Origin of the sequence: Petrotoga sp. Shatin.DS.tank11.9.2.9.3 (genome assembly GCF_003665005.1) — a bacterium.
In the GTDB taxonomy this organism is placed as follows: Bacteria; Thermotogota; Thermotogae; order Petrotogales; family Petrotogaceae; genus Petrotoga; species Petrotoga mobilis.
The window spans coordinates 1-230,686 of sequence record NZ_JGVT01000001.1 but is presented as its reverse complement, the minus strand read 5'-3'; the positions used below and the strand labels follow the sequence as shown (position 1 = coordinate 230,686).

Genomic DNA, 230,686 nt, shown 5'->3' with positions numbered 1-230,686 from the left:
CCAGTCCACCCATGAAATGTGGTTATCCTGACAGTAAGCGTTGTTGTTGCCAAATTGAGTTCTACAAAATTCATCACCCATTAAAATCATGGGTAACCCTTGTGATACCATTAATATTGTTATGAAATTTTTAATTTGTTGTTTTCTAAGTTTTACTATATTTTCGTCGTTACTGTCCCCTTCAACCCCGTAATTGAAACTATAATTCGCGTTGGTTCCATCACGGTTATTTTCCCCATTGGCTTCATTGTGCTTGTTATTGTAGGAGACTAAATCCCACATGGTAAATCCATCGTGTGAAGTAATAAAATTGACACTATGATAAGGCTTTCTACCTCTTTTTTCAAAAAGGTCTGGGCTTCCAGCTATTCTTGTTGCTAAATCCGAAACTACTCCATTATCCCCTTTCGCAAATCTTCTTACCGTGTCTCTGAACTTTCCGTTCCATTCTGCCCAACCAGTAGGAAAATCACCGACGTAGTATCCTCCAGCAGCATCCCAACCTTCCGCTATGAGTTTAGTTCCTGCCAAGATTGGATCATCGGCAATGTCTTTTAAGAGAGACAGATCGCCAATCCAATTTCCCTTTGAATCTCTTCCCAAGATAGAAGCTAGATCGAATCTGAAACCATCCACATGCATCTCGGAAACCCAATACCTCAAGCTATCTAAAATCATTTGTTTTACCACATAATGACTAGAATTAATAGTGTTTCCTGTTCCTGAAAAATTTTCATAATATCTTAGGTTATCTTTCTTCAATAGATAATAAACCGAATTTTCCAATCCTCTAAAGTTGAGAGTTGGTCCCAATTCATTTCCTTCTGCTGTGTGATTAAAAACAACGTCCAATATTACTTCTATTCCATTTTTGTGTAATTCGAAAACTAAATCTTGAAACTGGGTTATCTCCTCACCAATTTTTACGCCGTATCTGTAATTGCTTGTCACAGCAAAAAAGTTTACCGGATTATAACCCCATACATTTTTTAATTTTTCACCAGTGATAGGATTAACGTTGGGGGTATCGTTCAAAGGAAAAGCGAATATTGGCATGAGTTCAACGGCGTTTACTCCTAAATCTTTTAAATAATTTATTTTTTCCGCGATTCCCTTGTAAGTTCCTCGATGTTCTACATTAGAATTTGGATTTATTGTGTACAACCTGATATGCATTTCATAAATAATTATGTCGTTTAGTGTATAACGTGGATGCTCATCACTTTTCCAATTATATTCACGACTATCCCAAATAAAAGACTTAACTTGAGATCTTGCCGAATCTAAAGTAGAACAACGAAGGTCTTTTTTTGAATCGTTTTTATCATAACCAAAAATAGATTCATCCGAAAAATCCAAAGTTCCTCCAATAACTTTGGCATAGGGGTCTAAGAGTAATTTGTTTTTGTTGAACCTAAATCCCTCCTCAGGCTTATAGGGGCCTTCTATACGCCAACCGTAAGACATCCCAACTTTTGCTTGTTCAACAAAAACATGCCAAATGTCACCGGTTCTATTTCCTTTTTTATCAAGAACGTATTTGAAAATTGGTTCTTCATCATAGTAATTTTCATATATCTCCAAAGTAACCGATGTTCCGTTTCTAGTGAAGACACCAAAATTAACTCCAGTTTTTTCTATCCTGGCACCTAAGACGGGAAATCCTTTGCTGACCTTAAATTTTAGTTTTTCATTAATTTTCGTTTCTTCCATAACGTCACCTTCTAAGAATATAAAAAATTATCATAACATTTCGTTAGTTGATGTAAATTATACTTACATCTTCTACCTTGTTCATTGAAACTGGTGTATCGTACAAGATTTGCAGATTTTGTGGGTTCATAACTTTGGTGTTTTCACCACTAAAAATTACTTCACCATTTTTCACCATTATTATTCTATCACAGAATCTTAAAGCTAAATTCGGATCGTGAAGAGCTGTAATGACACCCTTCCCGTTTTCACTCAATTTTTTTAATTCTTTCATCAATAGATGTTGATTCTTAAAATCCAAGTGGGACGTGGGTTCATCCATAATTAAGTAATCTGTATCTTGCATCAGGGCTCTTGCAATCAGAACCAACTGTTTTTCTCCACCACTCAATTGGTTATAATTTTTTTCAGCAAGGTCTTGAATATTGAAAAATTCTAACTTTGTGTATGCTTCCATGTAGTCTTTTTTTGTAGGCATCCTTCCAAAGGAAAGATAAGGAGTTATTCCCATAGCTACTATATCTATCACAAGGTATGAAAATACGGCAGAGCGTTCTTGAGGAACTACACTTATGAGCTTTGCTATTTCTTTATAACTTAGATCTTTGATACTATAATTTTCTATGTATATTTCCCCAGTTTTTTGTTTCAATGTTCCGTTTAAACATTTTAGTATAGTAGTTTTACCTGAACCATTGGGTCCTAAAAGGGCAATTAATTCTCCTTTGTTCAAATTAAAACTTATATTTTTAATGGTATCTCCAACTGTGTCGTAAGAAAAGGACATATTTTTTACAGATATCATTGATTCCACCCACTTTCCCTTCTTCTTACTAAAAGATAGACAAAAAAAGGTGCACCTATAAAGGCGGTAACAATGCTTATAGGAATTTCGGCAGGTGTGATAGTTCTTGCGATGTCGTCCATAATAAGCAAAAGTAAAGATCCTAAAATGCACGTTGCGGGGAGCATGTACCTATGATTGGCACCTATTATATACCTTGCAATATGGGGAGTAACTAAGCCGATCCAGCTTACTTGACCAGCTATAGCCACTGTAGGGGCAACCATAACGGTACTTACAATGATCAATAAAATTCTCATTCTTCGAACATTTATTCCCATGGATAATGCTTCTTCTTCCCCCATAGACATAACGTTCAAATACCATCTTAAAATAAGAAGAATTATTATCCCTGGAAGCATTGTAAATAATGAAATATATACTTCTCTCCAACCTGCCCTGTTGAAACTTCCCATTAACCAAAATACTATGTTTGGTAACTTTTCATAAGGGTCTGCTAAGTATTGTACTAAAGAGACACAGGCGTTGAAGAAAGAGGTTACCGCCATTCCCGCCAAAACAAGTACGGTTACCCCCTTCACTTTACTCCAAACGGAAATAAAAAACGTAATAAAAACGGCAACTAACCCTAAAAGAAAAGATAATAAGTAAGTACCTATTAAAGACTCTTCATTTATCAAAATAGCCAAAGCTACTCCAAATGCTGATCCGGCTGATACGCCAAGTATTGATGGAGAGGCTAATGGATTTCTAAAAACGCTTTGATATGTTGCACCAGTTATAGACAGAACCGAACCCACAAACATTACCAATATAATTCTCGGCAAACGAATATGAAAGAAAACTAACCAATCGTTACTACTTTGAACATCATTACGTAAGAGTAAGTTTTTTATAGTGTTGGTAATTTCAACGATCGAGATTTTGTATCTTCCAACAAAAAGTGAAATAACAAAAACCAATAACAGAATTAATAAAAGATAGAGAAGTGTTCTTTTTTGATGTTGACCTAGAGTTTGGTTTTTATTTTGAATGTGCATATTAATATCTCCATGTAAATAAGTTTAATGATTTAATTTCCAATTTTAGATAACAATTCAATGTATGAAACTCCATACAAAGTGTAATAAAACTCGTCAGCTACTTTATTGAAATCGATATCCGAAAAAAGTTCGGGATGTATTTTTGTTGCTAACCAAAGCATGCCCAAATAAGATGAGGGATTTGGATAATCCCATGGTTCAAGCTCTGAAGGGAACCGGTAAATTTGTTTGTTCTTAAAAGCATTAACGTTTTGATATTTTTCTTCTTTATACAACTCCTCTATATCACCTTGAAATGTCTGGGATGTAACTATAACATCAGGATTCCAAGCTATTAACTGTTCTGGTGATATCTTTATGAACCCCGCGTCGGTTTGTGCTGCTGGATTTATTCCTCCAGCCCACTCTATCATATCCGTTTGCATCATATCTTTTCCTACTGTATCCAATAGCTGAGAATTAGCAAAATAGACAATTTTTTTCTGATTGTCAGGCAAATTTTTAGACTTTTCCAACAATTTTAAAATATTGTCAAACTGGTTATCTACAATTTCCGCTCTATCTTCTAATCCCAATACTTTCCCTAACAATCTATTCGTTTCTCGTATTTCTTCTAAACTTTCAGGATTGATAATAATTGTGGATATCCCCAAAGTTTCTAATTTGGAAGCAGTGAATTCGGCTTGGTTATGTGGGAATAGTATTACTAAGTCGGGATTTAAAGATGCCACAGTTTCAATATTTATCCCTTCTCTTTTTGAACCCACTTCTACTAACAATTCTACTTCCGGATAAATTGAAGTAAATAATTTTTCTCTTGTTGATGTATTATCCACGCCAGCAAGCATTTCTTGGGCGTTTAATGCAAATACAAATTGAGTGGCTGGCTTGTAAGTTGTTACGATACGTTCTATATTAGAGGGTATTGTTACCTCCCTTCCAGCCATATCAGTAACCGTTATTGTGTTGGCAAATAATACGTATGTGAAAGTTAAAAGAAATAAAATCAAAAAAAAGGATGAACCTCTCTTCACTTACTATCATCTCCCTGTTGCTTTTTTAGATATATATTGTAATCTTCAATTGTATCAATATCGATGATAATACCTTCATCGCTAACTTCGTGCAAAGTTACCCTTTCAGGATGTTTACTTAAAAGTGTTCTTAACCCGCCAGGTCCTGATAATTGAAAAATATCTGGTATCTGGCTTTTGTGTACAATCAGTGGATGCCCCCTCTTCCCATGATAAATAGGTGCCAATATAGTTGTTTTAGAATTTATTGCAAAGTAAATAAGTTCGTTGAAGCTTTCAATCTTGATTAAAGGCATGTCGCCAAGTGTGAAAAGTATGTATTCTGAACTTTTTGATAATGAGTTCAAACCACTCCACACACTTGTTAGCATGCCCTTTTGGTATTCATTATTCTTTACAATTTTCAAACGGTGGTCTTCATACTTCGAAAAAACTGGAATTATCTTATCATAGTTACCCCCTAAAACAACAATTATTTCATTGTCTATATATTGGCATTTTATAAGTTTGGTAACAATGCTTTCTAAAACAGTTGTATTTTCCCAAGGTAAAATCTGTTTAGGAGTCCCCATTCTTAAGGATTCACCCGCCGCTAAGACCACCGCCGATATCATTGCGAAACGTCACTTCCTAGATAAATGATTTAAAGCCATATAAAGTAAACGATAAATAACGCACACAAAACGTATACTAACCAATGTACTTCTTTACCTTTGCCAGTGAATAATTTGATTAAAGGATAGGTGATAAAACCTAAAGCTATTCCATTAGAAATGGAATAAGTTAAAGGCATTACTATCATTGCAACGAAAGCAGGAAAAACTTCTGTAAAATCCTCCCATTTTATGCTTCTTATATTTGACAACATCATTACCCCGACGATTATCAATGCTGGGGCGGTAGCTGCCCCTGGTACTATAGCTATTATAGGCTGAAAGAATAAAGAAAGGAAGAATAAAATAGCCACAACGATACCTGTTAACCCTGTTCTTCCTCCTTCAGATACGCCTGAAGCAGATTCAACGTATGTTGTAACGGTACTGGTTCCAAAGAGTGCACCACCAGTGGTGGCGATAGCGTCAGCTAAGAGTGCTTTATCTGCTTTCGGTAAAGAACCGTCTTCTTTCAAATAACCTGCTTGCTGACTAACCCCCACCAACGTACCTGCTGTATCAAATAGATCTACAAATAAGAACGAAATCAAAACACCTATCATGCCGATATTAAGAGCAGATCTAATATCGAGTTGGAACAAAACTTGAGACCAATCAGCCATTCTTGGTAACGCTACAACACCTTGGGGTGTTGGTGTAACTCCGTTGAAAAACCCTAAGATCGTAGCTATTATGATTCCTAACAATAGGGCTCCTTTTATCCTTAAAGCGTGTAAAATGCCTGTGATGATTAGACCCAATAACGCTATTAAAGCTGGCCCTGAGAATAAGTCTCCCATTCTTACCAATGTTGCGGGATCTGCTACTACTATGCCGGCGTTTTGCAAACCTATAAAAGCAATAAACAACCCAATCCCAGAACTTATCCCTGTCTTCAGACTCATAGGAATAGAATTAACAATCATCTGTCTTACGGGGGTAACACTAAGTATAATAAAGATGATGCCTTCCAAAAAAACTATTCCGAGAGCGGTTTGCCAAGGAACTCCCATACCTATTACGACTGAATAAGCAAAGAAAGCGTTTAAACCCATTCCTGAAGCCAATGCAAATGGATAATTGGTCAGCAAAGCCATCATTACAGTACCTAAAATTGCCCCCGCTATAGTTGCTATGAAGACCCCGTTGAAAGGCATTCCTGCATCGCTGAGGATCGAAGGGTTTACAAAGATGATATAAGCCATCGTCATGAACGTTGTGATACCAGCCAAGACCTCAGTTCTAACGTTTGTACCGTTCTCTTTTAACTTGAAAGCCCTTTCAAAAAATCCTTCTTGCTGAGTGTTTGCCATAAGTATAACCCCCTTTTAAAATATCAATTTACGACCAATGATACAAAAGTATGATTTTCAACGTCGTATATCCCATCACAAGTTATCTTCAATTTGGGAACCACTGGTAATCCCATAAACGCCAACGTCATGAAAGGGCTGTTTATTTTGACCCCTAAATCACGGGCTAATTTCCTTAGTACTTGAAGCTTTTGGGAAACTTTTCCAATGGGGTCCGTAGAAACAAGCCCTCCGATGGGTAAATTTATAAAATCAACTATATTTTGGTTATTAGCAATTACAATTCCACCCTGAATTTCTGCTATCTTGTCTACTGCTATCTTCATATCTTTTGAATTTGTACCTATAACAATAATATTGTGAGAGTCATGAGCTATGGAGCTCGCTATGGCACCAGATTCCAATCCAAAACCCTTTATCAATCCTAAACCGACATTTCCAGTGCTTTTGTGCCTTTCCACAACCGCAATTTTATTTATATTATACCTTATAAATCGTTCTTCTTCAAAACTCTCTGGAAATGAGAAAAACTCCTCTCCTGTGATGATCTGATCATGAATCATGTTTATAACACGATAGGTTTTCCCCTTAGGAATATTGAAATCACTTTCTTTAATAGGAGCGATATTTACAGAATGAAAAATTGAAGGTGGTTTGTCAAAGTTATTAGAGTCAACCTGGAATAACGCTTTTCCATTTTCTGCTACTTTTCGCCCGTCTTTGTAAACTTGTAAAACGTTCAAATCATCTAAATTGTCGATTATCAGAAGATCAGCCTTATATCCTGGAGCAATACCTCCCAAACGATGTAATCCTAAGGAACGTGCGGCATTTATAGTGGCAAGTTTTATCGCTCTGAGTGGTTCCATCCCCAGGTTAATAGCCTTTTTAATCATAAAATTTATATGGCCTTCTGACAGGAGGTCTTCAGGATGTTTGTCATCTGTGGCAAATAAAAAGCTACAGTTATTTTTATCGTTAATTGCAGGCAACAAGCTTTGAAGATCCCTCGTTACTGAACCTTCTCTTACCATTATGTACATCCCTTTTGAAACCTTTTCCAATGCTTCATCAGGGGATGTGGTTTCGTGATCAGCCATGATTCCGGCTAAAAGATATGCGTTTAAAAAATTTCCTTCCAGTTTTGGTGCATGACCATCAATAAAATAATTCTTCATTAGCTCAATCTTATCCCAAATATAATCTTGTCCTGTTATGACTCCTTCATAATCCATAACTTCACCAAGACCAAAAAAGCTTCCTTCTGCCATTAATTCTTTTATTTTTTCAGCATTAAGTACCGATCCTGATTTATCGAAAGGAGTAACAGGCACACAAGAGGGTATCATTAAATTAAAATTCCAAGGTAAATTGTTCCCAATTGTCAAGAAATATTTTATACCAACTTCCCCAGCTACATTTGCTATCTCATGTGGATCTGCAACAAGAGTCAACGTCCCTAGTGGGATGACTGTTTTAGCGAATTCTTCTATCGTGACCATTGCACTTTCCAAATGTAGATGGGCATCTATAAAACCAGGAGATATGAATTTGCCTTCTAAGTCAACCTCATCTTTACCTTCGTATTTTCCAAAGCCGATGATTAAGCCATTGGAAATAGCCAAATCATCTTCTATAACTTGTTCGTTAAAAACGTCTATTATTTTTCCGTTTTTGAATACTAAATCTGCTTTTTCTTTTCCTAAAGCTATTGGCAATAGAGCTTTGTTTGACAAAGTATTACCCCCTTCTATAAAGATAAGGACAGAGCATTGAAATTACATCTTGTTACGCATAATCCACAACCAACGCATTTATTTGTATCTATTCTCACACTGTTGAGATCTTTTACAAGATGAATTGCATCGTAGACACAACTTTTAACACATAATCCACATTCAGTGCATTTTTCATCGTTTATGTCTGGAACTATCAATTTATAATTTGGCTGGATAACGGTATTTTTTTGAGCTATTCCCCTAATTTCTTCTAGGGAGTTGAAACCATGATCGTCCAGATACTTTTCAATTTCGTTGGCAATTTTGTTATATATTTGAGGTCCATTTAAAATCGCAGCTGTACAGACTTGTACAGCTTGGGCTCCTGCCATTATCATCTTTATTGCTTCTTTGCCTGTACTGATTCCACCTACTCCAACTACCGGAATATTAACCGATCTTACAGCCTCAAAAACTGCCCTCAAAGCTAAGGGAAATATTGCTTGACCTGATAACCACCCATAACCTCTCTCACTTCCCAACAATGGTTTACCGCTTTCTAAATCAATATCTAACGTCGGACCGAAAGAGTTTATTAAGACTAAACCATCTGCACCTGCCTTTTCAGCCTCTTTTGCAAACGTAGGAATATCTACTTGGGGACTGAGTTTTACCATAACGGGAAGGTCTGTACTTTCTTTTGCAGCTTTTATGCTATTAATCATAGGTGTTGGATCGTTACCAAGATAATGAGTAGAGAGTTCAAAGGCATCAGCGAATCGTTCTACTTTTGGTATTACTTCCTTTATCTCTTCAGAGGTGTACCCAACTCCTATTATCACAGGCAAGCCTGTTTCAACAACCTTAGGGTATTCTTTTTCAATCCATTGTTCTAAGGATAACTCAGACCAAAGTTCGGTATTGATAAAACCTCCTTTTACCTGTGCCATATTTGGCTTTGGAACTTTTGCAGCTTTCACTGAGACCGTTTTAGTAACGATTGCTCCAGCTCCTCCCTCTTTGGCTTTGTAAGCACTCTCTCCATCTTTAATGGGAGGCCCAGCAGCAGGCATTACAGGGGTTTTTAACAACATTCCTAATAAGTCTACAGATATATCAGACATAAATTCACTCCTTCAGTGTAATTATTTGTTTTATCAAAAATAATACCTCTTTGTAAACTTCTTCGCGGTTTTCCAAGGTCACTCTAAATATTTGAACGTCTTTTCTATTCCTAATATCATCCAAAAATACGTTAGATTCATCTTTTATTACACCTAAAACAGGCTTGTCACTATTCAAAACTTCTATGACTTTCTTTTGAAATTTGAACGCAGTTAACTCGAATCTCCCTAATTCGTCCATGATTACTACGTCAACATCGTCGATGTTTGTAAGGAGTTGTACTCCGAGTTTGTCAAATACTCGAATATTTATCTCCCAATTTTTAGAGTAATCACTTCTGAAGGCAAATCTGTTGAATTCATTTTTTCTAGGTTGTTCATCCTTGTTAAGAAAAGATGCATCTATTAAATAAAATGAGCTCCAGTTATTTTTCTTACCTTCTCTAGCAACTGAAAAACCAGATATATTCAATGATAGTTGCTTGATCACTTTACTTATAATCTTTGATTTACCGACACCCACGGAACCTGTAAGAAAAATATTCTTTTTAATCATCATCTTTTTCTTTTAAAGCTTTAAGAATTTTTTCCGGAGTGATGGGTAACTCATAAAATCTGACACCTATGGCATCGTAAATAGCGTTGGCAATAGCAGGAGAGGCTGCCATGATTGTTGGTTCTCCTACACCTTTTGCTCCAAATGGTCCAATAGCATCTTCATTTTCTATTAAAACTGAATGAAAATTTGGAACATCCATAGAAGTTGGGACCAGGTAACCTGTCATATTTGGATTTAACGTGATCCCATTTTTTATTACTTGTTCTTCCATAAGGGCCATTCCTATTCCTTGCACTGTACCACCTTCAATCTGCCCTTCTACATTTTTTGGATTAATAGCTTTTCCACAATCAAGGGCTGTGTATACATCCTTAACATCAACTTTTCCCGTGACTGTATCGACTTCAACATCGACAACCTGAGTCATAAAAGTGTAGGCAACGTATACTTTCTCAGCTTGGCCGGATATTAGGTCTGGAGAGTACGTTGGAGGAAAGTACGTTGACTCACCTTTCAAAATTTCTCCTTTTTCTTCCACCTTTCTCTTTAAATCCCGGTAAGTAAGATATTTTTCAGGGTTAGGATTGTAGATGATTTTTCCATCTTTTAAAGTTAATTCTGGATAATTACTGTTAAATTCTAAACTCGCATAGTGGTATATTTTTCCCTTTAAATTTTCACACGCTTGTTTTACCGCATTCCCTGTAAAGGTGGTTTGACGGGTTGCAGAGGTTGAGCCAGCATTCATAGTTTTATGGGTATCAGCTTGAATAACTTTTATTTTTTCAACCTCAACAGATAGTACTTCTGCGGCAATTTGAGTGACAACCGTTAAAACTCCTTGTCCTACATCTGCAGCAGCGGTTACTACCAAAACCTTTTCATCATCGGTAAATTCAACCGTCGCATGGGAAAAATCGGGAAATCCTTCACCGTAACCATATCCAAACATTATCGTAGCCATACCTCTACCTTTTTTCTTCATTGTCAAACACCCTCTTTCTCACTGGAAAGCTTTAAAGCTTCTTCTATGGTTTCAACGACATTCACACTTTGTGTAAGTCTTTGACCATTTGGCGTAGTAGAACCGATTCGATAGGCGTTTTTAAGTCTGAGCTCTGCTGGATCCATAGCTAACTTTTCTGCTAAAATGCTCATTTGAGATTCATAGGCGAAAGTCATCTGCATTGCTCCAAATCCTCTCATAGCACCAGAATATGTATTGTTAGTGTAAACGGTATGAGCGATGCCCTTAACGTTAGGTACATTGTATGGACCTGTACAATGGTACATACCTTTATGTACAACAGCAGGACCACTAGATGCATATGCCCCAGTATCACCTACAACTTCAACCTCCCATGCCTTTAGGATTCCATCTTTGGTAGCTCCCGTTTTTGCCCTTATATATAGAGGATGCCTTTTAGACTGAGCGATCATAGATTCTTCTCTTGTGTAAGTTAATTTGACAGGGTGTTTAGTAACCATTGCAGCCAACGCTAAATGTATATGAACCGATATATCTTCTTTTCTACCAAACGCTCCTCCAATAACGGGTTGAATTATTCTGATTTTTTCTTTGGGTAGATTCAAAGATTGGGCTATATCTGCTTGTGTATCATGAAGCCATTGTGTAGCTGCCCAAATAGTTATTACACCAGTTTTTTCGTCGTAAACAGCTACGCCAGACTCCACTTGTAAAGGCAGTTGATCAATATGCTGTGTTTTGTACTCTCTTTCTATTATTACGTCAGATTCATCAAATCCCTTTTTAATATCTCCTTTGTTTAATTGGTGAGTGACGAGTATGTTTCCATCTTCATGAATTTTTGGAGCGTCTTCTTCCATTGCCCTGAAAGGATCTGTAATTACCTCTAATTCTTTAACCTCTACATTGATTAAATTAATCGCTTTGGTGGCAATTTCTTTACTCTTTGCAACGACTATTGCCAATGCGTCTCCCATAAAACGGGTCTTCTCTCCTATCCCAACCAGAACGGGTTGATCTTTTATTATCAATCCAAACTTTTTCAAATTTGGATAATCTTTTGCGGTTATAATCTTAATTACCCCCGGTAATGATTCTGCTTTAGAGACATCGATCTTTTGGATGTAAGCGTGTGGATGGGTTGCGCGTTTAACTTTCACATAGAGCATGTTTTCAAGGTATATATCATCGGGATAAATAGCTTTACCGGTTACTTTGTCCTTGGCGTCAACTTTAAAGACATTCTCTCCTACGTATTTATTTGACTTCAACTTTCTCACCTCGCTTATACTCAGCGATTTTAGTGACAGAGAGTTTAACAGCGTCTATTATTTTTTGGTATCCTGTACACCTACAGATATTGCCGGATAATCCCCTTTTTATTTCTTCTTCCGTTGGGTTAGGAATTTCATCGAGAAGTTTCTTAGTTGCCAATATAAATCCAGGCGTACAAAACCCACATTGTACCGCTCCTGTTTCAATGTAAGCTTCTTGAATAGGATGTAAAATATCTTTATTGCTCAAACCTTCAATAGTAACTATATCTGCACCATCGGCTTCATATGCAAGTACCAAACAAGAGGCTACGATCTTATCGTTCATTATAACGGTACATGCACCGCATTCTCCTTTTCCACAACCTTCTTTTGTACCTGTAAGATTCAAATCGTCCCTAATTAAATCCAACAATCGGGTAGTTGAATTTACATTGCATTCTCTTTTACTCCCATTTATGGTAAAGTTTATTTTCAACCTACCCTCACCATCCTTTCTATTTCATTTAAAGCGTTAACTGTTAGATTTTTTGCTACTTCTATTCGGTATTCTTTGGTTCCTCTTATGTCGTCTATTGGTGAAATATTTTCAGAAACTACCCTTGCAATTTGAGAATAGTCTAATTCGTTTAACCTTTTGCCAACCATCAAGGGTTGAATTTGTGAGATTTCTACTGGAACAGGGGCTACAGAGCCAAGACAACATTTCACTGTTTTTATGTGTTCATTATCATCGAAGGTCACAACAATAGCCAACGTGATACTTGAAATTATTAAAGCATTTCTTTTACCAACTTTGAACCATTTTCCAAAGGTATGTTTTTGGGGTATTGGAATGATAATTTTTTCGATGATTTCATTCTTTCTAAGTGTGTTTTTTTTAGGTCCTAGAAAAAATTCTTGTGCGGGTACTTCACGAGTTTCATTTTGTGAAGTTAGTTTGAATACTGCATCATATGCCATTAAAGGAGGTAATAAATCTCCGGCTGGGGAAGAATTTGCAATATTTCCACCTATGGTACCCATGTTTCTGATTTGGGGTGATCCAACATCCCATGCTGCTTGGCTGATAAGCGGAAAATATCTTTGTATAATCTCAGATTTTTCTAATTCATCGTGGGTGATTAAGGCACCAATTTCAACTAGATCATTGTTGATTTCGATTTTTTTCAGTTCATTGAGGTTTTTTAAGCTCAACCACCTTTCTATTTCATAAAGACGGTCAAAGTAATCTACCAAAACATCTGTACCACCTGCGATGATTTTGATGTTAGGGCTGTATCTTGAAAGTATTTCTGCAGCTTCTTTCAATGTTTTAGGAGCAAAGTATTGATCAGAATCTCTCCCAAAATCTTCTTGCTTGTTCCCGAGTTCTCCTGTGTATTCTTTCATAATCTAAAACCGTCACCTCCCGATTATCCATAATAATTTTGCCGTCTATAATAACCGTATCAACCAACCCACCGTTCATTCCGAAAAGGATGTGGGAATAAACGTTGTCTTTTTCAACGGGTGTTGGGGAGATATAATCCACTATTATTAAATCGGCTGGGAAATTCTCTTTTATCTTTCCTATTTTTAGGTTTAAAAGGTTGGAAGCAATTTGCACATTATTGTTAAACCCCATGCTGTAAACTTCGCTCCATCCTGCCTGTGGATCACCTAATTGATGTTTTTGGAGTAAATTGGCAACTTTTATGCTTTCGAACATATCGTGCGTGTAGGCATCTGTTCCCAATCCGGTTAGGATTTCGTGATCAAAGAAATCTTTTATTGGAGCTGCTCCTACAGCGTTTCCCATGTTTGATTCTGGGTTATGAACAACGTATGCACCACTTTCCTTTAATATTGGGATCTCTTCCTTCTTGATATGAACACTATGAACAGCTAAGGTATGAGGTCTTAATATTTTAAATTTCGATAATCTATCGACTACACCTTTGTAACCTCTTTTTACACTGTCTTGCAAATCTTCTATCCCTTCTGCTACATGGATATGAAAAGGAACGTTTAATTCGTCAGCTAACTCAGAGGCTTTGTTTAAAGTTCTGTCTTCAAGAGTAAAAGAAGCATGTAATCCAATCATCCCACCTAATTTATCGTTCTCAGAATCCTTAATCTTTCTAATAAACCTTTCATTTTCTTTTAAAGATGCATCGCTTTTAGCTTGTCCATGTCTATCTGATACTTCATAACAAAGATTCGCCCTTATACCGGTTTCCATGACAGCTTGCGCAATGATGTCCAAACTTCCATCTATATAATTAAAACTTGCATGATGATCAAAAATCGTTGTCACACCATTTTTTATGTTCTCTAAGATTGCAAATAACGCACTGTAATAAATATCCTCTTCGTTTAAAGTGTTGTCCAATCGCCACCACAATTTTTCTAATATTTCTAAAAAGTTTTGTGGAGGGATGTCGGTTTTTAAATTCATTCCTCTGGCGAAAGTGCTGTACAGGTGTGTGTGAGTGTTTATCAAACCAGGCATTAGAATTTTATCTTGGGCGTTTTTGAAAATAGCGTTTGGATATTTTTGAAGTAAATTTTCTGTTTCTCCTATTTCTTTTATTTTTTTTCCTTCTATTAATACTGCACCATTTTCAATTATAGGAATTTCTTCATCAAAGGTGAGAATAGTAGCGTTACCTATTAACAACATGTTGTTCCCTCCAAATTTCAGGCTTTGACCATCCTTTTAGAAAGTTCATTAGCTTTGTCTATGATTTTTCTTTCATCGACTTTGACAAGCTCACCATCTTTTACAACTATTTCTCCATTGACGATTGTCATATCTACGATTTGAGAATCTCCAGTGTTAATGAGCATTGAAATAGGATCGTAAAGACCTCCTGTATAACCTAATCGGTCCCAACGGGTTAAGAACATATCTGCTGCCTTACCTTCCTCTAAACTTCCGATTTCTGGTTGGTTTATAACTTCACTTCCACCCTTTGTAGCCATACGCAGGACATCGTCGGCAGTGATAGCGTTTATACCGTAGATTAGTCGACTCATCAGAAAAGCAGTTTTCATTTCTAAAATCATATTAGAAGAGTCGTTACTTGCACTACCATCAACGGCTAAGCTAACTTTTACACCTTTTTTTAACATGTAGGGGATATTTGCAGCTCCAGAGGCGAGTTTTGAATTCGAAACGGGACAGTGAGCAACCCCTGTTTTAGTTAATGCCAACTTATCTATTTCTTCTTCATTGAAATGAACTCCATGGGCAAACCATACATCAGGGCCTAACCAATCTAGACTCTCCATGTATTCTAATGGCCTTTTCCCAAAAGTATCAATACAAAATCTCTCTTCATCTTTTGTTTCGGCTAAATGTGTATGACTGCACACACTATACTCTCTTGCTAATTGAATAGATTGCTTAAGTAATGTTGAAGTTACAGAGAATGGGGAACAAGGGGCTAGAATGACTCTATGCATGGAAAATGGGGAAGGATCATGAAATTTTTCAATAATTCTTTGTGAATCTTTCAAGATTTCGTTTTCTGTTTGAACTACCGAGTCAGGAGGAAGGCCACCATCTTTTTCACTCAATGACATACTTCCTCTGCTACCGTGTAATCTGATGCCGATTTCCTTTGCTGCATAAAATTCATTGTCGAGAAGATCGGGTGGTTGATTCTTTGGAAAAACATAAAATTGATCAACTGATGTCGTGCAACCTGTTTTAAGTAATTCCCCTGCTGCAACTAAAGTACTATAATAAACAACATCTGGTGTTAATCTTGACCAAATGGGATACAAAAACTTTAACCAATCGAATAATTCCACATTTTGTACCTGGGGAATGTTCCTAGTAAAAGTTTGATAGAAATGATGATGTGTGTTAATCAACCCTGGATAAACATAATATTTAGAACCATCTATAACTTCATCTATTTGTTCGTTTGATAAATCTATATTTTTAGCAATTTTCTCTATTTTGTTTCCTTTAATTAAAATATCGTGATCTTTCAATTGATCTTTGTTTGCATTCATCGTGATAATAACTTTAGCGTTTTTTATTAATATGTTCGACAAAGATATCACCCTTTCTTATTCTGTGTAACTGCTTCTATCGCTTCAACTATTTGTTGATATCCGGTACATCTACAGAGATTCCCTTCTATCGCAGTTTTTATTTCTTCCCTTGAGGGATTAGAATTTTTATTCAATAAAGCTTTAGCAGACATCAGCATACCAGGGGTGCAAAAACCGCATTGAACAGCTTGATGATCAATAAAAGATTGTTGCAGTGGATCTAATTTTCCATTAACTTCCAACCCCTCTGTGGTGAAAACTTCATAACCATCAACTTGAGCAGTTAAAACTAAACAAGAATGAACAGCCTCGCCATTTAAAATAACTGTACAGGCGCCACATTCTCCCACATCGCAACCTTCTTTTACGCTAGTTAATTTCAATTGATTGCGTAAAGTATCAAGAAGTCGCTCCGTTGGGTCTACTTGTAATACTTCTTTTTTATTATTCACATAGAGCGTTACTTCAATTTTTCCCATTTTTTTGAATACCTCCATCAACTTAAGTTTCAATCAATCTAATTTAACAACCTTCACTTGAATTTGTTATCTCTATAATAGCCTTTTTGAAAATTGCCCCCAAGGCTGGTTTTTTGTAAGGAGTAGACCATCTTTCACCAGTTATGTTTACCATTTCATCGCCAATTTTATTTGCGAGTTCCTCTAAATTTAATTCGTTAGATTTTTTATTTAGTATTTCCTCTTCTATGCTTTTAAATCTTACTGGAAAGGGTGTTGCGGAACCTGGAACGATTCTTATATCTTCAATTTTTAGATCCTCTTCATTTATTTTTGCAACTACGGCTAAGTTCAATCTTGCTATATTCAAAGCTCTTCTTCTTCCAATTTTTTGAAAACTAAAACGGTAATTTTCATCTACCTTTGGTATTATTATTTTAGTTAGAAGTTCGTCATGATTTTTACTGGTTTTGTAAGGACCAATAATATAATTATCTAACGGTATGAGTCTTCTTCCATTCACAGAGCCTAGCTCTATTTTGGCATTTAAAGCCATCAAAGGAGGTATTAAATCAGCTGCAGGAGAGGCGTTGGATATATTTCCTCCAACGGTACCTCTGTTTCTAATCTGGGTAGACCCTATACTTTTTGCTGCTGTTACAAGAAACGGGAAATATTTATTGATAATTTTTGAATTTATCAACATGGTATGTGTACACAAAGGTCCTAACTCTACAGAATCTTCTGTTTCATCTATGAATTGAAGAGCTTTGATATTAGAAATATCTAAAATATAATCAAATTTTTCTAATCTTGAACTTTCTTTATGTATATCTACCAGTAAATCAGTCCCACCAGCTATTACTTTTATACTTTCATATTTGTGCAAATATTCTAAAGCAGAATCAACATCTTTAGCGGTTAAAAAATCATATTCAATCATTTTTTCTTCCTTCCTTTTTTCAAAGAATGACCTACCAGTATTTTTTCTAAGTTTATAGGCAAAGATCTTATTCTTTTTCCAGTTGCCTGGGCTACTGCATTTGCTATTGCAGCTGCCCCTAACTCCAAGGTAGGTTCTCCTATAGATTTTGCACCGTAAGGTCCATTAGGATCAGGATTTTCAACGATAATAGGAGTTATATCAGGCATATCTTTAACTGTGGGTATCAAATATTCGTCAAAATTCGTGTTATTGATGTATCCCTCGTTTATATCCAACTCTTCCATGATCCCATATCCGAGGCCCATTGATATTCCACCATAAAATTGACCTAAAACATTCGCAGGATTGATGGCCCTTCCAACATCGTGAGCAGCTACCATTTTAAGCACTTTTATCTCACCTGTACCTATATCAACTTCAACCTCGGCTATCTGACATCCATAAACATATGTAAAATAAGGTCTGCCTTGCCCAGTTTCTTCATCCCAACTTATCTCGGGCGCTTTGTACCAACCATATGAAGATAAAAATACACCAGAGTTGTAAGCTTGGGAAACAGCTTCATCAAAGGAAATGATCTTTTTTTGATCTGGAGTATAAATTGAATTATCTTTAAATATTAATTCTTTTTCTGATAGATTATATTTTTTTACAAGAAAATCCGTTAATTTCTTTTTAAGATTTTTAGCGGCGTCGAGTGATGCATTCCCTCCAACCAACGTTGCACGAGAAGCTACCGTAGAACCGCTGTCTGGGGAAACTAATGTATCGACAACCATGAAGTTTATCTTTTCAATATCGATCCCCAATTCTTCGGCTACAATTTGAGAAAAGACTGTTTTTAGACCTTGTCCATTTTCAGCTAAGCCGCTGTAAAGATATACTGTTCCATCTTTTTGTATTGATAATATAATACCAGCTGCATCAACTGCTTCTGCTCCTAAGCTACAACCTCTGTAACTTATAGCCATTCCTATTCCTTTTCTTTTATCGCCTTTTTGCTCTCGACTGTACTCTTTGTACTTTTCTAAAAAATTGATCGAATCCGCAGCCTTTTTTATTACCTCTTCAAGGCTAACTTTGTGATTATCTAGTTTTTGACCACTTGCTGTTTCTGAATTGTCATGAAAAATATTTTTTAATCGAAGTTCAAAAGGGTTCATCCCGAGTTCTTGAGCCAATTCATCCATGAGAGATTCATTGGCAAATATAACTTGAGGAGAGCCATATCCACGCATGGCTCCCGTATATACGTTGTTGGTATAATATCCATAAGTATCTGTTTTTACATTTGGGATTTCGTAAGGGCCCGTTGCTTGAACAACAGATCTCCAAGTAACAAAAGGAGTTTGGCAGGCGTAAGCTCCACTATCTGCGATCGCCTCTATTTCCATAGCCAGTAACTTGCCTTCTTTTGTAGCCCCTACTTTGTACCTCATATTGTAAGGATGCCTTTTATAACTTTCAATAATTGATTCTTCCCTTGTGTTTTTTAACTTTACAGGTCTGTTGGTTTTCAAAGCCAGAACAGCAGCTCGAGCAGCCATAGAAGAAATTACCTCATCTTTACCACCAAAAGAGCCACCTATGTGATTTTGAACTATTCTAACTTGATTGAATCCAATTTTAAGAACCGAAGCCACCGCGTTACGACAAGCGAAAGGATTTTGTACTGACCCATATATTGTAACTACACTATTGTTCTCATAAGGAACGGCAATTACGACCTCAGGTTCCATGTAGGCATGCTCAATAAATTGAGTTTTATACTCTCTTTCCAAAATTATATCTGATCTTTTAAAACCTTCTTCTACATTGCCTTTTCTGAGTTTGTGGTGAATGACCTGATTGTTGTCTTTATCTTCATGAATAGATGGCGCGTTTTTAGATTCTAAGGGGTCAAAAATTCCTGGGATCTCCTCGTATTCAACTTTTATACTTTCGACTGCTTTTTTTGCTGACTTTAGCGTTTCCGCAGCAACAACCGCTATTCCATCTCCTATGAAGTAAGTCCTTTCTTTAGCCAACACTTGTTGGTCGGGGATAATGACGCCAAATTCGTTGTTGGGTATATCATTTGCCGTTATAATTACTTTTACACCAGGAATCTTTTTAGCTTCGTCTAAGTATATGTTCAATATTCTTGCAGAAGGATACTTAGATCTAAGTACTTTTGCATACAACATATTCGGAAATTCTAAATCATCAGCAAATTTCGCTTTTCCGGTTACCTTTTCGTATGCGTCGATTCTTTTTTTTGGTTGATTAACACTTTTAAAAATAATTGTTCACCTCCAAATAGAGATCAGGGTCTTCCTCCCATAGTCAAAGCCATAATTGCTTTTGCTGTATGTAAACGGTTTTCTGCTTCGTCATATATTATTGAATGAGGTCCATCAATGACAGGATCAGTTACTTCTTTGCCTCTGTCTGCTGGCATCGCGTGCATATAAAGAACATCTTTATCAGCCAATGACATTCTTCTTTCATCACAGATCCAATCTTTGTGTTTTTCAAGATTTTCTTTCATCTGTTTTTTTCCTTCATCCGTATCAGGATTTTCAACACCTAAAAACCCACCCCAGTTCTTTGGAATTACAATTTGAGCTCCATCGAATGCCTCATCCATATCGTTTGTGAACTTTAAACTTCCACCATGTTTTTCTGCGTTTTGCTTTGCTTGTTCTAGGATCTCTGACATAAGTGGAAATTCTTTTGGATGGGCTATAGTCACGTCCATTCCGTACCTTGTAAATAATAATGCCTGAGTTTGAGGGACGGACAAAGGTTTTGCATGGGATGTAGCGTAAGCCCAAGATATAGTAACTTTAATATTTCTAAGATCATTACCACATTTTTCTTTTATTGTCATCAAATCCGCCAATCCTTGTAAAGGATGATAAATGTCATCTTGAAGGTTGATAACAGGTACATCGGAATATTTTGCCACTTCTCTGATATATTTGTTTCCAATTCCATAGAAACAGTTTCTTATGGCTATAGCATGGCCGAATCGACTCAACACAATTGCGGTGTCTTTTGCGGATTCACCGTGAGAAAGTTGCATCTTATCTGGTGTCAGATCATGAGCATGTCCACCAAGTTGTGTGATACCTGCTTCTATAGAATTTCGGGTTCGTGTAGATTGTTCGAAAAACATCATAAAGATAGTTTTTGATCTCAACAAATGATCCGTAGGTTCTCCTAGTGCAAATCTTAATTTAAGTTCTTTGGATACTTCAAATACTGTTTCTAATTCTTCTTCACTCCATTCTTGTGTAGTTATAAAATCCTTTCCCCTAAAAAGTGTATTCATTTTATCTCCTCCAATATGATTGATATGATTATATTGCTTTTATAAATCTTCCAAATCCTTTTTCTCCTAGGAATTTTCTATCTTTTACGATTACCTTTCCTCTTAAAATAGTTGTAATAGGAATTCCTTCTACTTCAAATCCTTCAAAAGGAGTGTATCCAGCTTTTGAATGGGTGTTAGAACTATTTAATACTTCCTTAAAATTTGGATCGAAAATAACTAAATCAGCGTCTGAATCTACAGCTATTGTTCCTTTTTGGGGATATAATTTAAAAATTTTTGCAGGATTGGTGGAAAGCAGCTCAACCAATCGGTTAATAGAAATTAAACCTTTATTTACTCCGTATGTATAAACCAATGGAAGAAGTGTTTCTACTCCTGGAATACCAGGAAATACATCCAACGAATTTTCACCTTTTGATTTTTGTTCTGCATCGTATGCACAGTGATCAGTGGCAATTACGTCTATAAAACCTTTTTTTACCCCTTCCCACAAAGCTTCGTTATCTTCTCTTTCCCTCAATGGAGGAGTCATAAGATAAAGTCTAGCTTTAGAGCCTTTTAATAATTCCCTAGTTAATAAAAGGTAATGAGGAGTAGTTTCGACATACAATTTAAAATCTTCTAATTTCTTGTAATCTTTTACAACCTGATAGCCTTTTTCAGATGAAAGATGTACGATGTATAACGAAGCGTTAGCTTTATGAGCAATCTCACAAATTTCTTTAACAGCCTTTTGCTCAGCTTCACTTGACCTTAAATCTGGATGGTATTGAACATCTAATTTGTTCTCTTTCTGGAATTTGATAATATTTTTTTCAATAATTTCATTATCTTCAGCATGAACAGCTACTATTAAGTCATTATCTGAAGCTGCTTTAAATAAAGGTTCCCATTTGTCAGAAGACAGCATATATATATTTTTGTAGGTAGTGAATGCTTTTAAACTAGATATTCCAAAATCTCTAATCTCTCTAAGCTGATGATTTTGCTTAAGTGGGTTGAAGTTGTTGTTAATAACTATATGAAAATGAAAATCAATCACGGAATCTCTAGTTTCTTCTAATCTATTTTCTAATCCTTTCATCAAAGACGTAGCTTCCATATCAGCAAAATCTATGTGTGTAGTTACTCCACCTAAAGCAGCTGATCGCCCTCCCCAGTAGAAGTCATCTATACTGGTTGTACCTCTAGCGTGCAAACTAAAATGAGTATGACTATCTATAATTCCAGGGAAAACATACTTTCCGCTTGCATCTATTACCTCTTCATCCATAAAAGGAGTTAAGTTAGATTCTATTTGTTTTATCTTTTCGTCCAATATTCTAATGTCTTTTTTTTCAGTTTTTGTGGCAGTAACTACGATACCGTTTTTGATTAACACCGTAATCCTTCCTTTTACAAGTATTTTTGTGTATACAACTTAGGTATGCATGCATACATTGCAGCGGCCTTCACCAATTCACTTTTCCATGTTTTTTCGTTGGGAGCATGTGCCTGATCTTCATGGCCAGGACCAAATCCAATACAAGGTATTCCATATCTTCCCATTATGGAAACACCATTGGTGGAAAAAGTCCACTTATCTACCAACGGCTTTTCTTCAAATAAGTTTTGATACGCTTCTTTGAGAGTTTTACAAGCAGGATGATCTTCTGGTAATACCCAAGCTGGGAAATATGCTTGTGTTGGATATATTAATCCCGTGTAGGATGGTTTTTCATAGGTGTAAAGTTCCACATCAGCGTTATGTTTCTCGGATGAAGGTAAATTTTTAATCTCTTTTAAAGCATCGTTCCAACTTTCTCCCCAAGTCAATCTCCTATCTATGGATATAGAACAACCATCTGCAACCGCACATCTAGAAGGAGAAGAGAAGAAAATTTCGGAAACTGTCAAGCTACCTTTTCCTAAAAAATCATCATTTTTTAAACAAGTATGTAGTACTGGTAACTCTTTAACAATATCCGCCATTTTATAAATAGCATTGTCTCCTCTTTCAGGTGCTGAACCGTGGCAACTAACACCATGCGTAGAAACTTTTATTTCCATCCGCCCACGTTGGCCTCTATATATATTACACGAAGTTGGTTCGGTAATAACGACAAATTCGGGTTTGATTTTATCTTCTTCAATTATGTATTGCCAACAAAGTCCATCACAATCTTCTTCTTGAACTGTTCCAGTAATTAGAAGCGTATAATCGTCAAATAAATCTAAATCTTTTATAATCCTAGCTCCGTAAACCATAGAAGCCATTCCACCTTCTTGATCACTAGCTCCTCTCCCAACGATAATTTCATCGTCTTCGTAACCTTTATAAGGATCGTAATTCCATAAATTTATATCTCCAATACCTACTGTATCTATATGAGCATCCATAGCTATTAAGTGTTTTCCGTGGCCAATGTAACCTAAAATGTTCCCCATTGGATCAATATCTATTCTGTCAAAACCAACTTTTTCCATCTCTTCTTTAATTCTTAAAATAACATCTTTTTCATTTCCACTTTCACTTGGAATAGCAATCATGTCCCTAAGAAATCTGGTCATGTCTTTTTTGTATTCCTTGGCTTTTGATAGTATTTGTTGGTAATTCATATATTTTAATGAACCCCCTTTTATCTGATAGTTTTATTGCTTATTGCTGTTTTTTTTATGATAAAAATAAATTTCGTTCAACTATTAAACAAGTTATTAAAAATTATATCTTTCTAATAGTCGAGATAATTCATTTAAATTCGGATCTAAAGACAAAGGAACGCCCGTTGCTTTTTCAGTATTTTTAATATCTTTCAGACCGTTCCCAGTAACAACAACTGCAACACTTTCAGAAGGTTTGATTATGCCGTTTTCAACAGCCTTTTTTATACCAGCCACTCCTGCAACTCCTGCAGGTTCACCAAAAATGCCAGTATTCTTTCCTAAAATTTTTATCATATTTAGTATTTCATCATCTGTTACATTGATCATATCACCATTTGAATCTTTAACTGCTTTAATAGCTTTTATATAATTTCGAGGTTTTCCAACAGCAATGCTATCAGCGATGGTATTTTCGGGAACTGGAACAAGATCTGTATCGCTTTTAAATGCCTGAGTAATTGGCGCACAGCCTTCAGATTGCACCCCTAATAGCCTTGGTAGTTTATCGATGAATCCTATTTGTTTTAAATCATACATACCTTTCCAAGCACCTGCTATTGTGCAGCCATCACCCACGGAGTAAACTAACCAATCAACCATTTCCCAATTTAATTGTTCAGCGATTTCAATTGAAGAAGTTTTTTTACCTTCAACTAAGTAGGGGTTTATCGCAGCGTTTCTGTTATACCAGCCCCACTTATCAATAGCTTGTTGTGATAGATAAAAAGTTTCTTTATAAGAACCTTTTACGGATAAAACTAAAGCTCCAAAAACCAATAGCTGAGTAACTTTTCCAATCGGGGCTCGCGAGGGAACAAAAATAACAGCCTTCATTTCATTTCCCATAGATGCTATGTTCCCCGCCAACGAAGAGGCAGCGTTCCCAGTAGAAGCGCAGGCAACGATGTTCATGCCTGCCTCTTGTGCTTTTACAACGGCTATAGCAGACGCTCTATCTTTCAGTGACCCTGTTGGATTTAAACCATCATCTTTTATGTAAAGAGTTTCTACACCTAGTAGTTTTGCCATAACATTACTTTTATATAGAGGCGTTCCTCCCACTCTCAAGGGGGGCTTAGGGGTGTTAGGATCTATTGGTAAGAGTGGTGAATATCTCCATATAGATGGATCAGGATTTGCTTTTAAATCTTGCTTATTCCAATCTTTTTTTATCTTTTCGTAATCGTATTCAACATCTAAAATACCTTTTTCTCCACATTTTGGGCAAAGATATTGTGTTGGTGAAGCTTCGTATTTTTCCCCACAAGAAATACAAACCAAATTTTTTACATATTTCAGTTTTCTCCCCTCCAATTTAGCCTAATAATCCAGTTTTTTTGTTAAATTCATTTATTAATTGATCGATTTTGTCTGCAATTTCAAAGGCATTACCCCAATATTTTTCATCGTTGTACCATTGCTCGTTCAATTCTTCTAATTCTTTACCCTGCTGTTCTATCCAAGTATAGTATTTTAAATTGTGTATTCTTTTTTTATCATAATAACTCAGTTCCTGAATAAAGTCTGTTTTTACCCCCATTAGATGCTTCTCAAAATCTACAGCAGCCTGCTGTTCAGAATATTTACCTTTTTGTTCTTGTAACTCTTTAAGCCTAGAATCGTATAATTCCATTGAATCAGTGAATACGGTCATCACAACATCTTTATCTGTTAATTCGTAGTATTTGGCAAATTTTATAGCGGAAAGAACATTTGCAATAGAAGAGATTCCCAGTAAAGATAAATTATTTACTATCGACGAAGAGACTCCCTGTTTTCTTAAAAAGTCTTTCCCTTCAGGTTCGTTGAAAAGCCTTATTAAATTCATAGCATCATTGTCATCTATTGCCATAACCATATCGGTATTTTTAACGTTATGAATCCAAGGCACATGTTTATCTCCTATGCCCTCAATTCGATGGGCACCAAATCCGTTGTATAATAAAGTGGGACACTGCAGTGCCTCTGAGACAGCTAATTTACTATTTGGGTACTTAGATTTTAAATATTCTCCTGAACCCAACGTTCCAGAAGATCCTGAAGTGAGGACGGTTCCTGCCAATCTGTCTTTATCCCCCAGGATTTTTTGTAAAACTTCTTCCATAGCGGGACCTGTAACTACATAATGCCACAAACGATTGCCCATTTCATCAAACTGGTTGAAAATAACCACATTGTCGTGAGTAGACTTTAATTCATTACATTTATCGAATATCTCTTTTACGTTACTCTCACTTCCGGGTGTTCCTATTACTTCCCCCGCAACTTTTGATAACCATTCGAATCTTTCTCTACTCATACCTTCAGGCAATATAGCTATGGATTCACATCCTAAAAGCTGGGCGTTATAAGCTCCTCCGCGACAATAATTTCCTGTTGAAGGCCAAACGGCTTTTTGAGTAGTAGGATCAAATTGACCGGTTACAAGCCTTGGTACAAGGCACCCAAAGGTGGCACCAACCTTGTGGGAGCCGGTTGGGAACCATTTACCTACCAATGCCACGATTCGAGCTTTAACGCCCGTTAATTCAGATGGTAACTCAAAGTAATTTACATCACCATATAAACCACCTTTTGGAACTGGTTCGTTTTTCCATGTAATTCTAAATAAGTTGTATGAATTAACATCCCATAAACCTATATTTTTTAGCTGTTGTTTGATTTTATCAGGAATCAAAGCTGGATCTCGCATCTGTGCAAAGGTAGGTATAATAATATTATTCTCTATAGCCCTTTCTACTGCTTTTTCGAGTACCTCTTTGTCCATAGTAAAATCTATCATCTTATTCCTCCTAGGTCTTTTAAATATTTTTTAGATATGTTCTCATACTTGGAATCAAAAAGGCTTCACAGTGATGTACTTTCAAGATCAAAGCCTTTTTTCTTCGTTAAGTTATTATTATACATCTTTTTGACCAAATAATAAAATTTGATTTTCATTGATAAATCAAATTAATCTTTTTTAGTTGTCTATAAAGAACAATAAACGGGAATAATCATGAATAATCAACTTTATTCATAAGTGGCAATAAGTAAACTTAAGCTTTATATCCATTCTTTTCTTTTTTTGGTTCTGGTATCAAGAGGTTTAAAATAAAAGCGGTTAAAAATCCAACAGTAATGTTAGAAGAAAAGACAACAGCCATCCATTCTGGTAATTGGTTCACTATGTCGGGCCTAAATGTAACTCCCAATCCCAAAGCTAAAGAAAAAGCTAATATAAACATTTTTTTATCGCTTAGTCCACCTTTTGTTGCAATTTTCATACCTGCCATCGCTACCATTCCAAAGAGAGCTATAGTAGCACCTCCTAAAACAGGTTTAGGCATAACGCTTACTAAAGCACCAATTTTAGGAAAGACACCTAATAGTATCAAAACAATTGCCACACCGTAGCCAACGACTCGACTAGAAATTTTACTAAATTGAATAACTCCAGTATTTTGACTGAAAGTTGTGTTAGGAAGAGTATTAAAAACAGCTGCTAAAGCACTCCCTACACCGTCCAATAAAACTCCTCTTTTTAATCTTTCATCGTGAATTTTGCCTTCAATTGGTTCGCCACTAACTTCAGCAATAGCTGTCAAATCACCTACTGTTTCAATTGTAGTAATAATATATGCTAAAATCCAAGGAATGATAAGTGCCCAATTAAATGATAGCCCATATTTAAATGGGATAGGGACTGTTACCCATCCAGCTTCTACAATCGGAGCAAAATCCACCATACCCAACGGTATTGCAACCAGATATCCTGCAACTAAACCAATAGCCACCGCCCCAGCTTTTATGATGCCTTTGCCATATATATTTGCAATCACTATGGTTATTAATACGAACAAAGCTATGGCTAAATTTTGCACATTCCCAAAATCAATAGCTCCAACTCCTCCACCAATGTCGGTTATGGCTGTTTCTATCAACCCTAAACCTATTAACATTACAACTGTACCAGAAACTACAGGAGGGAATATCTTGCGAGTTTGAGCTAAAAACCGACTCAAAATCATCTCAACCGGGGACGTAATAAGTGCCATACCTAAGACTAAAGGTAATCCTCCTACGTTTGCAGCGACAATCGCCATAGGAACAAATGTAAAACTTGTCCCTTGTACTGCTAATAGACCGCTACCAAAAGGTCCTAATTGTTTTACTTGAAAAAAAGTAGTTACCCCGGAAATAATCAAAGCCATGCTGACGAAATATCCCGTTTCTAGAGGATCCAAGCCCACTACCCCCGCGATTATCAAAGGTGGAGTAATGATACCAACGAACATAGCTAACATGTGCTGAATACTCAGAACAACCGTTGCATAAAACGGAGGTTTGTCTTCAAGTTTGTATAAAACTTCTGTTCCTTTTTCTTCTTCCGTAGTCTTTTCTGTGCTATCTCCCATTAATAATCACCCCTTTGAAAATGAATAGGATTTTTACTTAAACATTAACTTTAATTATACTTTAGTTTTGCTTTATTCGCAAGTAAAGTTTTTTATAGATTAATGGGTTTAATCGTTTTTACTTCCTGTTATTTTTTTATAATTCCCCATAATCTGATATATTTAACTTAACGTATAAATTATGATATAATCTCAATATAGATTGAGAAGTAATTGTACAGTTTTAAAAATAATTTAATTGTTCGAAAAGGAGGACAGTCGTAATGTTTAACTTTTTTAAAAGAAATAAGTCAGATAATTCAAAAACCTCTAATAACAATGTTTTTTACGATGAAAAAAATGCATTAGTTATATATTTCAAATGTTCAAAATGTGGAGAGAAATTTAGAAGTTATCTTAGAAAAGGCTACGATTTTATTACGGATTACGATACAGGGGAGTACAAAATAAATAAAGAATATATTGGCTCAAAATGTTTTAACAGAATACACCTTTCTGCCACTTTCGATAGGAATTATAAATTAAAAGAATACACCTTAGAAAACGCGGAAATTATAGGTAAAGAAGAATGGGAGGAAAAAAGCTAATGCCTAGAACGAGAGGGGAAAAAGATACTAACGTAAATTTGTTTGAATATCGACCTGTAAGACCTTTTATTCAAATACCAGAAAAGGTACTTATGTATATTTTGCAACTAACCCCGTCGTCTTTTGCAAAGGTATATTTATACTTGTACAACATGAGCTACGGACTTGGATACGATCATACAGTTACCCATACCAGTGTGCGTGAAATAGCTTCAAATTTGAACATTAGCATTGGAAGAACACAAAATGCAATTACTTATTTTAAAAAAATTAAAGCTATAGAAAAAATAGAGTCAAGAGCGGTAATCGGAACAAAATACAAAATAAACGTGCCTGAATATTCTTCGTCTTTTAACAACTGGTACTTCACTGCCCCCAATAAAGTTAGATACATAATGATGAAAGAGAAATTGCTTACTTCCGAGAAGTTGGTTACTTCAAAAATCAAACGGTATAAATCTGTTAAAAAATCTTTGGAAATGGGTTTGTTTGATGATCTTGAAGAGTAGGTAATAAAAATGTATGACAATTTGTTGAGTTTAATCCTTTCTCAAAATAATTCCTTTTTATACGATTACGCTAAAAAAAATAATATTAATAGATTCGTAGGAACAGTTCTCTATTCTAAGAATAATTTAGTTGTAGTTGGAGTTAGAAATTTTCTTTTCCTTCTAGAAAATCAAAGCACTCAAAATTTTCAAACAGGTGTTAGGGTAAATTTAAATTTTCAAGATAAAACACATAATATGGATGCTCCAATTAAGATGAAATATTTGGGGGAGGCATCAAAAGACAGCATAAAATTAAGTTTGAAATTTCCAAACTTTAAAAATATTGATGCCGTTAACCTTAAATCTCCTAACTTCACTGAAACCCAAAATATTAAAGCGTCGGTATGGCTCGCAGAGTTTTCTCGAACTTTAAACGAACAATTAAAAAAATTAAAATTTGATAATTTAGAACCCCACGAGTTTACTTCTTTTAAAAAACTAACCGAAAAAATAGTAAATTCACTTCTAAAATCTTTTAAAGATAACTTAAACTCCGTTTTATCACCTTCTCACTCTGCGGTCAAAATTGTTGATATGATAAGAGCCTATATTTCTAAAAAGGATAATTTAGATTTTTTCTCTAAGAATGAGATAAGATTAATGAAAGAATTATTAACCTTGCAGGAAGAAGATAAGAATAGTTTACTTAATAAATATGAATCCAAAACTTCTATAAAACATAACATAGTGGATAAAACATTAAATTCTTACCTAACTATTAAAAATCTTAGCTTAGAAATAAAAACACCACTGATGTTTTTTTCTATCTTTGGGATGCCTATATTTTTAGCAATTGATAGAGAATATCAAAACAATTCAAAAAATTACCAGCAAGAGGCAATGAACCAAAAGTTGAATTTAATTCTTTTGACTAATAACTTTGGGGTTATAGATGCAAATATACAAAGTTTTGAGAAGGAAATTTATATAAGTTTTGAATTGGAGAATAACTCTGCGTATTTTAAATTGAAAACCCAGTATCTCATAGAAAAATTGGAGGAGAAAAATTATCTAGTGAAAAGGATTGATTTTGTATGATAAAATTAATTTCGTTCAAGTATTATAACAAATATATCTATTAAAAAGCCGGTGAAATAATAAATCACCGGTTTTTTTTAGTTAATTGGATATTTATTACTTTTTAATTGAATAAAAAGCATTCAAGCCTCTATATTGTGCAGTTGAACCAAGCTCGTCTTCGATTCTTAACAATTGATTATATTTCGCTATTCTATCGGTTCTAGAAAGTGAGCCAGTCTTGATAAAACCTGCATTTACAGCTACTACCAAATCGGCAATAAAAGAATCTTCCGTTTCTCCTGAGCGATGAGATACAACGGCGGTCATATTATTTTTATAGGCTAATTCAATGGCGTCTAGAGTCTCGGTTACACTCCCTATTTGATTCAATTTGATCAAAATAGAGTTTGTAGCCTTTAAATCTATACCTTTTTGCAATCTTTTAACATTAGTAACGTATAAGTCATCACCAACTATTTGTACCCTGTCTCCCACTTTTGCGGTGAACTCAGAGTAACCTTCCCAGTCATCTTGATCGAAAGGATCTTCTAATGATTTAATAGGATATTTATCAATCAACGATATATAATACTCGGCTAATTCAGCAGCACTCATTTCTTTTCCATCAACAGAGTATTTCTTTGTTTCTTCATTGTAAAACTCTGAAGCTGCGGCATCCATGGCGATAAAAATTTGTTTACCAGGTTCGTAACCAGCAGCTTGTATGGCTCTAATTATGTATTTTATAGCTTCTTCATTGGAATTTAAATTCGGAGCGAAACCACCTTCATCTCCAACAGAAGTTATGTGCCCTTCTTTTTTCAAAATATTTTTTAAATTGTGGAAGACTTCAGCCCCTGCCCTCAAAGCGTTTTTAAATGAATTAAATCCAGCAGGCATAATCATGAACTCTTGAATATCCAGATTATTATCGGCGTGTTGTCCCCCGTTTATTATATTCATCATTGGTACGGGCAAAACTTTGGCGTTCACGCCTCCTAAATACTTATAAAGAGGTAGTCCCAAGGAGTTAGCTGCAGCTCTTGCCACTGCCATAGAAACAGCTAATATTGCATTAGCGCCAAGATTTTCTTTGTTTTCTGTTCCGTCTAAATCCAGCATCACTTTATCAACATTGACTTGATCAAAGGCATTCAATCCAACAACCTCTTGCTCAATAATGTTGTTTACGTTGTTCACGGCTTTAGTAACACCTTTTCCCATGTAATAATCTTTATTACCATCTCTTAATTCTAAAGCCTCAAATTTACCTGTTGAAGCACCTGAAGGAACAATAGCTGAACCAGTTACACCTGTAGATAAAGTTACCTCTGCTTCAACAGTTGGATTTCCCCTCGAATCCAATACCTCTCTTGCTTTTACTGATACTATTTCATCGTAAAACTTTTCCATCTAAAAAACACCTCCAGAAATTTATTATTTAATATTTCGTTAAACCTCGAATAGAACTCGTGCTTGAAGAAGAATTTGTTAGTGATCGACTTTTGTACCTATATTCTCTCCTTCTACAGCTTTAAGCAAGTTCCCTTCTTTGAAAAAATTGATAATCAATATGGAAAGATTATTTTTTTCACATATTGAAAAAGCCTCCGTGTCCATTACTTTTATTTGCTCTTTAATTGCTTGTTCATACGTTATATTATTGTATTTTTTGGCATCTTCGAATAATTTTGGATCTTTATCGTATATTCCATCAACCTTGGTGGCTTTAACAAGTATATCTGCATTCATTTCTATCGCTCTCAATGCTGCAGCAGTATCCGTAGTGAACAAAGGGTTGGAAGTTCCGCCACCAAATAACACAATATAACCAGCTTCAAAATATTGTTCAATAAAATCGTATTTAAGTGGCAGTACAGAAGGTAAATTAACAATTGGGGAAACTATAATACTTTTCAAACCATTCTTTTCGAAGAGATTTTTAAGATAGAGTGAATTAATGACGGTGCCCAACATCCCTAATTGATCTGCCATTTGAATTTGGAAATCTTTCAGCTCTTTCCCCCTAAAAATATTGCCAGCTCCTGTAACTATACCCAATTTTATATTTAAACTGTGGATTTTCTTGATCTCGTTCACCAGATATGTTAACATTTGTTCAGAAAATCCTTTTTCACTTTCACCACTCAAAGCTTCCCCACTTAATTTTAATAGTACTCTTTTGTACATAGGGCCTCCTTTTAAATAAGAGCATGCAGCCTTATAGTTGAAAGAAAAAGTATATACTCCATAAATAAAGCAAAAAGGCGGAAGACTCCACCTTTTTATCATTCACCAATTGCAAATCTTGCAAATTTATCCACTGTTATATTTTCTCCTACCTTAGCAATCATAGAATTAATAATGTCTTTGATGCTTTCCCCTTCTCCAAAAACATATTCCTGTTCAAGAAGACAATTTTCACTGTAGAATTTTCCTAATTTATTTTCTACAATTTGTTCTTTAATATTGTCAGGCTTGTTGGAATTTTTTAACTCTTCAAGGTAAATTTCCTTTTCTTTATCGATAATTTCTTGAGGTACATCTTCCCTTGAAATCCACTTTGGATTCATCGAAGCAATTTGTAGTGAAATCTTCTTAGCTAAATCGTGGAAATCATCAGTCCTAGCCACAAAATCTGTTTCACAACCTAATAATAAAAGAACACCTATCTTTTCATTATGATGAATATAAGAGTACACGATACCTTCGTTGGTGACTCTTCCAGCTTTTTTAGCAGCTTTTATGGCACCTTTCTTTCTCAGGATTTCTACGGCTTTATCTATATCTCCATCAGCCTCTTCCAAAGCATTTTTACAATCTAACATTCCTGCCCCCGTTGAAGTTCTAAGATTCTTTATCTTTTCAATTGATACGTCCACTTATAATACCTCCTAATGCTTATTATTAATGTTTAATAAATTTGAGTATTTGAAATCTCAACCGTTGGCTAAAACTAATTTATTTTAACACAATTAATTGAATATTAAAATAAGAAAATTATTGTTTTATTACTATTTTTTTAATAGTTTTTCTTTTAACTTCAATTCGACGAACTTAGAAACCCACTTACTAACATCTCCGTTGTAAGATGCAATTTCTTTTATCATAGATGAAGAAATATAAGAGAAATCAGTATCAGCCATGAGAAAAAAAATTTCTAACTGAGGAAAAAGCATATGATTCGCGTTTGCCATTTGAAGTTCATACTCGTAATCACTGACCGCTCTTAAGCCTCTTATTAAATTATAAATTTTTTTCTCTTTTAGGTAATTTACCAACAGACCGTCAAAAGACTCAACAATAACATTTGGTATATCCTCTAAATCTTTTTTTACCATTTCAATCCTTTCTTGGAGAGAAAACAAATACTTTTTGTTCGGATTATTCACAACAACAACATAAAGATTGTCAAATCTTTCAATCGATCTTTTCACTATATTAACGTGTCCAAAGGTTATTGGATCGAAACTTCCTGGATAAGCTGCGTCCCTAATTCCCATTATCAAACTTCCCCCATTTCTTTAATATTGATTACACCGGAAGCCAAAACAACACCGCTTTCATCATAAATTGTTGCAAATTGACCAGGAGTAACGGCAAATATAGGCTCTTTAAAACTTACTTTTAAAGTATGATCTGCAATTTTTTTAACAACTGCGGGCTTTTCCTCACTTTTTTTGCGAACTCTACAAAAGCCTTCTATTTCTTTGAAATCTACAAAAAAGTTGACATTTTGTACAATTAGTTCTTTAGAATACATTTCTTCAGTAGGAGCAACTATGAGAACATTCTTTTGAGGAAATATTTTATAAACATGCAGTTTTACATTTGCGTTTTTATAGTAGCTTATTCCAGAACGCTGACCAATAGTGTAATTCATGTATCCTGTGTGTGTACCTATTTCGTTTCCTTCTAAATCGTAAACTTTTCCTTCTTCTGTAGTAACTCCATTTTCTTTTAGAAATCTTCTATAATCATTATCAGGAATAAAACACAACTCTTGACTGTCAGGTTTATTTGCCACACTTAAGCCTATTTTGTTGGCTATATCCCTGATTTCAACTTTATACATATTTCCCAATGGAAAGTGCAATTTGGGAAGAGTATTTTTATCTATATAAGATAAAAAATATGATTGATCTTTGTATTGATCAACACCTTTTTTAATAATATAGGTAGAATACTTGTTAGAATACTCTTTTATTAAATAATGACCGCTGGAAACCCAATCTGCGCCATAGCTATGTGCAATTTCTAAAGCCTTCCCAAATTTAAAAAACCTGTTGCATAACATGCAAGGGTTTGGCGTTTTACCTTCTTTATATGTTTTTATGAAATAATCGATTATTTTTTCTTTAAATTCCTTTTTTATATCAACAATCTGAAAATCATCAAGATCTAACTTATCAGCAATTTTTAGTGCATCTTGTGTATCTGAAGGGCTACAACAAACCTTCTTTTTTTCTGGAATCAATGAGAAAACAACATCGCTTACAGTTTTGAAATGAAGCCCTATAACGTGATAATTTTGTTCTTTCAAAAGATAGGCAGCGACAGAGCTATCTACCCCACCACTCATAAGCATTAATACTTTTTTGTTAGACATTTAATTTTTTTAATCTACCTCCTTCATTTTCAGCGATCTTGATCTTGGCAATTTTTCTTCCGTAATCGATTATATCTTGCAAAGTCATTTTACTCAGCTCTAACATAATAGAATTATTAACTCTTTTCCATACAAATTCAACGGCACACTCTATTTCCAACGAACATTCGCCAACAATACAATCAAAAGATTGAAGTGGTTTATCTAAGACTTGAATAATTTCACTCAAACGTAAATCTTTTGGATTTTTAGCCAAAGCATATCCTCCAAATTTACCTCTAACAGATTTAACTATTCCCGCATCACGTAATTCTATAAATATCTTTTCAAGAAAATCTTTTGGTATGTTTTGCCTTTCTGATAATTCGCTGATAGGTACTTTCTCTTTTCCTTCATCTTCGGCTAATACAGCTAATTCAAACAAAGCTCTTAAAGCATAACTGCTTTTAACAGTAAGAGACATATTTAATTCCTCCTTTTAAGATAAACGTTTCCTCAATTAATTATCACCCTTTAGATAAGCTTCTAATAGATTTACTAACTTTATAATTCTTATACATTTGATTTTCTACCAACTACATATATAGTTAGATTCTGTAAACTATTATTAGCTAATCTCACATCGTTTACATATATATCAATTTTATTACCCAATACCTTAGCTCCCGTATCTTGAACCTCAAAATAACCGTTATTGGGAAGATCCGATAATTCAGGTATATAAACTATGGTTCCTAAAGGCAAGACATCAGGATCTGCTGCAATTGTTTTATACGATGTTGGTTTTTCTCCAGACTTTGTTAGCCTAAAAGTTGGAGAATAGACAAGTTTGTCATCCCATTCTGTGTAGTACGTTGCCTGGAATTCTCCAATCATGTCGTAGAAAAGTTTCAATGGGTCTCTAGGTTCACCATTCTTCCACAATTCAACTGTTACAATACTCCCTGCGTTAGCAATTCCTAACGAAGTATTAGAATCAACCCATTTACCTTCATCAACATATGGTGTTTTTATATTCCCTATGACGCTTATAATAGCATTTCCGTGATCGATTTTTATATACCAATTGTTATTTGCTAACTTTCCGGTCTCAATTACCCTACCAGGTAGAACTGGATAAACTTGTTCGGTTTGAACCAAAACTCCTATCCCACTAGAAATTCCTGCAGCATTCCTTTCTCCAAAACGTACAACAATTTTTTCATACTCGGAGAGTGATGTTTTAGAAAATGGCCACCTAATATACTCTTCGATGTTATTTACTGGTATGATTAATTCTTGTCCTACTTTAATATTTGTGGATTGTAAATTGTTGGCTTGCAGAATAATTTGAACACCATTATTTCCTAATTTAAATGCGTTTGAAATACTAATTAGAGTATCCCCTGATTTCACTTGATACCTTACTTCGTTTGAATTCTCAAACAAATAACTTACTTCTGCATCCCCCACAGATCTATAAAGTTGATCGATCTTCAATTCAATATTTTGTATTTGACCCAGATATTTTTCGTTTAATGAATTTGATGGTTGAGTAATAACCTTCTGAAGGTCATATTTTAAATTTTCAACTTCCTTATCTAAAGAAGCAACTGTATTTTCTAAAGATTTAATATTCAGTATATCTTCGCTCTGATTTTGATAATAAAATTTTGAAACGGTCTCTTCAGTTTTATAATCAACTATATTTTCAACATATTTTTCTAAATTGAGTTTATCTACCTCTTGTTGCACAAGTTCTTTTATATTTCCATTTTCCAAAAAGTAAAATTCAGAGTTTTGAAAACTTTTCTCCAAATTATTAACCTTTTCCGTTAGTGAACTCACCGTATCTAAGAGGATTGTTTGGTCATTCTTAGGAATATTATTCACAACATTTTGTAATTCTGAAATCTGAATTTCCAATTGAGATACTCTTTGATCCAAATCAGTGTTTGTAAAATTATTTACCTTTTGTAGAGAGAGATTGTTAATTTGATTCTCTAAGCTTTGAACTCTTTGATCCAAATCTAAAAGTTTATCAATAGATTCAGAGCTTCGCCCTTCGTATAGATAATTTTCCAAGGTTACCACTCTGCTATCGATATTGGTGTACTGATCTTTTAAGCTTTTTGTCATATCAAAAGCATAACTGTTATTCTTTGAAATTTGATAAATTTCGTCAGATAAAGTATTAAATTTTTCTTCCATTTGAGTTAAACGCTCGTTTAAAGTATCCAACTGATTTTGAATTGCCACTAAGTCTTCGCTTGGCAAAGTAATTTCTTGAGAGGCAGGTTGAAAAACCGTACATCCCGATAGAAAAAATACCAAACCTATTAGAAAAATCCCAAAAAATTTCCTCACTTTAGTTCACCCCTTAGAAATTTCGCAGCTTTTAAATACGGATTTGTAGGATTATTATAATTTTTCACCAAATAATCAAACAAATTCGCCGCTTCTTTTCTATTATTTAATCTATAGTTTATATATCCCAGATAGAACAAAGAAAATATATAATCTTCTTCTGAAAATGTTTCATAGTTCTTTTCAATTATCTTTCCACAATAGTAAAGTATTCCTAACTCCTTTTCTTCTTCATTTTGTTCACGATAATACCAAGCGAATTTTATTAAAATTTTTACTACTTCACTGGGTAGTCCCAAAATTGCGTAAATATTGGCTGCTATCATAAGTTGAGTTGCATAAAACTCGTGAGATTTTGAAGAAGAATTATCTATTTCAGGAAGAGATAATTTATTTATCTTACTCAAAAACAACTTAACCTGTTCAATATTTTGAGAATTTAAGTACTCATATATATAATCTTTATCTTTTTCTTGAAAAGTAAAGTTACAATCGGGACAGGTAATCAAAGAATACAGAGATACATTAACATCTCTATATTCAGGTTTTAAATCGAGATCGTAAGAACTTACCTTTATAGATGTAGAGGCCACTTTATCAAAAGAAAATTCTTTTTGACATATTGGGCAGACTGCAAAATCTCTAATAAAATCTTTCATATTACTTCGTCAACCCCTAATAAAGCATTGCAATAAGAAACCGGAGCGAAAATTTGTAAATCGTCTTCTTTTTCTCCAAATCCCACCAATTTTATTGGGATATTGAGTTCATGGTTTATAGCGAAAGCTATTCCCCCTTTGGCGGTTCCATCTAATTTAGTTACGACTATACCCGTTATGTCTATAGCCTCCTTAAAAGCCTTAGCCTGTGAAATCCCGTTTTGACCAGTCGTTCCATCTAGAACTAACAGAGTTTCATGCGGAGCTCCTGGGACTTCTCTTTCAACCACACGCCTTATTTTTTTCAATTCATCCATTAAATTGCTTTTTGTATGTAAACGCCCAGCGGTGTCCACTAACACGACATCTTTGCCTCTTGACTTTGCATGTGTTATTGCGTCATACACAACAGCGGCGGCATCTGAACCTTTTTGGTGAGCTATCACGGTGGTATTTAACCTATTACCCCACTCTTTGAGTTGTTCGATTGCTGCTGCCCTAAATGTGTCTGCAGCAGCTAAAACAACTTCTTTACCTTGTTTAGAATACATCTTTGCTAATTTGGCAGCAGTTGTCGTTTTACCGCTACCGTTTACTCCAACAATGAGTATTACATAGGGTTTTTGTTGAAAATCACTAACTACTTCGTCTTTCTGTAAATTTTCCACTAGAATATCCCTCAATAATAATAGCGGGTCATTGTGAGAGTTATTACTTTTATACCTACTTTTTAACTCTTCCAAAATTTTATGAGAGACGTCAACACCCATATCAGACATTATTAAAATCTCTTCCAATTCTTCCAAAACATCATCGTCGAGAACTTTACCGGAAAAAATAGTTTTGATATTTTTAAATACGGTATTTCTCGCCTTACTTAAACCATTTTTGAACTTTTCAAAAATTCCCATTCATCTACCTCCATTAAATCAATCAAAGGTTTATTTGAATTATTAGCTGTTTTACCTGACTTTTATAATCATAGGTAACTTGCTGATCACAAAGTAGTTTTGTATTGAAACAGTTTCATTCGTTATAAGGTCTGTTCCATATAAATTAAAATCTACTGGTATTTTTCCGTGTCTATCTTCCAAATTCAAAATGGTAATGTATTCCTCCTCTTCTCCATTCCATTTTATCATTACTATACCCTCAGATAACTCGCAAAGAGAGAATTGATTACAAGTAGATTTAATCTCTTTAGTCAATTTAATGATTTTTTTGAAAAAACTTAAAAATTCATAATCACCTTTGTCCCATTTGATTGAATCTTTCTCAAAAAGGTTAGGCAGTTTTTCCATCATTAATTCTTGGCCTGCATATATTAAAGATGCCCCTGGCAAAAGATTATATAAAACAGTCCAATTTTTAATCTTATTTTTTCCCTCTAAAACGGATGCTATTCTAGGATTATCATGATTTTCTAAAAAACGCAACTTAAGAGAATTTTTTGGGAATATAGTTTCCTGCAAAAAAACATGTTCAAAAAAATGCTTCAAATCTTTCTCTCCAGAAAAATAGCTCCTTAGATAATAGAAGCCATCGTAATCGTATGTAAGGTCAAAAGCTTGATATACCTCAGAGTCCGAGTGAACATCGTACCCTTTAGTTCTGAGATCATGAATAAATTTCGGGTCAAGTGTTTCAGCCAACCAGATAATTTCCTTTTTTTGATTCAACAGTTCTCTAGATTTTTTCCAAAACTCTAAAGGCACTAGCGAAGCGACATCACATCTAAAAGCATCTACACCAAGATCAATCCAACCATCTAAAACATTTATTAGATAATCCCATAAATCTAAATTATCATAATCCAAATCGTAAACGTCGTTCCAATCTTCTACCTTTCTAGTTAATTTTCCGTTTTGATCTTTCATAAACCATTCAGGATGTGTTTCAGCTAGCTTCGAATCAATAGCGGTGTGATTGAAAACAATATCGATCATTATTTTTAATCCGTTATCATGTGCTTTGTCTATTAATCTTTTAAAATCCCTCTTATTACCAATTTCTTTCGATATTTCTTCGTAATCTTTTATTGAATAGGGACTCCCATGTGTACCTTTTCTACCAACTTTTCCGATGGGATAAAAAGGCATAAACCAAAGTATATCTGCTCCCAAAGCCTTAATACGTTCAATATCGTTATATATATCGTTGAAGGTTCCAGCATTTCCATAATTTCTAACAAAAACTTCATAAATTATAGAACTTTTTAACCAACTTGGTGAATCTATTGCCACGATTGGACCTCCTCGAAGTGAAATTTTTCTTTGCATCCCGATTATTCTAATAAGTATTATATCATCGATTATATCAAATACCTATCCCTTTTTTTAAAATTTATATTAGAAACCATTAAGTTTAATTTTTTTATTTAGAAAATAAAAATTTTTTTATTAAAAGTTGACAATTTTAAAGTTTTATGTTATAATTTTTTCAAAATAACGAGAAAGACTATCAAAATATCATAAAAAACATAAAAAATAATAATAGGAGGTCCTAATATGCCTAAATACCGCTTATCCAAATGCCCTGTTTGTGGAGGGAAGTTAAATATCGTAAAATATCGATGTGAAGAATGTGGAACTGAAATAACTGGTAACTTTGAATTAGAGGAATTTGCTCAATTAACAAACCAACAATTAAATTTTTTGAAGATTTTTATCAAGGTTAGAGGAAATTTATCGGAATTACAAAAAGAGCTTGGAATCTCTTATCCTACGGCAAAAGCAAGATTAGAAGAAGTCGCCACAGCGATGGGATACGAGTCTGAAAACATTGAAAGTAGAGAAAAAACACTTGAAATTCTTGAAAAAATTGAAAAAGGAGAAATTACCCCTGAAGAAGCAAAAGAATTATTAAAAAAGTACAAAAAATAAAAAGGAGTGATTTTTAATGCAAAAGATTGATTTGAATGTTGTAAAAGTGATAAAAATAAAGGCACGAAACTTTCATGGAAGAATAAAAATTTGCCACGGTGAAACAACATATCTCGAATACGCAGATCAAGACATCAACGTAGAAACTAGCTGGGGATCAGATCGTACAAGTGTATCAATCGATATAGATTATGAAAAAGGTGATTTCTTATCAAAGTTCTTTTCTTTCTCTAGAATGTTCCATGAAGTACCTATTAATTTGTACATAGGAGATCAAGTTAACAATATATCGTTAGACTTATCTTCAGCTGATATAGAAACAGACTTGGATTCTACCAACTTATACAATTTAACGATCAAAACTCGATCAGGAGATGTGGATATTAGAGGATCTAATCAAACTAAAACTTTGAAATCTTTAAGGGTGGATACCGGGTCTGGGGATGTAAGTATCGACTTAAGTAACAGTGAGATGGATGAATTAATTTTAAAAGGAGCTTCGGGAGATTTTGAAATTCACAACCTAAACATATCATATGGTGATTTTAGCATGGCTAGTGGCGATGTTCTAATTCAAAACTCTAAAATTGAAAATCTTAAGTTAAGTATGGCTTCCGGTGATGTCTCAATAAAAAATTCAATCGTGAAAGTAGCAAATTTTAAATCAGCGAGCGGTGATATCTCCGTAGATTCCCTAGATAAAGATTTTTACTGTACCGTAAACACTGCTTCCGGTGACATAGATCTAATAGTTCAAGGAAAAGAGAAAATTTATTTAGAAGCTCCAATACACAGATTTTCATCATCTATAAGATCAAACGTCGATTTAGTTCAAAATAATGATTCTTCTACTATGCCAAAGAAAAGAGTTTTAAAAATTAATGTGCTGACAGGAGATATTAGTATTAGAGGAGTAGAAATTCAGGGGAAAAGCATAGATTGGCAGGAAGAAGAAAAAGGTGAAGATGTTTCGCAAGACGATGAATTCTTAACTATTGAAGAAAAAAAGATTTTGTCCTTATTAAAAGAGAGAAAAATATCACGTTCATTTGCAATAGAACTTTTAAAAGAGTTGGGTTACTCTGAAGAACTTGCAGATAAATTTTTAAAGGACAGGGGGGAGTAATAATGCTAGGAAGAATAATATTAGTCGCATTAGGTATTTTAATTGTTTTATCAGTTATTCTCAACGAATTCTTAGTTAGTTTTAACTTGTTAGAATTCTTTTTTACATTGATTTTTCTTGGATACGGATTAAATTTTTTCAAAAAGAGAAATTTAGGAACTTTAGGAAGTCTAATATTTGGAATAATACTGTTGCTAGACACATTTGATTTGTTCCCCACTTCATTAAATTTTTGGGAACTGGTTTTATTGATGATCGCATCTTATATTATTGCTGCTGGATTTAAAGGGCTGTTCCATATTAGAAAGCCCCACTTAAAGATTAACAAATCGATCATATCTGAAAATCTTCCTCCTAAATTTATAGGTGACACACTTGATTTATCAACAGATGTAGACTGGAGCTCTGTAACTATTGACTCTTCTAAGATAGAGACACCTGTAAAAGTAAAAGCTGTAATTGATAATGATATATATTCTTTTAAACAAGAATATGACTCTTCTAAAGTCAATATTTTGAACAAGTTGAAAGTATCAAACATAAAAGTGCCTGAACGGGCAAAGATAACTGTATATTTAAACGAAAATATTAATTACAATTTTCGTGCAAAATTGAACGTTAGTGTAGCTTTTTTTGATTTAAGACAAATTAAAACACAAGAAGTAAGAATCAAATCAACTGCATCTAAGATCACCTTAATACCTTCTCAAAAAGATAATACAACAGTCGACGTGGAATCTGAAGTTTCAGCGATAAACATAAAATTACCTGGGGATGTCGCTTTAGTATTAAACCATGTTGGGGACTTGAACTTCAAAAATGTTGAGCGAATGTATCAAAGAGAAGATGGAACTTATATTTCTGATAATTTCTCGGAGGCATCTTACACTTGTTATTTGAATATTGCTTCTGAAATTTCCCGTTTAAATATTGAATTTATATAATTAATCTTTATTTCTATACAAATTCATATAAAATTTAAATAAATCGGGTAATTTTTTGAATCGGTGGGGCTCTTCAAACATTCTATACAACCATTCTAATCCAAGTTTTTGAAAGAAAAGAGGAGCCCTTTTTGTTATTCCAGCAAATACGTCAAAGCTACCACCAACCCCCATCATAAGCTTAGCTTGTAACGTTTCATAGTTTCGAAAAATAAAGGATTCCTGTTTTGGAATTCCCATCCCTACAAAAAGAAGATCCGCTTTACTATCGTTAATTTTTCGAACTACCTCTCCTTCAGCATTTGCATCAAAATATCCATGGTGATAACCAACTATATTTACCTTGAATTCTTTCTCAATTACTTGAGATGCTTGTTTAACCACATCCTCTTGTGATCCCAGTAAAAATATTCTATAATTACTTATTTGAGACAATTCTAACAAATACTTCATTGTATCTATACCGGGACACCTTTCCGTCTCAATTCCTTTCTTTTTGAGTAATTTGACAATCCCCACTCCATCGGGAATAGAAAAAGATGCTTTACTAATGGCTTTAGAATAATCGTTACCTTTTAAATATTCCATATACATCAACGCATTTAAAGTAACTATCCAAAGCTTCTCTTTTCCTATTTGTTCTTCGATAAAAGAATAAATATCATTTTGACTGCCATAAATCATTGGAATATCTTTCAAAAGGAACTGTCCAATCAATACTTTCACCTCTAAATACTATTTCGAGTCGAAATATTGTATCACAAATAAATTAGAATTTCCAAAAAAATATTATACAAATAAAAAGTTGAGTTATGAAAAATGTTTACACTATAAAAACAAAAATTGACGTTTAATTAACCAAATTCCCTCTCTTTCATTGTATAATACTTTGAACTTTGATGAAAACTTCTCAAAATTAGGAGGAAGAATCATGGAAAAAACTTTACTTAGTCAAGACAAAAATGTTAAGAAATACCTTATCAAATTTTCTAAAGATGAAATTGAAAAAATAGAAGATCAAATCGTTCGAGAAATTAACCAGCATTACACCTTTGAAGGATTTAGAAAGGGTAAAGTCCCCAAACAGGTTATTAAGTTGCGTTTAGGTCCCGATTTCAATAATATGTTGTTAGAAGAAGCCGAACATGAGCTAGATCACAAAATCAGAGAAGAAGAAAATTTACTCTTCCCAATTATTGTTGAATCAAAAGCTCAAGATGAGGAACACATAGAATTTGAAGTTTTACTTCACACCTATCCTGAAATTACAAAAACAGAATTTGAAAATATAACGGTTAAAATCCCTGAATCTAAAGAAGTGGTTGAAGACTTTGTTCAAAGAAGATTGAATGATTTACTGGAGAGCAACGCAATATTAGATCCAAAAGAAGAACCAATACAATATGGAGATTATGTAAGAATTAATTATGATTTAGTAGACGAAAACGGTGAAATAATCAAGTCCAATGAAGAAGAAGAAATAGTAGTAAGAGAAAATGACGAAAGAGAGCTGGTTAAAAACCTTCTCGGGAAAAAATCCGGGAACGAATTTGAATTAGAAAAAGAAGACCAGGGCAAAAAATTGGTTCAAAAAGTGCGAATCGCACAAGCTTATACAAGAAGACTTCCAGAATTGAACGATAATTTCGCCAAAGAGTTGAATATTGAAGTAGAAACATTGAACGACCTGAAAGAGATGCTGAAAAAAGAAGGAGAAGAAGCTGTTAAAAATTGGCAGGATGAATTTGTGATTAACTATATCTTATCTGAGTTACCCAATTATGTTGATATTGATATATCTGAAGAAAGCATAAATTATTATATTGACTCGACAATAAACGACCTAAAAAGCAAGGATAAATACGAAGAAAACTTAAAAAAATTTGAAAATGATGAAAATAAATTGAGAGAAGAAATCAAAAAGAGTGCTTTAAATTGGATTAAAGAGATGGTTGTCATCGAAAAAATATCTTTAGAAAACAACATAAAAGTAGGAAATGAGGAGTTATCTCAAGAAATTAAGAACTTCTCAACTATGTATGGTTTACCTTTCTCTCGCGCTCAGGAAATAATAAGCTCAAATCCCGAACTATCAAATGAAATCCTGTGGAACAAATTAAGAGAAAAAGTTGCCCAATTCATCAAAGAGAAAGTACAAATAGTTGAAATATCAAAAGAAGAGTTTGAAGGTGAAAATGTAACCCCAAACGAAGAACAAAAAGAAGAAGTCATCACTGATGATGAAGCAAGCGAAGAATAGAATAGACTAGACAAAATAAGAATTATATGATAAAATACACTTGAAGTTGAAGGGGACGTGGTGAAGTTGGTTATCATGCCGGTCTGTCACACCGGTGGCCGCGGGTTCGAGTCCCGTCGTCCCCGCCAATTTGGCAACGTAGCCAAGGGGTCAAAGGCGGCGGTCTGCAAAACCGTTATTCGAGGGTTCAAATCCCTCCGTTGCCTCCATTATAACTAAATTATCCCTGTGTATTACTTCTTCAGGACCAACGTTGTCTTTGAACGTAAGAATTTCATTGGTTTTCTTACCAATTATTTCTTTCAATTCCTTTGATGAATAGTTTACCAAACCCCTTCCGATATTTTCTCCTTTTTTATTGGAGACTATCACCAGATCTCCGATGGAAAAATTTCCTGTTAAACTTACAATTCCTACCGCTAACAAACTTTTTCCTTTTAAAAGTGCCTCGCGAGCTCCATTATCCACAATCAATTCTCCTTTTGGCTTTAAGCTGAACTGAATCCACCTTTTCCTTTTGCTCATCTTTTTATCTTTAGGTAAAAAGGTTGTACCGATGTTGAACTTCGTATTTTCAATATTATCAACAGCTTTTGTGATGATACCCTCTTCGTAAGATGGGAGAATTGTTAAAGGTATTCCTGAAGCATTGGAAATCTTTGCTGCTTTTAATTTTGAACTCATTCCTCCAGTACCAAGTTTGCCACTCTTTCCGTTGGCAAGATTTTCAAGCTCGGGGGTAACTTCTTCAACAATATTAATCAGCGATTTCGGGTTCCCTAAATCTTTTAATAATCCTGGAATATCCGAGAGAATGATCAATAAGTCCGCTTCCAACAAGCTTGCAACTTGAGCAGACAAAACATCATTATCTCCTAATTTAATTTCATCTGTCGTTACTGTATCGTTTTCATTTACAATAGGTACTACATCATTTTCTAAAAGTGCATTCATCGTATTGTATGCATTTAAATAACGCTGACGATTAGAAAAATCGTCAGCCGTTAAAAGTATTTGAGCCACTTTAATATTTTTAACTGCAAAAAGATCACGATATTTAGAGATCAACACACCTTGACCAACTGCTGCACAAGCCTGCTTTTCAGTAACAGAATAAGGTTTATATCGGTAACCTAACTCACTTTTGCCAGCGGCTATAGCTCCTGATGAAACAATAATTATATCTTTTTTTCTTTTAAACTTTAATTCAGTCACTTGCTCGACGATTTTATTAATCTTACCAACATTTATTCCATTCTCATCGGCTATTGAACTACTACCAACCTTTATAACTATCTTATAAATTCTATCTTTCAAAAAAATCACCAACCATTCAATTCAAAAATGAAATAATTTTATTTTTTATAGACTCTATGTTACCTTTTCCACCTAAATCCGGGGTTAAACTATCTATATCTTTAACTGTTGAGGAAATAGCGTTTTCGAGTTTTTTTGCTAACTCGTTCAGCTTTAAATAATCTAACAACATAATGGATGAGCTTAATAAGGCGATCGGGTTTGCTATACCTTTATTAGCTATATCCGGAGCACTCCCATGGACTGCCTCAAAGATAGCAGTATCCTCACCAATATTAGCAGCTGGAGCAAGACCCAATCCTCCTATTAAACCTGCAGCTAAATCGGAAAGGATATCTCCGTACAAATTTGGGGCTACAACTACATCAAATTTTTCAGGATTCAACACCAACTGCATTGACATATTGTCAATGATCTTTTCTTCGTACTCTATTTCAGGATATTCATTTGCTACTTTTCTAATAGCTTCCAAAAATAAGCCATCTGTAATCTTTAGAATGTTAGCCTTATGAACAGCTGTGACTTTCTTTCTTTTATTTTCCTTTGCATAATTAAATGCAAAATATGCGATCTTTTCACTTGCGCTTTTTGTTATAACTCTGACGGCACAAGCTGTATCGTCAATCTTATACTCAATCCCTTTATACAAACATTCGGTATTTTCTCTCACTACAACCAAATCGACATTATTGTACTTAGTATTGAGACCCTCTAAACTTTTAACAGGCCTTAAATTTGCATATAAATTGAACCGTTCTCTTAGTGTAACGTTCACACTTCTAAATCCTTTGCCTATCGGCGTAGTTATAGGACCTTTCAAGGCTACTTTATTTTTCCTAATCGAATCGATCACATAATCTGGCAGTGGAGTTCCATATTTTTCAATTACCTTCTCTCCAGCTTCCACTAAATCCCAACTAATAGGAGCTTTCAAATGTTCAAAAATCTCTTCCACTACAGAGGTTATTTCTGGACCTATTCCATCACCTGGAATCAAAGTAACTGTATACATAAAATCACCTACTATTCCATTAATTCTAAAGTACCATATTTTTTGTAATAATTAACCAAACCCCCACTTTGTAAAATCTTTAGCATCACTTTGGGGAGAGATTTAATCTTCAAAATTTCATCTTTGGTAAGATTCTTAACTACACCTTTTTCTAGATCAACAGTCAATAAATCACCTTCTTCTATATTATCAGTTGGAACTTCAACTAAAGGTAAGCCAATATTTATGGAATTTCTATAAAATATTCGGGCGAAAGATGTTGCTATAACAGCACTTATACCAGCATGTTTTATCACTAAAGGAGCTTGTTCCCTAGAAGAACCACAACCAAAATTTTCTCCTGCAACAATGAAATCACCTTTTTTGATTTCATTATAAAAATTTGGCCTTAGATCCTCCATCAAATGAACAGATAATTCATCCATATCGATGGTATTGAATTTGTATTTTCCAGAAATAATGTAGTCGGTGTTCACATCATCACCAAATTTATGAGAATAACCTTTTAATTCCATTATTTATCCTCCCGTTCTAAAAATTAACTTTCACAAATATTTTCGGGGATCCGCTATTTTTCCCTCAATACAAGAAGCCGCCACTGTGGCAGGTGATCCCAAATAGATGAAAGCTTTGTTGTTTCCCATTCTTCCTTTGAAGTTTCTATTTGCTGTAGAAATTACATTCTCACCATCTGAAGGTACTCCATTGTGTGTACCCACACAAGGCCCACAGCCTGGGGCAACTACCGTAGCTCCAGCTTGAATTAAAGTTTGAATTATTCCCTCATTCATAGCTTTTAATAAAGTATCTTTAGATGTAGGAGCCACAATAAGTCTAACACCCTTATGGATTTTTCTGCCTTTTAAAATATTCGCAGCTATTCTTAGATCTTCAATTCTTCCGTTAGTGCACGTACCTAACAAACCTTGATGTATAGGAATACCTTCAACTTCACTAATTGGACTAACATTATCAACGGCATGGGGTTTGGCAACTTGAGGTTCCAAATCGCTGACATCAAATTTGTATATCTTTTCATAATTTGCACCTTCGTCTGATTCGTAATTTTTAAATGGTTTATCAGTTCTTTCTTTTATCCAATTTTCAGCTTTTTCATCAAGTTTCATCAAACCGACTTTGGCTCCCATTTCCACTGACATATTAGAAATGGTAAATCTTGCCTCAACCGATAAATTATCAATAACTGGGCCCTCAAACTCTACAGCCTTGTAAGTCGCTCCATTGGCGGTCATATTCTTTATAACATACAACGCAACGTCCTTAGAATAAATACCTTTTGAAAGAGAACCTTCTAAAACAATTTTTATACTTTGTGGTACCTTAAACCATAACTTACCACTCGCCATAGCAATAGCCAAATCTGTTGAACCGACACCCGTTGAGAAACAATTAAGGGCCCCATAAGTACACGTGTGAGAATCAGCCCCTATTACGATCTGTCCAGGTAGGGCATGCCCTTTTTCGGGCATTAGTTGATGACATATGCCCTCACCGATATCGTAAAACTTGGTACCGTAATTGCTACTAAAATCTCTCATCAATTTATGTAACGCAGAAACCTTTTCACTTGGACTGGGAGCGTTGTGGTCTATTACAAAGGCTACTTTTTCAGGGTAGGCAACCTTTTTAGCTCCAACATTTTCAAACGTCTTAATAGCTAATGGAGTGGTTCCATCTTGCCCCATCATGAAATCAACATCAACTATGACTATTTCCCCCGCTTCAACATCTCTTCCCAAATGATCACTGAATATCTTTTCAGATATTGTTTTGTAAGTTGACATCCTTTATCTTTTCCTCCCTCATTTCGTTGTAAAGATAGATTAACTCTTTATCGAATAAGCTTCTTTTGAGTTGAACAGATAGGGATCTTACCCTTTTTAAAATCTCTTCTCCTTCTTCAGGAGTTAAATCTATTTCGTATTCTTTGAATTTTGCAATAATTGCGTTCCTCCCGGAATGTTTTCCAATAAGTATTTGTCTTTGTAATCCTACTTCTTCAGGAGTGAAGGATTCATATGTTTTGGAGTCCTTTAATACACCGTCTGTATGAATGCCAGACTCGTGAGCAAAAACATTATGGCCTACGATTGTTTTTGATAAAGGAAGAACTCTTCCTGACGCCTTAGCAACGTATTCACAAACTTCTTTTAGTAAGTGAGTTTTTATTCCCAAATCATTTTTGTAAATGTATTTAAGAGCCATCACCACTTCCTCTAAAGCTGCATTACCTGCTCTTTCTCCTAACCCATTTACCGTAACACCTGCGTACTTAGCACCCGCTCTTATTCCTGCCAATGTATTAGCTGTAGCTAAGCCAAAATCGTTGTGAGTATGCATTTCAACATTTATACCAACTTCGTCTATTATTCTTCTGATATGTTCGTAGATGGAAAATGGTTCCATCATGCCAACGGTGTCACAGTATCTTAACCTATCCGCTCCTGCCTCTTTAGCCTCTTTGGCAAACTTTATAAGAAAATCCATATCAGTTCTAGAGGCATCTTCAGCGTTTACAGACACGTACAAATTGTGTTTTTTGGCAAATTTTGTGGCATCTACCATGCTTTTTAATACCCAATCCCTATCTTTCTTTAATTTATGTTTGATGTGAATATCTGAAGTGGAAATAGAAATGGCAACAGCATCAACCCCACAATCAATAGATTCTTCAACATCCTTTATAACTGCTCTATTCCAGCCCATAATTGATACACCTAAGTCTAATTTACTTATCTTTTTTATGGCTTCCTTTTCATCTCCACCCATCGTGGGAATCCCGGCTTCGATCTGATAAACCCCTAACTCTGCTAACATCTTCGCTATTTGGACCTTTTCTTCATTGGCAAATACTACCCCGGCAGTTTGCTCGCCATCTCTTAAAGTTGTATCAACTATATACACGTTACTCACGTTCTTTTGTACGTTCTTCATTCCATTAGATTTAGAAGAATCGTACCCTCCCTCCTTTCAATTTTTGTTTCTATTGTAACTCTAGACTTACATCAAGGTCCTTAAATTTTTCTTAATTATACATTAATTTCAAAAAAATATCAAGCTCATGGAAAAATTCTTATTATATCAAGTCCTTTATTCTCGGGTAGTCCAAACATTAAATTCATATTTTGTACCGCCTGACCACTGGCACCTTTCATTAAATTGTCAATCACGGACATGATTATTAAAGTATTTGTATGTTCGTCCGTTTCAAAACCTATTTGACAGAAATTAGAGCCAGCAACACTTTTAGTAGATGGATATTTTCCAGGTTTAAGAATTTTTATAAAATAATCGTTCTTATAAAATTCTTGGTAAAGATCGTAGACTTCTTTTAGGGTTATATCTGATTTCAAATTACAATAAATCGTACTTAAAATTCCTCTTGTCATAGGAACAAGATGTGGGGTGAAAACAATTTTTACCTCTTCTTGCATTATCTTTGATAACTCCTGCTCTATTTCTGGAATATGTCTATGTTTAGCGACGTTATACGGTTTAGTATTTTCATTACATTCTGAATATAAGTTACTAAATTTAGGTTCATGACCTGCACCCGATACCCCAGATTTACTGTCAATAATTATGTTTTTATCAGTCACAACTCTATTTTTTAAAACAGGGGCAAGTGCCAAAATCACACTAGTTGGATAACAACCAGGATTTCCGATAATTTGAGCGTTTTTTATCTTTTCCCTATATAACTCTGTTAATCCATAGGCTTTATTGTATTTATCATATTCTATTTTTTCTATGTCATCGTTTGAACCATACCATTTTTTGAACACATTAAAGTCATCAAAACGAAACGCTGAACCTAGATCTATCAATCTCTTACCTGCATCCACTACCATCTTACCGATTTCGAAAGTTAGTTCGTGAGGTAAAGTTGAAAATATGATATCGCAAGTAGCAACAGCTTTTTTGAAATTATCACCCTCTAATATCAGATCACAAAATCCGTCGAGTCCTGGATAAACTTCCGAAATTAATTGGGATTCAAAGTGTTTTGATGACAGATAAGTTATCTTAGCATTTGGGTGTTTAGAAAGAATTCTGATTAATTCAATACCTGTGTATCCTGTTGCACCAAGTATACCTACATTCATACATTTTCCTCCCATCTTGCTGCCCCAATTGTTTTACGGCTTTTTAGAATATTTTTTATGTCTAAAACTTCATATACATCCTCATCTATCGACTGACAAAAATTTCTAAATTCCGAAATATTCAGTTCTTCTAATGAAACTTTTTTTGTTATAGCGTACGCAACTAATTTTCCAACTATATCGTGAGCGGTTCTAAAAGGAATCCCTTTTTTGACCAAATAATCTGCCAAATCCGTTGCATTGAGATAACCAAATTTTACAGCCTCTTCCATTTTTTCTTCGTTCACACGCATCGTTTTCAACATACCTATAAATACCTTTAAACAAACTTTTAATGTATCAACTGTATCAAACAGTGGTTCTTTATCTTCTTGCATATCTTTGTTATACGCAAGGGGTAAACCTTTCATAGTTGTTAAAAGGCTAAGCAAATTTCCATATACCCTACCCGTTTTACCCCTGATTAATTCAGCAGAGTCTGGATTTTTCTTTTGTGGCATTATACTACTTCCAGTCGAATATTCATCGCTCAGTTCAACAAAATTGAACTCTTGGCTAGACCAAAGTACTATCTCCTCAGAAAATCTACTCAAATGCATCATTATCAAAGAAGCTATTGATAAAAATTCAACGATGAAATCCCTATCGCTTACTCCGTCAATACTGTTTAGTGAAACCTCTTTAAAGTCTAACAATGAAGCCACATACATTCTATCTATATCGTATGATGTTCCAGCTAAAGCTCCTGAACCTAAAACCAAAACATTCACTCTTTTTAAAGAATCTTTCAACCGTTCTATATCCCTTTTAAACATCTCCACGTAAGCCAACAAATGATGAGAAAATGTGATAGGTTGAGCTCTTTGCATATGTGTGTAACCGGGCATAATTTTGTTTTTATATTTTTTTGAAAGTTCCACTAAAACGACATTCAATTGTTCTAATAAATCTATAATTTTGAATATTTCATTTCGTAAGTACATCCTTTCATCTGTTGCTATTTGATCGTTCCTACTTCTTGCTGTATGAATCTTTTTGCCCACATCCCCTATCTTTTCAACCAACATTTGCTCTACCAATGTGTGCACATCTTCTACCTTTGGAATCTCTTCAAATTTTTCTTCTTTTATTTCTCTTAACGCCCTTTCAATTTGTTCAAACTCTTCTTCAGAAATAATTTTTGCCTTTTTCAACCCTTCCGCATGGGCTAATGACGCTTCTATATCGTAGGGCAATAATCTGATATCAACATTTATTGACGAATTAAATATTTCCATGTCTTCTGCAATTTTTTCTTTAAACCGACCTCCCCATAATTTCATTGTTCTCCTCCTACAGTCGTTTTGTCGTATTTTTGATTTTCAACAAAATGCTTCATCTGATAAGCTCTCATCTTCAAAGGTAGTCCAAACAAGTTTATAAAACCTTCTGCATCCTTTTGGTCATAAATCTTATCTTCTCCAAATGTAGCTAACTCTTCGTTGTATAAAGAATATGGTGAACTTAATCCTGCAGTTATAATATTTCCCTTGTAAAGTTTCAATTTCACAACACCGGTAACCACCTTCTGTGTTTCATCTACAAAAGCATCTAAACTCTCCTTCAACTGAGAGAACCACAATCCATTATAAACAAGATCCGCATACTTTTGTGCCACTAAATCTTTGAATCTTGACGTTTCTTTGTCAAGTACCAAGCTTTCCAGTTCTTTGTGTGCAGTATATAGTAATGTTCCACCTGGAGTTTCATACACACCTCTTGATTTCATTCCAACTAATCGATTTTCTACGATATCTGCAATCCCCACACCATTTATTGATGCAATTTCATTGGCTTTCTTTATCAACTCTACGGGAGAAAGGTCTTCTTCGTTTATCTTCACTGGAATCCCTTTTTCAAATTCTATGGTTACATATTCAGCAACATCGGGTGCTTTTTCGGGTGGAGTAACCATATCGAATAACTCAGCTTTAGGTTCATTCCAAGGATCCTCTAAATCTCCGCCTTCATGGCTTATATGCCATATATTTTTATCTACACTGTATATTTTTTCTTTGGTTATAGATATTGGAATTCCCTTCTTTTGGGCATAGGCAATTTCTTCCTCCCTAGACTTAATTTCCCATATTCTCCAAGGAGCAATAATTTTTATAGAAGGATCTAATGCCTTAATAGATACTTCAAATCTTACTTGATCGTTACCTTTACCCGTACAACCATGAGCAATAACATTTGCACCTTCTTTTTGGGCAATCTCAACTAGTTTTTTTGCCATTAGAGGTCTTGCAAAGGATGTTCCCAAAAAGTATTTACCCTCGTAGATTGCTCCAGCTTTTAAGGTGGGAAAAATATAATCGGTTACAAATTCTTCCACAACATCTTCTACGTAAACCTTACTTGCACCACTTGAAAGAGCTTTTTTCTCGATAACATGAGTTTCTTCTCCTTGACCTACATCAATACATACTGCAATAATTTCACAATCATACTTTTCTTTTAACCATGGTATGATTACAGATGTATCTAACCCTCCTGAATATGCCAATACTACCTTTTCCCCGGTTTTCATAAATAAATCACCTCTTTTTGATATTTGAAAATTTTTTAGTAGATTATGATAATAATCTACATATTCGTTCAAGGACTGTACATTATTTTTCTCAATTTTGCAATTCTTTGTTGCTTCAATTGATTTTTGAGCTGTTTCCAATGCTGTAAATAGAGGAATGCCGTTTTCTAAAGACGTTCTTCTTAATTTGAATCCAAAGTTGGATACGTTTTTACCTTTTGTAGGTAAATTAATAACCATTGAAAAATAACCTTTCTTTACTAACTCTAATGATTTTTGGTGATCTATCTCTTTTATTGTAATATCCATCAATTTGAAGGCTTCTGCTGTCCCAGTAGTTCCCCACAATTCGTATCCACAGCTTTGAAGATATTTAACAAAACTTTTACTTCCACTCACTTCTTTTTCTGGAAATGATAATAGTACATTACCAGTAGAAGGAACATCCAAATGAGCACTTTTAAAAGCCTTATACATCGCATTATGATAGTCGAAATCGATGCCAAGAGTTTCCCCTGTAGATTTCATCTCTGCACCTAAGGCAACTTCAACACCTGGCAATTTTTCTAATGAAAATATTGGCGCTTTAACCACCGTATATGGGATTTTTAGATAAAAAGGTTCATAATACCCAAGTTCTTTCAAGTTATTACCTAATGCAATTTCAACTGAGAGTTTTATCATTGGAATTCCTGTTACTTTACTGATTATTGGAACCGTTCTTGAAGCCCTAGGATTCACTTCAATAACGTAAACTTTTCCCTCTTTCACGATAAATTGAATGTTTATTAAACCCTTAACTTTCACCGCTTTGGATATTTTTTCAACGTATCTCACGATTTCTTTCTCTTCTAATTCTGACAAGCTTTTGGCAGGAAATACAGCAAAACTATCACCTGAATGAATTCCCGCTTTTTCAATATGTTCCATAATTCCAGGAATTAATACATTTTCTCCATCAGAGACGGCATCAACTTCAGCTTCTATCCCTTCTATATATTCATCTATTAGAACTGGTCTATTGGGTGATAAGTCTAAAGCATGTGATAAGTACTCGAATAATTCATCTTCGGAATTAACCTTTTCAATAGATTGTCCTCCTATCACATAAGAGGGTCTAACTAAAAGAGGAAACCCTAAACGCTTAGCAATTTCTCTAGCTTCATCAAATGAAGTAACGTACCCACCACGAGGATGGTTGATCCCTAACTTTTTCAACAACAGCGAAAATCGTTTTCTATCTTCACACAAGTCAATATCCTCATATGATGTTCCCAAGATCTTGATTCCATGTCTTTCAAGTTCTTCGCTTAGATTTAAAGCTGTTTGCCCTCCAAACATGACCATTGTTCCCATTGGATCTTCTTTTTCTATGATATTCAAAATATCTTCTTGAGTAAGGGGTTCGAAGTACAATCTATCACCTGTATCAAAATCTGTACTGACGGTTTCAGGATTGTTGTTTATGATGATTGATTTGATACCTTTTTCTTTTAATGCCCATAGAGCTTTAACTGTACAATAATCAAACTCCACCCCTTGTCCGATCCTTATCGGTCCTCCACCTATAACTATGACTTTTTTTATGTCCTTGTGAACCTCTATTTCGTCCTCTTCACCATAAGTTGAGTACAGGTATTGTGTTACTGAATCAAACTCTGCTGCGCATGTGTCTACCATTTTGTATGACGGAGTAATAGCATAGGTTTTTCTCAATTCTCTAACTTCATCTTCTGGTAAACCTTTTAATTCAGATATTTCTTGATCTGAAAAGCCAAGACCCTTTGCTTTAAGTAAAAGGTCGTAATTCAATTGGGAGAATCTAATAGTATTTTCAAAATCGACGATGTTTTTTATTTTTTCTAAAAACCAGTTATCTATATAAGTGAATTTATGAATATCAAAAACCTTATAACCTCTTCTCAGCGCTTCAGCAATATGAAAAAATCTTTTTTCGTTTGGAATTTGTAAATGTTCTACTAATTCTTCATCGCTCTCTTTTTGAACCTCTTTAATTCTCAAGCCCTTAATTTTCATATCAAGTGAGCGTACTGCCTTTAATAAAGAACTTTCAAAGGTACGCCCAAGTGCCATCGTTTCACCAGTAGATTTCATTTGAGTACCTATCTTTCTATCAGCTTGATAAAACTTATCAAAAGGCCAGCGGGGAATCTTTGTTACAACATAATCTAAAGATGGTTCAAAAAAAGCTGTTGTTTTTCCAGTAACAGGATTTTTTATCTCATCCAAAGAAAATCCTAACGCGATTTTTGTAGCAATTTTTGCTATGGGATACCCTGTTGCTTTGGACGCTAAGGCACTGGATCTACTCAAACGAGGATTCACTTCAATAACTCGATATTCTTCGTTATAAGGATTGAGGGCAAACTGAATATTGCAAGCACCTTCTATCTTTAAAGCTTTTATTATCTTAATGGATGAGTCCCTTAACATTTGATGTTCTTGATCTGTCAACGTTTGAGAAGGTGCAACAACTATACTATCTCCGGTGTGGATTCCTACAGGATCAAAATTTTCCATATTACATACGGTGATGCAATTATCAAAAGAATCTCTAACTAACTCGTATTCGATCTCTTTCCAACCCAATAACGATCTTTCTATTAAGACTTCTTTCATCATACTCTTTTTCAGTCCATTCTCCACAAATTCTATTAACTCCTCTTCGTTGTAAGCAAATCCACCACCTGTTCCTCCTAAAGTGTATGCTGGGCGTATTATCAAAGGATACCCAACTTTGTTAGCAAAGTTTATGGCTTCAGATACTGTCGATACAGTGAGGCTTTCAGCGATAGGTTCTTCAATTTCTTGCATTTTTCTTTTAAATAATTCTCTACTTTCTGCTATTTTTATGGATTCAACCGATGTTCCCAATTCTTGAATATCGTATTTATCGATAATTCCACTATCCTTTAATTGGATAATTAGATTTAAGGCGGTTTGTCCTCCCAGTGTTCCTAAAACCCCATCGGGTTTTTCTTTTTCTATAATGGAAATTAAAGTATCCATTTCAAGGTTTTCCATATAAACTACATCTGCTATTTCTGTATCAGTCATAATAGTTGCAGGATTGTTGTTTACTAATATTACTTTACATCCTTCTTCTTTTAAAGATTTACAAGCTTGGGTCCCTGAATAATCAAATTCTGCAGCTTGACCTATTATTATTGGTCCAGAACCTATAACTAAAACACTTTTTATCTCACGTTTTTTTGACATTGTTGACCTCCCCGGAAGTATGTTCTTAGTTTCTATTGATCAAATCTTTGATTTTTCTAAAAATAAAAGTTGTATCGTGAACCCCAGGCCCACCTTCTGGATGAAATTGGACAGTAAAAATGGGATACTTTTTATGCATAATTCCCTCGATACTTTGATCATTCAAATTGATGTAGGTGATTATTACATCTTTGTTTTTCACTGAATCTTTTTCAACCGTGTAACCGTGGTTTTGAGAAGTGATATAACATTTATTGTTCAACAAATTCTTCACAGGATGGTTGGTACCTCTATGACCAAATTTCATTTTTACAGTGTTAAAACCTAACGCCAAAGAGATTATTTGATGACCCAAACAAATTCCAAAAAGTGGTTTTTCACCTATAAACTCTTTAGCTAAAAGTATTGCTTCTTTTGCCTTTTTTGGATCACCTGGACCGTTGGAGAATAATACTAAATCGGGTTGAACCTTTACTACATCATTTTTAGTACTGTTATATGGAAAAACATAAATATCGTATCCTTCAGATTTAAGCTGGTTCACTATATTTTTCTTAACTCCTAAATCTATCAATGCTACTTTTGGACCGTTCCCTGGAAGTCTATAAATTTCCTTTGTTGAAACACTATCAAGTAAGTTCTGAATGGAAGTTGGAACTTCAAAATCCTTCTCAGTGGTTATCACACCATTCATACTACCTTCTATTCTTAACTTTTTCGTAAGGGCCCTTGTATCTACTTTACTTAAAATAGGTACTTCATGTTGGTCTAAATAATCTAAAAGTGAATACTGAGATGTGTGATGAGAGGGAAATTGACAGTAATCTTTAACTATCAAACCTTTGATGGTGGATCTTTTTGACTGTAAATTCTCTAAATTTACACCATAATTTCCTATCAATGGATAGGTCATTACCAGTATTTCTCCTGCATAAGACGGATCCGTTATTGATTCCTCGTATCCAGTCATAGACGTGTTAAATACAACTTCGCCTTGTCCAAAATCTTTTTTACTTATAATTTCTCCTTCAAAAATGGTAGAATCGTTTAACTTTATAAATCCTTTCATCTTAATACCCCTTTTCTACAAAAACTTCTTCGAGAATATTCATACCCTTGGCTATCTCCTCTTTTGTGATTATAAGAGGAGGGACGAATCTTAAAACATTGTGGTTTAAAAGATTTATCAAAAGTCCTTTTTCCATAGCTTTTTTTACTATATCACTGCCATCTTCTATGTCTAACTTGACTCCGATCATCAAACCTTTTCCCTTAACTTTGTCAATTATTGAATGTTTTTCCTTCATTGCTAATAATTGATTTTTGAAAAATTCACCATTTTCTTTCACCATATTCAGAAAAGATTCTTGTGCAACGTTTTTCATCACAGCCATGCCAACTGCACAGGCTAACGGGTTCCCACCAAATGTTGATCCATGATCCCCCGGTGTAAATACGTCAGCTTTTTCATTCACAACAAGCACACCGATAGGGAAACCACCACCTAAGGCTTTTGCAAGGGTCATCACATCGGGTACCACTCCAGAATGTTCATAGGCAAAAAGTTTTCCAGTTCTTCCTATCCCTGTTTGGACTTCGTCAAAAATCAAAAGAAGGTCGTTCTCATCACAAAGTTTTCTAACTTGTTGAAGATATTCATTTTTTGCTTCGTTTATTCCCCCTTCACCTTGGATAACCTCCAACATTACAGCACATGTATTTTTATCAACAGCCGACTTTAGTGAATTTATATCGTTGTACTCTACGCTTTCAAATCCTTCCAATAGAGGTTCGAAGTTCTTGTGATATTTTGGCTGGGCTGTTGCCGTCAATGCACCGTAGGTTCTTCCATGAAATGAGTTCTTTGCCGTGATAATTTTGTATCTTCGCCCATTGTATTTAGTGTTTCCATATTTTCTTGCTAACTTAATCGCAGCTTCGTTCGCTTCTGTTCCACTGTTGCAAAAAAAGGCACTTTTCCCAAAAGATTTTTCACAAATCATCTTGGCTAACTGTACTTGATTACCATTCCAATAGAGGTTAGAAACATGAACTAATTTGTCAACTTGAGATTTCACTGCTTCTACAATTACGGGGTGAGAATGGCCCAAAACATTGACAGCGATCCCAGCAACAAAATCTAAGTATTCTTTACCGTTTTCATCCCACACCTTTGTACCTTTCCCTTGTACCAAAGTTATTGGAAATCTTGAGTAAGTATTCATTACATACTTTTTATCTTCAGAGATTATCATTATCGTATACCTCCTTCGCTATCATTGTTCCCACACCTTTGTCTGTGTAGATTTCTAAAAGTAAGGCATGGGGAATTCTTCCATCTATTATATGTGCCCTTTTTACTCCATCTTCTAAGGCTTGGATACAACATTTTAACTTAGGAATCATACCGCCAGTGATAAATTGAGAATTCAATAAGTCTTTTGCTTCTCGATATGACAGTCTTGAAATCACACTTTCTTCATCTTCTTTGTTTTTTAAAACGCCTTCCACATCAGTCAATAAAACAAATTTATCCGCGTTCAAAGAGGAAGCAATCTTACCTGCCGCTATGTCGGCATTAACGTTATAAGTTTTCCAATCTCTTCCAATTGCACAAGGTGCGATGACAGGGATATAATCTTTTTCAATTAAATTCAAAATTACTTCCCTATTTACATTCACTACCTTACCAACGTAACCCAAATCCCCTTGGGACAAATCTTTTTCTGCCAACAATAAATTTGCATCTTTCCCACTTAATCCAACAGCCTTTCCCCCAGTTTTATTTATCAACGATGTAATCTCTTTATTTATCTTACCTACCAACACCATCTCAACCACTTCCATAACCTTTTCATCAGTTACCCTTAATCCATTTACAAATTTTGTTTCTATATTCAAATTTGCAAGCATTTTATTGATATCGGGTCCCCCACCATGAACGATAACAGGATTCAACCCAACATATTTCATAAGTACGATATCTTCTGCGACCATCGATTTAATTTGTGGATCTTTCATAGCGTTACCACCAAACTTAATAACAGCTATACTTCCCGCAAATTTTTTTATGTAGGGTAATGCTTCAGCCAAAACTTCTGCTTTAGATATCTCATCAGAGAACTTTTCAACTTTTATCATGTTCTGTACCCTCCATTTATTTCTACATATTTGGAAGTAAGATCACAGCCCCAAGACATGGCACTCTCTTCACCATCTTTTAAATCTACAATAATTTTTAATTCTTTCTTACCTAGAATTTCTTTTGCTTTAACTTCGTTAAAATCTATAAAATGACCATCTTGACAAAGTTGAATCTTTCCTGCAGAACTTTGAAACCAGACATCTATCTTATCAGGATCAAAGTCTGCCCCTGAATAACCAGCGGCTGCTAATACCCTTCCCCAATTAGCATCCTCTCCATGAATTGCTGTTTTGACTAAATTAGACTTGGCTATGGACCTTGAGATCAATTTAGCATCTTCTTTCCTCTTGGCATTTTTTACTTCCACCTCGAAAAATTTAGTAGCTCCTTCCCCATCCATAACGATTTTTTTAGCTAAATTTTCAACTACTTCATAAAGGGCTTTTTGAAATAAATTGTATTCAGAAGAATCTTCTGTAATTTCTTCATTTTTTGCTTGCTTATTTGCCAGAATAAGCACCGTATCGTTGGTACTTGTGTCACCATCAACCGTTATTAAATTAAAAGAATTATCTACAGAGTGCTTTAAGGCCTTATTCAAAGCAGATTTAGAAATGATTGCATCTGTCATGAGGAAAGATAACATTGTAGCCATATTGGGATGAATCATACCTGAACCTTTGGCAACCCCGGTTATTGTGATCTTTTTACCACCAATCACAACTTGGGTGGAATAAATTTTTGGGAAGGTATCTGTAGTCATTATCGCCTGTGCGAAACTTAAAAGATCATCATTTGCTAAATCAATATTTTTTTCAAATGATTCTATGCCGTTTAAAATTTTTTCGATTGGCAATGGAACGCCTATAACACCTGTTGAACTTACAAACACATCTTCTGACTTTAAATTTAAGATCTGAGCGGTTTTTTCTGCCATACTTATTGCATCTGAATATCCTTTTACACCGGTGCAAGCATTTGCGTTACCACTGTTCACAATAACAGCTTGTATTTCATTATTCTTAATATTCTCCATACTCAAAAGAACCGGAGCTGCTTTAACTTTGTTCGTTGTGAAAACAGCTGATGCATTAGCCTTTTTTTCTGAGTATATCAATCCTAAATCTTTTTTGGACTTCTTGATTCCACAATGAATTCCCCAGACTTTAAAACCCAAAGGTAAAACAATATCTTCTTGCATAAATTCTGTACTTTCCATAAACTAACCTCCCTCTATTTTTTGACTCACTGACTTTAGAAATTCTAAAAAAAAACGGCCACATCTTAAAAGATGTAGCCGCATGGATTAAAACTAAATTAGGAGAATAACTATCTCCAACCTCATAAGCACCCATTACCGGTGCTTATGATCCACCGGCTACATGGGCGCCTCCTATCGTTATTTAAATTCATTTGATTATAATAAATGAAATTTTTTTCACAATTAGTCATAAATTCAAAAAACTCCTTCCGTTAAATTTTAGGGATTATAACATAAAAAAATTGAGTTGTCAAATTTATATCAAATTTTTTTCTTCGCCAGGTTGTATTTCGCCATTCAAGAGTTTTTTCTTTATTTCTTCCAATTTTGTTTTAATTTGAACGCCTTCATAGCCTTTCTTTAATAAATCTTTCCCCGTGATGGAGAGTTTTAGTTTCTCAATTTTTCTTAAATATTCATAGTATTTTGCTAATAATTCTTCTGGAAGTTTTACAGCTAAAAAAATTAATTGTTCATTTTGAAAACCGTAGGTTTTTTCATAGAAATAAGACAATTTTGAGGTTTTTTCTTTGTCATTTAAATCTATAGAAATTTCATTAAATACGTTTTTTACTTGCATTAAATTCTTAATAAAATCTTTCGGTAGTCCATATCTTTCAGTAATTTTCTTTAGAGATTCTTCTGGAGTGTATTGCAGTAGAACGCATAATACTATGTGGAATAGTCTGACTTTATTCAAATAATTTGGTAAGTTTGCCTTAAAGTATTCCCTAACATCAAAAAGTTTTTCTAAATCTTTTTCTAGTGTAGGAGAGTAGTAAGTTTTTTCGAACAAGTGAAGAATAATTTTCAGTTTACCCATTCTTTTTATTGCTTTCATAGGTTGGGGCTCTTCTAGTATTTTTTCTAATTCCTCTCTTATCCTCATTCCAGTGACTTTTTCTAAATATCCATTTTCTACAGCTTCTTCTAATTTTGTTAAGGTGTTAGGCTCAATTTCAAAACCAAATCTTTGTTCAAACCTTATAGCTCTCAATATTCTAGTAGGATCTTCGATAAAAGAGAGGGGATAAAGTATTCTTATCTTGCCTTCTTCAAGATCTTTTTTACAATTAAAAAAATCCATCAGTATTCCAAAGGAACCCGAATTAATTTTTATGGCCATGGCGTTTATAGAGAAATCCCTTCTATATAAATCTTTTTTAATAGTTGATAATTCAACCTTGGGAAGTTCTCCTGCTTCTTCGTAATATTCTGTTCGGGCAGTTGCAATATCAATCCTTATTATCTTATTTTCCCCATTTCTATAAAAAATTGAGCAGGTGTGAAATTTGGGGTGTTCAACATATTTTGCCCTTAATTGTTTAGCAACGTATCTTCCAAATAATAAGCCATCTCCTTCTACTACCACATCTAAGTCGTAAGGTATGGCCTTTTTCGAACCGTTTGATTTTGAGCGAATCGCTAACAAAAGATCCCTGACAAATCCTCCTACTATATAGACGTTTAACCCTAGCTCATTGCCATACAAGCCAATAAGTTTTAGAAGATTAAGAATAGATATCGGTAGAATTTTTTCCATTTCTTCTTTTAGATTTTGCGATTTATACTTTTCTTCTAATATTGGGCTAAGTGAAAAATTAAAAACCCCGTTAGTAGCCCTTAAAAGATCAGTTCTAGTTATTATGCCAACAAGTATTCCATCTTTTAAAACGGGAATCCTTCCAATGTCTGCTTCTGCCATGATCCTTCTTACTTGAGTCAACGAAGTTTCTACATCAACAACCTTTAAGTTAGTGCTCATTATAGCTTTAACAGGGGCATTTTTTAAACCATGTTTCATTGCTTTTTCTATGTCTTTTTTAGTTACAATACCCACTAATTTATCGTCAGATATTACAGGAAGGCCTGAATGCCCTGTTTGAAACATCAATTCATGAGCTATTTCCACTGTTTCAAATGATAATATGGTTCTGACGGGAGATGACATAATATGCTTTGCTTTTAAAACTGGGACAAAAGAAGATTTTAACTCTTTTTTAATCTTGTTAATGACCTCTTGTATCCCAAGAGCTTTTGTTTTGGCTGAACCAGCTTTTTTATGACCTCCACCGCCAAATTCAGATAGTATTTTATTTAAGTCTATTTCTTCAATCCTTGATCTTGCAACTATATGAATGCTTTTACCCATTTTTACAACAACAAACAAAACATCTGGAGTTAGAGTCTCAAACAATTTGTGGGTTATAACGTTTAACCCACCTATAAATTTGTCGATCTCAGAATAAGTAATCTGTATTGTTACTTCCTCCAAGGTAAGCTCTTGTACATTGTTATAGAGTTTGTCAAAAAGTTCTTTTTGCTCTTTTGTCATTTCTAACGAAACAAACTCTTCTACCTCTTCTATCCTAGCACCGCCTTTTAATAGCTCTGCAGAAATTTGATGATCTAGAGGCGTCGTTGTAGAATAAACATAGTTTCCAGTATCTTCATGGATTGCTATTAAAAAAAGAGTTTCATAGGTATCAGGAAGAACTATTTTGGTTTCTAATAATTTTTGAACAATTAACGTTGTGGCGCTTCCTACTTCTTTAGAATAATTATTACCTGTGATATTTTGCTCCTTTAACTCCGGATGATGATCATATATATCAACTTCTGTTCCCTGTTCAACGAGCGATTTTATAAAATCAGGGATTCTATTGATATCAGCAGTATCCACAATCACAACTTTTTCGAAATTGCGGTTTTTTATTTCTTCTTGATACTCTTTTATAAAATTATTCTCTTTTTCGTATGGAATATCGTATATATTCAAAAATTCCTTAAGATTTTGCTGAGGCTCTCCTTCGAGCACAATAATAGAGTCTTCATATATTAATGATGCAGCCACACATCCGGCAAACCCATCAAAATCGGCATTTTTATGCGTAGTTATTATAATTTTAGGAACCAAGATAAATTCTCCCTCGGATTAAATACATTATTTAAAAATGTGTTGAATGTCTCTATTTTACTTCAATCTAATTTATTGATAAATTCCCTTTCTATAAACTCGAAACCTTTTTCCCAAAAATCTTGGTTTGAGATATCAATCCCAATTTTTTTCAACAATTCTTTCGGGGAATCTTTTGCACCACTTCTAAGCAACTCTTTGTATTTTGGTGCAAAAGATTTTCCTTCGACTTTGTATTGTTGGTATAAAGCTATAACTAATAAATTAGCAAAATTGTATGCATAAACGTAAAAAGGTGTTCTAAAGATATGAGGTATGCTTGCCCATTCATAATAATACTCTTGTGGTATTATTACTGAATCACCAAACATAATTTCTAATTCTTTCTTATACAGTTCTGCAAGTTCTTTCCAATTAGCACTTCCATTTTGTTCTATCAAATTGTGAGATGATATTTCAAATCTAGCAATCATATTTTGTCTGAACATCGTCGAAAACATTCCTTCAACATTCGATGACAGGTAAGCCGTTCTTTCCGCTTCTGAAAGGGTGGGTAGTATTTTATCAATCACCAACATCTCACCAAACACAGATGCAACTTCTGCCATCGTTAAAGGAGGGTGATAATTCCAAATGTTTTGGTCTGAGGCTAAAGTCCCATGTATCCCATGTCCCAACTCATGTGCTAAAGTGCTCACATCGGCAAGAGTTCCTGTAAAATTTAACAAAATAAAAGGTTTTCTATTAGGAAGTGCGTAAGATGTGTATGCTCCACCTCTTTTACCTTTTCTTATTTCAGAATCTATTCTTTTTTCTTTAAAGAAAGACTCTGCAATTTCTCCAATTTCTTCATCGAACTCGTAATACGAATCTAAAACAATCTTCTGTGCCTCTTCAAAAGTATATTCTTTTTGTACTTTTGCCAAAGGCGCATAGATATCGGCAAGAGTTTGCTCTATCCCTAACCTTTTACCTTTCCATCTGTAATATTGGTGAACCATAGGTGTCCTGTCAGTTGTGACCTTTATAACGGTTTCCACAATTTCATCTTCAACTTCGTTGTTAAAGTTTCTCATAGAAATCGGCTCTTTGTAATTCCTCAAACTAGCCTCTGTGTCGTAATTTTTTACGATAGAATTGTATATTTTTTCGAATAGGAGGCTATCTCCGTCGTACTTTTTAAAGAATTCTTTCATTGCTTGTCGTCTTAAATTTACATCAGGTTTTCTTCTTAAACTCCTTACTTGCGGATCGGTTAATTCTTTAAGTTCACCATCGATCTCTAACTTGAAAGTATAAGAACTTGTTAACCGACCATATAATTCTTCAAAGCCTCCCCGTGATGAGTTGTACATAGCGGCTAACACCTTTTCAGCATCTTCACTCAATATATGGCTCTTTGATTTAATAAGCTTTTGAAGCACATGGGTATAATCTTTCAATTCCTCGGCATACATCAATTCGTTAAGCTTTTTTTCATTTTGCTTCAATAACCTCGGCTTCCAAAATGATGATTCCATTTCTATTTTTGAATCGTAATCTTTAGCCATCGCATAGAGTTTTTGAGCAGTTTCGTCTTGGGTGTTGGAATCATAAAGCAAGTGACAATACTGGTAAGTAAAATTATGCATTTTTAAAACTTTCTCAAACTCTTGGAAAAAGTTCTTCAATTCGTGGGGAGTCAGCGAAGGGTTCGACAGTTTGTCATAGTACTGTTGATATAATTTTTTGATTTGCCTTAAGCTTTCTTCGAAATCTTCTTTAATTTGTGAGTCTTCGGGTGAGGAATAAAAAAATGTTAAATCCCATCTAGACAAAACGTTTCATCTCCCTTCTATATATAATGCTTCTGTATGATCTTTCTAGCTTGGTCTTCATCTTTTTCCATAGCGCCAATTAATTCTTGTTCATTATCAAATTTTACTTCATCTCGTAAAAAATCTATTACTTCTAAAACTATATAATCACCATATAGATCACCAAAAAAATCCAAAAAATAAACTTCAACTTTTGGAGTCTTTTTGTATTCATCAAAAGTTGGTCTTAAGCCAACGTTCATTAGGCCCCACAAAAAACCCGATCGACCTCTTACATATCCTTTCACAATGTAAACACCAAATTTTGGCAATAAGATCTCCTCTTTTTCCCAAACGTTAATATTTGCAGTTGGAAATCCAAGCTTAAATCCTACATGTCTATCTTCATAGACTGTACCTTCAAGAGTCCATGGCCTTCCAAGCATTCCATTTGCTGTCTTAATATTACCTAATTTTAACTCTCTTTTTATAGCTGAAGAACTAACCCTGTTTCCTTGACTTTTTAAATCTTTCAGCACTTTGACTACTAATCCTTTGCTTTGACTAACAGCTTGTAAATATTCTACATTGCCTAATGCATTTTTCCCAAAAGTAAAATCTTCACCACAAACTATTGCTTTTACTCCCTTTTTCATCAATTCCTCAAGATATTGTTCATGGGGTAATCCCCATACTTCTTCTAAATCTTTAACTTCAACTTTAAATCCCATATCTTCGCAAATTTGTTTCCTTCGCCAACTAGGTAGAATGAGACCTTCAAACCCTCCTAGATGCTTTTCAGGAGGGTATCTGAACATCAAAACCAAGGGTTCAAACCTTAAGTTATTCGCGAGTTGGAGAGTGTTTTTCAATATATACTGATGGCCCTTGTGTACACCATCAAAGATCCCAATTGTGAGTGCATACAATTTTATGTCACCTCGTACAGAATTTTATATATTTTTACTATCCTATCGTTCCTTTCTTCTTCTTTAAGAAGGGTTCTTAAAAATGTCGATTTTTTTTCAGCCCTACCTATTCCTAAAAAAAATTCTTTTTCGTCGTATATTTTAACGTAATCATTTTTATTGAAATTAGAAAATTCTAAAACATTATCTTTATAAATTTGCTGCCCTTTAATGACTAGTTGCCCGTTATTAATCTTAACGTAAGGAAGATCTAAAGCCTCATCCATTTTTAACATTTTTTCCAGTGAAACCTCTTCTAACAAAATGCTATCTTTTAATTCAAACTTACCACTTTTCACTCTACAAAGTTCTTTGGTAACGGCTCCACATCCTAAAGCATATCCTATATCCATGATCAATGATCTTATATAAGTTCCCGAACTTACTTCTACAAAGAAACTAAATTCTCGGTCCTCTTGTGAAAAATTTTCAATTTGATTTATTTTTACTTTTTTTGGAGGAAGATTAATTATTTTACCTTCACGGGCATATTCATAAAGCTTTTTACCTTTATATTTTTTGGCTGAATAGGCAGGAGGAACTTGTAGATATTCCCCCACAAAAGAAAAACATATGTCTTTCAAATTAGAGATGTGTTGCTGAGTAACTTCGTTCTTTTCCTGTATTTTCCCTTCTATATCAAAAGTATCTGTGATGATTCCCAATTCAGCTTTTACATAGTATGTCTTTTTTTCGTTTTGAAAAAATTCTAACAATTTTGTAGCTTTATTTACTCCTACAACTAGTACTCCCGTAGCAAAAGGATCTAGAGTTCCAGCATGACCAATTTTCAGTAAGCCAAACTTTTTTCTAAGAATATTGATTACATCATGAGAAGTAATACCCTTTGGCTTGTTGATTACTAAAAAACCACTTTTCATTTCCCTTCCTCGTTTTTCTCTATTTTCTCTATTAGTTTATTTATTCTAATACTTGCTTCAATACCTTCGTCTTTATGAAACCTTACCTCGGGAACCTTGAACATTTTAATATTTTTTGCGATAAGAGTTCTAAACATACCCTTTGCGTTGTTTAGAATATTAATGATGGTATCAATATCTTCATCAAGAGATGAAACATATACATCTAAATAAGATTTATCTTTTGATAAACGTACCATATTTATGTCAATAAATTTGTCTTTTAATCTAGGATCCTTTAATTGAGAAAAGCCTTCGGTAATTAATTTTTTCATTTCAGACTCAAGCATTTCTCTTCTATACTGAGCCATCAGATGTCACCTCCAGATCATCGAACACTTCTTTCATGTTAGTAAATTCAGGGGACCTTTTAATTATATCTTTGAATTCTTCAAAATAACTGGCATACTTATTATAATTTAATCCCAAAAAGTTCCAAATTTTTAAATCAACCTCAGGAATATCGAAGCATCCTGAATAGCCGTAAAAATATAAATTAGTAGTTATATTCGCAACATTTACAATATACAATAATTTTTTTGCTTCTTCATTACTAGACTCCAAAGGATTATCATGGTATGTAGCAGTTTCTATGACTAAGTCTGACATATTCCAATTTTCAAAAAGCTTCCTTCCAATCTGTTGATGCGAATAAGTTGATAACAAATTTTCCGCCTGAAAAAAAGAAATTTTTTCGTGTTGAGCAACTTTAATGACCATCTCAAAAACATCCGGCATAATATGTGCCATCACTACCTTACTAAGATCATGCAGAACACCACACATAAAGGCTTCTTCTTTATCTGGGGAATTAAGATATTTTGCTAAAAGTTCTGAGGCGACGCCAGTTGAGATCAAATGAACCCAAAAATGCTGTGTATTGAAAAAAGGTATATCTTGGGAAAAATAATTCTCGACAGTAAAAATACTTAAAGCTAAATTTCTAACCGTTTTGAAACCAAGCAGATTTATCGCTTGCGTAAGTTTCGTTACTCTCTTTGGTAGTGCATAATAAGCAGAATTAGATAATCTTAAAATCTTTGCAGTTAAAGCAGGTGATTGAACGATCATATTATGCAAGTCATTTATATCCGCTTCGGGATCGTTGGCTATGTTAATAATCCTTTGTACAATAAAATCAGGCGTTGGTAATTCTTTAATTTTTTTGGTGATCTCTTGAATATCCATTTCGTTCATTATATCAGTTCCTTCCATCAAGTTCTAATTCACTTTTTTGTTGTTTGTTATTCATAACAAATCTTTAAGAAGTAACGCGGAAATAGAAAAATAAAAAAACATACTTAGTATATCCATCAAAGTAGAAATAAATGGTCCAGAGATCAAAGCAGGATCTAAATGTATCTTTTTGGCAAGAAAAGGTAGTATGGCTCCTAAAAGATTTGAAATCATAACTACTATAATTATAGATAAAGATAAACTCAACATAATTAAGGGTTCTCGAGTATTGACTATTGATCTTAAAAACATGATTACTCCTAGAATTATACCTAAAATTATACCAGAAAAAAACTCTTTTCCTAAAACCTTTTTAAAATCATCCTCTTCAATATCTCCAACTGCCATTGATCTAATTACTATAGCAGACATTTGACTTCCAGTATTTCCGCCTATGGCGTTAATGGTCGGCATAAATGCTGCTAATACAGTAATTTTCTGTAGAACGTCTGAAAATCCTTCAATTACAAAAACAGCAATACTCTCAAAAAGTAGTAAAGCACCAAGCCAAATTACTCTACTTTTTACAAGTTCCCAAATCGAAGTATGAAAATAAGAAGTCTCTGTTACTCCTACTGCTGCCATTTTTTGGATATCTTCTGTGGCTGATTCTTCTAAAACATCTACAATATCGTCAATGGTTATTATCCCTACCAGTCTTTTTTCGCTATCTGTTACTGGAATAGCTAAAAGATCATAATCTTGCATGACCCTTGCAACTTCTTCCTCATCATCGTAAACCGTTGAATAGATTGGGGTTTCATTCATTATATTTTTTATAATCTCATTCTCTTCTGAAAAAATCAAATCTTTTAATTCTACTGTCCCCTTCAATTTTCTAGTGTTATCTATCACAAACAAAGTGTATATGGTCTCTTTTTTATTCCCTTCATCTCTAATATGTTTAAGCGCTTCGTTTACTGTCATATTTTCTTTAAGATCCAAAAAATTAGGGTTCATTATCCTTCCTGCAGAATATTCAGGATAATTAAGAAGAATAACAGTGTTTTGCCTCTCTTCAGGAGAAAGATGGGCAAGTAAGCGCTTTACTACGTTGGCAGGAAGTTCTTCTAAAAGATCAGCTCTATCATCTGGTTCCATATTTTCTATTATTTCTTTCAACTTATCTTCTTTAAAAAGAGAAAGTAGTTCCATTTGATCATCTTTCTCTAACTGAGAAAAAACTTCTGCAGCGGTGTCTTTAGGCAAAAATCTGAAAACAACAATTTTTTCATCGTGAGGTAATTCTTCAATCATCTCTACTATTTTTGCGGGTTCTTGTTCTTTTAACAACTCTTTTAGAAGTTTAAACTCCTTTTCGTTTATTAATTTTTTTATATCAACTTTTACTTCAACCTTCAATTTTACTCCTCCTTTCAATCATTACGGTGGTAGATCGAGAAATTCACAGAAACTACCGTGACTATCCATATTTGCATCTCCTTTCTAGCCGATAATTTTACGCTTCTTCAGGCTCTTTTACAAAATAGAAAAGTATTCCTCCAATGATAAACAAAAAGAGCAAGCTTGCAACTCCCCATCTAGAACTCTTCCCAATTTGTGTGAAGATCCCTACTAAAAAGGGCCCCAAAATTGCTGAAAATTTTCCAAATATATTGTAGAACCCAAAATACTCTGCAGATCGATCCTTTGGTATCATGCGACCATAAAGTGACCTGCTAAGAGCTTGAATCCCACCTTGAGAAGATGCTACTAACATAGCTAATATCCAAAATTGGACAATGGTTTCTAAGAAAAAAGCAAAAACAGTGATAAAAGTATAGACAAAAATTGCAAAATATATCAAATTTTTTGTAGAAAATCTCTTGGATAATCTTCCATACAACAAGGCAAACGGAAAAGCTACTATTTGTATCACCAAAAAAGCGACCAGCAAATCGTTGGCGTTAAGTCCAACATCAAGTCCGTAAGAAGAAGACATCCTTATTATTGTATCCACTCCATCTATATAGAAAAAATATGCCAATAAAAAGAGAAAAACATTTTTGTTGCCTTTCATATTCTTTAAAAATTGCGAGAGCCTTTTAAAAGAATCTTTTATTGGAGTTTTCGTTTTTTCTACATAGTATGTTTGCTTAACATTTTTCATGATTGGGATTGAAAAAACAAACCACCACACTGCAGTGATAACAAATGCCAACTTTGTTGCTGCAGTAGTAGATTTAAGGCCGATTAATGAAGGATTCAAGATAAAAATAAGTCCAATTAAAAATGGTATAGTACTACCTATATAACCCCATCCAAAACCGCTAGATGATACCCAATTCATACGTTCTTTTGAAGTTACATCCGTTAAAAAGGAATCGTAGAAAACATTGGCTCCAGAGAATCCTATGCTTGATAAAACATATAACACTAAGGCAAAAAACCATTGTCCTTCTTGAATCAATGACAAAGAAGCTGTAAACACAACACCCATCAAAAGAAAGAAAAGCAAGAACCTTTTTTTATAATCCTTATAATCAGCTAATGTCCCTAAAATTGGTGCCAAAATTGCCACTATCAAAGTTGCTATAGTAGATGAATAACCCCAATAAGCAGTCGATAAATAATCTGGCATGTGAGCAGCGGCATAATCCTTAAAGAATATTGGTAACAGCGCGGTGGTTATAGCAACTGAATACGCGGAATTCGCCCAATCGTACAAAATCCAACTTCTTTCTTCTTTTGTCAACTTTGTCCTCCCCCTTATTTATTATCTTTTTCATCATCATTAATAAATAAATCTAAAGGATCTTCATAATAATTTTCCATCGCTGATAAAATTTCACCGATCTGAGCAAAGTACTCATCAACGTCTTTTTCATCGTAGATTCCTTTTAAGAATTCCTCCAACTTTTCTAAATCCACTTCAGGGTTTTCCTCGATGTACTTTTCTGCACTTTTGATTATTTCTTCCATAAAAATCACCTCCTCGTATAATATGTTTGGCCGTTGCTTGTAAAGCATTTTCCTAACTTAGCACACTCAACTTGCTAACCGATTACTACATCATCTTCGATTAGGCCCGAGGTTGCAGCCATTCTTAAACAAACAGTCAATAATTCTTATAGTTAATTTCCTTTCATTCTTATGATTGTTTGAATAAGTTTGCTAGACTTCTTGGAGAAAAAATCAATCAGCGAAGTGTCTCAAACAGGCTGTTATACAAAGTCCGCTATTATGACGCCAACCAAAGGATGAATTTGCTCAATGCGAGTTTTACCTCCTATCTGTTTCAAACATTCGGTCAGGTATTCTACTCGGGAAGGAAAATCGGTATCACCACCGTCATAGTATACCTCATCGAATTTTTCAAGATGCTTATTAGGCTCATCAAAAAAAATAATGTCGCCGATTACTATACGACCAGGCCTATGCAAAAAGTTAGAGAGAGTAATCAGACTCTCTTTCTTGAGTTGATCGGGTAGATGATGCAATGAATAGACCGCAAGAATTTTCGTAATATTGTATAAAGCGAGATTGAGCTCCGCGCAAGGCTCTTCAAATGCGCCATAAGCAAAAATTACATTGTTTAAATTCTCCAGTTCAGCCTTTATCCTGGCTTGCTCTAAACTCTTCCTACTAATATCAATACCAATTACTTGCCGACAGATACGAGCAGCAGCAATAGCTTTATCACCAGTGCCTGTTCCAACATCTAGTAACACATCTTCGCCAAGGAGTTCCAGTTTTTCAAAAGATACCCTACCCGCTTTTTGTGGGATAGTCTCACCAGAACCTGAAATTTGTTCACCTATGGTATTCTTTTTATCAGTCATATTGTCAAATAATCGGGCGAGACGTTTTTTGTCATATTTTGACATTTATCTATCTCCTTTTTAGAAGTCGTGTATTGCACCTATCTGTTGGCGAATATCCACAATTGGTCCTATAAATCATTTAAAATCAAAATCTTATTTTTGATTATCTTCTTATGATGAAGACTATATAATAATCACTATTCACTATATGCATAAATTATAACAAACTTTTATCAACTTTTTTTAAATTTTAATAAAATATAATAAAACAAAAAGATTGGGTAAAAATACCCAACCATTTAAAGATCAAATTGATAATATTTATAAGGGAGAAAAAACATAATTAAATCTGCATTCTCATTATTTCTTTATATGCTTCAACGATTCTATTTGTAACTTCTGTTGTTAATTGTAACGAAAGAGAAGCCTTTTCTGCAGCAATCATAACTTGATGTATATCCGTTATATTGCCTGCGGCATAATCTGCTGCAACTTTATCAGCATTCTTTTGGATTGAATTTACTTCCTCAATTGCATCTTTTAATAATTTAGAAAAGTCTAAATTTTTATCTTCTTGTTTAGTTTTTTCTGGAGCTAATTTATTGGGGTCAATCCCATTTATTCCATTTATACCTTCTGTCATCAATGCTCACCTCCTTACTTATCTGCCTATTCCAAGGGCAGAATTGTACATGCTTTTGGCTGAATTTACAACCGCTGCATTCATCTCATAAGCTCTTTGGGCAGACATCATATCGACCATTTCTCGTAATACATTGACATTAGGATAACTAACGTATCCTTCAGCGTCTGCATCTGGGTGGTTTGGGTCATATACTAATCTAAAAGGTGACGGATCCTCTACTATAGAAGAGACTTTCACTCCGCCAAAATTCCTATCTCCATTTGTACTTTCACTGAGTGCTTCTTGAAAGATTACTGCTTTTCTTCTGTAAGGTCCACCTTCTTCTGTCCTAGTTGTATCTGAATTAGCCAAATTCTGAGAAATAACGTCTAACCTAAATCTTTCTGCTGTCATACCGCTTGCAGCAATATCCAAAACCTTAAATAACCCATCCATCATTTACCACCTCTAATAGCTGTTTCATATCTTTGTATCGCATAGGTCATCAATCTGGATAAAGTATTGTATTTTAAGGTATTTTGAGTCATTCTTACCAATTCCATATCGGGGTCGACATTGTTTCCGTCTTCTCTAAGCGATTTGGAATTATCTATTTGAATATTTGGTTGAATTTTTCCTAAAGATAAGGTATTATTTATGTGTTGGTCTCTATTCACTTTAAGAGTCAAAGCTGAATCTTCACTCAACGCTTTTTGTAACTCGTTTTCAAAATCAACGTACTTTCTTTTGTACCCAGGTGTTTCATAATTTGCTATATTTTGAGAAATCACATTTTGCCTTAAAGATAATGCATCCATAGTATTTGGAATAATCTCAAAATTGATATTATCAAACAATAATTTTCACCCACCTTTATTTTATCTATTTTATTTTTCTTTTCAAAAACAACATTTTCCTAAATAATGATTTTTAAATAATTAATTTGGAGGAAAAAAGATGAAAAAAATTTTTTTAATTGGGTTTTATGGGTACGGCAACTATGGAGATGACCTATTGTTAAAAAGTTTCTTACAAATATTAAATGAAATAAAATTCGATGGAATTATATTCTTACCTCTTGAAAACGAGTTGGAATTCGATGAAGAATATAGATTTCAAATAATCACTGTTCCAAGATTCAATTTCTACGAAATACGTAAAACTATAAAAGAGAGTGATGTTATAATTTTTGGAGGAGGAAACCTTTTTCAATCCGAAACATCTTACAGAAGTTTTATGTACTATTACTATATAGCCCACCTGGGGGAAAAGTTTAATAAAACAATCTTACTGTTATCCCAAGGTTTTGGATCTTTTAACCAAAAACGTAGCCTCCAAAAATTAAAGAAAATCCTTTCTTACCCAAAACTTTACGCTAATTTGAGAGATGAAACATCTTATGTCTTTGCAAAAAAATACAATAAAAATATCTCTCTAGGTGTAGATGTAGGACCATATCCTTTTTTAAATTATACTTATAAAAAAACAGACAAAATATCAGTTTGTTTGAAAGAAGAACATGATTTACAGCTTTTAACAGAATTCTTATCAACTTTTGAACATTATACACTTTCCACTTTAGTAATAAATGCAACCCAAGACACATTAAAAAATTATGAATTAGTTGAAAACATTAGAAAAGAAACCAAGGTATCCGCTGAATTCCCTTTTAAAGACCCAAATAAAATAACCAAAGAAATTTCTCAATCTAAAATAATTATATCTGATCGTTTACACAGTGCTCTAACTGGAATCTTTTTTGCTGGGCAAACATTAACTTTCAACAATGTTAAGAATAGAAGAGTCCTAAAAAACATAAAGGAAGATTACAACTTTTTTTATAAAAGCACTCCTGAAATACCCTTTATCTATTACGACACCGTTTCTTCAAATTATGATTTCAAAGAAATTTCTGATATATACAAAGATAAATTACAAAAAACGGTGTTTGATATTAAAACACTCATTCAAAGTATCTTATAACCTGTAACTTCGAAGAATCGGTACAAAGTACCAAAACTACATTATCGGTAGGAGACTCAACGTCGATTGGATAATTGTAGGTATCAATTGTTTGATAGACGTTCGTACCCTCAATTACAAAAAGCTTATTTTCTATATGTGAGATAGCGAATAAGTATTGTCCATTGGGAGAAACAGAAATATCACTAATTGGTACATCATCTAAAATAACGTTGGTTTCACCAGAGGAGAGATCGTAGTAATAAACACCACCCATGAGAGAATTGCCCACAATATTATTTTTGTATATCTCAATGTTTGTAGTGTACCTTCCAAATTGAGCTATTTTAGGCTGTTTTCTGAAATCATTCCTATACAAATTGCCATTGTAATACGAAACCATATAAATGATTCCATTTGATCCTACAATATCTATAGGATGTTCTATATGGTTATAATTTACAATATAAGTATCATTATTAGGAATCAAAAAAAGCAAATCGGTTAAAAACACGTTGTTTTGAAAATTATCAAATAAAGGTATAAAAACTTGGTTGCCTATATTTCTAATTAACGGGCTATGCACAGGAAGGACCATTGATTTTTTTATAAACAGGTTGTAATCGACAATGTATAATTTAAAAGGATTTGTGCCTAATATGTACAATTCGTTGTTTATAAGTTTTATATTTACAGGTTTAGAATCTAAGATTAATTTTTGCATCACCTTGTTGTTTTTGATTTTTAGTAATTCTTTATTGTAATTATCAATAACATAAAAAAATTCTCCATCGAATGCTCCACCCATAGGTAAGATAGCTTGTGTAAACTCAATTTTTTCTAAAGTAAAGATATCTATAAAATGAGCTGTACCTTGGTAATCGGCAATTATCGCGTAATTTTTGCCCAAATCTATATGAAATGCTCTTTCCCCAATGTTGAAATTGTTGACTTCTAAAAAAATTGATTCTGAAAATAAAGACGCTGCCAAAAAAATAGATAGAACCATTAAGAAATGAAATTTTTTTGAAATATCAATCTCTCCTCTTATAAGTATTTTATAGGATTATTTTACCACATCAGATTTTCTCAATCAACATTTAATTACCTTAATTTTTTAATGAAAAAGCTCTTAATCATCTTTAATCGTTTTTAAAAGGATATAATTACTAATAATCAAGTATAATTAAGATAATCCAAGGTTGAACAACTACAAAAAAAATGATATAATAAAATCAATCATTTATTTGTTGTTCTAAATAATTACATAATTTGGAGGATAGAGATGAAGAAATTAGCCATTTTATTAATTACAGTCATTTTTTCTTTAACAGCTTTCACCCTCGATGTTGAAGCAGTTAGAGATGTTTATACATCGCTTATTCAAACCTACAACAGTGATGGTAATCTTTCCAACGAAGAATTCAATTCTTTTTTCCAAGAACTTAACAATTTAGGATTGTATAGATTTTATAGAACTCAAATGATAGGAAGTGCTGAATACGTTGATAGACCTACAAATATTCAAACTTATCTTTCTCAGATTTATGACAATGTAGAGTCTCAATTAACTACAATTGAAGAAAAATTGGCTTTTGCGGGATTCTTAGTGTATGTTCAATCCGATCTTTCTGGCGAACAAATTACACAAGAGATGATTAGATCTATGCCAGCCTACTTTGCAACCGTTCAAGATTATACAAGATCTTTAGAAAATGATGCTTTAACTTATTTTGGCAACGTTATTATATATTCTTTGGGAATTGTTGATACCGCTCCTTTCACTAATATTGAAAGATTCGAATCTAAGGCTGAGATTTTAGATAAAAGATTTTACATATATGAAGGGGAAGCTAATCCTCAATTTAATGAGATAATATTAGAAAATAGAGAAAGTTTAGAACAAGGAATTCAGCAGCTTGTACAATCTGGTATAACTGGAAGGCCACTCCAAATCGCGATAGATCAGCTTTCTTACAATTATGTCAATTCGCTAATAGATGAAACCAACCGCCAAGTACAACAAGTCACTCAAATATTTATTGAGGAAGGCAAGACTGGGACTAATATTTCTTTTATAAGAATTATCATCTATGCTGTTTTGATTCTTATAACTTTCTTATTTTTAAGAAAGTATCTTTGGGTGACAGCTTTAAGTATTTTTGGAGTTGAATTTGTCTATCTTCTGATCTTCTACAATCCTATAAAAGATACAATATCTTCCTTTCTATATGGAAGTTATATAGTTACTTTTGTGTTTTTGTTTTTAGCCGTTTTGCTCTTTAAAAGTTTCGGAAAAATGACCAATTTTACAGAAAAAATTATAAACTTTTCCATCTTTTTCTTGGTGTTGCTTACTTTATTCGTACCCTCATATTATTCTTACGATCTTTTGATGCAAAATAATACTCAGTTTGATAATTCCACTTTTGAAACTCAATTATTGAACGATGTTGTTGTTTACCCACATGCTCCATTGCATAAAACTATATCCAGTTTGAATTCATACTTAGGAAGCGAATACTCAAAAGTCAACACTTTTTATAGATCAACTTTTTCATCTTTTTTAGCTGATCTTTTGAACTCACAAGTTTTGTCAAACCTACAAGGATCATCGGTTCAAACAAATAGAGACGGCTTGAAAATTGATAAAGTACAAAATTACCGAAGTATACCACTTGATTTTTCAAAAGAGGTTATTGACTTTGTTAATTCATCAGAAATTGCAGAAAGAAATATTTATAATGAGTTAGACGCATTAAAAGTCCAAGCCAACGATGTGTTAAAATTTTCTGATGCAGAATTCGAATCTAAATTCATAGAAACTTCAAACCAACTCCTTCAATCTACTGATCTAATCGATCCCTTGTTACCCAGTATAAAAACCTTTTTTGACATAGAAAAGGTCGACAAAATAAATTTAAGAGCCTATAACACTGTTTATGGTACAAAAATCTTTCTTTTGTTTTTTTTAAGTTTAACGATTCTTGTCATTTTTGAAGAGAAAATCACAAAATTTGTTTCTTTAATATCTATGTATATAATAAGCATTCTTAGCTTCATACAAGTAACTCCCCTTCAGGTTTTCAGCCAAACTGGCTATCCTAGTATTCACACTGTTGACTACACTATAAACTATATATTTGGAATAATTTTATTACTTTTAACTTCTCTGTTGTTTGTTAGAAACTTTTACTTTCAAAAAAACAAGTAAATTTACCCAAAGGAGGTAGGAAAACATGAAAAAGTTGCTAGTTCTTAGTTTAATCAGTTTAATGTTTGTAAGTTCTTTCGCTTTAAAAGTTATTATGGTAACTGATGTGGGTGGTTTGGGAGACAAGTCTTTCAACGACGGAACATGGGCTGGAGTTCAAATGGCTATGGATCAACTTCCAAATGTTGAGGGAGAAATAATCATTTCCAAGGAACAAACTGATTATATTCCAAATCTAACCAACGCAGCTCAAAGAGGAGATGTAGTAATTGGAGTTGGATTTATGATGGCAGATGCCTTATTCAATATCTCCGCTCAATATCCAGATACATTTTTCATAGGAATAGATATAGAACCATCTCCAGGTCAAACGGTCCCAAACAATTTAGCCCTTTACACCTTCAAAGAACATGAGGCAGGCTTCTTAGGTGGATACGTAGCGGCTGCCATGACCAAAACAGGTAAGATAGGTTTCGTTGGTGGAATAGAAATACCCCCGGTCAAAAGATATGAAATAGGTTACAGAGCAGGAGTTGAAGCCTACAATCAAATCCATGGTTCCAATGTCCAAGTTTTAATCGGGTACGCTGCCAGTTTTGAAGACCCGGCAAAGGGCAAACAGTTAACCCTTTCTCAATACGACAACGGCGCAGATATCGTCTTCGCAGCCGCTGGTGCAACAGGTAATGGTGTCATCGACGCTGCAAAAGAAAAAGGAATGTCTTTCTACGGTTTACCAGCAAATGCGCCTCTACAACAGGTTATAGATAAATATTATGAAAAAGGTGAGGGTTACTTCGCAATAGGAGTCGATGTTGATCAAGATTATATGGCACCTGGTTATGTTTTACTTAGTATCACAAAAAAGATCGATGTAGCAACTTTTGATGGTATCAACTCAGCTTTGTCAGCAAGATATTTTCAATCTGGACATAACAACTTAGGTATAGTCGATGACGGTGTTGGAATATCTCCAATGAAATATACCAAGGGACTTATACCAAACGAAGTAATAGCAGAATTGGCATATTTACAATCACTTGCCAAGGAAGGAAAAATCAATATCCCTCAAAGCGAAGCTGAATTAGGTTCCTTTAATGCAAGTAATATAGTTTTTCCATTCTAATTTACTCATTTATTGCAAATATGAGGCGGGATAAAATCCCGCCTATTTTGTAGATTATTTATCAAAGTTTGTTAAAACTTTTATTCCTGAAGTTGAAAGGAGGTTGCAGATGCCTCAAACAGAAAATATCCATGAAGAGTTAAATGACTATGCAGTATACATGAAAGAAATAACTAAAATATTTCCCAGGGTTGTTGCAAATGATAAAGTTACCTTTAAAGTAAAAAAAGGAGAGATTCATGCACTAATCGGTGAGAATGGCGCTGGAAAAACCACTTTGATGAATCAACTCTATGGTTTGTACCAACCCACAAGCGGCGAGATTTACATAAAAGGAAAAAAAGTTGATATCAAAGGCCCTTCTGATGCTATAGACAATGGTATAGGCATGGTTCATCAACATTTTATGCTGGTTGAAAATTTATCAGTTGCGGAAAACGTTGTTTTAGGAAACGAACCCACAAGGGGAGTTATTTTTAATTTTAAAAAAGCCAAAAAAGATGTTGAGGAATTGTCAGGAAAGTATGGACTCAAAGTAGATGTAGAAGCAAAGATCGAAGATATTCCTGTAGGAATGCAACAGAGAGTCGAAATAATTAAAACACTTTATCGTGGAGCGGACATTTTAATTCTCGACGAACCAACAGCAGTTTTAACCCCCCAAGAAACTCAAGAGCTCTTTGAAATATTGAGAAGTCTCAAAAAAGATGGTAAGACTATTATTTTCATTAGCCATAAATTGAAAGAAGTGCTGGAGATAAGCGATAATATTACCGTTATGAGACTTGGGAAGGTTACGGGTAACGTTAAAACTTCAGAGACAAACGAAAAAGAATTGGCTAATATGATGGTTGGAAGAGAAGTTGTTCTAAGTATAGATCGACCAGGTATAGAACCAGGAGAAGTACTTGTGAAAGTTGAAAATTTATGGGTAAAAGACAATAGAAAGTTAGATGCCGTAAGAGGTATTACCTTTGAAGTTAGAAAAAACCAGATTCTAGGGATCGCAGGAGTAGCAGGAAATGGACAGTCTGAACTCGCCGAGGCCTTAACTGGGCTCAGAAAAATAGAAAGAGGCAAGTACTATTTTCAAGGGAAAGAGGTCAGTAATTTATCTGTGAAAGAATTAAGAGAGCTAGGCATAGCTCACATACCTGAAGATAGACAAAAAAGAGGTATGGTTCATGAATTCCCAAATTATTTTAATCTAATTTTAGGTTCTCATGACAAACCACAATTTTCAGAAAGAGGATTCCTAAAATTTGATGGTATAAGGGATTTCTCCAAAGATCTCATTGAAAAATTTGACGTTAGACCACCTGAGATTGATATATATACAGGAAATTTGTCTGGTGGAAACCAACAAAAAGTTATCATAGCGCGAGAAATTGGCACTTCACCAACATTTATAGTTGTTTCTCAACCAACAAGAGGATTAGACGTGGGAGCAATAGAATATGTTCACAAAGAATTGATACACTTGAGGCAAGAAGGAGTTGCTATTTTACTTATATCTATGGAACTCGACGAAATCTTGTCTCTATCTGATAGAATAATGGTTATGTATGAAGGAAAATCCATGGGTGAATTTGAAAATGGTCAATTAACAATCGAAGAGATCGGTTTAATGATGGCAGGAAAGAGTTTAGATGAAGTAAAATTAATGGAAGAGGCTGGAGAAATTAAAAGTCTATAAATAGGAGGCGCTAATAAAGTGACTTCTTCCTCAAAACTTATGAAATCAAGATGGATGTCTTTTCTAGTTCCTTTTTTAGCGGTTGTAGTTTCACTTTTAATTGCAGCAATTATAATTTTAGCCATAGGCCAAAACCCCTTAAAAGCCTATGGAGCTATGATTAAAGGCGCAGTTGGTAGCAGGCTTTCCTGGGCGGACAATATAACAAAAATGACAAGTTTGTTACTAACTGGTTTGGCTGTAGGATTTGGATTCAGAGCAGGAGTATTCAATATAGGTGCGGAAGGTCAAATGGCCATGGGTGGGATAATGGCGGTAGCGGTAGGACTGAGCTTAGGTAATGTCCCTTCTGCTATAGCAATACCTTTGACTATTCTGGCAGGGATGGCTGGAGGAGCCTTTTGGGCCTCTATAGCAGGGTGGCTTAAAGCTCAAACAGGTGCCCACGAAGTTATAACTACCATTATGTTGAACTGGATAGCTTATCATATTACCAATTATCTGGTAGCCGGACCATTTGCTGTAGGTGCAGGCGTTCCAAAATCCCCTGAAATTGCAGAAAGTGCTCAACTTCCTCCACTGTTAACAGTCCAAGCATCTACCATTCCTTCTAGTATTTTAATAGCCATCGTTGCGGCAATTGTTATTTATATAATATTAGAGAGAACAACAACTGGATATGAAGTTAAAGCTGTGGGATTCAATCCATATGCAGCAGAGTATGGAGGAATATCAATAAGTAAAAATATTGTACTTACAATGGCTATTTCAGGAGCGTTAGCTGGTTTAGCTGGTGCTTTAGAAGTTATGTCCGTTCATCATAGAATTTTTGGTGCATTTACAAGCGATAGAGGTTTTGATGGAATAACTATTGCATTGATCGGTCAAAACAATCCTATAGGTATTATTTTTGCAGCTTTTCTCATCTCCTCACTAAGATCTGGTTCAAATGCTATGCAAACTATAGGTGTACCAGATGATATTATTGTTGTTATACAAGGAATAATAATATACTTTGTCGCAGCGGATAGAATAATACGAACTTGGATCATAAAGGCTTCTCAGCTCGGAAAGAAAAAATCCCCTAATACACTTCAAGGTGGTGAAGATGAATGAATTGGTTTGAAGCTATATTTACCGCTTTTGCTTCACCTTTATTTTATAAATTAACAATTCTTTCCGCCTTACCTTTAATTTTTGCAGGAATTGGAGGAGTGTACAGTGAAATAACCGGAGTAACAAATATCGCCTTAGAAGGTATAATGAAATTAGGTGCTTTCATCGGTGTGGCTGTTACTTTTCTTACTGGAAACCCTTGGATTGGACTTCTTTTAGGTATGGCCGGAGGTTTACTTTTGGCATTTTTACATGCCTATGTTTCTATAGAATGGTCGGCAAATCAAATCGTTTCTGCCACAGCTTTGATTCTAATCGCTCAAGGATTCACTGGCTTTTTGATGAAACCTGTTTTTGGACAAGAAGGTCAAACAGACTTTGTTGCTAAAATCCCAACGGTAAAAATTGAGGCAATTCAAAACATTCCTTTCATTGGAGAAATTTTTGGAGAGATCAGTTCTTTCTTCTACATTGCAATAGTAGTAATCATTGGATCTTGGTTTTTACTTTACAAAACTCCTTTAGGCTTAAGAATGCGATCCGTAGGGGAAAATCCCAGGGCTGCTGATACGTTAGGTGTAAACGTAAAAGCGATAAGATACTTTGGAGTTTTAATGAGTGGAGTTCTTGCTGCATTAGGAGGAATGTATCTAGCCCTGGGGGACATAGGACAGTTTCAAGAACAGATGCCTGCGGGCAAAGGATTCATTGCCTTGGCAGCTATGATATTAGGCAATTGGAATCCTATTGGGACTATGTGGGCAGCTTTGCTTTTCGGCGCTGCAGAAGCTATGAACATTCAACTTCAAACTTTGATGGTTCTCCCTTCAGAAATCAAAGCTTTACTAAATTTATTGCCTTTCGTTTTGACTATAATTGTCGTTGGAGGATTTGTTGGTAGAACAAGAGCACCTGCAGCTGACGGAGTCCCTTACGAAAAAGAGTAAATAGTTATTTTCAAAGGTGGTTAAGATGAAAGAAAATATTGAAATAACTCTTTTAAATAAGTACAAAAAAATAATTGGTATAGATGAAGCTGGAAGAGGCCCATTAGCTGGGCCTGTTTTTGTTGGTGCTGTTGTTATAGAATCAAAAAAAGAGGGTGAGTTATTAGCAAAAATTGGAAAAGATTCAAAATCACTATCTCCAAAACAAAGGGAAAGAAGATACTTTCAAATAACGAGAAATTTTAAATATTATAGCAATTTTTCAACTTCACAATTGATAGATGAAATAAATATATTCAAGGCAACTGAGCTAGCAATGATTAAGTTATTAGAAAAAATCGTAGAGGAAAACGCCAACGATTATTATGTAATTATTGATGGAAAGTTCTTCAAACTTGATTATAACTACGATTGTATTGTCAAAGGAGATCAAACATCCCCTCTGATAGGAGCCGCATCTATTGTAGCAAAATACGAAAGAGATATATATATGAATCAACTACATGAACTATATCCTAATTATGGCTTTATAACCCATAAAGGCTATCCTACCAGGAAACACATTGAAAACATAAAAAAGTATGGTATAATATCAGAGCATAGAAAAACATTTAATCCTATTAAGCGATTCATCGAAGAAGGAATTTTATGAGGAGGCAGAGACATTGAGGAAAAAAAATCTTTTATTGTTATTTTTTGTTTTTTTTATTTCCACCGTTCTTTATCCTGAAATTATTTATCAACCCTTGGAACAAACAACCTTTGCAAAAGTTAACGATGAAACTCTCAATGAAGAACTTTTAATATCAAGATCTCAAACAGTATATCTTTTGTCAGATCTCTATAATTCTTACCCTGAGTTTTATTCTGTTTTAACCAGAACAGCTACAGGTGTCGAACTCATGAACACTTATTTACTGGATCAAGCTCTAAAGATCGTCAATCAAGTTCTTTTTATACAGTTTGTTGAGCAAAAAAACATAGACTTACAACGAGAAGAAATCTGGAGCACAATTGAAGAAAACTTCTCTAAAACCTTTAAAGATGTTGGCATACCTGATGAAGAAATTGACAATTACCTTTTAGCAATCGGTTACACTTCAAAAACAAATTATATAGAGGATGCATTTTATTCAACACTATATAACAATTCAATTTCTGCACTTTATACTAAAATTATTCAAGAAACAGAAATAACCGAAGAAGAAATGACAGTGGAATATCAAAGTAACCAAGCTATTTATAAATCCGATCCCGCAGCTGATATAAAGCTGATTATATTCAATAGCACAGAAGATGCTTCTTACACGTACAATCGTATTATTGAAGGTTATTATACATATGATGAAGTATTTGAACAAACCGATTCAGCCACTACTATGAGAATAGACCTTAAAGATGATTCAAATTCATTAGTGCAAACTGTAAAAGCCAATCCTCCAGGATTCATTACAACTCCTCTTTTGTATGATGCTAAAAACGGTACCTATGCCCTTTTAAAAATAGAACGAAAATATCCAGAAAAACAATTGACTTTTGATGAAGCGAAAGACCAAATAATTTTTAACTTAAAAGACAAAAAAGCTCAAGAGTACTTTGATAAAGTTTTACCGAACGAGTTCCAAAAATTTCAAGAAGAATCTTCAATAATTCTCAATTCCGACATGTTTTGAAGAGGAGGTTGACACATATGCCTGATATAGAAAAAGATAAAATCATAAATGCTCTGAAAGAGGTTTATGATATGGAAATTGGTTTCGATATTGTTTCTCTAGGTTTAATATACAAAGTTGATATAGATGAGAACAATAACGTTCACATTTTGATGACTTTAACCACGCCGATGTGTCCTTTGGCTGGTTTGATAATAGAAAATGCTAAAGAGAAGGTAAAAGAAATAGAACAAATCAACGATGTAGATATTGAACTTACATTTGACCCCCCTTGGGATCCGCAGATGGCGAGTGAAGAAGTTAGAAATCTATTGGGTATTTGAGGTAAGATAATGAAGATAACCGATTTAGTAGGTAAAATTCAGGGGGAGTTTAAAATCTCCCCCTTTCGTATATTAAAAAAATTATCAAAAATAGAAGATAAAGATATATCGTTTTATTTAAAAGACTGGGAAGTAGAAATTTCTGAACAAACTTTTTATTTTTTGGTTAAACACCTTAAAGAAGGTTATCCTATAGAATACATTACCAAAAAAGTTTCTTTTTTAGGAAATGAGTTTTTTGTAAATGAAAACGTACTAATACCTAGGATAGAAACTGAAGATTTAGTAATATTAGCAATAAATCTTATAAAAAACAAAGATATAAAAAATGTAATTGATATAGGGACAGGTTCTGGCGTGATAGCAATCTCGATAAAAAAACAATTACCAAAAATTAAAGTTCGGGCTTCTGATATTTCAGAAGATGCAATAAAAGTAGCTCAATACAACGCTGAGAAATTAGGTGTCAATATTGGGTTTAAAATTGGTGATTGCTTAGATCCATTTTTGGAAGAGATTGACGAAGTACAGTTGATAATTTCGAATCCCCCATACGTTGAAACTTCTTTCGTAGAAAAAAATCGTTTTTTAAGTTACGAGCCTAGAATTTCCCTTGACGGGGGATACGATGGTCAAAGTTTTTTTAAAAAGATATCCAATTATTCTCATCTTTTAAAATCTAAATATCTTTTGTTTGAAACCAGTGAATTTACTGTAAGAAAAACCGCTGAAATTCTATCAGCGATAGGAAAAGTTCAAATTTTGCCTGACTCTTTTAAGAAAGAAAGATTCATCTTTATTTCTCCTGATTATTAAATAAACTTAAAACTAGCATTATTTCACCTACGCCGATTTTCAATTCCTTTGCTATTTCTTGAGGGCTGTAGCCGTTTTCAGATAGTTCAAGAATTCTGTTGGTTTTGTCGTATTTAGAATTATTATAATCTTTATTTATATTTTTATCTTTATCAACATTTGAAGGGTTATTCTCGTTCTTTGAAGATACCGTCGGGACTCCTTTGACTTTTTCAATTATCATCTTTTCTTCTTCCGGTGACAACTTTACCAAATGGTTAGAAACATCTAAAGCAGTATTTGTATTAATAAAATCAACCAACTCTTTGCTTGACATATTCAGCTTTCGTGAAAGCTCGTAAACCCTTACCTTATCGTCTTTGTCAACTATGTCTTTTTGATCTTCATCATTCTTTTGATCTTCTAAGCTTTTTGAAGGTTGGAGCTTATTTTCTAACTCCTGCCTCTTATACGAATCTAATTTTCTTTCTAAATCTGTCAACAATGAAAAAGTTTTAGCATAAGCATCATCTAAATCTTTCATGAGTTGATCTACCAATTCAATTTTATTATCCAAGGCTCTCAACCTTGTAGACGTTATCTTCTGGAATCTTGCTAGATAGAGGTTTTTTTCTTCCTCAAAATTTTCATATTTTTCACCAGTCTCGCTATTTTCTTGTAAAAAACGCCCTAAACGGATCATAAGAAAAATATTTACAATCGATATTGTAAGAGATAATACAACTAATAAATACAAAACAACCATTACAACTCCCCCATTATTACTATAGCTTATTCAGATTTGAATTCTATCGTAGGATAACCAAATGCTCCAGTATATGAGTAGCCTATTACGTTCTGCTCTATATAAGTGGGAGTAGGATTTACACTTAAGACTTCCCACCCATAAGGATAATGAATATTCACTGTTACTTGCTCATTTTGGTCACTTAAAAATTGCCCAGGAAGAGAAAATTCAATATTTCCATTCTCATTTCTGTAAACGAATCCTTCCAACTTAACGGTTTCATCAACATAAATCATAGGATAATTGAAATTTACAGTTGACTCATAGGATAAAACCACGAAATCTCTTGGAATTTGTTCCTTTAAATTATCCAAAGATTGTTGAAAGAGAGAAAGCTTTTCTTCATCAGGGGTGCTAAACCCTTCTACCAAGGTTTCGTAATCTCTCTCGTTTTCTGTTAGTATTTCCACGTTGGTTGCAAAATCCACGGAAAGATCTTCGTAAATGGTAAATGTAATATCTCTTGTCGTTACCTGGAAATGTGGTTGCAAATTTCTGTACATAAAAAATTGAAAGATAGCTAACCCAGCGAAGAAAATTAATGTTATGATTATGAAATTAAAACTATTACCCCTTTTTTGATTTGGATCGTTAGCCATGTGATTCCTCCTAATAAATGTTCTTTAATATGCCGATTACTCTTTTTATTATAACATAAATCAAGTGCTTTTTTAAGGCCTGATAATTTAGTCAATATCTCTTACAGATCGGCCCAATTCGCCAATCAACTCACCTCGAAAGATCATTAAATTAGATCAGATTAAACAAAAAAGTTCTAATCGTAATTCTAACTTAAAGTTATATTGATTGTAATATTTACACAAAGCAGAGATATTATAATTATTCTCAGTAGTTGTATGAAAAGAGTATATTTGAAAGTATTAAAAAATTTATGAAGTTCTGTTTTGCTCCAATTTAAAAAATAATACTCACGAGGAGGACTTAGATGGACGGATTAACTGCCACTCAAATATGGGCATTCGGAACATTCGCCAGCCTAATTGCAGGTCTGGCAACTACATTGGGAGCTATCCCTGTATTGTTTTTCAAAAAAGAGTTAAGCGAAAAAAATTTAGATATGTTTTTAGGATTTGCTGCTGGGGTTATGCTTGCAGCTACTGTTTTTTCACTCATAATTCCCTCTCTAGACACTGGTGGAATATTAATAACCGTTTTAGGAATCTTTCTCGGCGCTCTTGTTATTGAATTAATGGATACTTTTTCCCCCCATGAACATTTCTTAAAAGGGTACGAAGGGCCAGAATTGGCACGTTTAAAGAAAATATGGTTGTTTGTTATTGCAATAGCGCTCCATAACTTTCCAGAAGGTATGGCTGTAGGAGTAAGTTTTGGTGGTGGAATGATCTCTAATGGTATTACTGTAGCAGTTGCTATAGGATTACAAAATATTCCAGAAGGAACAGCGACAGCTTTCTCTTTAATTAAAGCTAATTATTCAAGAAAACAAAGTTTCTTTTGGAGTTTTTTGACGGGATTAGTTGAGCCTATAGGAGGCCTACTCGGGGCATCTCTAGTGGTATTAATGGCTCCGGCTTTGCCTTTTTTCCTTTCATTTGCGGGAGGGGCTATGCTATACGTTATTAGTGATGAGATAATCCCAGAAACCCACTCTCATGGATACGAAAGAACCGCTACTTTTTCACTGATTTTTGGATTTTTATTGATGTTGGTTCTCGATGTAGCCTTGGGATGAAAATTAATTTTTTGAAATAAACTAATTTTCAAAATTCCTGTTTTAGAGTTTCTGAAGACAGTATAATAAAAATACTTGGGAGGTCGAAATATGATAAGTCAATACATAATCTCAGTTATAGCAGGTTGGGGCGCTGGTGTAGTTACAGGAATAATCGGAGCAAGTGCTGCAACCGTAATTGTGCCTGTTTTAATAACTTTTTTAAATATTCCAGCCTTTGAAGCGATAGGAATAAGTCTTGCAACTGATGTGGTAGCATCGTTAGTAGCTGCAAATACTTATAGAAGAAATGGAAATATTGATTTAAAATCTGGAATACAGATGGCAATAAGTGCAATTGCTGGAGCTATCATTGGAAGTTGGATTTCTTCATATGTTCCATCCGCTGGATTAGGCGGATTTACTGGATTTGCAATTTTATTAATCGGTATTAATTTCATAAGGAAACCTTTACATCAAAGGATACAATCAATTCAAGAAAAACATAAAAACAATTCAAATACAAGTAATGTCAACAGAATTACTAGTTCAGTACTATGGGGTTTATTAATAGGCTTTATAGCCGGTTTTGTTGGTGCAGGTGGAGGAGTAATGATTCTTCTCATACTTACATTGGTTTTAAGATACAGAATTCACGTCGCAGTGGGAACTTCTGTTCTTATAATGGCTTTTACAGCATTATCTGGAGCTGTTTCTCATGCACTGTATTCCCCAATACCTTTGGATTTGTTAGCTTTTGCGGTTGTAGGTGGTGCTTTGGGTTCAAAAATGGCCGCAATATTCGCTAATAACGTTTCAGAAGAAAAGCTTAGCAAAATTGCTGGAATTGCATTTATCCTTTTAGGGGCAATGACAATTATAGGTGGTATAATATCTTAAATGATGATAATATTATTTTTCCCCTCTGCTTTTGCCTTGTATAGATTTTGATCGGCAATTTTGAAAAGTGACTCTATTTCATCACTGTTACCATAGGCTACTCCCGCAGAAAAAGTAACGTTCATCTCTTGTTTTAGTTTACGGTTTATTCTTTTCAAAATAGAATAAACCTCTTCTTTTTTAACATCTTCCAAAATTATTACGAATTCATCGCCACCATATCTGAAGATACTATCTTTTTTTCTCAAATTATCAACACATAGTTGTGCAAATCCTTTTAAGAGTTTGTCTCCTTCTTCGTGACCATAGGTATCGTTTACCTCTTTGAAGTTGTCTAAATCCACTATTACTAAGGCTATTTTCTGATTTTTTAAATATTTTATAGAAGAAATATAATTTTCGTAACTTCTTCTATTTCCAATCTCTGTAAGAGGATCTATCTGAGCATCTTTTTTTAATAAACTCTGATAAATTTTGTTTTGCCACATCACACCACTTTCTTTGGCATAATAATCTAGAATCTCGATTTGATCATCTGTAATTGGTTTTCCGTTGTATCTATTATCGCAAAGATAAAACGCAAGTTTTTCATCCTCTATTTCTATTGGTGAAATAGCTATTTCTCCTCTTAAATCAAGTAAATTTACTATCTTTTCCTCCAATCGACTTACAGGTAATTTAATAGTGCTATGCGATTCAACTGCGTATTTAAAAAGATCATTATCTATTAACAATTCTTTTTTAATAATAATACCTTTTATCCTTTTTTCTAAATTTGAAAAATAACTCATTCCAAACTCATATTGAGACAAATATGAATCAATGTTTGTTTCAAGTGTTTCAAACTTTTCATAAGTTTTGTGGGCTTCCATTTCATTTTCAGGTCCTATAACTCTATGAACCTTGAAATCACCACTGTCTTCAACAAATAAGATAGCCCTGTTAAATCCTCCTGCAAAGCCACCTGTTATCGCTGTCATAGTTATATATATCATTTCATCGATAGAAGTTCCAGGTTTATACCCTTTTTCTAATATAATTCTTGAAGCCCTGAATACATTGGCTATTTTTGAAGAGTTGAGTAGAATATCGGTAAGCATTGATCCTACTAACGGAGATGCATTTCTAATTATCTCATACACTACTATACTTTCCTCTTTTTGAAGTGTTTCGTAATTAATTTCAACTACGATCTCCATTTCAAATCTTTTTAGTTCTACTTTTTGTTCTTCTAGTAAATTAGTCTCTTCTATATTTTTTATCGTGAAAATAGAGAATGAATTAAATATCTTTATTAATTTATACAGATTATCAGGTACTTGAAGTGGATCTGAATGAATTTTAACTGTAACTTCAAAATCAAAAAGAACTTCTTTTGTGAAGTTTTCAAGTAAAAGTGTAATACCTGGGTTTACATAAGCTGAATTAATTTTTGATTGATACTTTTCAAGCAATTTTATATTCATTCTATTCACATCTCCGTAATCTGCACCCACATTTTCATAATTACGTCTAATATTTCATCTGGTGTAATCAACTCACCATTAGTTTTTGTTAAAGATTCTACATGTCTGTTCAATTTATTCAACCGAGACATCTCTTTAGCATACTGCCCTGTATTCATCTCTGGAACGATTATACTTTGAGCATTTTTAAATATTAGTTTAAGTCGTGAGGTTGGCATGGGCCAAACAGTGATAGGCTTAAAAAAGCCTACAGGAATTTTGTCTGATCTCGCTTGTTTAACTGCCTTCAAAGCACTTCGGGCTACACTACCATATGCAACTACTACTATATCGGCATCTTGAAGCATGTACTCACTATAGATAGAAATCTCCTCTGCTGATAATCTAATTTTTGAGTCTAAATGTTCAATAACTTTTGATATTGTGCTTGGATCCCTTATCGGAAAACCACTTTCATCATGAACAAGGCCAGAAACATGAAATCTTGACTTCCCCATTTCAACTAGCGGATTTACTGCAAATTGCTCATCTATATCAAAAGGTAAAAACAATTCTTCCTCACCTAAATCTACTTCCTTTAATCTTTCAACAATTTGAGGATTCTCTTTCTCGTAATCAAAATACACGTTTTCTCTCATGTGAGCCAAAGTCTCATCCAAGACCAAAATAACCGGTGTTCTATATTTTTCTGCATAATTGAAAGCTGTGACAGTATATGTGTAAACTTCTTCCACTGTAGAAGGATATATTGCAATAATTTGGTGATCTCCATGAGTTCCCCACCTTATCTGCATTATATCTCCCTGTGAAGGTTTGGTAGGAAGTCCTGTGCTTGGACCACCTCTCATAACATCAACAAACACACAAGGTACCTCTGTCATAATGGCGTATCCTAAAGCCTCTTGCATAAGGGAAAAACCGGGACCACTAGTTGCCGTCATTGATTTTACACCTGCAAGAGAGGCGCCTATTATGGCAGCCGCACTTCCAAGCTCGTCCTCCATCTGTATAAAAGTACCTCCAACCTTTGGCAATTCTCTAGACAGATATTCGGCGATTTCAGTTGATGGTGTAATCGGATAACCCGCAAAAAACCGACATCCAGCCTTTATAGCAGCCATTCCAACAGCTTCGTTACCTTGTAAAAAAAGCATTTTCCCCATCAAGTTCACCTCTTTTAAGAAGCGCGTCCTTTTTATTTTATTGCTCTATTTGTTTTATACTTATCGCAAAATCTGGACACATTCGTTCACATTGCAAACATCCAGTACATTTTTCTGGATCTGGAACAACAGGTTTACCAAATTCTTCTTCTATTATAGCATTTACGGGACAAATCCAAGAACAGATACCACATTTTTTACAATAATTGTAATTAATTATCACTTTAAAATGTTTTTTAGTAGTTTGCATTTGATTATTCCTCCCATTTGTTTGATAACCCTTTTTTTATCAAAATGTCTATATTATAGTATACTTAAAAATAGACCAGCAGCTATTGCCGAACCTATTACTCCGGCAACATTTGGTCCCATTGCATGCATTAAAATAAAATTACCAGGATCAGTCTCTTGAGCAATATGTTGGGCTACACGAGCAGAATCCGGAACGGCCGAAACACCTGCAGCACCGATTAAGGGGTTAATTTTCTCCTTCGCGAACAAATTCATCAATTTTGCGAATCCTATTCCACTGGCCATTGCAATTATAAACGCAACTGCCCCCAACAATATGATTTTCAAAGTAACCAATGATAAAAATACGTCAGCCGTCGCAGAAACACCTACCGATAACATTAAAAGTATTGTCACTGTATCTAAAACATAACGCGAGGCAGCTTCAGCTAATCTACCGGTCACCCCTGATTCTTTCAATAAGTTTCCCAACATAAGCATTCCTACTAAAGGTAGAGATTGAGGAACCATTAAAGTAACCACAACAGTTGTTATTATAGGAAAAATAATTCTTTCTTTTTTAGAAACTTCCCTTAACCTTCTCATACGTATTTTTCTTTCTCTTTTGGAGGTAAGTAACTTTGAAACAAAAGGTTGAAGCACAGGAATAAGTGAAATATAAGAATAGGCTGCAACTGCTATAACAGGTAATAAATCCGGAGAAAATTTAGAAGCTATGTAGATAGAAGTTGGACCATCAGCACCTCCAATAAGACCTATCGCGGCTGCAGGATGAAGGTCAAACCCTAAAAAACTCGCCAATATAAAACTAATAAAAATGCCTACCTGAGCAGCTCCCCCCAGGAGTATCAATTTTGGATTAGCAATCAAGTAAGAAAAATCAGTTAATGCTCCAATACCCAAAAAAATCAATGGTGGATAGATTCCAGTATCTAATCCCAATTTTATATACCACAACAATCCGCCTGGTTGGCCATTCTGAGGAGGCATGAGAATACCTGTTAATTCTGGGGGAATGTTAGCTATAACCATACCAAAGCCCAATGGAATTAAAAGAAGCGGTTCTGCGTGTTTTGATATAGCAAAATAGATAATAATCAATCCAAGAAGTATCATGAAAACTTGAGGCCAAGAAAGATTGATAAATCCAGTACTTGAAAAAAAGTCGAGTATGCCTTCCGCTAGCATTTAAAAACCTCCTAGGAGATAAGTGTGAAATTTTTTTCAATCACTTCTACAGTATTTTATTATAACATAAAAAAATTTACTGTTTCTACTTTATATAAAAAGAGTTTTTATTATTTTTTTGGTATAATAAAAGTAGAATAAGTTTATTTATCGAACTAATCTAAAAGTCAACTTATCATAATAATATACTGGGGGTGCTCTTTTGAAATATAGAAAATTTGGTAAGTACGATGTAGAACTTTCGGCCTTGGGTTTTGGGTGTATGAGATTGCCTGTTTTGAATAAAGATCCTTCTAAAATTGATGAAGAAAAGGCAACGAATATGCTGAGATACGCTATTGATAACGGAGTGAATTATGTTGATACAGCGTATCCTTACCACCAAGGAAATAGTGAATTATTTGTAGGTAGGGCCTTAAAAAATGGTTACAGGGAAAAAGTCTACTTAGCCACCAAAAATCCTGTTTGGTTGGCAAATAAATACCAAGATTTTGAAAAATATTTAGATGAACAACTAAAAAAACTTGATACAGAATATATAGATATGTATCTGTTACACTCTTTGGATAAAGAAAGATGGAATAAAATTTATAATCTAGAAGTTTTGAATTTTCTGGATGAAGCAAAAAGTAAAGGCAAGATAAAGTTTGCCGGATTTTCTTTTCACGATGACTTCAAAACCTTTAAAACGATCGTTGATTCTTACAACTGGGATTTTTGTCAAATTCAATACAATTATCTTGATACACATTTTCAAGCAGGAATCGCAGGATTAAAGTATGCAAACAGAAAAGGTCTAGCGGTGATTATTATGGAGCCAATTAGAGGGGGTAAATTGGCTAACAAATTACCTAAAGAAGCTCTCGATATCTTTAGTAATTTAGATAATACCAAGTCACCAGCTTATTGGGCGTTAAGATGGGTATGGAACCATCCTGAGGTAACTACCGTTCTGAGCGGAATGTCCACAATGGAACAGGTGATAGAAAATATTAAAACAGCAGATGACTCAGATCAAAATTCCTTAAGTGAAAAAGAATTAAAAGCAATTGAACAAGTCAGAAATATTTACAAGAGTAAATCTAAGATAGATTGTACGGGATGTAATTATTGTGTACCTTGTAAAAACGGTATACCTATTCCTACAATTTTTAGTATTTATAATGAAGGCTACATTTTTGATAACTTAATAGAGGCAAAAGAAAGATATCAAACTTTGATCAAACAAGGCATAGATGCCTCTATTTGTGAGGAATGCGGGGATTGTGAAGCAGAATGTCCACAACATTTACCTATAAGATCGTTGTTAAAACAAGTCAAAAATGAATTAGCATGATCCAAAATTATAGAGGTGATCTTTATGGATAAAAAAATCCTTGGTAAAACTGGGTTTGAGGTTTCACTTTTAGGATTAGGTGGGTTTCATATGTTAGAAATTTCAAAGGATGATGTTTCAAAGCTAATGGATATTTACCTAATTTCAGGTGGTAATTACATTGAGACCGCTGCCGAATACGGAGATGGTGAATCGGAAAAGAAAATTTCATACGCTTTGAAAGATAGAAGAGATCAAATAATTCTTGCTAGCAAATGCCACGCTCGAGATAAGAGAACTGCTCAACATTTTGTAGAAAGAACCTTAAAGAACTTGAATACAGATTATTTAGATATTTTGTTTCTTCACCATGTTACCACTCAGGATGATGTTGATGCTTTATTGAAAAAAGAGTCGGCCTTAGATTATCTATTTCAAGCTAAAAAAGATGGGATTATAAGAGCGTTAGGGGTATCTTTCCATGGTTTGGGGGACTATGCGCTTAAACTTATAAAAACAATAGACTTGGATGTTGTGATGACAGGTTTTAACTACTTGGATATATTTAATTTCCCGAGCACTTATCAAGAAGTCATTCCTTTTGCAAGGTCTAAAAACATGGGAATTGTCGGAATGAAAGCTTTTGCAGATGGTTATCTCTACAGGTCTACTTACGATGCATTAAACTATGCTTTGACTCAAGATTTAGATGTAATGGTTGTAGGAGCGAACTCCGAAGACATGCTAAGAAGAGATATTCAGATAGCCGAAAACTTTAAACCATTACCTAAAAAATCTGTAGAAAACTTATATTATCGTGCCCCAGAACTTGGAAATTATGTCTGTAGACAATGTGGAAAATGTTTACCTTGTCCAGAAGATATAGAAATCATGAAAGTGTTTGAATACGAGGGATGGTACGATAGACAAATAAGGGATTATCAACCCCACGAGGCTCCAGATTATGCACTGAGAGAAAGATTGGCATTCTGGTTTGGAAACCAAAACGAAGCTAAAATGGCTTATTCCAAACTCAATAAGACCTTCAAAGATTGTACAGAATGCGGGATATGTGAAGAAAGATGTCCTTACGATATACCCATAATAAGAAAATTGAAATTGGTAGACTACAAGCTTGGAAAGGGAGAAATATACTAAAACTATCTTTCCAGAGATCGATAATTCAACTTTCTTTGGGATTTCGAAGCTTTAGTATAATTCCCCTTTGGTGACTCTCCAAAGGGGAATTATACTTGCTTTAGATATTAGTTAGTGACTTCTTTCATGCTTTTACCTTTCTTAAATATTAGATCTTTATACCAATTTTTATAATCGTTCAGAATCTTATCTTCTGAGATTTCATATATTTCATTCAGATCGGTAGTCATATCTATTTCTTCAAAAATTTCTGAAATTAGATCTTTCTTATTGGTTATATTTTCAATTCCATAAGCGTTTACCATATCTAATAAAAGCTCTCTTTCAAACTCTTTCTTTTCTTTTAAATCTTGGAATATTAAGGAAACTTCGTTGATCATTTTTTTTATTTTTTCTAAATAGTATTCTTTATCTTGCTTTTTTAAATTTTCATCAAAAATTATATGATCCATAAAATCCATAAACTCTTCTTCCATTTCAATGAACAAATCATACGATTCATTATAGTAATAAGAGTTTCCTAAAAATTGATCATTGTGATGCAAATCTGCCATATCTTTTAGCTCGTCTTCTATATCTTCCATATTCTTTATGGTAAAATCAATATCGACGTCGTCTATATCGTCATCGAAAGAATAATCCTCTTCTTCCCCATTTTTCGTATTAAACAAATAATTGGTATACCTCTCTAATTCAAGGCGTGGTTCAGAATTTTTCAGAAATTCTTTTGGATTTAGATTATACATTGTAAAAAAGTCATCGGTGGTATTGTAAATATTTTCGTAATTAACAATCGATATTTTCTCGATTATTTTTTCGTAAAATGGAGAGATTTTCTGAGCAATATTTGGAAGTATCGCCACTCGAAAATTATTTGTTTCGTTCAGCAGATTTCTATAAAAACTTTCTATGCTCTTGCGATCACTTTCAATATACATATCGTAATGATCTCCATAGTTGTTAGTAAAAATTAAGTGATGCTCGACTAAACCTTTACCTATTTTTCTTAAAAACAAAAAATACAAACTACTACTTTCATTCAAAGAATAAATAAATGATTCTTCTGCAATTATCTCTGAAGTTTGGTTTTCATGATCAGAAGCAAGCACAGAGATCATATTTTTCTTTTTTGACTTAAAAAAAGCATTAATTCTTAAGATCGTCAATATCAAAGGGATATATTCTATATCAAAGGTAAGTTTTTCCAATTTACCATTCCCTTTTTCATCCAAATTAAATTCGTTATTAAACCATTTGTAATTTCCAAACCTTCCTTCTACTTCATAGATATACTTCTCGTAAATATCAGGATCTTTGTTGTTTTTCAACATTGACTCGTCTAAGAAAATTTTTTTAACTGATACAGGCCGAAGTTTCATATAATCACCATAATTACCTTTTAAAATTATCATCACAACACCTCTTTTACATAAAACTTTAAAAATTTTTTAATAAAATTAATCCTTCAATTACTCATATTTGTACAATTTAAAATGATAACCTAGAAAAATAAATAATATCAATACAATTATAACACCAATTATTTGAAAATCCCAAGTAATTAATCCTATCAACCCAAAAAAAACAGAAATACTATATGTAACTAATGCAACAAACAATGGTTTTATTTTATATTTTTTTCTAATTTTATCATATATATGCTCTTTATCCCCTAAAAAAGGAGATCTTTTGCTGAGTAAACGTCTTATCACAGCATAAACTAGATCAGTAAAATAAAACCCTGTGATAATTAGTGAGATGAAATAACCTCCTCTACCAGATCTTCCAGATAGGAAAGAAAAGGAATAAAATAAAGTAAAACCTAAAAGATAAGAACCCGCATCACCAAGAAATATTTTCGCTGGTGGCAAATTGTATAATAGAAACCCCAAAATTGCGAAGGCAAAGATCAAAAGTTCATAATTTTTGGATATCAAGGAAAAAAATAACAAACTCACTATTGCCGTTCCAGCGCAGACTCCATCCATCCCATCAACCATATTTACTCCGTTAACTAAAGCTATACCGGTTAATACCAAAATAAAAAACTGAAAAGGTTCAATAATTCCTCCTACAAAATATATTGCCATTGAGACGACAATAAACTCTGCAAATAATCTAATATAAGGAGAAACACTCTTAATATCATCGTAAAGACCAATAAAAGTCAATATACTAGCAGGAATTATAAAACCTATGTCATTGTAATAAAAAGGTAATATTGAAAGAAAAACAGCTACACCACCCAAATAAGGAATGGGAGACTTATGAACTTTCAACTTATTGTCGGGTTTATCAACGATATTATATTTGTTTGCGATTCTTATCATAATGGGAACTAGAATAACAGATAAAACAAAAGAACTTATTAATTTTATAGCTAACAAATTATATTCACCCGCATTTTTAAAAAATTTAGGATTTCTTTCTCCTAGTAAAAAGGATTGATTTAAGTATACTCCAAAATGTTCCTGAACCATATGAAATATGCAAAAGTAAAAACACAAAAAAACTACAAAAAAACAATAAAATATTTTTCTCTTTTATAGCATACTTTAATGAAAATAATGTGTCTATAAACAAATATATGAAAAACGGAATAGCTAAAATAATATTAAAAACGGCATTTTTTGAGAGGACTAAAAATATGAATAAGAGAAGAAGATACATTATAAAAATAAAAGGAATGAAATGTCTAAGGGAAATACCATAAGGAGATATTTTTAGAGTTATATAATTCCAAAAACCATTTGAAAAATTCTTTTTCATAAAATCCCACAACCCATTTGGAACATAATAATTATTTGTAATTGGTAATAAAAAAATTTTTAAACCCTTTTTTCTCATCCTATAATTAAACTCGATATCTTGATTCCTTAAAAGTTTTTCATTAAAATACCCTACTTTATCAAAAACTTCTCTTCTATAACATGCATATGCTACGGTATCAACTTCTTGTGGTTCTTTCACTTGATGTCTATGGCGGGATGCAGTACCGAAGGGGGAAGAATACGAAAAAGCCATCGATTTTTGTAAACAACTTTTATCGTTAGCAGGGGTGGCCAAAGACACTCCTCCTACAGCACTCGCTTCTGGGTGTTTCATCAAAAATTCAACACTATATTCCACATATTTTTCATCAAATTCTGTATGAGAACCAGCTATAAAAACAAAATCCCCCTTACTATTTTTGATCCCTAAATTTAAACCGTGGGGGGTAAATTTTTTTTCATTCGTAATGATTTTTATATTATTACTTTTTTCAGCGAGTTTCTCTATTATACTAACGGTGTTATCTGTCGACTGACCATCAACGACAATTATTTCATCCGGCTTTCTTGTCTGATTGCTTAAAGAATTTAACACTTTTTTGATCGTTTTTTCTTCATTTCTGCAAACTAATATTACCGAGACTAAAGGTAAAGAAATTTATTATCACTCCCCTTTTGCTGAACTGTGCAAAATGGTCTCTTTTGTAATGTTTTTGAATAACTTTCCTAATCTCATTTGCTTTGCAAATGATGTTACGCGATTTTGGGGTTCTTAAGGGGCTTGCCCCTTGTTTGCTGCACTATGCAAACTATGTTTTTAAATGATTTTGACTTTGAACTTGATTTTGGGGTTTTTAAGGGGGTTACCCCTTAACGAATTTATATTAATATCTATGATACCTTCCCTGTGTTACCAACAAAGTAACTCCTTTTTCTTCTAAATCGTTTAAATATTTTTCGTATCCCGGTAAGGTTGGAGGAACAATTACCTTTTCAACCTGCCAATTTAATATTATATCGGTTATCTTCTCTGAATTTATAGGAGAATCAAATATAATTGTCCCTTCCTTCGGAAGAACTTCAAACTTTTCCAAAGTGTTTTCGAGTGCATTTAGTGCGATTTCTCTGTTCAAACAAGATTGATTACCAGAACAAATGAGATTATTTTTAACATACACAGCGGTATCAGATTTATGAATTTTAGCGACCTCAAATCCTAATTGTTCTGAAGGAGACAAATCCAAGGAAATCTCTTGGAAATTTTGCTTTACGACCAGATCACTATCCACAATATATTCTTCTTCTTGTTTCAGAACTTTCTTATTAACCTTAAAAACCATGGGTTTAAAAGAAATTATCTCTTCTTTTTGTTCAAGATTATAAGAAGTCATCATTCCGTCATGTTTTGAATCTTTCAGTTCAAAAATTATATTTGGATCGTCACTATAAACTATCCCACCTTTAAGTTCTTTAATAATTCTAATGAATTGTTTTTTCTCTTCTTGAGTAGGAGCACAATAACCAAATACGAAAATTCCTTTCTTCGCAAAACCCAAAAATTCATTGTTTGTCAAACTCGCCAAATGAAAAAGTAATTTTATGTCTTTTAACATCCTTAAAGTAGGTTTTTTGTGAAAGGTCAAATTTTCTAAATAGTTGATAAAAGTATCTTTTTCTAAAAATTTCATTAGAATCGCTTCTTGCATTGGATTAGAACCATATCTTAAGTTCCCCAATATTTCAAAAAATTCATGGTCAAACTTTTCAGCTGCAAATAGTTCTGAAAAAATTTTATGAATACTTGCATCGTACTTAGAAGTAGAAAAGAAAACTTTCAATGCCAACTTTCTTCTTAACTGTAAGGGGACATCGCCACAATCCTCTAAATTATCAATAACTGTTTGATAATCTTTTGGATCTGCCAATGCTACAACATCCTTATAGTTTTTTGCTGCGGCTCTAAGAAGAGAATAGCCTCCAATATCGATATTTTCTAAAAGTGTTTCCTCATTCTTTGTTTTTTTGGCAATTTCCTCAAAAGTAGGAAAATTACCCACAACCATATCTATCCTTTTTATATTGTAATTAATCATATCTTCTTCATGCTTTTTATCGTTAGACTTGGCTAAAATGCCACCGGCTAATTTTGGATCTATGCTTTTAACACGACCTCCTAAAATTTCAGGAAATCCAATATAATCAGCCATTTTTACAGTAGGGATTCCCTTTTCTTGTAAATATTTATTTGTTCCTTCTGTACATATAATTTCGACACCATTGCGATATAAGAAACTAGCTAAATCCTCTAAATTAGTTTTGTCATAAACTGAAATAATTGCCCTTTTAATATTCATGAGATACCTCCAGTGAAAAATAAGTTAATTTTTATGAAAGGAAAAGCAGAGACGTTCAACATTTACGTCTCTTGCTTTGAGTTACATTTTCTAGGTTTTTTAATCAACACAACTAAATGGTATACTTTCCAGGTGCTTTAGCAAACAATCTACTTTTTTCAACATGATCCAAATCTAATATGTATTTAGTGAATCTTTCTATACCTATACCACAGCCTGCTGAGTGTTTTAATAACCCTTCTTTTGCCAATTTTAAATAATCTTCATAGCTTTCCAGCCCGTTACCTTTCAATTTGATTCTTTTCACTATTTGCTCATACTCGTGTTCTCTTTCGCCACCAGATATGCCTTCCCCATGACCCTCAGGATATATCAGGTCAAAATCCAACAATACATCAGGATTATCCATATCTTGTTTATCATAAAACTCCCTGTTCAAAAGCGGAATATCAATTAACCACACAGGTCCTTCAGCTCGTTCAGATAAAATCTTTTCATAATCATCACCGTAAAGCTCTTTTGCCTTTTTTACGCTTATTTTTTCAAAAGGCTTTTTAGGAACAGTCAAATTTGGGTGATACTTTTCTATTATACCAGAATATTTCGTCAAGATACCTTTTAGTACATAAATTATTAAATCTTCCATCAAATCCATAATCTCTTCTCTTTTAGTTTCTTTAGCTTCTATATCTAGTTGAACAAAATCAATCAAGTGTCTACCAGAGGAATATTTTTCTGCTGTTTCCAACCTTAAATTTGGAGAAAATGAAAATATCTTATCATGAATCAAAACACTAACTTGTTTTTGCAGAATCATAGATTTAGTAACGTAATATTTGTTACCGTAATAATCAATTTGTGCTTCAAAAACGTCGTGATTTAAAGGATCGGTGATCGTAGAGACAATCACTGGTAGAATTTCAACAAAACCCTTCTCTGCAAGAAATTCCCTCGATAATCTCAGTATCTCTGATTGAACTAAAAGCGCGTCACTGTAAGTCTCGTCCTCCAAATAAGTTTTTACTAGCTCCACAGAATCCACTCTTCTATCCTGCTTCTCTACTTCTGCCATAATTTTCCCTCCTGTAGTGTTTTTTAAAGACGGTATATCGTCTTTTAAAATACAAATAAAAAAACCGACGCTATTTTTTCTGCGTCGGTAATTTTCAAAATAACAATGTCCAGCGTAATCACCGACGCTGTATATTGTTATTATTATTATTTACTTTATTAGAACTTGATAATAATTTTAATATTTTCATAGCCATTTTCTCCTAAACAAATTTAATTAATATCTTAATAGATTTTCAAATTTAGTTAATTATACTATAAAAAAAAATATTTGTCAAATTAAAAATGACCTCTTTCATTCAAACATATATTATGTTATAATATGTTCAAACAATCATTCTTTAAATAGATTGATATTGAGAAAATCTGTTTAACAGTTAAAACGTGGAATCAAAGGTTTTAATGTTTTGTGAGTAAGTAAAAAAGTAGATAATCCGATAGGAGGTGTATGAACATGTTGAAAAAAGCCTTTTTAGTTTCTGCGATCTTGATTTCTTTTGTGTTTTCAGCTTTCTCAGTTACTTATGTTGTCGGTACAGAAGCATCTTTCCCACCTTTTGAGTACGTTGAAGGTGGAGAGTTTGTCGGATTTGATATGGATTTAATAAGGGAAATCGGAAAAATGTATGGATTTGAAGTTGAAATAAGAGATATTAGCTTTGACTCTCTCATACCTTCTTTAATGACCGGAAATATAGATATTATTGTCGCTGGAATGACTATAACTGAAGAAAGAGAGAAAGTAGTCGATTTTACAATCCCATATTATAGTGCTGATCAAAGTATTATGGTAAGAAAAGGAGAAGGTACCAATCTAACCATTCTTTTTAGGAATCCAAAAATCGGAGTTCAAACAGGTACTACAGGGGATATTTGGGTGACTGAAAATCTTGTTGACGCTGGTTACTTGCCGAAAGCCAATGTAATAAGATACGATACATTTAACTTCGCTGTTCGCGACTTAGTTAACAAAAATATTGATGTGATAGTGTTAGATAACCCTGTGGCTGAAAGATTCACCAAGACAGATTCGGTGGAAATTGTAGGAATCATTAAAACTAACGAAAATTATGGTATGGCCGTTGCACCAGGTAATGAGGATTTATTGAATATGTTGAACGAAGGTATAACAAAGTTACAAGAGTCTGGAAAAATGGATGATCTAATAGAAAAGTATTTTAAGTGATGTTCTAATTTTCTAAAAGAAAAACATAAGGGGGCTTCACCCCCCTTTTATATTTAAATTAAAAAGGAAGGATGATACTTGGAAGACATTCAAGTGATTATAAATTCATTACCCTATTTATTAAAAGGAACACTTGTGACACTTGAATTAACCTTTTTTAGTTTGATCTTAGGATTTGTTGTTGGAGTTATAATTTCTTTTGGTCAATTGTATGGTAACAAATTCTTTCAGTTAATTTTTTTAATCTACGAACGAGTTTTTAGAAGTATCCCTTTGATAGTTGTTCTTTTTTTAATTTTTTACGGTTTACCAGCCATCGGAATAAGATTAGATCCCTTGATTGCATCAATAATTGGATTAGGTTTGATAAGCTCAGCTTATCAATCACAAATTTTTAGAGGTGCAATTTCATCCATATCAAAGGGGCAACTAGATGCTGCTTATTCAATTGGAATGAACAAAATCCAGACTTTCATCTACATTATCTTCCCCCAGGCAATAAGAATCGCCTTATCAGGTTGGATCAATGAGGCATCAGTAGTCCTAAAAGATACATCAGTTGCTTATGCCTTAGGTGTGGTTGAATTACTTAGGCAAGGCACTTATATTATATCTGTAACTAATAGACCTTTGATAGTTTATCTAATTTGTGGAGCTATCTACTTTGTCCTAACTTTTAGTTTAAGTAGGGGATTTGGCATGATCGAAAAAAAGCTTACTATCCCAGGATACGAAACAAGGAGCGTTTAATAAATGAAAGAAGAGAAAGATATAATATTAAAAGTGGAAGATCTTCATAAGAGTTATAATGGAGCAGAAATACTCAAAGGAATAACATTTGAAGTTAAAAGAGGAGAAACAAAGGTAATAATAGGTCCGAGTGGAACAGGAAAGAGTACCCTTTTAATGTGTATAAATAGACTGGTAGAACCTGATTCTGGAAGAATATATCTCGAAGGAGATGAAGTATTATCTTCAAAGAATATTCACAAAATTAGGCAGGAAATAGGTTTTGTATTTCAGCACTTTAACTTATTTGATCACTTAACTGTGCTTGAAAACGTTAGAATTGGTTTGACTAAAGTGAAAAAGATTGAAAAATCTCAAGCAACGGAAATTGCATTTAAAGAATTAGAACGAGTTGGATTGAAGGATAAATCAGACCTTTATCCTGCTCAGCTTTCCGGTGGGCAAAAGCAAAGAGTCGCTATCGCTAGATCTCTGGCTATGAATCCCAAATTAATTCTGTTTGATGAGCCAACTTCTGCTTTGGATCCAGAGCTAATAGGAGAGGTTCTGAACGTCATGATTGATCTTGCAAAAAGTGGCATGACTATGGTGTGTGTTACACATGAAATGGGATTTGCAAGGGCTGTTGCAGATGAGATCATATTTATGGAAAAAGGCGTGATTGTTGAAAAAGGTCCCCCAGAATTGATGTTCAAAAATCCTCAAAAAGATAGAACTAAGGAGTTTTTGAATAAATTATCGCAGTTGTACGGAAAGGATGAAAACACATGAGCTTTTTTGAAATCGTTGGAAGTTCCTGGGTTTATATGGTGGAAGGCATATGGGTTACACTTTTTTTAACTTTAATTTCTATAGTCATAGGATTCTTTTTGGGCGTTTTACTTGCAGTTTCTAAAACGTATGGAAATAAATTATTCTATTATATAAGCTATGTTTTTATCGAGATAATAAGGGGGACACCATTACTTGTTCAACTTTTCATTCTATATTATAGTTTACCTGTTATTGGAATTAGGCTTTCTCCAATATTAGCCTCAATAATGGCTTTTTCTTTAAATTCTGCCGCTTATCAGGCCGAATATCTAAGAGGTGCCATTCAATCGATAAGTTCGGGTCAAATGCAAGCGGCTTTATCAATAGGAATGAAAAAATGGCAAGCTATCAGATTGATCATATTACCCCAAGCGTTAAGAAGGTTTATCCCTTCTTGGACAAATGAATTTATATACCTATTGAAGTATTCCTCTCTCTCTTATATCGTTGGAGCGCCAGAAATAATGGCTCAAGCTAAGTTTGTAGCGAGTCGTAACTTTGAATTCTTTCAAGTTTACCTATTTGCTGCTATCATATATTTTGTGTTGGTCACAATTTTTGGAGAAATATTCAGATTTATTGAAAAGAAAATCAAGATTCCTGGAACCCTCACTTATGCTAGGAATCGAATTTAGAAATGTAATAAAAGCTGAGTGATTGTAAAGTGAATGGCCGTTAAAGCCTTTTTAGAGTTATTAAAGCCGGTAATAAACGAAAAGACAGGAGGAAACAAATAAATGGAAATAATAGATCTTATAAAAAACCAGATCAATATAGCCTTGTCAGATATAGGTGTTTCTGAGATGGAACTCAATTTTACCATCGAAACACCTCCTAAAGACGATATGGGAGATTTTTCTTCCAACGTAGCATTCTTATTAACAAAAAGGTTAAGAAAATCACCTCAAGAAATTGCTCAAATTTTAAAAGAAGAACTAGTTAAATCTTCTTTTTTCGAAAAAGTTGATAATGCAAATGGTTTTTTAAATTTTTTTGTTTCTCCCCAAATATATCAAAGGATATGTTCTAAAATTTTGAGCAATCCAAAAACCTACGGGAAATTTGACATAGGGAAAGGTGCGAATATACAGTTTGAATTTGCAAGCATTAATCCCACCGGTCCCATCACTGTTGCTCACGGTCGACAAGCTGTTATGGGAGATGTTTTGGCAAATATCTATGAACAAGCTGGATACGTAGTTCAAAGAGAGATGTATCTAAACGATGCAGGTAGACAAATAAAACTTCTCTCCTACTCCCTATGGGTAAGATACAACGAAATTCTTGGTTCAAAATATGAAATACCCGAAGATGGTTACAGAGGAGAGTATCTAGTAGATACTGCAAAAAAAGTATTGAACAAATATGGAGAAAAGTTTAAAGACAAATGGGATGAAGAAACCGAGGATATATTCAGAAAAGAAGTTCTTGAAGATATGCTAAAAAACATGTTGGAAACGCTTGAAAAAATAAACGTAAACTTCGATGTAATCTTCAGTGAACAATTATTATTTAAAAATAAAATGGTAGAAAAAACCTTGAACGATTTAAAATCTAAAGGCTACGTGTATGAAAAAGATGATGCGTTATGGTTTAAAGTATCTGATTTGATAGATGAAAACGACAAGGTATTGATAAGATCTAAAGATTCGATGCCAACATACTTTTGTGATGACATTGCTTACCATTATTACAAGTACCTAAGGGGTTTCGACACTGTGATTGATATAATGGGTTCTGACCATCATGGTCACATACCTAGAATGATGGCTTCAGCAAAAGCATTAGGATTACCAGAAAATTTTTTAAAAATAATTTTGCACCAATTTGTAAATGTAAAAAAAGGCGAAGAAATTATAAAGATGTCAACAAGAAGTGGGGAATTCTTCACTCTTGACGATCTTATACAAAATGTTGGAAAAGATGCTGTTAGGTACTTCTTTGCTATGGTTGATCCTGATACAACATTGAACTTTGATATCGATCTGGCTATAAAAAAATCCAATGAAAATCCCGTTTACTACGTTCAATATGCTCATGCAAGAATATGCAGCATATTTAAAGAAGCTCAAAAAAGAGGGATAAATTACGAATTATTTTTAGGTTTAGAAAATCTAAAAGAAGACGAAGAAAAATTATTGATGAGAGAGTTATCCTTATTTACAAATGTATTAACCAAAGCTGTAATTCAAAACAAACCTAACTTACTCACCCAATATTTGGAAAGAGTAGCATCAAGATTCCATCATTTTTACAATAACTTATCTGTTCTCAATGCAGAAAATTATGAGCTTATTCAAGGTAGGTTAAATCTTTGTCACGCAACAAAAATAGTCATAGCAAGAGGTTTGTCTATTTTGGGTGTAAATGCTCCTGAAAGCATGTGAAAGACAAAATCTCGAAATTAGAATTTGAAAGGGGGGTTTGGGTTTGGTGATCTCCCAAACCATGCTTTTTGATTACTTCCTTACATTTTAAAAGGTTTTGGGGGGGTTTGGGGGGGTTACCCCCCAACGTATGGTGATGCTTCCAAACAAAATTTTGAAATTAGAATTTGAAAGGGGGGTTTGGGTTTGGTGATCTCCCAAACAAGATTTTAAAAACAAAAAGAAGATTTGAAAGGGGGGTTTGGGGGTGAGCCGTTTGGTGATTCGTCCAAACAAAATTTTGAAATTAGAATTTGAAAGGGGGGTTTGGGGGTGCTCCCCCAACGTTTGGTGATAAAACACAATTTCATCTTTTACTTAATAATATTAGGTATCACTCTATTCGTAGGTGTTCTATTCATCTACAGTTCTCTCTTTGCAATCAGTGACATCAAAGAGATAAACCCCGATCAAAAATTTCAAACATATATAATCGCCTTAATTCTCGGCTTTTTAGGTGCCGTAATTGCTTTTATGTTCAGTGATACTTTTACAAAAAACAAGCATATCATGATAGCTCTTTTTGTATTTTTAAATCTCATTTTAATTATAGTTTTATTCACTCAACCTATCGCAGGTGTGAAAAGGTGGCTGAATATTGGTCCTTTCCAATTTCAACCATCAGAGCTTGCAAAACTCATTATTCCTGCTTTCTTAGCTTTTTATTACACCCAAATACAAAATAAAAAGAATCTACTAATAAATGTAATTTTCCCCATTTTAGTATGTGGATTTAGCATATTCTTAATCTTTTTGGAACCAGATCTCAGCTCTTCCCTTATAATTACAATGTTAACCTTAATAACGATTTTTTTAGGAATAAGAGATAAAAAGGTTATGTTGTTCTTCTTTATTTTTACCTTGATTATCATCTCTGTTCTTTTTATCTTTAAGGATAATTTTCTCCAGACCTATCAAATTTCAAGATTGACAAGTTCCGACGATTTTCAGAGTCAACGTTCGAGAGATGCCATTACAAATGGTGGGTTCATTGGTACAGGACCTTTTGCCGGTGAATTTAAATACTATGTACCTGAATCTTACAGTGATTTTATCATATCCGTTATAGGAGAAGAATGGGGAAAATTAGGGATAGTAATGGTTCTAACTCTTTTCTTTTTTCTGTCTCATGAGCTTGTGTATTTAGCTTATCTTACTAAAGATCACGGTACTTTTATATTCTGTGGAGCTACAGCTTCTTGGATCTTCATTCAAGTTGTCATAAACACCTTGGTCGGATTGGGAGTACCATGGATGCCAGTTACAGGGGTAACGCTTCCAATGGTAAGTTATGGAAATTCTTCTATGATAGTTACATTAACATCTATAGGGTGGGGACTAGGATTGATATATCATAATTCGGAGTTGGCAAGTTCAGATGAAGAATAATAAAGAGTTAAAAGTTGTTTTTTCCGGTGGTGGTACAGGAGGGCATTACTACCCTGCTCTCTCTGTTTTAAAATATTTAAATAAATATTATAATAAGTTAGAGGTAATATATTTTACTACAAAAGGAAGAATTGAAGAAAAAAAGTTGCCTACCGACTTTCCAAAAGCAAAGTTAATTTCTCTAAATACCAAAGGTCTAGAAAGGCCATTATACAACGTTAAAAATATAAACAGAGCCTTTGAAGTTTTAAGTGATACGCGTAAAGTTGAAAAAATAATAAAAGAATTCAAACCTGTTTTTGGATTTCTCACTGGTGGATACGTAACTGTTCCCGTCGGTTTAGCTTTAAAAAAACAAAATATTCCATTTTATCTACATGAACAAAATTCAACACTTGGAATATCCAATAAAGTACTATCTAGATGGGCAAAAAAGGTTTTTGTAAGTTACGAAGAAACCAAATTGAATGATAAATTTATTTTTACAGGCAATCCTGTAAGAACGCCTGAAAAAGAAATCCCCAGAACTTACTTACGTAATTTTGGGATAAAGGATCTAAACAAAAGATGTATATTAGTCTTTGGCGGAAGCCTGGGTTCAAACGAAATAGATGAATTAATGTACAAAGTATACGAAAAAGAAAAAATTAACAATTACATACATATAACGAAAAATCAAGAAAAGTTCAAACAATTTCCCAACGTTTTTACTTTTGAATATATAGAAAATTTATATGAATTGATGGCTGTATCAGATGGGGTAGTATCAAGGGCTGGAGCAACAACACTCGCCGAAATTCAGTTTTATGATCTTTCTGGTATCTTGATCCCATGGAAAGGTTCAGCAGAAAATCATCAATTAAAAAATGCTCTTTCTCTTAAGAAGGAGGGAAAAATTGCTGTTATCGATGAAGAAAAAGTGGAAACTGATGAATTTATCAACTTTTTAAATCATATTCAACCAAAAAATACAGAATTTATATACACACCTAAGATAAATAAAGCAACAGAAAATATAATTAATAATATCGATGAGATTTTATAATGTGCAGAGATCTGAAATCTTTGTATTTTCGTAAGGAGGTATCTATGAAGTACTACTTTTCAGGAATTGGTGGAATAGGCATGAGTTCCTTAGCCTTGTACCTTGCTTATAAACATGGTATAACGAGTGTGCTTGGATCAAACAACGAAATGAACGAAAGAGTGGAATACTTAATAAAAAAAGGAATAAAAGTTAAATTAAATCAGGACTCAAATCTTCCTGATATCGATTTTTTAATAAAAACAACCGCAATAAAAGATACCAATCCAGAGCTGATAGAAGCAAAAAATAGAAAGATAGCTATTATTAGTAGAATGCAACTACTGAATTCAATATTACAAGAGCATACCTCAATAGGTATAACAGGAACAGATGGAAAAACCACCACTACCGCTATGGTCTCTCAAATATTCAAAAACGCTGGTAAAGATCCGACAGTTTTTTTAGGTGGAATACATGATTCACTAGAAGATGGCAACTTTAGATTTGGAAATGGAATAGTAATAGCAGAAGTCGACGAAAGTGATGGTTTTATCGAAAAAACAGAAACTAATTTTTCTATCATAAATAATTTGAGACCAGATCATCTTGAGCACTACAACAACGAATTTGAAAAGTTGGAAAGTTCTTTATATAAATTTGCAAAAAACACGAAAGAGCTGGTTATATTAAATGGAGATGACGTTCATCTCAACAAATGGCATTTGAACGAAAAGAAAGTATTATACTTTGGGCAATCTGAAAAGGCTGATTATATTATAAAAAACAGACATCAATATAACGGATATCAAGTGTTTGAGATCTATCACAAAAACACATACATCGGAGATATCACTTTAAATCTTCCAGGATTACACTACGCTTATGATGCACTGGCTTCAACCGCACTTTCTTTAGAATTAGGGATTGAGTTTAGCACAATAAAAGAAACCTTTCATAGATATAATTCGGTTGGACGAAGATTCAATATACTTTACGATAAAGATAATCTATCAATAATAGACGATTATGCCCATACACCTGACGAAATCTTAGAAACTATAAAAGCAACAAAAGAGTATTTCCCAAAAAGAAAAATAATAACCATATTTCAACCGCACAGGTACACCCGCCTTTACTTCCACATAAACGACTTTATTGATGTCCTAAAATATTCGGATGAGGTATTAGTTTACAGAATTTATTCGGCCTTTGAAGAACCCATAAATGGTGTAGATGAAAAAAAGGTTGTAGAAGCTCTTAATTCACAAGCTACTTTTTCCAAATATTATAATTCGGAAGACGAAATCATATCAGATCTTTTACAAGAAAAAAATGCTGTATTACTCTTTGTTGGTGCAGGAGACATAACTGACATAGCAAAAAAATTATCAAAAAACAAAAAAAACCTTGACATCTCATAATTTTTATGATAATATATTTCAGGTTTGAGATAATGCCCCCATCGTCTAGCGGCCCAGGACATTGGCCTTTCACGCCAAAGGCACCAGTTCGAATCTGGTTGGGGGCGCCATCATATTAAGAAGGGTGTTTAGCTCAGCGGGAGAGCGTCTGCCTTACAAGCAGAAGGTCGCAGGTTCAAATCCTGCAGCGCCCACCATGTTTATGGATGGGCAGGTAGCTCAGTCGGTAGAGCAACGGACTGAAAATCCGTGTGTCGGCAGTTCGATTCTGCCCCTGCCCACCATAATATTTTTTTAGTAGCATGTTACATATATTGAAAAGGCAGCCGTTTTGGTTGCCTTTTTTTGTTTGGTACTGGAGATTATGACTTATATCTCATCTCTGCATATTTTGATTTGAAACCAAGCTTTTCGTACAATTTTCTTGCCGGGTTATCGTACTCCACATGCAAAGATATATCCCCGTTACATCGACTAATTGTTTCTTTTAAAAGGTTACTACCAATCCCCTTACCTCTACAATCTTTATCAACAGCTATGTAGACAAGGACATGCTCAGGGATATATCCTTCCATACCCGTGTCGTTAACAACAACAGAACCCGTTATGCGCTCGGCATTATAGAGTACCAAAACAAACCCACCTTTTCCTTTATCTTTAGAAAAGGCGTAATCGATGGAATTAATAATATCTTCTAGAGGATCACCATACCTTCCCAAATTCTCTTTTAAGAACTCTGCTATTTCTAATTTGGTGAACTCAAAATCGTCATCTAATAGATCTTCCTTTGAGTCCAGTTCTTTCAATGATAAGTTGAATGAATCGAAATTAAAAGTCTTTTGCATTTTGTATCCACCTCCAAAATACATTATACCACAGTTAAGCTTATATACAAAATGTGGATGAATAGGACTTTACTTTATACGACTAATAGATGTGGGGTTATCCAAAGGTAAGTTCAAAAAAATTCAGGAGGCTTTTAAGCCTCCTGAATTTTTAATTTTCTGGATCGTCTACTGGAGTTGTTGCTCCTGCAGTTGCTCCTGGGTTTTGATTTTGATAAATATATTGACCTACCTTCATAATCTCTTGTTGTAATTCGTCTTTAACTATCTTAATTTTACCGACGTTATCTTCCTCTAAAGCTTGCTTTAATTCTTTTGTTTTTTCTTCAATGTTGATTTTTAAATTATCGGGTATTTTATCTCCATTTTCACGTAATAATTTTTCTGTTTGATAGATTAAATCATCTGCTTGGTTTCTCAACTCAACCTTTTCTTTTACCTTTTTGTCTTGTTCCTCATACTCTCTTGCTTCTTTCATCATCCTATCTATTTGGTCTTTGTCGAGCTTGTGTCTTCCAGTTACAACCATAGATTGCTGCCTTTGAGTTCCTAGATCCTTTGCGGATACACTTACTATTCCATTAGAATCAATGTCAAAAGTAACTTCTATTTGAGGAACTCCTCTTGGTGCAGGGGGAATACCTGTTAATGTAAAACTCCCTAAGAAAAAATTATCTCGTGCCAAAGGTCTTTCTCCCTGGTAAACTCTTACTTCAACTTCCGTTTGTCCATCAACAGAGGTCGTAAAAACTTTAGATTTTTTCACAGGGATTTTGTTATTTCTTGGTATAATAACTTCCATTAAACCTCCTTTAACTTCAACACCTAAGGATAAAGGAGTAACATCTACTAAAACTAAATCTCTTTCTGTTTCTCCTACCATTATAGAAGCTTGAACACTTGCTCCAATTGCTACTGCTTCGTCTGGGTTAACATTCTTAGAAGGATCTTTTCCAAAATAATCTTTAACCAATTTTTGAACTGCTGGTATCCTCGTTGAACCACCTACAAGTAAAACGTCGCTTATGTCTTGTGGGGAAAGTTTAGCATCCCGCATTGCGTTCTCAATGGGCACTCTTGTTGATTCTATTAAGTCTCCAATGAGTTCTTCTAATTTAGTTCGTGTTAGTTTCTTTTCTAAGTGAACAGGTTGACCATCCACAACCGTAATGAAAGGTAAATTTATATCCGTTTCCAATTTACTTGATAATTCTATCTTAGCAGATTCAGCTGCTTCTTTCAATCTTTGAAGTGCTTGCTTATCTTTTCTTAAGTCAACCTTATACTCTTTCATAAATTCATCAGCTAACCAGTCGATTATTCTTTGATCAAAATCGTCCCCACCTAGATGATTGTTCCCCGAAGTAGCGATAACCTCTATGATATCTTCTCCTATATCTAAAATGGAAACATCAAATGTTCCACCACCAAGATCATATACAACTATTTTTCTCTCTTCTTTTGATCGATCGAGACCAAAAGCTATTGAAGCCGCTGTTGGTTCGTTTATTATTCTTAGAACCTCTAATCCTGCGATTTCCCCTGCTTCTTTGGTAGCTTGCCTTTGAGCATCGTTGAAATAGGCAGGAACAGTAATAACGGCCTTTTTAATCTTTCCTCCTAAATATTCTTCTGCATCTTTAACCAGCTTTTTAAGTATGAACGCACTAATCTGTTGAGGTGTATACACCTTATCATCGATTCTTACTGTGTAGTCACTTCCCATGTACCTTTTTATGGAGCGAACAGTTCTATCGGAATTTAAAATAACTTGCCTTTTAGCTGGTTCACCTACTAATATCTGACCATCTTTAGTAAAAGAAACAATAGAAGGTGTGGTCCTTTTACCTTCCGCATTGGGTATTACTTCAGGGTTACCATCGGGTTTTACCCAAGCGATAGCTGAATAAGTGGTACCTAAGTCTATACCTACAACATATTCTTTTGTACTCATGAAAATACCCCCTCACTAAAACTTTTTTATTTCTAAATGTGTATTTGTTATTTGACTCTAGTACTATTATAATTCAAACAATCGTTTTTTTCAAGTGATTTATTAAGTTAAGAGAATACATATAATATCTATGATAAAGTGCTTATAAGCTAGCTAAATTTAAACGCAATCAAAAATTATATCACTCTTAATCTAAGAGTGAAAATAATATTTTGGTTTTCGATCTTGGAAGAGATCGTTGTATTCATTAATACGTTTATTTTGAGATTTCCTTTCATCTATTTCTGCTGTTTGAATAAAATCACCTTGCTCTGGTAATCTAAAAAGCACCTCTCCATCAGGTGAAGTCACTTGACTTTTACCCGTGAAAGAATACTCTATTTCACCGTTGATCTGGGTTCCCCAAATATTTGATGTGGCAATATAAATCTTGTTTTCTAAAGATCTAATTTTATTGGCTTCTTGACAATATGGTAAGACTAAATTGGCTGGATGCAAAATTAAATCTGCACCTAATAAAGCCAATGTTCTAAAGGATTCCGGAAAGTACCAATCAAAACAGATGGCAACTCCAACATTTATTCCGTTAATATTATCCACCCAAAAACCCGTGTCCCCCGGGGTAAAAAACAGTTTCTCTCTGAAAAACAAGTGAGTCTTTCTATATATTTTATATGTCCCATCACTTTTGATCAAAATTGATGAATTATAATACTTACCTTCATAATTCTCGTTAAAACCATATACTACACTTACACCAGTATCTTTAGAAAATTCCTTAAAAGTTTTAAAGGCGTATCCGATCCCATCTAAAGGCGACTCGTAAGTTTCTTCTACTTCTTTTTTAGAGGAAAAAGCATAACCGGTAAAAGCCAATTCTGGAAAGACTATAAAATTGCTATCGACTCCTTCGATGATCTTCATTACCTTATTTACATTTTTCTCGATCTCAAATAGTTCTGGTTTGAATTGAACTACGCTAACTTTAAACATTTTTCAACCTCCTCTTCTCTCACCCATTTACTCTACTCCAATGCACATTATATAATAAAAAGAAGAAAACTTTTGCCAACTATTTAAAATTATTGTATAATGTTAATTGTCGATTCTAAAAAACCAATTAGACAAAAGAGGGGTTTAAAAATTCTTTATAAATTTAGATATTCAAAAATTCTCTACCTGCTACCTCTAATTTTTGTTTTATTTTTATTCATATTGGGTAATTATGTGTACAGTCTTTATCCGAAAGGTATTATTGCTTATATATTTCTTGGAATAATAGTTACACTTTTATTTTATTCCATTAGAAAATTCATGCGATATCCTATTATTTATGATCAAAATAACAAAACCTTTTACGTTATCACCTCCGTATTTTCAGAAAAATATGAACATTTCAGTAAATCCTCCATAAAAGAAACGGTTATAACTTCCAGAAAAATAATAATAATTTTAAAAGATAAAACAATTATTTTGCCTAAGTATATAAAAGAACGAGATAAACTCATTTCTATTTTAAAAGGGGATAAACTTGAAGGGTAGAGAAACGGCAGCATATATAAATATTGATAAATACTTAGAAAATTTAAATTATATACAAAATCAAACAAAAGCGCATATCATACCAGTTTTAAAAGCAAACGCTTATGGACATGGTATGTTGCCTTTGGCAATGCAAGTATTTAAAGAAGGTTATAGTATGTTGGCTGTTGCTTATTTGGAAGAAGCTTTAGAAATCTTAAACCGGGGGATACACCTCCCAATTTTAATCTTTAATTACTTTAGCCCAGATGATTTTAAAGAATTATTGGAATTCGCTCATTTTTTAAGGCCAACAATTACTTCTTCTACATTTTTAGAAAAAGTATGTGATATACTAGGAAAAGATGTTGATAAATTTAAGTTCCATATCAACGTGGATACTGGAATCAACAGAATTGGCATAAAAGAGGAAAAATTACCTCAATTAATAAAGTTGATCAAAGATAGAAACATTCAAATAGAAGGCGTTTATTCTCATTTTGCCAATGCAGATGAAAAAGATGATTTTACCAGAGTTCAATTTGAAAAATATAAGGGGTTATTGGATTATATAATTGGTTCAGGCATAGATGTTGAAAAAAAACATATTTCTAATAGTGCTGCTGCCCTTTTTTTCCCAGAATACGCTTTAGATTATGTGAGGCCAGGCATTGCCACTTATGGCTTACAACCATCCACAACTTATAAAATAGATCAATTAAAACCTATTTTGGAACTAAAAAGCATTGTCGCGAACATTCAAAACCTTCAACCGAATGATACTATCGGTTATGGACGAACTTACGAAGTGCAAAAAAGGATGAAAACCGCTATTGTTCCTATAGGGTATGCAGATGGTTATTTTAGAGCCCTTTCCAACAAAGGAGAAGTTTTAATTAACGGAAAGCGATCTAAAATATTAGGAAGGGTATCTATGGATCAAATAGTTGTGGACGTTACTGATAATAATGTATCACTAGGTGATGAAGTTGTAATCATTGGGAGGCAAAAATACGATCAAATAACCGCAGAAGAAGTAGCTGAAAACGCTTCTACTATAAACTATGAAGTAACCTCAAGAATAGCTCAAAGGGTTCGGCGGATTTACATTAAGGGAGGAAAATATTTTGAATGAAGAATATTCTTTGGGAGATATAATAAAAGATAATCCGTTTCAACCAAAGGTAGCTGTAGAAAATATTACTTTAATATCTGAGTTAAAACCCACTGAAGACGCAGAAGTAGAAGGTAAAGTTGTGAGCAAAAAGCTTCAAAAAACAAAAAATGACAAAACGTTTTTATTGTTTACAATTGCCGATAAAAGTCAGTCCATTAGAGCTATCGATTGGTATAACGCAGAAGCAAACAATAACAAGATTCAAATTGGAGACGTTATAAAAGTAAAGGGGAAAATAGTTTACTTTGAAAATAGGCTTCAAATCAATATTAGTAACGAGACCAATTCAGTGCAAAAGATCAACATAACGAATATCAACCCCGAAAAGTACTTGCTATTTTCTAATAATGATCTATCAAAGTTAACAACTAAACTCGAACAATACATACAAGCCGTTGAAAATGAAGGTATCAGATCTTTATTGAAACAGATCTTTTTGGTTAATTCAAAATTAAGAGAATCCTTTCTTTTTTCTCCAGCTGCAGTGGAAGTACATCATGCCTATCCGGGAGGTTTATTGGAACATACTGTAATGGTTACTGAACTATCTTTAAGATTGTATGATCTTTATAACGAAGATAATGAGATATGCATCAATAAAGATATTATAATAGCTGGATCACTGTTGCACGATATAGGGAAAATAGAAGAATACGTTATAAAACCCAGTGGAATAGAAAAAACTGAACTAGGTGAATTAATTGGACACATACATCTGGGAACAAAAATAGTGTACGAAGAGTCAAAAAAAATAAATCCAAAAATAAAAGAATCAGATCTTAACCATATAATACACATCATCCTCTCCCATCATGGAGAAATAGAATATGGAAGTCCTGTAGTCCCAAAAACCATCGAATCATTCATAATTGGTTTAAGTGATAATGTCGACTCCAAAATCGCTCAAGTTAAAGACAATATTAGAAATACCTTACAAATAAACAAAGATCAAAGTTGGAGTGAATACGATAAAAGGCTGGCACGTAAGATAAAAATAGAAAAATACTAGCGGGAGGTAATTCAATTAATGCCCAAAAAAAGCACTAAATCCAACGGCAATAGTGGGGAAAGTAAATACGTAGTAATAGTAGAATCCCCGTCAAAAGCAAAAACAATAGAAAGATATTTAGGAAAGGAATACAAAGTAATAGCTTCAAAAGGTCATATCCGCGACTTACCTAAAAAAGAGTTTGGAGTTGATATCGAACACGACTTTGAACCTATCTTTCAAGTGATTCCCGGTAAAGAAAAGGTTATACAAGAAATCAAGAAAGAAACAAAAGGGAGAAAAGTATTACTAGCATCGGATATGGACAGAGAGGGAGAAGCTATAGCATGGCATCTTTCTCAGATTTTAGATCTTGATCCAAAAGAGAAAAATCGAATTATATTCTCAGAAATAACAAAAAATGCAATAAAAAATTCAATAAGTAATCCTCAAAGTTTAGACTTAAAAAAAGTAGATGCTCAAATAGCTAGGAGAATCTTGGACCGATTGGTAGGATATAAAATTTCACCTTTGGTTTGGAAAGTATTAAAAGATTACAAAACAAGCGCGGGAAGGGTTCAATCTGCAGCATTGAAATTGATAGTGGATAAAGAAAGAAAAATTTTTATCTTCAAACCAAAAAAATACTTCAATATCTATCTTGAGTACAAAGGTCAAAATATACCTTTAACAAAAGAAGACGGTAAAAAAATAAAACCCGAAAGCATAACAAAAATAAAGAAAGACCAGATCTTCGAATATTTGAAAGACAAGGATTTTAAACTGGTGAACGTAGAAGAAAAAGAAACAATAAGAAAACCCCCACTACCATTCATTACAAGTACGCTACAACAAGCAGCGGTTTCGACTTTTAACTGGGCTTCATCTAAAGTAATGAAAATCGCTCAAGAGTTGTATGAAGGTGTGGAAACCTCTGAAGGAAGTATTGCGTTTATTACTTATATGAGAACTGATTCTACAAGAGTTTCAAATGAAGCTCAACAGGCAGCTATTAACTATTTGGAAAAAAATTATGGAAAAGATTACGTTGGACATTACTTATCAAAAAACAAAAAATCCAATGTTCAAGATGCTCACGAGGCTATAAGGCCTACAGACATCAACATGGATGTTAACAATGCAAAAAGGTTAATTTCTTCAGACCATTTGAAGTTGTATACCCTTATTTGGAATAGATTCATGGCCTCTCAATCAGCTCCATCAAGATATTTAGAAAAAACATACACTATTGAAGACAACACCAACAAATACGCATTTGAAATAACGTCCAAAAAATGTATCTTTGATGGATTTGAGAAATTCTGGAATCCTAACAATAAAGAAGTTGATTTTGAAATAGGTAAAAATGATAAGATCACATACGACCAATTAAAATTCGAAGAAAAAGAGACTAATCCTCCAAATAGATATACGGAGGCAACATTGATAAAAGAATTAGAATCTAAAGGTATTGGAAGGCCATCAACATACGCAACCATAATATCCACACTTTTGCAGCGGAAATACGTATCCAAAATAGCAAAAAGTACCTTGAGGCCTACAACTACTGGTTTTGTAGTAACTGACTTTTTGGAAGCATATTTCCCAGAAATAGTCGACGTAAAATTCACTGCGAACATGGAAGAAGACCTTGATAAGATAGAAGACGGAAAAAACAAAAGTAAAGTCGTTCTAGAGCAGTTTTACAAAGAGTTTGAGACATTCCTTTCGACTGCATCTAACAACATAAAAAATAAAAAAGAAATTTTACACTACGAAAGTGATGTCCCTTGTGAAAAATGTGGGAAAAATATGAAATTAAATTTTGGAAGATATGGTCTATATTTATCCTGTGAAGAATGCAAGGAAACTCAGAAAATCCCAGCGGAATCATTTGGAGTAACAATTAAGGAGAAATTATACATAAAAGAATATCTACAAGAAACTTTAAAAATAGACAAAGAAGAGAATAAAATAGATGAAAAATGCCCCATTTGCGGTGGAGATCTCATATTGAAACACGGGAAATTCGGAGAATTTATTGCATGCAGTAATTACCCAGAATGTAAATACACTCGGAATGTGAAAGCGCGAGGGAAATGTCCCAACTGTGGAGGTGACATCGTAAAATTAAAAAGCAAAAAAGGAAAAACTTATTTCAAATGTAATTCTTGTAGTACCATGTATTGGAATGAGCCTTCAGAATACAGTTGCCCCAACTGTGGAGAAACCCTTTTTTACAAAACCTCAAAAGGAAAAGAAAAATTATACTGTGAAAAAGACAAAGCATACTTTGACATTGAAGAAATCAAACAACTAACAAAATAAACAGACAAAGTAAAAAAGGAGAAAAAACGATGTACATCCCAATCATTACAGGTGGGAAATCTAAAGAGAGAGAAATTTCCTTAACAAGCGCAAAAAATGTTTTTAATTCTATAAGTAATTTAGGTTATAAACCAGTAATCTTAGATTTAATAGATGATGATTTTATAAATAAAATTCAAAATTATAAATTCGCCTTCAACGTGGTACATGGAGATTACGGAGAAGACGGAAGATTACCTTCCTTATTAGAAATTTTAGGAATAGACTACACATGTTCAAACCCTGAAACATGTATAGCCACATACGATAAATTTATATTCTACTCTCTAGTTAAAAATTATATACAAATGCCTCAGACAATCCTAACCAACAAATTGATATTACCGCCCTTTGAATACCCTTTCATCATCAAACCTAGAAAAAGTGGATCGAGTAAAGGAGTATACATCATTCACAACGAAAATGAATACAAATTCTATTTAGAAAAAGATTTGAAAGAATTTCAGGAAGTTCTGGTTCAAGAATATATAAAAGGCCAGGAAATAACGATATCTTATATTCAGAAAAATGAAGAGTTCATATTACTACCAGTTCTTGAAATTATTCCAAAAAAAGAATTCTATGACTATGAAGCAAAATATACTAACGGGTTAACGGAACTCAAGCCACAGCTTAATTCACCCGAAAAAATCATACAAAAAATAAATGAAATAGGGAATCACGTTATGAAAATACTCACTTTTAAAGACATGTTTCGGATCGACGCCATCTTAAAAGACGATGAAGTTTACGTTTTGGAAATAAATACTGTGCCTGGTTTAACAGAATTAAGTGATCTTCCTACATCCGCACTAGCTGCTGGAATTAGCTTTGATGAGTTAATAAATATAATAATTAAAAACCATGTTGCGCGGGTTGCAGGGTGAAAGAGTAAAAAGCTCTTTTCCTTATGGGTGGGGAGCGGGGAGAAGGGGCGCTATAAAAAACACAAAAATGTGACTGCAAGGAGGAAAAATAATTTATGGATTTTCATGGGACAACAATATTAGGAGTAAAAAGAAACGGAAAAACTGTAATATGTGGTGATGGACAGGTAACAATGGGAGAAACAATCTTTAAAGGTAACGCCAAAAAAGTGCGAAGATTAGGCGAAGGAAAAGTAATATCAGGTTTCGCTGGATCCGTAGCCGATGCCTTGGCTTTGTATGAAAGATTTGAAGGAAAGTATAAGTCTTCACATGGCAATCTTATGAAAGCAGCTGTGGAACTGACCAAAGAATGGCGTATGGACAAAGCACTTAGAAGACTTGAAGCATTATTATTAGTCGCCGACAAAGAAAATATCTTTCTAATTTCAGGCAATGGCGAAGTAATGGAACCACAAGAAGATGCAATCGCAATTGGCTCCGGTGGACCTTATGCTTATGCTGCAGCAATGGCTCTATTGAGAAACACAGACTTAGATGCTGAAGAAATCGCTCAAAAAGCAATAAAAATTGCTGGTGAAATTTGTATTTATACGAACGATAATATCACCATGGAGATTATAGAATGAATGAACAAATTTTAGCTATTCCCACAAGAAAAATTGAAGAAAAAATATCTTCGAACAATGACAATTTTTTTAAAATAAAATTCAGCGATTTTGTGGAAATATTAGAAAGTGGTAATTTCTATGAAAGAAATGCACTCGAAAACGATTATAATTACAAACAAATCATACCTTATGTTGTGTTCAGAAACTTCCAAGACGAGATTTTAGTTTTAAAAAGGACACAAAATCAAGGAGAAAAAAGACTTCATAACAAAATATCGATAGGGATAGGGGGTCACATAAACAAAGGAGATAAGGGTATTACTATGGAACAAACTTTTTTCAACGGGATGGATCGAGAAATTAACGAAGAATTATGGATTACCAATTCATATAAATATGTTTACAAAGGAATAATCAATGATAACGATGAAGATGTATCCAAAGTTCATTTAGGTGTTCTTTTCGTCGGATTCATCGATTCTGCTAAGATTAAAGAAGAAGATAACTTTGAGAGCACTTGGATGAAAAAAGAAGAAATCGTAAATTTAAAAGATGTGAATTTTGAAGGTTGGACAAAAATTGCTTTAAATAACTTGTAAATTTCCCTTCCTTAAATGGGTGCAGCCAACTACCCTTAAGGGACAGAGGGGTCTCAGCTGAAGCGAATATAAAGGAGGTCTAAATTTATTTTATGAACAACATTTACGGAGAAAATTCAGGTAAAGGTTTTATAAAGGAAGTTCCTTTATCTACCTTTGCAAAAGCAGTAGAAAGTGCTATTTATAAAGCACCGCTTAGAGAAAACAACAAAGTTTGGTTAAGCGACTTATGGCTCATCACTTCTTTACCGGAAGATTTGATCAAAGAAACTATATCCAAATATATAGAAGAAATCGATATACCCGAAGACGTTGAAGAGATATACGACGATGAAAAAAATAAAGTTCTTTGGAAAAAATAAGTAAAAGGAGCGTTGTAATACTAATTAAAACTGGAGGGAAAATGTGAAAGTAGATTTTCATACTCATTCTACAGGATCAGACGGAAGTAACACTCCTAATGAATTATTGAATCTGGCTCTAGAAAAAAATATAGAATATCTATCTATCACCGATCACGATACCCTTGATGGAGTAAAATCTTTAGAAAATTTTAAAGATTTAAAAAAATTAAAATTTGTTCCTGGAGTAGAGATAAGCGCCGAATTTCCGAACACTCTACACCTATTAGGATACGGTTTTGATAACAATAACGAGAGACTAAATAAGGTTTTAGAAGAGCTTCAAGAGTTTAGAAAAAAAAGAAACGTTTTAATGATCGAAAACATGCAAAATCTTGGTTTTCAAATTACCCTTGAAGAACTAAAAAAAGAAGCAGGTGGAGAATTGATTGGTAGGCCCCATTTTGCTTCTTTAATGGTGAAGAAAAATTATGTAAGCAACAAACAAGAGGCTTTCGATAAGTATTTAAAGAAAGGAGCTCCTTTTTACTTAGATAAAAAAAGGTTAGAACCAAAAGATGCAATATTGTTAATTAAGGAAGCGGGTGGTGTAGTTGTTTTGGCACATCCTTATCAAACAAAACTCGATGAACAAAATCTAGATAATCTGATCAGAGAGTTAGTAGATTATGGGTTAGATGGCATAGAAGCTTATTACTCCTTGCACACCAAAGAAATGATCGAAAGGTATAAAGCACTTGCCAAAAAGTATGATTTGTTTATAACAGCTGGTTCGGATTATCATGGAACAAACAAAGCAGGGATAGAAATGGGGATTAACATCAGCAAAGAAGAATTAGAACCATTTTTAAATATTTTAAGGATGCTTTAAGATTCTTTGCATATAATAGATTTAGAAAACAATAACCCCCAATAAAATCCCCAACTTATCCCGCTTTATGCGGGGTTTTTTTATAAAAGAAATATATTTAATGGAGGTTTTTATGAAGAAAAAAAATCTGTTAATTCCGTTGTATGGTATTTTCATGGGTATTTCTGATTCTATCCCAGGGGTTTCAGGCGCTACGATAGCTTTGATACTAGGCATTTATGAGAGTTTCATATCTGCATGGTCTTTTGTTTTTTCTAATTTATTCAATTTCAAAACTTTAACGAAAAGTCGGGAACTTAGATTTTTGATATTGTTGTACATAGGTGTTTTTCTTGGAATGTTCTCAACCTTGGGACTTATAGACTTTTTAATAACTAACTACCAAACAAGTGTCTTTTCATTCTTTTCAGGTTTAATTATCGGGAGTATCTTTTTTTTAGGCTCAGATATATTTAAAAATTCTGATTTCAAAAATACGCAAAAATCTAAATACGTTTCTTTTTTTATTTCAACCGCTATTGGTTTTTTAGTTGCCTTCTATATTTCAGGGGCACAGTTTTTATTAGAACAACACGATTTTTTAATAATCTTTTCTTCTGGATTTTTGGCTATCTCTGCTATGATCCTACCGGGCATTTCCGGTGCATACGTCCTATTACTTTTGAATCAATATTCATTCATTGTAAAAGCAGTTAATGATTTTAATTTCCCTGTACTGATAACCTTTGTTTTGGGTGTTGTACTGGGATTGGCTTCCATGAGTAGACTATTGAAATGGGTGTTGGATAATTTTTACCTCACGACAATGTTTTTTTTGATGGGACTAATGGTTGGAGGATTGAGGGCTCCCATTTCAAGAATAGATAACTTTGTTAGTTTTTTAATATTTGGTTTAATTGGAGCCATAGTAATTGTAATTATCGAGAGGTTCGGTAGAAACAATAAATAATTTCACTGTTTCCTTTTTCTCTTTTTTGGTATTCCAAAAGTTTGATCAATTTCAACCTCTTTCCCCAACTCTCTATGGACAAGGGAAAGAGATTCCAACTTTATTTGATACTTTAACTTTTTATCAGACAAATAACTGGTAATCTGTCCAATGTTCTCTTTATTAATATCTTCTACCGCTAAAGTTATATGTGGAAACCAATTATCAGGAGAGTAATATTCATTAAGCTTTGAGTCATTTACATTGACCAAATTCCAAAGGTATTCGTGAAAGTTCAAAATTTCTTTTGTCGGTTTTACAGGGATGTACAAGGTTAATTTTTTGCCGGTAAATAAGGCTACACCTTCCGTTTTTATGGTTAATGAATCCAATTCTTTGGTTGCCTTTTTGAGTAACTTATTTAAATCGTTAACTTTATAATTCTCAGCAACACTCCAAGTTATATGGGGAAAAGGTACGTTGTTTTTTACCCAATTAACGCCAAAATTCTTTTCTAATTCATTCCAAAGTTTTGTTATTTTATTGTAAAAAGGTTGAGGTAGAATAGTCAAAAGAGCTTGCACGATTATCACCTTTTTTAGTGGGAGGTTTAAAAATGAGCTACAACAAAAAACGAATCATAAAGTTTCTTATCTATTATTTCTCTATTTCTGTTGGAGTTCTTTTAATATTCTATTTTTGGTTCACAAAACTTTTTTGGTTTTCTCTAGTAACTTGGATTTTTGCCACATTTGGTGTTGTTTCAATTTCTTTTTTCACTTTGATGAACCTAAGAATCGCTGAACTTCAAAATGAGTCAAAAGATGTAAAGAATAAAAATAATGAAAATGATTAAAGTGTTTATCAAACTAAGTTCAATTCGTCTTTTATTCGAACCATACCATCTATGGCTATTTTGAAGAAATCGTCTAATTCGATGTTCAGTTTGGTTATTTCTTTTATTTTTTCTCTGTCCGCTCCTCTAGCAAAAGCATTGTCTTTGAACTTCTTTTTTAATGATTTAACTGATAATTCAGCTATATCTTTGCTTGGCCTTACTAATACAGAGGCAACAATAAGCCCAGAAAGTTGATCTGCAGCATATAAGGCTATCTCAATATCTTTTTCCAACGCTTTTTTTTCGTTATGCGCCAATATAGCGTCTTTTACATCTTGATCGACCTTGTCTCCAAGCATTTCAACAGTTTTTAACGCATGATTAGCTGGATCATCTTTGGTTTCTTCGTAATCCAAGTCGTGTAGTAAACCGGTGATTTCCCATTTTTGCTCATCTTTGTTTAGATGTATTGCTAACTCTTTCATAATAGCTCCAACGGCAAGGGAATGAGTGAACAAATTATCCGTTTTTAAGTTTTGCTTTAGTAACTCAAGGGCTTCTTCTTTAGTCAAAAAAATCACTCCTTATTCAAATTTATTATAAGCAAATTTAAAGTAATAATAAAAAATTAATACAGTAAATAAAATAGCTCCAAAGATGATCCATAAACCGATTACCACGGGTGGGGTAGTGGTAAAAATTAATATTAAACATGCAACTAAACCAAAAAATAACCAAAACATGATCTTCAGATTACGCCATATTTTATTTAATTTTTCTTTCATCTTTGAATTTTGAAAAAGCAGGTCGTCCAAAGTTTCCCTATTTTCTTTATTTTGTTCTTCTAATAGTTTTATTCTATTCTCTAAATCTTCAACATTATTCTTAGCCATCCTTTTTGTGTACCTCCTTTGGAAAAAGAGATTTTTATATCATTGTAATTATTATATCACAATTTTGCAGATTTCAAAGGCCTTTCGTGCAATAAATAAGCTTTCTCAAACTTATTAACCAATCAATTAGTCTATTTAGGCATTTTCTAAATATACAAATTATTTGCCCTGTATTTTTAATAATTAAATAACCAGAAAAAATATGGTATAATTTAAGGACAAAAAGATAAAGATTTTTTATTGTTCGGGCTGCTAAAGCTTGGTTTTGAATTCTTAAAGTTGCTATAACTACTACACTTAGGAGGGAATTTGATGAAGGGAATGATCGTAGAAACATGGATGGAAACTTGGAAAAATACATATGGAGAAGATTATGTTAATCAGCTTTTAACCGAAATAGGAATTCCAAAAGATAAACACTTCTCTCCTTTCGAAGATTTGGAAGATCCAAAAGTTTTTAAACTTCTTGATTTAATGAGTAAAACAACTAATAAATCAAAAGAAGAGATCATGAAAGAATTAGGGAAAAAAAACATTTATACGTTCAAAAAATATTACCCTAATTTTTTCAGAAAAAAGGGACTTCTGTCATTTTTATCAACCATGAATGACGTTCATAAATCGTTGACAAGGAGAATAAAAGGAGCCAAACCTCCCGCGATTGAATTTGAAATCATAGATAGCAACTCAGCCTACATTACCTATCGTTCTTTCAGAGATATGAGATACTATTTCTTAGGATTGTTGGAAGGTTCCGCCGAGGTTTTTGGTGAAAAAATTGAATATGAGATTATTGATCAAGGAAACACTGATCAGGGAAGTTTTCTAAAAATAAAATTAAAAAGCGAGAAACCATACGCAAAAATCAAGAAGGCAAGGTTTTTCACAGCTATGAGCTTATCATTAATGAAAATGTTTTTCACTTCTCTAACTTTTTATACAATAATCATTGTCTTTTTATTATCTTGGCTTTTTACTTGGATTTTAGGAAACCATTGGTATACATTTTTAATTACAGGTATCTTATCTGGAGCGTTTATTCTTTCGATGGGTAATTATTTCAAAAGGTTATTTTCTTCTTCTTCAGAAGGGTTGCAAAATTTAAATAACCTCGAATATGATAAACCTGTACTTTTAAAGGGAGAAAAAATGCTTGAAAAGCATTCTTTAGAAATTGATAATTTGAGAAGCAATTTTAATGGTATTTTTATTCAATTAACTGGAGATATAGAAGAAATAGAAACCTTTACTGAAAAAGTTGGCGAAAGAGCTGAAGAAATGAAGGAAATAAGTGACTCAATAGGAGAACTAGTTGAACAGGTGGCTATAAGTTCGGAACAAATCGCTCAAGATGCCGAATCAATATCAAATGTAGTTGAAGTAAATGTAAATACAATACAAAGTATCATATCTAGAGAAGATCAGATGGTAGACTCTTTGGAAAATGCTGTCAAAAGAATCAATGATTCCTCTTCAAAAGTAGAAGCATCCTCAAAAGAAATAGAAAATATGAGCGAAAGATTCAATAATTTAGTGAAAGAAAGTGATAAGTTAGAAGAGGATACTAAAGAAATTCTTAAGGTTGTTGACACGGTAAAGGGTATTGCTGATCAAACTAATTTGTTAGCCTTAAACGCGGCAATTGAAGCTTCAAGAGCAGGAGAAGCTGGCAGAGGATTTGCGGTGGTAGCTGATGAAATAAGAAAATTAGCAGAGGAAAGCAAAATAGCCGCTTCACAGATTGATAATATACTTAGTAGAATATCTTCAGGTATTCAGCTATTAACAGAAACTGTGGAAAAAGAGTTTAAGGCAATGAGAGAAGGAGCTAACAATCTAAGAATTAGCTCTCTAAATAATAAAGAATCTGCTACTAATATAAAAAATATCTCTAAAGAGATACACGAAATATTAAACGAATTAAGCAGTGAAGGGGTCAAACTAGAAGATTTAACTAAAAACACCCAAAACTTACTAGCTATATCCGAAGAAGGTTCGGCTACCGCTGAAGAAATATCTAGCTCCGTCAAAACGTTTGTAAATAATATAAAAGAAATCCTACAGAACATAAAAGAGGTGGATAGATTTATTTCTTCACTTAAAGAAAGCTTATCCAATAAGAATTGATCTTTTATTTCAAAATTATGTTATTTTTTTAATCTTTTTTTAAAACTTCCATGTTATACTTTACTTTAGATTGCGCCTTTAAAACATTTAAGAATTTTGAAAGACGATAATAAGTTTAAATAAGGGGGTAGATAACTTTGGTAGAAAGAGAAATGACAAGACAGTTTTTAGAGGATGCATTTTGTGGTGAATCCAAGGCACATATGAAGTATTTGATTTTCTCTGCTGAAGCGGAAGAAAAAGGGTTAAAAAACCTTGCAAGAATGTGGAAAGCTATTGCCCATGCTGAGTTTGTTCATGCAAGGAATCATTACAGAGCCTTGGGTTATATTGGATCAACTCAAGATAACCTCCAACAATGTATAGACGGAGAAACCTTTGAAATTGAAGAAATGTATCCAGTGTACAACAATGCAGCTAACTTTCAAGAAGAAAATGAAGCCGTAAGAACCACCTATTTTGCTTTGGAAGCAGAGAAAATACACGCAGAGTGGTACAAGAACGCAAAAAAGGTTGCAGACCAGGGTAAAGATGTTGAAGTTGGTAAAATCTTCATATGTGATGTCTGTGGTTATACTGTAGAAGGAGAAGCACCAGAAAAATGTCCTGTTTGCGGAGCTCCGAGAAGCAAATTTGTAGAATTCTAACTAGATTTTTTAAGAAAGGAGATGATTCTTTGTGTTAGGTGATGTAATTAAGATTAATGATTTCAAAAATGAAAAACATGTCCCTACAATCGATTGTCCAGACAAAGTTGAACCTAACGAAGAGTTTGAAGTAGATGTACAGATAGGTAAAGAGATTAAACATCCGAACACAGTAGAACACCATATTGAATGGATAGATCTTTTTATACAATATGATGATGATCCAAATACCGTACATGTTGGCAGATATATTTTTGGACCTGTAGTTGGGGAACCTCACGTAAAAGCAAAAATTAAGTTAACCAAATCAGGAACGTTGATCGCCCTCTCTCATTGCAATATTCATGGACTTTGGGAAAACACTAAAAAAGTTTCTGTAGGATGATTTTTGAAAATACTAAATAGGAGCTGATAAAAAATGAAAAAATACAGGTGTATGATTTGTGGATACATATACGATCCAGAAGCAGGAGATCCTGATAACGATATAGAACCAGGAACCTCTTTTGAAGATTTGCCCGATGATTGGACTTGCCCAGTTTGTGGTGCAGCTAAAGAAGACTTTGAATTACTTGAAGAATAAAAAGCGGGATGTTAATCCCGCTTTTTTAATAATTCTCCTCCAGATTTTCTTATTTCTAAATTTTCACCATCTTTTGAGTCAACTATAACCGTATCTCCTTCTTTTATAGTATCTTCAATGATCATAGTTGCCAAAGGAGACTCTATTTTTCTTTCTATGACTCTTCTCAACGGTCTAGCTCCATAAACTGGATCAAATCCTTCTTTTGCTATAACGTCCTTCGCTGCTTCAGTTATTTGAATACTTATATGTTTCTCTTTTAATCTCTCTTCTAACCTTGAAATCATTATATCGACTATTCTCTTTATCTGGGAGATACCCAAGGGTTTGAAAACTATAATATCGTCGAGCCTGTTAATAAACTCAGGTCTAAATGCCAATTTTACTTGGCTCATAATTTCATTTTTTGTGTTTTCATAAGATTCTTCTTCTGTTTCTCCAACAAAACCAACACTTTTCTTGGTTTTATTTAGTAACTCTGAACCTAAGTTGGAAGTTAGTATTATGATGGTATTACTGAAATTGACGGTCCTACCTTGAGAATCTGTTAACCTACCATCGTCTAAGATCTGTAACAATATGTTGAATACATCGGGATGAGCTTTTTCAACTTCATCGAATAATACAACGGAATAGGGTCGCCTTCTGATCATTTCTGTTAGTTGTCCACCTTGTTCGAAACCTACGTAACCTGGTGCTGCACCTACTAACCTAGAAACGTTGAATTTTTCCATGTATTCACTCATATCTATTCTCACGAGTGCGTCTTCAGTACCAAATAATATCTCGGCTAATGTTTTTGCTAGTTCAGTCTTTCCTACTCCAGTTGGACCAAGGAACAAGAATGAACCAACTGGTTTCTTAGGATCTTTCAATCCCGCTCTGGCCTTTTTAATATGATCTGCAACAGTGTTGACCGCTTCATCTTGGTCAACGAGTCTTTTGTGTATTTCGTTTTCAAGGTTGGCAAGTTTTTTCTTTTCATCTTCAACCATTCGTGTAACAGGGATTCCAGTCCATTCTTGTACCAAAGAGGCTATTATGTCTTCATCTACTACATTGCTTATTTCGCTTTGTACTCGTTTAGCAGCTTTTTGTGCTTGTTCTAATTCCTTTTGAAGGTCAAAATACTCTGCCTTTTTTTTGGAGGCTTCTTCATATTTTTCCTCTAAAGTTAGTTTATTAATCTCTTCTTCTAATTTTGACAATTTCTTTTCCAATTCTCTAATTTTCTCTGGTTTGGCTGAGTTTCTCAACTTTACTCTGGCACAAGCTTCATCTATCAAATCTATGGCTTTATCGGGTAAGAATCTGTCGTTAATATATCTATGAGAAAGATTAACTGCTGCGATTAAAGCTTCATTCAATATTTCGACCTTATGATGTTTTTCGTAAGTTTCTTTTATACCCTTAAGTATTTCAATAGCCTGCTCAGGGGTAGGTTCTTGTACATACACCGGTTGAAACCTTCTCGCTAATGCTTTGTCCTTTTCAATGTATTTTTTATATTCTTCATAGGTTGTTGCTCCAATAACCTTTATTTCACCTCTAGCTAAAGCTGGCTTCAAAATATTTGCGGCATCCATTGCATTTCCTTCAGCCACTCCAGCCCCTATTATATTGTGAAGTTCATCGATAAAAAGAATAATTTCGTCGCTCTTTTCTTTTACAGTATCGATAACTGATTTAAGCCTTTCTTCAAATTCACCTCTAAATTTAGAACCTGCCAACAAGGCGGCCATGTCTAATTGTAAAATTTTCTTATTTTTCAAATAAGAAGGAGGATTTTCATCTACTATCAACTGCGCTAAACCTTCTACTACGGCTGTTTTCCCAACTCCAGCGTCGCCAACTAATACTGGATTATTTTTAGACTTTCTTGATAATATTTCAATCATTCTATTTATTTCTTTTTCTCTTCCTATCACAGGCGTAAGCTTTCCTTTCTTTGCCTCTTTGGTTAAATCAACAGTAAATTTTTTCAAAGGATCTCCCATACCTGATTCTATTTCTTCGTCTCCGTTTTCTAACATCTCTTGTAGCCGTTCTCTAATTAAAGCTTCCGTAGTATAAGCAGACAAAAGTTTGGAAGCGTAGGATGTACCTTCCTTTAAAATCCCTAACAATAAGGCTAGTAAAGGAATTTTTTTAAAACCCATCCTGTCGGATTCTGATTTAGCTATTTGTAAAGCATTTGCTAAACTAGTTGATAGATAAATACCTTGTGCACTACCATAGGACATTGAGTAATAAACTCCCATTTCTTCGGATAAAGCTTCTTCAAGTTTGCTTTTTATAGAATTAGTATTGGTACCTTGAAAAATTTTTTCAACATTTTCATCTTCAACATTTAAAATTGCTAACAACAAATGCTCAGGTTTGAGAATATTACCTCCTGAATAACCTAGAACATTTTGAGCTTCTTGAAATGCTTTTAAAGATTTTTCAGTAAAATCATTCGGATTGAATCTCATTAAGTCACCTCCATCCATAGATCCCTTTCAGGGAGTTTTTTTCTACGTAATAAAGTATTTTATCACTCGTTACTTTTATTTGCTAATTCTATTTTCATTATATCCTTTTCAATGTAAAATGTCAAGAAAAATTTTTAAATTTCTGTTTTAATTCATTTTCTTTTATAAAACCACCCAATATATCCAACTTGTCATTCGAAAATTTGATTCAATTAGTGAATTTACAGTATTTTTTATCCCATTTTTAAGCAATTTAGTGTTATAATTAGAATGAAAAAGATAAAATATCGGAGTGTGGAGCATATGGTAAGCAAAATTTTAAATATTATATATAATGATAAACCTCAAAATGTATTAAAATCAACTTTTAAAGAAGTATCTTCCCAATTGAAAGAATCAATGGGGAAAGACAACATTATGTTTATTTATCAATCAAGCAGGGAGGTTTTTAAAGCTTTAGCTTCTACAATAGATAAGTTTGAAAATATTAAAATATACCTACGCGGAGACGAAGATCTAAAAAACAAAATTTTTTCAAATGAGATCGTACCTGTGAATCTAAAAGATGATATTTCACAGGTAAGTTCAACCGCAAACGATATAAGAGAGTTATTTTTGTATCCGATATTTTCCGAAGAAGGCTTAATTGGCGCCGTCGGATTATTTGACAATCAAATTGATAAAAATACTTTCGACCAACATTTTTTTTATTATTCCGTATTGATTAATTTGATTATAGAAAAATTGAGAATTAGGGATTTGCAAGACAAGGTAATTTTAATGGAAAAGCTCACCGACATTATAGAAGAAATTACCGAAAAAGATATAATAGTCAATAATGTATTAAAACTCCTAAAAGATTCTCTACATGCAGAAAGCATAGCATTCTGGAAACTTCAAGGTGATACTCTCGAAATCAAATACTTTTTAGAAATAGATGAAAGCACAATCATAACTAGAACTATCCCTATAGAAAATACCCTCGAAGGTAAAGCAATAAAAGAAAGATCGAGTTATATGCTAGTGGGACGAGAAAACTTTCAAAATTATTTTATTCCTTTTAATATAGATCTCAAATCTTCTATTTATTCTGTTATAGAACAAAATCATGAAGTTTATGGCGTTTTAAGTGTTTATAACAGAGAAGAAGAATACTCATTTAGAACTTACAAAAATTTTGATGAAGCAGATTTCCACGTTTTTTCGGACACCGCCAAAAGATTAGCTTTTTCTATTCATAGAATAAATTTATACAACAAACTTCAAAATGAAGTCAGTAAATTGACTGAATTGAAAATGAATTATGAACAGCTTATTGAAAAACAAAAAGAACACTTAGATATGCTAAATGCATTGGATAAGATATCCCAAGCTGTGAGATCTGTTTACGATAAAAATTTGGCAATAAAAATAATGCTTTTAGGCTTAACTTCTGGGAGAGGTCTCAAGTTCAACAGAGCTCTTTATTTAGAAAAGGACAAGGTTCGGGGATTCCTTGTTCCAAAAATATGGGTTGGTCCTGATACAGAAGAAGACGCTACCGAAATCTGGAAAGACGCAAACATTAGGGCTTTAAAATACGGAAACGTCGTTCAGTACCTAAAAGAGGAGGCCATAAAAATACCCACCAATAATAAACTAATCCTCAGTTTACAAAATAAAGTTTTAGCATATAAAGGGCATCCTATTTTAGAACGAGTCGTTGAAAAAAAACAGGTTTTACATATCGTTCCTCAAATGTTGGAAATTAAATGGGAAGATTTAGAGGATATATACGATATAGTTAAAATTAATGAGTTTCTTATTTTCCCAGTTACTGGAATGACAGAAACTAAAGGAGTAGTAATAGTTGATAACAAAATAAACAAAAAACCCATCACCAACATTGAAACTGAAATTGTAAAATTATTTAAAGATAATATGGGATTAGCTTTGGAAATGATAGAAAATTATCAAGAATTAAAGGAAAAAACATTAAGATTAGAAGAACAAAAAGATTTGATGGATTACTACAGAAGATTCAAAGATAATATATTACAAAACCTGGCTGTTGCCGTAGTTGTGGTTGATAGAAATGGAAAAATAAACGAATGGAACAGAATGGCAGAAAATTTTTTCTCCAGACCAAGAGAGACCATGATAGGAACTGCTATCCAAGATATAACAGAACTAATCGGGGAAGAAATAATCGAAAAAATTAAAGACATTTATGAAACCAGAAATAATATCAAATTAAAGAATTATGAAGTAAAACTTTCCGATACCAAGAAAATTTTTGATATTCAGCTATCTCCTTTGAGAAACGAAGAATTAGGAGTGATAGAAGGCGTTATAATTGTTTTTGATGATGTAACCGAGCTGTACAACCTTCAAAAAGAAATGGAAAAGCGAGAAAGACTTGCTGCCATGGGAGAAATGACTGCTAGAATAGCTCATGAAGTGAGAAATCCTATTACTATTATCGGTGGCTTTTTAAACAGGATAGCTAAAATGAACGAAATGGATGATATTCAAAAATATACCCAAATTATTAAAGAAGAACTTTCAAGGCTCGAACATATAGTAAATGAGATCTTAGAATATTCTAGAGGAGGTAAAATTAACCAGATTGAAGAAGTCGATTTGATAGAAATCATACGTGGAATAATATTGATGTACGAAGATTTTATACAACAAAAACACGTTATGGTGAATACTGATTGGTTAAAAGAAGAGATCGTAATAAAAGCAGACAAAGATAAAATAAAACAGGTATTGATGAATTTAATAAAAAACGCCTTAGAAAATGTATACAACAATGGGAAAATTGAAATAAAAGTTGGATTTACCGATGAAAATAAAGTTTTTTTTGAAATAACCAACGATGGACCCTCTATTCCCCAGGAAATTAAAGAAAAATTATTCACACCTTTTCTTACTACAAAAAGCAATGGGACAGGATTGGGTTTAGCTATTTGTAAAAAAATAATAGAAGAAGAACACAAAGGTAAAATTTATTTGGTAAAATCTGACAATAATGGAACCTCTTTCAGATTTGAAATTCCAACAGGTGAGAAATAATACTTTTTAGGAGGGGTTAAGTTGTCGAAAGTACTAATAGTAGATGATGAAGAGAACATAAGAACTTTAATAAAAGAAGAACTGGAAGAAGCTGGTTACGAGGTTACTACAGCAAGTAATGCAAAAGATGCACTGGAAACCTTAGAAAATGATCAAGATATAGATATCATATGCACTGATATCGAAATGCCTGATGTAAATGGCTTAGAACTCGCAAGTGAAATCAGAAAAAGGTATCCAAACAAAAAAATAATATTTCTCACAGCCTACTCACATTATAAAAGCGAGATGGCATCCTGGGCTGCAGATGCTTATGTTGTAAAATCAATGGATTTAACAGAAATAAAAGATACAATCGAAACTCTTTTAAAAATTCAATAATATTTTATCGGAGGTGCGGGTTTTGGATTACAAAGACACAATCAATCTTCCAAAGACATCATTCAAGATGAAGGCAAATCTAAAAGAAAAGGAGCCTCAAATTCTTCAAAAATGGGATGATTTAAATATTTCTTACTATCTCAGAAACAAAAGAATCGGGGAAAAAAAGTTTGTTTTACATGATGGTCCACCGTATGCGAATGGAGACATTCATATGGGGACGGCTCTCAATAAGGTTTTAAAAGACATCGTTTTAAAATATAAAACATTGAGAGGTTATGATGCGCCTTATGTTCCTGGATGGGATACACATGGTCTTCCAATTGAGCATAACGTTACTACCAAGCTTGGAGAAAAGGCTAATGCCTTGAGTAAATTAGAAATAAGAAAACTATGTGAAGATTACGCTATGAAATACGTAGACATTCAAAGAGAAAGCTTTAAAAGGTTGGGGGTAATTGGTTTTTGGGATAAACCATATTTAACTTTGAAACCAGAATATGAAGCCAAAGTTTTAGAAATTCTTCGTTCTATAGTTGAATCCGGCAATATTTATAGAGGAACAAAACCTATATATTGGTGTACAGAATGTCAAACAGCTTTAGCAGAAGCTGAAGTTGAATACCATGATCATACATCAGATTCAATTTATGTAAAGTTCCCTCTAGTTGGAGAAAACAATACATACGTGATCATATGGACAACAACACCTTGGACTTTACCAGCGAACGTAGCTATTGCTGTTCATCCTAATTTTGATTACGCAAAAGTTCAAGTTGGAAACGAATATTGGATAATGGCTAAGGAATTAGTTGATAAAACTATGAAAGAATCAGGAATAGATAATTACAAAATAATCGATACCTTTAAAGGATCTACATTAGAAGGGAAAAAAGCTAGACATCCTTTTGTTGACAGAGAAAGCCTTTTAGTACTTGCAGATTATGTAACTTTGGAAGAAGGTACCGGATGTGTTCACACTGCTCCAGGACACGGTATGGAAGATTATATAACAGGTACAAAGTACAACCTTCCAGTAATATCTCCAGTAGATAGTCGGGGATATTTCACCGACGAAGCTGGAAAGTATAAAGAGATGAAAATTTGGGAAGCGAACAAAGAAATTATCAAAGATCTAAAAGAAAACGGTTTTCTCGTTCAATCAGGAAAGATAACTCATTCCTATCCACATTGTTGGCGTTGTAAAAATCCTGTTATCTTTAGAGCCACTCCTCAATGGTTTATAGATCTTGAAAAAAACAACTACCGTGAAAAGGTGTTGGAAGAAATAAAAAAAGTAAATTGGATACCCAAGTGGGGAGAAAATAGAATATCCTCTATGGTGAGAGAGAGACCTGACTGGGTAATTTCAAGACAGCGTGCCTGGGGAATCCCAATACCAGCTATTAAATGTGAGAATTGTGGAGAAACAATTTTGGATACCAAAATTATAGACCACGTTATAGAAATTATAGAAAAAGAAGGGAGTAATGCATGGTTTGAGAAAGAAGCGAAAGAACTTCTACCAAATGATTACAGGTGCCCTAAATGTGGTGGTTCAGAGTTCAAAAAGGAAGAAGATATTTTAGACGTTTGGATCGATTCTGGATCATCTTTCGAAGCAGTTGCAAATTCCCGTGAAGAATTAAAAAAATTCCCTGTAGATTTATATCTTGAAGGAAGCGATCAACATCGAGGGTGGTTCCAAAGTTCTATATTCTTATCTGTTGCAAAACACGGAATTGCCCCTTATGAATCCGTTTTGACTCATGGCTTTATAAAAGACGAAGAAGGAAAGAAGATGTCTAAATCCTTGGGAAATGTAGTCAACCCAAAAGACATTATCAACAAATATGGAGCAGACATATTAAGGTTATGGGTTGCATCAGCAGATTACAGAATGGATATTAAAATATCTTACAATATTTTGGAACAACAGGTTGAAACCTACCGCAAACTTAGAAATACTATAAGATTTTTGCTGGGCAATATAAATGATTTTGACCCTGATGAAGATTCTGTGGCTTATGAAGAAATGTTAGAAATAGACCAATGGGCATTGATGAAGTTACATAATTTGATAAAAAATGTCACCAAAGCTTATGACAACTACGAATTTTACAAAGTACACTATCTTATAAACAATTTTTGTACAATAGATATGAGTTCTACTTACTTGGATATAATAAAAGATAGAATATACGTAGAAGGAAAAAAATCTAAACTCAGGAGATCCGCTCAAACAGTTTTATATGAAACCGCTATAGCTTTAAATAAGATGATTTCACCCATATTGCCTTTTACTGCGGAAGAAGTTTACGAGCATCTCAATTACTCAAACAAATATGAAACCATATTCGCTGAACTATGGCCTGAATATAAAGAGAATTACCTTAGCGAAGAATTAGAAGAAAAGTGGAATAAAATTTTTGCTTTGAGAGAGGATGTTTTAAAAGCCCTTGAAGAGAAAAGAAAAGAAAAATTTTTAGGAAACTCTCTGGATGCTAAAATTATCCTCAACCTAAAAGATGATACATTAAAGCAAATTCTATCTCAATACGATAACAACTGGATTGCTGATCTATTTATAGTATCTCAATTTGAATTTGGTAATGTAGATGAAGGATTTGAAGGTCGATACGCAACAATTAAAGTTACCAAAGCAGAAGGGGAAAAATGCGAAAGATGTTGGAAAGTAGATCCTAATACGGACAATGACCCTGACTTTCCGGGCGTTTGTCCAAGATGTGCAAGAGTATTAAAAGAGGAAATAAATGCGTAAACTCTAGGATGGGCTGTATAGCAAAAGAACACAAAAAACAGTTTTATTAATTCTAAAGGTATGTGAGGGGGTACATAATGAAGCTTTTTTTTGGAAAAAAGGAAGAGAAAGTAATAAAACTTTTTTCTAAACATTTAGAAAAAGTAGAAGAAGGGGTAAACTTACTCACAGAATTAGTAGAATTGTATGTAACAAACGATATGGAAAAATCTGTTGATTTATCAAAACAAATATCTAATATAGAAAGCGAAGCTGATTCTTTAAGAAGAAAAACGGAAAGCGAAATGTATCAAGGAGCTTTTTTGCCAAATTTTAGAGGAGAACTTTTAGAATTAATAGAAGCGGTTGATAAGGTTATGAATAAAACACAAACGGTTTCAGAAATCTTAATTTTTCAAAAACCAAAAATACCCGAGAATTTTAAACCAGATTTTTTAGAACAAAGTCGATTGGTAAAGAAAACTTATAAATCCTTGAAAAAGTCTATAGAAAACGTATTCGAAAATATAGAAAAAAGTAGTGAGTATATTCAAAAAGTTGAATTACAGGAACATGAAGAAGATATCTTAGAGAAGGATTTAATACGAAGATTGTTTGAAATAGATAGCCTTGAATTATCGGAAAAATTGCAGTTGAAAGATCTTTTTCTACAGATAGGAGATATAGCAGACAGGGCCGAAGATGCTTCTGATAAATTAGAAATTATAGTCTTAAAAAGGAACATTAAATAAAAATATCGCTGGTCGAAAAAACCAGCGATATTTTTTTATAGCAAGTTCATTATAGCAAAGGATAAACCTGCAGAAATTACCACTGAGATAATGATATCTAAGAAGTTTACTCCTCCACCGGCACCTTCAGCTATTTGTTTTACATCAGTGACCTCTTGAGAGAGCTGATCAACACTACTTTGAACGGCTTGTAAGTTTTGGGACAATTCAGAAACAGATTGGGTATTATTACTTAATTGAACACTTAATTCGTCAGTAGTGTTTTTTAACGAAGTAAACTCAGTTTTATCAACTTTAGAATCTATCTTCGAATTCAAGTTAGCCGTTAAAGCATTCAATCTGTCCAAATCTTGGTTTACACTAGAAAAAGAGTTTTGAATACTAGCTACTGAATTTTTTAACGACTGTATTTCTTGATTGGAATTAGATACTGTTTGAGAAAGATTCTGATAATTACTATTCAGACTTCCAACGGTGTTTTCCAGATTGGTAACTCTGGTATTTAAGTTTCTGATGTCAGTTTCGCTTACCGCGGGCACTGATATGGCGTTGACCTTTCTCTCTAATTCGTCTATCTTCGTGGTGGCATAACCAAGCAACTCATAAGAATTCTGAAGTTCCTTGACAGAACTATCCAACCTCGAAACGGAACCCTGAAGAGTAGAAAGATCACTTGCAACAGAATTTAACCTTGTCTGAAGTTGCTGTAATTCCGCTGAAGAAACTCCTTGCGGAACAGATAAACTACTTACAGTCCTTTCCAAATTCGCCAAATTTTGAGCTAAAGGCTCAATCATACTTTGTTCTACGTAATCAATCGTTCTGGACAAAGCAACAGTCAGTTGATACCTGTTCATGTTTTCTAATCCTTTAAAAGTACCATCGGGGTATCCTTCAATAATGCCAATACCAGAAAGCCTTTCAACTGCATCATATGCCCAATGATTGATGGGAACATCCTTAAAAGACTGTGAAAATACTCCTAAAGCCAAAAACAAAAATAAAAACAAAATACCTGCCTTTTTCACTACACACACCTCCTGAATTTTAGTATTTTAAGTTTTTTATTGCTATCGATTTTATTTTATCACAAAAAATGGTAAAATAAGATGAAAAAACATTGGAGGTGTTAATTTTGTTTCAAAAAAGGACTCATACTTGTGGCGAATTAAACGAAAATGATATTGATAAGATCGTTATTTTAAACGGATGGATAGATAGGATTCGTGATTTAGGAGGAATTATTTTTGTTTTGATAAGGGATAGATACGGTAAAACTCAAGCGGTTTTTGATTCGAGTTATAGCAATACACTTTATCAAAAAGCCTTGAAATTAAAAAATGAATACGTTGTTTCTATCCAAGGAAAAGTTAGGAGGCGTCCTGAAAAAGACAGAAATTCAAATATGTTTACCGGGGGTGTTGAAATACTTGCAACAAATTTAGAAATTCTTTCTGAATCTGAAACGCCACCAATATACGTAAACATAGAAGAAGATATTTCTGAAAATTTGAGGCTAAAGTACAGATACTTAGACCTCAGAAAAGAACGGATGCAACGGAATCTAATACTGAGACACAAAGTTATGAAAATCACTAGAGATACGCTCAGCGCCGAAGGGTTCCTTGAAATTGAGACCCCTTACTTAACAAAATCAACACCAGAAGGGGCACGCGATTTTTTGGTTCCTTCTAGATTGAAACCTGGCAATTTTTACGCCTTACCTCAATCTCCTCAACTTTTCAAGCAACTGCTCATGGTATCAGGTTTTGATAAATATTTTCAAATAGCTCGTTGTTTCAGAGATGAAGATTTTAGAGCCGATAGACAACCCGAATTCACACAAATTGACATAGAGCAATCCTTTGTTGAAAAAGAAGATATAATTGCATTAACTGAAAAATTAATTAAAGAAATATTTGAAAAGTCTATAAATTACAAAGGATTAGAGACTCCCTTTCCAAAATACCCCTATGATGAAGTGATGCAAAAATATGGTTCAGATAAACCTGATATACGGTATGGTATGGAATTTATAGACTTAACAACTTATTTTAAAAATACCGAAACTAATTTTATAAAAAATGGGATAGATAAAGGCCTAATATTAAAAGGCTTTATTGTCCCTGAAAGGTCTAACAATTTTTCCAGAAAAAAATTCGATGATCTTACAGAGTTTGCTAAAGAACAAGGCAGTACCGGATTAATTTGGATAGCTAATGACAAAGAAATAAGATCAAATATAAAAAAAGCCGCAGCCAAAGAGATTAATATCTTAGTAGAACGTGGTATAATGAAAGAAGGTGACGTTTTATTAGCTATTTTGGAAGAAGCAGACAAAATAGATAAGATTTTAGGACAATTGAGAATAAAAATGATCAAAGAAGAGTTTGAAAAAGAATCCGGGTTCAGCATAATTTGGGTCACTGATTTTCCAATGTTTTCTTGGAATGAAGAAGAACAGAGAATAGTAGCCGAACATCACCCCTTTACTATGCCCAATTTAGATGATTTAGCTAAATATGATAATAGAGACCCTTTAAAAATCAAATCTCAATCTTACGATCTTGTAATAAACGGTTATGAGATTGCAAGCGGCAGCATAAGGATACACAAACAAGATATACAACAAAAGGTATTCGATATTTTAGGTTTGAGCAAAGAAGAGGCACAAGAGAAATTTGGATTCTTATTAGAGGCTTTCAAATACGGTGCTCCACCTCACGGAGGCATAGCAATCGGAATGGATAGATTGGTAAGCATACTGGTAGGAGAAGATTCAATAAAAGAGGTCATTGCATTCCCAAAAACAGCTTCTGGAACAGATCCTATGACCAATGCTCCATCAGAAGTTAGTGAGAAACAATTGGAAGAATTACATCTCGCTTTGAAAAAATCAAACGAGAGTGAGATGAAAAATGACTCAAAAAGCTAAAAAAATAAAGATTGCAATAGATGGGCCGGCAGGATCAGGCAAATCTACAATTGCACAAAGACTAGCAGAAATACTAAAAATAAATTATCTAAATAGTGGGGCTTTGTACAGAATCATTGGTTATTACCTAAACGAACAAAAAGTGGACCCACAAGATTCAAAAAATATAGAAAATATTTTAGAAAAACTTAACATTAAAATAAAAAACAACCGTTATTTTTTAGACGAAAAAGATGTTACTATCTCCATTAAAGACTCAAAAATCGGTGATTTAGCTTCTCTATACTCTCGTAATAATATTATTAGAGAAAAAGTTAATGAGATAATTAAAAAGATTGCCGAAAAAGACAGTATAGTGGTTGATGGAAGAGATATAGGAACCGTAGTTCTGCCCGATAGTGATATTAAAATATATCTAACCGCCTCTATAGAAGAAAGAGCTAAAAGAAGATGGAGTGAAGAAAAGGGGAAAAAACCCAATATTTCTTTTACTGAAATATTGGAAGAAATAAAAAATAGGGATTACAACGATTCAAATCGTTCTATAGCTCCATTAAAACCAGCTCAAGATGCAATAATTATAGATACTACTAATCTGTCCATAGAAGAAGTCCTTCAAAAAATATTAAAAATTATCGAAGAGAGAGGTATTTATGGAAATTAATGTAGCAAAAAGAACTGGTTTTTGCTCAGGCGTTCAAAAAGCGTACAATGAAGTTAAAAATTCCTTAGTTAACAAAAATAAGATTTATATTTATGGTGAGTTAGTACACAATAAAAAGGTAATAGAAGAGTTAAACAAATCAGGTGCAATAACTATAAAAGGATTGGATGAGATACCCGAGGATTCCATAAACGAAACGGTAATCATCAGAGCCCATGGTATTTCAAAGGCTGAGAAAGATCTTTTAGAAGAACGATTCTCTAAAGTTATAGACATGACTTGCCCAATAGTTACAAATTTAGTAAAATACGTAGGTAACAAGCAAAAAGAAGGATTTTTTGTAGTCGTGTATGGAAAACCTGACCATCCTGAGATACTTGGGCTAAAAGGGAATGTAGATGAGAGTAAATTGCTAATAACACTTTCTCCAGTGACAATACCTCAAAAAAAAGTATTGATAGTATCTCAAACAACCATGGGCGAAGAAGAGTACAAAAATTTTATAACCAGTATTTTAACTATTAATTCTTTTACGGAGGTGTTGATAAGAGATACTATATGTTCTGAAACTATCCTAAGGGAAAAAGAGACACTAGAACTTTCTCTAAAAAGCACATTGATGCTAGTTCTAGGCGGAAAAAACAGTTCAAATACTCAAAAATTATACCGTATTTCAAAAAAATATTGTAAAAGGACATACCATATTGAATCTGGTGAAGAACTTAAAGAAATAACTATCTCTCCACAAGACAAAATAGGAATAGTTACTGGTTCATCCACACCAACATCAGAATTAAATAAAGTGTTGGAGTATCTAAGCCAAAAGAAGGAGGATTTTTCATGATGGAGGAAAAAACATTTGAAAAACTTTTGAACGAACAAGAGATAAACGAGGTAAAAAAAGGAAAAATAATAGAAGGAAAGGTATTTGAAATAAATAGCGATGGTATATGGGTTGCTTTAGAAGGTGCCACAGGAGATGTGTTTGTAAGTCAAGTAGAACTCATAAAACCTCTCCAAGAATATCAAGTAGATCAAAAGATACTAGTAGAAATAACAAAAACAAATGATGCAGAAGGTTTAAACTTTGCCTCCGAAAAAAGGGCCGTTTGGAATGAAACTATGAATAAAATAAAAGAAGGAGAAAATTATCCTATTATTTTTAAAAACAGGCTCAAGAAAGGCTACAGCGTATTGATTGAAGGACTTATCGGTGCTTTTCTTCCTGGTTCGTTATCTTTATTAAGCCCTAAAGATGATTTACCTCAAGGAGAAAAAATGGCTAAAGTGATTTCTAAAAATGGAAAAAACATAGTCGTATCGATAAAAGATTACGCAGAAGAAAAAATTAGTCAAACTTTCAATGAATACGAGGAAGGAATGGTAATTGACGGTGTGGTAGAGGATATAAAAAACTTTGGTGCCTTTGTAAGATTGAATGATCATTTGAATGGTCTCATACCAGCAAGTGAGGTTAGCTGGGACGAAAAGATCTCTATAAAAGATTATCTAAAGGTGGGTCAAAAAGTTAAAGCGCTGATAATAAAATTGGACAGAGAGAAAAAAAGAATTTCACTATCTCTTAAACGCTTGAAAGAAAATCCCTGGAAAACAGTGGACGAAAAGTATCCTGTAGGAAGCATTGTTCAGGGTACTGTAACTAATATATTACCTTTTGGTTTTACCGTTAAGATTGAAGAAGGTCTGGAGGGTTTGGTCCATGAAACAGAAGTATTCTGGGGCAGGAAAGGTAGGATAAGCGACTTAGTAAATGTTGGAGACAATGTTCAAGTCAAAATATTGAATTTAGACAAAGAGAATAAAAAGTTTAATCTAAGTTACAAACAAGTTTCAGGAGATCCATGGGAAAACATAGAAGAAAAATACTACGAAGGAAACATTGTTACAGGTACTGTAGAAAAGGTCCTAAATAACGGAGCGATTATAAAACTAGATCAAGGAATCACTGGATTTTTACATGTTTCAGAACTTTCATGGGATTTTGTCGACGATATTTCAACAGTGCTTAATGAAAAACAAAAGATTAAAGTAAAAATAATAAAAATAGACAAAGATAACAAAAGGATCAGACTATCAGTTAGAGAAACAAAAGAAAATCCTTGGAAAAAGGCTTCAAAAGAGATAAAACCAGGTGATACTGTTAAAGGAAAAATAATTCGTTTTTTAGATAAAGGAGCAATAGTCCTCATTGATGGTTACGAAGTAGAGGCTTATCTACCCGCAAGCAAGGCTTCCACAAATTCAAAAAGTCTCGAGGAAACATATAGTATCGGTGATCAAATAGAAGCAAAAGTTTTAGAGATTGGACTTGAAAATGAATTTAAAAGAGGGAACATGATTATAAGTGTATCGCATCTACAAGAAGAAAGAGAAAAAGAAGAGGCGCTAAAAGTAATTAATGAAATGAATGAAGAGTAAAATGCTTCAGTAAAAAACAAGAGGTGGAATAACTTGGAAAAACCGACGGTTCTCATAATTGGAAAACCCAATGTGGGAAAATCAACATTATTTAACAGAATGATTGGTGAAAGAAAATCAATAGTTCACGATATGCCTGGTGTAACGCGGGATAACGTTTCCTCCTCAATCCAATGGGACGATATATCTTTTACATTGGTAGATACTTGTGGAATATTCGAACAACCGGAAGACAACATAGAAGAAAGGCAGAAAAAAATAATTTTTGAAAGTTTAAAAGACGTATCTTTAGTAGTATTTGTAATCGATGGAAAGATTGGACTTACCTCAGAAGACTATCACATTGCTGACTACTTAAGAAAGACCAATTCGAAAGTTATCTTAGTTATTAATAAGGCAGAGAATTTTGAAAAATACGAGCTTGAGATGAAACCAGAGATCTACTCTCTTGGCTTTGGTGAAGGAATCCCTGTTTCTGCAGAGCATAACAAAAATATTTTTACTTTAATGGATACTATCGCAAATACTTTAAAAACTTCTGGCTTAAGTTCCGAGGAATCTGTTGATAGCGAGAAGGATAGCGAAGAAATAAAAGTATCTATCGTCGGGCGTCCTAACGTTGGGAAATCTTCTCTTTTTAATAGCATAATTGGTTCAGAAATGGCTATCGTTTCAGAAATACCTGGAACAACCCGAGACGCCATTGATCATCTAGTTACAATGGGGGATAACACCTTCAGATTTATAGACACTGCCGGAATGAGAAAAAAAAGTACCATTCATTATGGAAGTATTGAAATGTTTTCAATATCAAGAACAATCAACGCTATTGAAAAGTCAGATGTAGTAATTTTAGTGGTTGATTCAACAGAAGGAATAACGCAACAAGACAAAAGCATCATAGGTATTGCAGAAAAAAGAGGAAAGGGAACGATTATAGCCTTTAACAAGTGGGATTTAGTTAGTAACAACCATCAAAGAAAGGAAGAGTTTTTTAACTATTTTGAAAAAGAACTCTACTTTGTAAATTATAGTCCATTAGTTTTCACATCGGCACCTAAAAGATGGGGGATTCAAGAATTAATAACCGCTATAAAAGAAGTAGAAAAATCAAGAAACAAAAAAATCCCAACAAGTGCGTTGAATGCAGCTTTAGAAAAATACACATTGGTTACTCCACCACCAATTAAAAAAGGAAAAAGAATCAAATTTTACTATGCTACACAAGTTGGGACCAAACCACCTGTTTTCGTATTCTATTCAAATTTACCATACGACATACCAAAATACTATCAACAAGGTTTGAGAAACATGATAAGAAATTACATTGATCCTTTCATTGGTTCACCTATATTTCTAAAATTCGAAGCAAGAAAAAATGAAGAAACTTCAAAAACCAAGCAAAAAACACTATAAAATTTGTTGTTAAACTTTGACTAAATTATAAATCCTATTTCAGGGAGGAAAACATATGTCCATTGCTGCTTTGATCATCAGTTATCTATGTGGATCGATTCCTTTCAGCTTCTTGATTCCATGGAGAAAAGGGATAGACATAAGAAAAACTGGAAGCGGAAACGTTGGAGGAACCAATGTTTTAAGGGCTTTGGGGCCAAAATGGGGACTCCTTTCAATAACACTTGATTTTTTGAAAGCATTCATTCCCATTTTAATAATAAGACTTATTTTTGGTGTTGATTCGTGGGTTCCTTATTTATCTTTAATTGTACTTGTTTTAGGTCACGACTATCCAATCTTTTTAAAGTTTAAAGGTGGAAAAGGAGTCGCTTCGACATTAGGTGGTTACTTTGCTTTGAGCCCCTTATTAGGCGCAATATTTTTGTTAGTTTGGATCCCCGTCGAATTATCCACCAAATATGTTTCTTTATCGTCCCTTTTAGGTTTGCTTATAACCGCTATCTTAGGTTATTTTTGGGATTTAAAAATGGGCATTACCTACACTATTTTGTTTTTACTGAGTTTGTATAAACACAGATCGAATATCAAAAGGTTACTATCGAATTCTGAAAATAAAACAGACATTATAAAAATCTTACAAAGGAAAGAAGAGCTTAAATGAAAAAAGCACTTATCCCCCTTTTTATTTATCTTTTGCTGACTAACGTTTGGATATTCTCTCAAGAATTATCAGAAAGTGAATTAAAATCAAGAGAACTATTTTCAGAGAGTCTCCAGTTGTTATTTGAAGGGGAAAAATACGAGGCACGTGTTCAATTGAATCAAGCAATGAGTGGAGAAATATATATAACAGATATACCCAAACTTTGGTACTATGCAGCAAAATTGGATTTACAGTTAGGAATGATAGACAAAGCCATTCAAGACTTGGAAAATTCTTTATTATTCTCTACAGTAAATGAAGAAACTAATACATTGTTGAACTTTATAAACAGTATCAAAAATTTTTCACTTTCCAACTATGCCACACCTGTATTTCTTGAAATTAGCCAAACAGCAGGCGTTAAAGATTCTTTTGAAAGATTTTATAATCCAGTAGATTGCGAAATCATCAATTCAAATTTGTACGTTTTAGATTCTCAAAATCACTTGATATTTAAAACAAATAACTACGAAGAAACTTGGATAAGATTGGACAAAGGCAAAAATTATTATTCTATAAACGCTGACGAAAATCTAAATAGAGTTTACCTAGGCTCGGATAAAGGGATTTATTACTTTGAAAGTTATTCTCCAATCATTAGAAAGGAAATTAAAACCAATTCAACGGTGGAAAGTACGGTATTAACAAACGAAATAGAAAACCAAATAGAAGTTTTGACAGAAGGTTTTCCATTTGTGATTTACGACATCGATAACGCTGGAAGATTAGTCGGATACGATCCATACAACAATGAAATAAAAATCATAGGTTACAACGGTGAGATACTTCAACAAAAGAAATTTGATCATTCAACAACGTTTCTCGATGGAGCCTTATGGCACAACAATTTATACTTAATTGATTATGCAAGTTCATCAGTTTTTAATTTCGATATATTAAAAAATGAAGTGGTGAACACAACAAAACTACCAAATAAAACTTATATTTCTCTTGATGTTCTTCCCTGGAATAAAATCTTAGTTTCATCAGTTGAAGATGGCATAGAAATTTTAGAAGAAGATGGAGAACTCAACCCAATCGATGATAGTTTTAATGGTAAAAATACTAGTCAATTCAGGGGAAAATTCAAAATTGAAAATGGTGTGCTTATCCTTTCGGATTTAGAAGATAACAAAGTTTACTTGGAAAGAATAGATTCAAATACTGAAAATAACCTGTATATTTTGAATTTGTACGGGTTGAAGTATAGTAAAAACGATCGAACAGTGACCCTAAAAATTAATGTCAACGATATCTCAGGCGAAAAAATGGATTTTTTGACCAAAAATATATACGTAATGGATTCAGGGGGTAGAGTGCCTTTTAATTACCATCGTACTTATTCGATATCAGATACTTATGAATATGAAATTAACGATCTCTTCCAAGTTCATGTACCCCAAATTAACACCGATTCGAAGATATTAACACATGGTGAGATCGACACAGAACTAACCCCTGAAAAGACGATACCTTTTATCCTTTCAAGTAGTTCTTTATTCCACCTGACTAATGGAAAAGAAGTAAACACAAACTTAGAAAACCTTGCCTTCATGAGCGGAGGAGGTATTATAGATCAAAGCCAAGAAGAATATCTGAAAAGTTATTTGAAAGTTTCATACAAACCTATTGATTACATAGAATACAACTTATTTCCTCCAATAATCAGTGGGATAAATCCAGCCAGTGTTTCTCTGTTATTAGAAGATAAAACTTTAGTTGATACTCTTTTTTACTATACTGAAGGGGATATAAATGAGTAAAGAACTGGCATATTATTACAACCAAAAAGCAAACACCATGTTAGAAAAAGGGAATTATCTAAATGCTGCTTCATATTATAAAAAAGCGATATCTTTACTTCCTGAAGATCCTATGTTCTATCATAACATTGGGGTCTGTTATATGCTAAGTGAAGATTACGAAAAAGCTAGTAAATTTTTAGAGATTGCTTTAGAAAAAGGCATAGACTTAGACGAGACAAACCTTTACCTTGCCCATTCATTATACGAAATAGAAAAGTATGAAGACATATTACATTTAAAAGAACCTCAGGATGGCCAAAACAAAATAAACTTTTTGATCATAAAATCAAAAGCCGCGTTGAAAAGTGGAAACAACGAAGTTGCAAAAAAGATAGTAAGTCATTTAAAAATCTCGGGTTACAATTCTCAAGAATTGGAACTAATAGAAAAAATGATATAACAAAAAATTTTAGTGGGGAGGATAAAAAATGAAAAAAGGTAGCTTTATTATCATTCTTTTAATTCTTTTGGCTTTACCAATTATTACATTCTCATATAACGTAAGGATGGGTGACATCTTAGGAATTTGGGTCTTAGGATATCCTGAATATTCAATAACCGATGCAATTGTGGGGCCAGAAGGAGACGTCACGGTACCTCCTATTGGCAGAATAAAAGCAGAAGGTAGAACTTTAGAAGAAATTGAAAACGAGATATCCACTAAAATGGAAAGTTACATAAAAACTAATAAAGTTACAGTAGGAATCACCCAGTATGCCCCTTTTTCGGTAACGGTTTTAGGAAACACCAACATAAACGGAGTTATTGACATAAGAAACGAAAAGATTAAACTTTCAGATCTAATTGGATTAGCTGGTGGGATAAAAGATATCACTAACTCCTCTTATGCGTTGATCAAATCTCCCGATGGAAAAGAACAAAAAGTTAATATCGAATGGATCAAAAGTGGAGAACCTGGTGAAGATCCTTATATATATGAAAATTACTTTGTTCTCTTCCCATACGACTATACGAACAAAATCACTGTTTTTTCAGACTTCGGCACGTCATCTTTAGATTACTATGAAGGTTTGACGTTGAAAACCGTCATCTCTTCCATGAATATACCTACTAACAAGATGCCTACTGAACTTATGATTGTTCGAGAGGGAAAAATTCAAGAAGTCCCATTTGATGAAATAGTAAAAAAAGAAGATTATTCCTTACAACCAGGTGACACAGTAATAATTCCTTACAACTATACTAATAATGTTCTTGTCTTTTCTGATTTTGGATCAGCTTCTTTAGATTATTTTGAAGGCATGGGAATAAAATCTGTAATAACGTTACTTAACGTTAGTCTAAGCGAAGTAGAAGACTCTGTAACAGTTGTTAGAGAAGGAGAAACTACTACTTTATCTTTACAGAAAACAACCAACAATGAAGATTTTTTTCTTCAACCTGGCGATACAGTAATAATAAACAGATTTGAAAATTATGTATACTTAAGTTCACAAGAAAATTCACAAAGAGTTGACTTTGAAAAACAAGAAAGAATGAACATCAGAACACTCTTAACTAAAGTTGGTATAAGTGAAGAAAATGTGGAAGAAGTTCGAGTAAACAACCAACCCGTAAATTCGAATACTGAGCTAAAAAAAGGTGATTTTGTTCAAATTACACTTAAGAGAAACTATGTTTATCTAAGTGGAGCATTCAACAGAACTGGAAAGGTTGAATTTTTGCCAAACGAAAAAATAAGGATGGATAAGATAGTTGGATTAGCAGGTGGTTTCAGTAACAATTTTTCAGGAAACTTGGTTATCGTGGATAATTCTGGAAGTACAAAAAGTTTAACCGTTGATCCGAATAACTTAACTATGTTGAAAGATGTCTTAGTAAGTTCTGGCTCAACGATAATAGCCGACACAGAATTAAGAATGGCTTATATATTCGGAGAATTCTCTAATGTTATGGCCTACAATCAAGGAGAAAGTTTGTATGAACTACTGCTCCCATTAAACTTAGATGAATCCTACCAAGTTAGATATCAAATCGGTGAAAAAACCGGAACTTCAATAGCGAATGAATTTGACAGTTTAAAAAATATTCTACTCGAAGGCAAGGCCTTTGTAGAGATTTCAAAAATTGCTCCAGACCAAATTATCGTCTACAAAGCAGGAGAAACACAAGTTATTCAGCAAAAAAATGTAAGGTTAATAGATGTCTTCTCGTCGGTAAATGGGTTCTCCCCAGTAGATACTGGAACAATAGCAATCTACCAAAACAATGAAAAGATAAAAACAATAAATTCTGAAGAATTATTGAACAATTTAATGATGGAAGTTCCAAAAGGTTCATACGTCGTTGTTCAACCAGAAGTGAGTGGTTCATACATAGCCGTTTTAGGAAATATTCCTTCTCCAAAAAGTCTAAGAACAGATGTTCCAATGAGCTTGGTTGAGATACTTTCTAACTCCGCTATCGATTGGAAAAACCAAGAGAGCATCTTCATCTATACAAAAAACAACGAGGAAATAAAAGTGGATATAAAAGACGTTGAATCACTAAGAAATGTACTTGTTAACCCTGGATCCATAGTCTACGTACCACCGGCAGAAGAGCAAGTTGTTTACGTCTTTGGAGAAGTAACAAAACCCGGTATTATCCCATACAATGCAGGCATGACAGTGCTAGACGCAATACTCAAAGCAGGAAACGCTTCTCAATCAGCTCAATTAACAACGGTATACTTATTCAAAGATGGTCCGGAAAATCCACCTGTAACTTTGGACTTATCTGGAATAATAAACGCAGCCCCTGTAAAAACCGGGATGAACCCAGAAGTAAAACCAAAAGATATTATCTATATTCCAAAAAACACACTCACCAACATCGTAGAAGTTATGAGTACGGTACAAACATTCATGAGTTTTATTAACGCCGGCTTTGACACATACGCTAATGTATCTGGTCTGTTTTGATAAAATAAGAAAGGTGAAATTTGTTTGAAAACCTCTGAATGGCTTAAGAAGTACGATATAAGATTAAAAAAAGGGTTGGGTCAAAATTTTTTGTCTAACTCGACTGTGTCTCATGAAATAGTAAAAAAAAGTGAAATCGATGAAAATGACGTAATAATAGAAATTGGAACCGGCAATGGAATTCTCACAGAAGAGATAGCAAAGAAAGCAAAAAAAGTAATAACGTTTGAAATTGATGAGAGGCTCAAACCACTATTAGAAGAAAGGTTTGAAGGTTCAAAAAATGTAGAAATACATTTTGAAGATTTCTTAAACACAGACCTTTCTAAATTCAAAGATATTCCAAAACTGAAATATATAGCAAACATCCCATATTATATCTCTTCAAAAATATTAGAAAAGATATTTGAAGAATCACCAAAATTTGAATACGCAATTTTTATGTTTCAAAAAGAGTTTGGACAACGGTTGATGGCAAAATCAAAAAAAAGTTACAGCCCTTTAAGTATATTCGTTCAGACTTATTGTACTGTTGAAAGAATCATGGATGTATCTAAAAACAATTTCATACCAATTCCAAAAGTAGATTCAGTAATATTGAAATTCAACCCTTTGTACAAGTATGTAGAAGAAATAGATCCAAAAGATTTCATGAAATTTGTTCACATATGTTTTTCTAAAAGAAGAAAAACAATAAAAAACAATCTTAAAGAGATTATACCTGATACAGAAAAATATTTAACTGAGGTACAAATTGACCCCTCATCTCGACCAGAAGATATTCCCATAGAAACATACATACAACTATACAAAAAATTGTTGGGGCGAAGGGGGGCTAACAAAGGTTTCTAAAGGCAATAGTAAATTTATCTTTGGAGGGATAGAAATGGCTGAAGAGAACAATTCAGAAAATAAGAATGAAAATAAATTAGAATACGAAAGTTTAATCAACCAAGAAGAAAAGAAACCACCACAAAACAGAGAGAGATTAATTATTATTACAACTATTATTGCAATAGTTGTCTTGGGTATTGTGATTATATTTTCTCTGTTGTTTTTTGGTGGAAAGTATAATGTAACGATCAACTACGAAATAGTTGCGTCAGAAGGTCTACAAGAACCTTACAACGAAATAAAAGTTGAATTGATTGGAGCCAATACTTACGAAGCATCTTTTCCTGTTGGAGAAAGTATAGAATTAACGTCCATAGAAGAAGGGACTTATGAGCTAAATATCATGGCAGTCGATGATACAGGACTTGCATATTACTATTATAACAACCCAGAATTGTTTGTGAATGAAGATAAAACCCTAAGCGACATAAATCTCGAAAAATTACCCCTAAGATATCAAATAGATTATGAATGGGATGATAACGATTTGTATATAACACTCCCACAAGACTATGACCAATATTTAATTTATAGAAGAAACAGTGATGGAATGTACGAACCTTATAGGACCTCCACCCAGAATACACTTATTTTAAGTTCAGTGCCTTCAGAAGGATTGGATCTGAAATTTGCTGTTGTTAAAAATAACATGGTTTATAATTTCTCTGAAAATTATTATTTTCAAAAAAATAGTTCTCCCATAAGCCCAATAATCTTATCTCCATCTGAAAATCAACAATTAAGCGAGTCTAGTGTGTACTTCGTATGGCAAGCTGAAGATCCCGATAGAGATTCATTGGTTTTTGATTTATATTTAACTGCGGACTCTGGACAAGAGCGACTCATAGCAGAAAATATCGATACGTATTTTTATCGATTTAATTCTTTGGAAATGGGAAAAAATTATACCTTAAGAATTGTTGCAAAGGATCAAAAAGGCGGAGAATCTACCTCTCAAATACGCTTTTCCACAAAAGTAGTGCCCGAGGAAAAAGTTTATCTCTACTCACCAAGTGGCGAAATGGGGGTAACTATATATGAAGTTACAGATCCAAGTAAACCCCAAGAAATCGCTACAATAGACACGCCAGGAAACGTCACAGATGTAATCAATCACGATAACTATCTATATATACTCAGATATATGGAAGGATTAAGCATCGCAGAAATAAGTAATCCTAACTCTCCCAAACTACAAGAAAACTTGAATTTAGAAGGTATTAACGGAATTAAAATCGCCAATGGTTATTTATACGCTAGATTTGAAAACGGACAAGTTAGTGTCTATTCAATTAAAGATAATCCACGTAATCCAGAATTTCTAGGATACACTGACATCAAATTCTATGGTGCCCTAGAACCTGAAATAAGATATATTCAAACTCAGCAAGACTTAAAAGTCGAAATTATCAAAGGTGAGTACCCGGTTAGAGTCAACCTTAACAACCGTGTTTTTGTTACAGAATATTCCCTTTTAGTTGCCAACGCAGAAATGAAAGAAACTGTAGAAAATTCCTTTTCGCAAGTGTTTGACACTCTTAGACTCATTTTCTCAACTTATAAACCTGAAGATTTTAGAAATAATGAGAAAATTGCCGAAATTGAGAACAAATTGCTTTCAGCTTTAAATGAATTATTTAAAACTAACACTACTAACGGTATAAAAGAGGTAAATTTAGAAATTTCTAGAGTTGAATAATCTCCTATTTTGTCAATTTTTGCTTTAGATAGCATTGTTCTCTGAAGGCTGCTATTTCAGCTTCGAGATTTGTATTTGCAGAATCTCCAAAAAATGCATGAATCATTGGAACAACCAATGAAGGATCTCGTTTTGATACTTCTTTGGCGATGGCATCCATTTTTGCCATCGCCACGCCTTCTTGCATGCAAGTGAAAGGTCCTACATGGAATATCCCAGAAACTTTTTGTCTACCGTTTGTCAATTCACCATTTAAAAATTTTAGAAATATCCCAATTACCAAAGGTGATTCTCCTACAATATCACCGTGGTACTTTCTACTATTTTGCATGTCATCGATGATTTTTTGAGGTTTGGGTAAAACAGCGTGGTCTTTAGAATACGCCCCAAAAATTTTTTTGAAACGCCAATCGGTGAAGCCCATGTAATTATCCACAAAACGGAAAAGAAAATTAGGGTTTCTTCTTTCGTTAATGTAAATTACATATTCTAACCATTCAGCTATTGTCCCTCTGATTATTTCTAACCTTTCCTCTTCTATCCTTTCCATTACATAATCTGTGTAAGGATCATGTTGTCTTGAATATATTTCCCCTATGTACAATACTAAAGGAAGTGAATGTTCTTTTGCACTTGGGGATAACTTTGTGAAAGTATCTATAGCGTTTTTCACCCATCTTTTTAGATATTTTATAGAACCGCCTTTTTCCATCAGTAATTGTTGTAGGTTTTCCCATAGTTTTTGTGTAGTTTCATCGAAATCGGAAAAATCATCTGCATATGGTCTGAATCTTCTGATTAAATCATCTGTCATATCCGCCATTTTTATTGCCCTGAAAACGTTTATTAATGCATCGGCTTTCTGATAAAGAGTTTTAAACTGTTCTGGCGCTTCTATTTGGAGGTAACCCGTATCAACAGAAGGGCTGATTATAGGGATATTGTCGAGTCCTTCTTTATGTAAAAAGATCTTCAGAACTTCTCCATACTTACCAAAACGGCATGGGCCAGAAGTGGTCGGTAAGAAAATAACGGTATTGTCATTTATCCAGTCCTTTCCTTTATCTCTGGCTATTTCTTCCAAGGTTGCCATCGCATCCCCAACCACGCCTCTTAACGGGAAACAAACTTCCGTTGTGATGAACCTATCTGCCGCTTCTTTGGCTTGAACTGTGGCCGTTGGTAAAACCTTCGCTTCTATTCCGTAATGTTTAAGTATAGCTTTTCCTAGGTTACTTGCCTCACCCATGTAGGGAATGAGCCACTGCCTCTGCCCCAATTTTAATTTGTCCTTATGACCATCGGGGAATAAGACAAAATCTTTGAACTCCAAATCCGTTTTTGGTTTACTCTTTTTCACCAATCTATCGTGTGCCTCAGCTCTTGTAACAAAGGGGGCATTGTTGGTTTGTGCATCTGTTACTAAATGCAAAAACGGTTTGTCTGCTCTTTTGAATATCTCATCTTCATGATAAAATTTCACTGAATCTGGTCCGCAAGCAAAATTCATCTGTCTTATTGGAAATAGTTTTGGATGTTGTGCAACGAATATAGAAGCTTGGAGAATATGTGCATTTTGATACCAGTATTCGTTGAAAGAAAGTTCATCTATCGGAATATCCTTGTAGTACTCTTCCAAAAAAGTTTGTGGAATATAATTCATACCTCTTTGGTTGGTGAACATAGAACCTGATTGTGAGGAAGCCTGAGGATCTAGTACAACATAATCTCTTCCCAATCCTACATACCCTATCTCTTCACTTTTTTCTAATTTGTTTAAGAATCTTTCCCCTTGTTTGTGTAAATCGCTTTTGAACGCTTCTAACTTTTGATCCGCATAATCTATAGCTTCTAATATCTCTTCTTTGGAAATATTGTAACCAATTCTTTTTAATTCATCGTATATCGCTTGGGCTGACCTTTCTTTATCTTTCCAGTAAAGAACAGGCAGAATCTCTCTATCTTCTTCTAATCCCAATATGTCTTGTAACAAGTAACCTTCAGCCTCTGTATATATGCAGAATTTTCTCATCGGTTTTTTATCTCTTACTTCTTCAATAACCGAAGGGTTAAACAGATGTTTTATCCTTTTATCTTTTGCCAGCAGATCCCCGTGACCTATAACGAGTTTCATCGCTATACAAAACTCTGTAGGAGCAATATTAATACCTCTTTGTGCAATTTCTTCATCTGAGACTGGGGATAATACAGGTAAAAACCCGATTTTACTAAACAATGCCGCAGACCAAATACCTATTTCTCCTAAGGTTACTCCAGCTCTGTGAATACCTACCGTTTTTTCATTATCGACATTTATTTCGTCCAACTTTTCGTATTTTATGCCTTCAAAATGTTTTTCAAACAATCTATGGAAAATTTCAACATAATCTACTTTTACCTTTTCTGCCCCTTCACTGTTCCCTCTTGGACAAAAACCACCTGTTATAACTTTTTCGCCTGCTATACTAAAGATTTTTAATCTGCAATTTCTTACCTTACAGGACAATTTGCCGAAGTAATCTGAACACATTACCTCTTCTTTTTCAAATTTCATATCTACTACTTCAAAGCCTCTGAAAGCTGAGCGCACTTCTTTTCCTTCTTTTTTCACCTTCAATATCTCTTCTCTTAGAAAAAGACCCGCTCCCCATGCTCCAAACAATTCTCTGTGGGGATAAGCGTAGATATCTTTGTTTGTAACTTGTGCCATTGCAGCCAAAAATGCTTTCCCCAAGGCTGGTCCCCCTTGACAAGAGCATTTGTTTTGAATATGTTGTGGACCTCCAACAAATTTATTAAAATAGCTAGCTGCGGTGGATCTGACTATCGCTGCAGCTATCTCTTCTTGTGAAAAACCCTCGGAAATCAAACGGTTTTCTTCCATTTCCATGAAAACGCCACAGGTAGAATCTATAATGGGTACTTTTTCTGCTTTCAACGCTGCTTCTTGAAGTGTCGATTTGACATCCAAGCCTAACAGTTGAGCCATGTTCTCCAATGTTTGACCAGCTCCGGCTTGACATGAGTAATTCATCCTAGCCTCTTTTATCTGATCTGTAGCTTCTTCTCCATTAAGTTTGAAAGAAGTGAACTTCATATCTTGTCCACCGATTTCAAATATCGTATCGATCTCTTCATCGTGAAATTTAATTCCCTTGGCGTGACATGTGACTTCATCAACGGCTCCATCTAAAACTGCGTATCCTTCTTCTTCTAAAGTTTCTTTTTTCTTTTGACTTACTAAAATTCTCTCGTACAATTTTCTGGCTGATCCTGTGGTACATACACCAAGAACATTATAATTATTGGATTTTTTGGCTAAGTGTCTAAACACTTCTTTAAGAGCTCTTTCTGGATCACCATGGGTGCTGATGTAAATTTTGTCTAAAAGGGCACCCGTTTCAACGTCCACAATCGCAGCTTTTGTGGTGGTTGAGCCTCCATCTACTCCTATGGTTACATCTCTAACCACATCAGGTTGCACTTTCTCAATTTTTCCTTTGTAGCTGTGGACTTTATCAAGAAAGGCATAAAGAGGCTTAGCATAGGGACGTTTACTCTTCGTAAAATTAGAGATCTCAGAAAGTCGGTTAAAATCTATCACAAATTTGTTTTTCTTTTCTAACGCTTCCAGAGCTATCCCAATAGCTGCAACAGCGGTATGGTACTTAGGCCTTTTTACATTTAAATTAGTTAACATATTGAAACTTTTGAGGATATAATCACTTGAAAAGACTCCTCCTGTAGCTATGGCTGAGAGAGATGGATCAAGTTCCCTCGCTCCAATCACGTCATTTTTATAATTCCTAGCTACTGTAGAATACAATTTTGCAACTAAAAAGGGCCTTTGAGCACCCTCATTTTGTTCGTGGATCAAATCTGATTGGATTACAACACCACATCTAGCGTTGAAGCCTTGAATATCGCTGTAATCTTTCACCTCGTTTTCTGCTTGAGCATATAATTTTCTCATTAATTCGATTTTTTGTGAATAATCATCTATCTGAAAAAACTCTGAATCGTTTTTTAAGTATAATCTTTTCAACTGTTTTTCAACTAAGATTCCTGAACCCCCGCCACATTTGCTATTAGCTGACAACTCTAAAAGATTCACCTTTTCTTTAAGATGTCCAAGTCTTAAAAAATATGAGTCCTTTGCACCAATGTGGAATACATAGGAAACATTTGGTTCGAGAAAAGAAGCACCTTTGGGGATAGTAACACTTTCATAATCAAACAAGAGTTCCGAAAAAACTTTGTTGAAAAGTTGTGCACCTATTCCCGTGAAAGACGTAGAAAGTACTTCCCCATCCAGTTCAGGTTTTATCGATTCCCAAATCTCCGGTAGCCTTTTTAAAGGCACACCAAAATGTGGAATACTTTCTTTAACGTATTTTAGTTTTTCTTCTTCATCAATGACCGCTACATGAATGCTTGATGAACCAATATCAAACCCAACGTAATACATAACTTTTCTCCCCTTAAAGCCCAAAATTTTTCTTTTTTTGAAGCCCTAAAACCTACTTTAGTGCCTCATTACCCTACAATCAGTCACATCATTTCTCTCTTACTATTATGATATACCTTTTTACAATAATTATCAAGGTTCTTAAGATTTTATAACAAACAAAAAAAATTAAGCCCCATAAAGGGGCTTCAACATCTTGCTTCGTTCTTATACCCACATATATTACAAGTTTTAGACTAAGGTTCGAACATTCCTATCTCAATTACTTTCTTACTTAACCTCTCTGCTTTGTATATTAGGACCGTCTTGAATTTGTACCATCCTTTAGGCGATCCCTAAAAAGTGTTTTTTTAATTATTTTCTTATATTTAAAAGGTTTTGAGGGCTTAGGGATTACCCCCAATGTATACTGATAGACTTCGTTAGTTTATGCAGAAAATCCCCTCGTGTATTCTTAATTTTCTCATGTATTCTAGCAACTTCTAATTTTGCTTTGCCCCAATTCTTAGAACCTTTTTCTTTGCTTGAGAACTTTTTATATGCATGTTTTAGTTTCTTTTCGTATTTAGACAAAACTTTAGGAACTGGATACTTTGTCCCATCATCTGTTTTTATCCTAGCTACCCTTGCATTTATGTATGTTTCATATTGGAATAGGTTTAAATGTTGCTGGCTTCTTTGAACTGTATCGTATGCACTGTAATATTTACCGTTGTATTCGAACTTTGCACCTTTTTTGAAATCCAGATATATATGTTGATTGTATTTCCTTGTTGTTCTATCTTTTCTATGTACAATGGCTCTGTTATATTCAGTATCTATTCAAAGAATTTTGGTAGCTCTTTTCTCATTCGGTATCACTTTTTATACATTTTGTGTTCTTTTACTTTTGATAAATGATACCAGATTATTTAATCATTTGTTCATATTACTTTTTTCTACACACACTTTTTGGAAGAGAAACAAGAAATATCTATTGTAAATTTTATGTAAATAAAAATCCCATCTAAAATTTAGATGGGATCGTTTATGATTTTTTGATTCTATTGATTTATATATGATGCTTTTAAGAAAGGCTTTTTGTCTGAAGATATATACTTCGTTATCTCTGAAAGATCACCAACATCGGTTAATAATTTTTGAAAAAAGAATTCATTACTATTAAGAATTTTCACAGCCCTTTGCATGGTGAATGGATTTACATAAGAACCGGTGATTGAAATTTCCTCACTGTATATTTTAAAAGGCTCTACTTCCTTTGATTTCGATCCCTTTGGAGTGACTCCGAAATCTATTATTTTTCCGCCTTTTTTTACTAGGGTATAAGCGGTTTCAAATCCCGAAATAGTTCCAGAACATTCAAATACTGTATCAAATTTGCGGGATTTGGGATTATTGTCAGGATGATCGATTTCCAACCGAAACTCGTTTTTTATAAATTCCATTTTTTCTTGAGAAACTTCAAATATAACGGTTTTCCCTACTGAGAATCTGTTTAATAGCATGGCGAAGATCAGACCTATTGCTCCTCCTCCTATTATTGCTATATCATCAGTGTAAGAGAAATTAGAAAGATCTATTCCGTGAACTATACAGGAAAGAGGCTCTGCAAATAATGCATCTTTTACTTGAATATTGTTGTTTAATACATAGATCTGTTCATTTGGAACAGAAAGAAATTCAGCAAAACCGCCATCTCTATTTACCCCAACTGCGTTTAGATTCTCACACAGATGAATTTTGCCCTCCCTACAGTACTGACAAACACCACAAGGTCTATTTGGATCAATGGTAACTTTGGTTCCTTTCTCAAATACCCTAGATTTTACTATTTCTCCAACGATTTCATGCCCTGGTATAAGAGGATAAGTAGCCAAAGTTTCTCCTTTAAAGATTTTTAAATCAGTTCCACAAACACCACAACCTAATACCCTTATCAATGATTCATTTTCTTTTGCAGACGGTTCTTCTTTATTAATTACTTCGATTTGATGAGGTTCTCTGATGTAAATAGCTTCCATAAGCCCACCTTCTTTATAATTTAATCAAAGTTTTAAATGAATTTGTTTCACTAGAAGCGTACAAAACGCATTCGGTACTTGATCTAATACTCTATTTATGATAATCAATTTTTCAGTGGAAGCCAGTTAAGCACTTTTTCAATGTAAGTATCCCAAAATTTCCAAGTATGTGCCCCTGGCCCTTCTTCATAAGTTAAATCAACGTTATTTTCCACAAGAAAATCTTTGAATTCACGGTTAGTGCTTAATAAATCATCTTCGGTGCCACAAGCCATATACATTTTAGGAAAATGTATTGACGGATCTTTTTTCATCTGTTCTTTGATATCCTTCACAAGTACTTTTGGATTCTTATCTGACAAAAGAGCCTCCTTAGAATCTCCGAACCAGTTCTTCACAAAAGCAATTTCTGGATAAGATTCACCAAGCGTTTGCAATTGTTCAAGATCCAAGGCACTGGAAAGTCCAGCAACATAGCCAAAGGTTTCATGGTATTTTAGACCATTTCTAATGGCACCATAGCCTCCCATAGAAAATCCCGCAATAAAGGTATCTTCTCTCCTTTTAGACAGAGGGAACATCTTTCTGGTGATATCAACAAGTTCTTTTCCTATAAACTCTCCATAAAAATTACCAAATTCCGGTTGATCCAAATAAAAAGAATTATCACCAGAAGGCATCACCACAGCCAGGTTCTTTCCTTCAGCCAATCTTTGAATTCTTGTTTCTGAAACCCAGCTTGTATAATTACCAAATCCCCCATGAAGAAGATATAGTGTTTTAAAATGAGTATTGTCTGTCATTTCAGATGTAATTGAAAAATTTAATTTATCAACCGGTAAAACCACCATAACTGGTACTTTTCTCATTAAAGACTTCGACATAAAGTTTACTTCTAATAAAGCCATCATATCTCTCCTTAAAATCAACTTTTTGACTCTTAACGAATTTGAATTATTTTTTAACTATATTAAATTGTACCATTTTTGCCGTCGTTCTTTTTCTATGTATGCATTATTTAGAAAACTAAGAAGTAAATCTTTTGTTTGTCTCGGGTAAATTTTAGATTAAAATTAAACACGACAGTTTTAATCTTATTTTTTAAAATCCATAAAGAAAGGAATTGAAAGGGGTTTTAATGAAATTTTTTTCAAATCTTGCAAAAACGGAGATTTTAGTGTATAATCGCTAATAATTTACTCTAATCTCAAATAATTAACAATAATTAGGAAAAATGAAATTTTTTTCTTATTCTTACAACTCTGAAAATATTTTCGTAAATTTTGAATTCAAGGAGTTAGATGACTTGAAAGAAGATCAGTCTTTCAAAAAATGCGGTTATCTAGGGCCAAAAGGAACTTATACTGAAATTGCTGCAATGAAATATTTTGGTGAAAATGTTTTTTTGATTCCATTACAATCTATTTCAGACGTTTTTGAAATGGTTCAAAGTAAAGAAGTAGATTTTGGAGTTGTTCCAATTGAAAATTCTGTAGAAGGTTCAGTGAACATTACAATGGATCTTTTATTCGAGAAAACTGATATTCAGGTAGTTGGGGAGTGTATTGTTCCAATCAAACATTTTCTTCTGTCCTATGAAAATTTAGACTTGACTGAGATTAAAAAGCTTTTTTCTCATCAACAAGCTATTGGACAATGCAGTAAGTTTATAAAAAATAGATTGAATAATCCCGAAATTATATTTACCGCGAGTACCGCAAATGCTTGTGAAATAATAAAAGATGTTCAAAAAAGTGCCGCTATAGGTTCAGAAAATATTGTTAATATCTATAATTTAAAGGTTTTAGCTAAAGATATTCAAGACTCAAAAAGTAATTCAACCCGTTTTTTCGTAATTGCAAATTCCGAAAGGTTTACAAAGATTGAAGGTACAGAAAAAAATTACAAAACCTCGATAATATGTTCTCCAAAACACAACAAACCTGGGGTTCTGTACAACATGTTAAAAACTTTCAAAGAAAAGAACATAAATCTAACAAGGATAGAGTCTCGGCCAACAAAAAAGCAATTAGGTGAATATTCTTTTTATATAGATTTTGAAGGTTATAAAGAAGATAAAGATATAATAACAGCATTAGTTAAATTAGAAAAAATGAGTTCTTTCTTTAAAATTCTTGGAAGTTATCCAAAATGGAAAGAACGGGAATGAATTCTACCGGGGATTTTTTCAACATTTTTAAACATTATGAAAAGGGAGGATTATATGAGCGATAATAAACAAAGAAGCGACGAAATTAAAAAAGGAGTATCAAAAGCTCCACATCGTTCTTTGCTTTATGCCTTAGGGTTGACAAAAGATGAGATCGATAAACCTATAATAGGGATAGCTAACTCTGCGAACGATATAATACCAGGACATAAACATTTGAATGAAATATGCGAAAGTGTAAAAAATGGAGTATACGCTGCTGGAGGTTTGCCTTTAGCTTTTTCAACAATAGGAATCTGTGATGGTATCGCTATGGGACACAGCGGTATGAACTATTCATTACCGAGTAGAGAATTAATTGCCGATTCTATAGAATCTGTAGCTAGAGCCTACAAATTCGATGGATTGGTTCTTATTCCCAACTGCGATAAGATCGTTCCAGGGATGCTAATGGCCGCTTTGAGGCTAAATATTCCTGCCATTGTTGTAAGTGGAGGTCCAATGCTTGCGGGGAATTACAGAGGAAGAAAAATCGATTTACACGATATGTTTGAAGCGGTTGGTGCGAGAGTTGCCAATAAGATTTCTGATGAAGAGTTAAATGAAATGGAAATGAACGCCTGTCCTGGGTATGGATCTTGTGCTGGGATGTTTACTGCCAATTCAATGAACTGCCTAACAGAGGTTTTAGGACTTGCGCTGCCGGGAAATGGGACGATTCCGGCAGTTTTTTCTAGTAGGAGGGCTTTGGCAACAAAAAGTGGAGAAAAGATAATGGAGTTAGTAGCTAAAGATATTAAACCGTTGGATATATTCACCGAAAAAACAGTAGAAAATGCCTTTACTTTAGATATGGCTTTAGGTTGTTCTACCAACACGGCTTTACATTTGCCGGCAATTGTTCACGAAGCTGGAATCGATTTTGACATAGATATTATAAATAAAATTAGCTCAAAAACCCCACACCTATGTAGTTTATCCCCTGCAGGGATTCATCACATTGAAGATTTACATTATGCCGGTGGTATTCCTGCTGTACTAAAAGAATTGTCCAAGAAGAATTTGCTCCATCTAGACTGTTTGACCGTAACTGGGGAAACATTAGGTGAGAATCTCAAAACCGTTGGTTATGTCAACCAGGAAGTGATAAGGCCTATAGATAATCCGTACCATAAAGATGGAGGACTAGCGGTGTTAAAAGGTAATATAGCTCCTAACGGGGCAATCGTTAAACAGATAGCTGTATCGGATGAGATGTTGGTACATGAAGGACCTGCAAAGGTCTTCAACAAGGAAGAAGAAGCCATCAAAGCTATTTATGGGGGAAAAATTAAAGAAGGAGATGTAGTAGTTATCCTGTACGAAGGGCCAAAGGGAGGACCAGGTATGAGAGAGATGTTAGCACCTACTTCTGCATTAGCTGGTATGGGATTGGATAAGAAGGTTGCGCTGATCACCGATGGTAGATTCTCAGGAGCAACACGCGGCTCTGCCATAGGTCATGTGTCTCCCGAAGCTGCGGCAGGAGGTCCAATAGGGGTTGTAAGGGATGGGGATATGGTATCGATAAACATACCACAAAAGACTCTAAATTTAAAAATATCAGAAGAAGAATTACAAGCAAGATTAAATACTTTTAAACCGATACTTCCAAAAACTAGTGGGTATTTAGACAGGTACAGTAGGTTTGTACAATCAGCGGATAAAGGGGCGTTTTTAGAATAAAAAAATTAGAGAGGTGATTTTATGCCGATTCTTTCCGGGGCAAGAATATTCGTTGAATCACTTTTGAGGGAAAAGGTTGAAGTTGTATTTGGATATCCAGGAGGGAAGGTTATTCCCCTTTATGATGAACTGTACGACGCACCTATAAAACATATATTAGTTCGTCATGAACAAGGGGCAGCACATGCTGCAGATGGTTATGCAAGGAGTACAGGGAAGGTTGGGGTGTGTATAGCCACTTCTGGGCCTGGAGCTACGAACCTAGTTACAGGGTTAGCAACAGCATACATGGATTCCGTTCCAGTTGTTGCTTTTACAGGTCAAGCTCCGACGAGCCTAATAGGTACGGATTCATTCCAAGAAATAGATATAAGAGGAATAACCTTGCCTGTAACTAAGCACAATTACATGGTGACAAATGTGAAGGATTTAGCCAAGACAATAAAAGAAGCTTTTTACATAGCAAGAACCGGCAGACCAGGTCCCGTTTTAATTGATTTACCGGTGGATGTTCTTAAATCTCATGCTGATTTCATGTATCCTGAAAGTGTTCATCTCCCAGGATATCAACCAACATACGAAGGAAACTATATGCAAATAAAATTGGCAGCCGAGGCAATTAACACTTCGCAAAGGCCTGTCACCTTTGCCGGTGGAGGCGTTATAAATTCTAATGCCTCAGAAGAACTAACAAATATGGCAATAAAGGGAAGAATACCAGTAGTTACGTCTCTCATGGGGCTTGGTGTTTTTCCAGAAGATCATGAGCTTTCTTTAAAGATGTTAGGTATGCACGGTACAATGTATGCCAACTACGCTATTTCTGAAGCGGATTTGATAATAGGAGTTGGAGTACGTTTTGATGACAGGGTAACGGGGAAGTTAGAGACATTTGCTCCACATGCAAAGATCATCCATATAGATATCGATCCAGCAGAAATAAATAAAAATGTCAAAGTTGAAATTCCGATTGTTGGTAATGCGAAAAACGTTTTAGATAAATTAATTCCACTAATAAAGACGATCGAAAGAAAAGAATGGCTTGAACAAATAAAAGAATGGAAAAGACGATTTCCACTTAACTACGAATACGATGATAACAGTATTAAACCACAATACTTGATTGAAAAATTGGATGAGTTAACTGATGAAAATACGGTAATAGTGACAGAAGTTGGCCAAAATCAAATGTGGGCAGCCCAATACTTTCGTTTTTCGAAACCTAGGTCATTTATAACCTCTGGAGGTCTTGGAACTATGGGATACGGTTTACCCGCCAGTGTAGGTGTTCAGGTAGGAAATCCCAATAAAACGGTTATCAACATATCTGGTGACGGAAGTTTTCAAATGAATCTCCAGGAGTTGGCTACAATAAGTTCTAACAGGCTCCCCGTGAAAATAATTATTTTAAACAATGGAACGTTAGGGATGGTAAGACAGTGGCAAGAGTTATTTTTTGATGAAAGATATTCTGCCACTATACTTGAAAATCCTGATTTTGTTAAATTGGCTCAGGCTTATGGAATAAAATCGTTAAGAATTGATCAAACAAACGATGTAGAGATGGCTTTGAAAGAGACTCTTAACTACGACGGCCCAGTTTTACTTGACGTAATTATTCCTCAAGATGAGAACGTATTTCCAATGGTTCCAGAAGGGGCATCGATCAATGAGATGTTGGAACTAAAAAAGAAAAAGAGAGAAAAGGAAAAACAGGGGGAGGTTGCATGAGACACATCTTATCAGTAACGGTGAATAATCAACCTGCAGTTTTGGCAAGAATATCTGGTCTATTCAGTAGGAGAAATTTTAACATACTGAGTTTAAATGTAGGGGAAACAGAATTACCTGAGTATTCAAGAATGACCATAGTTGTCGAAGGAAACACAGACACACTCGAACAAGTGAAAAAACAGCTTTACAAACTTATAGATGTTATAAAGATCACTGAATTGAATCAAAGCAATATGATAGAGAGGGATATGGCGATAATTAAGGTAAATTGTGGAAAAAATCAAAGAAGCCAAGTTATTCAGGTGGTCGACGTTTTTAGGGGTAAGGTTGTCGATTTTTCCCTTGACACAATAACAGTTGAAATTACGGGGGATGAAAATAAAATAAATGCCTTTATCGAAATAATGAAGGATTTTGGCATTAAAGAAGTCGTGAGAACAGGGATCGTAGCTATAGATAGAGAAATGAACAACAACGCTTTGACAAATTCATAAAAATCAAAAAATAAAGGAGTGATAGTTCATGGTGGAAACATTTTATGAAAAAGATGCCGACTTAGGTTTATTGAAGGAAAAAACTATTGCGGTTTTAGGTTACGGAAGTCAAGGTCACGCTCAGGCACAAAATCTTAAAGATAGCGGATTAAAAGTAATTATAGGTCTGAAGAAAGATAGTAAAAGCAAAGAAACTGCTCAAAGAGATGGTTTTGAAGTCTATGAAACATCTGAAGCGGTTAAAAAAGGAAATATTATTCAAGTATTGATCCCTGATGAAGTTCAAAGTGAGGTGTACAAAAAAGACATAGAACCCAACTTAGACGAGGGTAATGCACTTGGGTTTTCTCATGGTTTTAATATCCATTTTGGACAAATTGTGCCTCCAAAAAACGTAGATGTATTCATGGTTGCTCCTAAAAGTCCTGGTCATTTAGTCAGAAGAATGTATTTAGAAGGCAAAGGGGTTCCAGGATTATTAGCTGTTCACCAAGATTTTTCCGAAAAAGCAAAAGAGTTGGGTTTATCTTACGCCAAAGGAATAGGGTGTACACGAGCAGGTGTTATCAAAACAACTTTTAAAGAGGAAACAGAAACGGATCTATTTGGAGAACAAGCGGTCTTATGTGGTGGAACTACATCACTTATCAAGGCAGGTTTTGAAACACTCGTTGAAGCCGGATATCAACCAGAAATAGCCTATTTTGAATGTTTGAACGAACTGAAATTAATCGTTGATCTCTTGTATGAAGGTGGATTAAAAAAGATGAGATATTCCATAAGTGACACCGCACAATACGGAGATATTACCATTGGACCAAAAATTATCGATAATAGGGTTAAAGAAACTATGAAGGATGTACTTGCAAACATACAGAATGGGAATTTCGCAAAGGACTGGATATTAGAAAACAAAGCTAATAGGCCTGTTTTCAACGCATTAACTGAAAAAGATAATAATTCTTTGTTGGAACAAGTAGGAGCGAAGTTGAGAGCCATGATGCCTTGGATCGAAAGCTAAATCTACCGAAGTAGGAGTGTGATCAAATTTGAGAAAAATAAAAATTTTTGATACTACGTTGAGGGATGGCGAACAATCCCCTGGAGTAAGTTTAACAATGGAGGAGAAGTTGGCAATAGCCGAACAGCTTTCCTTGTTAAAAGTTGATGTAATAGAGGCTGGTTTTCCTATTTCTTCAAGTAGTGATTTTGAAAGTGTGAAAAACATCGCCCAAAAAATCAGAGATGTTGAGATTGCCGCTTTAGCAAGGGCGAATTACAAAGATATCGATTGTGCTTGGGAAGCACTTCAGGAAGCAGAACAACCAAGAATTCATGTGTTCATTGCCACTTCTCCTATTCACATGAAATATAAGCTGCAAATGAATGAAGATCAAGTTTTGGAAAGAGCAGTTGAGGCCGTGAAGTATGCAGCAAAGTATACTAATAACGTTGAATTTTCAGCAGAAGATGCTTCAAGAAGCGAGTTAGAGTTTTTGTACAAACTCTTTGAAAAAGTCATCGAAGCTGGTGCATGGGTAATTAATGTGCCTGATACGGTGGGATATGCAATTCCTCAAGAATTTGGTGAATTTATTAAAAAGATAAAAGAAAACACAAGGAACATAGACAAGATTGAATTAAGTGTACATTGCCATAACGATTTAGGGATGGCAACTGCTAACACACTCGTTGCTCTGAAAGAGGGTGCCGATCAGGCAGAGGTTGCAGTCAATGGAATAGGAGAAAGGGCAGGCAACGCTGCCTTAGAAGAAGTTTTAATGGCGTTAGTTACCAGAAAAGATTATTTTGAAGATTTAGTCGTAACCCAGGATACAACTAAGATTTTAAAATTAAGCAACATGGTTTCACAATTTACTGGAATGGTTGTTCAACCTAATAAAGCAATAGTAGGTAAAAATGCCTTTGCACATGAATCTGGTATTCATCAAGATGGTGTTATCAAAGAGAGAACTACTTACGAAATAATGAAAGCAGAAAGTATAGGGTTGAATTCAAATAAACTAATTTTAGGGAAGCATTCGGGAAGACATGCCTTAAAGGAGTTCTTAACATCATCTGGTTACACCGTGAATGAAGAAACCTTTGAAAAGTTATTCATTAAATTCAAAGATCTAGCCAGTAAAAAAAAGAATTTAAATCCGCTTGATGTTGAAGCATTGATAAACGACGAACTATATAAAACCGAGGATTATTTCAAACTCAAATATTTATCCGTTACTACTGGAAACACTACACTACCGACAGCGACTATAAAGATAGCAAGAGGAGAAGATTTGATAGAAAAAGCAGCTTGCAGTGGAGACGGGCCAATAGATGCAATATTTAAAGCCATAAACGAAATCGCTGAAGAAGAAAATATCACTTTGATTTCGTATAAGATTGAAGGGGTTACAGAGGGGACCGATGCCTTAGGAGAAACAACCGTTAAACTCAAAATTGGAGAAGATGTGTACGTTGGGCATTCTGTTGAAACAGATATTACCCAAGCGAGTACTTTGGCTTATCTAAATGCCTTGAATAAATATATGACTAAGAAACTCCAAACTACAAAAAAAATAAAATAATAAAGTGAGGAAATAAAGAAATGACAATTGTAGAGAAGATCCTTGCATCTCATTCAAATAAAAGTGAAGTTAAACCCGGAGAGATTGTTAATGCGAGAGTGGATCTTGTACTTGGGAACGATGTAACAACTCCTGTTGCCATCAAAGAATTTAGAAAAATAGGATTATCCAAAGTATTTGATAATGAAAGAATTGCAATAGTTCCAGACCACTTTACCCCAAACAAAGATATAAAATCCGCGCAAAATGCTCTACTTATAAGAAATTTTGCAAAAGAGATGAATATTCTTAATTATTTTGAGATAGGTAAAATGGGAATAGAACACTGTCTAATACCTGAAAAAGGACTAGCCTTACCAGGTGAAATCGTTGTAGGAGCAGATTCCCATACGTGTACCTATGGTGCTCTTAACTGTTTAGGTACAGGTGTTGGAAGCACCGATATGGCTGCGGCAATGGCTACCGGTTACTTATGGTTCCGAGTCCCAGAAAGTATAAAAATCGTATACAAAGGAAAGTTAAACCCATGGGTAAGTGGAAAGGATTTGATACTTTACACGATAGGAGATATAGGAGTGGATGGAGCCCTGTATAAATCTATTGAGTTTACTGGAGAAACGATCGAAGACCTTTCTATGGATTCGAGAATGACTATGGCGAACATGGCGATAGAAGCAGGGGCTAAATGTGGATTATTTGAATACGATGAAAAAACCAAAGAGTACTTAAAAGAAAGGGCAGTAAGAGATTATACACCGGTAAGTAGCGATCCCGATGCTTCATATGAAGAAGTTATCGAATATGATGTATCAAATATTGAACCACAGGTGGCTTTCCCACATTTGCCAGAAAACACCAAACCTGTTAATGAAGCAAAGGGAATAAAAATTGATCAATCTGTAATTGGCTCTTGCACTAACGGAAGAATAGAAGATTTAAAAATCGCTGCTCACGTGCTTAAGGGACATAAAATCAATCCTGATGTAAGATGTATTATTTTTCCTGGCACCCAAGATATATACATGCAGGCATTAAAAGAAGGCTTAATAGAAATATTCATCGAAGCTGGAGCCGCTGTGAGTACACCAACGTGTGGCCCCTGCCTTGGTGGACATATGGGAGTTTTGGCAAAGGGTGAAAGAGCAATCTCTACAACTAACAGAAATTTTGTTGGAAGAATGGGTCATCCAGAAAGTGAAGTTTATTTATCCAATCCTGCGGTAGCAGCGGCTTCCGCCATTACTGGATACATCACTCATCCTGAGGAGGTTATAAAGTGAAATTCAGAGGAAGAGTATTCAAATACGGTAACAACGTTGATACCGATGTTATCATACCAGCTAGGTATTTGAACAACCCAGAACCAGAAATATTGGCACAACATTGTATGGAAGATATAGATAAAGATTTTGTAAAAAAAGTTAAAAAAGGTGACATTATAGTTGCCGGAAGGAATTTCGGTTCTGGAAGCTCTCGTGAGCACGCTCCGTTATCGATTAAGGCTGCGGGTATTTCTTGTGTCATAGCAGAAAGTTTTGCAAGGATTTTTTATCGAAACGCTATTAATATTGGATTACCTATACTTATTTCTAAAGAAGCTTCGCATAATATAGAAGATGGTTCGGAAATAGAGGTAGACTTGGACAATGGTATTATCAAAGATCTAAAAAACAATAAAGAATATTACTCAGAGAAATATCCTAAATTTCTTCAAGAAATAATATCTTCCGGAGGATTAATAGAGAAGATCAAAAAGGAGGTCGCTCAATAGATGCCGTCGATCGCTGTTCTACCAGGTGATGGAATCGGGAAGGAAGTAATCAATGAAGGTCTTAAAATATTAAATTTTATAGGTGAAAAGTATAATTTGAATCTCAAATTTGAAGAGTTCGATGTCGGAGCCGAACGGTATCTAAAATATGGGGAACTAATTCCAGACTCTCTATTGAAACGATTAGAAACCTTCGATGCCATATATTTGGGTGCAGTGGGGGATCCAAGAGTACCAGCAGGAGTCCTAGAGCATGGGATACTATTAAAATTACGATTTCATTTTGATCAATACGTCAATTTAAGACCGATAAAACTACTAAACGACAGGTTTTCGCCTTTGAAAAGGAAAGGCGTTAATGAGATCAATTTTACAGTGATTAGAGAAAACACAGAAGGACTCTATGCAGGTATTGGAGGAATTTTAAAAAAAGATACTCAAGACGAAGTAGCGATACAAGAGATGCTTTCAACTAGAAAAGGTGTAGAGCGTATCATCCGTTACGCATTCGAGTATGCAAAAAATCTCAAGGGGAAACTAACACTCTGTGATAAAAGTAACGTATTAACTTATTCTCACGGCTTATGGTTAAGGGTGTTTGAAGAGTTAAAGAAGGAATATCCAGAAGTTCAGACTGATCATTATTACGTGGATGCTATAACGATGAAAATGGTACGAAATCCCGAAATTTTTGATGTGATAGTAACCTGCAATATGTTTGGAGACATCATCACAGATTTGGGTGCAGAAATTCAGGGGGGAATGGGATTAGCTGCTTCAGGAAATATTAATCCCAACAGTGTTTCCATGTTTGAACCCGTTCATGGTTCAGCTCCTGATATTGCTGGTAAAGGTATTGCCAATCCCATAGCTGCCATTTTAGCTGCAGCGATGATGTTGGAATATTTTGGAAGAAAAGACTTAGCTGAAAAAGTCGAAGGTGCTATTGAAACATCGATCGATGAAAACTTACTTTCTCAAGACATGGGAGGGAATTTAAGCACCAGTGAAGTAGGAGACGAAATTGTCAAAATCTTAAAAAGAGGGTGAACCGAATTGAAAGAACCTAAATTGTTTGATACCACTTTAAGAGATGGGACCCAAGGCGAGAATGTTTCTCTAACTGTGGAAGATAAATTAAAGATAGCAACAAAATTGGATGAGTACGGAATAGACTACATCGAAGGTGGTTGGCCAGGGTCCAATCCTAAAGATGAAGAGTTCTTTAAGAAAGCACAAAGTATGTCATTCAAAAATAGTGAAATAATTGCATTTAGCTCTACAAAAAGGTTTGGGATAAGAGCCGAAGATGATCCAAATATTTTAAAATTGGTTTCTTCCGGGGCGAAAATAGTTACTATATTTGCAAAAAGTTGGGATTTCCATGTATCTCAAGCTTTAGGAATTTCTCTTGATGATAATCTGAAACTCATAGAAGATACGATAACCTTCTTAAAAAGAGAAGGGATAGAAGTATTTTTCGATGCCGAACATTTTTTTGATGGTTTTAACCATAATCAACAATATGCCATTAAAACCTTGGAAGTTGCACAAAACTCCGGTGCTTCGATCGCTGTTTTATGTGACACAAACGGAGGACAAACCCCTTCAAAGATAAAAGAGGCAATAGAAGTGGTAAAAGAAAGAATAAAAATACCTTTGGGCATTCATGCCCACAACGATTCCGGTCTAGCTGTAGCAAATTCTCTTACAGCCTTACAAGAAGGAGTTGAACAAATACAAGGAACGGTTGGAGGCTTAGGGGAAAGATGTGGTAATGCAGACCTTTGTATTATAATACCTAATTTGAAGTTTAAATACGGATTTAGATTACCGAAAATAAATGTAGAAAAAACAACTTCACTTTATAATTACGTATTTGAAGTTGCTAACTTAACTCCTGACAACAGGATCCCTTACGTGGGAAGAAGCGCATTCACACATAAAGGTGGCGTCCATGTTAGCGCCATTCTTAAAAATCCTCTCACTTACGAACACATATCTCCGGAATGGGTTGGAAACACTAGAAGGATATTAGTTTCTGAGTTATCAGGAAAAAGCAATTTGAAATCAAAGTTGGAAGAATTGGGCTTTGATATTACACAATTTTCTGAAGAACAGTTCAAAAAGTTAACTTTGAAGATCAAGGAATATGAGCATGATGGATATCAATTTGAAGGTGCAGATGCTTCTTTGAAACTCTTAGTATTAAGAGAATTTTTTGACTATACACCAAATTTTCAAGTCGAAAATTTCAACATCCTTCATTACAATTTTGGCGAAGGCACGGGAACCGAAGCTATTGTTAAATTGAAAATAAATGGTGAAATCGTTCATGCCGTTGCTGAAGGCGACGGACCTGTGAATGCTTTAGATATGGCGTTGCGAAAAGCTTTAGAAGACTTTTTCCCATCCCTAAAAAACATGAAATTGATAGATTACAAAGTAAGGGTGCTGGACAGTGCTTCTGGAACCGCTGCAAAGGTACGGGTCTTAATAGAAACTTCAGACACCGATAAAACGTGGACTACTGTGGGCGTTTCAACTAACATAATTCAAGCCAGTTGGAAGGCTTTGTTAGACAGTGTGGAATATGGCTTGTTTGTAGATAATTTGTTCCCTGTTAAAGAAAACTAACAAAACTTTTTAGACTATAAAAACTTCTCAGGAGGAGTGAAAAAAATGAAAAATATATACGCTAATCGTATGAAAAACGTTCCGCGTTCTTTTATAAGAGAGATACTTAAAGTAGTTGATGACCCCGAAATAATTTCATTTGCGGGCGGTTTACCAAACGCTGATTTGTTTCCAGTGGAAGAAATAAAAAATGCCGCTGTTTCTCAGTTTGATAATCACGGTAAAGAGATTCTTCAATACAGTACCACAGAAGGATATCCACCCTTAAGAGAATTTATCGCCAATAGGTACCACGAAAAGAGAGGTTTAAATATTACACAAGATGATATTTTAATAACTCATGGTTCTCAACAAGCCCTTGACTTACTCGGGAAATTATTTTTGAATGAAGATGATTTTATCGCAATTGAAGAACCTGGATACTTAGGAGCCATACAAGCATTATCTGTATACACAAAAAATTTTAAAACTGTAAAACTATGCCAAGAAGGTCTTGATTTAGAAGAATTAGAAGATGTTTTGGAAGAATTTTCACCAAAATTACTTTACACCGTCCCCAATTTTCAAAACCCCACAGGAATTACTTATACAAATAAAAATAGAGAAAAGATAGCTGAGATGTTGAAAAAACACAATATTTACCTTATAGAAGATGACCCATATGGAGAGTTAAGGTTTGAAGGAGAAGATAATATTTCATTCAAAAAATTGATTCCTGAACAAACGATACTTTTAGGGTCTTTCTCTAAAATTGTTGCACCAGGATTTAGACTAGGCTGGGTGGTGGCTCCTAAAGATGTACTGGAAAATCTTGTAACCGCTAAACAAGGTGCTGATCTCCATTCTAACCATGTAGGACAAAGGATACTATACCAGTTCTTGAAAGAGAACGATCTAGACAAACATATAAGGAACATAAAAATAAGGTATGGTTCACAAAAAAATGCAATGATAGACAGTATTAAAAAATATTTCCCCAAAGATGTAGAATATACGAATCCACAAGGAGGAATGTTTCTTTGGGTAACTTTGCCTAACAACATCTCGGCTCTTGAGTTGTTTGACAAAGCTATTGAGAAAAAGGTTGCCTTCGTCCCCGGAGACCCTTTTTACATTGATAAAAAAAATGTAAATACCTTGAGATTAAATTATTCCTGTTCAAATGAAGAAAGTATTGAAGAGGGGATAAAAAGGTTAGCCTCTACAATACAAGAATTAGTCGTTTAAATGTTCATCAAACTTTTTAGGCAAAAATGCATCCCTTAATCCTATAAGGAAAATAATAATCCCAAACACGATGCCCAAATTTAAGTTTCTCAATGATGCTATGATGTATCCAAGCGAAAAACCATTTAACATCCAAGATAAAATGATTAACAATTTTTTGTTAAACGCTGTGTAAAGAACAGCAAAAAAGGCAGAAAGATTAATCAATAAATAAAAATAAGATGGATCAAAATTATTTAAATACCCAAAAAAAGAAAATAAAATCCCTACTAACAAAATAAAGTTACCCAATTTGCTGTACATACTTTTTTTCCAGGAAATGTAAGGTATAATACCTAAAATTACAAGTGAAAAAATCCAATATAGAATATCAACCAGAAAAAAACCAATTGTAGCGTTTATGAATACCGAAATTAAAGTAAAAGCCATTTTTCCACCCCTTTATTAAATAAACTCGTTCTATTTTACTCGACTTAAGTAACCAAAAAATTACCCCTTCCTGAATAGTTGAGAAAGGGGTAATTTTTGTTATTTTGCCATCACGGATAAATGCCTCTTAACCTTGTAGCATTTGCCACACGTTCGATGGCTCTAACATATGCAGCCGTTCGCATATCAACTTCATACTTATTCATTGTTTGAGCAACGTCACAAAATGCATTCTTCATCTTTTTATGAAGTGCCTTTCTAATATCTTCAAGTTCCCAAAAATTCCACTGAAGTCCTTGTACCCATTCGAAGTACGAAACCGTCACGCCACCAGCATTTGCCAAGAAATCCGGTACTATGAAGACATTTTTAGACAACAAGATATCGTCTGCTTCAGGAGTTAATGGCCCGTTGGCTCCTTCAACGATGAGTTTTGCTCTTATATCATCTGCATTATTTTCATTAATTGCATTTTCCATAGCACATGGAGCAAAAACATCTACATCTAACCTCAATAATTCTTCGTTGGTTATCTCTTTATAACCTTCTTCATTAACATCCATTAACAATGCTTTCCTATCTCTAGTTCTATCCATTAGACTACGAATTTCTTCAGCAGTAAAACCAGATTCTTTATAAAAACCACCACTATAATCAGATATTGCAACCAACCTATATTTAGTTTCTTCTGTGATGGTCAAAGCTAAATAAGAACCAACGTTACCAAACCCTTGAATGGCAACAGTTATTGCTTCATCCTTTTTATTTAATCTTCCCCTGTCTTTCAAGTACTTTACGGCTTCCTCGATACATATATTTACTCCTCTTCCAGTGGCTTCTGTTCTTCCTTCAGAACCTCCGATCTCTAAAGGCTTCCCTGTAACTATACCTAAAGTTGTATGTCCTATATTCATAGAATATGTATCCATAAACCAAGACATTATTTGACCATTAGTGTTTACATCTGGGGCGGGGATATCTTTTTCTTCACCTATTATGATTTGAATTTCAGAGAAGAACCTTCGCGACAATCTTTCCAATTCAGAATCCGAAAGTTTAAAGGGATCCACTGTAACGCCACCTTTAGCCCCACCATAGGGGATGTCCACTACAGCAGACTTCCAAGTCATCCAAAAAGCCAAAGCTTTAACTTCGTCTAATGTGACATCTGGATGGTATCTAATTCCACCTTTTGCCGGACCTCTAGAAACATTGTGTTGTACCCTATAACCGGTAAAAACCTTGATTGACCCATCATCCATACGCACCGGGAAATTAACTGTGAGTTCTCTCTTAGGTTTGATTAATACTTCTCTTAAATTTCTATCTAATTCCATGATTCTAGCGGCTCTGTCGAATTGCTTAACTGCGTTATCAAATAAGCTTACTTTCTTTGTTTCTTCCATCTTTAGAATCCTCCTTTTTCTAATTGTTTCTCTCTTTCTATAAACTACTATAGAACTTCATTATTATTGTACATAAATATTTTATCCCTTTTTTCTCAAAGTTTCAAATCCAAAGAAATCTATTCTTAGGCGATTAGAAGCAATTATAGTAATTTATGCCCAAATATCAAGGTTTTTGTCAACTATGAAAAAAATTTCAAAGAAAATTTTTTCATAGAATCTCTTCAACAATTTATGATATAATAAAATGAACAATTTATTATGGGAGAGAGTCAAATTGACAGAGGAAAAATTCATTGAAGATCTTAAAAAAAATGATCCTGATGCTTTTAAAAAATTATATGAAGAGTATGCCCCAAAAATTTATGGGGTTTTAAGAAATTACGTTAACCACGATGAAATAGAAGATGCCCTTCAAGAAGTTTTTATAAGAATTATTAGAGGGATAAATGGATTTAAAGGCCTTTCCAAGTTATCTACTTGGATTTATAGAATAGCTGTCAACGTTGGGAAAAATTATTCTCGCAAATATCAAAGAATTAAAGAAACTTCGGTGGATTTTGAAGATGAAACAGAGCAAAATCATAATATCCAAGCAATTTCCAATAGCAATGTTAAAAATGAAGTATTAGAAGAGCTTGATTACCAAATGATTTTAAATATAATGGAAAAATTAGACGAAGAAGAAAGACTACTGATTAAGTTAAGGGATATCGATGGGCTGAGTTACAATGAAATTGCTGAGATAATGGAAATCCCTCTTGGGACGGTGAAAAGTAGGTTGCATTACGCGAGGAAAAAATTGAGACAATTGATAGAGGAGGCTAACTTCGTATGAACGAAAAAGAAGAAGAATTGTTGAATGAATTTTTTGAGGGAAAAATCAAGGAAGATGAGTTGAACGAAAATTGCAAGAAAATGATCGATATATATAGGGGCATTATAAAAACATATTTTTCCTGCGAAAACTCTGTTATCAACAATGTTAAAAACAAACTTAATCTTGGATAATCACTTAATGAAAGGGCTGAAGAAATGATAAGAGTCAAAGTTCCAGCCACAACTGCCAACATAGGACCAGGATTTGACAGTTTAGGGATAGCCTTACAATTGTACAATATCATAGAAGTAGAAGAAATAAACTTTGGCCTAGAAATTAATATTCCGATTGAAGATCAAGCATATATAGAAACTAATGAGCATAATTTAGTTTATCAGGCTATGAAGCGATTGTTTGACGCAGTAAATATTCATCCGAAGGGTCTTCGCATAAATCTTATAAATAATATACCCATAGCAAGAGGTTTGGGAAGTAGCGCAGCTTGTATAGTCGGAGGCTTAGTAGTTGCCAATGAACTACTTAATAATCCTTTGAAGAAAGAAGAGATAATATATTTAGCAGCTACAATGGATGGACATACGGATAATATTCTACCTGCATTCGTTGGAGGATTGACAGTAGGAAGTTTGTTGGAAAAAGAAGTTAAGTATGTAAAAATGGATTTACCAACTCAGTTGAAATTATTGGCAATTATCCCCGATTTTCATTTTTCTACCAAAAAAGCTCGTTCACTTTTACCAAAAAATGTGCCCATTGAAGATGCGGTGTTTAATATAAGCAGAGTTGGCCTCCTTGTTGCATCTCTTGTAACCTCTCATTTTGAAAATTTGACAGAAGCCACGAAAGATAAAATTCATCAGCCATATCGTAAAGATTTTATCCCCTACTGGGAAGAAATAACGTCTAAATTGATGAAAATAGGTACAAAGGGGTATTTCTTGAGTGGTTCTGGGCCAACAATCATGGGAATTTTAGATGGAGATTATAAAAATATTGAAAATGAAATGGTTAATTTTCTTTCTCACTTTGATCAAGGTTATAAAGTAACGGTTTTGGACGTATGTCATAATGGATTGGAGGTATTAAATGATGAGGGAAGTAATGGACGTTATCGATAAAGACGATAATTACATTTATTTGAGGACCATAAGGACGCAAGAATGTGAAAGCTGTGCCATGAAAGGTGGCTGTACCCTATTAGGTGGTTCAAACGAGTTGAATTTAAAAGCTAAGAACACGGAAAAAGTCGATTTAAAAAAAGGAGATAAAGTAGTTGTAGAATTACCTGAAGTTCCAGTAGTGAAACTTTCTTTTTTAGCTTATGGGATTCCTTTAATAGTTTTCTTGTCTATAGTTTCCATTCTCTATACTTTGGGCTTTTCAGATATCTTCTCTTTCTTAGCTGGCATTTTAGGATTGGGAATTACTTATTTTTTAATTCATCAGTACGATAGAAAAAAATTAAAAGATAGATACTTACCAGTCATACTACAAAAGTTAGAGAAGAAAATAGATCTAAAGTTGCACGAAAAAGGAGAAATCTAAAGTCTTTAAAAGCTTATTACGTTTTTCTTCAAGGCGTGCTAAAAAATCACAAATATGAATCGGTGCATCCGAAAATCTTGATGTATGAACTATAAAGAGAATTAATTTGTATCTAAAAAAAATGGAAAAATCAAAAAAGTTCAAATACAAAAAAGGGCTATTGGATAATCTCCAACAGCCCTTTACTTTCAAGAACGCTAAATAAATTAATTTTTTTCGAGACTCTTATCCATTTGTTTTGATCCTATTCACTTCTTCGTTCAACTTTGCAGAGATGTTTTTTAATTTTTCGGCAGTTTCTTTTAATATTTTAGATTGTTCTGTCTGATCGTTAGTCAGGTTGTTTATTTGTTCTATATCATCGGAAATAGTTTTTATTTCTTCGGAAACGTTGTCTACTGTCGCCGAAATTTCTTGAGCAGCCGCACTTTGCTCTTGGCTTGTGGCGGTAAGATTATTTATCATCGAATTAATTTCATCGACTTGATTATAAATTTCTGTAAACTCTTTAGAAATGATCTCTGATTTATTTGCTATTTTTTCAACTGTATCATAAGATTCGTTTGTTGAATTATTAATTTTTTCTATACCTTGTTTTATCTCTTTTAAAATCGATTCAATGTTAGTTGTTGTAGAGCTACTCTCTTCTGCTAATTTTCTTATTTCCTCTGCAACAACGGCAAATCCTTTACCAGCTTCTCCAGCCCTTGCAGCTTCTATAGCTGCATTAAGTGCCAAGAGGTTAGTTTGCTCGGCTATAGCGTCTATTTCTTCAACAATTTGTCCTATCTTGTCTGATTTTTCTTTCACTTCTGTAACTATTTTTATAGTTTCTTTTGATTGAGCTTTTGCGTTCTTGGTTGTAGAAACAATTTCACTAACACTCTTGTTTCCATTGTCTGTTGAGTTTTTCACATCGTTGGCTTTTTCAAAAAGATTCTGTGTGTAATCGGCAATTGAAAGAGCTGAATTTGCAACCTCTCCAACACTTTTATTAATCTCTTCCATAGCCAGTCTCGCATTATAAGCTTTTTCTTTTATTGAGCTTGTATACTCCAAAAGTTCTCCACTCATTTTTGAAGACTCTTCTGACATCTCGCTCAACACTTCAGAATCTTCATTTGTTGTTTGAGATATCCCCTTAACATCATTTATTATTAACGATAAGTTTTTCTGAATCAATTCCACAGTTCTTGCAAGCTTTCCAAATTCATCTTTTCTTTCTTTGAATTTATCATCAAATTCAACAGTTAAATCGCCTTTAGCTACGTTATTTTCCAAATGATCTTTAACTTTAGTAATATTCTTAACCAAATTTGAAGTTATTAAATAAAGAATAATAGACATAAAAATAAAACCTAATATCGCCAATATCAAAATAATATTTTGTAGTTCTTTCATATTTCCTAACATTTCCTCTTCTCTTATAACTGTACCATAACTCCAAGGTGTGTCAGATTCCCCAACAAAAATTGGGTGATAGGACTTAAAAGTATACTCTTCAAGAGAAATTGAATACGCCATTTCTGAAAAAAATTCGCCATCTTGAACTTTTCTAAGAATCTCTTCTCCATTTGGACCTACAGCGTCTCCAAACAAGTCACCAACTCGGCTCTCATCTGGATGAAATACAACAATACCTTGATTTGACATAAGCCTTCCAAAACCAGTATCGAAGATCCTTACTTGGTTATTAATCTCTTTTAAAGGCTCCAAATTTAGATCTACCTTAACCGCACCAGCAAATCTACCATTAACTTTTATAGGCGAAATAGTAGATACAAAAGTAAGTTCGTTCCCGCCAACATTTTTGGTAAAAGGTTCTGTTAATATCTCTTTATTTGCATCTTCACACTGTTCACACCAATCTTGTACGCTGTTAAATTCTTCAACGTTTATTGAACTATTAGTTCTGTTCAAAAATATATTCAAATTTTTGTCTTCCAAATATATTCCTATTCCATAGAAATTAGGATTGTTTTCCAAAATACCCCTTGCCAAAGCCTCTGCAGTATCTCTATCCATATCATTTTCCTTCAAAAAACCGGAAAAAGATTCAGATAAAAACCCTGCGGCATCCATAGAACTTTCAAGGTACATTTCAACTTGATTTGCATACTGTGCTGAAACAGATTCAGAATATTTCACACTCAAATCCCTAAAATAGTTTTCCACATTTAAAAAAACAAAAGCAAAAATAGAAACAAAAACGACCGAAACAGACAAAATTATCCAAGAAATAAGCTTAGTTTTTAAATTCATAGCCCTAACTCCTCCCCAAATATTTTTTATATGATACCATATTATTTAATCATTTGTTCATATATTTATTTTTTTCTACGTACACTTTTTTTGAAAAGAATTAAACAACTTTTTAAATTTTATATAAATACCCTGATGCGATTTTAAAGACTTCTCTTCTTAGCTATTGTTCATGATGGGCGCACATTAAAAAAAGCTTGGGTAAAACCCAAGCTTTTAAATTTTAAACTCACCAGGAAAATGACATGATACAAAATGTCCTGGCTTAACTTCTTTAAGTGGTGGTTCTTCTTTACTGCAAATATCCTTGGCAATTGGACAACGAGGATGAAATCTACAACCTGAAGGTGGATTTAGGGGGCTTGGTACATCACCTTGTAAAACCACTCTCTTCTTCTTAACTTCTGGATCTGGAATGGGAATAGCGGACATCAAGGAAACCGTATAAGGATGTAATGGCTCATCAAAGAGCTCTTTTTTTGTTGTTAATTCAGCTATCTTCCCTAGATACATAACTGCTATTCTGTCGCTTATGTGTTTCACAACAGCCAAATCGTGAGCTATAAAAACATAGGTTAAGCCGTAATCGTTTTTCAAGTCTACCATTAAATTTATGATCTGAGATTGAATAGAAACATCTAAAGCAGAAACAGCTTCATCAGAAATGATTAATTTTGGGTCCAACGCCAAAGCACGTGCTATCCCTATTCTTTGTCTTTGTCCACCAGAAAATTGATGAGGATATCTATAGACGTAATCTTTGGATAATCCAACTGTTTCCATTAAGTTGGCAACTCTATCCCTTATTTCAGAAGAGGTACCCATTTTATTCACTTTCATACCTTCCCCTATGATATCCAGTACCCTCATTCTAGGATTTAACGAAGAATATGGATCTTGAAAGATGACTTGGGCATTTTTTCTAAAGGATCTTCTTTTTTCAGCCAAATTACTCAACAAATCTTTTCTTATTTCACTTACTCCATTTTGAAAATATAATTGTGCGTATTTTTTGTCTATTTCATTGTCTAATTTTTTAATTACTTCTTCTTCTGAACCCAATTCTTTTTTCATTTTTTCAAATCGTTCAGCATAAATCTTTTTAACATACTTATTAATAGTAGTACCTCTCATGAACCATGGTGTAGTGTCTTGCTCTCCCATTATAATTCGTCCGTCTGTTGGTTCGTATAATCTTAAAATTGTCATACCTGTTGTACTCTTACCGCAACCAGACTCACCAACAAGCCCCAGAGTTTCGCCTTCTTTTATTTCAAAGCTGATATCGTCTACAGCTAGAACTTGGGCGACTGTTCTTTTGAAGACCCCAGCTCTAACAGGAAAATATTTTTTCAAATTTTCAACTTTTAGGATTACTTTGTCACTATTTGGCACTATACTTCACCTTCTTTGACTTTGTTCATTTCGTCCAATAATTTGTCGATGTGCCAACAACGGGAAAAATGGCGAGGTTCTACTTCTTCCAAGTTAGGATCCTCATTCACACATTTTTGATCAGCGAAGAAGCACCTATTTGAAAATTTACAACCTTTTGGAAAGTTCAAGGGGTTTGGAACTACTCCAGGAATAGAAAGCAACCTCTCCTCTTCTTTATCTATCCTGGGAATAGAATTCATCAACCCCCAAGTATACGGATGTCTTGGCCTTTTAAAAATGGTTTTGATTTCACCACTTTCAACTACTTCTCCACCATACATAACTAAAGCCCTATCAGCCATCTCTGCAATTACTCCAAGGTCGTGTGTGATAAAGATTATAGACATTTTAAACTCATTTTGTAAATCTTTCATGAGTTCCAGTATCTGTGCCTGAATGGTAACATCCAATGCGGTGGTTGGTTCATCGGCTATAAGAATGGAAGGATTGCAAGCTAACGCCATAGCTATCATGGCTCTCTGTCTCATTCCACCAGATAATTCGTGAGGGTATTGGTCGATTCTCCTCTCTGGTTCGGGAATACCAACTTTTCTTAATAGATCAATCGCTCTTTTTTTGCCTTCTTTTTCACTCATATTAAGGTGCAATTCAAGAGATTCCATGATCTGCTCCCCAATAGTGTATACAGGGTTAAGGGCAGTCATAGGTTCTTGGAAAATCATGGAAATCTCTTTACCACGTATCCTTCTGAGATGGTTATCTGATAAAGATAAAACATCAGTATCTTTGTACTTTATTTCTCCTTCAGAGATCCATCCGTTTTCGTCTAGTAGCCTTATAGTACTTAGCGCTGTAACAGTTTTCCCTGAACCAGATTCTCCTACTATTGCCAAGGTTTCACCTGGATAAAGCTCAAAACTAGCACCATTGACGGCTTTTATTATTCCGTCTTCCGTCTTAAAATGAACATGCAAATTATTAACACGAAGTATAGGTTCACTATTGTTATCTTTCAAAAAGCTTCCTCCTCTCACTTTATCGTCTCATTCTTGGATCAAAAACGTCTCTTAGGGCATCTCCGAGTAAATTCCAACCCATGACAAAAAGAATCATAGCGACTCCAGGATACAAGATCGTGAACCAGTATTGGCCAGGACTTGTACCACCAATGATCCAGTCTCTGGAATAGGATAATATGGATCCCCAATCGGCGTATCCTTGTGGAGCACCTAAACCTAAGAAACTCAACGCTGCGGCAGTAATAACCATCGATCCAATCCTCATTGTAGCATTTATCAAAACTGGAAATATCGTATTAGGTAAGATATGTTTAACTATAATCGCCGCGTCTCTTACCCCAAGTGCTTTTGCGGCCATAACGTATTGCTCGTTTTTGGCTTGAAGGATGTTCCCTCTGATCAATCTTGCTGTGACCATCCATCCAAAAATTATCAGAGCAATCATCATATTTCTAACTCCAAGACCTAAAATAGTTGTTAAAACCATAGCTGCAAGCATAAAAGGTATGGACATAAAGATATCTGTAATTCTCATCAGGACTTCTTCGAGCCAACCACCAAAATAAGCAGCCACTGAACCAATAAAAAGGCCAACAGCGGTTGAAATTAAAACTACTACCAGCCCTATCTGAAAAGCGGTTCTACTTCCCCATACAACACCATAAAAAATATCCTTTTGATTTACTATCCCAAAGGGATGTTCAGAAGATGGTGGTATAGGTTCTAATGTTGAAACTGCATTGGGGATCATGTAGGGATCAAAATCAATTGAGTTCAAAAAATCTTTGTTTAAGGTTTCATAAACGTTTAAAGCTTCATTTTTGAAATCTTGACCTTCGAGTGACTGGAGATCACCGATCATTTCAGAAAGTTGTAAAGACCTTTCATATCTTTCTACGACACTTTCATATTCATTTCTCAACCTTCTAATTACACCATTAGTATCCTCATCAAAATCTTCATAGTAGGACCTATTTAGAACGTACATATCAACTAATTCTTCAATTTGAGATTTTAATACTTCTTTTTCAATCTCTCCATCTTCAAACTTTTCAACACTTTCCATCAATCTTGATATATCTTGATAATCCATTTCAGCGAAAAAATATGTATCTTCCCAATAGTTTTGAAACTCTTGAATAATGGAATCCTTATTCCCTGTTGGATCTTCATTTACTAATTCAAGGGCTCTTTCCAAGTTTCTTTCTTTTGGTAATTGAGGAGGTGCAATTACTGGAGCAAATATTGCTAAGATTATGAAAAATACCAATATAGAAAAACCTATGATAGCAGAAGGATTAGTAAAAAAACGCTTCAAAGCCCTTTTTGCTTCTTCACTCACAATTTTCACCTCACCCTAACCTGATTCTTGGATCAATAAATGCATACGATATATCGATTATAAGATTTCCAACAATAAGTATGAAAGAAGTAAATAATAAAACACCCATTATAGAAGCATAATCTAGAGTCTGAGCCGCTGTTGCCGCAAATGATCCCAAACCTGTTCTAACAAAAACCATCTCTACTATAACAACGCCTGCCAACAAACCAATAACCATTTGACCTGCGGTTGTTACAACTGGAATTAGAGCATTTCTTCGGGCATGTTTGTTTATGACTACTCTTTCTGGTAAACCTTTTGATCTTGCAGTTCTTATATAATCTCTTCTAAGAACTTCCAACATCGAAGATCGGGTAATTCTCAATAGATTAGCCCACCATAACCAAGAAATGGCAATAATGGGTCCTAAAATATGCCTTAAAGCATCCCAAAATATATCGATTCTTCCGTTGAGTAATGCATCTATAGTCAAAAGATTAGTATAATTATTAAAGGTAGCACTTTTTACAACTTCGTCTGCCCATAAGCTCAGATTACCTGGTGGAAACCATCCCAAACCTATATAAAATATCAATAAGACCAGTATTGCCCAAACAAAATCTGGCAAAGACCAACCTATTAAAGCAAATATTCTAATAGCCTGATCTATAAATGAGTTATGATGAACTGCAGCGGTAACCCCCAACCATATACCAATCCCTATTATAGGAAAAATAGCGTATAGTGCTAATTCTACCGTATAGGGGAACCTGTGTAATAAAGCATCTAAAACAGGTTCTTTCCCCACTACAGACCAACCAAGATCACCCTTGAACAAATTCCCTATCCATTTGCCGTATCTAACTGGCCAAGGATCTGTTAAACCGTACTGCTCCATTAAAACGATTTTATCTTGATCGGATAATTTTGCATAAGTATTTGGATCAACATAGGTAGATAAAAGTTTCAAAGGTCCTAGTAATTGTTGCATAGAAAAAACTATCAAAGTAACACCTAACATAATCAAAGGTAGTAATAACAACCTTCTGATGATGTATGTTGTCAAAAGTAGACACCTCCGCTCTGTGAATTATACTTAATAAGTAATCACTTAAAAAGAGAGGGGAAAACCCCTCTCTTCAAATTTTACTACAAAAAACTTTCTTTTTACATTATCTTAGCAGAATTATTACTCTACTTTAGTGTAGTTATAGTAATAATCGCCGGGCCAAATTGGATTATTTATCCATCCTTTTAGCCAAGAACGATGGACTCTCAACCCTTGTGGCTGATAAAGAGGCAAAACAAGAGCATAATCAAAGACAAATTCTTGAATATCTATATACATTTGCTCTCTTACAGCAGGATCAGATTCAAGGGCTGCGTCTTCTATCATTTTGTTCAATGATTTTCCACCAAATTCTGGTCTTGGCAAGCTTGCAAATTCCGCAAAGTTATCGCCGTAGTACCCTCCGTAATCACCTTCACTGTGGTAATAGGTGAAAATAAAGTTATGTGGATCAGGAAAATCAGCAACCCAACCAATGATGTAAACAGGAAGCATCATATTTTCTCTTTCATCTAAGTAAGTTGGCCATTGAACTCCTCTAACTTCAACTTGGAATCTAGGATTTATCTTTGCTAAATTATCTCTCAATATTTCAGCAGATACTCTCCTTGAATCGTTCCCTGTATTGTAAAGAATAGTCATTTTGAAACCTGTTTGCCATAATCTACCTTTGTAAGCACGTTTAAAGTAATTTTCAGCCTTTTGCAGATCCAATTCGTATGTCGGGAGATCTTCACTATACCCTAAGAATCCGGTTGGCAAAGCGGTAGGAACTTTTTCACCCAAACCGTTCAAGACTTCATTTATCATACCATCATAATCAAAGGCATACGCGAAACCTAATCTAACATTATGATCTTCAAAGAAATCTGGTGGAATACCGTTTCCATCCAATTGACCAGAGCCAATGTATGGGGACTCAGGATCAACTTGCCAATTGAAGCCTAAAGAAGTAATTGAAACCTCAGGCGTACCAGGAATAACGGTCAGACCATCCATAGAAAGCACAACATCTAAATACTGAGCAGGAACATAAGCTATGTCTGCATCGCCTGTTTCAAGCATAGCTCTTCTTGTTGACCATTCGTCTATACCTTGAATAATTACTCTTCTTATTGGTGCGGGACCTCTCCAGTAATCGTCGAATCTTTCGAGCGTTATCCTTTGTTGAGCGTGATCCCATTCTACTAACTTATACGGACCAGTTCCCATAGCATGATCAAAATAAGGAGACTGTTCTTTCGTCCATCCGTGATACTTCCACCAACCTTCTGCATTTCCATCCCATACACCTATTTCTATAGAGTATTCTTTGTCTAATATCGCACCCCAACCACTTCCTGAAGCAAGTACATTCAAAAATGGGGCAAAAGGTCTTGCCAAATGAACATGAACTTCGTTACCTTGAACTTCTACTGCAGGATCTATTACATCATAATAGAAATTAACTAAAGCTTCTTCGTATTCTGGAGTTGTTGGATTCATATCATCATCAAATATGGTATCCCATGAAGCACCTACATAGTCTTCTACTAGTGTTCTAATGCTGAAAACACCAAACATAGGGTCTAAGTACATCCATACTGGTCCTCCAGCAGGGTTGTATAACAGCGCTCTTTCGAAGGTGTATTCGACATCTTCAGGGGTTAAATCGTTACCGTTCTGGAATTTAACACCTTCTCTTATTGGGAAGACATATGTTGTTCCACCATCTCTCAAATAACCATTTTCAACTGTAGGGACAACTGTCGCGAGCATAGGAACAAACTTGGACAAACTTTCTCCATCGTATGCTATCAAGTTGTCATATACGTTGAAAATAACTTCACCACTAGAAGTGTCATAAGCATGGTGGGGGTCTAAAGTATCTGGCTCACTTAGTGTTGCATCGAAGATCATATCAGGGTTTTTAACCTGTGAAAAAGCAAAAACACCCATCAAAGTAACCATAAGAACAATAAAAACTTTTTTCATACCTCTACCTCCTTTGCAAATTTATTAGCTTTCGTACACACTAACAATACTTTACCAAACAATTTCCTTATATATTTTATCACATTTCATCTTAATACACAAGTAATAAATTTTAATTTGAAAAAAATCCCTTTTATTTGCAAGTTTGACGCAAATCATCATATTAATAGTATTCCATAAAATTAGATTTTTATCAAGTTCGATTACGGATTATCTGAAGGAATTATAAGCGATTAAGTCCAATTAAAAGCAAATATTAACGAAATAATTAAAATATGAAAATTTTTTCATGGTTTATAAAATTTAGCTTTTATTGACAGAGTTAAAAAAATATGATATACTTTAAACGATTAGAAAGGGTGCGTAGCTCAGTGGGAGAGCGCTTCCTTGACGCGGAAGAGGCCGTAGGTTCAATCCCTACCGCACCCACCACCATTCATTCTTGTTCAACTTTTTCGCTTTTCTCATATATGTTGCTAAAAAAAGCAGGATGAAATTCTTCCTGCTTTTGTTTTTTATGATTTATTCATAATTTCAAAAATTTTGTTTCTATACTTTTCATTAATACATATGTACTCATTATCTTTAAAAATTAATTTTTCTTTATCGTTTGGGGCGTTTCTGATTATGGCGCTTACCAGGGCGGAAACTGATTTTTTGTTCTTCAATTCTAAGGTTGCCATGATTTCTTCAGACTTCAACTTCCCTTTTTCGATCAATAATTCAAGAAAACTTGTAGTTAGTGGTTTTAAGTTTTTCACAAAACTTTTTAGTTCTTCTTCATTCCACTCTTTTCTTGATCTTCCGTTTATCAATTGGTGTATAATTTCTACCCTCTTTTTTAAATCGTTAGAGAGCAGATAAAATAGAATTTCTCCATTTATTTCTGATTCATCCAGTAATTCGATAAGAGAATCGAAAGTTTGGTTATCTATGGTAACTTTGTAACTTTCATCTCCGTATTTTAGGATACCTTCTTCATAAATAATATTGAAGATAGAAAAATAACTTTCTAAAAGTTTTGAATATAAAAAGTCCCTTAACTCATAACTTTCAAGTGTTTTGAGTAATTCGTGTGTTGACTGAAAATCTTCTTTTCTTTTAATTTTTCTAAAAACAAGTTCTTGAAGTTTTTTTTGATTTTCTTCTTTTAATAGGTCTTCTCCTAAAAATTTTACGAGCATTTCTAGTTCATCTTTGTACATTGCGCATGGCTCCTTAATTATTTTTTTCTACAGTTCTAACATTCAATATTTTAGCACATATAATTTAGAAAAATCAATCTTCAATTTGACTTATTGTTATAACTATTATATAATTGGAATATACCAATAAGAAGGGAGTGAGATTAAAATGGAAGAAGCCCCTATTCCGCTCTATTATAAACTTTATCTGGACTTAAAAAGAGAATTAGAGGAAGATTATAAAAAAGGAGATAAGTTGTTAACAGAAAACGAGATATGCGATAAATTTGGTGTTTCACGTTTGACCGTAAGAAGAGCCTTGGAAGAGCTCTCTAAAGAAGGTTTAATAACAAGAAAAAGAGGGCAAGGAACATTTTATACAGGGCAAAAGCAAGAAGAAGAATTAACCAGGCTTACAGGTTTTACCGATGAGGCAGTTAAACAAGGTCATTCAACTAAATCTGTTGTGTTAGAAAACAGATTAGTAGAAATTCCCCCTGAGTTAGTTGAAGAGTTTAAAGTTCCAAAAGACGGGAGAGTAGTACTATTAAAAAGGATTCGGTTTTTAGATGAAGAGCCCTATGCAATCGAAACAGCATACTTGAATCCCAATGCAGACATAAGGGTATTGAACGTAATAGAAAGGGATATGTCAAAAGAATCGTTATATAGAATACTAACTAACGAATACGGCATAAAATTCACTCATGCTGTTGAAACTCTCGAGGTAACAACTTTAAACAAAGAACAAGCTAAATATTTGGCTCAAAGTGAAGGCTCTATTGCTGCATTGAGAACGAGATATACCTATATAGAAGATAAAAAGTGTATTGAATACGTTAAATCAGTTTACAGAGGGGATAAATACAAATTCAAGATAGTCAGAAAGGCATAAGATTTTTCTGAGGAGGTAGTATAAAAGTGCACTATACATTAGATGAAATAAGAAGAATCCCCAATCTCTTAAGTCAGTTAAATGAGTTTGATTTTTCTTTTTCAAAAGAGAAAAAATATCTTTTTGTTGGTTGCGGTTCTTCATACAACATTGGATTTATAATGAAAGAAATATTGAACAAAAATGGCTATAAAGCAAAAGTGCTCACCGGTGGACATGTTATGCTTTTTGATGATATTCCTGACAGTGATGTTGCAATTTTAATAACCAGAACCGGTGAATCAACTGAAACTGTTTTAGCGGCAAAAAAATTAAGTCAAAAAGGCATGAAAACCATAGGAATAACGTCTTCAAAGAATTCTTCAATCACTCAACAATGTGAAGAAAATATAACTTTAGATTTTACTGCAGAAAACAGTGTTGTTATGACCGGGTCTTTTGTTTTTATACTGGCAATGTTGCTAAACGGGATAGAAAAAAATGATTATTATAATTACAGTGAAAAAATCTTAGAAGATTCCGAAAAGATTATTGATCAGTTAGCTTTAGAAAAGTATGAACATTTTGTCTTTCTTGGGTACGATGAAAATTATGGCATTTCAAAAGAAGGCGCCCTTAAATTACAAGAGATGGCTTTACAGTACGTTGAATACCATGAGCCTTTAGAGTACAGACATGGACCTATATCCACACTCACAAACAAAACGTTGGTTATCTTAAACTCAAAGGGTATGAAAGAAGAGAAAGAATTGACCGATGATATCGAAAGATTGGGAGGAAAAGTCTTATTGAATTCTACTGATGGACATATAAAAATCCCAGATATGAAAGGATTTGAAGCTCCTCTAAGGCTCATTCCCATACAGTATTTAGGTTATAAAAAGGCTGTACAAATGGGATACAATCCAGATTCGCCTAAGAATCTTTCGAAATCTGTCAAATTGTAGGAGGTAAAATTAAGATGAAGTTAGAAAAAGTTTTAATTGTGGATCCTATAAACGGAGAATATACCGGAGATATCGAAATAAAAGGCAAAACGATTTCTGGAGTTATAAGAAAAGATTATGGTTATGAAGATTTCGATACCATCATTATGCCTGGTTTTGTGGACCCTCATACCCATGCACAAATGGGTATAGATACGATGCATGCAACAAGGGAAGAGTTCAAAATTTGGGCAAAAAATAATTTTTCATACGGTGTAACTACTTTTTTACCAACAACGGTCTCAGCCACTAAAGAACAGATTTTAAAAGTTTTGGACAGTATAGAAGATGTGAATTCTTCAATCGAAGGGATTCATTTGGAAGGTCCTTATATAAATGTAGAAAAAAAAGGAGCTCAGAACCCTCAGTATATAAGAGATCCTTCCTTGGAGGAACTAAAAGAGATAATTAGCGATAAAGTAAAATTAATAACCATGGCACCGGAGGTTAACGGTTTTATTGAAGCAATAAATTATCTTGAAGAAAAGAATGTAGTGATCTCATTAGGTCATACTTCTGCGAATTTTGATATCTTCAAAAAAGCTTTCGAATCAGGAGTTAACAGAATCACCCATTTTTCAAACGCATTAACACCGCTACATCATCGTAACATAGGGGGAACAGGTTCTGGCTTTTATTTTGATTTTAATATAGAAATGATATGTGATGGGATTCATCTTTCTCCTGAGTTTGTGATGTTGGTATACAAAATAAAAGGAGCAGACAAAATTATATTGATAACCGATTCTATAGCCGCTGCAGGGTTACAAGACGGTGAATACGAATTAGGTGGTTTAACAGTCACAGTAAAAAACAACAAAGCAACACTTAGCGATGGAACGATCGCTGGGAGTACACTACTTTTCAACGAAGGTGTCAAAAATTTTAAAAGATTTACCAATTGTACACTACAAGAGCTTGCAAAGGTATCCTCATACAACGCACTTCAAGACCTACATATTTACGATAAGGGAAGGATTGAAGTTGGCTACTATGCAAACCTTGTCATTTTAGACAAAGACCTGAACGTGAAAGAAACCATCTTCGAAGGTGAAAAGGTATTTTAAACATTGTGTGCTATAATAAAACATAGAAAAGATAATTTTCCTAGGGGCGCTAAAGAGAGACTTAGAGTTTGTAAAGTCAAGTATAAAAAATGGAGGTATGATTTTTGGAAAACAAAGAAAACAGTTTTGATGTTATTGTTGTAGGAGCTGGCCATGCCGGGATTGAAGCTGCTTTAGCCTCAGCTAAAATGGGAATGAATACTTTAATATTGAATATAAATTTAGACACTTTAGGATGGGCTCCTTGTAATCCTGCTATCGGAGGACCCGCTAAGGGTGTTGTTACCAGAGAGATAGATGCTTTAGGAGGAGTACAAGCAAAGGTAACAGATGAAACGATGATCAACATCCGAATGCTCAATACAAGTAAAGGTATCGCTGTAAGGGCTTTAAGAGCTCAAATCGACAAATATGATTACTCACAAAAAATGAAAGAAATCTTAGAAACCACAGTCAATCTGATTCTGAGACACGGAATAGCGAAAAGTATTCTAGTAAAAAACGGTAAAGTGATCGGGTTAGAAACAGAATTAGGTATAAAATACTTTGCCAAAGCCGTGATTTTAACTACAGGAACATTTTTGAGAGGCAAAATTTTTGTTGGTAGGAACACCTTCGAAGCAGGAAGAATGGGAGAACTTCCCGCAAATTCATTGACATATTCTTTGATTAAAGAAGGCTTAGAAGTATCGAGATTTAAAACCGGGACACCTGCCAGAATAAGAAAAGATTCTATCGATTTTTCTAAGTTTGATATTCAAGAGACCGCGGATGAACCTCTGTCTTTTTCTTATTGGAGTCAGCCAAAAGTCTTATCGAAAGATTATCCTTGTTATCTGGGAAGAACCAACAGTAAGACCCATGAAGTTATTAGAAGACATATCGCATTCTCGCCTTTGTATGGAGATGTCAAATTAATACAATCTAAAGGCCCTAGGTATTGCCCTTCCATTGAAGATAAAGTTATGAAATTCAATAAGGATACCCATCAATTTTTCCTTGAACCGGAATCCAAACATTCAAAAGAGATCTATTTAAATGGATTGAGTACGAGTTTACCTTTTGAAGCGCAGATTGAGATTTTGAAAACTATACCTGGTTTAGAAAATGCTATAATTGAAAGGCCTGCTTATGCCGTTGAATACGATTTTGTAAATCCGATCCAATTGAAACACAACCTTGAAACAAAAAAAATAGAAGGATTATTCTTGGCTGGCCAAATCAATGGTACAAGTGGTTACGAGGAAGCCGCAGGTCAAGGACTTATAGCAGGAATTAATGCTGCCCTAAAAATTAGAGGAGAAGAACCTTTCATTCTTGACAGGTCCGAGGCTTACCTTGGGGTTCTTGTTGACGACATTATCACAAAAGGAGTTGATGAGCCTTACAGATTACTGACTTCTCGAGCTGAATACAGGTTGTTGCTCCGACATGATAACGCTCATTTAAGGTTGTATAAGTATGGATACAAATACGGTTTACTAAGCAAAGAACAATACGAGCAACTTCATAGATTGGAAAATTTGATAAATCATCAAATTGAGAGATTGGACCAAATTAAGGTATCACCTAATCAAGTTAACGACATTTTAGCCTCAAAAGGCTCTTCAAAAATCACTCAGCCTGTTCACATGAGTGAATTACTCAAAAGAAGTGAAATATCTTATAATGATTTAAAACACTTAGACGAAGAAGCAGTTGAAGAAAAGGAAGTTATCGAACAAATCGACATTCACTTCAAATATAACGGATATTTTCAAAGGATGCAAGATGAGATCGCAAAAATGAAAGAGCTCGAAAAGGAAAAGATACCAAGCGATATAGAATATGACAAAATTAACAACATTGCCTATGAAGCTAAAGAAAAATTGAAAAAAATTAAGCCAGAAACTTTTGGACAACTCTTAAGGATACCTGGCATAAATCCGGCTGATGCTATAAACTTAAGAATTTATTTGAAGCAAAAAGATAAAATAAGGTAGTTAAAATAAAAACCGCCCCAATAGGACAGGGGGCGGTTTAAAAATTTATCTTACGGTGTATTTTAATATAAAGACATCTTTCTCAGCATCTGCACCTATATCTGATGATTGAGAATATCCTGCAACATAGAGGTTTCCATTATCATCAATATCGAGGGCATAAGCGACATCATCGCCGTATCCACCGAGAGATTTTTCACTTAACAAATTACCGTTATTATCGTATTCAAGTATAGCAAAATCTTTGTCACCGTTCAGGGTTGTAACGTATCCCGCAACGTATATATTTCCATTTGGACCTACGGCAACTGAATAACCGTGATCACTTTCTACATCTCCATAAAAACTTTCCCACAAAATATGTCCCTCTGGGTTAACCTTTACAACATAGATATCTGACCATTTTGAATCCCATGAACCTTCATAACCAACTGCTACGTAGCCTCCAGATACTTCTTTAACATCGAAGCCTCTAGCATAATCTCTTGGAGCAAAAACTTTGGTCCAGATTTCTTCTCCATTGGGATCAACCTTAGCCAGATAAAATTGGGTCTTATTTTCAAATAATTGTACTACCGTGCCTGCAATGATGAAATTACCGTCTGAAGTTTTTTGAATACTCAAAGGTTTAGTATCAGAGCCAGCAACAAAGTAAGGAAGCCACTTTTCAAATACAACTTTTCCTTCTTTATTCAATTTTACCATTTTTCCTCGCATGTTTAATGTATCAGGATCGGAACCATAGCCTACTACAACATAGCCATCCTCTACTTCTACAACAGCTGAACCTTTGTCGTTACCTAGTTTATTAATGTTCGTAGAGAATTTGTTGTTACCTATTTTTGAAACGTAGAAATCTGAATCACTTCCGTAAGAATTCGATGTTCCAACCAAGAGCATATCACCATCAGAAGTTAAAATTCCTTGATTTGCCCAATCGTTGTAATTTCCACCTAACTTGTTTTCATAAACTACGTTACCCTCTTGATCGAATTCCAAAATTAAAATATCTTCGTTGAATCCTTTTTCATTGGTGTATCCAAAAAGATATACCCCCTCATCTGTAGATTTTACATCGAAGATCTCCTGAGATCCACCAAGGGTGTATACTCTTCCCCAATCAAGGGTTAAAGAAGCCATCGCAAAAAGAGATACTGTTAACACCAATACCAAAACAATTTTTGATTTCACCACAATCCCTCCTATCTTTTTATATTTTACTGTCTTAAAAATCTCTAAAACTATCTTTAAATCTAATTTCTGAATTTAAAATTATCTTCTGACGTTAAGGGGCAAACCCCTTAAAAACCCCAAATTCAAAATCAAAGTTTTTTGCATAGATCTGCAACATGATACGTCATTTGCTACGCAAATGAGAATTAGGATGTTACTTCTAAAGCATTATGAAAAGGCTTTTTGCATAAAACAGCAAAAGCTTCGCAAATGAGAATTTGGAAATTGTTTCTAAAGCATTATAAAGAACCATTTTGCACAGAGCTGCAAAAAAACATGGTTTGCATACTGCAGCAAACGCTCCCCACCTAGAATGAAAATTACAAAAAACATTTTCTTACTTATTATATCATAAAAATTTAAAAATTACACAACAATTTATAGAATACCAAAACTTTTACCTATTTTTTCAAATTTGCTTAAAGCATAGTCTAAGTCTTCTTTACTATGTAAAGCACTTATCATTACCCTTATTCTTGCTTTCCCTTTTGGAACGGTGGGGTAAACTATGCTAGAGGCAAAAATACCTTCTTCATATAGTTTTAAGCTAAATTCTTTTGTTTTCTTTTCATCATAGATCATAACCGGGGTTATAGGGGTTTCGGTAACTCCAATATCATAACCCATTTCTTTTATCTTACCTTGAAAATATTTGGCGTTATCCCAAAGTTTTTTTACTAATTCGTTAGATTCATGAAGTGTTTTCGTTGCTTCTAAAGCTGCAGCTGTTTCTGCTGGAGACAAAGAGCTAGAAAATAGAAATGGTCTTGCTTGTTGTTTTAAATAATCGATTAATACCTTTTTACCTGCGATGAATCCACCCACAACTCCAAAGGCTTTCGATAAAGTTCCAATTTCTATATCCACTTCATCCGTCAAATTGAAATGATCCGCTATTCCCCTACCGTTTTCTCCTAGCACTCCTTCTCCATGTGCATCGTCCACCATTACTAGGGCATCATATTTTTTAGCTAGTTCCACAATTCCTGGAAGGGGCGCAATATCTCCATCCATACTAAAAACACCGTCAGTTATAATTAATTTTCTTCTACAATTATCTTTTTGAGCTTTAACCAGTTGCTCTTCCAAAGAGTTTAAGTCTTTATGTTTCCAAATGTATCTTTTTGCCTTTGACAGCCTAACGCCATCTATTATACTCGCGTGATTAAGTTCATCTGATAAAATACCATCTTCTTCGTTTGTTATAGTAGGAATAACTGCTTGATTTGCGTTGAATCCAGACTGAACTACTAGAGTGGCTTCTACTTTTTTGAATTCCGCTAACTTTTCTTCTAATTCTTCGTGAATCTTCATAGTCCCAGCTATTGTTCTAACTGCTCCTGGACCTACACCCCACCTTTTAATTGCATTAATAGCAGCTTCTTTCAGCCTTTCGTTGTTTGCCAAACCCAAATAATTGTTAGAACACATATTTAAAACCTTTTTATCATTAATATTGATCCAAGCGCCTTGTGCACTTTCAAGAGTTCTTATGGTGATAAGTAAACCAGAATCATCGAGCTTTTTCAGTTCTTCTTTCAATTGTTCATAAAAATCCATAATCAAACCTCCTCTTTTGTAACGTTTAAAACAATCTTACCGCTTTTCCCACTGGCCATCAATTCAAAAGCCTCTTCAAAATTTTCAAAGTCAAATTCATGGGTAACGATCTTACTTAAATCCAATTTATGGTACTTCAGCCAGTTTAAAGCAGTATACCACGTTTCAAACATCTTTCTTCCCGTAATCGTATGAATAGTAAGATTTTTAAAAACTGCGGTATTCATTTCGAACTTTACCTTGCTTTCAGGATAAACCCCTAAGATGGATGCCACTCCTGTGCTTTTTAACGATTTTATACCATCATTCAGAGCGTTTTCATTTCCCGACATCTCAAGAAAAACATCTGCTCCCAATCCAGAGGTTATTTTTAATACTTCTTCAACTACCGACCTCTCCTTTGGATTTATTACTAAATCGGCCCCTAAAGATTTTGCCATATTGATCCGGTAATCAGAAGGTTCACTCACCACAATATAAGCCGCTCCGGATAATTTAGCTATTTCTATCGCCATAGCGCCAATAGGTCCCGCTCCGGCAATTAAAACTACTTTACCTCTAAGATCGGCTGCATTTGTTGTAAAAATAGCATTTCCCAAAGGTTCCATTACAGACGCATATTTTAAAGGTATGCTTTCGTCAATTTTTATTAAAACTGTATCTGGTAGAACGGCGTATTCAGAAAAAACGCCATCTCTATCTACTCCTAAGATCTTTAAATTCTGGCATACATGCATGTTACCTGTTCTACACTGATGACAATAACCACAAGGAATATGACTGTCTGAAACGACTAAATCTCCAGATTTAACGTTTTTAACTTCATTTCCAACATCGATTACCCTTCCAACAAATTCATGGCCATCGATTTGGGGGAAATGCTTAATTCGGTCCTTTGCCCAATCATTCCATTCGTAAATATGCACATCGGTCCCGCATATTGATACTTTCAAGATCTTAATCTTTACATCGTGTGGGGACTGTAAAGTAGGTTCCTCTACTTCCACTAAGGATAACCCTTTTCCAGGTTTGGATTTTACTATAGCCTTCATTTTTTTCACTCTCCTTAAAAAATAACTACTATATATAGTTTAACTCAATATGAAATTTTTTTCAATCTTCAGGAGAGTAGTTTATAGGCAAAAATAGACAATAATGGGTGATTATCGTCAATTAGCACAATATTAGCAAGTAATTTTATAATTCATAAACCACAGTTCCGTTTATCAATGTCTTTTCAACAACGCTTCTGGGGTCAAAAGGATGACCACTCCACAACACCAAATCCGCATCCTTGTTTTCATCAATCGTTCCTAAACGTTCTTCTATCTTTAGAATTTTAGCTGGATTTATTGTTAACATTTTTAGCAAGTCTTCTTCTTTGGCGCCATATCTTAAAGCAGTAGCTGCTTGTATTGAAGCGTGTTCTAAATGAGTTACTGGATGATCTGACATCAACGCAGCTAAGATTCCCTTCTCATTAATTATTTTTATCGACTCAAAACGCATATCCCTTGTTTCCAGTTTTGTTCTAAAACCTAGTAGAGGTCCCAAAATCAATGGAATATTTTTTTCTTTAATAAAATCAGGGATTTTATAAGCCTCTGTTGCGTGTTCAATAACCAGGTCAAACCCAAATTCTTCAGATAACCTTATCGCAGTTAAAATATCGTCTTTCCTGTGGGCATGAATCCTTGCTGGAATTTGCTTATTTAGAACTTTCTCGCCAATTTCAAATTTGATGTCTGTCTCAGTAAAAGCTTTCCCTTCTTTTTCTGCAGATTTCTTCTTTTCAATATAATTTCTAACTTTAGTAAAATAATCTCTTATTACTGCAGCATTTCCTAGCCTAGTAGATGGAGTTTTGTTGTAAGAACCATATACTCTTTTAGGATTTTCACCCAAAGCCATTTTAAGGCCAGCAGGTTCTCTTAAAATAGCTTCATCGGTTATTTGAGAATTTAACTTCAATATAGCCCCCTGACCTCCAATGGGGTTTGCACTACCTGGCACTATCATCACCGTTGTAACCCCCCCAGATAGAGCTCTTTTTATAGCAGCGTCTTCGGGATAAAAGGCATCAATCGCCCTAACTTGTGGTGTAACAGGGTCCGTCGCTTCATTTCCGTCTTGGTAAGAGGCTCCAACACCTTCTTCAAACAAACCAATATGGGAATGTGCATCGATAAATCCTGGTAGGATATACTTATTTGTTGCATCTATTACCTCTTCTGCTTTAACCTGCAGATCTTCGCCTATTTGCTTGATTATGCCATCTTCTATCAAAATATCTCCGACAAAAGGTTCCCTGGAAATAGGATAAATGTATCCATTTTTCAATAAAAGTGTTTTCATAAAAGTATTCCCCCTTTTAGTATTGTTGACTACTGTCTTAAGAATCTTTATTTATAGCGCCCCTTTGCCCCGCTCCCCACCCTTCTAAGGAAGGGACCTGCGGTCCCTTAAACTGGCAGGGGGAGGGCTCCGCCCTGTGACCCTTTTTAAAACCATTTTTTTGGATTAATTGTTTGCTTAGTTTTCTTGTAAGTCGTGTTTAGTCTTTGTTAGCGCCCCTTGCCCCGCTCCCCACCCTATAATCCACCAAAAGTTTCTAAAAAAACAATAATAATAAATAAATTTCTGAGATAACTATATTTCCTAATACAAGTAAAAATCCGTATTTAGCAAAATCTTTGAACAAGATAGTTTTATTCTTAAACTGGGTTAACATAGCGAGTCCAATTATATTAGCGGATGCACCGATGGAAGTTGCATTTCCACCTAAACATGCACCCATCGCAAGAGAATACCATACTGGACTCAAATCACTAAAAATAACAGGCTGAACAACTTGTAAATGTTGAACAACTGGAATCATAGTCGCTGTAAAAGGGATATTATCAATAAATCCGGAAATTACGCTAGCAACAGGTAAAATAAACATAGAGAAAGATTTTACCGAATCTCCAGCAACTTTTACCATGACATTGGATAAATTAGCTATCAATCCTGTTTCTTCCATCGCTCCTGTGATAAGAAATAAACCAAAAAAGAACAAAAGGCTTTCCCATTCAACTTCGTTTAAAGTATCCCTCACCTGATTTGGTGCTAGTATTAGTAAAGAGAAAAACCCTGCTATTATGGCAATAGTAGAACTTTCTACACCTAAAAAGTGTTGAGTAGAAAAAGCGATTATTACACTTACAAAAAGAATTATAGAAAGGAAAAAACTTTTTTTATCTTCGATCAAGTGGGAAGTATCAAAACTTTTTATACTCTCTTTATCGAATTTGATTTGAAGATCTTTTTTAAAAATGAATATAAAAAGCATATCCATGAACAACAGATTTACTAATACTATTGGATACATAACTAAAGCAAATTCTGAAAAAGAAAATCCTGCAGCTGAAGCTATCATAATATTGGGTGGATCACCAATGATGGTTGCCATACCTCCAATGTTCGATGCAAAAATTTCCCCTAAAACATAAGGGAAATAATTGATTTTTAAAGAATCCGTTATAGCAAAGGTAATAGGTATAAAAACAAGTATCGTAGTAACATTATCAATGAAACCTGAAATTAATGCAACCAAAAAAGTTAAGGAAATAAACAACATGTATCCGTTATGCCCAAATATTTTCAAAGTCTTAATACCTACATATGAAAAAAGGCCAGTTCTACGAATAACGCTTACAAATAACATCATCCCGAGCAGTAAAAGAAGGGTGTTGAAATCGATATAATTTCTTATGGCTTCAATTTCGTCCGGAAAAACTCCGAATATAATAAGCACCGAAGCTCCTAACATGGCAACAATGGTTCTGTTAATTTTGTGGGTGATGATAAAAAACAGTACTACAGCGAATACTATAAGGGTTACTAGTTCACTTGGTGACATAAATAGAAGGTTCCTCCTGATGTTATTATTTTTACTGTCATTAGAAAAAAATGAAATTTACATATATTCCAGAAATTACTATATTCCCTAATAATATTATCAAACCGTATTTAGAAAACTCCCAAAAAGAAATTGTTTTCCCTTTAAATTGGGTTAAAAGACCTAACGCTATAACGTTCGCTGAAGCGGCTATTGGAGTTAAGTTCCCTCCCAAGCAAGCCCCCAATGATAACGAATACCAAATGGGGTCAAGATTACTAAATATGGAAGATTCAGAAATAGATAATTTTTCAATGACAGGTATCATTGCAGCCACTAAAGGAACATTATTTAAGAAACCAGTAAAGAAAGAAGAAATTGTTAGAATAGAAAGACTAAATATAAGTAAAGAGTTGCCAGCAAAATCGACCAGTATATTAGAAAAAGCGCTAATGATACCCGTTTCTTCAAGTGCACCGGCAATTAAAAATAAAGCAAAGAAAAACAAAATATTTTCCCATTCAACTTTAGATAATGTATCTTTCAAATCCTTTGGTCTAAGAATAAATAACGAGAAAAAGCCAGCAGCTAAGGCAACGGTTGAACTTTCTAAATTTAGCTCATGTTGTAAAGCAAAAGCTACGATAACCGCTCCAAACAAAAGTATAGACAAAATGAATTCCTTTTTGTTTTCTACAATATGAGATACATCAAAGTTTTTAATCGCTTCTTTGTCTATTTTAACGGATAAATCTTCCTTGAAGAAATATATCAATAAGAGAATGGCGAATACTAAATTGATCAATGTAACCGGATACATAATAAGAGCGAACTCTGAGAAAGAATAACCTGCCGCAGAAGCAATCATAATATTAGGAGGATCACCAATTATTGTTGCCATACCTCCAATATTTGATGCGAAAATTTCTCCTAAAACAAAAGGTAGATAATTAATGTTTAAAGAATCCGTAATGGCGAAAGTCATTGGTATAAAAACTAAAATAGTCGTAACGTTGTCAATAAATCCAGAAAATAAAGCAACCAAAAAAATTAGAGAAATGAATAAAGTGTAGGTATTATTCCCAAACAATTTTAACATAGAAATGCCTAAAAAGGTAAATATACCTGTCTTTCTTAAAGTCTCCACAAACACCATCATTCCAAGCAGTAACAAGAGGGTGTTATAATCCACGTAATCTTTTATTGCACCAATTTGATTAGGGAATACACCTACTCCTAATAGAAAAATAGCCCCCAACATTGCAATAAGCGTTCTATCTATTTTCTGAAAAACCATTCCTACAACAACTATTATGAAGACTATTAAGGATGTTAAAGCATATATTGACATATAATTCCTCCGAAACGGAACCATTCTTTTTTACAAATGTTTTTAAAGGATTCAATATCCCAAACTAATTATAGTTTAAAAAAAAGACAAAGTCAAATAAATCAATATTTCCTTTTAATTCTTATTGCATCGGTTAATCATATTGATTAAAATTAAGCATCCTAATATTGTATAATTAAATTAAAGATACAGACATTTAAAGTGCGGAGCCGGGTCTAAGGGACCGAAGGTCCCTTTCCTTAGAAGGGTGGGGAGCGGGGCGAAGGGGCGCTAACACAAAGGTTGGTGAATATATGCTCTTTATTAGATTTATCATCTTAGTTGTTATCTACTATTTACTAATATATGCAATAGGTCGATTTTTTCTAAAAAGAAAAGGTATTTATTTAGGAAATTTTATTTTAGGAATCTTCAGTATTGCTATTTCAATCTTTCTTATCTATCTTTCACCAATAAACTTCCAACAGGCTGGATTTCAAATAGGAAATTTTAAAAAAGGACTGTTTATGCTTCTAATTTCTTTAATTTTAATAGTAGGATCTTTATTTAGTATGAGAAAAATGAGTCTTTCTGATCTCATGAAGATTCCCTACGGAAGTTTTCAAAATAACAAAATTATGTTATTACATGTTTGGTTGGTTGTAGGCCCTGCCGAAGAATTATTTTATAGAGGATTTATCCAAGGTAATTTAAGATTTTTTTTACCCGGTTCAATTTTTTCTATTGAATATGCAACGATCATAGCAACAGTACTTTTTGTTTTTGCCCATTTAAACAATCTCTTCTTTGGCAGAGAAAGTATAAAACAATTTATAGGTCTTTTACCAGGAAGGATCATAATGGGATCGATTTTGGGATACACCTTTCAAATTTCAAATAGCTTGATTTATCCCATAATAATACATACCCTCTCAGACGGACTAACTCTAACTTATTTAATTATTTTAAAGAAGCGATCCCTAAATAATTATCACTTATAGATAACAAGTGATTAAAATTTTTATTATATTTAAATTTAGTATTAATATAAAGCTTTTATTGTCAATTAAAAACAATCATAACCTTTTTTAAAGCCTCTCTTGACACAAAAGATTTTTTTGATATATAATTTTAGTGAAAATAATAAACAGTGAAAAGGGAGGCGGTGATAAATGTTAGAAAGAAGAAGAGACGACAGGGATGACAGAGAAGACTTGTTATCTCCATTTGATTTCTTCAATAGAGAGTTTGAAGATTTCTTTAGATCTTTGCCTTTTGGAACGACCTCTCGTGGTGAGATGGATGTATATGAAACTGACGATGATTACGTCGTAGAATGTGAATTACCTGGTTTAAACAAAAAAGATATAAAAGTTCAATTAAACAACGATCTATTAACCATATCCGCAGAAAAGAAAGAATCCGAAGAAGTAAGAAGAGGAAATGTGTATAGGAGAGAAAGATACTTTGGTAGAATTGAACGAACTATAAGACTACCAGAGTACATTGACAAAGACAAAATTAAAGCTGAATATGAAAATGGAGTTTTGAAACTAACTATACCAAAAGTTGAGACAGCTAAAGGTGAAGGAAAAGAGATCAAAATTGAATAAAACTGACAATAATTAAGAAGGCAGGCGCAAGCCTGCTTTTTTTAATTATTTCAATAATCTTAAATGCAACTTATTGTAAATAAATTTTCTTAATAATTCTTAATTATGGTATAATAAAAAATATAAGCAACAACATCCAACTGAAAGAGGAGGAGATACCCATGGAGCATATAGTAAAGTTTAACATTGGAGAAGAAGAGATTGAAATAACTGATTTAACCCCTTTTCCAATCTTGCTTTGTGAGTTCTTGTACGAAGGAGATTTTGAGTTAATGAAGGCTGACTTAAAAAACAACTCAAAATTTATTGAAGAAGCAAAGAAAATCGAAAAACTTGTTGAACACTTACCCGGTTTAACCTCCAACTTTGTGATTTATCCTTTCGTCCTTTCCGAATTTTTGGCTTATTTTTCCGAGTTCCAAATCAATTACTCCGACCTAGTACATATATCTTTGAATGGACTATTCGATACCGTCTTATTGGAAGCAGATAAAAAGAACTTTGAGTTCGTGAAAGACGTCGTAGATTTTATACTCAAAATTGATCCAAGTTTCGCTCCAGCCTACGAATTAATGGGCTCAGTTTTAGTAGAAAAAGGCGAAATGGAAGAGGGGGAAGAGTATCTAGAAAAAGCTGTTAAATTAGACCCTTGGAATATAGCTGCTTTATCAGAATTAGGTGAACTATACTTTAATTTAGGCGAATACGAAAAAGCAGCTGAAATTTGGAAAAAAGAAATAGAACTTTCACCCAACAATTATGTAACTTACTTCATGATTGCCGATGCTTACATGCAAAAAGGGGATTATGAAAAAGCCGCCCACATTCTAGAAAAATTCCTAAATAGATTCCCCAACAGCGTTTTGGGTAAGTATGAGTTATCCACTATTTATGAGAAATTATCAAGAACTACAGAAGCCAATGAACTCAAAGAGGAAATTCTCAATACAACACCTGAATATTCAACCGACATAGAAGTTTGGGCTAAAGTAATGTTTGAAAACGGTAAATATAAAGAAGTTCAAAACTTCTTAGAAAAATATATAGACCAAGATAAAGAAAATGAACACTTTAAATTGTTATTGGTTATCCCCTACTTAAAGGTTAAGAAATTCGAAGAAGCCAAAAGTATATACCAAGAAATAAAAGATAAGTACATGTGGTACATCTATGGACTTGAAGAAATTCTGAACAAAAATTTAACCAAAGAGGAAATGGAAGTAATAGAAAAGGTGTAAAAAAAACTGAGAAAGAATAAAAAGGTCCTAATTATCATCTTATCTTATATAGTTGTAAATATGTTTGTCATACTCACGTCTTTAAACTGGCAAAATTTGTTTTTTGCTAATAGCCTTTTATACATAGGGTTATATGATTATTTCACCTTTATCATTCCTGATCTAGGAATAGTAGTTATTTTGACAATTGCTTTACTAAACTTTGATTACTTTAATCTTATTTTTACTATCATTACCTTTTTAATCACCTTTTATTATTGGCGAAATGGGAAAATGGGTTTTGGAGACGTGAAGTTTCTATCAGCCCTTTCTCTTCTTATTGGTATTTATATATTACCCGTAATAATTATCAGCATAATCCTAATTATTTTGTCGAACACAAAAAAGAAAGTCACCAAGATTCCATTAGGATTTTATGTAATGTTGAGCACATTTATTTTATATATTTTTAGGGGTGCTTGTTATATTCTATGATATTTTTACAGCTTTTATAGAAATTCCAGGTATTTTTATCTCACTCTGCATAATATTTTTAATAATCTTTCTAATAAGAAGGAAAAAATTATCTATTCCTCTTTTAACAGTTTGCATTGTAATCTATGTATTTTCTTCTGGATGGTTTGCAAAAATAATGGTTTTACCATTGGAAAATAGATATCCTTCTGTGGATGTTTCTCAGTTGGATGATACTCAAGAAAAAGGGGTAATAGTTGTACTTGGAGGGGGAATAATTCCCGAAACTCCAAGGGAAGGATCCGGAGAGTTATCTGATAGCGCTATGAAAAGGGTATATGAAGGTTTCTTACTTTACAAAAAATTACAGTTTCCTATTGTTGTAACTGGCGGGAAACTCCTAGGCACAGAGATACCAGAAGCTCAAATAATGGAAGAAGAATTGCTAAAAATGGGAGTCAAACCAACAGATATTTTAGTAGAACCACTTGCTAAAAACACAAAACAAAATGCGGAATTTACTCTTAAACTATTGGAAGACAATCAAGTACAAAGAATATATTTAGTGACCAGCGCAACTCATTTAACAAGAGCTATGAATTATTTCGAAAGTTACACAAACATAGATATTGTCCCCGTTCCCACGGATTATAAAATTTCGCGAGAAGAACTGAAATGGTATGATTTCTTGCCGGATATGGGATCCTTAGAAGCAGCTTCGTCTGCATGGCATGAATATTTGGGATTAGTCAAATTTAAAATTAGTGGGTAAAAGTTAGACCAAGCCGGCCAAAGAAGGGGGCGGGCTGCGTTTTCAAAAAGATTTCAATTTTAAAAGGGTTCAGGGCGAAGCCCTTTTGCAGTCTTGTGCAAAACGTTTTTATAATGCTTTAGAAACAATTTCCATATTCTCATTTGCGAAGCAAATGATGTTACGCGAATTTGGGGTTTTTAAGGGGCTTGCCCCTTAACGCTCGGGTCTAAGGGACCGCAGGTCCCTTTCTTAGAAGGACAGAGAGCAAGGTACAGGGCCTTTATTAAATATTAGAAACAAGATTTTGATTTTTAAAGGGTTATAGGGCGGAGCCCTTTTGCTGTTCTGTGCAAAAAACTTTTATTAAACAAAATTAGGTTTTGGGGTTTTTAAGGAGCTTGCCCTTTTGCAGTCTTGCGCAAAAAGCTTTTTTAAAATAAACTTTGATTTTGAACTTGGGGTTTTTAAGGGACTTGCCCCTTAACGTCTGGGAGAGGGGCGAAGGGGTGCTCACAAAGACTAAACACGACTTAGAAGAAAACTAAGCAAACAATTAATCAAAAAAATGGTTTTAAAAAGGGTCACAGGGCGAAGCCCTCCCCCTGCCAGTTTAAGGGACCGCAGGTCCCTTCCTAAAAATGGGCGGGCTGCGGGGCGAAGGGGCGCTATATAACAAACTTTCAAAGGAGGCTAAAAAATGTTGGAAAACAACAAAACACCTTACGATTTTACCAATTATATAGTAAACATATTGAAATTATCTCCTTCAAACACAGCAATATTATGTGTTGATTGTCAAAACGGATTTACCGAAAGATGTCCTAATGAACTTCCAGTAGCTGGAACAAATGAAGAGTGGATAGATCAGGTAAACGAATTTTTGACTTTAATCAAAGAGAAGGATTTTAAGATTTTTGCCAGTATGGATGATCACCCTGAAAATCACATCTCTTTTGAAAAATGGCCTCCTCACTGCATAAAAGGTACTTATGGGAACCAACTATTTATAAATACTTACGATTTCGTTATAAAAAAAGGTATAGAAATAGATGGGGATAGCTATTCAGCATTTTACAAAGATATTGAAAGAAGAATTGAATCAGAATTAGACGAACTTCTGAGAAAGCATAAGATAGAAAATTTATTAGTTTTAGGCTTAGCAGGAGACGTATGCGTCATAGCAACGATAGAAGATGCGTTAAAACGAGGATATAAGGTATTCCCAATAAGCCAATATATAAAAGCTGTCAACAAAAAGCATATTAAAGAAATCGTAGAAGAAAAATTTGGTAGAATAATAATTTAGATTTAAAAAAATACGGGGAACAACCCCGTATTTTTTGGTCGGAGCGACTGGATTTGAACCAGCGACCTTCAACACCCCATGCTGACGCGCTACCAACTGCGCTACGCTCCGGTTTACTTCAGAAAAATTATATCATATTTTCGAAAGATCGTCAAATTTTTAGGAAACATTCCTCTTTTTCAATTGATAAGGTATCAATAGATAAAATATTCCAAGTATGCTAGTTATTATTCCAAACACAAAGAACAAACTTTTCAATGAAAAAAATGTTGCCATTATCCCTGCAAAAGCATAAGAAAAAGGTCTCAGTGAATTATCTATCGTTGATCGCAACGCAAAAACTCTTCCCCTTGTGTTTTCAGGGGTAATTCTTTGAATCAAAAGATTTTCATTAATATTTCCTATCTCAGTCATAACACCTAACATCAACAAAGCAATCAATACGTAAATATAGTTGTTAACTATACCAAGAGAAGCCAAAAATACTCCTGCCAAAACTGAGGATAGCATCAGTGCCAGGTACTTCATTTTTATCTCTTTAATTGATGATAGAACAAGTGCGGAAATAAAAGATCCTGCTCCCAACATTGTTTGCATAATTCCATACTCACCAGGACCTACTTTCAGTATTTCACTAGCCAATACAGGTAGGAAAACGAATATCGTGGTTCCAAAAAAATCATCTAATGTCTCTAAGGTTATTAACCCTTTAAGTTGAACATTGGACCATATCACTTTGAAACCTTCTTTTATATCTGAAAAAATCATCCCATTTTTTTCAGCTTCCTCTTCTTTTCTGCCTTTTTCTTCCGCTTTTATGAACATTTCAGAGACTGCCGAGAAAATAAAAGTCATCCCATCGATTAAAATTGCCCATTTTATTCCCACTAAAGACACAATCACACCACCAATAGCCATCCCAATAAGTTGAGAAAGTCTATCTGTCATTGAAATCATGGCATTAGCTTGAGAAAGCTCATTATCGTTTATCATAATCGGGATTAACGACAACAACGCAGGACCAAATAAAGTACCACAGATCTGTAATCCAAAAATGGTTATTATCAATACCCAAATTTGATAGAAATATGTCCCAAAGAAAATACCCAGTAAAATAAGGATTCCGCCACTGATTAAATCTGTTATCACAAGAATATTTTTCTTTTTCCATCTATCTGCCCAAACACCTGCAAAAGGAGAAAAAATAATATTCGTAACAGCTATAGTACTTAAAACAGTACTAACTGCACCCACCCCGCCTATCTCAGCTGCGGCTGACCAAAGAATAGCTATAATAAAAATAGCAGATCCGACACTGGATACTAGCCTACCGAAGAACAGAAGTAGAAAATCACGGTTTTTTATTAAAAGTTGTAACCCGCCAGTTGATTTTGACATTTTATCTCCCCCTTTAAGATTTTGAATGTAATAATAAAAATTCTACAAATATTATAACAAATCACTTTAAAAAAGTCAAGTACTTTATTAAAATTTTTAAAGTATCTGAGTAATTTGCTTAAAAAAATAACTCCCGCATTCTACTTTGGGAGTTATCTATTTAGAGAAGATATTATTCAATAAAAAGAAAATCGATTTTGTAAAAACTAAAAAATATTATAAAATTAGACATAGAAAGAAATATGAATTGTTTTCTATTTTTCAAAAAAGGTGAATACACGATGGGTTCTTTGTTATGGGTACTTGAATCAACGGAAAAATACAGATTCCCTTACAGGGTAACTATCAGAAAAGGAGAAAGCATAATATTATCACTATTCGTCCAGGACAAATGGCCAGGTGCTGGTAAGCATATCTTTTGCGTGAGGGATACAGAAAATCCATCGAGCAATTACCAAGAGATTGAAAGAGTTCCGATTATATCGTTAAATCGTTACGGAAAAAGGTTGTCCGTAGTTCTTGACAGAGCGCAAAACAAAAGATGCGACTTTCTCTTTTTGAAAAAGAAGTATAAAAGTAAAGAAGGAGAATACGAACAGATATTTTGGAGAACAGAACAAGGGCTAAAAGAACATCGCCCTAAAGTTAAATTAACCGCAAAAGGCGATCATCATCTTCATATATTGATCGACATAAATGAAAGATATCCATGGAAGTTCCCCAATTGTAACGTTGAAAGAGCCCAGCTCAAAGCCGGCGATTATGCCTTATTAAGTGAAAGCGGAATAATAGCGGTTGCTGAAAGAAAAACCTTTACCAATTTTATTGGAGACATTGGGAATTTGCCTCTTTTACACATGAAGCTTGGTGAATTGGCTAAGTACAAGCATTCTGCTTTCGTTGTTGAAGCAAATTACTCCGATTTTTTGAATCCAAGTAAACTCAAGGTGTACAAACCATCCTATTTGTCTAAAGTTTTAGCAGAGATTTTTGCTTATCATCCAGGGTTTCAAATAATATTTGCTGGAAATAGGAAATTGGCAAATGAATGGACTTTACGGTTCTTTCAAGCTGTCATGTCACATGAAAAAGATAACATCCCAACAATAGTTTCAGAAGTGGCAGCTAAATATGAAACTAAAAAAGATTTTACCGGGGGTATATACTACGATATAAGAAGAGAACTACTTGAAAATGGTGAGGATACTTTCACTATAGATGAACTTAGAAAAAAATTCCCATTGACTTCTGACACTAAGATCAGAAAGGTATTGAGTGATCTCAGAGAAGAAGGTTATATAGAAAATTTTGGTAAAGGCAAAAAAAGTGTGTGGAAAAAAACATAGATCAGGATGTTATTGCAAAGAGGCTAAACAGAGGTCTAAAAACAGGCGATTTTGTATTCAAATATTATTAAAATACGAGGAGGAAACTATGAAGATAGCATTAGGTATAAAAGGGAGCAGTGTAAACAACACACATTTTGGAATGTCTGAGAAATATAGGATATATGAATTAGAAAATGGTATGCTCAATTTCATTGAGGAAAGAATAAACGATAACTTTACTCAGCACAAACACTCAGAAGTTGAAGATATAATGGAAATCCTTTCTGATTGCAATGTTTGGGTAGCAAAATCTAAGGGGAAAAAGTCTAAAGAAGTAATCATGAAATCGGGATATACTCCCCTTATAATTAACTCTGACTCAATACAAGAAGCCGAAAAAAAGATTGTGAAAGCATTAGACCACCAAAGTTTCTTAGGGCTATAATCAAAATAAATCAAAGAGAAAAGAGATGGGATAATAATATATGAACAAAGGAAGCGATCCCTATCCACCTATTAACACGTATGAAGTTGTGAAATCAATGTCAGATCTAACGTTTATAACAAACGCACCCAATCAAACCCTCAAAGATAGATTTGAACAGTTAATAAAGGATTGTCAATCCTTCGATTGTTTAGTTGCATACTTTTATATAAGTGGATTTCATCTTATATATAAATGGCTAGAAAAAACTGAAAAAATCAAAATACTAATTGGAATTGGAACTAGTAAAGAAACTTACGATTTAATAAATACACCAGGAAATCAAATTCTGTCACATTCAGAAACGAAACAAGAGGTTGAAAAGATGGTAGAAAGTGAGATGAGTGATTCAGAAGATAACCAAAATGTTGAAGAAGGGGTTCAAAAGTTTGTTGAATGGATAAAAGATGGAAAATTAGAAATAAAGGCTTACCCCTCACAAAATATTCATGCAAAATTATACATTATGACTTTCAAAGAGGGAGACAGAGATGTAGGAAGGGTTATCACTGGCTCAAGCAATTTTACACAATCTGGATTACTAGACAACCTCGAATTCAACGTCGAGTTAAAGAACCGTTCAGATTACGAGTTTGCAAAACGGCAATTTGAAAAGCTATGGAAAGATGCTGTAGATGTCAGTGAAAAATATATACAAACAATAAGCGAAAGAACCTGGCTCAATCAAACAATTACCCCATACCAACTTTATCTCAAATTCCTGTATGAGTATTTTAAAGAAGAACTAAGTAAAAACGATGAAATCTTCACTCAATATTTTCCTGAGAATTTCAAAAGTTTTGAATACCAAAAGCAAGCTGTTATAAATGCGAAAAGGATACTAGAAGAATACGGTGGAGTTTTTATTTCTGACGTAGTAGGACTCGGGAAAACCTACATGAGTGCGATGTTAGCAGGGCAGCTTGATGGTAGAACCCTTGTTATAGCTCCACCAGCTCTGCTTAATAAAAACAACCCCGGTTCGTGGCAAAATGCTTTCGCAGATTTTCATCTTCCAGCCAATTTTGTATCAATCGGCAAAATTGACGAGGCAAAAAGGTTAACAGAACAAAGAGAATATAAAAATATAATTATTGACGAGGCACATCGTTTCAGAAATGAGACGAATATCAACTACGAAAAAATTGCTGAAATCGCACGTGGAAAAAGAGTTATCTTAGTATCCGCCACCCCATATAACAATTCACCTAAGGATCTTCTCTCGCTCATTAAACTCTTCCAGAATACCAAAAAAAGCAATATTCCAGGCGTTACTAATCTAGAAGAGTTCTTTGGAAGGCTCGAGAGTAAGTTAAAAAAAGTTGACCGTCAAAAAGATTACAACAAATTCTTAGAAATTACAAAAAGTAATTCAAAAGAAATCCGCGAAAAAGTATTAAAGTATCTAATGGTTAGAAGGACAAGAAAGGAAATCGAAAAATACTTTGCAGAAGATTTAAAGAAAAACAAAATAAAATTCCCACAAGTAGAAGATCCCAAACCATTTTATTATCAATTAAACGACCATGAAGACAGCATCTTCATGGAAAGTATAAGGTTGATAACACAAGAGTTCAAATATGCTCGTTATACACCCTTACTCTATTTAAAAAAAGGTATAAATTCCCAACAAGAACAATCCCAAAAAAATATGGTCGGCTTTATGAAAGTTCTACTAGTAAAACGCCTTGAAAGTAGCTTCTATTCATTTAAAAAAAGCATAGAGCGATTCATCAACTACTACGAAATGTTTATTAAAGAGTATAGAGAGGGAAGAGTATACATAAGCAAAAAGTATATAAACAAAATCTTCGAACTATCCGAAGCTGAAGATGATGAAACGATTCAGAAACTTATAGAAGAAGGGAAAGCCGAAAAGTACGAAAGTAAAGATTTTAACCCAGAATTCGAAAAAGATCTAAAGAAAGACCTTGAAATTCTAAAAGAAATAAGAACAATGTGGCAGTCTATAAAAAGGGACCCGAAACTCGAAACCCTAATTGAAAATTTGAAAAACCACAATATCTTGAAAAATAAGAAAATAATTCTCTTTACAGAGTCAAAAGAGACTGCAGAGTATTTAAGTGAAAATATAAATAATTCTTTAGGTAACATTGCCCTTGTTTTTCATGGAAATTCGCCAGAAACAATTAAAGACATAGTAATAGAAAATTTCGATGCAAGGGCAAAAAACCAAAAAGATGATTATAAAATACTCATTTCCACCGAAGTACTTTCTGAAGGCGTTAACCTACACAGGTCAAACATTGTAATCAACTATGACATACCTTGGAACCCCACAAGGTTGATGCAAAGGGTAGGGAGAATAAACCGTATAGATACCCCGTTTAGCAAAATTTATACATTTAACTTTTTCCCAACCAAACAAGCCGATTCCCAAATAGAGTTAACAACCATAGCTCGTTCAAAAATAGAAGCATTTTTAACGTTACTTGGTGGAGACACCTCGATTCTCACCGAAGGAGAACCTGTCTCTTCTCACGAATTATTTAACAAATTACTCTCAAAGGATACTATTGAACCAGAAGAAGAGAAAGAAGAAAGCGAACTCAAGTATTTAAAATTAATTGAAAATATCCAAAAAAATAATCCCGAACTTTTTGAAAAAGTAAAGCACCTACCAAAGAAAGCTCGTTCTGCAAAGGTACTTTCTGAACCGCTCAAAGACATAGCTCTTCCTCATTCCCTGATAACGTTTTTCAGAAAAGGCAAATTGATGAAATTCTATCTATCAAGTAAAAGCAAACCAGCAAAAGAGACAGATTTTTTAACCGCCGCAAAAATTTTTGAGAGTACACCTGATGAAAAAAGAACAAATATTCTAACTCAACATTACTATGAACTATTAGATAAAAATAAAAGCACATTCTATGACGCAACCATCGAAGAAATCATCGTTGACACCCGCCAGAGAGGTTCTAAAAATGAAATCGAACTTCTCAAAATCTTAAAAGTGACCCAAAAAAACGCAAAACAACTCACAGAAGAACAGGAAGAATATCTTGATCAAATTATAACTAAAATTGAAGAAGGCGGTATACCCAAACAAACAGTGAAGAAAACCCTCACTGCATTAAACAAGATTTCCAAAGAGATACAAAATCCCTTAAAAGTTATTGGTGTTTTACAAAGTGAAATCTCACCAACCTTCCTTAAAAGCCACTATGCACAAACTGCTGCTGTAACAGAAGGTAAAAGAGAAGTAATATTATCACTGTATTTAGGAGAGGAAAATGATGAATAGAGAACAAGCCAGAAATCTTGTAGTTAAAATTTTCGAAAATCCTTTCAATAAAGATAACTTTTTACTTTTCCTTAAAAATCTCTTGAAATCCTTTGAAGAGAAGCCCTTTGTCTACAGAGGTAGCTATATTTCCCATGCATTTGAACCTTACATAAGTTCATTAGAAAGAATCGGCAAGTATTCATATAATGGCAAAGAAATCGATTTACTCATCGTGCAGTTAAAAAAAGAAACCTCACTTGAGCGAGCTAGAGCGATGCAAAGAAACTTCATAGCTTGGTACTTAAAAGGTTCAAGAGGTGGGAAATTAAAAGATGCTGCTCTTGTTGCCTTTGTCTCACCAGAGAATCAAGATTGGAGATTTTCGCTAGTTAAGATGGATTATCACTTTGACCAAACAATTCCTGGGAAGGTCAAAGCCAAAGAAGAATTCACACCTGCAAAAAGATGGTCTTTCCTCGTTGGTAAAAATGAAAATAGCCATACTGCTCAAAGCAGGTTTATCCCAATACTAATGAACGATGAATACAAACCAACCCTTGAAGATTTAGAAGAAGCATTCAACGTCGAAATAGTAACAGATGAATTTTTCCAAAAATACAGAGATCTTTTTATTAAAACTAAACTAGAACTTGATAATATTGTCAAGCAGAATCCAGAAGTAAAACAAGAATTTCAAGCAAAAAATATAAGCACCGTTGACTTTACCAAAAAACTCTTATCTCAAATTACTTTCCTTTACTTCCTGCAAAAGAAAGGCTGGTTCGGGGTTAAAAAAGGTCAACCCTGGGGGACAGGCCAAAAGGATTTTATGCGAAGATTGTTCAACAAAGAATTTGGAGATTATCAGAATTTTTATAACGACATCCTCGAACCTCTCTTTTTCGAAGCATTACGAACCGATAGAAGTGATGCCGACCATTACTTTAGCAGATTTGACTGCAAATTACCATTTTTAAATGGTGGATTGTTTGATCCCATAAATAATTATAATTGGGTAGAAATTGACATAATGATCCCTGATGATCTTTTTTCAAATAGCGATAAAACGAAAGAAGCAGACCAAGGAGACGGTATACTTGATATCTTCGATAGATTCAACTTCACTGTAAACGAAGAAGAACCACTCGAAAAAGAAGTTGCTTTAGACCCTGAACTTCTAGGTAAAATCTACGAAAAACTAAATGCCATAAGAGAAGATAACTTCGAAGAATATGAAAAAGTTTTGAAATCAGGTAAAAAAAGTTTAGAAACAAAATTCAACAAAGAATACGGCGTCTATTACACACCAAGAGAAATAGTTCACTACATGTGTCAGGAAAGTTTGATAAGTTATCTCGAAACAGAAATGCATGGCAAAGTTTTAAGAAAAGCCTTAGAGAAGTTTGTAGAAAAAGCTGATTCAGTTACTGAAATAGAAGCCATTGCTCTTGAAAAAGAAGAAAGAATCCAAGCTGGTGATCAGAAAACAACACGTTATGAAACTCAAATTCCTGAAATCATAAGACGAAACGCAAAAGAATTAGATCAACTGCTCGCAAACATAAAAGTACTGGATCCAGCAGTTGGCTCAGGCGCTTTTCCAATCGGGATGATGCATGAGATAGTAAAAATGAGAAAACTGCTTTCAATTTATCTTGACAAAGAGGAAAAGACTTATAATTTTAAGCGATCTTGCATTGAAAACTCACTCTATGGAGTCGACATAGATAACGGGGCAGTTGAAATATGCAAATTAAGATTTTGGTTATCAATGATCGTGGATGAAGAAGATTTTCACAACATAAAACCACTACCCAATCTTGATTATAAAGTAGTTAAAGGAGATTCATTACTTAAAATAGAGAAAAAGCTTTTAAATTTTCAGCTTTTCGATGACTTAGAAAAAACAAAACCCTTGCTTTTTAGCGAGACTAGTCCTTCCAAAAAGCAAGATTACAAAAAGCAGATTGACGAACTCTTCAGCAAAATCACCAATGGCAATACTGAATTTGATATTGAAGTTTATTTCTCAGAAGTGTTTCATCAAAACGGCGGTTTTGATGTTGTAATTGCTAATCCTCCGTATATTCAACTCCAAAAAAATGGAGGTAAACTTGCAAAGCTTTATGAAAAACTAAATTATGAAACCTTTGCCCGAACGGGAGATATTTACACTCTTTTCTACGAAAGAGGTATACAACTGCTAAAAGATAACGGCTTACTTTGCTTTATTACCTCTAACAAATGGATGCGTGCAGGATATGGAGAAAAACTAAGAAACTTTTTTGCTAAGTACAACCCACAAATACTAATTGACTTAGGTCCAGGCATCTTCGAAACAGCCACAGTGGACACTAATATACTATTAATTCAAAAAAAGCCTAACGAGAAAAAACTGAGAGCTGTAACCTTACAAAGGGAAAACAACGAACCTATAGACATAAAGGCACAACTAAAAGAACGCGGTGTTATACTTACTGGCCTCACAAAAGATGCATGGTTTATTGGCTCAGCTACAGAACAGAAACTCAAAGAAAAGATAGAACAAATAGGCAAACCGTTAAAAGAGTGGGATGTAAAAATTTATTATGGAATAAAAACTGGACTCAACGAAGCATTTATTATTGACAGCCAAAAGCGGGAAGAAATTTTGAACAATTGCAAGGACGAGGATGAACGGCGTCGCACCGAAGCCATTATAAAACCAATACTTCGAGGCAGAGACATCAAACGTTACTATTACGAATGGGCTGGATTGTGGGTGATAATAATTCCCGCTGGTTGGACAAATGAAAACAGAAAAAATAAAAAAGCTGATGAATTTATTTACGAGAAATTCCCAGCATTGATGGACCACTTAAAGCGGTACGAAGAAAAAGCTAAAAAACGAGACGATCAAGGAGATTACTGGTGGGAACTTCGTCCATGTACCTACTACCAAGAGTTTGAGAAGGAGAAAGTAGTGTATGGCCAATTTCAAGATTCTGCTGAATATTCGTATTGTGAAGCTGGAATATATTTATCAAGTAATGAATATATGATCGGTGGTAAGTATCAAAGAAAATATTTTCTTGGATTGTTAAACTCAAAAATAATTGAACGTTACCTGAATGCAATTACAGGAAATTTAGGTAATAATGTGAAAATTGGACAAAAATCAAATTTTGAAAAAATCCCCCTTCCCCCCATCACTCCATCCAATCAATCCGTTGTGCAGCAGATTGAAGAGTTGGTAGATAAAATCATTTCCACCAAAAAGGAGAATCCTCTTACGGATACCAGCCAATGGGAACAAGAGATAGACAGACTGGTATATTCGTTATATGGTTTAACAGAGGAAGAAATAAAGATTGTGGAAAAACATATATATTCAAAAAACAACAAATGATAAATTTATTTAATCAAGATTCGACTTTCACGCTTCTTCACTAACAGGTTTAGGATTGAACGTTTCTTCTGGTGCAATTTTTAAAAAGAGGATAATTACAATAACTGATACTATGCTCGCAAACAGTGCAATTTGATATCCCTTCATTAAATCTAAAAGAATACCATATATCTGCATACCAACAGGTACAGCTCCTTGAGCAATCAACCCCAAAACTGTAAAAACACGAGATCTTACGTTGGTTGGTGTCATTTTTTGCATGTTGGTATCAATAGGTATATTTATAAAAGCATTGCTCACACCTATTATCATAAGGTTTATGTACAAAATTATTAAGAAGGTCCATGAGGCACCTCCGAATTTGGTAACGATATTAGGAAAAAATAAACCTGAAATGATGAAAAACATGACAGCCTCTACTGTTAAACCGAGTGTCATAGATTTTTTTGGATTACTTTTAGAAAAAATAGTACCAATTAAAATACTGCCAATTAGTATTCCCACGGTAAAAGATGATTGTGTGATTCCATACTGTTCGCTCGTAAACCCAATTTCTTGCCTTAATACATAAGGGAGCACAATCGTAAGAATAGGAGCCATTAAAAAATTGACAACCAATGCAAATAAAAGCAGTTCTTTCAAACCCTTTCTTCCTCTTATAAAAACTAAGCCTTCTTTGATGTCTGAAAACATGGATTTAAAGGATATTTTCTGCTTACCTTCAAAATGTGGTACGTAAGTAATAAACATTTCGCTTATAGCAGAAATAACGAAGGAAATTCCATTTATAAGAAACACAACTTTTATTCCGCCAAATCCGTATATGATTCCACCAAGGATTGGTCCTATAATATTAGAAATACCATTTATTGAAGAATTTAGCGAATTTGCTTTTGTGAGGAATTCAATAGGGACTAAGTCCGGAAGCATCGCATTGGTTGAGCCGCCGAAAACACTGTCTAATATAGAAATAAATACTTGGGCAGTGAAGATAAAAGCGATGCTCATCCAACCTTGATAGGCTGAATATGCCATAAAAAGTATAATTATCCCTCGTAAATAGTCCATATTCACCATAATTTTCTTTCGATTTCTTCTATCTCCCAAAACCCCTGCTATCGGTGAAAAAATCAATCCTGGAAGCATGCTTAAAAGAGAAAATGTACCCATAAGGGTTCCAGAGCCTGTAAGATCAAGAATATAAAGCGGTAAAGCAATCATTTGTACGCCAGTTCCTATTAAAGATACAAGCCTCCCAGCGGAATATAACAAAAAATTTCTTTTTTGCTCATTTGTCATAAAACTTCCCCCTGTTTTGATCTTGTTATAGTGTTTTTATGAACTTAAAACTTTAGATTTAGCGCCCCTTTGCCCCGCAGGCCCACCCATAAGGAAAAGATTCTTTTGTTCTTTCGCCACGCGGCCCGCCCTGTAAGGAAGAGTGAGTAGGATTTCCCACTGTTCGCCCTCTAAGGAAGGGAAGATCCACACTACTTCGTGCGGCTGCTCACCCATAAGGAAATAATTATTATAATTTTAACATATATTTTCGGGTATTTCAAACTCGATTAAGCTCCATGTCAAATATGGTTGATGGAATAACCCCTTCAAATCTTCTTTTTTGCCTTATTTTAATATGGGTGCATTCTCTCTTTTAAGAATAATTGCTTATTAATCTTTCATACAACCAACTGACTTTCTATTATTTCTTTGTAAATGGGAGAATTTTTTAGTAACTCTTCATGTACTCCTTCTCCTCTTATCTCTCCATCTTTCAACAGTATCACTTTGTCTGCTTTTCTTATCGTTGATAATCTGTGGGATATTATTATCAAAGTCATCTGGTACTCTTTCAATTCATCGAATATTTCTTCTTCTGTTTGAGAATCTACCCCTGACGTTGCTTCATCCAGTATCAATACCTTTGGTTCCCTTATCAATGCTCTTGCTATCGCTACTCTCTGCCTTTGCCCATCAGATAACTTACTTCCCCTTTCTCCCACTACCGTGTCGTATCCTTCATCTAAAAGCCCTATGAATTTGTCTACCTTCGCTTTCTTTACCGCCTTCATGAATTCTTCTTCAGTGAATTCATCATCAAGCATTATGTTTTCTTTGACCGTCATGTTGAATAAGGGTTCGTTACCTCTGACTAACTTTATCTTTTCTCTGATTTCTTGTAATTTGTAATCTATTATGTTTTTATTCCCTAATAGTATTTTACCGTTTGTGGGATCGTACAGTCTGACAAGAAGACTCACCATCGTACTTTTGCCGGAACCACTCGTTCCTACCAATGCTAGCTTTTCGTTTTTGCCAATGAAGAGATTTATGTTTTTCAAAACTATCTCGTCTCTGTATTTAAATGAGACATTTTTGTATTCGGCATTGTAATCCTCAGGGAAAGGATATATACCATCATCTTCCTCTTCAGGCATATCAAGGATTTCAAAGAATCTTTCTGCCAGAGGTTCAGCCCGTTGTAATTGGACCAAATTTTCATTTATTATGCCTATGGGTTCATATATCCATGGTACAAAAGAATAAAAAGCTATTAATGTTCCCAAAGATATGTTCCCTCTTATAACAAGTAATCCTCCTAATCCTAAGATAATAACAGGAATTACATAACTAATGAAAAAGGCTATGTTTAAAATGGTTATTTGAAATATCCCTGCTTTAGTCGCCTGTGTAGCCCAGTCTTCCGCATCTGCGGAAAATGAATTTGAAAAGTATTTTCTTTTCCCAAATACTTTAATAATTAATTGACCATCTAACTTTTCTTTTATAGAAGAAGTTAATTTCCCGAAAGATTTTCTTTCTATTTTTGAGTAATTCTGCAATTTTGTTTGTGAACTTCTTATAATAAGCCAATAGAAAGGTAAAGAAGCAAGTACAATCAAAAATAGTTGCCAATTTAGATAAGCCAATATAATAGAAATAATGATTAAATTCAAAAAGTTAAAACACATCGTTGGTAGAACAAGGGCCATTGTATAAGCATTTTCCTCAATATCTGACAATAACCTACTCATTATATCTCCAGAATCAATCTTAGAATAATCAACAAATTTTGATTTTTGAATTTTATTATAAAGGTTTATTTGCTCGTTTTTAATAGTTAAAAAGTTAACTTTTCTATGATAAGTATTAAAAAAATAAGCGAAAACTCTTTCTAAAGCGACGATACCTATTAAAAAAGCAAGGAAAAAAGGAAGTATGTTGATTCTTTGAAAAGTTATTATATCGTCGATTAAATACTGAATGAAAAAAGGCCTCAAAGTTGCTAATACTAAACTAACAACACCCAAGAGAAATATGAAAATCATATACTTTTTATAATTTTTTATACCATATCTTATCAATCTTCTCGAGTGTAAATTCATACCTTGACTCCTCCCCTATAAAGGAAATTTTTAAGAGTTTGATTCAACTGTTACTCCCATTAGTATATGAGATGAATATCTTTTCAAAATTAACCATTTTTGGTTCTCTTACGAACATAATTGCTAATCAGACTTTCATACAACCAACTGACTTTCTATTATTTCTTTGTAAATGGGAGAATTTTTTAGTAACTCTTTGTGCATTCCTTCTCCTCTTATCTCTCCATCTTTCAACAGTATCACCTTATCTGCTTTTCTTATCGTTGATAATCTGTGGGATATTATGATCAAAGTCATCTCGTACTCTTTCAATTCATCGAATATTTCTTCTTCTGTCTGTGAATCTACCCCTGACGTTGCTTCATCCAATATCAATACCTTTGGTTCCCTTATCAATGCTCTTGCTATCGCTACTCTCTGCCTTTGCCCATCCGATAGCTTACTTCCCCTTTCTCCTACTACCGTGTCGTATCCTTCATCTAAAAGCCCTATGAATTTATCTACCTTCGCTTTCTTTACCGCCTTCATGAACTCCTCTTCACTGAATTCATCATCCAGCATTATGTTTTCTTTGACCGTCATGTTGAATAAGGGCTCGTTACCTCTGACTAACTTTATCTTTTCTCTGATTTCTTGTAATTTGTAATCTTTTATGTTTTTATTCCCCAGAATTATTTCACCGTTTGTGGGATCGTATAATCTCACAAGAAGACTCACCATTGTACTTTTACCAGATCCACTCGTTCCTACCAAGGCTACCTTTTCGTTTTTGCCAATGGTGAGATTTATGTTTTTCAAAACTATGTCGTCTCTGTACTTGAATGAGACGTTTTTGTATTCGACATCGTAATCCTCAGGGAAAGGATATATACCATCATCTTCCTCTTCAGGCATATCAAGGATTTCAAAGAATCTTTCTGCCAATGAGTCTCCTCTTTGTAATTGGGCTAGTTGCTCATTGATCATCCTCAAAGGGTTATACAACCAGCTTGAAAAGGAATAAAAAGCCATTAAACTACCAATTGTAATGGTATTAGACATCACCATATAACCACCTAAACCTATTACTAATGGAGTTGTTATCGTTATTACAAAAATCATACCCTGATCTAAACCGGTAACATTCCAGACGTACTTTCTCTTTTCCTTTCTCCAATCCTCGGTGTCCTTTTCTAATTTTTTATGAAAAAGCTGTTCTTTCGCAAATAACTTTATAATATTTATCCCTTCAATCTTTTCTCTCAGACTTTCCATGACCTTGCTGTATTCTTTTCTTTCTTTCTTTGAAGCATCTAATAACCTTTTATTGAAATGGTTTAATACCCAATAATATAACGGTATCGTTGCAAGAACCAACAAAGTAAGCTGCCAACTAAAAGTTGATAAAACAATTAAAATAATGAAAACATCGATGATGTTTAAGATTATCACGGGTTTTGTTAGTACGAGAAAGTTGGCTATTTCATCAATATCAGAGGTGATCCTAGCGAGGAAATCTCCAATTTGGCTGTCTGAGTTGTAAGCAGAAGGAATCTTTTGAACTTTTTCGTATAAAGTCAATTGTTCATTCTTTATCACATCTGCTTCACTTGCACTTGCATAATAATTTTCAAAAAAGGCCAGAACCACTTGGCCCACTACCACAGTTATATACGCCAACATGGAAGGTAAGAGAAGGGAAAACTTGTTTTGAAATATAACTTCATCGATCATGTATCTCAAAATATAGGGATTGGCTATGAAAAAAAACGTGATTGGAATTGAAAAAAGATAAATGTATAGATGAATCTTTTTGTACTTTTTTGAATATTCGAATAATCTTTTAACGTTAGAAGAAATTATTTTTGATTTCATTGGATAAATCTCCTCCTTTTTATAAGTTATTAGTTTCTTTAGAAACTCTAAAAACTTGTGTTAGCGCCCCTTCGCCCCGCTCCCCACCCATTTAAGGAAGGGAGAGCGGGATTTCCCTCTCCTCGTCCATAGTCTTTAATTTTTACAATCTTCTGATGTTTTCGAGATAAACCTGCCATAATTCATCAGATAGTAAATCATAAGCCGTGTAATAAGATTCTACTTTCTTAATTTTTTTCTGTGGTCTTCTCAACATTTTTATAACCCCCTTTAATTATTTTAAACCTAAATAAAATATTTCAAAAAAATTATAACAAATAAAATAAAGATTGTCAAGCATAAAAATAAAAAAATTCAATAATTTTTATATTTTTACTAAAAATTTTTGATTTAACGTATTGTATTGAGATTTAAAATTGGTGTATATAGTTGTTTAACGAAAAAAGCTAAAATAAATCACGAATAAGATTCAGGAGGAGTAAATGAATGTTAGAAAATAAAATTGGTTTAGCTCCGATGGCGGATTATACAGACTACCCTTTTAGGGAGATTTGCAGAAGATTTGGAGCAGATTTTACTTTTACTGAAATGATTTCAGTAGATTCCATAATAAGGGAAAATGAGAAAGTTGAAAAAATGCTTCCCCAAAAGGGTGAAGATAATATAGGTGTGCAACTTTTTGGCAACGACGCAACAAAATTCGTCGAAGCAGCCAAAGCTGTCCAAGGTTTAGCTAGTTGGATCGATATAAACGCTGCTTGCCCTGTTAATAAAGTAGTGAAAAAAGGTTCAGGGGCAGCTTTGTTAAAAGATCCAAAATTATTGGGAGATATCGTTTTTAATCTTAAAAAGAGTATTGATTTGCCCGTAGGAGTAAAGGTAAGATTAGGATACGATCAAATAAATATAGAAGAAGTAGCACAAACAGTCCAAGAAGCAGGTTCTGATTATATTATTGTTCATGGTAGAACTAGGTCACAAATGTACAGTGGAATTGCAAATAGGGAAGTAATAAAAAAGTTAAAGGGAAAGATCCGTATTTCTATAGGGGCTAGCGGTGATGTGTTCAGTAGAAAAGATATAGATGATTATTTGATGAATTATGGTGCGGATTTTGTTTTAGTTGCAAGGGGCGCTATTGGTAACCCTTGGATATTCACAAAGAATAATTATAATCCAACTTTAGATGAGAGAATAGATACTTGTTTAGAGCACTTGAAACTTACAATTGAATTCTATGGTTCAGAGGTTTACGCAGTAAAAAAATTCAGAAAAGTATTAATGAAATACTTTTCTGGTATTGAAGGTGCAAAGGAGATAAGAAGAAAGTTACATATGCTTTTATCTTATAACGATGTCGCCGGTCTGGTTTATACAACATTAAAACATTAATAATTACGCTATTTCATCCAACAATATCCCTTGAACATCGTTTAGGGCTTTGGCAAGTTTCACAGACACTTCAGGTGGTATCTGTCGTATAATTTCCTTGCTGTCTTTATCTATAATTTTTACAACAATAATATCCAAATCCCTTTCTATTTCAAACTTCGCCTCTCCTTTGAAGATTTTTGATAACTTTTTTAATCTGTCTTCAATTATTTTTGTGACTTTGTCAAGTTCATCTGGCATAACCTCTTCTTTTTGGATCGGCTGGTTTGAATCTTCAGGATTTTTCAGATTGGCGTTCGCCATTTCAAAGTGCTGTCTATTGGCTATAGGATTGTTAATGGAAAAATCTTCTTTACCCCCAATATTTGATATTCCCATAATATCACCCGACCTTAAAATTATTATTCACTTTTTTATCGTCTGATATTTAATAAACTTTAATATTTAAAAAATTACATTATGAACATTGCGTCACCAAAAGAAAAGAATCGATATTTATTTTCTTTTGCAATTTCATATGAGTTCATTATAAAATCACGATCAGCAAACGCTGAAACAAGAAAAAGAAGTGAGGATCTTGGTAGATGGAAATTGGTGATCATAGCATCTATTATTTTAAATTCAAAAGGTGGGTATATGTATAGATCTGTTTTACCAGCGAGTTTGTCAGGATTTCTGGCAATCGATTCGAGCGTTCTAACAACGGTTGTTCCTGTGGCTATAACCCTTTTACCGTTAGCTTTGGCTCTAACTATGTCGTGAAGCACACTTTTTGGCACGGTATAATACTCTTCGTGTATTTGGTGGTTTCTAATGTCCGCCTCTTTAACGGGTCTAAAGGTTCCCAAACCGACATGAAGAGTGACTTCAGTGAAATTTACGCCGTAATCTGTAAGCTCGTCTATTAACTCTTGTGTGAAATGTAAACCAGCGGTTGGTGCAGCCACCGCACCATTGTTTTTTGCGTAAGTAGTTTGATATTTTTCTGGATCGTCGATCTGTTTTTTTATGTAAGGCGGTAAAGGGACTTCGCCAATTCTTGGCAATTTTGAGAAAAAGTTGGGATCGTCAAATTCTAAAATTCTAGATCCATCTTCCAAATGTTCTACTACTGTGCAAACTAAATCATCTTCAAAGATAAGTTTGTTGCCTTTTTTTATCTTTCCACCCGGCTTTACCAAAGCTTTCCATGTTTTATCGTTTCCATCTTTTTCTAAAAGTAAGACTTCAACTTTTGCACCTGTTTCCTTTTTACCGTATAATCTTGCAGGAATAACCCTGGTATTATTTAAAACAAGCAAATCGCCGGGGCGTAAATAATTTTTTATATCCCTAAAAACTTTGTGTTCGATACTTTTTACTCTTCTATTTAGCACCATCAACTTACAGCTATCTCTTGGTTCAACAGGTTCTTGGGCTATAAGCTCTTCAGGTAATTCGTAGTCATATTGCTCTAAGTCAAAGCTCTGTTCACTCATCTACAAACCTCCGTAGTTCCAGTAATTTGTCTTTATCAAACCGATATTCACTAAATTTATCCTGTGAAATCATGTAATAACCAAGTTTATTACTAAAATGAACGATCAATTCATCTGCAGGTGATTCAAAGTAAATCCTCTTTTTTTCTGACATTTTCTTTAAAATGTCCTTGTCATCCTCACTTTTTAAAACGTATTCAATGTTTTTGTCGAATACTATTATTGCAGGGAAAAACGTCATATTTTCTATGTATAGATTATCCAATAAATCAACCAATCTAACTATGCTTTCTTGATCGTTGTACCTTACAACGTTACTACCGTCGATAATAACGCCTTTAATCGATCCTTGGCTCATGAGCCTATAATGGTAATAAGATATATTTTTCAGTTGAAGTTCCACCATCTGTTTTTCGTAAGGGCCTAAACTTTTAAATATTTCTTTTATTTTTTTGTACAATGAGATCTTTGTATCAAGAGGATCTATGCTTAGAATCTCATCTATGAGGTCTTGTACAAAAGGAGTTTTCACATCTAAAGGTATGTATGTTATTAGTGCGTATAAGTCTATAAAATCCTTAAAATCCAATCTTTTTAATATAAGTTGTGGATTGTAAAACTCCACCCCGTACTTTTTTAGTTTTTCATTGTAGCCACCTGGTGGAAACTTATCTGGAAAAAGTAAAAATTTCAAGTTCTCAATCGTTTCTTCTTTTAACTTGTAATAACTTTTTAAATCATTGAATCTATTCTCTTTCGGTTTTTTTAAAATATGCATTATCAGAAATTGAAAATCGTTTATATGTTTTTTTGGTATTTTTAGCTCGGCGTCTTTTCCTAAAACTCTGTAAACCCAAAACATTTTCCTTTCGTTTAGTTCTCGAGGTTTTCTGAGAATACTATTAGCCTTTTCAACTATTTTTCTTGCTTTTTGGCTATGTTCTTTGTAATCTTTTTCTGAGATAACGTTAAAAATTCTCTGAATTGACACAAAACTACTTCTCCTTTTCTATAATAGCCTCCATCTCTTTGTACTTTTCACCAAAGCCTTCGATTTTTACATCCCTATACTTAATATCTTCATTGTACGAAATATGAATCTCCAATCTTTCTTCGGGGGTTAAATAATCCAAAAAGTCTGCCCATTCAATTATATATATCCCCTTAGGATCCAAAAAAACATCCAAGTACTCTATCTCTTGTGGATCGTTCAACCTATACAAGTCAACGTGATATATAGGTGGATTCGTATCATATACCTTTACTAGAGAAAAAGTAGGACTTGTTACATTTATGGGGGTTCCGCTCAAGCTGTTAACTATATACGATGTCAACGTGGTTTTCCCCGTTCCCAGATTGCCAAAAAGTAATAATTTTGCACCAGGAAAAAGATATTTAGAAATAGTTTCTCCAAGTTTTTGAATTTGTTTAAGGTCAAGCTTGTCGTAAGATATTATAGGTTGTTCACTCCCCAATTACATTTTTCTTTTAGAAAACAATCAGAACATTTAGGCACCTTTTTACAGTAAACTTTTGAATGTTTAACTATCAACGCATGGTATTCGTTGTAAAGCTGAACATCTTTTGTCAGGTTTTTCTCGAAGAAATCTTGAAACTCGTCGTATTCTTTACCCGATATCAAACCCAATCGTGAAAACATCCTTTTCGTATAAGCATCGATAACAAAAACTGGCATTTCAAAGGCGTATAAAAGTATAGAATCAGCGGTTTCTTTTCCTATGCCCTTTATACTTAACAGTTCTTCCCTTAAAGAGGTTACACTTTTATTTTTAATCTTATCTGTATCATAATTATATTTTTTTAACCATTCTAAGAAGTTTTTCAAACGTTTACTTTTGAGATTGTAAAAACCCGAAGATCTTATCAATTGAGCTAAATCATCTTCTTCGATTTTAGATAGTTTTTCTGGTTCTAATAGATCGAGTTGCTTCAAATTTTCGATAGATTTTTCGACATTGTTCCAGGAAGTATTTTGTGTTAAAATAGCCCCCACAGTTACTTCGAACCAATCGTCTGCAGGCCACCAATGCTGTGGACCGTAATAATCGTAAAGATCCTTGTATATTTCATATACTCTATTCAATATTTAATTTCTACCTCCATATTAGATGTTCAGGTGTTTCCCCTTCCAAAGCTTGTATGATGTCTCTTGCTACCATCTGAGCCATTCGACTTCTTGTCTCATGTGAAGCAGATCCAATGTGCGGTGTTAGTACAACGTTATCCAAATCTTTTAATCCAGGTGTTAATTGTGGTTCATTCTCATACACGTCTAACGCAGCACCTGCGATCTCTTTATTTTTTAATTTTTCGTATAGCACTTGTTCATCTATCACAGGTCCTCTTGCCGTGTTGATAACAAAGGCAGATTTCTTTATTAGCGATAATTTTTCTCTATCCAACATATGATAAGTATCGCTAGTCAAAGGCACATGTAAACTCACATAATCAGAAACCTTCAAAAGCTCATCCAACGGTAAATAAGTGGCATTCAAAGCTTTTTCTTCTTCACTGGAAAGGCGATGCCTCTGATAGTAATAAACTTTCATATTGAACCCTATTGCCCTTCTGGCAACTGCTTGACCTATACTTCCAAATCCTATAAGACCCAAGGTTTTACCGTATACATCAGTTCCGAGAAACAATTCAGGCTTCCAACCATCAAATTTACCTTCTCTTGTAAAGGCATCAGACTCGACGATTCGTCTGGCAACAGCTAACATCAACGCCCAGGCTAAATCAGCTGTGGTTTCGGTTAATACATCAGGGGTATTAGTTACATATATCCCTAACTCCTTTGCTTTTTCGATATCGATGTTGTTGTAGCCAACAGCGTAATTTGCAACGATTTTCAACCTATCTTTACCTGCTTCTAACTCTTCTTTATCAATCGGATCTGCCAACATGGTAATTAATGCGTCAGATTCTTTCGCTATTTCTTTTAATTCTTCTTTGGTGAGTAGCTTATCCTTTGGATTAACCCAAATATCGTATTTCCCTTTTAGCAAATCAATGCCTGCTTCAGGGATTTTATAGGTTATTGAGACTTTTTTCATTTTTTGGACCTCCTAATTGAGATTGGGTATTTTTAATGTTTTTAGACTATAAAAGTTTTTAGCACTCTTTCGTCCGACTGCCCACCTATAAAAAAGATGAATCGAAGAAAACTTTGCTTCTTGTGGCATTCTCAAATATTCGCTTTAATTATATCATGATATAAAACTAAGCACTAAATTTTGCCGATTTGTGCAAAACGTTTTTTGCTGTTTCTTGCAAAGCGTTTTATTTGTAATGATTTAAAAGTTCTTTCCTTATTCTCGTTTGCCCCGCAAACGACGATCAACCTCAAGTTAAACACAAAACCGCTTGGATTAACTTCCAATAAACTAATATTTACCTATTTAACCTAAAACAGAAAATGATATAAAAAAAACGTCTGTCGACCTCCAATAAGGTAAAAAACCCGGGGGATCGACAGACAAGTGCTAAAAGTCACAAGGTTTGTTCCATAAGCCTTTGAATTGATTTTTAACAATTCCTCAAAGTTTTGCTTGACAAATGTAATTTTTTATGATACACTATTTTTGTCGCTTTGTGCAAAAAGAATTTTTCATAATGCCTTAGAAAACTCTTTCCTAATTCTCATTTGCGTAGCAAATGACGCTTGTGTCTTAGCCTACCTCTAAGGAATAAAAACTCGTAGTAAAGTCCTTTATTCTTCTCTTAACAACTCTGTGTCTATCCTACCTTTAAGGAATAAAAACACACCTTCGCGGTGTCGGGGTGCCCGACAGCAGATACAAGTGTCTATCCTACCTTTAAGGAATAAAAACGCAAAAGAAATTTCATTTCTCCATCCAACATATCTTGTGTATATCCTACCTTTAAGGAATAAAAACTTTGTTGAGAAGGTGTTTCCTCAACATCCACAGGAGATGGTGTATATCCTACCTTTAAGGAATAAAAACATCCAATTAGAAAACATTTCACTTCCTCCGAAATAGTGTATATCCTACCTTTAAGGAATAAAAACATCCAATTAGAAAACATTTCACTTCCTCCGAAATAGTGTATATCCTACCTTTAAGGAATAAAAAC

At 34.0% G+C, this 230,686-nt stretch carries 196 protein-coding genes, 7 tRNA genes, 3 pseudogenes and 1 CRISPR repeat array (1 of these 207 cut by a window edge); of the genes and pseudogenes, 95 read left to right on the top strand and 111 right to left on the bottom strand.

Annotation, left to right across the window (positions count from 1 at the left end):
* The 24 genes from glgX to BZ25_RS00905 form a co-directional block, all read right to left on the bottom strand.
* Nucleotides 1–1,713 carry the 5' portion of a glycogen debranching protein GlgX gene (gene glgX / locus BZ25_RS01020; protein ID WP_121515418.1) on the bottom strand. It extends 444 nt beyond the left edge of the window, so 1,713 of the gene's 2,157 nt are visible here — the first part of the coding sequence; its start codon is at nucleotides 1,711–1,713; its stop codon lies off the left edge, out of view.
* Between the two features lie 43 nt (nucleotides 1,714–1,756).
* A complete protein-coding gene (locus BZ25_RS01015) occupies nucleotides 1,757–2,518 on the bottom strand; it encodes an ABC transporter ATP-binding protein (protein ID WP_121515417.1) in 762 nt (253 codons plus the stop codon).
* Nucleotides 2,515–3,558, bottom strand: a complete 1,044-nt coding sequence (locus BZ25_RS01010) for an iron ABC transporter permease (RefSeq protein WP_121515416.1) — start codon at nucleotides 3,556–3,558, stop codon at nucleotides 2,515–2,517. The genes BZ25_RS01015 and BZ25_RS01010 overlap by 4 nt, the downstream gene beginning before the upstream one ends.
* A gap of 32 nt (nucleotides 3,559–3,590) precedes the next feature.
* Nucleotides 3,591–4,571, bottom strand: a complete 981-nt coding sequence (locus tag BZ25_RS01005; protein WP_233546397.1) for an ABC transporter substrate-binding protein — start codon at nucleotides 4,569–4,571, stop codon at nucleotides 3,591–3,593.
* A 20-nt stretch (nucleotides 4,572–4,591) separates the two neighbouring features.
* On the bottom strand, nucleotides 4,592–5,209 hold the full coding sequence (locus tag BZ25_RS01000) for an NTP transferase domain-containing protein (protein WP_121515414.1): 618 nt from the start codon (nucleotides 5,207–5,209) through the stop codon (nucleotides 4,592–4,594).
* Nucleotides 5,210–5,238: 29 nt separating this feature from the next.
* Entirely contained in the window at nucleotides 5,239–6,561 is a 1,323-nt protein-coding gene (locus BZ25_RS00995; protein WP_121515413.1) for an NCS2 family permease, read from the bottom strand.
* A 23-nt stretch (nucleotides 6,562–6,584) separates the two neighbouring features.
* A complete protein-coding gene (gene ade, locus BZ25_RS00990; RefSeq protein WP_121515412.1) occupies nucleotides 6,585–8,297 on the bottom strand; it encodes an adenine deaminase in 1,713 nt (570 codons plus the stop codon).
* Between the two features lie 14 nt (nucleotides 8,298–8,311).
* Nucleotides 8,312–9,403, bottom strand: coding sequence for a 4Fe-4S binding protein (locus BZ25_RS00985; protein ID WP_121515411.1), 1,092 nt, complete (start codon nucleotides 9,401–9,403; stop codon nucleotides 8,312–8,314).
* Nucleotides 9,404–9,407: 4 nt separating this feature from the next.
* A complete protein-coding gene (locus tag BZ25_RS00980) occupies nucleotides 9,408–9,962 on the bottom strand; it encodes a nucleoside-triphosphatase (RefSeq protein ID WP_121515410.1) in 555 nt (184 codons plus the stop codon).
* Nucleotides 9,952–10,947 (bottom strand): xanthine dehydrogenase family protein molybdopterin-binding subunit, encoded by a 996-nt coding sequence (locus BZ25_RS10510; RefSeq protein WP_121515409.1) that lies wholly within the window; start codon nucleotides 10,945–10,947, stop codon nucleotides 9,952–9,954. The genes BZ25_RS00980 and BZ25_RS10510 overlap by 11 nt, the downstream gene beginning before the upstream one ends.
* Nucleotides 10,948–10,949: 2 nt before the next feature.
* Complete coding sequence (locus BZ25_RS10505) at nucleotides 10,950–12,221, bottom strand: xanthine dehydrogenase family protein molybdopterin-binding subunit (protein WP_121515408.1); 1,272 nt, start codon at nucleotides 12,219–12,221, stop codon at nucleotides 10,950–10,952.
* The gene (locus BZ25_RS00965; RefSeq protein ID WP_103065756.1) at nucleotides 12,208–12,702 is read right to left on the bottom strand and encodes a (2Fe-2S)-binding protein; all 495 of its coding nucleotides are present in this window, start codon (nucleotides 12,700–12,702) and stop codon (nucleotides 12,208–12,210) included. Before BZ25_RS00965 ends, BZ25_RS10505 begins: the two co-directional genes overlap by 14 nt.
* Nucleotides 12,699–13,616, bottom strand: coding sequence for a xanthine dehydrogenase family protein subunit M (locus BZ25_RS00960; protein WP_121515407.1), 918 nt, complete (start codon nucleotides 13,614–13,616; stop codon nucleotides 12,699–12,701). Before BZ25_RS00960 ends, BZ25_RS00965 begins: the two co-directional genes overlap by 4 nt.
* Nucleotides 13,558–14,889: a putative aminohydrolase SsnA gene (gene ssnA, locus BZ25_RS00955; protein WP_121515406.1), complete on the bottom strand. Its 1,332-nt coding sequence runs from the start codon at nucleotides 14,887–14,889 to the stop codon at nucleotides 13,558–13,560. Before ssnA ends, BZ25_RS00960 begins: the two co-directional genes overlap by 59 nt.
* Nucleotides 14,890–14,906: 17 nt before the next feature.
* A complete protein-coding gene (locus BZ25_RS00950) occupies nucleotides 14,907–16,274 on the bottom strand; it encodes an 8-oxoguanine deaminase (RefSeq protein WP_121515405.1) in 1,368 nt (455 codons plus the stop codon).
* Nucleotides 16,275–16,279: 5 nt separating this feature from the next.
* Nucleotides 16,280–16,753, bottom strand: coding sequence for a (2Fe-2S)-binding protein (locus BZ25_RS00945; protein WP_121515404.1), 474 nt, complete (start codon nucleotides 16,751–16,753; stop codon nucleotides 16,280–16,282).
* A 43-nt stretch (nucleotides 16,754–16,796) separates the two neighbouring features.
* The gene (locus tag BZ25_RS00940; protein WP_121515403.1) at nucleotides 16,797–17,675 is read right to left on the bottom strand and encodes a xanthine dehydrogenase family protein subunit M; all 879 of its coding nucleotides are present in this window, start codon (nucleotides 17,673–17,675) and stop codon (nucleotides 16,797–16,799) included.
* Complete coding sequence (locus BZ25_RS00935) at nucleotides 17,672–19,864, bottom strand: xanthine dehydrogenase family protein molybdopterin-binding subunit (RefSeq protein ID WP_199676816.1); 2,193 nt, start codon at nucleotides 19,862–19,864, stop codon at nucleotides 17,672–17,674. Before BZ25_RS00935 ends, BZ25_RS00940 begins: the two co-directional genes overlap by 4 nt.
* Nucleotides 19,865–19,983: 119 nt before the next feature.
* Nucleotides 19,984–20,994, bottom strand: coding sequence for an ornithine carbamoyltransferase (locus BZ25_RS00930; protein ID WP_103065751.1), 1,011 nt, complete (start codon nucleotides 20,992–20,994; stop codon nucleotides 19,984–19,986).
* 28 nt (nucleotides 20,995–21,022) lie between these two features.
* Nucleotides 21,023–22,378, bottom strand: a complete 1,356-nt coding sequence (gene hydA / locus BZ25_RS00925) for a dihydropyrimidinase (RefSeq protein ID WP_121515401.1) — start codon at nucleotides 22,376–22,378, stop codon at nucleotides 21,023–21,025.
* A 14-nt stretch (nucleotides 22,379–22,392) separates the two neighbouring features.
* The gene (locus BZ25_RS00920; RefSeq protein ID WP_121515400.1) at nucleotides 22,393–23,595 is read right to left on the bottom strand and encodes a YgeY family selenium metabolism-linked hydrolase; all 1,203 of its coding nucleotides are present in this window, start codon (nucleotides 23,593–23,595) and stop codon (nucleotides 22,393–22,395) included.
* 96 nt (nucleotides 23,596–23,691) lie between these two features.
* Nucleotides 23,692–24,954 carry a threonine synthase gene (locus BZ25_RS00915; protein WP_121515399.1) on the bottom strand — a complete coding sequence of 421 codons (1,263 nt, stop codon included), beginning with the start codon at nucleotides 24,952–24,954 and terminating at the stop codon, nucleotides 23,692–23,694.
* A 1-nt stretch (nucleotide 24,955) separates the two neighbouring features.
* Entirely contained in the window at nucleotides 24,956–26,422 is a 1,467-nt protein-coding gene (locus BZ25_RS00910) for a phosphoribosylaminoimidazolesuccinocarboxamide synthase (protein ID WP_121515398.1), read from the bottom strand.
* A gap of 256 nt (nucleotides 26,423–26,678) precedes the next feature.
* Nucleotides 26,679–28,037, bottom strand: a complete 1,359-nt coding sequence (locus tag BZ25_RS00905) for a uracil-xanthine permease family protein (RefSeq protein ID WP_121515397.1) — start codon at nucleotides 28,035–28,037, stop codon at nucleotides 26,679–26,681.
* A 263-nt stretch (nucleotides 28,038–28,300) separates the two neighbouring features.
* Here BZ25_RS00905 and BZ25_RS00900 point away from each other — a divergent pair, with 263 nt between their 5' ends.
* The 3 genes from BZ25_RS00900 to BZ25_RS00890 are packed head-to-tail and all read left to right on the top strand — an operon-like array spanning nucleotide 28,301 to nucleotide 30,213.
* Nucleotides 28,301–28,624: a hypothetical protein gene (locus BZ25_RS00900; RefSeq protein WP_012209515.1), complete on the top strand. Its 324-nt coding sequence runs from the start codon at nucleotides 28,301–28,303 to the stop codon at nucleotides 28,622–28,624.
* A complete protein-coding gene (locus BZ25_RS00895; protein WP_012209514.1) occupies nucleotides 28,624–29,133 on the top strand; it encodes a hypothetical protein in 510 nt (169 codons plus the stop codon). The genes BZ25_RS00900 and BZ25_RS00895 overlap by 1 nt, the downstream gene beginning before the upstream one ends.
* 9 nt (nucleotides 29,134–29,142) lie before the next feature.
* Nucleotides 29,143–30,213: a hypothetical protein gene (locus BZ25_RS00890; protein WP_121515396.1), complete on the top strand. Its 1,071-nt coding sequence runs from the start codon at nucleotides 29,143–29,145 to the stop codon at nucleotides 30,211–30,213.
* Between the two features lie 96 nt (nucleotides 30,214–30,309).
* Here BZ25_RS00890 and eno read toward each other — a convergent pair whose 3' ends face one another.
* The 10 genes from eno to BZ25_RS00840 form a co-directional block, all read right to left on the bottom strand.
* A complete protein-coding gene (gene eno, locus BZ25_RS00885) occupies nucleotides 30,310–31,608 on the bottom strand; it encodes a phosphopyruvate hydratase (protein WP_121515395.1) in 1,299 nt (432 codons plus the stop codon).
* A gap of 78 nt (nucleotides 31,609–31,686) precedes the next feature.
* Entirely contained in the window at nucleotides 31,687–32,385 is a 699-nt protein-coding gene (gene pyrH / locus BZ25_RS00880) for a UMP kinase (protein WP_121515394.1), read from the bottom strand.
* 98 nt (nucleotides 32,386–32,483) lie between these two features.
* Nucleotides 32,484–33,077 carry a translation elongation factor Ts gene (gene tsf, locus BZ25_RS00875; protein WP_121515393.1) on the bottom strand — a complete coding sequence of 198 codons (594 nt, stop codon included), beginning with the start codon at nucleotides 33,075–33,077 and terminating at the stop codon, nucleotides 32,484–32,486.
* Nucleotides 33,078–33,209: 132 nt separating this feature from the next.
* Entirely contained in the window at nucleotides 33,210–33,698 is a 489-nt protein-coding gene (gene coaD, locus BZ25_RS00870; RefSeq protein ID WP_012209509.1) for a pantetheine-phosphate adenylyltransferase, read from the bottom strand.
* A gap of 2 nt (nucleotides 33,699–33,700) precedes the next feature.
* Entirely contained in the window at nucleotides 33,701–34,804 is a 1,104-nt protein-coding gene (gene mnmA / locus BZ25_RS00865) for a tRNA 2-thiouridine(34) synthase MnmA (RefSeq protein ID WP_012209508.1), read from the bottom strand.
* Nucleotides 34,797–35,267: an Rrf2 family transcriptional regulator gene (locus BZ25_RS00860; protein ID WP_012209507.1), complete on the bottom strand. Its 471-nt coding sequence runs from the start codon at nucleotides 35,265–35,267 to the stop codon at nucleotides 34,797–34,799. Before BZ25_RS00860 ends, mnmA begins: the two co-directional genes overlap by 8 nt.
* 89 nt (nucleotides 35,268–35,356) lie before the next feature.
* Nucleotides 35,357–37,150: a LysM peptidoglycan-binding domain-containing protein gene (locus BZ25_RS00855; protein WP_121515392.1), complete on the bottom strand. Its 1,794-nt coding sequence runs from the start codon at nucleotides 37,148–37,150 to the stop codon at nucleotides 35,357–35,359.
* Nucleotides 37,147–37,809, bottom strand: a complete 663-nt coding sequence (locus BZ25_RS00850) for a DUF2225 domain-containing protein (RefSeq protein ID WP_121515391.1) — start codon at nucleotides 37,807–37,809, stop codon at nucleotides 37,147–37,149. Before BZ25_RS00850 ends, BZ25_RS00855 begins: the two co-directional genes overlap by 4 nt.
* Nucleotides 37,806–38,720, bottom strand: coding sequence for a signal recognition particle-docking protein FtsY (gene ftsY / locus BZ25_RS00845; RefSeq protein ID WP_121515390.1), 915 nt, complete (start codon nucleotides 38,718–38,720; stop codon nucleotides 37,806–37,808). Before ftsY ends, BZ25_RS00850 begins: the two co-directional genes overlap by 4 nt.
* A 51-nt stretch (nucleotides 38,721–38,771) precedes the next feature.
* Nucleotides 38,772–40,052, bottom strand: a complete 1,281-nt coding sequence (locus BZ25_RS00840; RefSeq protein ID WP_012209503.1) for an alpha-amylase family glycosyl hydrolase — start codon at nucleotides 40,050–40,052, stop codon at nucleotides 38,772–38,774.
* Nucleotides 40,053–40,316: 264 nt separating this feature from the next.
* On the opposite strand from BZ25_RS00840, the gene BZ25_RS00835 reads away from it, so the two are divergent.
* Genes BZ25_RS00835 through BZ25_RS00825 form a run of 3 tightly spaced genes read left to right on the top strand, consistent with a single transcriptional unit; the run spans nucleotide 40,317 to nucleotide 42,761 of the window.
* Entirely contained in the window at nucleotides 40,317–40,691 is a 375-nt protein-coding gene (locus tag BZ25_RS00835; protein WP_012209502.1) for a DUF2089 domain-containing protein, read from the top strand.
* Nucleotides 40,692–40,707: 16 nt separating this feature from the next.
* A complete protein-coding gene (locus BZ25_RS00830; protein WP_012209501.1) occupies nucleotides 40,708–41,817 on the top strand; it encodes a DUF4097 family beta strand repeat-containing protein in 1,110 nt (369 codons plus the stop codon).
* A 2-nt stretch (nucleotides 41,818–41,819) separates the two neighbouring features.
* Entirely contained in the window at nucleotides 41,820–42,761 is a 942-nt protein-coding gene (locus tag BZ25_RS00825) for a hypothetical protein (RefSeq protein WP_121515388.1), read from the top strand.
* Here BZ25_RS00825 and BZ25_RS00820 read toward each other — a convergent pair whose 3' ends face one another.
* Nucleotides 42,762–43,487, bottom strand: coding sequence for a WecB/TagA/CpsF family glycosyltransferase (locus tag BZ25_RS00820; RefSeq protein WP_369974001.1), 726 nt, complete (start codon nucleotides 43,485–43,487; stop codon nucleotides 42,762–42,764). It lies immediately after the preceding gene.
* Nucleotides 43,488–43,692: 205 nt separating this feature from the next.
* On the opposite strand from BZ25_RS00820, the gene tig reads away from it, so the two are divergent.
* From tig to BZ25_RS00805, 3 genes are all read left to right on the top strand, one after another.
* A complete protein-coding gene (gene tig, locus BZ25_RS00815; protein WP_041534145.1) occupies nucleotides 43,693–45,021 on the top strand; it encodes a trigger factor in 1,329 nt (442 codons plus the stop codon).
* Nucleotides 45,022–45,072: 51 nt separating this feature from the next.
* Nucleotides 45,073–45,149: transfer RNA gene (locus BZ25_RS00810), tRNA-Asp, on the top strand.
* Nucleotides 45,150–45,153: 4 nt separating this feature from the next.
* Nucleotides 45,154–45,230 (top strand) — tRNA-Cys (locus tag BZ25_RS00805).
* A 13-nt stretch (nucleotides 45,231–45,243) separates the two neighbouring features.
* Here BZ25_RS00805 and proB read toward each other — a convergent pair.
* The 25 genes and pseudogenes from proB to flgB form a co-directional block, all read right to left on the bottom strand.
* Nucleotides 45,244–46,347: pseudogene (gene proB, locus BZ25_RS10615) on the bottom strand (glutamate 5-kinase); the annotation flags it as partial.
* A gap of 7 nt (nucleotides 46,348–46,354) precedes the next feature.
* A complete protein-coding gene (locus BZ25_RS00795; protein WP_121515387.1) occupies nucleotides 46,355–47,350 on the bottom strand; it encodes an isocitrate/isopropylmalate dehydrogenase family protein in 996 nt (331 codons plus the stop codon).
* 11 nt (nucleotides 47,351–47,361) lie between these two features.
* Nucleotides 47,362–47,865, bottom strand: coding sequence for a 3-isopropylmalate dehydratase small subunit (locus BZ25_RS00790; protein ID WP_012209495.1), 504 nt, complete (start codon nucleotides 47,863–47,865; stop codon nucleotides 47,362–47,364).
* A gap of 30 nt (nucleotides 47,866–47,895) precedes the next feature.
* The gene (locus tag BZ25_RS00785; RefSeq protein ID WP_121515386.1) at nucleotides 47,896–49,155 is read right to left on the bottom strand and encodes a 3-isopropylmalate dehydratase large subunit; all 1,260 of its coding nucleotides are present in this window, start codon (nucleotides 49,153–49,155) and stop codon (nucleotides 47,896–47,898) included.
* Nucleotides 49,130–50,305 carry a homocitrate synthase gene (nifV, locus tag BZ25_RS00780; protein ID WP_121515385.1) on the bottom strand — a complete coding sequence of 392 codons (1,176 nt, stop codon included), beginning with the start codon at nucleotides 50,303–50,305 and terminating at the stop codon, nucleotides 49,130–49,132. The genes BZ25_RS00785 and nifV overlap by 26 nt, the downstream gene beginning before the upstream one ends.
* 125 nt (nucleotides 50,306–50,430) lie before the next feature.
* Entirely contained in the window at nucleotides 50,431–51,477 is a 1,047-nt protein-coding gene (gene argC / locus BZ25_RS00775) for an N-acetyl-gamma-glutamyl-phosphate reductase (protein ID WP_121515384.1), read from the bottom strand.
* Complete coding sequence (gene argH / locus BZ25_RS00770) at nucleotides 51,474–52,799, bottom strand: argininosuccinate lyase (RefSeq protein WP_121515383.1); 1,326 nt, start codon at nucleotides 52,797–52,799, stop codon at nucleotides 51,474–51,476. The genes argC and argH overlap by 4 nt, the downstream gene beginning before the upstream one ends.
* Nucleotides 52,796–57,286 (bottom strand): carbamoyl-phosphate synthase (glutamine-hydrolyzing) large subunit, encoded by a 4,491-nt coding sequence (carB, locus tag BZ25_RS00765; protein ID WP_121515382.1) that lies wholly within the window; start codon nucleotides 57,284–57,286, stop codon nucleotides 52,796–52,798. Before carB ends, argH begins: the two co-directional genes overlap by 4 nt.
* A 25-nt stretch (nucleotides 57,287–57,311) precedes the next feature.
* Nucleotides 57,312–58,355: a glutamine-hydrolyzing carbamoyl-phosphate synthase small subunit gene (carA, locus tag BZ25_RS00760; RefSeq protein ID WP_121515381.1), complete on the bottom strand. Its 1,044-nt coding sequence runs from the start codon at nucleotides 58,353–58,355 to the stop codon at nucleotides 57,312–57,314.
* Between the two features lies 1 nt (nucleotide 58,356).
* Nucleotides 58,357–59,541, bottom strand: coding sequence for an acetylornithine transaminase (locus BZ25_RS00755; protein WP_121515380.1), 1,185 nt, complete (start codon nucleotides 59,539–59,541; stop codon nucleotides 58,357–58,359).
* Nucleotides 59,528–60,427 (bottom strand): acetylglutamate kinase, encoded by a 900-nt coding sequence (argB, locus tag BZ25_RS00750; protein WP_121515379.1) that lies wholly within the window; start codon nucleotides 60,425–60,427, stop codon nucleotides 59,528–59,530. The genes BZ25_RS00755 and argB overlap by 14 nt, the downstream gene beginning before the upstream one ends.
* On the bottom strand, nucleotides 60,424–61,620 hold the full coding sequence (argJ, locus tag BZ25_RS00745) for a bifunctional glutamate N-acetyltransferase/amino-acid acetyltransferase ArgJ (RefSeq protein WP_370035250.1): 1,197 nt from the start codon (nucleotides 61,618–61,620) through the stop codon (nucleotides 60,424–60,426). Before argJ ends, argB begins: the two co-directional genes overlap by 4 nt.
* A gap of 328 nt (nucleotides 61,621–61,948) precedes the next feature.
* Nucleotides 61,949–64,609: a CBS domain-containing protein gene (locus tag BZ25_RS00740; RefSeq protein ID WP_121515377.1), complete on the bottom strand. Its 2,661-nt coding sequence runs from the start codon at nucleotides 64,607–64,609 to the stop codon at nucleotides 61,949–61,951.
* 62 nt (nucleotides 64,610–64,671) lie between these two features.
* Complete coding sequence (locus BZ25_RS00735; protein ID WP_121515376.1) at nucleotides 64,672–66,426, bottom strand: M3 family oligoendopeptidase; 1,755 nt, start codon at nucleotides 66,424–66,426, stop codon at nucleotides 64,672–64,674.
* A gap of 17 nt (nucleotides 66,427–66,443) precedes the next feature.
* A complete protein-coding gene (ribF, locus tag BZ25_RS00730; protein WP_121515375.1) occupies nucleotides 66,444–67,334 on the bottom strand; it encodes a riboflavin biosynthesis protein RibF in 891 nt (296 codons plus the stop codon).
* 2 nt (nucleotides 67,335–67,336) lie between these two features.
* Nucleotides 67,337–68,254, bottom strand: coding sequence for a tRNA pseudouridine(55) synthase TruB (gene truB / locus BZ25_RS00725; protein ID WP_121515374.1), 918 nt, complete (start codon nucleotides 68,252–68,254; stop codon nucleotides 67,337–67,339).
* Complete coding sequence (gene rbfA / locus BZ25_RS00720; RefSeq protein ID WP_121515373.1) at nucleotides 68,251–68,604, bottom strand: 30S ribosome-binding factor RbfA; 354 nt, start codon at nucleotides 68,602–68,604, stop codon at nucleotides 68,251–68,253. Before rbfA ends, truB begins: the two co-directional genes overlap by 4 nt.
* Nucleotides 68,591–69,490 (bottom strand): HDOD domain-containing protein, encoded by a 900-nt coding sequence (locus BZ25_RS00715; protein ID WP_158245208.1) that lies wholly within the window; start codon nucleotides 69,488–69,490, stop codon nucleotides 68,591–68,593. The genes rbfA and BZ25_RS00715 overlap by 14 nt, the downstream gene beginning before the upstream one ends.
* A 51-nt stretch (nucleotides 69,491–69,541) precedes the next feature.
* Nucleotides 69,542–70,891 (bottom strand): magnesium transporter, encoded by a 1,350-nt coding sequence (gene mgtE / locus BZ25_RS00710; RefSeq protein ID WP_121515372.1) that lies wholly within the window; start codon nucleotides 70,889–70,891, stop codon nucleotides 69,542–69,544.
* A gap of 97 nt (nucleotides 70,892–70,988) precedes the next feature.
* A complete protein-coding gene (locus BZ25_RS00705) occupies nucleotides 70,989–72,242 on the bottom strand; it encodes an MFS transporter (RefSeq protein ID WP_370035248.1) in 1,254 nt (417 codons plus the stop codon).
* The gene (locus BZ25_RS00700; protein ID WP_121515371.1) at nucleotides 72,239–72,451 is read right to left on the bottom strand and encodes a hypothetical protein; all 213 of its coding nucleotides are present in this window, start codon (nucleotides 72,449–72,451) and stop codon (nucleotides 72,239–72,241) included. Before BZ25_RS00700 ends, BZ25_RS00705 begins: the two co-directional genes overlap by 4 nt.
* Before the next feature lie 242 nt (nucleotides 72,452–72,693).
* Nucleotides 72,694–73,356: a methyltransferase domain-containing protein gene (locus BZ25_RS00695; protein WP_121515370.1), complete on the bottom strand. Its 663-nt coding sequence runs from the start codon at nucleotides 73,354–73,356 to the stop codon at nucleotides 72,694–72,696.
* Nucleotides 73,357–73,636: 280 nt separating this feature from the next.
* Nucleotides 73,637–73,936 (bottom strand): flagellar hook-basal body complex protein FliE, encoded by a 300-nt coding sequence (fliE, locus tag BZ25_RS00690; protein ID WP_012209477.1) that lies wholly within the window; start codon nucleotides 73,934–73,936, stop codon nucleotides 73,637–73,639.
* A gap of 18 nt (nucleotides 73,937–73,954) precedes the next feature.
* Entirely contained in the window at nucleotides 73,955–74,377 is a 423-nt protein-coding gene (gene flgC / locus BZ25_RS00685) for a flagellar basal body rod protein FlgC (RefSeq protein WP_012209476.1), read from the bottom strand.
* Nucleotides 74,374–74,775 carry a flagellar basal body rod protein FlgB gene (flgB, locus tag BZ25_RS00680; protein WP_121515369.1) on the bottom strand — a complete coding sequence of 134 codons (402 nt, stop codon included), beginning with the start codon at nucleotides 74,773–74,775 and terminating at the stop codon, nucleotides 74,374–74,376. Before flgB ends, flgC begins: the two co-directional genes overlap by 4 nt.
* Before the next feature lie 100 nt (nucleotides 74,776–74,875).
* Between flgB and BZ25_RS00675 the strand changes: the two genes are divergently transcribed.
* Entirely contained in the window at nucleotides 74,876–75,901 is a 1,026-nt protein-coding gene (locus BZ25_RS00675) for a polysaccharide pyruvyl transferase family protein (protein ID WP_012209474.1), read from the top strand.
* Here the strand turns inward: BZ25_RS00675 and BZ25_RS00670 are convergent.
* Entirely contained in the window at nucleotides 75,882–76,871 is a 990-nt protein-coding gene (locus tag BZ25_RS00670; RefSeq protein WP_147429918.1) for a WD40 repeat domain-containing protein, read from the bottom strand. The genes BZ25_RS00675 and BZ25_RS00670 overlap by 20 nt on opposite strands.
* A gap of 294 nt (nucleotides 76,872–77,165) precedes the next feature.
* Between BZ25_RS00670 and BZ25_RS00665 the strand changes: the two genes are divergently transcribed.
* From BZ25_RS00665 to BZ25_RS00625, 9 genes are all read left to right on the top strand, one after another.
* Nucleotides 77,166–79,094 carry a hypothetical protein gene (locus BZ25_RS00665; protein WP_121515368.1) on the top strand — a complete coding sequence of 643 codons (1,929 nt, stop codon included), beginning with the start codon at nucleotides 77,166–77,168 and terminating at the stop codon, nucleotides 79,092–79,094.
* A gap of 25 nt (nucleotides 79,095–79,119) precedes the next feature.
* Nucleotides 79,120–80,220: a BMP family protein gene (locus tag BZ25_RS00660; RefSeq protein WP_012209471.1), complete on the top strand. Its 1,101-nt coding sequence runs from the start codon at nucleotides 79,120–79,122 to the stop codon at nucleotides 80,218–80,220.
* 109 nt (nucleotides 80,221–80,329) lie between these two features.
* Entirely contained in the window at nucleotides 80,330–81,916 is a 1,587-nt protein-coding gene (locus BZ25_RS00655; RefSeq protein ID WP_121515367.1) for an ABC transporter ATP-binding protein, read from the top strand.
* 39 nt (nucleotides 81,917–81,955) lie between these two features.
* Nucleotides 81,956–83,032 (top strand): ABC transporter permease, encoded by a 1,077-nt coding sequence (locus tag BZ25_RS00650; protein WP_041534425.1) that lies wholly within the window; start codon nucleotides 81,956–81,958, stop codon nucleotides 83,030–83,032.
* The gene (locus BZ25_RS00645; protein ID WP_012209468.1) at nucleotides 83,029–83,979 is read left to right on the top strand and encodes an ABC transporter permease; all 951 of its coding nucleotides are present in this window, start codon (nucleotides 83,029–83,031) and stop codon (nucleotides 83,977–83,979) included. Before BZ25_RS00650 ends, BZ25_RS00645 begins: the two co-directional genes overlap by 4 nt.
* A 25-nt stretch (nucleotides 83,980–84,004) precedes the next feature.
* Complete coding sequence (locus tag BZ25_RS00640) at nucleotides 84,005–84,631, top strand: ribonuclease HII (RefSeq protein ID WP_121515366.1); 627 nt, start codon at nucleotides 84,005–84,007, stop codon at nucleotides 84,629–84,631.
* Between the two features lie 13 nt (nucleotides 84,632–84,644).
* Nucleotides 84,645–85,652, top strand: coding sequence for a peptidyl-prolyl cis-trans isomerase (locus BZ25_RS00635; RefSeq protein WP_121515365.1), 1,008 nt, complete (start codon nucleotides 84,645–84,647; stop codon nucleotides 85,650–85,652).
* Nucleotides 85,653–85,669: 17 nt separating this feature from the next.
* A complete protein-coding gene (locus tag BZ25_RS00630; RefSeq protein ID WP_012209465.1) occupies nucleotides 85,670–85,975 on the top strand; it encodes a metal-sulfur cluster assembly factor in 306 nt (101 codons plus the stop codon).
* Between the two features lie 9 nt (nucleotides 85,976–85,984).
* Nucleotides 85,985–86,791 carry a HemK/PrmC family methyltransferase gene (locus BZ25_RS00625; RefSeq protein WP_121515364.1) on the top strand — a complete coding sequence of 269 codons (807 nt, stop codon included), beginning with the start codon at nucleotides 85,985–85,987 and terminating at the stop codon, nucleotides 86,789–86,791.
* Here the strand turns inward: BZ25_RS00625 and BZ25_RS00620 are convergent.
* Nucleotides 86,772–87,536 (bottom strand): hypothetical protein, encoded by a 765-nt coding sequence (locus BZ25_RS00620; protein WP_121515363.1) that lies wholly within the window; start codon nucleotides 87,534–87,536, stop codon nucleotides 86,772–86,774. The genes BZ25_RS00625 and BZ25_RS00620 overlap by 20 nt on opposite strands.
* 26 nt (nucleotides 87,537–87,562) lie before the next feature.
* Complete coding sequence (locus BZ25_RS00615; RefSeq protein ID WP_121515362.1) at nucleotides 87,563–88,177, bottom strand: DUF4897 domain-containing protein; 615 nt, start codon at nucleotides 88,175–88,177, stop codon at nucleotides 87,563–87,565.
* 347 nt (nucleotides 88,178–88,524) lie between these two features.
* On the opposite strand from BZ25_RS00615, the gene BZ25_RS00610 reads away from it, so the two are divergent.
* Nucleotides 88,525–89,292, top strand: a complete 768-nt coding sequence (locus BZ25_RS00610; RefSeq protein WP_121515361.1) for a ZIP family metal transporter — start codon at nucleotides 88,525–88,527, stop codon at nucleotides 89,290–89,292.
* Nucleotides 89,293–89,382: 90 nt separating this feature from the next.
* On the top strand, nucleotides 89,383–90,171 hold the full coding sequence (locus BZ25_RS00605) for a sulfite exporter TauE/SafE family protein (RefSeq protein WP_121515360.1): 789 nt from the start codon (nucleotides 89,383–89,385) through the stop codon (nucleotides 90,169–90,171).
* On the opposite strand, the gene BZ25_RS00600 is transcribed toward BZ25_RS00605, so the two are convergent.
* From BZ25_RS00600 to BZ25_RS00585, 4 genes are read right to left on the bottom strand one after another with little or no spacing between them, the layout of a single operon-like run.
* Complete coding sequence (locus tag BZ25_RS00600; protein WP_121515359.1) at nucleotides 90,168–91,637, bottom strand: GGDEF domain-containing protein; 1,470 nt, start codon at nucleotides 91,635–91,637, stop codon at nucleotides 90,168–90,170. The two genes, BZ25_RS00605 and BZ25_RS00600, sit on opposite strands and share 4 nt — an antisense overlap.
* A 5-nt stretch (nucleotides 91,638–91,642) precedes the next feature.
* Nucleotides 91,643–92,800: a 2-oxoacid:acceptor oxidoreductase subunit alpha gene (locus tag BZ25_RS00595; RefSeq protein WP_012209459.1), complete on the bottom strand. Its 1,158-nt coding sequence runs from the start codon at nucleotides 92,798–92,800 to the stop codon at nucleotides 91,643–91,645.
* A 37-nt stretch (nucleotides 92,801–92,837) separates the two neighbouring features.
* A complete protein-coding gene (locus tag BZ25_RS00590; protein WP_012209458.1) occupies nucleotides 92,838–93,050 on the bottom strand; it encodes a ferredoxin family protein in 213 nt (70 codons plus the stop codon).
* A 53-nt stretch (nucleotides 93,051–93,103) separates the two neighbouring features.
* Nucleotides 93,104–94,240 carry a sodium ion-translocating decarboxylase subunit beta gene (locus BZ25_RS00585; protein ID WP_121515358.1) on the bottom strand — a complete coding sequence of 379 codons (1,137 nt, stop codon included), beginning with the start codon at nucleotides 94,238–94,240 and terminating at the stop codon, nucleotides 93,104–93,106.
* Between the two features lie 202 nt (nucleotides 94,241–94,442).
* On the opposite strand from BZ25_RS00585, the gene BZ25_RS00580 reads away from it, so the two are divergent.
* The gene (locus BZ25_RS00580; RefSeq protein WP_012209456.1) at nucleotides 94,443–95,576 is read left to right on the top strand and encodes an aldo/keto reductase; all 1,134 of its coding nucleotides are present in this window, start codon (nucleotides 94,443–94,445) and stop codon (nucleotides 95,574–95,576) included.
* A 24-nt stretch (nucleotides 95,577–95,600) separates the two neighbouring features.
* The gene (locus tag BZ25_RS00575; protein ID WP_012209455.1) at nucleotides 95,601–96,713 is read left to right on the top strand and encodes an aldo/keto reductase; all 1,113 of its coding nucleotides are present in this window, start codon (nucleotides 95,601–95,603) and stop codon (nucleotides 96,711–96,713) included.
* Nucleotides 96,714–96,820: 107 nt separating this feature from the next.
* On the opposite strand, the gene BZ25_RS00570 is transcribed toward BZ25_RS00575, so the two are convergent.
* The 5 genes from BZ25_RS00570 to BZ25_RS00550 all read right to left on the bottom strand — a co-directional run bounded on the left by BZ25_RS00570 (nucleotide 96,821) and on the right by BZ25_RS00550 (nucleotide 102,910).
* Complete coding sequence (locus BZ25_RS00570) at nucleotides 96,821–98,125, bottom strand: hypothetical protein (RefSeq protein WP_012209454.1); 1,305 nt, start codon at nucleotides 98,123–98,125, stop codon at nucleotides 96,821–96,823.
* 57 nt (nucleotides 98,126–98,182) lie between these two features.
* The gene (locus tag BZ25_RS00565; protein ID WP_121515357.1) at nucleotides 98,183–99,100 is read right to left on the bottom strand and encodes a glycosyltransferase family 4 protein; all 918 of its coding nucleotides are present in this window, start codon (nucleotides 99,098–99,100) and stop codon (nucleotides 98,183–98,185) included.
* 28 nt (nucleotides 99,101–99,128) lie between these two features.
* Nucleotides 99,129–100,118: a glycosyltransferase family 2 protein gene (locus BZ25_RS00560; protein WP_255408272.1), complete on the bottom strand. Its 990-nt coding sequence runs from the start codon at nucleotides 100,116–100,118 to the stop codon at nucleotides 99,129–99,131.
* Between the two features lie 250 nt (nucleotides 100,119–100,368).
* Nucleotides 100,369–101,838 carry a phosphoribosylaminoimidazolecarboxamide formyltransferase gene (locus tag BZ25_RS00555; protein ID WP_012209451.1) on the bottom strand — a complete coding sequence of 490 codons (1,470 nt, stop codon included), beginning with the start codon at nucleotides 101,836–101,838 and terminating at the stop codon, nucleotides 100,369–100,371.
* Between the two features lie 112 nt (nucleotides 101,839–101,950).
* Nucleotides 101,951–102,910 carry an asparagine synthetase A gene (locus BZ25_RS00550; protein WP_103065874.1) on the bottom strand — a complete coding sequence of 320 codons (960 nt, stop codon included), beginning with the start codon at nucleotides 102,908–102,910 and terminating at the stop codon, nucleotides 101,951–101,953.
* Between the two features lie 453 nt (nucleotides 102,911–103,363).
* Here BZ25_RS00550 and BZ25_RS00545 point away from each other — a divergent pair, with 453 nt between their 5' ends.
* The 11 genes from BZ25_RS00545 to BZ25_RS00495 all read left to right on the top strand — a co-directional run bounded on the left by BZ25_RS00545 (nucleotide 103,364) and on the right by BZ25_RS00495 (nucleotide 112,205).
* Nucleotides 103,364–104,095, top strand: coding sequence for a basic amino acid ABC transporter substrate-binding protein (locus tag BZ25_RS00545; RefSeq protein ID WP_199676815.1), 732 nt, complete (start codon nucleotides 103,364–103,366; stop codon nucleotides 104,093–104,095).
* A gap of 78 nt (nucleotides 104,096–104,173) precedes the next feature.
* A complete protein-coding gene (locus tag BZ25_RS00540; RefSeq protein ID WP_121515356.1) occupies nucleotides 104,174–104,845 on the top strand; it encodes an amino acid ABC transporter permease in 672 nt (223 codons plus the stop codon).
* Nucleotides 104,846–104,848: 3 nt separating this feature from the next.
* Nucleotides 104,849–105,616 carry an amino acid ABC transporter ATP-binding protein gene (locus BZ25_RS00535; RefSeq protein ID WP_103065446.1) on the top strand — a complete coding sequence of 256 codons (768 nt, stop codon included), beginning with the start codon at nucleotides 104,849–104,851 and terminating at the stop codon, nucleotides 105,614–105,616.
* On the top strand, nucleotides 105,613–106,293 hold the full coding sequence (locus BZ25_RS00530) for an amino acid ABC transporter permease (protein ID WP_103065445.1): 681 nt from the start codon (nucleotides 105,613–105,615) through the stop codon (nucleotides 106,291–106,293). Before BZ25_RS00535 ends, BZ25_RS00530 begins: the two co-directional genes overlap by 4 nt.
* Nucleotides 106,294–106,395: 102 nt before the next feature.
* Nucleotides 106,396–108,045, top strand: a complete 1,650-nt coding sequence (gene argS, locus BZ25_RS00525) for an arginine--tRNA ligase (RefSeq protein ID WP_012209445.1) — start codon at nucleotides 106,396–106,398, stop codon at nucleotides 108,043–108,045.
* Between the two features lie 312 nt (nucleotides 108,046–108,357).
* The gene (locus BZ25_RS00520) at nucleotides 108,358–109,473 is read left to right on the top strand and encodes an FtsW/RodA/SpoVE family cell cycle protein (protein ID WP_158584812.1); all 1,116 of its coding nucleotides are present in this window, start codon (nucleotides 108,358–108,360) and stop codon (nucleotides 109,471–109,473) included.
* Nucleotides 109,463–110,518, top strand: coding sequence for a glycosyltransferase (locus BZ25_RS00515; RefSeq protein ID WP_012209443.1), 1,056 nt, complete (start codon nucleotides 109,463–109,465; stop codon nucleotides 110,516–110,518). The genes BZ25_RS00520 and BZ25_RS00515 overlap by 11 nt, the downstream gene beginning before the upstream one ends.
* Before the next feature lie 44 nt (nucleotides 110,519–110,562).
* The gene (murC, locus tag BZ25_RS00510) at nucleotides 110,563–111,921 is read left to right on the top strand and encodes a UDP-N-acetylmuramate--L-alanine ligase (RefSeq protein WP_012209442.1); all 1,359 of its coding nucleotides are present in this window, start codon (nucleotides 110,563–110,565) and stop codon (nucleotides 111,919–111,921) included.
* A gap of 34 nt (nucleotides 111,922–111,955) precedes the next feature.
* Nucleotides 111,956–112,031: transfer RNA gene (locus BZ25_RS00505), tRNA-Glu, on the top strand.
* A 12-nt stretch (nucleotides 112,032–112,043) separates the two neighbouring features.
* A tRNA-Val gene (locus BZ25_RS00500) sits at nucleotides 112,044–112,118 on the top strand.
* Between the two features lie 11 nt (nucleotides 112,119–112,129).
* Nucleotides 112,130–112,205 (top strand) — tRNA-Phe (locus BZ25_RS00495).
* A 78-nt stretch (nucleotides 112,206–112,283) separates the two neighbouring features.
* Here BZ25_RS00495 and BZ25_RS00490 read toward each other — a convergent pair.
* From BZ25_RS00490 to BZ25_RS00480, 3 genes are all read right to left on the bottom strand, one after another.
* Nucleotides 112,284–112,766 carry a GNAT family N-acetyltransferase gene (locus BZ25_RS00490; protein WP_012209441.1) on the bottom strand — a complete coding sequence of 161 codons (483 nt, stop codon included), beginning with the start codon at nucleotides 112,764–112,766 and terminating at the stop codon, nucleotides 112,284–112,286.
* A gap of 151 nt (nucleotides 112,767–112,917) precedes the next feature.
* Nucleotides 112,918–114,720, bottom strand: a complete 1,803-nt coding sequence (gene dnaK, locus BZ25_RS00485; RefSeq protein WP_121515354.1) for a molecular chaperone DnaK — start codon at nucleotides 114,718–114,720, stop codon at nucleotides 112,918–112,920.
* A gap of 192 nt (nucleotides 114,721–114,912) precedes the next feature.
* Entirely contained in the window at nucleotides 114,913–115,713 is an 801-nt protein-coding gene (locus tag BZ25_RS00480) for a nitrilase-related carbon-nitrogen hydrolase (protein ID WP_121515353.1), read from the bottom strand.
* 234 nt (nucleotides 115,714–115,947) lie between these two features.
* On the opposite strand from BZ25_RS00480, the gene BZ25_RS00475 reads away from it, so the two are divergent.
* From BZ25_RS00475 to BZ25_RS00430, 10 genes are all read left to right on the top strand, one after another.
* Nucleotides 115,948–116,262, top strand: a complete 315-nt coding sequence (locus tag BZ25_RS00475; RefSeq protein WP_123821421.1) for a hypothetical protein — start codon at nucleotides 115,948–115,950, stop codon at nucleotides 116,260–116,262.
* Nucleotides 116,252–117,376: an alanine racemase gene (gene alr, locus BZ25_RS00470; protein WP_158584810.1), complete on the top strand. Its 1,125-nt coding sequence runs from the start codon at nucleotides 116,252–116,254 to the stop codon at nucleotides 117,374–117,376. The genes BZ25_RS00475 and alr overlap by 11 nt, the downstream gene beginning before the upstream one ends.
* A complete protein-coding gene (locus BZ25_RS00465; protein ID WP_121515351.1) occupies nucleotides 117,369–118,427 on the top strand; it encodes a 3'-5' exoribonuclease YhaM family protein in 1,059 nt (352 codons plus the stop codon). The genes alr and BZ25_RS00465 overlap by 8 nt, the downstream gene beginning before the upstream one ends.
* Nucleotides 118,428–118,445: 18 nt before the next feature.
* The gene (gene topA / locus BZ25_RS00460; RefSeq protein WP_121515350.1) at nucleotides 118,446–120,734 is read left to right on the top strand and encodes a type I DNA topoisomerase; all 2,289 of its coding nucleotides are present in this window, start codon (nucleotides 118,446–118,448) and stop codon (nucleotides 120,732–120,734) included.
* Between the two features lie 29 nt (nucleotides 120,735–120,763).
* Nucleotides 120,764–121,660 carry an ATP-grasp domain-containing protein gene (locus BZ25_RS00455; protein WP_121515349.1) on the top strand — a complete coding sequence of 299 codons (897 nt, stop codon included), beginning with the start codon at nucleotides 120,764–120,766 and terminating at the stop codon, nucleotides 121,658–121,660.
* A gap of 95 nt (nucleotides 121,661–121,755) precedes the next feature.
* A complete protein-coding gene (gene hslV / locus BZ25_RS00450) occupies nucleotides 121,756–122,289 on the top strand; it encodes an ATP-dependent protease subunit HslV (RefSeq protein ID WP_012209433.1) in 534 nt (177 codons plus the stop codon).
* On the top strand, nucleotides 122,286–122,870 hold the full coding sequence (locus BZ25_RS00445; protein ID WP_121515348.1) for an NUDIX domain-containing protein: 585 nt from the start codon (nucleotides 122,286–122,288) through the stop codon (nucleotides 122,868–122,870). The genes hslV and BZ25_RS00445 overlap by 4 nt, the downstream gene beginning before the upstream one ends.
* Before the next feature lie 92 nt (nucleotides 122,871–122,962).
* Nucleotides 122,963–123,232, top strand: coding sequence for a hypothetical protein (locus tag BZ25_RS00440; protein WP_012209431.1), 270 nt, complete (start codon nucleotides 122,963–122,965; stop codon nucleotides 123,230–123,232).
* 43 nt (nucleotides 123,233–123,275) lie between these two features.
* The gene (locus tag BZ25_RS00435; protein WP_121515347.1) at nucleotides 123,276–124,103 is read left to right on the top strand and encodes a PHP domain-containing protein; all 828 of its coding nucleotides are present in this window, start codon (nucleotides 123,276–123,278) and stop codon (nucleotides 124,101–124,103) included.
* A gap of 112 nt (nucleotides 124,104–124,215) precedes the next feature.
* Nucleotides 124,216–125,052 carry a DUF368 domain-containing protein gene (locus BZ25_RS00430; RefSeq protein WP_158584809.1) on the top strand — a complete coding sequence of 279 codons (837 nt, stop codon included), beginning with the start codon at nucleotides 124,216–124,218 and terminating at the stop codon, nucleotides 125,050–125,052.
* 2 nt (nucleotides 125,053–125,054) lie between these two features.
* On the opposite strand, the gene BZ25_RS00425 is transcribed toward BZ25_RS00430, so the two are convergent.
* Nucleotides 125,055–125,615 carry a 2'-5' RNA ligase family protein gene (locus BZ25_RS00425; protein WP_012209428.1) on the bottom strand — a complete coding sequence of 187 codons (561 nt, stop codon included), beginning with the start codon at nucleotides 125,613–125,615 and terminating at the stop codon, nucleotides 125,055–125,057.
* Nucleotides 125,616–125,647: 32 nt separating this feature from the next.
* Between BZ25_RS00425 and BZ25_RS00420 the strand changes: the two genes are divergently transcribed.
* The gene (locus tag BZ25_RS00420; protein WP_012209427.1) at nucleotides 125,648–125,887 is read left to right on the top strand and encodes a hypothetical protein; all 240 of its coding nucleotides are present in this window, start codon (nucleotides 125,648–125,650) and stop codon (nucleotides 125,885–125,887) included.
* An 8-nt stretch (nucleotides 125,888–125,895) separates the two neighbouring features.
* Here the strand turns inward: BZ25_RS00420 and BZ25_RS00415 are convergent, their stop codons facing one another.
* Complete coding sequence (locus BZ25_RS00415; protein WP_369973667.1) at nucleotides 125,896–126,450, bottom strand: HD domain-containing protein; 555 nt, start codon at nucleotides 126,448–126,450, stop codon at nucleotides 125,896–125,898.
* Nucleotides 126,451–126,453: 3 nt separating this feature from the next.
* Nucleotides 126,454–126,762: a hypothetical protein gene (locus BZ25_RS00410; RefSeq protein ID WP_012209425.1), complete on the bottom strand. Its 309-nt coding sequence runs from the start codon at nucleotides 126,760–126,762 to the stop codon at nucleotides 126,454–126,456.
* A 312-nt stretch (nucleotides 126,763–127,074) separates the two neighbouring features.
* On the opposite strand from BZ25_RS00410, the gene BZ25_RS00405 reads away from it, so the two are divergent.
* The 4 genes from BZ25_RS00405 (at nucleotide 127,075) to rd (ending at nucleotide 130,119) form a co-directional block, all read left to right on the top strand.
* The gene (locus BZ25_RS00405; protein ID WP_121515345.1) at nucleotides 127,075–128,889 is read left to right on the top strand and encodes a heme NO-binding domain-containing protein; all 1,815 of its coding nucleotides are present in this window, start codon (nucleotides 127,075–127,077) and stop codon (nucleotides 128,887–128,889) included.
* A gap of 137 nt (nucleotides 128,890–129,026) precedes the next feature.
* The gene (locus BZ25_RS10400) at nucleotides 129,027–129,536 is read left to right on the top strand and encodes a rubrerythrin family protein (RefSeq protein ID WP_121515344.1); all 510 of its coding nucleotides are present in this window, start codon (nucleotides 129,027–129,029) and stop codon (nucleotides 129,534–129,536) included.
* 31 nt (nucleotides 129,537–129,567) lie between these two features.
* Entirely contained in the window at nucleotides 129,568–129,921 is a 354-nt protein-coding gene (locus BZ25_RS00395) for a class II SORL domain-containing protein (RefSeq protein ID WP_012209422.1), read from the top strand.
* A gap of 33 nt (nucleotides 129,922–129,954) precedes the next feature.
* Nucleotides 129,955–130,119: a rubredoxin gene (gene rd, locus BZ25_RS00390; protein ID WP_012209421.1), complete on the top strand. Its 165-nt coding sequence runs from the start codon at nucleotides 129,955–129,957 to the stop codon at nucleotides 130,117–130,119.
* Nucleotides 130,120–130,130: 11 nt separating this feature from the next.
* Here rd and BZ25_RS00385 read toward each other — a convergent pair whose 3' ends face one another.
* Nucleotides 130,131–132,593 (bottom strand): ATP-dependent Clp protease ATP-binding subunit, encoded by a 2,463-nt coding sequence (locus BZ25_RS00385; protein ID WP_233546393.1) that lies wholly within the window; start codon nucleotides 132,591–132,593, stop codon nucleotides 130,131–130,133.
* A 303-nt stretch (nucleotides 132,594–132,896) separates the two neighbouring features.
* Between BZ25_RS00385 and BZ25_RS00380 the strand changes: the two genes are divergently transcribed.
* The 4 genes from BZ25_RS00380 to BZ25_RS00365 all read left to right on the top strand — a co-directional run bounded on the left by BZ25_RS00380 (nucleotide 132,897) and on the right by BZ25_RS00365 (nucleotide 139,547).
* Nucleotides 132,897–135,653, top strand: a complete 2,757-nt coding sequence (locus BZ25_RS00380) for an ATP-binding protein (RefSeq protein WP_158584808.1) — start codon at nucleotides 132,897–132,899, stop codon at nucleotides 135,651–135,653.
* Between the two features lie 21 nt (nucleotides 135,654–135,674).
* The gene (locus BZ25_RS00375) at nucleotides 135,675–136,034 is read left to right on the top strand and encodes a response regulator (protein ID WP_103064704.1); all 360 of its coding nucleotides are present in this window, start codon (nucleotides 135,675–135,677) and stop codon (nucleotides 136,032–136,034) included.
* Nucleotides 136,035–136,056: 22 nt separating this feature from the next.
* Nucleotides 136,057–138,816 carry an isoleucine--tRNA ligase gene (gene ileS, locus BZ25_RS00370; protein ID WP_121567175.1) on the top strand — a complete coding sequence of 920 codons (2,760 nt, stop codon included), beginning with the start codon at nucleotides 136,057–136,059 and terminating at the stop codon, nucleotides 138,814–138,816.
* 77 nt (nucleotides 138,817–138,893) lie between these two features.
* Nucleotides 138,894–139,547, top strand: coding sequence for a TIGR00153 family protein (locus tag BZ25_RS00365; RefSeq protein ID WP_012209416.1), 654 nt, complete (start codon nucleotides 138,894–138,896; stop codon nucleotides 139,545–139,547).
* Nucleotides 139,548–139,582: 35 nt separating this feature from the next.
* Here BZ25_RS00365 and BZ25_RS00360 read toward each other — a convergent pair whose 3' ends face one another.
* Complete coding sequence (locus BZ25_RS00360) at nucleotides 139,583–140,575, bottom strand: S-layer homology domain-containing protein (RefSeq protein ID WP_158584807.1); 993 nt, start codon at nucleotides 140,573–140,575, stop codon at nucleotides 139,583–139,585.
* Between the two features lie 107 nt (nucleotides 140,576–140,682).
* Between BZ25_RS00360 and aspS the strand changes: the two genes are divergently transcribed.
* The 11 genes from aspS to BZ25_RS00305 are packed head-to-tail and all read left to right on the top strand — an operon-like array spanning nucleotide 140,683 to nucleotide 155,029.
* Nucleotides 140,683–142,482 carry an aspartate--tRNA ligase gene (aspS, locus tag BZ25_RS00355; protein WP_121567173.1) on the top strand — a complete coding sequence of 600 codons (1,800 nt, stop codon included), beginning with the start codon at nucleotides 140,683–140,685 and terminating at the stop codon, nucleotides 142,480–142,482.
* Nucleotides 142,466–143,146 (top strand): (d)CMP kinase, encoded by a 681-nt coding sequence (gene cmk / locus BZ25_RS00350; RefSeq protein WP_121567172.1) that lies wholly within the window; start codon nucleotides 142,466–142,468, stop codon nucleotides 143,144–143,146. The genes aspS and cmk overlap by 17 nt, the downstream gene beginning before the upstream one ends.
* On the top strand, nucleotides 143,136–143,990 hold the full coding sequence (gene ispH / locus BZ25_RS00345) for a 4-hydroxy-3-methylbut-2-enyl diphosphate reductase (RefSeq protein WP_121567171.1): 855 nt from the start codon (nucleotides 143,136–143,138) through the stop codon (nucleotides 143,988–143,990). Before cmk ends, ispH begins: the two co-directional genes overlap by 11 nt.
* Nucleotides 143,987–145,585 (top strand): S1 RNA-binding domain-containing protein, encoded by a 1,599-nt coding sequence (locus tag BZ25_RS00340; RefSeq protein ID WP_121567170.1) that lies wholly within the window; start codon nucleotides 143,987–143,989, stop codon nucleotides 145,583–145,585. The genes ispH and BZ25_RS00340 overlap by 4 nt, the downstream gene beginning before the upstream one ends.
* A 33-nt stretch (nucleotides 145,586–145,618) precedes the next feature.
* A complete protein-coding gene (der, locus tag BZ25_RS00335) occupies nucleotides 145,619–147,001 on the top strand; it encodes a ribosome biogenesis GTPase Der (protein ID WP_121567169.1) in 1,383 nt (460 codons plus the stop codon).
* A 55-nt stretch (nucleotides 147,002–147,056) separates the two neighbouring features.
* Complete coding sequence (gene plsY, locus BZ25_RS00330) at nucleotides 147,057–147,665, top strand: glycerol-3-phosphate 1-O-acyltransferase PlsY (RefSeq protein ID WP_121567168.1); 609 nt, start codon at nucleotides 147,057–147,059, stop codon at nucleotides 147,663–147,665.
* On the top strand, nucleotides 147,662–149,470 hold the full coding sequence (locus tag BZ25_RS00325) for a hypothetical protein (RefSeq protein WP_121567167.1): 1,809 nt from the start codon (nucleotides 147,662–147,664) through the stop codon (nucleotides 149,468–149,470). The genes plsY and BZ25_RS00325 overlap by 4 nt, the downstream gene beginning before the upstream one ends.
* The gene (locus BZ25_RS00320) at nucleotides 149,463–149,912 is read left to right on the top strand and encodes a tetratricopeptide repeat protein (protein ID WP_012209405.1); all 450 of its coding nucleotides are present in this window, start codon (nucleotides 149,463–149,465) and stop codon (nucleotides 149,910–149,912) included. The genes BZ25_RS00325 and BZ25_RS00320 overlap by 8 nt, the downstream gene beginning before the upstream one ends.
* Nucleotides 149,913–149,940: 28 nt before the next feature.
* Nucleotides 149,941–152,436 (top strand): polysaccharide biosynthesis/export family protein, encoded by a 2,496-nt coding sequence (locus BZ25_RS00315; RefSeq protein ID WP_121567166.1) that lies wholly within the window; start codon nucleotides 149,941–149,943, stop codon nucleotides 152,434–152,436.
* Between the two features lie 24 nt (nucleotides 152,437–152,460).
* The gene (gene rsmA / locus BZ25_RS00310) at nucleotides 152,461–153,288 is read left to right on the top strand and encodes a 16S rRNA (adenine(1518)-N(6)/adenine(1519)-N(6))-dimethyltransferase RsmA (protein ID WP_121567165.1); all 828 of its coding nucleotides are present in this window, start codon (nucleotides 152,461–152,463) and stop codon (nucleotides 153,286–153,288) included.
* Nucleotides 153,289–153,322: 34 nt separating this feature from the next.
* Nucleotides 153,323–155,029, top strand: a complete 1,707-nt coding sequence (locus BZ25_RS00305) for a flagellar basal body-associated FliL family protein (protein WP_121515333.1) — start codon at nucleotides 153,323–153,325, stop codon at nucleotides 155,027–155,029.
* Nucleotides 155,030–155,033: 4 nt separating this feature from the next.
* On the opposite strand, the gene BZ25_RS00300 is transcribed toward BZ25_RS00305, so the two are convergent.
* The 4 genes from BZ25_RS00300 to BZ25_RS00285 all read right to left on the bottom strand — a co-directional run bounded on the left by BZ25_RS00300 (nucleotide 155,034) and on the right by BZ25_RS00285 (nucleotide 162,426).
* Nucleotides 155,034–159,497: an acyl-CoA dehydratase activase-related protein gene (locus BZ25_RS00300; protein ID WP_121567164.1), complete on the bottom strand. Its 4,464-nt coding sequence runs from the start codon at nucleotides 159,495–159,497 to the stop codon at nucleotides 155,034–155,036.
* A 393-nt stretch (nucleotides 159,498–159,890) separates the two neighbouring features.
* The gene (locus tag BZ25_RS10390; RefSeq protein ID WP_233546391.1) at nucleotides 159,891–160,070 is read right to left on the bottom strand and encodes a transposase; all 180 of its coding nucleotides are present in this window, start codon (nucleotides 160,068–160,070) and stop codon (nucleotides 159,891–159,893) included.
* Nucleotides 160,071–160,540: 470 nt separating this feature from the next.
* Nucleotides 160,541–161,518, bottom strand: coding sequence for an alcohol dehydrogenase catalytic domain-containing protein (locus tag BZ25_RS00290; RefSeq protein ID WP_121515331.1), 978 nt, complete (start codon nucleotides 161,516–161,518; stop codon nucleotides 160,541–160,543).
* 104 nt (nucleotides 161,519–161,622) lie between these two features.
* Nucleotides 161,623–162,426: an alpha/beta hydrolase family protein gene (locus BZ25_RS00285; RefSeq protein WP_121515330.1), complete on the bottom strand. Its 804-nt coding sequence runs from the start codon at nucleotides 162,424–162,426 to the stop codon at nucleotides 161,623–161,625.
* Nucleotides 162,427–162,752: 326 nt separating this feature from the next.
* On the opposite strand from BZ25_RS00285, the gene pheA reads away from it, so the two are divergent.
* Genes pheA through BZ25_RS00230 form a run of 11 tightly spaced genes read left to right on the top strand, consistent with a single transcriptional unit; the run spans nucleotide 162,753 to nucleotide 175,864 of the window.
* A complete protein-coding gene (pheA, locus tag BZ25_RS00280; protein WP_121515329.1) occupies nucleotides 162,753–163,688 on the top strand; it encodes a prephenate dehydratase in 936 nt (311 codons plus the stop codon).
* Between the two features lie 54 nt (nucleotides 163,689–163,742).
* On the top strand, nucleotides 163,743–165,413 hold the full coding sequence (ilvD, locus tag BZ25_RS00275; RefSeq protein WP_121515328.1) for a dihydroxy-acid dehydratase: 1,671 nt from the start codon (nucleotides 163,743–163,745) through the stop codon (nucleotides 165,411–165,413).
* A gap of 21 nt (nucleotides 165,414–165,434) precedes the next feature.
* Nucleotides 165,435–167,144: a biosynthetic-type acetolactate synthase large subunit gene (gene ilvB / locus BZ25_RS00270; protein ID WP_121515327.1), complete on the top strand. Its 1,710-nt coding sequence runs from the start codon at nucleotides 165,435–165,437 to the stop codon at nucleotides 167,142–167,144.
* The gene (ilvN, locus tag BZ25_RS00265; RefSeq protein WP_121515326.1) at nucleotides 167,141–167,641 is read left to right on the top strand and encodes an acetolactate synthase small subunit; all 501 of its coding nucleotides are present in this window, start codon (nucleotides 167,141–167,143) and stop codon (nucleotides 167,639–167,641) included. Before ilvB ends, ilvN begins: the two co-directional genes overlap by 4 nt.
* Nucleotides 167,642–167,669: 28 nt before the next feature.
* The gene (gene ilvC, locus BZ25_RS00260) at nucleotides 167,670–168,662 is read left to right on the top strand and encodes a ketol-acid reductoisomerase (RefSeq protein ID WP_304598463.1); all 993 of its coding nucleotides are present in this window, start codon (nucleotides 167,670–167,672) and stop codon (nucleotides 168,660–168,662) included.
* Between the two features lie 28 nt (nucleotides 168,663–168,690).
* On the top strand, nucleotides 168,691–170,229 hold the full coding sequence (locus BZ25_RS00255) for a 2-isopropylmalate synthase (protein WP_121515325.1): 1,539 nt from the start codon (nucleotides 168,691–168,693) through the stop codon (nucleotides 170,227–170,229).
* Nucleotides 170,230–170,249: 20 nt separating this feature from the next.
* Nucleotides 170,250–171,509 carry a 3-isopropylmalate dehydratase large subunit gene (gene leuC / locus BZ25_RS00250; protein WP_121515324.1) on the top strand — a complete coding sequence of 420 codons (1,260 nt, stop codon included), beginning with the start codon at nucleotides 170,250–170,252 and terminating at the stop codon, nucleotides 171,507–171,509.
* Entirely contained in the window at nucleotides 171,506–172,000 is a 495-nt protein-coding gene (gene leuD, locus BZ25_RS00245) for a 3-isopropylmalate dehydratase small subunit (protein ID WP_121515323.1), read from the top strand. Before leuC ends, leuD begins: the two co-directional genes overlap by 4 nt.
* Nucleotides 172,001–173,050 (top strand): 3-isopropylmalate dehydrogenase, encoded by a 1,050-nt coding sequence (locus tag BZ25_RS00240; RefSeq protein WP_121515322.1) that lies wholly within the window; start codon nucleotides 172,001–172,003, stop codon nucleotides 173,048–173,050. It abuts the gene before it with no gap.
* Between the two features lie 6 nt (nucleotides 173,051–173,056).
* Nucleotides 173,057–174,637, top strand: a complete 1,581-nt coding sequence (cimA, locus tag BZ25_RS00235; RefSeq protein ID WP_121515321.1) for a citramalate synthase — start codon at nucleotides 173,057–173,059, stop codon at nucleotides 174,635–174,637.
* 45 nt (nucleotides 174,638–174,682) lie between these two features.
* Entirely contained in the window at nucleotides 174,683–175,864 is a 1,182-nt protein-coding gene (locus tag BZ25_RS00230; RefSeq protein ID WP_121515320.1) for a PLP-dependent aminotransferase family protein, read from the top strand.
* Here the strand turns inward: BZ25_RS00230 and BZ25_RS00225 are convergent.
* Entirely contained in the window at nucleotides 175,853–176,293 is a 441-nt protein-coding gene (locus BZ25_RS00225; protein ID WP_121515319.1) for a hypothetical protein, read from the bottom strand. The two genes, BZ25_RS00230 and BZ25_RS00225, sit on opposite strands and share 12 nt — an antisense overlap.
* Before the next feature lie 110 nt (nucleotides 176,294–176,403).
* Nucleotides 176,404–177,699, bottom strand: coding sequence for a Glu/Leu/Phe/Val dehydrogenase (locus BZ25_RS00220; protein ID WP_121515318.1), 1,296 nt, complete (start codon nucleotides 177,697–177,699; stop codon nucleotides 176,404–176,406).
* Between the two features lie 277 nt (nucleotides 177,700–177,976).
* Between BZ25_RS00220 and BZ25_RS00215 the strand changes: the two genes are divergently transcribed.
* The 4 genes from BZ25_RS00215 to BZ25_RS00205 are packed head-to-tail and all read left to right on the top strand — an operon-like array spanning nucleotide 177,977 to nucleotide 180,085.
* A complete protein-coding gene (locus tag BZ25_RS00215; protein WP_121515317.1) occupies nucleotides 177,977–178,537 on the top strand; it encodes an RNA polymerase sigma factor in 561 nt (186 codons plus the stop codon).
* The gene (locus BZ25_RS10200) at nucleotides 178,534–178,710 is read left to right on the top strand and encodes a hypothetical protein (RefSeq protein ID WP_158584805.1); all 177 of its coding nucleotides are present in this window, start codon (nucleotides 178,534–178,536) and stop codon (nucleotides 178,708–178,710) included. The genes BZ25_RS00215 and BZ25_RS10200 overlap by 4 nt, the downstream gene beginning before the upstream one ends.
* 24 nt (nucleotides 178,711–178,734) lie before the next feature.
* Nucleotides 178,735–179,658 (top strand): homoserine kinase, encoded by a 924-nt coding sequence (thrB, locus tag BZ25_RS00210; protein ID WP_121515316.1) that lies wholly within the window; start codon nucleotides 178,735–178,737, stop codon nucleotides 179,656–179,658.
* A complete protein-coding gene (locus BZ25_RS00205) occupies nucleotides 179,627–180,085 on the top strand; it encodes a SoxR reducing system RseC family protein (RefSeq protein ID WP_121515315.1) in 459 nt (152 codons plus the stop codon). Before thrB ends, BZ25_RS00205 begins: the two co-directional genes overlap by 32 nt.
* A 225-nt stretch (nucleotides 180,086–180,310) precedes the next feature.
* Here BZ25_RS00205 and BZ25_RS00200 read toward each other — a convergent pair whose 3' ends face one another.
* The 7 genes and pseudogenes from BZ25_RS00200 to BZ25_RS00175 form a co-directional block, all read right to left on the bottom strand.
* Nucleotides 180,311–182,347, bottom strand: a complete 2,037-nt coding sequence (locus BZ25_RS00200; protein ID WP_121515314.1) for a methyl-accepting chemotaxis protein — start codon at nucleotides 182,345–182,347, stop codon at nucleotides 180,311–180,313.
* 216 nt (nucleotides 182,348–182,563) lie between these two features.
* The gene (locus BZ25_RS00195) at nucleotides 182,564–183,742 is read right to left on the bottom strand and encodes an ABC transporter ATP-binding protein (RefSeq protein WP_121515313.1); all 1,179 of its coding nucleotides are present in this window, start codon (nucleotides 183,740–183,742) and stop codon (nucleotides 182,564–182,566) included.
* Nucleotides 183,742–184,761, bottom strand: a complete 1,020-nt coding sequence (locus BZ25_RS00190) for an ABC transporter ATP-binding protein (protein WP_121515312.1) — start codon at nucleotides 184,759–184,761, stop codon at nucleotides 183,742–183,744. Before BZ25_RS00190 ends, BZ25_RS00195 begins: the two co-directional genes overlap by 1 nt.
* Before the next feature lie 19 nt (nucleotides 184,762–184,780).
* Nucleotides 184,781–185,524, bottom strand: a pseudogene (locus BZ25_RS10610) (ABC transporter permease); the annotation flags it as partial.
* Between the two features lie 468 nt (nucleotides 185,525–185,992).
* Nucleotides 185,993–186,106, bottom strand: a pseudogene (locus BZ25_RS10605) (ABC transporter permease); the annotation flags it as partial.
* 10 nt (nucleotides 186,107–186,116) lie between these two features.
* Nucleotides 186,117–187,154, bottom strand: coding sequence for an ABC transporter permease (locus BZ25_RS00180; RefSeq protein ID WP_012209369.1), 1,038 nt, complete (start codon nucleotides 187,152–187,154; stop codon nucleotides 186,117–186,119).
* A 123-nt stretch (nucleotides 187,155–187,277) separates the two neighbouring features.
* A complete protein-coding gene (locus BZ25_RS00175; protein ID WP_012209368.1) occupies nucleotides 187,278–189,131 on the bottom strand; it encodes an ABC transporter substrate-binding protein in 1,854 nt (617 codons plus the stop codon).
* A 357-nt stretch (nucleotides 189,132–189,488) separates the two neighbouring features.
* Here BZ25_RS00175 and BZ25_RS00170 point away from each other — a divergent pair.
* Nucleotides 189,489–189,563: transfer RNA gene (locus tag BZ25_RS00170), tRNA-Val, on the top strand.
* Nucleotides 189,564–189,646: 83 nt separating this feature from the next.
* Here BZ25_RS00170 and BZ25_RS00165 read toward each other — a convergent pair.
* Nucleotides 189,647–190,336, bottom strand: coding sequence for a hypothetical protein (locus tag BZ25_RS00165; RefSeq protein ID WP_121567162.1), 690 nt, complete (start codon nucleotides 190,334–190,336; stop codon nucleotides 189,647–189,649).
* 148 nt (nucleotides 190,337–190,484) lie between these two features.
* On the opposite strand from BZ25_RS00165, the gene BZ25_RS00160 reads away from it, so the two are divergent.
* The 4 genes from BZ25_RS00160 to mnmG all read left to right on the top strand — a co-directional run bounded on the left by BZ25_RS00160 (nucleotide 190,485) and on the right by mnmG (nucleotide 195,245).
* A complete protein-coding gene (locus BZ25_RS00160) occupies nucleotides 190,485–191,210 on the top strand; it encodes a GntR family transcriptional regulator (RefSeq protein WP_121567161.1) in 726 nt (241 codons plus the stop codon).
* A 26-nt stretch (nucleotides 191,211–191,236) separates the two neighbouring features.
* A complete protein-coding gene (locus tag BZ25_RS00155) occupies nucleotides 191,237–192,157 on the top strand; it encodes an SIS domain-containing protein (RefSeq protein ID WP_121567160.1) in 921 nt (306 codons plus the stop codon).
* Between the two features lie 14 nt (nucleotides 192,158–192,171).
* Nucleotides 192,172–193,263, top strand: coding sequence for an N-acetylglucosamine-6-phosphate deacetylase (gene nagA, locus BZ25_RS00150; RefSeq protein WP_121515307.1), 1,092 nt, complete (start codon nucleotides 192,172–192,174; stop codon nucleotides 193,261–193,263).
* A gap of 104 nt (nucleotides 193,264–193,367) precedes the next feature.
* Nucleotides 193,368–195,245 carry a tRNA uridine-5-carboxymethylaminomethyl(34) synthesis enzyme MnmG gene (gene mnmG / locus BZ25_RS00145; protein WP_121515306.1) on the top strand — a complete coding sequence of 626 codons (1,878 nt, stop codon included), beginning with the start codon at nucleotides 193,368–193,370 and terminating at the stop codon, nucleotides 195,243–195,245.
* Nucleotides 195,246–195,290: 45 nt separating this feature from the next.
* Here mnmG and BZ25_RS00140 read toward each other — a convergent pair whose 3' ends face one another.
* The 6 genes from BZ25_RS00140 to BZ25_RS00115 all read right to left on the bottom strand — a co-directional run bounded on the left by BZ25_RS00140 (nucleotide 195,291) and on the right by BZ25_RS00115 (nucleotide 203,269).
* A complete protein-coding gene (locus BZ25_RS00140; protein ID WP_103065849.1) occupies nucleotides 195,291–196,436 on the bottom strand; it encodes an SBBP repeat-containing protein in 1,146 nt (381 codons plus the stop codon).
* A 420-nt stretch (nucleotides 196,437–196,856) separates the two neighbouring features.
* The gene (locus tag BZ25_RS00135; RefSeq protein ID WP_121515305.1) at nucleotides 196,857–198,038 is read right to left on the bottom strand and encodes a glycine C-acetyltransferase; all 1,182 of its coding nucleotides are present in this window, start codon (nucleotides 198,036–198,038) and stop codon (nucleotides 196,857–196,859) included.
* 2 nt (nucleotides 198,039–198,040) lie between these two features.
* Nucleotides 198,041–199,090, bottom strand: coding sequence for an L-threonine 3-dehydrogenase (tdh, locus tag BZ25_RS00130; protein WP_121515304.1), 1,050 nt, complete (start codon nucleotides 199,088–199,090; stop codon nucleotides 198,041–198,043).
* A gap of 145 nt (nucleotides 199,091–199,235) precedes the next feature.
* Nucleotides 199,236–200,393, bottom strand: coding sequence for an amidohydrolase (locus tag BZ25_RS00125; RefSeq protein WP_121567159.1), 1,158 nt, complete (start codon nucleotides 200,391–200,393; stop codon nucleotides 199,236–199,238).
* Between the two features lie 256 nt (nucleotides 200,394–200,649).
* Nucleotides 200,650–201,939: an SLC13 family permease gene (locus BZ25_RS00120; protein WP_121515302.1), complete on the bottom strand. Its 1,290-nt coding sequence runs from the start codon at nucleotides 201,937–201,939 to the stop codon at nucleotides 200,650–200,652.
* Nucleotides 201,940–201,979: 40 nt separating this feature from the next.
* Nucleotides 201,980–203,269, bottom strand: a complete 1,290-nt coding sequence (locus BZ25_RS00115; RefSeq protein ID WP_121515301.1) for an SLC13 family permease — start codon at nucleotides 203,267–203,269, stop codon at nucleotides 201,980–201,982.
* Between the two features lie 293 nt (nucleotides 203,270–203,562).
* Between BZ25_RS00115 and BZ25_RS00110 the strand changes: the two genes are divergently transcribed.
* The 6 genes from BZ25_RS00110 to BZ25_RS00085 all read left to right on the top strand — a co-directional run bounded on the left by BZ25_RS00110 (nucleotide 203,563) and on the right by BZ25_RS00085 (nucleotide 208,612).
* Complete coding sequence (locus BZ25_RS00110) at nucleotides 203,563–204,249, top strand: CPBP family intramembrane glutamic endopeptidase (protein WP_121567158.1); 687 nt, start codon at nucleotides 203,563–203,565, stop codon at nucleotides 204,247–204,249.
* A gap of 171 nt (nucleotides 204,250–204,420) precedes the next feature.
* Entirely contained in the window at nucleotides 204,421–204,861 is a 441-nt protein-coding gene (locus BZ25_RS00105; protein ID WP_103065871.1) for an Hsp20/alpha crystallin family protein, read from the top strand.
* A 161-nt stretch (nucleotides 204,862–205,022) separates the two neighbouring features.
* Nucleotides 205,023–206,099 (top strand): tetratricopeptide repeat protein, encoded by a 1,077-nt coding sequence (locus BZ25_RS00100; protein ID WP_012209341.1) that lies wholly within the window; start codon nucleotides 205,023–205,025, stop codon nucleotides 206,097–206,099.
* Between the two features lie 60 nt (nucleotides 206,100–206,159).
* Complete coding sequence (locus BZ25_RS10600) at nucleotides 206,160–206,573, top strand: prepilin peptidase (protein ID WP_121567157.1); 414 nt, start codon at nucleotides 206,160–206,162, stop codon at nucleotides 206,571–206,573.
* Entirely contained in the window at nucleotides 206,554–207,324 is a 771-nt protein-coding gene (locus BZ25_RS00090) for a YdcF family protein (RefSeq protein ID WP_121567156.1), read from the top strand. The genes BZ25_RS10600 and BZ25_RS00090 overlap by 20 nt, the downstream gene beginning before the upstream one ends.
* A gap of 679 nt (nucleotides 207,325–208,003) precedes the next feature.
* On the top strand, nucleotides 208,004–208,612 hold the full coding sequence (locus BZ25_RS00085; RefSeq protein ID WP_121515298.1) for an isochorismatase family protein: 609 nt from the start codon (nucleotides 208,004–208,006) through the stop codon (nucleotides 208,610–208,612).
* Between the two features lie 35 nt (nucleotides 208,613–208,647).
* On the opposite strand, the gene BZ25_RS00080 is transcribed toward BZ25_RS00085, so the two are convergent.
* Both BZ25_RS00080 and BZ25_RS00075 read right to left on the bottom strand, forming a co-directional pair.
* A tRNA-Pro gene (locus tag BZ25_RS00080) sits at nucleotides 208,648–208,723 on the bottom strand.
* Between the two features lie 48 nt (nucleotides 208,724–208,771).
* Entirely contained in the window at nucleotides 208,772–210,010 is a 1,239-nt protein-coding gene (locus BZ25_RS00075) for an MFS transporter (RefSeq protein WP_121515297.1), read from the bottom strand.
* A 281-nt stretch (nucleotides 210,011–210,291) separates the two neighbouring features.
* Here BZ25_RS00075 and BZ25_RS00070 point away from each other — a divergent pair, with 281 nt between their 5' ends.
* The 4 genes from BZ25_RS00070 to BZ25_RS00055 all read left to right on the top strand — a co-directional run bounded on the left by BZ25_RS00070 (nucleotide 210,292) and on the right by BZ25_RS00055 (nucleotide 218,457).
* Nucleotides 210,292–211,356, top strand: a complete 1,065-nt coding sequence (locus BZ25_RS00070) for an ERCC4 domain-containing protein (RefSeq protein ID WP_121515296.1) — start codon at nucleotides 210,292–210,294, stop codon at nucleotides 211,354–211,356.
* Between the two features lie 88 nt (nucleotides 211,357–211,444).
* Nucleotides 211,445–211,783: a NifB/NifX family molybdenum-iron cluster-binding protein gene (locus tag BZ25_RS00065; RefSeq protein ID WP_121567155.1), complete on the top strand. Its 339-nt coding sequence runs from the start codon at nucleotides 211,445–211,447 to the stop codon at nucleotides 211,781–211,783.
* Between the two features lie 40 nt (nucleotides 211,784–211,823).
* Nucleotides 211,824–215,087, top strand: a complete 3,264-nt coding sequence (locus BZ25_RS00060) for a helicase-related protein (protein ID WP_121567154.1) — start codon at nucleotides 211,824–211,826, stop codon at nucleotides 215,085–215,087.
* Nucleotides 215,077–218,457: a TaqI-like C-terminal specificity domain-containing protein gene (locus BZ25_RS00055; protein ID WP_199676814.1), complete on the top strand. Its 3,381-nt coding sequence runs from the start codon at nucleotides 215,077–215,079 to the stop codon at nucleotides 218,455–218,457. Before BZ25_RS00060 ends, BZ25_RS00055 begins: the two co-directional genes overlap by 11 nt.
* A gap of 27 nt (nucleotides 218,458–218,484) precedes the next feature.
* Here BZ25_RS00055 and BZ25_RS00050 read toward each other — a convergent pair whose 3' ends face one another.
* The 3 genes from BZ25_RS00050 to BZ25_RS00040 form a co-directional block, all read right to left on the bottom strand.
* Nucleotides 218,485–219,756 (bottom strand): MFS transporter, encoded by a 1,272-nt coding sequence (locus BZ25_RS00050; protein ID WP_121567152.1) that lies wholly within the window; start codon nucleotides 219,754–219,756, stop codon nucleotides 218,485–218,487.
* 380 nt (nucleotides 219,757–220,136) lie between these two features.
* Complete coding sequence (locus BZ25_RS00045) at nucleotides 220,137–221,843, bottom strand: ABC transporter ATP-binding protein (RefSeq protein WP_121567151.1); 1,707 nt, start codon at nucleotides 221,841–221,843, stop codon at nucleotides 220,137–220,139.
* Between the two features lie 135 nt (nucleotides 221,844–221,978).
* Entirely contained in the window at nucleotides 221,979–223,697 is a 1,719-nt protein-coding gene (locus tag BZ25_RS00040) for an ABC transporter ATP-binding protein (protein WP_121567150.1), read from the bottom strand.
* 486 nt (nucleotides 223,698–224,183) lie between these two features.
* On the opposite strand from BZ25_RS00040, the gene BZ25_RS00035 reads away from it, so the two are divergent.
* Complete coding sequence (locus BZ25_RS00035; RefSeq protein WP_121567149.1) at nucleotides 224,184–225,089, top strand: tRNA-dihydrouridine synthase; 906 nt, start codon at nucleotides 224,184–224,186, stop codon at nucleotides 225,087–225,089.
* A 3-nt stretch (nucleotides 225,090–225,092) separates the two neighbouring features.
* Here the strand turns inward: BZ25_RS00035 and BZ25_RS00030 are convergent, their stop codons facing one another.
* The 6 genes from BZ25_RS00030 to BZ25_RS00005 all read right to left on the bottom strand — a co-directional run bounded on the left by BZ25_RS00030 (nucleotide 225,093) and on the right by BZ25_RS00005 (nucleotide 229,644).
* Complete coding sequence (locus BZ25_RS00030; protein ID WP_121567148.1) at nucleotides 225,093–225,467, bottom strand: flagellar protein FlaG; 375 nt, start codon at nucleotides 225,465–225,467, stop codon at nucleotides 225,093–225,095.
* Between the two features lie 74 nt (nucleotides 225,468–225,541).
* Entirely contained in the window at nucleotides 225,542–226,567 is a 1,026-nt protein-coding gene (gene queA / locus BZ25_RS00025) for a tRNA preQ1(34) S-adenosylmethionine ribosyltransferase-isomerase QueA (protein ID WP_121567147.1), read from the bottom strand.
* Nucleotides 226,560–227,558: a hypothetical protein gene (locus BZ25_RS00020; RefSeq protein WP_121567146.1), complete on the bottom strand. Its 999-nt coding sequence runs from the start codon at nucleotides 227,556–227,558 to the stop codon at nucleotides 226,560–226,562. The genes queA and BZ25_RS00020 overlap by 8 nt, the downstream gene beginning before the upstream one ends.
* Before the next feature lie 4 nt (nucleotides 227,559–227,562).
* A complete protein-coding gene (gene tsaE / locus BZ25_RS00015; RefSeq protein ID WP_121567145.1) occupies nucleotides 227,563–228,042 on the bottom strand; it encodes a tRNA (adenosine(37)-N6)-threonylcarbamoyltransferase complex ATPase subunit type 1 TsaE in 480 nt (159 codons plus the stop codon).
* Nucleotides 228,021–228,671 carry an endonuclease III domain-containing protein gene (locus tag BZ25_RS00010; protein WP_121567144.1) on the bottom strand — a complete coding sequence of 217 codons (651 nt, stop codon included), beginning with the start codon at nucleotides 228,669–228,671 and terminating at the stop codon, nucleotides 228,021–228,023. Before BZ25_RS00010 ends, tsaE begins: the two co-directional genes overlap by 22 nt.
* A gap of 10 nt (nucleotides 228,672–228,681) precedes the next feature.
* Nucleotides 228,682–229,644 carry a D-glycerate dehydrogenase gene (locus tag BZ25_RS00005; protein WP_121567143.1) on the bottom strand — a complete coding sequence of 321 codons (963 nt, stop codon included), beginning with the start codon at nucleotides 229,642–229,644 and terminating at the stop codon, nucleotides 228,682–228,684.
* 616 nt (nucleotides 229,645–230,260) lie between these two features.
* Nucleotides 230,261–230,621: a CRISPR direct-repeat array (repeat unit 25 nt; unit sequence TATCCTACCTTTAAGGAATAAAAAC).
* Nucleotides 230,622–230,686 lie beyond the last annotated feature (65 nt).

Coding starts and splice junctions, on each gene's coding strand:
- BZ25_RS01015 (WP_121515417.1), bottom strand. CDS start 2,518: ATGATATCTGTAAAAAATATGTCCTTTTCTTACGACACAGTTGGAGAT.
- BZ25_RS01010 (WP_121515416.1), bottom strand. CDS start 3,558: ATGCACATTCAAAATAAAAACCAAACTCTAGGTCAACATCAAAAAAGA.
- BZ25_RS01000 (WP_121515414.1), bottom strand. CDS start 5,209: ATGATATCGGCGGTGGTCTTAGCGGCGGGTGAATCCTTAAGAATGGGG.
- BZ25_RS00995 (WP_121515413.1), bottom strand. CDS start 6,561: ATGGCAAACACTCAGCAAGAAGGATTTTTTGAAAGGGCTTTCAAGTTA.
- BZ25_RS00985 (WP_121515411.1), bottom strand. CDS start 9,403: ATGTCTGATATATCTGTAGACTTATTAGGAATGTTGTTAAAAACCCCT.
- BZ25_RS00980 (WP_121515410.1), bottom strand. CDS start 9,962: ATGATGATTAAAAAGAATATTTTTCTTACAGGTTCCGTGGGTGTCGGT.
- BZ25_RS10510 (WP_121515409.1), bottom strand. CDS start 10,947: ATGAAGAAAAAAGGTAGAGGTATGGCTACGATAATGTTTGGATATGGT.
- BZ25_RS00960 (WP_121515407.1), bottom strand. CDS start 13,616: ATGAAAGAATACACAGGAGAACTCGGGAACAAGCAAGAAGATTTTGGG.
- ssnA (WP_121515406.1), bottom strand. CDS start 14,889: ATGTTGTTAATAGGTAACGCTACTATTCTCACCTTTGATGAAGAAATT.
- BZ25_RS00945 (WP_121515404.1), bottom strand. CDS start 16,753: ATGGGAAAAATTGAAGTAACGCTCTATGTGAATAATAAAAAAGAAGTA.
- BZ25_RS00940 (WP_121515403.1), bottom strand. CDS start 17,675: ATGATTGAATATGATTTTTTAACCGCTAAAGATGTTGATTCTGCTTTA.
- BZ25_RS00935 (WP_199676816.1), bottom strand. CDS start 19,864: ATGTTGTATGCAAAAGTACTTAGATCTAAGTATCCTTCTGCAAGAATA.
- BZ25_RS00930 (WP_103065751.1), bottom strand. CDS start 20,994: ATGAATACACTTTTTAGGGGAAAGGATTTTATAACTACACAAGAATGG.
- BZ25_RS00920 (WP_121515400.1), bottom strand. CDS start 23,595: ATGAATTACCAACAAATACTATCAAAAGCCAAGGAATACAAAAAAGAC.
- BZ25_RS00910 (WP_121515398.1), bottom strand. CDS start 26,422: ATGATAGATTTTACTATGGACAAAGAGGTACTCGAAAAAGCAGTAGAA.
- BZ25_RS00905 (WP_121515397.1), bottom strand. CDS start 28,037: ATGGGAGATAGCACAGAAAAGACTACGGAAGAAGAAAAAGGAACAGAA.
- BZ25_RS00900 (WP_012209515.1), top strand. CDS start 28,301: ATGTTTAACTTTTTTAAAAGAAATAAGTCAGATAATTCAAAAACCTCT.
- BZ25_RS00895 (WP_012209514.1), top strand. CDS start 28,624: ATGCCTAGAACGAGAGGGGAAAAAGATACTAACGTAAATTTGTTTGAA.
- BZ25_RS00890 (WP_121515396.1), top strand. CDS start 29,143: ATGTATGACAATTTGTTGAGTTTAATCCTTTCTCAAAATAATTCCTTT.
- eno (WP_121515395.1), bottom strand. CDS start 31,608: ATGGAAAAGTTTTACGATGAAATAGTATCAGTAAAAGCAAGAGAGGTA.
- pyrH (WP_121515394.1), bottom strand. CDS start 32,385: ATGTACAAAAGAGTACTATTAAAATTAAGTGGGGAAGCTTTGAGTGGT.
- coaD (WP_012209509.1), bottom strand. CDS start 33,698: ATGGGAATTAGGGACGCAGCTTATCCAGGAAGTTTCGATCCAATAACC.
- mnmA (WP_012209508.1), bottom strand. CDS start 34,804: ATGTCTAACAAAAAAGTATTAATGCTTATGAGTGGTGGGGTAGATAGC.
- BZ25_RS00860 (WP_012209507.1), bottom strand. CDS start 35,267: ATGTCTCTTACTGTTAAAAGCAGTTATGCTTTAAGAGCTTTGTTTGAA.
- BZ25_RS00850 (WP_121515391.1), bottom strand. CDS start 37,809: ATGAAAGATTTTATTAGAGATTTTGCAGTCTGCCCAATATGTCAAAAA.
- ftsY (WP_121515390.1), bottom strand. CDS start 38,720: ATGGGAATTTTTGAAAAGTTCAAAAATGGTTTAAGTAAGGCGAGAAAT.
- BZ25_RS00835 (WP_012209502.1), top strand. CDS start 40,317: ATGCCTAAATACCGCTTATCCAAATGCCCTGTTTGTGGAGGGAAGTTA.
- BZ25_RS00830 (WP_012209501.1), top strand. CDS start 40,708: ATGCAAAAGATTGATTTGAATGTTGTAAAAGTGATAAAAATAAAGGCA.
- BZ25_RS00825 (WP_121515388.1), top strand. CDS start 41,820: ATGCTAGGAAGAATAATATTAGTCGCATTAGGTATTTTAATTGTTTTA.
- tig (WP_041534145.1), top strand. CDS start 43,693: ATGGAAAAAACTTTACTTAGTCAAGACAAAAATGTTAAGAAATACCTT.
- BZ25_RS00795 (WP_121515387.1), bottom strand. CDS start 47,350: ATGTATACAGTTACTTTGATTCCAGGTGATGGAATAGGTCCAGAAATA.
- BZ25_RS00790 (WP_012209495.1), bottom strand. CDS start 47,865: ATGGAATTAAAAGGTTATTCTCATAAATTTGGTGATGATGTGAACACC.
- BZ25_RS00785 (WP_121515386.1), bottom strand. CDS start 49,155: ATGTCAACTTACAAAACAATATCTGAAAAGATATTCAGTGATCATTTG.
- nifV (WP_121515385.1), bottom strand. CDS start 50,305: ATGAAGAACGTACAAAAGAACGTGAGTAACGTGTATATAGTTGATACA.
- argC (WP_121515384.1), bottom strand. CDS start 51,477: ATGAATGTAGGTATACTTGGTGCAACAGGATACACAGGTATTGAATTA.
- argH (WP_121515383.1), bottom strand. CDS start 52,799: ATGAAATTATGGGGAGGTCGGTTTAAAGAAAAAATTGCAGAAGACATG.
- carB (WP_121515382.1), bottom strand. CDS start 57,286: ATGTCAAAAAAACGTGAGATAAAAAGTGTTTTAGTTATAGGTTCTGGA.
- carA (WP_121515381.1), bottom strand. CDS start 58,355: ATGAAAGGATTTATAAAGTTAAACGATTCTACCATTTTTGAAGGAGAA.
- BZ25_RS00755 (WP_121515380.1), bottom strand. CDS start 59,541: ATGATAATCTCTGAAGATAAAAAGTATGTAATGAATACTTACTCAAGA.
- argB (WP_121515379.1), bottom strand. CDS start 60,427: ATGATAAAAGTTGAAAAGTTCTCTGATGAGATATCTAAAGCAGAAGTT.
- truB (WP_121515374.1), bottom strand. CDS start 68,254: ATGAAAAGTGGTTTTTTAGTAATCAACAAGCCAAAGGGTATTACTTCT.
- rbfA (WP_121515373.1), bottom strand. CDS start 68,604: ATGGCTCAGTATAGAAGAGAAATGCTTGAGTCTGAAATGAAAAAATTA.
- BZ25_RS00715 (WP_158245208.1), bottom strand. CDS start 69,490: ATGAACGAAATGGATATTCAAGAGATCACCAAAAAAATTAAAGAATTA.
- BZ25_RS00700 (WP_121515371.1), bottom strand. CDS start 72,451: ATGGAAGAAATAATCAAAAGTGCAGAAAAGTACATCGAGGAAAACCCT.
- BZ25_RS00695 (WP_121515370.1), bottom strand. CDS start 73,356: ATGTCAAAATATGACAAAAAACGTCTCGCCCGATTATTTGACAATATG.
- fliE (WP_012209477.1), bottom strand. CDS start 73,936: ATGACAGAAGGTATAAATGGAATAAATGGGATTGACCCCAATAAATTA.
- flgC (WP_012209476.1), bottom strand. CDS start 74,377: ATGATGGATGGGTTATTTAAGGTTTTGGATATTGCTGCAAGCGGTATG.
- BZ25_RS00675 (WP_012209474.1), top strand. CDS start 74,876: ATGAAAAAAATTTTTTTAATTGGGTTTTATGGGTACGGCAACTATGGA.
- BZ25_RS00665 (WP_121515368.1), top strand. CDS start 77,166: ATGAAGAAATTAGCCATTTTATTAATTACAGTCATTTTTTCTTTAACA.
- BZ25_RS00660 (WP_012209471.1), top strand. CDS start 79,120: ATGAAAAAGTTGCTAGTTCTTAGTTTAATCAGTTTAATGTTTGTAAGT.
- BZ25_RS00655 (WP_121515367.1), top strand. CDS start 80,330: ATGCCTCAAACAGAAAATATCCATGAAGAGTTAAATGACTATGCAGTA.
- BZ25_RS00650 (WP_041534425.1), top strand. CDS start 81,956: ATGAAATCAAGATGGATGTCTTTTCTAGTTCCTTTTTTAGCGGTTGTA.
- BZ25_RS00645 (WP_012209468.1), top strand. CDS start 83,029: ATGAATTGGTTTGAAGCTATATTTACCGCTTTTGCTTCACCTTTATTT.
- BZ25_RS00640 (WP_121515366.1), top strand. CDS start 84,005: ATGAAAGAAAATATTGAAATAACTCTTTTAAATAAGTACAAAAAAATA.
- BZ25_RS00630 (WP_012209465.1), top strand. CDS start 85,670: ATGCCTGATATAGAAAAAGATAAAATCATAAATGCTCTGAAAGAGGTT.
- BZ25_RS00625 (WP_121515364.1), top strand. CDS start 85,985: ATGAAGATAACCGATTTAGTAGGTAAAATTCAGGGGGAGTTTAAAATC.
- BZ25_RS00620 (WP_121515363.1), bottom strand. CDS start 87,536: ATGGTTGTTTTGTATTTATTAGTTGTATTATCTCTTACAATATCGATT.
- BZ25_RS00615 (WP_121515362.1), bottom strand. CDS start 88,177: ATGGCTAACGATCCAAATCAAAAAAGGGGTAATAGTTTTAATTTCATA.
- BZ25_RS00610 (WP_121515361.1), top strand. CDS start 88,525: ATGGACGGATTAACTGCCACTCAAATATGGGCATTCGGAACATTCGCC.
- BZ25_RS00605 (WP_121515360.1), top strand. CDS start 89,383: ATGATAAGTCAATACATAATCTCAGTTATAGCAGGTTGGGGCGCTGGT.
- BZ25_RS00600 (WP_121515359.1), bottom strand. CDS start 91,637: ATGAATATAAAATTGCTTGAAAAGTATCAATCAAAAATTAATTCAGCT.
- BZ25_RS00595 (WP_012209459.1), bottom strand. CDS start 92,800: ATGGGGAAAATGCTTTTTTTACAAGGTAACGAAGCTGTTGGAATGGCT.
- BZ25_RS00590 (WP_012209458.1), bottom strand. CDS start 93,050: ATGCAAACTACTAAAAAACATTTTAAAGTGATAATTAATTACAATTAT.
- BZ25_RS00585 (WP_121515358.1), bottom strand. CDS start 94,240: ATGCTAGCGGAAGGCATACTCGACTTTTTTTCAAGTACTGGATTTATC.
- BZ25_RS00575 (WP_012209455.1), top strand. CDS start 95,601: ATGGATAAAAAAATCCTTGGTAAAACTGGGTTTGAGGTTTCACTTTTA.
- BZ25_RS00570 (WP_012209454.1), bottom strand. CDS start 98,125: ATGATAATTTTAAAAGGTAATTATGGTGATTATATGAAACTTCGGCCT.
- BZ25_RS00555 (WP_012209451.1), bottom strand. CDS start 101,838: ATGAATATTAAAAGGGCAATTATTTCAGTTTATGACAAAACTAATTTA.
- BZ25_RS00550 (WP_103065874.1), bottom strand. CDS start 102,910: ATGGCAGAAGTAGAGAAGCAGGATAGAAGAGTGGATTCTGTGGAGCTA.
- BZ25_RS00545 (WP_199676815.1), top strand. CDS start 103,364: ATGTTGAAAAAAGCCTTTTTAGTTTCTGCGATCTTGATTTCTTTTGTG.
- BZ25_RS00535 (WP_103065446.1), top strand. CDS start 104,849: ATGAAAGAAGAGAAAGATATAATATTAAAAGTGGAAGATCTTCATAAG.
- BZ25_RS00530 (WP_103065445.1), top strand. CDS start 105,613: ATGAGCTTTTTTGAAATCGTTGGAAGTTCCTGGGTTTATATGGTGGAA.
- argS (WP_012209445.1), top strand. CDS start 106,396: ATGGAAATAATAGATCTTATAAAAAACCAGATCAATATAGCCTTGTCA.
- BZ25_RS00515 (WP_012209443.1), top strand. CDS start 109,463: ATGAAGAATAATAAAGAGTTAAAAGTTGTTTTTTCCGGTGGTGGTACA.
- murC (WP_012209442.1), top strand. CDS start 110,563: ATGAAGTACTACTTTTCAGGAATTGGTGGAATAGGCATGAGTTCCTTA.
- BZ25_RS00490 (WP_012209441.1), bottom strand. CDS start 112,766: ATGCAAAAGACTTTTAATTTCGATTCATTCAACTTATCATTGAAAGAA.
- dnaK (WP_121515354.1), bottom strand. CDS start 114,720: ATGAGTACAAAAGAATATGTTGTAGGTATAGACTTAGGTACCACTTAT.
- BZ25_RS00480 (WP_121515353.1), bottom strand. CDS start 115,713: ATGTTTAAAGTTAGCGTAGTTCAATTCAAACCAGAACTATTTGAGATC.
- topA (WP_121515350.1), top strand. CDS start 118,446: ATGCCCAAAAAAAGCACTAAATCCAACGGCAATAGTGGGGAAAGTAAA.
- BZ25_RS00455 (WP_121515349.1), top strand. CDS start 120,764: ATGTACATCCCAATCATTACAGGTGGGAAATCTAAAGAGAGAGAAATT.
- hslV (WP_012209433.1), top strand. CDS start 121,756: ATGGATTTTCATGGGACAACAATATTAGGAGTAAAAAGAAACGGAAAA.
- BZ25_RS00445 (WP_121515348.1), top strand. CDS start 122,286: ATGAATGAACAAATTTTAGCTATTCCCACAAGAAAAATTGAAGAAAAA.
- BZ25_RS00440 (WP_012209431.1), top strand. CDS start 122,963: ATGAACAACATTTACGGAGAAAATTCAGGTAAAGGTTTTATAAAGGAA.
- BZ25_RS00430 (WP_158584809.1), top strand. CDS start 124,216: ATGAAGAAAAAAAATCTGTTAATTCCGTTGTATGGTATTTTCATGGGT.
- BZ25_RS00420 (WP_012209427.1), top strand. CDS start 125,648: ATGAGCTACAACAAAAAACGAATCATAAAGTTTCTTATCTATTATTTC.
- BZ25_RS00410 (WP_012209425.1), bottom strand. CDS start 126,762: ATGGCTAAGAATAATGTTGAAGATTTAGAGAATAGAATAAAACTATTA.
- BZ25_RS00405 (WP_121515345.1), top strand. CDS start 127,075: ATGAAGGGAATGATCGTAGAAACATGGATGGAAACTTGGAAAAATACA.
- rd (WP_012209421.1), top strand. CDS start 129,955: ATGAAAAAATACAGGTGTATGATTTGTGGATACATATACGATCCAGAA.
- BZ25_RS00385 (WP_233546393.1), bottom strand. CDS start 132,593: ATGAGATTCAATCCGAATGATTTTACTGAAAAATCTTTAAAAGCATTT.
- BZ25_RS00380 (WP_158584808.1), top strand. CDS start 132,897: ATGGTAAGCAAAATTTTAAATATTATATATAATGATAAACCTCAAAAT.
- BZ25_RS00365 (WP_012209416.1), top strand. CDS start 138,894: ATGAAGCTTTTTTTTGGAAAAAAGGAAGAGAAAGTAATAAAACTTTTT.
- cmk (WP_121567172.1), top strand. CDS start 142,466: ATGACTCAAAAAGCTAAAAAAATAAAGATTGCAATAGATGGGCCGGCA.
- ispH (WP_121567171.1), top strand. CDS start 143,136: ATGGAAATTAATGTAGCAAAAAGAACTGGTTTTTGCTCAGGCGTTCAA.
- BZ25_RS00340 (WP_121567170.1), top strand. CDS start 143,987: ATGATGGAGGAAAAAACATTTGAAAAACTTTTGAACGAACAAGAGATA.
- plsY (WP_121567168.1), top strand. CDS start 147,057: ATGTCCATTGCTGCTTTGATCATCAGTTATCTATGTGGATCGATTCCT.
- BZ25_RS00325 (WP_121567167.1), top strand. CDS start 147,662: ATGAAAAAAGCACTTATCCCCCTTTTTATTTATCTTTTGCTGACTAAC.
- BZ25_RS00320 (WP_012209405.1), top strand. CDS start 149,463: ATGAGTAAAGAACTGGCATATTATTACAACCAAAAAGCAAACACCATG.
- BZ25_RS00315 (WP_121567166.1), top strand. CDS start 149,941: ATGAAAAAAGGTAGCTTTATTATCATTCTTTTAATTCTTTTGGCTTTA.
- BZ25_RS00305 (WP_121515333.1), top strand. CDS start 153,323: ATGGCTGAAGAGAACAATTCAGAAAATAAGAATGAAAATAAATTAGAA.
- BZ25_RS00300 (WP_121567164.1), bottom strand. CDS start 159,497: ATGTATTACGTTGGGTTTGATATTGGTTCATCAAGCATTCATGTAGCG.
- BZ25_RS00290 (WP_121515331.1), bottom strand. CDS start 161,518: ATGGAAGCTATTTACATCAGAGAACCTCATCAAATCGAAGTAATTAAT.
- BZ25_RS00285 (WP_121515330.1), bottom strand. CDS start 162,426: ATGGCTTTATTAGAAGTAAACTTTATGTCGAAGTCTTTAATGAGAAAA.
- pheA (WP_121515329.1), top strand. CDS start 162,753: ATGAAATTTTTTTCTTATTCTTACAACTCTGAAAATATTTTCGTAAAT.
- ilvD (WP_121515328.1), top strand. CDS start 163,743: ATGAGCGATAATAAACAAAGAAGCGACGAAATTAAAAAAGGAGTATCA.
- ilvB (WP_121515327.1), top strand. CDS start 165,435: ATGCCGATTCTTTCCGGGGCAAGAATATTCGTTGAATCACTTTTGAGG.
- ilvN (WP_121515326.1), top strand. CDS start 167,141: ATGAGACACATCTTATCAGTAACGGTGAATAATCAACCTGCAGTTTTG.
- ilvC (WP_304598463.1), top strand. CDS start 167,670: ATGGTGGAAACATTTTATGAAAAAGATGCCGACTTAGGTTTATTGAAG.
- leuC (WP_121515324.1), top strand. CDS start 170,250: ATGACAATTGTAGAGAAGATCCTTGCATCTCATTCAAATAAAAGTGAA.
- BZ25_RS00240 (WP_121515322.1), top strand. CDS start 172,001: ATGCCGTCGATCGCTGTTCTACCAGGTGATGGAATCGGGAAGGAAGTA.
- BZ25_RS00230 (WP_121515320.1), top strand. CDS start 174,683: ATGAAAAATATATACGCTAATCGTATGAAAAACGTTCCGCGTTCTTTT.
- BZ25_RS00225 (WP_121515319.1), bottom strand. CDS start 176,293: ATGGCTTTTACTTTAATTTCGGTATTCATAAACGCTACAATTGGTTTT.
- BZ25_RS00220 (WP_121515318.1), bottom strand. CDS start 177,699: ATGGAAGAAACAAAGAAAGTAAGCTTATTTGATAACGCAGTTAAGCAA.
- BZ25_RS10200 (WP_158584805.1), top strand. CDS start 178,534: ATGAACGAAAAAGAAGAAGAATTGTTGAATGAATTTTTTGAGGGAAAA.
- thrB (WP_121515316.1), top strand. CDS start 178,735: ATGATAAGAGTCAAAGTTCCAGCCACAACTGCCAACATAGGACCAGGA.
- BZ25_RS00205 (WP_121515315.1), top strand. CDS start 179,627: ATGATGAGGGAAGTAATGGACGTTATCGATAAAGACGATAATTACATT.
- BZ25_RS00200 (WP_121515314.1), bottom strand. CDS start 182,347: ATGAATTTAAAAACTAAGCTTATTTCTTGGATAATTTTGTCTGTTTCG.
- BZ25_RS00175 (WP_012209368.1), bottom strand. CDS start 189,131: ATGAAAAAAGTTTTTATTGTTCTTATGGTTACTTTGATGGGTGTTTTT.
- BZ25_RS00165 (WP_121567162.1), bottom strand. CDS start 190,336: ATGTACAAAGATGAACTAGAAATGCTCGTAAAATTTTTAGGAGAAGAC.
- BZ25_RS00160 (WP_121567161.1), top strand. CDS start 190,485: ATGGAAGAAGCCCCTATTCCGCTCTATTATAAACTTTATCTGGACTTA.
- nagA (WP_121515307.1), top strand. CDS start 192,172: ATGAAGTTAGAAAAAGTTTTAATTGTGGATCCTATAAACGGAGAATAT.
- BZ25_RS00135 (WP_121515305.1), bottom strand. CDS start 198,038: ATGGATTTTTATGAACAATTGAAAGAAGAACTGAAAAAGCTCGATGAT.
- tdh (WP_121515304.1), bottom strand. CDS start 199,090: ATGAAGGCTATAGTAAAATCCAAACCTGGAAAAGGGTTATCCTTAGTG.
- BZ25_RS00125 (WP_121567159.1), bottom strand. CDS start 200,393: ATGAAAACACTTTTATTGAAAAATGGATACATTTATCCTATTTCCAGG.
- BZ25_RS00120 (WP_121515302.1), bottom strand. CDS start 201,939: ATGTCACCAAGTGAACTAGTAACCCTTATAGTATTCGCTGTAGTACTG.
- BZ25_RS00115 (WP_121515301.1), bottom strand. CDS start 203,269: ATGTCAATATATGCTTTAACATCCTTAATAGTCTTCATAATAGTTGTT.
- BZ25_RS00110 (WP_121567158.1), top strand. CDS start 203,563: ATGCTCTTTATTAGATTTATCATCTTAGTTGTTATCTACTATTTACTA.
- BZ25_RS00105 (WP_103065871.1), top strand. CDS start 204,421: ATGTTAGAAAGAAGAAGAGACGACAGGGATGACAGAGAAGACTTGTTA.
- BZ25_RS00100 (WP_012209341.1), top strand. CDS start 205,023: ATGGAGCATATAGTAAAGTTTAACATTGGAGAAGAAGAGATTGAAATA.
- BZ25_RS10600 (WP_121567157.1), top strand. CDS start 206,160: ATGTTTGTCATACTCACGTCTTTAAACTGGCAAAATTTGTTTTTTGCT.
- BZ25_RS00085 (WP_121515298.1), top strand. CDS start 208,004: ATGTTGGAAAACAACAAAACACCTTACGATTTTACCAATTATATAGTA.
- BZ25_RS00075 (WP_121515297.1), bottom strand. CDS start 210,010: ATGTCAAAATCAACTGGCGGGTTACAACTTTTAATAAAAAACCGTGAT.
- BZ25_RS00070 (WP_121515296.1), top strand. CDS start 210,292: ATGGGTTCTTTGTTATGGGTACTTGAATCAACGGAAAAATACAGATTC.
- BZ25_RS00065 (WP_121567155.1), top strand. CDS start 211,445: ATGAAGATAGCATTAGGTATAAAAGGGAGCAGTGTAAACAACACACAT.
- BZ25_RS00060 (WP_121567154.1), top strand. CDS start 211,824: ATGAACAAAGGAAGCGATCCCTATCCACCTATTAACACGTATGAAGTT.
- BZ25_RS00055 (WP_199676814.1), top strand. CDS start 215,077: ATGATGAATAGAGAACAAGCCAGAAATCTTGTAGTTAAAATTTTCGAA.
- BZ25_RS00050 (WP_121567152.1), bottom strand. CDS start 219,756: ATGACAAATGAGCAAAAAAGAAATTTTTTGTTATATTCCGCTGGGAGG.
- BZ25_RS00045 (WP_121567151.1), bottom strand. CDS start 221,843: ATGAATTTACACTCGAGAAGATTGATAAGATATGGTATAAAAAATTAT.
- BZ25_RS00040 (WP_121567150.1), bottom strand. CDS start 223,697: ATGAAATCAAAAATAATTTCTTCTAACGTTAAAAGATTATTCGAATAT.
- BZ25_RS00035 (WP_121567149.1), top strand. CDS start 224,184: ATGTTAGAAAATAAAATTGGTTTAGCTCCGATGGCGGATTATACAGAC.
- BZ25_RS00030 (WP_121567148.1), bottom strand. CDS start 225,467: ATGGGAATATCAAATATTGGGGGTAAAGAAGATTTTTCCATTAACAAT.
- queA (WP_121567147.1), bottom strand. CDS start 226,567: ATGAGTGAACAGAGCTTTGACTTAGAGCAATATGACTACGAATTACCT.
- BZ25_RS00005 (WP_121567143.1), bottom strand. CDS start 229,644: ATGAAAAAAGTCTCAATAACCTATAAAATCCCTGAAGCAGGCATTGAT.